This window comes from Pseudomonas lalkuanensis (assembly GCF_008807375.1).
Taxonomy (GTDB): Bacteria; Pseudomonadota; Gammaproteobacteria; order Pseudomonadales; family Pseudomonadaceae; genus Metapseudomonas; species Metapseudomonas lalkuanensis.
The window spans coordinates 5,060,485-5,291,170 of sequence record NZ_CP043311.1 but is presented as its reverse complement, the minus strand read 5'-3'; the positions used below and the strand labels follow the sequence as shown (position 1 = coordinate 5,291,170).

The following is a 230,686-nucleotide window of genomic DNA, read 5'->3' as shown; positions in this document are numbered from 1 at the left end:
TAGCGTGGTGTCTTTGTTAATCAACGGCGCCTGTAAAAAATAAAAAACTGATGGGTCACAAGCTGACGTTAATTTGTCTTTTAAATCAATGTATTGAGTTTATCGCTACGGCATGTTCGCACAGGCATTCTGTCGATTTTTCTGCTCATGGACGTCGTAATTGTTTGACATATTTTACGTCTTTGGCAGACTGCGCCTCCGTGGTAACCGCCCGGTTCGCTCCGTGCCGGGCTTCGCCGTCAATAACAAAAACTCCGTCAGCCGCGACACCTGCCTCCCAGGGTCCGGCCCGACGGGCGTGCCTCTGGAACAAGAACAAATGCTGATCTGGTTTGTTGCGGTATACCTGCTGGTCACCGTTGGTGTCGGTTTCTACGCGTCCACCCGTGTGAAAAACTCCAAGGACTTCGCGGCCGGCGGCCGGAGCATGTCCTTCCCCCTGGTCGCGGCGATGGTGTTCGCCACCTGGTTCGGCTCGGAAGCCGTGCTGGGTATTCCCGCGAGCTTCATCGAGGAAGGATTCGCCGGAATCATCGAGGATCCCTTCGGTTCCTTCGGTTGCCTGATGCTGGTGGGCCTGGTGTTCGCCCGTCCGCTGTACCGCATGAACCTGCTGACCATCGGCGACTTCTTCAGGAAGCGCTTCGGTCCGAACGTCGAGATGATCACCAGCCTGGTCATCATCGGTTCCTATCTGGGCTGGGTGGCTGCACAGCTCACCGCACTGGGCCTGGTGTTCAACGTGCTGTCCGATGGCTCCATCACCACCACCCAGGGCATGCTGATCGGCACCGGCATCGTGCTGCTCTACACCCTGTTCGGGGGTATGTGGTCCGTGGCCCTGACCGACTTCATGCAGATGATCATCATCGTCGTCGGCCTGGTGTACCTGACCTGGCTGATCGGTGACATGGCCGGTGGCGCCGACGTGGTGATCAGCCATGCCGCCAGCGAAGGCAAGTTCACATTCATGCACGGTTTCGAGCCGCGGGATATCGTCGCCTTCATCGGCGCGGCCGTGACCATGATGTTCGGTTCCATCCCGCAGCAGGACGTGTACGCCCGCGTGATGTCGGCCAAGACCGAGAACATCGCCGCCCGCGCTTCCATGACCGGCGCCGTGTTCTACCTGTCCTTCTGCATGTTGCCGATTTTCCTGACCTACGCCGCTTCGCTGATCGACCCGGCCATGGTGCAGAAGTGGCTGGCCGAAGACTCGCAGATGATCCTGCCGCACCTGATCATGGAGCGCACGCCGCTGTTCGCGCAGATCATGTTCTTCGGTGCGCTGCTGTCGGCCATCATGTCCACTGCCTCCGGCACCCTGCTGGCACCGTCGGTGACCTTCACCGAGAACGTGCTCAAGCGCTTCATCCCCAACATGAACGACCGTCAGTTCCTGCTGGCCATGCGCCTGAGCGTGATCGCGATGACCATCGCGACCTCGCTGTTCGCCCTGTACTCGGATGCGAGCATCTACGAGATGGTGGGCAACGCCTACAAGGTGACTCTGGTCGCTGCCGTGGTACCGCTGTTCGCCGGCCTGTTCTGGAAGCGCGCCACCACCCAGGGCGCCCTGGTCGCCATCACCCTCGGTCTGGTGTCCTGGATCTTCCTGGAAGCGACCTATGCCGAAACCGACTTCTGGCCGCCGCAACTGGCCGGCCTGCTGTTCAGTGTCCTGGGCATGGTCGTGGGCTCGTTGCTGCCGCAGTTCGTGCGCAGCCGTGCCGAGATCATCGGTGCGACTCCGGCTAACGCCTGATCGACCCAAGCATGAAAAAGCCCCGCCAAGTGCGGGGCTTTTTCATGGGCACTGGAACGGGAAACGATGCACCAGGGCCTAGGGGGATACCGCGTCCGTAGAAATCAGGCCACCAGTTCGACAAAACCACGCAGCACGGTCAGCGCCACGAATACGGCCATGGCGATGGAGCTGCTACGGGGCACTTCGTCACAGAGCTTGCGGTAGTTGATCGGTGTGATGAAGAGCTTCGGCCAGCAGGCAAAGGCGGCGCAGAGGCTGATCAGGGAAAGCGCGGCGAGGCCGGCGGAGAAGTCGAAGGGTTCGCTGGAGAAGATGCAGCTGACGGGGATGGCAGTCGCCAGGGCTATCCAGCCGCAAGTAACCAGGTTCTCACCCCGGGTGCGAGGAGAGGCTTGGGTGCTGTCGCTGGCCATCGATGGATTCCTTGTCTGACTGCAGGCTGAGACTGTCGCGCATTCTCCACCCGCCTTCCCCAGTGGCGCAAGCCAGAGGGGCCCGCCATTGCGACGGGCCCCACGGATATCAGAAGTGCACCTTGGCCAGCAGGCTGAAGGTGTTCTGGTCGGTGCCGCCGAGGATCTCGTCGCCGAGGAAGCTGTTGTCGTCGATGGCGTACTTGTTCTTCCAGTAGTCGTACTCGATGCCGACGTAGAAGTGCTTAACCGCGCTCCAGCCCATGGCCTTGCCCAGGTCGTACTTGATCTGCGGGTTGAAGTGCAGGTTGGCGTGCAGGTCGTTCGGACGGTCGGAGGTGGCGTCCTTGTTGTTCCACACCCAGTCCATGAAACCGTCGATGACGACGTCGGAGTTACCCACCGGAATGGTGTAGGACCACACCGGGGTGACCTGCCACTGGCCGGACGGGTTGTTGGTGATGCCGTCGGGCTTGCGGTAGTAGAAGTTCAACTGGAAGTAGTCGAAGCCGGGGACCTTGAGGTCGAAGCCCGGGCCGAGCAGGTAGTTCTGGTTACGGTTCTCGCCACGCTCGTAGGTGGCGGCCAGCAGCACGTCGCTGATGGGGCCGAATTCCAGCTGCTGGTCGAACATCTTGCCGAAGGACAGGCGCGGGGAGATTTCACCGTAGTAGGTGTTCTTGCCCAGGTTCGCGTCTTCCTCGCCGTTGTAGTTGATCTGGTCGACGAAGATGAACAGGTCGCCGAAGGTCCAGCCGCTGGCGTGCTCGAAGGTGAAGGTCTGCTGGGTTTCCGGGTTGATCTGGAAATTCTGGCCGTACAGGTAGGTCAGGCTGTTGTCCTGCCACAGCAGGGGGCCGTCGGCCAGGGCGTTGCCGGCCGCCAGCAGGCCGCCGGCGAGCATCAGGGAAGAAAGAGCGCGATTCATCACGGGTTCCAATGGTTCTTTAGCGTTTCCATCTGTGTGGAAACTTGACTGGTTGGTCATGGCCGCCTGCGAGGCAGGGAGGGCAGGGGGCGCGATTATCGGGGGATATCGCGGTTTTTCAAGCACTGATGTGCATTTCCTGTGCAGTCGCCGACCACCGGGGAGACGCGCGAAAGAATCCGTTCCCACAGTGTTTGCGTCCCAGCAACCCCGGACAAGAGAATCCCCCGGCGCGCATCGCGCGGCCGGGGGTAACTGGAGGCGGACCCTCAGCGCAGGCTGATCGGTGCGGTACTCACGCCGCCGAAGGTGGAACGGACCGTAGCGCTGGGGGTGGCACTGGGGATGAAGGTGGTGGAGTTGTTCACCGACAGTCTCCAGCGGCCATTGCCGGCCGGGGTGGCGGTGCCCAGCTGCACCACGCCCCGCGTCGTGGTGACCTCGATGCGGATCTGGTTGCCCTGGGGCCGCGACGTGGTGCCCTGGATGTCCCAGGAAGCGCGCCCGTTGTTGCCTGTCTTCGCGTTCGCAGTGGTGATCGCCAGGGTATCGGCGGCCGTCGCCGGGTTCACCGTCACGGTCACCGTTGCGGTGGTCGAGGCGGCGCCGATGGCGTCCTGCACCTGGTAGGTGAAGGTGACGGTCAAGGGGGCGTTCAGGCTTGCCGGCGGGGCGTAGGTCACCGTCGTGCCATTGGTGCTGGCGGTTCCGCTCCCGGCCGCCGGCTGGGTCAGGTTCACCACGGTCATGGCGTTGCCTTCCGGGTCCGCGTCATTGGCCAGGACATTGATCGTCACCGGCGCGCCGGCGCTGGTGGTGGCGGTGTCGTTGGCGACCACCGGCGCCAGGTTCGGCCGCACGGTGAGGGTCACCAGGGCCGGGACGGAGAGGGCACCGAGATTGTCTCGGACCTGATAGGTGAAGGTCAGCGTCTGTGTCGTGGCGACCTGCGCTGGCGGGTTGTAGATCACCGAGCCGTTGCCGCTCTGCACCAGGTTGCCAATGGCGACGCTGCCAACGTTGTCGATGATCAGCGGCAGGTTGCCGTCCGGGTCGCTGTCGTTGGCGGTCAGGGCCAGGGTCAACGGCACGCCGGCGGTGGTGCTGGCGCTGTCCGGATTGGCCACGGGCGGCTGGTTGGCCGGACGGGGGAAGGGGCTGCCTTCGATGACCACGAACTCGGTGTCCCTGCCGCCTGCGGCGGACTTCACCGTGATCTTCGCCGGCGGCTGCTCGATGCCCACGGCCACCAGGCGCTGGGTCGCGCCACTGACCGGCAGCAAGCGTCCGAAGCCCTCGGTCACCATGGTCGGAATCTCGACTTCATCGCTGGAGCGCGCCTCTACCGTCAGCGTCTTGTCCGGCCAGGAGTAGCGGGCCTGGGTGATGTTGACGACGTCGACCAGCGGCTGGGTCTGGGTGGTCGCCGAGGCGTTGGTGTCATTGGCGGTGACCAGCACGAAGGGCGGCAGGCTGGCCGGGGCGATGTCCTGGCCGAAGAAGTGGCCGCTGCCATCGCCGGTCATCTGGAACTGGCAGGGTGACGGCGGGTCGCCCACCAGCTCGAGGCTCTCGCGGAAGCACAGGGTGGCATTGGCGCCGGAGTTGGCGAACACCGATATCCAGGTGCGCTGGGCATCGCGGCTGTAGGTCGCGCGGTCGACGCCGATCTGGCTGGCGATGCCGCCGGTGAACACCTTGCCGGACAGGTTGAACAGGTCGGTTTCGATGGACAGCCCGTTGGGCCCGTCGATGCGTATGAAGTTGGTGCCGAAGGGGCTGCCGGTCACTCGCTCGGCCAGGTTCGGGTCGCCGATGAAAGTTTCCGTCTCGCCGGTTTCCGGGTTGGTTTCCGTGTACAGCGGGCCGTCACGATGGAGGAAGGGGCCGATGTCGCCGGCCAGGGCGCCAGTGAAGTCGCCGGGTGCGCCGATGCCGATGTCGCGGGTCAGGTTGATCGCGCGCCGGCCGGGCGCGGTGACCGTGAAGGTGTCCACGCCATAGGGGTGGGTGACGGTGTAGGTCCCGGCCACCGGAACCGTGGCGCGGATGCGGATGCGCGCGAAGCTCTGCTGGTCGCCCTGGCGCGGCACCTCGGCGGCGAAGGCCGCCTCGACACCGGCCACGTAGGTATCCAGCTGCAGCCCGTTGCCGGGGTCGTCGATGGCGGTTTCCGCGAGCATCCAGAAGCTTTCATCGGGGAAGTTGGCGGGGAAGGCGATTGGCTTGGCGCCGTCGAAGACACCGGGGGTCGGCAGCAGCGTGCACATGAAGCTGCCCGGCACCCGCGAGCTGCGCGCCTTGGACAGGCACAGCTCCAGGGGCACGCCCAGGTCGTCCTGGTACCAGCGCGGAAAGTAGCCGCTGGCGGCGGTATAGGGGCCAAGGTCCACCGCTGCCAGTTGCGCCTCGGCGACCGGCAGGCCGATGAGCAGGCCCAGCGCCACGGTGAGTATTCCTGGCCATTTGAACATGACTGCCTCCGTTCACCCGCCAGCGGCGGGTGAGTGTTGTTCTCAGGGGAGAATCCGGACTTCTTCGGTATCGGAGCCGCCGTTGGCCGAGAGGACGTGGACGGTCGCCGGAGGAATGCCGTTGAGCGGTAGCTGCAGGTGACCGGCGACCAGCGTGCCCAGGCCTTCGAGGGTCAGCACGGGCTGGCCACTCTCGTCGCTGGAGCTGGCGTCCACGGTCAGTTGGCCGGTGCCCAGGCTGTACTCGGCGCGGCTGATGGTCACCAGGTCCACCAGGGGGGCGGACTGGGTGGTGGCCGTGCTGCCGGGAACGGCTGCGGCGTTGTCGGCGATGAAGGACACGCTGCCGCTACCGGTGGGGCTGCTGGCGGATTGGCCGTACCAGGCGCCGTTGGCGTTGCCCTGCATGGCGCCGCTGATGCCGGCCGTATCGGTCCAGGTCACGGTGGCGGGGGCCGGTGGCGCCTGGGTGAAGTAGTCCTGCTGGGCCACCCCGTTGGCGCCGCCACGGGAATAGGTGGCGCGCTCGACGATCAGCGGGGTTGGCAGCTGCACCTGTGAGAGCTTGCCGGAGATGGCGAACAGCCGGGTTTCGGCGCGCAGTCCGTTGGGGCCTTCGAGGCGTACGAAGTTGGTACCGAAGGGGCTGCCGGTGACTTCCTCGAGTATGTTCGGGTCGCCGATGAAAGTTGCCGGCAGCCCGGTCGCCGGGTCGGTCTCCACATAGGGGCCATTGAGCGAGCGCAGGAAGGGGCCGATGTCGCCCTTCAGCGCGCCGGTGAAGTCCCCCGGTGCACCGATGCCGATGTCGCGGGTCAGGTTGATCGCGCGGGTGCCGGGGGCATCCACATCGAACACTTCCACGCCGTAGGGGTGGGTGACGGTGTAGGTACCGGCCGCCGGCACCGTCACCCGGATGCGGATGCGCGCGAAGCTGATCTGGTCGCCCGCCGCCGGCGCATCGCCACTGAAGGCGGCTTCCAGCGCGGAGACATAGATGAGGTCGACGCCGGTGGCGGGGTCGGTGATGGCCGCGTCCCCGGTGAACCAGAAGGCCTCGTCCGGAAAGTTGCCGGGGAAGACGATGGGCCGGGTTTCATCGAATACCCCGGGGGTCGGCAGCAGGTTGCACATGAACGAGCCGGGGACGCGCGTGCTCAGTGCCTTGGACAGGCACAGGTCGAGGGCGCGGCCGTGGGTGTCCTGGTACCAGGCGGCGAAGAATCCATTGGCCTCGGTAAAGGTCGTCTGGTCGACCGCATGGAGGCCAGCCTTGGCCGGGACTAGCGTGAGTCCCAGAAGCAGTGGGAGCGCGAGTTTCGGCAGTGCGTTGTGCATGTTGTCGCCCTTCCAGTCGATGAACTTCGCCGTTTGTCCGGCTTCGATGGGCGGGAGGCCCGTCGTTGACAGGGTAAGGGCGCAACTCCCATGCCATTCGGTTCCGCCCGCTCTGTTTCGCGGGGAGGGCGAAAAATCGCGCGTTCGACGGCACGAGCGTGCTCGATGGCCGCTGGGGACTGGCTCCCCAGATCTGGGGGGAAAGTGGGTGGGAAAATGGGGAATTTCCGGAGCTTCCGTTCTCCCGCCACCCAGCGGTAGGGCAGCGGGCGACGGGGCCTGCGCTATAACTACCGGGCCGGCGCAGGAGTTGCCGGACCGGCCGGCGGCCCTTCTGACACTCGCCTTGCGAGCGAACCGACGGTCACCCACGGGGAGGTCTCGATGAAGATGGCGATGGCTGCCAAGCCCTTCAATCTGTTCCGCTGGTTTTCCCTGGTGAGCCTGGTGATCATCCTCGCGGTGGCCATTCTGCTCGGCTCGGCGGCAACCCGTTTTCTCATGCGCGAGAGCATCGACCGCGATGCCATGCTCAGCGCCCAGTTCATCAAATCCATTGCTGACGTCGAAGTCATCCACGGCAACTTCTCGCCGGGCTTGAGCCTCAGCGAGTTCCTCGACAAGCGCGTCGACGGCGCGCGCCTCGGCGTATCCCACGAGCAATTGGTGAAGTCCCACGAGGAATTCTTCGACCACATCGTGCGCTTGCCTGATGTGCTGCTGGCCAGCGTCTACGCGCCCGACGGCATGGTGATCTGGTCCACCCGCCCGGAACTGGTGGGCCGCCACGCGTCCAGCGACAGCCGCCTCAAGGAAGCCATCCAGTCCCGCAGCACCGTCACCGTCGACCGTCACGGCGGCGAGCGCCCGGTGGAGCGCTACTTCCTGCAGGCGCCCAAGGGGCTCTACCTGGAGAGCTTCATTCCGCTGCAGGACAGCCGGGGCGAAGTGCTCTCGGTCATCGAGATCTACAAGGAACCGGTGGACCTGATCGCCCGCATGAATCGCGGCCTCGTCCTGCTCTGGACCGCCACCGCGCTGGGTGGCGCGGTCATCTACCTCAGCCTGTTCTGGTTCGTCCGCCACGCCTCGCGCCTGGTGGACGACCAGCAGCGGCAACTGGTGGAAAACGAAACCCTGGCCCTGCTCGGCGAAATGTCCACCGCCGTCGCCCACAGCCTGCGCAACCCGCTGGCTTCCATTCGCTCCAGTGCCGAGCTGGCGCTGGAGGTGGACCCGGGGCCGCTGCACAAGAACCTGGGCGACATCATCACCCAGGTCGACCGCATGTCGAAGTGGGTGCGCGAGCTGCTGATGTCGGCCCGCCCGCTCTCCGGCGACCAGGAGCCGGTGGACCTCACGGTCGCCCTGGAAGAGACCCTCTCCGCCTACGAACCGCAGATCCGCCATGCCGGCATCGAACTGGAATGGCAGACCTGCCAGGCGCCCAAGGTGGTCAGCCACCCGGTGCTGCTGCAGCAACTGCTGGGCAGCGTGCTTTCCAACGCCATCGAAGCCATGCCGCGCGGCGGCCGCCTGGCCATCTGCCTGGAGTCGGATGCGCGCCGCCGGCTACTCACCCTGACCATCAGCGACACCGGCAGCGGCATGTCGCCGGCCATGCTGGAGATGGCTTTCAAACCCTTCCACACCACCAAGCGTGGCGGCCTGGGCGTCGGCCTGGTGCTGGTGCGCAAGATCATCGAGCGCTTCGGTGGCGACGTCAGCATCGACAGCCGGGAGAACGCCGGCACCAACGTGCACCTGACTTTCAGGGCCACGGCAGGGGGATGACAAGATATGGCTAACAGCATTCTGATCGTCGAAGACGACGAGATCCTGGCCGACAACTTCTGCACCTACCTGCAACGGCGCCAGTTCGATGTCATGGTCTGCAGTTCGGCCGAGGATGCCCTGCCGATCATCGAGGCGCAGCACCCGGACCTGGTCCTCACCGACTATTGCTTGCCGGGTATGAGCGGTTGCGACCTGATCAGTCGTGCCCGGGCCATGGACGAGCAGCTCAAGGTCATCATGATCACCGGCCACGGTAACGTGCAGGGCGCGGTGGAGGCCATGAAGGCCGGCGCCAGCGACTACCTGACCAAACCGGTGGCCCTGGCCGAGCTCAAGCTGGTGGTGGACAAGGTGCTGGAGGCGCGCCGACAGGAACAACGGCTGTCGTTCTACCAGCGGCGTGAAGCCCAGGACTCCGGGCTCACCGGGCTGATCGGCGACTCCGAGCCGATGCGCACCATGAAGGACATGGTGCGCCAGGTGCTGGCCGCCGAAGAGCGCATGGCCGGCGAAGACCTGCCGGTGGTGCTGATCGAAGGCGAGACCGGCACCGGCAAGGAACTGGTGGCCCGTGCCCTGCACTTCGACGGCGCGCGCAGAAAGGGCCCCTTCGTCGAGTTCAACTGCGCGTCGATTCCGTCGCACCTGCTGGAGGCCGAACTCTTCGGCCACGAGAAGGGTGCCTTCACCGACGCCAAGGACCGTCGCGTCGGCCTGGTGGAAGCCGCGGACGGCGGCACCCTGTTCCTCGACGAGGTGGGCGAGATCGACCTGCTGCTCCAGGCCAAGCTGCTCAAGCTGCTGGAAGACCGCACCATCCGCCGCCTGGGTTCGGTGCGCGAGCGCAAGGTCAACCTGCGCATCATCAGCGCCACCAACTGCAACCTCGAACAGATGGTCCAGGAGGGCAAGTTCCGCCGCGACCTGTTCTTCCGCCTGCGCATCATCACCATCAAGGTGCCGCCGCTGCGCGCCCGCAGCGATGACGTCCTGACCCTGGCCGAGCACTTCGCCGCCCAGCACGGCAAGCGCTACGGCAAGCCGGGGCTGCGTTTCAGCCCGGAAGCCAAGGCCGTGCTCAGGGGCTACAGCTGGCCGGGCAACGTGCGTGAACTGCGCAACATGCTGGAACAGACCGTGCTGCTGGCGCCGGGCACTGTCATCGGCCCCGAGCAGCTCACTATCTGCCGAGACCTGCTGGCGGGCGCGGGCGTCACCGAGGCCGCCGCGTCCATGGTGACCGGCGGCCCGCTGGGGCTGGAAGACGAGAACATGAGCCTGTCCGACGCCGAACGCGACCTGGTGGTGAAGGTGCTGGGCAAGACCGACTGGAACATCTCGAAATCCGCCCGCATGCTCGGCCTCACCCGCGACATGCTGCGTTATCGCATCGACAAGCTGGGCCTGGAGCGCCCCGATCGTCACCAGCACTGAATGCCCCGTTTTACGGGGTATTCCCCGACCAAGGGCGGGGGTTTTCGTCTGGTGAAACGCTTCCTCCGAACTAGACTCCAGGAGTCATCGGCCCTGGAGGCCGATGTAGCCTTGGCTCGGAACGTGCAGGGATGCACGTCGTGGTCAGCCTGGCCGTCGTCCGATCTCCTGACAGGGGAGCAGCCGCAGTGTCGAAGAAAGTACTGATAGTCGACGATGAAGAAATCCTCGCCGGAAACTTCCAGACCTACCTGGAGATGCTCGGCTGTGAAGTCCGCACCGCAGCCAGCGGCGCCATTGCTCAGCAGCTGGCGGTGGAGTTCAGGCCCGACCTGCTGGTGCTCGACTATCGCTTGCCGGACATGACCGGCTTCGATGTCTTCGATGCCATTCGCGGGCTGCACAGCTGCGAAGCGGTACTGATGACCGCGCACCCCAGCATCGAAGTGTGCAACCGTGCCATCGAGCGCAACATCGACATCATCCTCCTCAAGCCCTTCCCGCTGCACGAACTGGGGAGCGTGGTCCTCCACGGCCTGCCCAGCGCGGCAATGCACGAACAGGAGCCGGTGGAAAGGCGCCGTGGCGGCGAAGTGAGCTTCCCGCTGAGGCTCTACGATGGCGCCTGGGTGCTCTCCGACCGCCGCCGTCCCCTGGCCAGCTCCGATGAGCCTTTTAAACAGGTCAAGAAGAGCTCCTGATCTCGCCGGAATGAAACAGGCGCAGGCATCGACCTGCGCTTTTTCTTTACAGGGCGAAAAGTTGACAGATCGACCGACGCGACAGGGCGGATCAAGATCGTGGCGACTGGATTCCCAACCGGACACGAGGACTGCCCCATGCTTTCGCTCGAACTCATGCTGGAACACCAACTTCTCAGCCTGGCCATCGCCACTGCCCTGAGTGGCCTTGCCTGGCTCGCCTATGGCCACGCCTGACACGACAAGCCCCCGAAGGTCCTTCACCTTCGGGGGCCTTTTCCTGGTGGAGACGAGGAGGATCGAACTCCCGACCTCGGCGTTGCGAACGCCGCGCTCTCCCAGCTGAGCTACGTCCCCGGCAGGCTCAAGACTAGACCTGGATCTTCCCGATTGCCTGAAGGGCAGGACTGCGTCCTGCATGGCGATTGAAATCGCCCCCACAGGGCCTGCGCCGAGGGGGACCGGGCGTCACCCCTCTCCCGCTTGCGGGAGAGGGGCCGGGGTTGAGGGTAGTTGCAGGCCAATGGATTGCCAACCAGCGCTTAGGGTGGATAACGCGCTTTTATCCACCCTACCTGTCGGGCCGGGCCGCGGCGCTTTTCGCGAATGAATTCGCTCCCACCGGGTTTGTGCCCCACCGAGATCGAGCCCCAGAAAAAGCCTCACTGAATGCTCGACGCCAACTCGAAGATCGGGATGTACATCAGGATCACGATCACCCCGATGATCAGGCCGATGAAGGTCATCAGCAGCGGCTCGAAAAGGCGCACGAACCATTCGATCCAGCGGCTGGTTTCTTCGTCATGGAAGTCCGCTGTGCGTTCCATCATCTCGCCCAGGTTGCCGGACTGTTCGCCCGCCCGGAGCATGCGCAGGGACACTGGCGTCGCCAGGCCATGTTCCTCCAGCGCGCGGGACAGCGCCTGACCTTCGCGGATCCGCGCGGCGGCCTGGTCCAGGCGCGGGCGGGAGGCGGCGCCGAGCAGGCCACGGACCATGCCGATGGCGGTGAGGATGGGAATCCCGCCTTGCAGGAGGATGCCCAGCGAGCGATAGAAGCGCGCCAATTCGTAGACCTGGAGGCGCTCGCGGATCGCCGGCAGGCGTTCCACCTGGCGAGCCAGCGCGCGGCGGACGCATTCCTGGCGCAGCAGGAAGATCAGCGTCAGCAACGCCAGGGCCGCGCCGCCGAACACCTCGGCCTGGTGCGAGTGCAGGAACAGACCACTGTGCAGCAGCACCTGGGACAGCCAGGGCAGGTTCGAGCCCAGCCCCTCGAACACCAGGCTGAAGCGCGGCACCACATAACCCACCAGGAACAGCAGCACGCCGCAGCCCACCAGGAACAACAGCACCGGGTACACCGAGGCGCTGATGATTTTCTGCCGCACTTCGTCCATCCGCGTGCGGTAGGCCACGTAGCGGCCAAGGGCGTCACCCAGCGCGCCGGTCTTCTCGCTGGACTGCACCAGGGCCACATAGAGCGAGGGGAACAGCAGAGGGAACTGCGCCAGTGCCTGGGACAGCGACTTGCCCTCATAGAGCAGGCGCACCAGCCCGGCCAGCACCTTGCGCGCCAGCGGGTCGGCCTCTTTTTCGGCGAGGCTCTCCAGCGCGTCGATCAGCGCCAGTCCGGCATTCAGCAGGGTGGTCAGCTCCTGGCTGAACAGCAGTAGCGGGAATGCCTCCCGGCGCCGCCAGCCGCGCAGCGACCAGCCGTGCTCGGCGCGCATGGCCAGCACTCGCAGGCCCTGGGCTTCAGCCTGGCGGCGGGCGTCGTCCGGGTTGGCCGCTTCCACCACCAGCGCCACCACCCCGGCCTGGGCGCGCACCGCCTTCACCTGGAAGCGCATGACGGTCACTGCCAACTGGTGACTTCGGCGTTATCGCCATCGCCGCCGGGCTGGCCATCCTTGCCCAGGGTGAGCAGGTCGAAGTCGCCGTTCTCACCGGGGGAGCGATAGACATAGGCGCGTCCCCAGGGGTCCTGGGGCACATCCTTCTGCAGATAGGGACCGCCCCAGCGAGGCTCGTCTGACGGCGCGGCCACCAGTGCCGCAAGACCCTGCTCGGTGCTGGGGTAGCGGCCCACTTCCAGGCGGTAGATATCCAGCGCCTTCACCAGTCCCTCGATCTGCGCGCGGGCCACTTTGGTCTCGGACTTGCCCAGTTGATTGAAATATTTTGGCGCCACAATTCCGGCCAACAGGCCGAGCACCACCAGCACAACCAGGAGCTCGAGGAGGGTAAATCCCTGTTCGGGTCGGCGAAACGTCTTCATGGGAGCCTCCAGTGCGGTTCGGCACAGGGGGCTATGCAAGAGCTGTGCACGACGAGCGGGCGAGGGCGGGCGACACATCGCCCGCCGCATCACTCGGCACGTGCTTTGCTGACGGTACAGCACTCGGAAACCCGAAAGGCGTTGACCCTGACAGGGGAGAACAATGATGAAAGTGCCCACCCTGGTGCTGTTCAGCATCCTTGCGACTACCGCGTTCGAAGCCCGCTCCGACATCTATCAGGTGGTCTCCACCAACGGCAGCATCATCCTCACCAACATTCACCGAACGGACCGGAATCTGGTGCGCGTGGCCCGCGAGAGACCGGTGCTGGCCAGGGCCCCGAACTTCATCCAGCCAACGCGCAAGCTCCCGCGCAGGGCGCCGAGAAAGGCGCCGCGCTACGCCCTGATCGTGGCCCAGGCGGCTTTCGAGTACGACCTGCCGGCGGAACTGCTGCATGCCGTGATCACCACCGAATCCAACTACGACCCCTTGGCCCTCTCGCCCAAGGGCGCCGCCGGCCTGATGCAGCTCATGCCAGATACCGCGAAGGACCTGGGCGTGCACGACGTGTTCGACCCGGCCGCCAATGTTCGTGGCGGCGCGCGCTACCTCAAGCGCATGATGAAGATGTTCGACAACAACCTTTCCCTGGCCCTGGCCGCCTACAACGCGGGCCCCGGGGCGGTCCTCGCCTATGGCAGCGTCATTCCTCCCTACCCGGAAACCCAGCGTTACGTGCCCAGTGTCCTGGGGCACTACCAACGCCTCCAGGCCGACGCGAAACGACCCCGCTAGTGGGGAAATTCCCCAGATGCGGGGGCGTTTTCTGTGCCTGAAGGCGCCTCCACGATCATCGCCCCAAATGACGCACCGGCCTGTGGGAGCGAATTTGTTCGCGATTGGAATCGCTCCCATAGTCGTCCTCCACCCTCGGTGCCGCACCTGATCGCCCCCCATCGCAACTGAATTCGCTCCCACAGGCCCCCCGGAAAACCGGGGAACTGGGTGGGAATCGGGTGGGGAAACGACTGGTCATTCCCCTGTTGTCTGGCATAACTATCTGAATCCATTGGCTTTCCTGTGGTGGCACAGGCATTGCTCGGGCAGTCCTGCCCTCTTTGGCATCCGTGCACCTGATACCGAGGTCAGCCAAGATGAACCGGACTAACCCTTCGAACAGTGCAACCCCCAAATCCCTTGGTGCCCAGGGGGCATCCCTTCACCTGGGCGGTGCCCTGCTGTTGCTGGGCGCGCTCTTCTCCACCGGGGACGCGCAGGCGGCCGTGCGCTGCGAACGCAACCTGGTGGCCAATGTGGTGGCCCTGGACCAGCCACTGATGTTCAACCGCCTGGGTGCGCAGAACATCAACGGCATGATGTTCGCCCTGCGCCGCGACGTGGTGGACCGCAATGAAGTACCGCTCACCCAGGGCGGTGCGGCGGTGCCAGGCGAAGTGGCGCTGCGTCCGGACAAGCGCCCACGCCCGCTGGTGCTGCGGGTGGCCGCGGGGGATTGCCTGACCATCAACCTGCAGAACCTGCTGGCCTACCAGGCCAACCCGCACAACCCGCAAGGCCCGCTGTTCAAGAAGGACGAGCAGGTCGCCGACCGCCATGTCGGCTTCCAGGTCAACGGCTTGCAGGCGGTGAACGACATCGGCGATATCGCCACCAATGCTGGCCGCAACCCCAACAGCCTGATCCCGCCCGGCGGCAGCCGCAGCTACACCCTGTATGCCGAGCGCGAGGGCGCCTTTGCCGCCAGCAGCTACGGCGCCACCTTCGGCGGTGAGGGCACCGGCGGCAACACTGCCAATGGCCTGTTCGCCCAGGTGGTGGTGCTGCCCAAGGGCGCGCGCACCTACCGCAACGTGGTGACCGAAGAAGAGATGCGCCTGGCCAGCACCGGCCGCACGCCGGCCGGACAGCCGATCATCGACTACGAGGCGCGTTATCCACAGGCCTCGCCCTGGATCGAGGAAGGCAAGGCCGGCCTGCCGGTGATCGCCATGATGGACAACGGCGAGATCATCGCCAGCGACACCGACGCCGTGGTCATGGGGCCCAACCCCGACGGCACCTTCGCGCAGTACACCTACCCGCTGGAAAGCTACGGCAAGCGCAATCCGGCGCTGCCCAACCGGCTGGAGCCATTCCGCGATTTCTCCTCGGTCTTCCATGACGAGAACGCCGTGGCCCAGGCCTTCCCCGGCTACTGGGCCGACCCGGTGTTCGGCCACGTGCTGGAGCCCACCCGTGACGCCTTCATGATCAACTACGGCGCTGGTGGCATCGGCGCCGAAGTGGTGGCCAACCGACTCGGCGTCGGCCCCATGCACGACTGCCTGTCCTGCGCCTACGAAGAGTTTTTCCTCAGCGCCCACACCGTCGGCGACATCGCCATGCAGGTGGACGTCCCGGCCAACGTCGGCCTGGAAAACATCCGCCCCGGCGAAGCGCCGCCGGAGGGCACCACCGGGGTCAAGGCGACCATGGCGCTGTTCCCCGCCGAGCCGTCCAACGTCGCCCACAGCTACATCGGCGATGCGGTGCGCTTCCGCAACACCCACAACGGCTACGAGCAGCACGTGTTTCACCTGCACGGCCACCAGTGGCTGTTCAACCCCAATGACGACAACTCCGACTACATCGACGCCCAGGGCATAGGGCCGGGCTCGGGCTACACCTACGAGATCGCCAACGGCGGTTCCGGCAACCGCAACCGCACCTCGGGCGATGCCATCTACCACTGCCACTTCTACCCGCACTTCGCCCAGGGCATGTGGGCCATGTGGCGCATCCACGACGTGTTCGAGGAAGGCACCCGCCTGGCCGTGTCGGAAGAGGGCGACGACGGCTTCCACAAGAAGCCCTTCGAGCTGCGCAGCGGCCTGCCGGCGCCCGGCGCCCGCGCCCTGCCGGACGGCGAAATCATTGCCGGTACGCCGATTCCCGCCATCGTCCCGCTGCCGGGCAAGGCGATGCCGCCCATGCCGGGCAAGGTGGCCGTGGTGCCCAAGTACAGCGAAGCACCTGTGGCCGACGATGATGGCGAACACGAAGAAGGCGGCGACGATTCCGCTCACGAAGCTGAACGCCGGGCTGTGGGTTCTGTCGCCCTGGTGGACCGCAGTGAAGCCAACCGCAACGCCGATGGCACGCTGAAGAACCCCGGCTTCCCGTTCTGGATCGGTGGGATCGAAAACACCGTTGGCCAGCGCCCCAGCACCCCGCCACTGGACATGCTCGACAGCGGCAAGGCCCAGAGCCTGCGTGATTCGGGCAAGGCCCTGTGGGCCAACATCGACCCGGCCCAGGCCGGCGGCTGGGACGGCGGCCTGCCGCGCCACACCCTCGACGGTCTGTCTGCCGGTGGCGAGGCCGAAGTGGTCACCAGCGCCCTGGACTTCTCCAAGGTGGTCCACCGCGCCAAGGCGGTGTTCCTGCCGGAGGAGGGCACAGACGTCGAGCAGTCGGTAATGGCCTTTCACGCCAAGGCCAGCCACCCGAGTTTCGCCGTGCTGCCCGGCGGCGCGGTGCATGCCAGGGATTTCCGCACCAACGGCGCCTTGCCGGTTCCCGGCGCGCCCTACTACGAGCCCTGCATGGACGACACCAGCAAGCGCCTGACCCAGGCTTCGTCCCTGGGGCGCTTCAACAGCGGCGACACCCTCGACGGCCAGTCCTTCACCGGCAGCTCGGCGTTCACCGCCGACCGCCCCCGCGTCTACAAGGGCGCCAACATCCAGTTCGATGCGGTGTTCAACAAGGTCGGCTACCACTTCCCGCAGACCCGCATCCTCGCGCTCTGGGAAGACGCCTGGCCGGTGATCACCAAGCAGCAGCCGCCGGAGCCGCTGGTGATGCGGATGAACACCTTCGACTGCACCATGTACCAGCACACCAACCTGATCCCGGCGGTGTATGAGCTGGATGACTACCAGGTGCGCACGCCCACCGACATCATCGGCCAGCACATCCACCTGCCGAAGTGGGACCTGACCGCCTCCGACGGCTCGGCCAATGGTTGGAACTACGAGGACGGCACCCTCTCGCCGGCCAGCGTGGTGGAGCGCATCCACGCCATCCGCGAGTACAACCACTGCACAGGGGCGGATGCCCGCGATGGCAGCGCGGAGTGCCCGGTGGCCAGGCAGCACCCGTACTTCGGCCAGTTCGGCCGCACCGACTGGCTGGGGGCCCGCACGACCCTGCAACGCTGGTTCGCCGACCCGCTGATCAACACCTACAACGTCGACCGCGGCCTGGGGAACATCTTCACCCATGACCACTTCGGCCCCTCCACCCACCAGCAGCTCGGCCTCTACGCCACCGTGCTCACCGAGCCGGCCGGCTCCAGCTGGTACCACGCCGAAACCGGCCAGCCGCTCGGCAGCGGTCGGCAGGACGGCGGCCCGACCTCCTGGCAGGCGGTGATCGCCACCGGCGACCTGGACGGTGACGGCAAGAACGACAGCTTCCGTGAGTTCTTCATGGAGTACAGCGACTTCCAGCATGCCTACGAGGCGGGTGTCTACGTCGGTGCCGGTCCCGATGGCGTCCCGGATGCGGGCGCCTACCCGACCTCCATGGACAGCTTCCGCTACGCCATCAATCCGCCCGTGCGGCAGTCCGGCTCGAACCTCTTCGAGTCGGTACGCGAGGCGGCCGGTGGCGAGCTTCCCGGCTGCCCGAGCCGGCCCTGCCCGCAGGCCATCTCAGTGGATGACCCCGGCATGTTCGTCGTGAACTACCGCAACGAGCCCTTGGCCCTGCGCGTCTTCGACCCCAACAAAGTGGCCCCGGACGGCAAGCCCGGCATGCAGGCCGACGGCCTGGCGGGCGACCTCGCCTATGCCCTGCAGACCCGTACCGACCGCGCCATCCCGGCGCTGAACCTGGCGCCGAGCGCCATCAGTTCGGCCTCCGGCCCCACCGGTGCCAGCACTGTCTTCCCACCGCACATCAATCGTGCCGGCGACCTGCCGGGTGACCCCTTCACCCCGATGCTGCGAGCCTATTCCGGCGACAACGTACGCCTGCGCATGCATGCCGGCGGCCATGAGGAGGAGCACAACGTCACCCTGCACGGCGTGAAGTGGCTGCATTCGGGCACCGGCTTCGGCAACAGCGGCAACTCGGGCTGGAAGGCCTCGCAGATGGTCGGCATTTCCGAGCAGATGGGCTTCGTCGCCCCGGTGGCCATGATGTCCGGCAACACGGCCATGGAAGCCGCCGATTACCTGTACAACCTGGACGCTTCCATCGAGGGCTACTGGAACGGCATCTGGGGCGTGATGCGCAACTACACCCAGCCGCGCAACGACCTCTTCGCCCTGCCCAACAACCCGCGCCCGGTGTCCTCGCGCAATACCACCCAGTTCGACGGCGTGTGTCCGCGCACCAGCCCCAACCCCAGCGGCATCGGTACCCGTACCACGGTACAGCGCAACTACGAGGTGGCCGCGGTACTCGCCAACGACGTGCTGCCCAACACGCTGGGCCTGACCATCGGCGACCCGGCCGGCGACCGCCAGCATGCCGGTGGCCCGCTCAACCCGCAGGGTGGCACCCTGGTGTTCAACCCGCGGCAGGTGACCATCCCGCAGGTCACGGTGGTGGACGAGGAAGACGGCGAAGTGTTCACCATCGGCGGCCAGTCCGGCCCGCTGCACGACCCCACCGCCATCCTCTACGTGCGCAAGGCGGACCTGGACCCGTCCACCGGCAAGCTGAAGCCCGGCGTCCCGGTGGAACCCCTGGTGCTGCGCGCCGCCGCCGGCGACTGCGTGAACATCACCCTGGAAAACCGCCTGCCGCTGGTCATGCCCGACCTGCCCACCTACGCCGTGATGCAGGGCCTGGTAAAGCGCGACCGCAACAGTGCCAAGGGCTCCACCACCTTCAACAACAACATGATGCGGCCCTCCAGCCATGTGGGCCTGCATACCCAGTTGCTGGCCTACGACATCACCAGGTCGGACGGCTTCAACGTCGGCATCAACCCGGTGCAGACCGTCGAACCGCGCGGCGCGGCGGGCGGGGCCTGGCCGTCGAAGACCTACAAGTTCTACGTCGGCCACCTGGAGCGTGAAGGCAAGCCGGTGACCCAGCTCGGCCGCAGCGTCGACAACATCACCGCGACCCCGGTGGAATTCGGCGGCTTCAACCTGCTGCCGGCCGACCCGGTCAAACAGGGCCAGAAAGGCCTGTCCGGCGCCATGAGCATCGCCCCCCTGGGGGCCACCTGGAGCGAAGACGCCAGCTCGCGCGCCGCCGCCACCGTGACCCCGTTGTCCGGCACGCCGTACCGCGATTTCTCGCTGGTGCTGCACAAGTCGCTGAACATGCGCTGGGCCAGTGGCCGGCCGGTGGAAAACATGGCCTCCGAAGGTTTCGGCGTCCCGGCCGATCCCAAGGACAACTCCGGCATGGCGGTGAACTACCGGAGCGAACCCTTGTGGTATCGCTTCGCCAAGGCGCCGGATGCGCCCTTCGGACACGCCCGGGGGCAAGGCTGGGGCGATGTACCTGACGCGCACATGGCCTACAGCAACGAGCGGGTGGGCGGCGATCCGGTGACCCCGATCATGAAGGTCAGGCCCGGCCAGCCGTTCCGTACCCACGTGACCATGCCCTCGGGTGGCAGCCGCGGCATGACCTTCCAGCTCGACGGCCACGTGTGGGCGTTCAACCCCTTCCTTTCGGAGAGGATCGACCAGTGGGGCTACCCGCAGAAGAACGCCGGCATCGGCTCGCTGCGCTTCGGCCTGAACCCGGCGGCCCTGTACATCGGCGCCCAGGAGAGCGTGCTGCCGGCAGCGCACTTCAGCCTGTCGATCCCCAGCGCCGGCGGCGCCAACGGCGTCCCAGGGGACTACCTGTACCGGGACTACGCCGCCTTCGGCAACGTCGGTGGGGTCTGGGGCCTGTTGCGGGTGACCAACGAGCCGTAAGGCCGGCCGAGGGCAATGGCTGTGGGAGCGAATTCATTCGCGAATGAATTCGCTCCCACCCTTCGTTTGATCCCAGGCACAACGCCCAGCGTAGGGTGCATGTCGCGCATTGCATCCACCAATGGCGCCCGATCGCCGCGCCGATGGTGGACCGATAAAGCGTGGTCCACCTTGCAGCGCTGCGAGGATTTCCTTTTCGGCACCCGTTCGAGTCCCCCCAGAAGAGGGGAAACCGGTGGGGAATATTCCGGTTTCCCCTCGGCGTCTTTGTACAACCTGTTGAATTGGCGGCCATTTGTTGCATGGCACAGGCATTGCTGACAGGTCAGGGCGAGATCCGGAAGAGGGGATGCCAGGTGAGAGTTTCCAGTCTGTTGTCGATCGCCATGCTGGCCGCAGCGGCCAACGCCGCCGACAAGTCCGCTGACTCGCCCAACCGTCTGGTGCGCGACGGCGTGGCCATCGAGTTCGAGGCCCGGCCACTGGGCAGCGACGGTGTGCTCACTGAGGGGATGTTCGCCGACGTCCGCCTGCGCATCACCGATGCCACCAGCGGGCAGCCCCTGCCCGGGCAGGTGCCGGGTGCCTGGCTCGACCAGGCGCTGCCGGAGGGCCGGGCGGACCAGTGCAAGGTACGCATCGGCACCTACCTCAAGGGCGTGCTCAGTGCCCGTCCGCTGGTGGACCTGAACAGCTATTACCTGGTGGTGATGAACAAGGATTCCGCCCTCACCGTGATCGACCCGGTGACCTCGGTCGGCGGCATCACCAGCACCCTCACCCGCATCGCGCTGAAGCGTCCGCCGATGGACTGGGCCGCCAGCGCCGACGACCGCCTGCTCTACGTCTCCATGCCCAGCGCCGGCGAGGTGGCGGTGGTGGACACCAGCGAGTTCAAGGTGCTGGGTAACCTGCCCGCCGGACCCGAGCCGGTGCGCGTGGTGCTGCAGCCCGACGGCCGCTACCTGTGGGTCGGCAACAATGCCCGGCGTGGCGAAGAAGGTGGCGTCACCGTGATCGATACCCAGACCCGCAAGACCGTGGCGACCTTCGCCACCGGCGGCGGCCATCACGAAATCGCCTTCAGCGCCGACTCCCGCCACGCCTTCGTCAGCAGCCGTGAGGCCGGCCGGGTGACGGTGGTGGATGCCGCCAGCCTGAAAAGGGTGCAGGACATCGAAACCGGCCCGAGCCCGCTGTCGCTGGCCGTCTCACCGCTCTCCGGCGCGCTCTACGTGAGCGACGGCAAGGCGGGCAGCATCACCGTCATCGACGCCCGCAGCCTCAAGGTGCGCAAGGTCATCGAGGCCGGCCGGGGCCTGGGACCGCTGCGCTTCACCCAGGACGGCCGTTTCGGACTGGCGCTGAACAGCCTGGATGACGAGGTACTGGTGCTGGATGTCGGGAGCGACGAGATCGTCCAGCGCGCCGAAATTACCGCCGAGCCCTACCAACTGGTGTTCACCCGCAACTACGCCTATGTGCGCGGCCTGGCATCGCCGAAGGTGAGCATGATCAATCTGGAATCCCTCGGCAAAGGCATGCAGCTCATCGTCCAGGCCTTCGAGGCCGGCCCGGCTGCGCCCAAGCTGGCCGGCGACCTGCCGCTGGCCGACAGCCTCAGCCAGGCCCGCGACGAGGGCGCGGTGTTCGTGGTCAACCCGGTGGACAACACCACCTACTTCTACATGGAAGGCATGAACGCCCCCATGACCGGCTACCTCAACCGGGGTCATGCCTCCCGCGCCGCACGGGTCATCGACCGCAGCATGCGCGAGGTGGAGCCGGGGCTGTTCAGCAGCCGGGTCAAGCTGCCGGCGCCGGGCAGGTTCGACCTGGCGGTGATGCTCAACCAGCCGAAGATCGCCCATTGCTTCAGCGCCGAGGTCCAGCCCAACCAGGCCCTGGCCGCCCAGCGCAGCAAGCCACGGGTGGAGTTCCTCATCGACCCGATGCAGGTGACCGCGGGCGCCACCGCCCAGTTGCGCTTCCGCATCCTCCAGGGCAGCGCCGACCAGCCGAAGGCCGGTGTCGCCGATCTGCGCGTGCGCTACTTCCAGGCGCCGGCTTCGCGCCCCCGTGAGGTGGCGGCGGTGGAAGTGGGCGAGGGCGTCTATGAAGCGCCGATCGAGCTGTCCCAGGCCGGCGCCTACTACCTGCACGTGGGCTCAGCCTCCCTGGGCATGCGCTTCGGCTCGCAACCCTACGCCAGCCTGCGCGCCGTTGCGGCCCAGGCGCGGACCAGCCCGTAAGGAGCACGCCATGGAACCCCTGAAATCAGGCATCGCCGCACTGCTCGTCCTGGGCCTGATGGCCGGGCCGGCACTGGCGGACCACAGCTCGGAAGAGCACGCCGCGCACCTGGCCGCCCAGGCCGCCGACCCCCATGCCGGTCATCAGGGACCCGCCAGCGCGCAGCCGGGGGCCCAGGTGGCTTTCGCCGATGTCCCGCTGCTGGACCAGGACGGTCGCGAGCTGCGCCTGAAGGACGACCTGGTGGGTGACCGCATCGTCGTCATGGGCTTCGTCTACACCAGCTGCACCACGGTCTGCCCGGTGATCTCGGCGATCCTGCAGAAGTTGCAGAAGCAGCTGGGCGAGCGTGCTGGCGGCGACGTGCAACTGATTTCGCTGAGCATCGACCCGCTGCGCGACACCCCCGAGCGCCTTCACGAGTACGCCGGGCGCTTCGACGCCGGTCCCGGCTGGCGCTGGCTGACCGGCAGCGGCGAAGCGGTGGCCGACACCCTCAAGGGCCTCGGCACCTGGACCGCGAACTACCAGGACCATCCGTCGCTGATCATGGTGGGCGATGGCCGCACCGGGCAGTGGACCCGCTTCTATGGCTTCACCGATCCCGCCGTGCTGATGGCGCGGGTCGACGAACTCAGTGCCGCCCGCGAACACAGCGGCCACGAGGCCCTTGCCCAGGAGACCCACCCATGAAGCGCCTGCTCCCGCTCGCCCTGGCCCTGGCAATGGCCAGCGGCGCCAGTGCCCACGAAGGCCATGAACGCCAACCGGCCGCACCGGCCAATGCGCCGGCGGCCCAACCCCTGAAAGCGGGGGGCACCACGGACGCGCAGACCTGGTTCAGCGATACCCTGCTGCGTGACCAGAACGGCCGTGAGGTGCGCTTCTACAGCGACGTGCTCAAGGGCCGGCTGGTGGTGCTCAACGTGATCTTCACCCACTGCGACGACGCCTGCCCGCTGATCACCCGCAAGCTCAAGGACGTGCGCAAGGCCATGGGCGAGGACCTGTCGAAGCAGGTCTATTTCATCTCCCTGTCCAGCGACGCCGAGAACGACACGCCGGAAGTGCTCAAGGCCTTCGCTGCCAAGCACGGGGTGGATTCGCCCAACTGGATCTTCCTCACCGGCGACAAGGCGGGGATGGACCTGGTGCTGGCGCGCCTGGGGCAGTTGGGGGAAAGCCCCGAAGCCCATTCCACCTTGCTGATCGCCGGCGATGTGCCGAACAAACGCTGGAGCAGGATCCGCCCCGACGCGCCGGTGAACGCCATCGCCCAGCGCCTGCAGTTGATGGCCATGCCCGTGGCCGGGCGCTGAAGGTGGCGGCCATGTGGCGGGTCCTGTTGCTGGCTGCGTACCTCGCCCAGGCGAGCGGAGCCCTGGCGCTGGAACTGAGCCCCGAAGAGGCGGCTGGCCGGCGCATCTACCTGGAAGGCGTGGGCTCGGCCAATGGCGAGATCAGCGCGCGGGTCGGTGCCGCCGACACCCTGGTTCCAGCGGCACTGATGCCTTGCGCCAACTGCCACGGCGCCGATGGCCGAGGGCGGCCGGAGGGTGGTGTGCGTCCGCCGGACATCACCTGGCGGCGGCTCTCCTTGCCCTATGGCCAGACGCAGGCCAATGGCCGCAGCCACGGTCCCTACGATGACGGCGCATTGGCCCGCGCCGTGAGCGAAGGCGTCGACCCCGCCGGTAACCGTCTCGATCCGGCCATGCCGCGCTTCGTCATGTCCCTGCGGGACATGGCCAGTCTCTCGGCCTACCTCAAGCGGCTGGAAGACGATCGCGACCCCGGCGTGGAGGAGGGCGAACTGCGCCTCGGCACCCTGCTGCCGACCCGTGGACCGCTGGCGGAACCAGGCCATACGGTGGCGGCGGTGCTACGTGGCGCCCTGGCCCAGGTGAACGATGCCGGTGGCATCCACGGCCGGCAGCTGAAGCTGGTGGTGCGCGACCCCGGCACGAGTCCGCAGGCGACGGAGCGGGCGCTCGATCAGTTGCTGGACGAGGACCGGGTTTTCGCCTTGCTGGCGCCCATGGTGCCGGTGCTGGATGGTGAACTCTCCGAGCGGATCGGCACGGCGGGAGTACCGCTGGTGGGCCCCGTGGCGCGGTTCGACGAAGCCAGCGCCAACCCCCTGGTATTCAACGCCCTGCCGGGCCTGCGCGAGCAACTCTTCGCCCTGGCCGGCTATGCCAGCAGCGACCTGGGGCTGAAGCAGGCGGAAGCCCTGGTGGCCTATCCCGGCGATGTTCGCCAGCAGGTGCTGGCCGAAGACCTGGCGCTGCGCCTGATGGACCAGGGCTGGTCGCGGGTACGCCTGCTGGGCTACGACGCCAACGACACCGACAGTGTCCTGCGGCATGCCGCCAAGGGTGCCCAGGGCGTGTTCTTCCTCGGCCAGTCGGAAGCCTTCGCCCGGCTCGCCGACCAGCTCCAGGCGGCGAACCTGTCGCCCTACCTGTTCGCCGCCTCGTCCCAGGTGGCCAGCAGTGCGCTGCGCATTCCGTCGAGCTTCTCCCGGCGGCTGTTCCTCGCCTATCCCTTCATGCCCGCCGACTGGACCCCGGGGGGCGAGGCGGCCCTGCTGGCGATCCGGCGCAGCCAGGGGCTCGGCAGCCAGCACGCGGTGCTGCAGGTCGGTGCCTATTGCGCCACGGTACTGCTCAGCGAGGGGCTCAAGCGGGCGGGACGCGAGGTCAGCCGCGACAAGCTGGTCAGCTCGCTGGAAGGCCTGCACGGCTTCCGCACCGGCCTGACCCCGGCGCTGAGTTTCGGTCCGGGGCAGCGCACGGGCCTGGCCGGCGCCTACATCGTCACAGTGGACCTGCACGACCGGAGCTTTCGGCCCCTGGGCCGGTTCATCAAGGTGGACAAGCGATTCTAGGGGAGGGCAGCGCATGAACGGGAATCCATGGCTCGGTCTGGTCATCGGCCTGCTCACGCCCCTGGTGCTGGCCGGGGAAACCGGCATCGCCGCGCGGGTCAACGGCACCGACATCAGCAACTTCCGGCTGGAGCGGCATTTTGCCGACTACCTGAAGATCCAGGGCCGCCAGGTGGGCGCCATCCGCAGCCCGGTGGTCTACAAGCGTCTCAAGCGCGAGGCGTTGCAGCAGCTGATCGACAAGGAGCTGCTGTGGCAGGAAGCCGGGCGACTCGGGGTGACCGTGTCGGATGCGGAGATCAGCGCCAGCCTGGCCGGGATGAAGGCTGCCTTCGCCGATACCCAGGGCTTCGACCGTGCCCTGGCCGATGCCGGTTTCGACGAGGCCGGCTACCGCGACTACCTGCGCCACGAACTGGCCGCCCGCCGTGTGCTGGACGAACTCGCCGAAGTGGCCCCGCCCGGCGAGAGCGAGGTGAACGCGGCCTACGAAAGCCTGAAGCCCCAACTCGACCCGACTATGGATGCCATCCGCGCCAAGGCCCTGGTGCGCCAGTACCTCACCGCCCAGCGCATGGCCCAGGGGCGCGAAGAGGCGCTGGAAAATCTGCGCGCGAAGGGGAGGGTGGACGTGTTGATTGCCCTGTAGGGGCGAATTCGTTCACCAAGGGCCGCGCAGCGGCCCCATACCGCAATCGCGATTGAAATCGCTCCCACAGGAATAGCAACGTCCCGAAAGCCATCCCCCACTTCTGGGGACAGCCGCTGGCCCGCTTCGACCATTCCCCCGGTTTTGGGGAAAACCCCGCTGGCAGGTAATCCACCCCCGTTTGAAATCAGCGACTTAGAGACCCTTCGAAGGCGAGAAACGGCTGGCACGATGCGTGCGTATGTCCAGGCGAGGGCGGATTCCGGCAAGCCGGAGCGCCACGGCACCTGGAGGCAAGACCATGGACAGCCAACTCCTCGCGCAGCCTGTAGCGGAGCGCTTCGATACCGAACTGATGCGCGCTGCGCGCAAACGTTCGGCCGAGCTGGGCCATCGCCTGGTGGATGCCCTGGACGAGTTGGCCGACCTGCCGCCCGACCTGTTCGCCCGGCGCCTGGGCAGCACCCTGCATTACCCGGTGCTGGCCTTCGAGGACCTCAGCCGGGGCGCTCCCGGTTTCGAGCGGATTTCCCTGGCGCTGGCCTTGAAGCGCGAGTTCGTCCTGCTGGAGCTGGACGGGCAGACCCTCGGCGTATTCGCCGATCCCTTCGACGAGGCTCGCCTGGCCTGGATCGAGGAGCAGCGCCAGGGCGCGCCGCTCCATCTGGTCCACCCGCGCGAGCTGGCGGCCTTCCTGGAACGCCATGAAGAGGGCTTCCACGCCGTCGAATCCGTGCAGGCCGAAGCCGGTTCGGTGCAGGAAAGCGAGGCCCTGGAAAGCCTCTCCCTGGCGCGCATCAGCGAAGACGCCAGCGTGGTGGTCAAGCTGGTCAACTCCACCCTCTACGACGCCCTCAAGCTGCATGCCAGCGATATCCACCTGGGCATGACGGGCAACGGCCTGTCCATCAAGTACCGCATCGACGGCGTGCTCGGCGGTTCCAGCCGGGTGCCCGGCGTGGAGCTGGCCGAGCAGGTGATCTCGCGGGTAAAGGTGATGGCCGAGCTGGATATCGGCGAGAAGCGCGTGCCCCAGGACGGCCGCTTCAAGATCGGCATCAATGGCCGGCAGATCGACTTCCGCGTCTCCATCATGCCGAGCATCTTCGGCGAGGACGCGGTGCTGCGGGTGCTCGACAAGCAGGACCTGGCCGACCAGGTCCACGGCGTGCGCCTGGAGTCCCTGGGCTTCGAGGACGGCACCCTGCGCAGCCTGCGCCGGCTGGCCGCCGAGCCCTACGGCATGGTGCTGGTCACCGGCCCCACCGGCAGCGGCAAGACCACCACGCTCTACGCGATGATCACCGAGATCAACCACGGCGTGGACAAGATCATCACCATCGAAGACCCGGTGGAGTACCAGCTCCCCGGCGTGCTGCAGATCCCGGTGAACGAGAAGAAGGGCCTGACCTTCGCCCGTGGCCTGCGCTCCATCCTGCGCCACGACCCGGACAAGATCATGGTCGGCGAGATCCGCGACCCCGACACCGCGCAGATCGCCGTGCAGTCGGCGCTCACCGGCCACCTGGTGTTCACCACCATCCACGCCAACAACGTCTTCGACGTGATCGGCCGTTTCGCCCAGATGCAGGTGGACCCCTACAGCTTCGTCTCCGCCCTCAATGCCGTGCTGGCCCAGCGCCTGATCCGCCTGGCCTGCCCGAGCTGCGCCGAGGCGGTGCAGCCGGGCGAGGAAGAGCTGCTGCTCTCCGGCATCGACCCGGCCAGCGCTCATCAGTACCGCTTCGTCAGCTGCCCCGGCTGTGGCCGCTGCCGGGGCACCGGCTATCGCGGGCGCACTGCCATTGCCGAGCTGCTGCGCCTGGACGACGACCTGCGGCAACTCATCATCGAGCGCCAGCCCATCAGCCGCATCCGGGACCTGGCGGTGAAGCGCGGACTACGCCTGCTGCGCACCTCGGCCCTGGGCCTGGTCCGCGAAGGCCGCACCACGCTGGAGGAGATCAACCGTGTCACCTTTGTGGCCTGAGGCTTACACCGCCGTGCTCGGCCCCCACAGCGTGGGCCTGTACCGCAGCCGCGACCAGCGCCGGCTCGGCCACGCCGGCTTTGACTCCATCGGCGGCCTGGCCTGGCCGGGCGCCGTGGCAGCGCTGGAATCCCTGCTGGCAGGACGCGAACCTGGCCGCGCGGCGCTGCGGGTGGTGCTGTCCAGCCACTACACGCGCTTCTGCCTGGTGCCCTGGAGCGAGGCCATCAACAGCCCCGAGGAACTCGCCGGATACGCGCGCCTGTGCTTCGAGGACATCTACGGCGCCCTCGGCGACAGCTGGAGCCTGAAATTGTCGCCCGAAGCCGCTGGCCATCCGCGCCTGGCCGCCGCCATGCCGGAGGAGCTGCTGGCGCGGTTGCGCAGCCTGGCCAAGGCCAGCGGCCTGCGGCTCGCTTCGGTGCAGCCTTACCTGATGGCGGCGTTCAACCGCCACCGCGCCGCCCTGGCGCTGGACGACTTTCTCTTCCTGGTGGCCGAGCCCGACCGCGGCAGCCTGCTGCTGGCCCGTGGCGGCCGCTGGGCGGCGGTGCGCTCGGTGGCCCTGGATGACAGTGACGCCGCGCTGAATGACCTGATCGCCCGCGAAGGCGAGCGCCACAGCCTGGAGCAGGACCGGCCGGTCAATTGCTTCCTGCACGCCCCCGGCCGTGCCGGATCGATCCCCGACGGTATCGCCCGCCTGGAACTTGGACTGCCGGCCGCTGCCGACAGCGACCCACTCTTCGCCATGGCCATGACGGTGGACTGACATGCGCCCGATCGATCTCGACTTCCAGCGCAAGACCCTCTCCACCGTCCCCGGCTGGATTCTCCTGGGCGGCGGGATGCTGATGGCGGCCTTCATGCTCGGCCTTCACCTGCACACCTGCGACGAGCACGAAGCCCGCAGCGCCGAACTGGAGCGCGTCGAGCAGCAACTGCAAAAGCGCGGCCTGCGCCAGGCGCCCATGTCCGCCAGCGAGGAGAAGGCCCGTGCTGCCGGCGTGGCGGAGATGCGCCGCATCACCGCACAGATGAACCTGCCCTGGGACGGCCTGTTCGCCATGCTCGAAGCCCAGCCGCGCAAGGACATCGCCCTGCTGTCCCTGGCCCCGGATGCCCGCAAGGGCCAGTTGCGCATCGCCGCCGAAGCACGCGACCTGCCGGCCATGCTGGCCTTCCACCGTGAACTGGAAGCCAGCGACGCCCTGAGCGACGTCTCGCTGCTCAACCATGAAATGGTCGCCGAGCAGGCCGAGCGGCCCATCCGATTCAACCTGCTGGCGAGCTGGGGGGTGAAGGATGCGCGTCCCTAGGCTGATCCTCATCGAGCAGACCCTCCGTCTCGGCTGGCCGGGCCTGGTCGGTGGCGCGCTGCTGCTCGCAGCCCTGGGCTACGCCGTGCTGGGTCTGCTGCCGGCGCGCCAGGCCCTGGCCAGCCTGGAGCGCCAGCTGGTGGCGGATCGCGGACAACTCGCGGCGGCTGCCACTCCGGCTGCCAGCCGGCCAGCCAGCGGCGCGTCGTCGGCGCAGCTGGAGGATTTCCGCCGCAACCTGCCGGCACAACTGGACGCCACCGGCGCCATCGACCGCATCTACGCGCTGGCCGGCGAGGAGGGCATTTCCCTGGCCCGTGGCGAATACGCCCTCGGGCTCGACCCCAAGACCCGCTTGGCGCGCTACCAGGTACTGCTGCCGGTGCGCGGCAGCTATCCGCAACTGCGCCGCTTCCTCCATGGCCTGCAGACGCAATTGCCGGCCCTGGCCCTGGAAGAGGTGGAACTGCAACGCAAGCAGATCGCCGATTCGGCACTCGAAGGGCGTATCCGCATGACCCTGTATCTGGCGAGGTGACCATGGCACGCCGTCTGTTCTGGTTGGCTTTCCTCGGCTCGGCCGCCGTGCTGGCGGCGCTTCCTGAGTTCTTCGGCGAGCAGGCCGAACCCATGGCCATGCCGCGCCCGCAACGGCTGGCGGCCTTGCCCGAGGCCGCCGCGCCGGTCTCCGCTGCGGTCGCGCCGGCGGTGGCGGAAGTCCTGGTACCGGCGGCCGACCTGTTCGCCGTGCAGAGCTGGTACGTGGCACCTCCGCCGCCCACGGCGATGGCCTCCGCGCCGCCACCCCCGCCGCCGAAGCCCACGGCGCCGCCGCTGCCGTTCAAGTTCATCGGCAAGCTGGATGATCGCCAGCACCTGCAGGTCTTCCTGCTGCGCGGCGAGCAGGTGCTGGTGGTGCGCGAAGGCGACCTGATCGACAAGACCTACAAGGTCCAGCGCATCGACGCCGAGCGCATGACCCTGGTCTATCTGCCGCTGGACGTTGCCCAGTCCCTGGACGTGGGGAGTGCGCTATGAAACGCCTGGCGTATCACCTGGCCCTGGTGCTGCTCTGCGGCTGCACCACCAACCTGGCCCAGCGCGAAGGGCTGGACCTGATCGACGCCGGCCAGTTCGAAGAGGGCCTGGCCCGGCTGGAGCAGGAAGCCCGCGAGTCGCCCAACGACGTCGGCGCGCAGATGGCCGTGACCACCCAGCGCGCCCGCGCAGTGAAGGCGCTGCTGAGCGATGGCGACCTGGCCCGCACCCAGCGCGATTTCGCCACCGCGCGGCTGAACTACGAACGGGTGCTGCGCATCGAGAAGCACAACCAGCGGGCGCTCGACGGCCTGCACGTGATCGAGCAGCAGCGCAACATCCAGGACATGCTGCGCCAGGGCCAGACCGACCTGCGCCGGGGCGATGTGGTGGGGGCCGGGCGCCAGGTGCGCGGCATCCTCGCCCTGGACCCGGAACACGAGGGCGCCCGCGAGCTGCAGCGCAGCATCGAGGTGGTCCAGGCACGCTCCGTCGCGCCCTATCCGCAGCTGCGTTCGCGCCTGGATCGTCCGGTCACCCTGGAATTCCGCGATGCCAACCTGAAGGTGATCTTCGAAGTGCTGGCGCAGACCTCGGGGCTGAACTTCATCTTCGACAAGGATGTGCGTCCGGACCTCAAGGCCACCATCTTCGTCCGCGAGGTGCCCATCGAGGATGCGGTGGAACTGCTGCTGCAGCAGAACCAGCTGCACCAGCGGGTGGTGAACGACAACACCATCGTCGTCTACCCGGACTCGCCGCAGAAGCTGAAGGATTACCAGGACCTGGTGATGCGTACCTTCTACCTCACCAACACCGATGCGGCGACGGCGATGAACCTGGTCAAGACGCTGCTGAAAACCCGCGACGTGTTCATCGACGAACGCCTCAACACCCTGACCATGCGCGACACGCCCGACGCGGTGCGCATGGCCGAGAAGCTGTTCCAGGCCCAGGACCAGTCCAACCCCGAGGTGGTGCTGGAAGTGGAAGTGATGGAGGTGTCGCGCAAGCGCATCGTCGACCTCGGCCTGCAATGGCCCAACACCTTCGGCGTGATCAACGATGATGGCTCGCCGGTGACCATCCTCGACCAGCTCAAGGGCATCGATTCGGGCCGCATCAGCATCTCGCCGTCGCCGCAACTGAAGATCAACGCCCAGGACAACGACGTGAACACCCTGGCCAGCCCGGTGCTGCGGGTCAGCAACCGCGAACAGGCGCGCATCCACATCGGCCAGCGGGTGCCCATCGTCAGCGCCACCGCCGTGCCGTCCACCCAGGGGCCGGTGATCACCGAGAGCATCACCTACCTCGACGTCGGCCTGAAGCTGGAGGTGCAGCCCACGGTGCACCTGAACAACGAGGTGGCCATCAAGATCGCCCTGGAGGTGAGCAACGCCACCTCGCTGCCGCCGACCCAGCAGGGCACCATCCCGGTCCAGGTGGATACCCGAAACGCCCAGACCACCCTGCGCCTGCGTGACGGCGAGACCCAGGTGCTGGCCGGCCTGGTGCGCAACGACCAGGCCAACAGCGGCAACAAGATTCCCGGCCTCGGCGACATCCCCGGCGTGGGCCGGCTGTTCGGCAGCAACAACGACCAGGTCGCCAAGTCGGAGCTGGTGCTGTCGATCACCCCACGCATCGTGCGCAACCTGCCGTACCAGAGCCCCTACGACATGGAGTTCCCGTCCGGCACCGAGAGCAGCATGCGCGTGCCGACCGTGCGTGGCCCGGTGGAGGCCCTCGGCGTGGAACTGCCCGACGCAGCGGCCGTGGTGGTCACGCCCACCCCCGCCAGCGGGAGGCCCTGAACCATGCAACGCCAGGCCGCTTTCTCGCTGATCGAACTGGTGATTGCCATGGCCATCCTCGGCCTGCTCGCCAGCATGGCCGCGCCGCTGGCCGAGACGGTGATCCGCCGGGGCAAGGAGCAGGAACTCAAGGTCGCCCTCTACGAAATCCGCGACGCCATCGACGCCTACAAGCTGGCAGCCGACGCCGGGCATATCGAGAAGTCCGCCGCCAGCTCCGGCTACCCGCCGTCGCTGCAGGTGCTGGTGGATGGCGTGCGCGACCTGCGCAGCATCAAGGGCGAGCGCATCTACTTCCTGCGCCGCATCCCCCGCGACCCCTTCGCCGATGCACGCCAGGAGCCGGCGCAAAGCTGGGGCCTGCGTGCCTATACCAGCCCGGCGGACGACCCGCGCCCCGGCGTGGACGTGTTCGACGTCTATTCCCTGGCCAAGGGCGACGGCCTCAACGGCACAGCGTATCGGGAGTGGTGAAGATGGTTCGGCAGAAGGGTTTCACCCTCATCGAACTGCTGGTGGTCATGGCCATCATCGCCACGCTGATGACCATCGCCGTGCCGCGCTATTTCTCCAGCCTGGAGAACTCCAGGGAGACCACCCTGCGCCAGAGCCTTTCCGTCATGCGCGAGGCCCTGGACCAGTTCTACGGCGACACCGGGCGCTATCCGGATTCGATCGAGGAGCTGGTTGCCCAGCGCTACCTGCGTGCCCTGCCGCTGGACCCGATGACCGAGCGCACTGACCTGTGGGTGGCACTGCCGCCACCGGACGGCGCGCCGGGCAGCGTCTACGACGTCAAGAGCGGCGCCCCCGGGCGCGCGCGGGACGGGAGCCTCTATGCGGACTGGTGAGCAGGGTTTCACCTACCTCGGCGTGCTCTTGCTCGTCATGCTGATGGGGATGGCGCTGGCCGGTGCGGGGCAGCTCTGGTCCACCGCCAGCCAGCGTGCCCGCGAGCGCGACCTGCTCTGGGTCGGCAGCCAGTATGCGCAGGCCCTGCGCAGCTACTACCGGGCGTCGAACGGCGTGTCCCAGTACCCCGCCGCCCTGGAGGATCTGCTGGAAGACAACCGCTTTCCCCAGGCCATGCGCCACCTGCGCCGGCTCTATCCCGACCCCGTGACAGGCAGCCTCGACTGGGGCCTGATCCACTCCTTCGACGGGCGCATCGCCGGCGTCTACAGCCAGTCCCACCAGAGGCCGCTGAAGCAGGCGCACTTCCCCGCGCAGTGGGTGGAGTTCGAGGGCATGGGCAGCTATGCCGAGTGGCGCTTCGTCGCCGAGAAGGCCTTCATGGAAGGCACGCCGAAAGGGGGGACGCCATGAGCCGCGCACCCTGGCTGGCCGCGCTCGTGCTGTGCTGCGCGCTGGGTACGGCACGCGCCGAAGACGACGAGATCATGGGCTTCGTCATCGACTACACGATTTCCCACATCGGCCACGACTTCTACCGCTCCTTCAGCGAGCGCCTGCGCGACACCAGCAAGCTGGATTTCAACCTGGTGGTGCGCGAACGCCCCGATGCCCGCTGGGGCAGCCTGATCTGGGTGGAGTACGAGCAGCGCGTGCTCTACCGCCAGTTTCTCCCGCCGAACACCGCGGAACTCAAACCCACCGCCTACGCGGCGGCCGACCTGGTGCTGGAGGCCATCGCCCAGCAGAAGCTGCAGCGCCTCCTGCAAGACACGCACGACATGGAGAGGGACGAGCTATGAACAAGAACAGACTTGCCCTGTGGCTGCTCGGGTTCGGCCTGGTCGGATCGGTCCAGGCCACCGAACTGGTGTACACCCCGGTCAACCCCGCCTTCGGCGGCAACCCGCTGAACGGCACCTGGCTGCTGAACAACGCCCAGGCGCAGAACGATCACGACGACCCGGATTCCAGCTCGTCCGCCGCCAGCCGGCAGTCCGCCCTCCAGCGCTTCACCAGCTCGCTGGAGTCGCGCCTGCTGTCGCAGTTGCTGACCAATATCGAGGACGGCAACACCGGCAGCCTCACCACCGACTCCTTCATCATCAACATGATCGACGACGGTGGTGAACTGACCATCCAGATCACCGATCGCGCCACCGGCGAAGTCTCGGAAGTCGTCGTCAACGGCCTGCTCCCCTAATCCAGGCATCGACAGGAAGCCACGACCATGAACAGAGTGCTGATGCTGGTCCTGCTGCTCGCCACCCTGCAAGGCTGCGGTCTGCGCCAGCCGATGCCGGCGGATACCAAGGACCAGATCCCGACCCTGACCCCGCGAGCCTCGACCTACTACGACCTGCTCAACCTGCCCCGGCCCAAGGGGCGCCTGGTGGCGGCGGTTTACGGGTTCCGCGACCAGACCGGCCAGTACAAGCCGACCCCGGCCAGTTCCTTCTCCACCAGCGTTACCCAGGGCGCCGCCAGCATGCTGGTGGACGCGCTGCAGGCCAGCGGCTGGTTCATGGTGCTGGAGCGCGAAGGCCTGCAGAACGTGCTGACCGAACGCAAGATCATCCGCGCCTCGCAGAACAAGCCCAACACCCCGGCGAACATCCAGAGCCAGCTGCCGCCACTGCAGGCGGCCAACCTGCTGCTGGAAGGCGGCATCATCGCCTACGACACCAACGTCCGCAGCGGCGGCGAAGGTGCCCGCTACCTGGGCATCGGCGCCTCCCACGAGTACCGCGTGGACCAGGTCTCGGTGAACCTGCGCGCGGTGGATGTGCGCAGCGGCATGGTCCTGGCCAACGTGATGACCTCCAAGACCATCTACTCGGTGGGGCAGAGCGCCAGCGTGTTCAAGTTCATCGAGTTCAAGGAACTGCTGGAGGCCGAAGCCGGCTACACCACCAACGAGCCGGCGCAGCTCTGCGTGCTCTCGGCCATCGAATCCGCCGTGGCCCACCTGATCGCCCAGGGCGTGGAACGCCACCTGTGGCAGGCCGCCGGCGACCAGCCGCTGGAACAGACCTCGCTGAAGAAATACCTGGGCGCGCAGGCGTCGATCGAGTAGGGCAGGGCTGCGCCCTGCTTCGCGAATGAATTCGCTCCCGCAGGGCGTTGTGCCCAGCCGGGCCGAGGTGCCAGGGAGGCAGAACTGCGTTCTGCGTGGCGAATGAATTCGCCCCCACAAGGTGCGGCCCCATCGCAAGACGATTCACAAACCAATCGCCCTCACCACAGCCACCTGCTCCACCCCCTCCACCCACCATCTCAGCCGCGCTTCCAGCCGCGTACCCGGCGCCAGCCTGAGGGTGTTGCGCACCGGGCAGTTGCGCTCGGCTGCGCCTTTCTGGCGCGACTGGCTGCTGCCTGCGGGGCCCTGCGTGGTGACCAGAAGTTCATAGCGGATGGCGGAGCTTGCCGGTTCGAAGCACAGACTCACGCTGGCCTGGCCGGGCGCCTGGGGCTGCAACTGGAGGCTGGCGCTGGCCAGCAGGGCGGCGAGGAGCATGGGGAAAAAAAGGCCGCCGCCCATGAAGGGCGGCGGCGGAGGGGCGTTACTGCTGGACGACGATGGCGGTGTTGCCGGTGCCGGTCTGGTCGACGTTGGCGGTCATGTTGAAGTTGCTCTGGGTGACGGTGGCCTGGTTGTCCCAGCCCGCCTGGCTGACGACGGAGAGGTTGTTCATGTCGGTCTGGGTGATGCTGGCCAGGTTGCCGCCGCCGGCGCTCTGGAAGGTCTGGCTGAGGTTTTCGCTGCCGGACTGGTCGACCTCGACGCTGTTGCCGGTGCCGTCGCTGGAGCCCTCGGCCAGGTTGTTGCTGTCGCGCTGGCTGACCGCCAGGGTGTTGTCGTCGCCCACCTGGTCGAAGTACAGCTCGTTGAAGTTGCCTTCCTGGGTGAAGTTGGCGGTGTTGCGATTGCCGTCCTGGCTCAGCACCACGGCCTGGTCAGCGCCGAACTGGCCGCCTTCCTGGGCGCCCTGCCAGTTGCTGGCGTAGACGTTGTTGTCGTTGCCGGTCTGGCTGACGGTCAGGCCCAGGCGGTCGCCTTCCTGGTAGGTCAGGGCGAGGTTGCCGCTGCCGCCCTGGGTGACGGTGGTGGTGGAATCGATGGACTCGTACTGGTCGGCCCAGGCGGCGTTGGTGTCGCCGCTCTGGATCATTGCGGCCAGGTTCCCGGAGCCGAAGCTCTGGTCGACCACCAGTTCGTTGAGCGCGCCGCCGCCCTGGTCGATGCTGACCTGGCTGTTTTCCTGCTCGGTCTGCCAGACCTCGAGGTAGCCGCTTTCGCCGGTCTGGAACACGTCCACCTGGTTGCTGTTGCCCTGGCTCTGGTCGACATAGGCAGTGTTCAGCTCGCCGCCCTGCTGGATGCCGATGCGGCTGCCGGTCTGGTCGATCTGCCAGGTACCTGACTCGTTGGCGATGCCGCTCTGGTCGATCGTGGTCCGGTTGTCCGTGCCGGCGATCTGTTCGGCGTTGGCGATGTTCTCCGAGTCGCCCTGGTTGATCTCGACATGGCTGGCGATCTGGCTGTCCTGGAAGCTGAAGGCGGAGTTGTAGTCGCCGTCCTGGGTCACCGTGGCGTGGCTGTTGTTGTTGAACCACTGCTCGCTATGGGCACCGTTCCACTCGCCCGCCTGGGTATGGGTGATGTGGCTTCCGGCCTCGGTGCTCTGCACGCCGGTGGAAGCGTTGAACAGGCCGTTCTGGGCCTGGGTCAGGGTACCGCTGCCGTTCGACTGGTCGGCGTATGCGTTGTTGCCCTCCCCGGTCTGGTCCTGGGTTGCAGCGCTCGGGGCGGCGTCCTGCTGGACTTCGGCGACGTTCTCGAAGCCGTTCTGGGTCTGGTTCGAGAGGCTGTCGTCAGCCAAGGCCTGGATACTGACCAGGGCCAGGATTGCAGCGGCAAGCGGTTTGTACTGGAACATGGTATTGCCTCCTGGGGATGGCTCCCTGCGAGTCATTCGGGTCGTGAGTGCGCCGTCAGTGCTGGATCACCTGCACGCTCAGGCCGTTTCCGTACTGGGTGATGCTGCCGTTCAGTCCTTCCCCGGACTGCACGATGGTTGCGCTGTTGTTGGCGCCGACCTGGTCGATTCCGGCCCGGTTGTTGGCGCCGCTCTGGGAGATGTAGGCCTGGTTCCCTGTGCCCTGCTGGGAGATGGACGCCAGGTTCTGCACGCCCTCCTGGAGGATGTAGGCCTCCTGGTCGCTGCCGTTCTGGATGATCTGCCCCAGCAGCGATTGGCCGTACTGCGTCAGCAGCGCGACGTTCGCCTCGCCCAGTTGGCGCACCAGGGCCTGTTGATCCAGGGGGGCGCCTTGCGGGCTGGCGAGGTCGGCGTTGCCGCCGGCCAGGTCGAAGTTCTCCATCAGGTCCGCCGCCGGCAGCGCGCCGCTGCCCAGCCCGAGGGCGAACAGGGTGGCGAGGCGCAGCACGGTGGCGGTGTTCATGGCCAGGCTCCTAGCGGGGTGTCAGGGCTACGGTGCGCACCGTGCCCGTGGAGGTGGTGAGGGTGGCTGTCGGGGCGGCGGTCGGGACCAGGTTGGTGGTGGTGACCGCCATCCGCCAGCGTCCGCTGAGCGGCACCGCTACGCTGCCCAGGTCCACCAGGCCGGTGGTGGTGGTCACCTGGACCCGCACGCTGTTGCCGACGGTTACCGAGCTGGTCCCGTCCAGGCTCCAGGTCACCCGGTTGTTGGAGCGCAGGGTGAACTCGCTGGTGGTGACGGCGAAGTTCTCCGCGGCAGCCGGGGGCGGCGTCACCTGCACGGTCACCGTGACCGGGGCGGAGAGGGCGCCGAAGGCGTCCCGGGCCTGGTAGGTGAAGGTGGCGGCGAAGGCAGCGGTGACGGTGGCCGGCGGCGTGTAGGTGACGCTGGTGCCGTTGGTGCTTGCCGTGCCCTGGCCCGTGGCCGGCTGGGTGAGGTTGACCACGGTGAGCGGCACGTTGCCTTCCGGATCGCTGTCGTTGGCCAGCACGTTCAGGGTCAGCGGTACGTTGAGGGTCGTACCGGTGTCGGCGATGGCCACCGGCGGCTGGTTCGGGCTGACGCTGACGCTGACGGTGGCCGGCAGCGAGGCCTGGCCGCGCACGTCCATTGCGCGGTAGGTGAAGGTCGCGACCAGCGGGCTGTTGACCACCGGCGGCGGTGTGTAGACCACGCTGGTGCTGCCGTTCAAGGCCACGCTGCCGAGGCCGGGGGCGGGCTGGTCCAGGCCGGTGATGCTGAGTGGGACGTCGCCGTCGGCATCACTGTCGTTGGCCAGCACATTGATGGTCACCGGTACGCCGAAGCCGGTGCTGATACTGTCGTTCACCGCCACGGGCGGCTGGTTGGGCACTTCCGCCGGCGCACTGCCGACCACGACCACCGGCTCGGTATCGGCACCGCCTGCGGCGGACTTCACCGTGACTGCGGCTGGCGGCTGGGACAGGTCGGTCACCCGCAGAGTCTGCAGGACACCCGCCTTGGTCATGCGGCCGAAGCCCTGGGCCGCGAGGTCGGGAATCTGCGTCTCATCGCTGGAACTGGCTTCGATGGTCAGCGAGTGATCGGCCCAGTTGAAGCGAGCGGTGCTGACCTTCACCACGTCCGTGACTTCCCGGGAAACCGAGGTCGGTTTGGTGACGTTGGCCGGGTCGGTGCCGGTGACCACCACGAACGGCGGCAGTACGGACGGCGACGGGTTGTGCGCGAAGAAGTAGCCGCTGCCGTCGTTGTCCATGTCTGCGAGGCAGGCTGGCTTGGTGCCCCCTGTCACCAGCTCCAGGGTTTCCCGGTAGCAGAACTCGGCGTTGGCCGGACCGTTGGCGAACACTTCCAGGCGTGTGCCCTGGCTGGTGCGCCGGTAGCTGGCCCGTTCGATTTCCACCGGGGTGGCGGCACGGGAATCGAAAACCTTGCCGGAGACCGAGAACAACTCGGTGCGGATGGTCCCCGCCGGGCCGCTGATCTCGACGTAGTTGGTGTCGAAGGGGCTGCCCGTCACTGTCGAGGGAACGTTGGGGTCGCCGATGAATTGTTCAGCTTCCCCTGTTTCCGGGTTGGTTCCCGGATAGGGATAGCCGGGGCCTTTCAGGAAGGGGCCGACGTCGCCGTTGAGCGCACCGGTGAAGATACCCGGCGCACCGATGCCGATGTCGCGGGTCATGTTGATGGCGCGACGGCCTCCGTCGTCGGCGGCCTGGGCCGGGGTCACGGTGAAGGTCTCCCTGCCGTAAGGGTGGGTGACGACGTAGGTTCCCGGCACGGGGATGTTGGCGCGGATACGGATGCGCGCGAAGCTCTGCTGGTCACCGACACGGGGCACTTCCAGGGCGAAGGCGGCTTCGACGGCGGCGGTGTAGACCTCCAGTCCGTAGCCGGCGGCGTTGGCCGGGATGCTGGCCTCGGCCATGTACCAGAACAGCTCGCCGGGCCAGTTGTTGGGGAAGACCATCGGCTGCAGGTCATCGAACTGGCCTGGTTCCGGCAGCAGGGTGCACATGTAGCCGCCGGTGGGGCTGAGCGCCCTGGATTGGCAGAGTTCCAGGCTCAGGCCGTCGCCGTCCTGATACCACTGCGGAAAGTAACCGGTAGATGCGGTGTAAGGGCCTGGGTGGACCGCCTCGAGGGCGGCCTCCGCCATGTCAGTACCTTCGATGGCGAGACCCAGGGTTGTGAGAAGCAGGCAGGGCCACTTGTTCATGTTGCCTCCTGGCGCTTGAGCGCTCGGCTCCGGGTTCGCTTAGGGAAGAATGACCACTTCTTCGGTATCACTGCCGCCGCTGCCCGAGGTGACGGTGACCGTTGCCGGTGGGGTGGGGGTGACGCCGGTGACCAGGGTCCTGGTCGCGCCGTCGCCGGTGAGCGAGCCGATGCTCGCGCCGCTGCTGGCCGTGGCGGTGAGCGTGGGCGGATTGGTCTCGTCGCTGCTGCTGGCCACCACGGTCAGTTGGCCGGAGTTCAGGCTGTACTCGGCGCGCTGGATCCGAACCAGATCCACCAGCGGTGCGCTCACAGCGGTCGGCGTGTTTTCCGGGATGGCGATGCTGTTGTCGGCATGGATGGTGACGCTGGCCGGGGTCGAAGGATTGCCCGTGGACTGGCCGTACCAGTTGCCGGTGGCGTTGGCCTCGGTCATGGCCACGGCGGCTCCCGCAGCGTCGTCATAGCGGGCCGTACCGGGTGGTGGCGGCGCCATCACGAAGACGTCCTGCTGGGCGCTGGAACCGGCTTCACCGGTGCCGCGCGAGTAGGTCGAGCGCTGGACGATGACCGGGGTCGGGCGCTGCACGTCGGAGAGCTTGCCGGAGATGGCGAACAGGTTGGTGCGCAGGTCGATGCCAGCGGGGCCCTGGATGCGCACGTAGTTGGTGTTGAACGGGCTGCCGGTGACCGGCTCGTTGATGTTCGGGTCGCCGATGAAGCGTTCGGTTGCGCTGGTTTCCGGGTTCACCTCGATGTAGGGGCCATTGACGCTGCGCAGGAACGGGCCGATGTCGCCACCCAGGGCGCCGTCATAGGTCTTCGGCGCACCAATGCCGATGTCGCGGGTCATGTTGATGGCGCGGCCACCGTCGGCGCCGAACTCGGCGGCAGTGACTTCGAAGACTTCCACGCCATAGGGGTGGGTGACGGTGTAGGTGCCGATGGCGGGGACATCCACCCGGATACGGATGCGCGCGAAGCTGATCTGATCGCCTTCCGCGGGTTCTTCAACGGCAAAGGCCGCTTCGATGGCGGCCCCGTACGACAGGTCGATGCCACTGGCTGCATCGGCGATGGCGGCGTCGGCGGTGAACCAGAAGGCTTCCGGCGGGAAGTTGGTGGGGAACACCAACGCTTGCGTGTCGTCGTAGACACCCGGCTCCGGCAACAGCGAGCACATGTAGCTGGGAGCACCTGGAGCGCCGGCTACCCGTGAACTGACCGTCTTCGACAGACAGAGGTCAAGGGTGCGGCCGTGGGTGTCCTGGTACCAGGCGGCGAAGGAACCGATGTCGGGGTTGTAGGGGCCGGGATCCACGGCGTACAGGGCTGCGGGCGCCTGGTCCGCCGCGACGATGAGGAGGATCGAGGTGGTGGCCTTGGAGAGTGTGCGTTGCATGAGCTTTCCCTCTTGCAATGTGGGCGCCTTGCTGCGGATTCGCTGTGCCACAGGCTGGCTGCCCGGCCCTCCGCAACGAGCGTGCCAGTGTTGCGAAATCGCCTCGCCAGGCCGCGCCGTTCAGGGCTTCCACTCGTGGCGAAAAAGGTCGCCGACGCTGCCGTCGAGGTGGGGGAGTCCCCCCAGAACTGGGTGAATCTGGGGGTGGTGGGGGAGTGGGGAAAAACCCGGGGAAAACCGGGGAATCCGCATGCTAGAGGGCTTTCGAGGTGCCTGGGCAAAACAGGTCTGGTTTATGCACCGCTCCAAGCGTCCAAGGCCGCCCGGTTGGCACGACGGGACGAACCCATCACGCAACGCATAGGAAGGTTTCCATGAGCGCTCTGTCGGTGATCCGGGATAGGTACGCGATCGGCAAGACCGGCGATTCCCCGCCGCCGCAGTTCAACCTGTTGCGCTGGTTCTCGCTGGTCAGCCTGGTGGTGATCGCCAGCGTGGCCATCGGCCTTGGGATCATCTCCACGCGCTTCGTAGTGACCGAGAGCATCGAGCGCGATGCGATGCTCAGCTCACAGTTCATCCAGTCCATCGCTTCGGCTGAAATCCGCCACGTGGCGCTGCCGCCGAGCATGACCATGGGCGAGTTGCTGGACGCCCGCCAGGACGGCCACCACCCGCAGAGCATGCTGGAAGCGCGGCAGCGGGCGCGCAATGAATTCCTCGATCACATCGCGATGCTGCCCGATGCCCTGCTGGCCAATATCTACGGCGCCGACCGGGTGATCGTCTGGTCCACCAACCCGGCGCTGGTGGGGAGGGACATGAGCGGCAACGACGACCTGGAGCTGGCGTTCTCTTCGCCGCAGCAGGTGGCCACCAGCTACGACGAGGTCACCGGCGGGCGCAGCGAGCAGAAATTCCTCCGCGCCCCGCGCACCCTGTTCATCGAGAACTACATCCCGCTGCTGGACGAGCAGGGCAATGTGGCGTCGGTGGTGGAAATCTACAAGGAACCCCGCGACCTGGTGCAGCGCATCCAGCGCGGCTTCGTGCTGATCTGGCTGGCCACTGCCATCGGTGGCGGGCTGATCTACTTCGGCCTGTTCTGGATCGTGCGGCGCGCCCAGGGGCTGCTGGCCCAGCAGCAGAGCCAGCTGATCGCCAACGAGACCTTCGTCGCCCTCGGCGAGATGTCTTCCGCCGTGGCCCACAGCCTGCGCAATCCGCTGGCGTCGATCCGCTCCAGCGCCGAGCTCGCCCAGGAACTGGTGGCGCCGCCGGTGCAGAAGAACATCGCCGACATCATCAGCCAGGTGGACCGCATGTCGAAGTGGGTGCGCGAGCTGCTGATCTCGGCGCGGCCGCTGTCCGGCGACGTCGAGGTGGTGGAGCCGGTGGCGGTGATCAGCGAGGCACTGCACGGTTTCGATCAGCAGATCCGTCACTCCGGCGTGCGGGTGGAGTTCCACGCCGAGGCGGCGCCGGCGGTGGTCAGCCACCGGGTGCTGCTGGCGCAGGTGCTCAACAGCCTGTTCGCCAACGCCATCGAAGCCATGCCCAACGGCGGCCTGCTGCGCATCGAGGTCAAGCCCGACAGCTCCGGCAAGCGCCTGCTGCTGGCCATCACCGATACCGGCCAGGGCATGACGCGCAAGCAGGAAACCATGGCCTTCAAGCCCTACTACACCACCAAGCAGGGCGGCCTCGGTGTCGGGCTGGTGATGGTCAAGCGGATCATGGAGCGCTTCGGCGGCAAGGTCAGCCTGACCAGCCGCGAGCGGGAAGGCACGCGCATCTGCCTGAACTTCAAGGTCGCCGGGGGGCGCAGGTAATGGAACACAGCGTATTGATTGTCGAAGACGACGAGCTGCTGGCCGGGAATATCCAGACCTACCTCGAGCGCAAGAACTTCGAGGCCCTGGTGTGCCATTCGGCCGAAGAGGCGCTGGAGCTGTTGCAGGACCAGCTGCCCGATGTGCTGCTCACCGACAATTCCCTGCCGGGCATGAGTGGCCATGAGCTGATCCGCGAAGTGAGCGCCCGCGCGCCGCAGATCAAGCCGATCATGATGACCGGCTACGGCAACATCGAAGACGCGGTGCAGGCGATGAAGGCCGGAGCCTTCCACTACCTGACCAAGCCGGTGGCCCTGGCCGAGCTCAAGATGCTGCTGGAAAAGGCCCTGGAGGCACAGCGCCTGGAACACAAGCTGGACTTCTACCACAGCCGCGCGGCGCAGGACGCCGGGCTGGCGGCGCTGATCGGCGATTCGCCGGCGATGCTGGAAGTCAAATCCATGGTGCGTCGGCTGCTGGATGCCGAGAGCCGCATGGCCGAAGCCGAGCTGCCGGCGGTACTGATCGAAGGCGAGACCGGCACCGGCAAGGAACTGATCGCCCGCGCCCTGCACTTCGACGGCGCGCGGGGCAAGGGGCCCTTCGTCGAGTTCAACTGCGCCTCGATTCCCGCGCACCTGCTGGAGGCCGAGCTCTTCGGCCACGAGAAGGGCGCCTTCACCGATGCCAAGGATCGCCGCCTGGGCCTGGTGGAGGCCGCCGACGGCGGCACCCTGTTCCTCGACGAAGTGGGCGAGATGGACCTGGTGCTCCAGGCCAAGCTGCTCAAGCTGCTGGAGGACCGCACCATTCGCCGCATCGGCTCGGTGAAGGAGCGCAAGGTCAACCTGCGCATCATCAGCGCCACCAACTGCAACCTCGAACAGATGGTGCAGCAGGGCAAATTCCGCCGGGATCTGTTCTTCCGCCTGCGCATCATCTCCATCCGCGTACCACGGCTGTATGCGCGCGGCGATGACATCCTGCTGCTGGCCCGGCATTTCCTCAAACAGCACGGCAAGCGCTACGGCAAGCCGGGGCTGCAGTTCTGCGCCGAGGCCGAGCACCTGCTGCAGAGCTACAGCTGGCCGGGGAACGTGCGCGAATTGCGCAACATGCTGGAGCAGACCGTGCTGCTGGCCCAGGGGCAACTGGTGACCGCGGCGCAGCTGCACATCTGCCCGACCCTGGTGGACGAGCCTGCCGGCCACTACCGCACCCACGGCAATGGCCAGGGCGCCGAGCCTGAGGCCGAGCGGGACATGGTCGTCAGGATGCTCGACAAGACCGACTGGAACGTCACCAAGTCCGCCCGCCTGTTGGGCCTGACGCGGGACATGCTGCGCTATCGAATCGAAAAACTGGGCCTGGTGAGGCCGGATCGCCGCCACTGATCCGCCACCAGGCAAGGTGCCCATCGGCGCCAGAGTTCCCTAGCACTCCCTCTCGCCTGTATGGGAGGTGGAGATCCTTGTGGCCGGGCTGCGATCCTGCTCGCATCGCTGCATCGTCCACCGGGGTTCGGTGCCCTCACACCGGCCCCGATTTCTTGTTCCAGGCGCCAGCCCCGCCAAGGGCTGGCGTCTTTGCTTTTGTGGGTGTGTGGCGGGAAAGCGTCGAGCCAAGCTGCTTACCGAGTTCTGCGGATGTTTCTGGTTTCTCCTTGCCGGGCGAGTCCCTTTTGCAAACGTCGGAATGCCGCCCACAAAAAGGAACCAGAACGCCTGCCCCGGCATCCGGCCTCGGCTTCGCCGGGGTGCCCCCTCCATCGTTGCGCCGGGGGCACGGCGAGAGGGGCCATCCATGGCCCCACACGCCTCTCGCGGCATCCATGCCGCTCGTCCCCATGACTCGCTGCGCACGCCATTCGGGCCAGCCTTCGGCTGTTACTTCGCTTCGCTGAGTTTTGCAACGATTTCGCTCGGCCTCCTGAAGGGGCGGAGTCGCTGCCCCACCCAATCTGCCCGGTTTCAGGCCCGTGTGGGCGTCAGGATGATTTTTCCCTCGCCGTCGCGAGTCACCCCCCTACCTTTGGGAGAGGGGCTGGGGGTGAGAGTTGTGGCAGGCCAGCACCTAGGGTGGATGACGCTCTTTTCATCCACCAGCGCGTTCCAGCCAGACTCCATCTGGTAGACGAGAAAGGCGCCGTCCTCCCTACGCAATCAATGCCGCTGAACTTTGCCCGTTCCTGCGCTTCTACCGGGATATGCATCCATCAATGCGAGGCAGCCGTCATGATCGTGAGCATCGACCTGGACCGTGGCCTGTGCAGCCTGCTGCTCAACAGCCACCTGGTTGAGTTGCCCATCCACCAGGTGGTCGTCGGCACCGACGAAGCCCTCGACGCACCGGTGATCCACTGCGTGGATGGCGACGCCGTGATCAGCGACGCCCAGGCGCGGATGCTGATCGGCGTCGGCGCCAGGGACGCGCGCAAACAGCCGCCCGGCAACTGTGGGACGAAAGGCTGAACGAAGCGACGCGGGCGCCGCTCCAATATTCATGAGCCCTGGCCTTTTCATGAGGTGCAGCATGAGTAGTGAGAGAAGAAGCGGCGTGTCCGGTCAAGAGGCGACAGTCCAGGACGACTTCCCGCGCTGGCTGATCGACCCCGATTGCATCGACCTGGAACTGGAGCGTGACCCCGACGATCCGCAGTTCGACACCACCCTGGATGACGCGGAAGCCTTCCGGCATTCCCACCGGGGGTGAACGAGAACGACTTTTAGATGTGGCGTTGTCGAAACATCTGATGGCAGAATGAAATCAAGCGACATGGACGTCACCCATTTCTCCCGGCCAGGAGCAGGCCGCCCACCCTGATGTTCTCTCCGGGATTCCCGACACAAGAGGGAAGCCGCCGAGAACCGCGGCTGTACCCATACCTCGAACGGAATTCCCTTCATGCTGCTGCGCAATGTCAGTCTGCAGACCAGGACAAGGACGGCGGGTACCTGGCGCAGTTGAGCAACCTGGGCGAGTACGCCGACGCGGTGCGCAAGCTGGCCGGCCAGACGCAGAGCGTGCTGGCCGATGCCCACAGCGTGATCGACCTGGCCATCCGCCAGATCGCCCGGCGCATGGGCAATGCGGCGGAGCGTTCGCGGGCCCTGGCCGGCAGCGGGGAAATCCAGCACGCCGTGGCCGACATGTCCGGCCGCCTGGGTGGCATGCGCGATGCCTTCGAGCACGCTCGCCAGGCCGTGGACGCCATCAACCGTTCCGCCGCCGAACTGGGCGATACCGCGCGGGCCCCGAAATCCGGGCCGGGCGTCTTCCGTACCTGATTCTCGTGCTGAGCCGCTGATTCTGTCGGGGCGAATTGATTTGCCAAGGGCCGCGCAGCGGTCCCGTAGGGTGGAAATCGCCCTTCATTTCCACCATTGGCGTCCAGCCCCGCACTGTGGTGGTGGCTAAAAAGCGTCATCCACCCCACGCACCAGCAGGATGAGGCCGATCGGGTAGGGGGCGGAGTACCGCCTTGAAAGATTGCTGAATTCAGGTCACAGGCTCATGCGATTTTCTTGGGATTATCACAAGAGTCTTCCAGCCATACAGTGAGCGCAACTCGAACAGAAAGCCCGCGCGGTGCGGGCTCCCACACAGGAGAGTTGCTATGCGTACCTGGTTCATCACTGGAGCTTCCCGTGGTTTCGGCGCCCTCATCGCAGCACAGGCCCTGGCGGCCGGTGATGCGGTAATCGCTACCGCCCGCAAGCCGGAAGACGTCGTTGCCCGCCTGGGCGACCATCCCAACCTGCTGGCCGTGCGCCTGGACGTGACCCGCGAAAGCGAGGCCCATGAGGCGGTGGCCGAGGGCATCAAGCGCTTCGGCCGCATCGATGTGCTGCTCAACAACGCCGGCTACGGCATTCTCGGTGCCGTGGAGGAAACCAGCGCGCAGGAAGTGGAGCGCATCTATGCGACCAACGTCTTCGGCCTGCTCAACGTCACCCGCGCCGTGCTGCCGCACATGCGTCGCCAGCGTTCCGGCCATGTCATCAACATCTCCTCCCTGGGCGGCTACCAGTCCTACTACGGCTGGGGTGTGTACGGCTCCACCAAGTTCGCCGTGGAAGGCATCAGCGAAGCGCTGCACCAGGAACTGGCGCCGCTGGGCGTGAAGGTCACGGTGGTGGAGCCAGGCTTCTTCCGCACCGATTTCCTCGATGAGCAATCCCTGGTGAAGACCGCCCTGGAGCTGGCGGACTACGACGAAACCGTGGGCGCCATGCGCCGCTTCGCCGAGGGCGCCAACCATGCCCAGCCGGGTGATCCGAGCAAGTTCGCCGGTGCCATCCTGACGCTGGTGAACGCCACCAACCCGCCGCAGCGCCTCGCCCTGGGCAGTGACGCGGTGCAGCGAATCGCCGACAAGCACTGTCTGGTGGAAGGCGAAGTGGCGGCCTGGAAAGCGCTGTCCCTGTCCACTGACATCGAGGCCTGATACGCGCCATTCCGCAAGAAAGACGAAGCCCCTGGAGATTCTTCGGTCTTCAGGGGCTTCGTTCATTTCCCCAGCGGGGCATCGGTGGGAGGCGCGTTGTGATCGGTACGCATGGATGAGTTGAGGCGCCTTCAGGAGGCTGCGCCAGCGTGCCAACTCACGGCGAAAAATTGCCCGTTCGTCGGGTCAGAAGGGCCGATGGCCGCTTGTCCCGGCAACTCAACGTGACGTCTGGAGCTGCTGGCAATCTGCCCCGCCTCCCCCTATACAACAAGGGCAATCCGTTCGCGCGACCCCGCACGACGAATCAACCTGTCAGGGGGGCGAAAAATGTAAATGCAATCCCGCACTCAACCGATACGCGTGATGCTGATCGATTGTCGTCCCCTCGTCCTGATGGGCCTCCACGACTTGATCAATGCCAGAAAGCCACGGATGGAAGTGTGCGGCCAGGCCAGTACCTATGCCCATGCGCTGGATCGTGCCGATCAGCTGCGCCCGAATGTCATTTTCTTCAGCTTCTTCCCGGATGCCCTTGATCCGCTGGACGTCATCTCGCTGCTCGCCCGCAGACACGAGATGAAGGTGCTGCTGCTCAAGGGGCTGTACGAGGCAGTTCCCGTTGCCCGTGCGATAGACGCCGGTGCCCGTGGCGTCGTGCTGGCGGAGGACCCGACGGAGTCGATCATCCGCGCCATCATCAAGGTTCACCACCGCGATATCGGGCTGGACCGGGCCTGGGCCGGTGGGCTATCCAACTATTCCGCGGCCGGACAGGTACGCGTGAATGCAGACCCGGAACGTGCGCGGTACTCGCAGTTGACCCTGCGCGAAAGGGAGCTGATTCGCGCCATCGTGGGCGACCCGTCCGCCAAGTACATGTGCATCGCCGCGCGCCTGGGCATCAGCGAGCACACGGTGCATAACCATCTCAGCAGCATCTATCACAAGCTGAACCTCATCAATCGCGTCGACCTGCTGATGTACGCGCTGAAGCACGGGCTCGCCAGCGGTGGCGAGCCGCCGGATTCCACCTGGGTGGAAATGGACTGAGCCTTCCGATCCGACCTCCGCAATGAAAATGACCTGGCTCCCCTTGGGGGGCCAGGTCGTTCACTCTTGGCGGTCCTCAGACGATGGTGGATGGGCCGCGCGGGGATCTGCAAAAAAAACGGGGGTGGCGTTCATGCCACCCCCGCTTCCGCTGACACAGGTGATGTGTCACGCGCTGCCGAAGAAGATGTCGGTGTTCAGGAGGTCGACTCCGACCACGGTGATGGTCGTTGTCTGTGCGCCTGACTCGTCGATCGTCACGATGCTGTTTGCGCCGGTGTTGTCGATCGATTGGACAACCGCGCCCGCATCGCCAATGAGCACCAGCTTGTCCCGCAGACCCGGCGCCACATCGAAGCCGTTGACCTGGTACAGGTTCTCGGCGGCCGACAGATCGATGTTGAAGGCATCCTGCTCACCGCTCGTTCCATCCAACCTGTAGTCGAAGAGCTGGTCGTTCGGGTCGTTCGCAAACAGATTGGCGTCGAACGTACTCGTCGCCGTGTCCCCATCCTTGTCCGTCAGCGTTGCGTTGAAGGCCAACTGGATATCGTTGGCCATGTTCTCGACCTGCTTGATGAACTGGATCACCGGCACCTTGATCACGCCCAGGCCCATCGTGAGCTGAACCGCGTCGATCATCTTCGCGCCATCCCACTGGACGAGGAAAGACTTCTGGTTCCCTGCCTCGGAGGCCAGGTCCGCGGCAAGAACCTTCGTCTGCGCCGAACTCGTGCCGTCCTCGAAGAAGACCCTGTAGTACAGCTCTTCGGTTGCCGGGTTGTAACCCTGCAGCGTGTTGTCGATGAACACCTTCATGGCCGTCAGCAAGGTCTCGGGATTGATGACGAAACTCTCGTCGCCGCTATTGATGCCGGCCGTCCCGTTTCCATCCAGGTTGTTGTTGCCGACGCCGATGCCGGATGTGCTGACGTTCATGTCCGCCGTGCCGAGGAACGAGAACCCGCCACCTTCTATCTGCGCTTCCGTGAGGTCGGGCGCTCCCTGCACGATGGCGCTCAATATCTGGGCTGCGGTCGTGCCCGCATTTACGCCGAAGAACACGATCTCCTCGGATGGTGAAGGAACGGTCGGCGGGTCCTGCTCGGGAATCAGCAATGTGCGGACAGGGTCGGGGCCGCCGGCATCGAGCGAGCCGTCGGCACTGCTGAGGACGATCGTCGAACTGAAGCCTTGCACCAGATCCAATGCATAGGTGCCATTGGCGAAGGCAGTCAAGGTGTAGTCGATGGTGGTATCGGCCGTTGTCGCGTTGTTGTCGAAATCGCCGGTCAGGCTACCTGCGAAGTGGTACGCGCCATTGGCATCCGGTGAGGGCGATTGCTCGTTGAGCGTGCCGGTCCCGGTGGTGGTCGTGTTGTCAGGCCTGACAAGGGTGAACTGACCATTGACCAACGAGATATCCAGACCCGCTGCACCCAGCCCGTCGGCTCCGGCCGCCATGCTCCAGTTCCCGTACTGGGGAAGGATGGTACCGGTCCCGATCAGGTTGCCGAATGCGAGCGTCGGCGTGTCGTCGTCGACGGTGATGACCAGCTTCTCGGGCGCGGCTGTCACCGTGTCGCCATCGGCGTCAGTGGCCTGCAGCAGCGAACCGAGGTTGAGGGTGATGTCGTTTTCGTCGTTACCGGCGGCATGGTCCAGGGCCTTGAGCAGCGTGAAGCCGTAGGCGCCCGCAGCGGTCAGGCTGAAGGTGAAGACAGCGACCGCGCCGGCCGAGGCGGTCAGCGTGTTGCCGACGACGCTGTAGGTCACCGCCACGCCGCCCGAAGTCAGCGTCTGTGGAAGGCCGCTGGTATTGCTGGACAGGGAGTAGCTCAGTGGCGCATCGGCACCGGACTGGAAGATGCCAGTGACGCTGCCGCTGGCGGTGGTGGCCGCGCCGGCCACGTCGCCGGTGCCGCCGGCGATCCCTCCGGCCAGGCCGTCCTCATCGACGGTGCCGCTTGCGGCGGCGCCGGTCGCCGTCGGGGTGTCGTCGTCGACGGTGATGACCAACTTCTCGGGGGCAGCCGTCACCGTGTCGCCATCGGCGTCGGTGGCCTGCAGCAGGGAACCGAGGTTGAGGGTGATGTCGTTCTCGTCATTGCCCGCTGCGTGATCCAGGGCCTTGAGCAGCGTGAAGCTGTAGGCCCCCGCCGCAGTCAGGCTGAAGGTGAACACGTCGACCGCGCCAGCCGAGGCGGTGAGCGTGTTGCCGACGACGCTGTAGGTCACCGCCACGCCGCCCGAGGTCAGCGCCGGCAAGCCGCTGGTGTCGCTGGACAGGGCATAGCTCAGCGGCGCATCGGCGCCGGACTGGAAGATGCCAGTGACGCTGCCGCTGGCGGTGGTGGCCGCGCCGGCCACGTCGCCGGTGCCGCCGGCGATCCCTCCGGCCAGGCCGTCCTCATCGACGGTGCCGCTTGCGGCGGCGCCGGTCGCGGTCGGGGTGTCGTCGTCGACGGTGATGACCAACTTCTCGGGGGCAGCCGTCACAGTGTCGCCATCGGCGTCGGTGGCCCGGAGCAGGGAACCGAGGTTGAGGGTGATGTCGTTCTCGTCGTTACCGGCGGCATGGTCCAGGGCCTTGAGCAGCGTGAAGCTGTAGGCGCCCGCTGCGGTCAGGCTGAAGGTGAACACGTCGACCGCGCCGGCCGAGGCGGTCAGCGTGTTGCCGACGACGCTGTAGGTCACCGCCACGCCGCCCGAGGTCAGCGCCGGCAAGCCGCTGGTGTCGCTGGACAGGGCATAGCTCAGCGGCGCATCGGCGCCGGACTGGAAGATACCGGTGACGCTGCCGCTGGCGGTGGTGGCCGCGCCGGCCACGTCGCCGATGCCTCCGGCGATCCCTCCGGCCAGGCCGTCCTCATCGACGGTGCCGCTTGCGGCGGCGCCAGTCGCGGTCGGGGTGTCGTCGTCGACGGTGATGACCAGCTTCTCGGGCGCGGCTGTCACCGTGTCGCCATCGGCGTCGGTGGCCCGGAGCAGGGAACCGAGGTTGAGGGTGATGTCGTTCTCGTCGTTACCGGCGGCATGGTCCAGGGCCTTGAGCAGCGTAAAGCTGTAGGCGCCCGCTGCGGTCAGGCTGAAGGTGAAGACAGCGACCGCGCCGGCCGAGGCGGTGAGCGTGTTGCCGACGACGCTGTAGGTCACCGCCACGCCGCCCGAAGTCAGCGTCTGTGGAAGGCCGCTGGTATTGCTGGACAGGGAGTAGCTTAGTGGCGCATCGGCACCGGACTGGAAGATGCCAGTGACGCTGCCGCTGGCGGTGGTGGCCGCGCCGGCCACGTCGCCGGTGCCGCCGGCGATCCCTCCGGCCAGGCCGTCCTCATCGACGGTGCCGCTTGCGGCGGCGCCGGTCGCCGTCGGGGTGTCGTCGTCGACGGTGATGACCAGCTTCTCGGGCGCGGCAGTCACCGTGTCGCCGTCGGCGTCGGTGGCCCGTAGCAGGGAACCGAGGTTGAGGGTGATGTCGTTTTCGTCATTGCCCGCTGCGTGATCCAGTGGCTTGAGCAGCGTGAAGCTGTAGGCCCCCGCCGCAGTCAGGCTGAAGGTGAACACGTCGACTGCGCCAGCCGAGGCGGTCAGCGTGTTGCCGACGACGCTGTAGGTCACCGCCACGCCGCCCGAGGTCAGCGCCGGCAAGCCGCTGGTGTCGCTGGACAGGGCATAGCTCAGTGGCGCATCGGCACCGGACTGGAAGATACCGGTGACGCTGCCGCTGGCGGTGGTGGCCGCGCCGGCCACGTCGCCGGTGCCGCCGGCGATCCCTCCGGCCAGGCCGTCCTCATCGACGGTGCCGCTTGCGGCGGCGCCAGTCGCGGTCGGGGTGTCGTCGTCAACGGTGATGACCAGCTTCTCGGGGGCGGCCGTCACCGTGTCGCCATCGGCGTCAGTGGCCCGGAGCAGGGAACCGAGGTTGAGGGTGATGTCGTTCTCGTCGTTACCGGCGGCATGGTCCAGGGCCTTGAGCAGCGTGAAGCTGTAGCCGCCCGCTGCGGTCAGGCTGAAGGTGAACACGTCGACCGCGCCGGCCGAGGCGGTCAGCGTGTTGCCGACGACGCTGTAGGTCACCGCCACGCCGCCCGAGGTCAGCGCCGGCAAGCCGCTGGTGTCGCTGGACAGGGCATAGCTCAGCGGCGCATCGGCGCCGGACTGGAAGATACCGGTGACGCTGCCGCTGGCGGTGGTGGCCGCGCCGGCCACGTCGCCGATGCCTCCGGCGATCCCTCCGGCCAGGCCGTCCTCATCGACGGTGCCGCTTGCGGCGGCGCCGGTCGCGGTCGGGGTGTCGTCGTCGACGGTGATGACCAGCTTCTCGGGGGCAGCCGTCACCGTGTCGCCATCGGCGTCGGTGGCCCGGAGCAGGGAACCGAGGTTGAGGGTGATGTCGTTCTCGTCGTTACCGGCGGCATGGTCCAGGGCCTTGAGCAGTGTGAAGCTGTAGGCGCCCGCCGCAGTCAGGCTGAAGGTGAACACGTCGACTGCGCCGGCCGAGGCGGTGAGCGTGTTGCCGACGACGCTGTAGGTCACCGCCACGCCGCCCGAGGTCAGCGCCGGCAAGCCGCTGGTGTCGCTGGACAGGGAGTAGCTCAGCGGCGCATCGGCGCCGGACTGGAAGATACCGGTGACGCTGCCGCTGGCGGTGGTGGCCACGCCGGCCACGTCGCCGGTGCCGCCGGCGATCCCTCCGGCCAGGCCGTCCTCGTCGACGGTTCCTGCCACGGCGGTGCCGTTCGCTGACGGCCCGTCGTCCTCGAAGACCAGCTTGGAGCCGATTTCGGCGGTGGCAGTAGAGACGTGGGTCAGCTTGAAGCCGCCGATATCGAAATCGGCGTGGTTAGTGCCCTTGGCGTCGAGGGCCGCGCCGTTCTCGACGAGCACGCGGTTGTGATCCGTCGTTGTGGTGTATTCGATCCTGTAGCCGGCCTTGACGCCGGTGATCGTTGCAACCCCCGCAGCCGTGAAGGTGATGACAATGCCCGGATCATTCACAGAGCCGTTCGAGTTCTCGATCACCTGCCCGGTGCTGATGTTGATGACTCGAACATTGGTGATTGCAACCGACGTATCGTCCGCATAGCCGTTGATGAAGTTCACACCAGGTTCGGCTGCCGTGGTGAATGCGCTGATTTTTACCTGGGCAGTCTTGCCGCTTTGCAATTGCACGACGTCGAAGCTGGCCGACCGCGCATTGAAGACGGCGGTAAAGTCGATGTTGGATTCGAGATCGGCTTCGTTCTGATCCAGGTTGGGAATGGTCAGGTCCTGCCTGGCGCCGGTGACGAACGTAAAGCGGATGCCCTCCTGTTCCGTGATCATCTGATTGTTGGTGCCGAAGGTGGTCGGGCCACCCGCCTGGCTGGTATTGATCGTGTCGCCAGTCGTAATGTTGGCGCCCGCTGACTGGTCAGCGGGGTTCTTGCCGGTGGCGATGATGGTGGGGTCCGTGATCCGGCCATCGACAACGGTGGGGGTCGCCGTGGTGAACATCAGGAACAGGTTCTGACCGGAGGGTGCATTGGCCAGGCTGAACACCAGGTCCTCACTGGTACCAATGAAAACCTTGTTCGCCAGATTGAGGGCATCGTCGGGATTGGTGGTGTCCGGGTGCTTGAGCGGTTGGTATTCCACGGTCCAGATCTTGCCGCCCGAGACCGGTGATCCGGTTTCTTCGATATAGGCAGCGAACACGATCGCGCCGGTTGGGCCGCCGGCCCGGCCCAGCAGGATGTTGTTGTTGCTCGTATCGGTATAGAGAAAGATGCTGGTGCCATCGAGCGTATCCAGTCCGCTGTCCAGCCCATTGAGTGCTGCACCAGAACTGTCGACGAAGCTGACATCGGTAATGCTTGCGCCGGGCGCCGCGCTGATGGTGAACGCATTGCTGCCCGTGTTGCCCGCGGCACCGGTATACCCACTCAAGGCCGCATTCGTTGCGGTGCCGGCCAGGAGTTCTGTCAAACGGTTGGAGAAGAGCGAGGGCAGGGCCGTCAACAGAATTTCGGTGTCGTTCGCGTCTTCAAAAGCGCTTGGCGTAGCGGTGAAGTTCTGCAACCCCGCCGTCTCATCAAGAACTGTAAGGCTGCCCGTCGTCGTAATAGCCATGGCTTTCTCCTGAGCAGTGGTGGTCATCGAGGCCTGACCGTTGACCCTTTTTTTGCAACCGATCATCACTATGAGGAACAGCCGGGGGCGCGCGCATCGACCGATACTCCCAGGCGGCATGGGAGTTTCGGACTACTCGGGAGGAGAAGAGGGGGCAAGTGTTGCGATGGTGAGAAAACGGGCGATCTCAGCCAGGACGTGCCCGGTCAGAGGCGGGTCAGTAGTGAATGAGCCACGCCTGGTACAGCTGATACAGGATCGCCAGCGCCAACCCCAGCAGGATCAGCTCGCGGAACACCTTCAGCGTCAGCACCCAGTAGACCGCAACCGCGGCCATGACACCGAGGATCAGGCTGTGCATCTGTTCCCAGTGCCTGGTGTAGGTGACCGCCAGGTAGCCAGCCCCGAGGGACGCCGTTACCTGCAGGAGCGTCATGAACAACAGCCCACCGGAAGACGGCTTCGGCGGACAGTCGTACACCCGCCCCAGGCCTCGGCAGTAGCGGCACTCGACAGTGCGGCCGTCCTTCTTGATGGCGCGGCTGCCATGACATACGGGGCATTGTTGCCAAGCCATAACTCGCCTTGCCACTTGTCTGGGACTACCAATGGGTAACGGTAGATCGGCCGGCGAAAATTGGCATTTCCATTTGTATGTATAAGTTCGCCGTTCGGAGGTGGGGGCTTCGAAGTCAGGCCGGGGCTGGTGTTTGGGCCGAGGCGACCCGGCCTCGGTTGTTGAATCGGAGCGTGCCCTGGAAACCAACGGAGTGATCTGGACCGCGCGCGCATCGCCGGTGGTGCGAAGCGCGTCATGCGGTCTCCCGGACCGATCATGTGACATTTGTAGTGTCATTGTGTTGCATGCTGACACAAAACATGTCATTCATATGCACAGCTCAAGCAATCGACCCGGCCAACCTTTCCAGGTCGGGCCCCCCTACTCACAAGGTTCGCAAGGATGTGGCGCCGTCTGACGCCACGCTTGAGCCAACGCTGTCCTCGAAAAGCGCTACTCAGGGCGTTTTTCAGGCTTCGATCCCCAAACGCCCCCTCAAGGAGTCAACAAGATGAACAAGATCGTACTTCTAGGCACCCTGGCGCTGGCCGCCTTCAGCACCCTGGCCCAAGCCGGCGAGGACACCCTGCGCATCGGTATCGAAGCGGCCTACCCGCCCTTCGGCTTCAAGACCACGGAAGGCAACATCAGCGGCTTCGACTACGACATCGGCAATGCCCTGTGCGCCGAAATGAAGATCAAGTGTGAATGGGTCGAGCAGGAGTTCGATGGGCTGATCCCGTCGTTGAAGGTGCGCAAGGTCGATGCGGTGCTGTCTTCGATGTCGATTACCGAAGACCGCCTGAAATCCGTGGATTTCAGCAAAAAGTACTACCACACCCCAGGCAAGCTGGCGATGAAGGCCGGCTCCGTGATCAATGATCCGCTGGTCGACCTCAAAGGCAAGAAGGTCGGTGTGCAGCGCGCCTCGACCTACGACCGCTACGCGACCGATCGATTTGAATCGGCGGGCATCGAAGTGGTGCGTTACGCCTCGCAGAACGAGGCCTTCCTCGATCTTGCCGCCGGGCGTCTGGACGCCACCCTGGCCGACATCATCAATATCGACGAAGGCTTTATCAAAACGCCGACGGGCAAGGGGTTTGCCCTGGTTGGTCCGGACTTCAGCGACCCCAACTACTTCGGCAAAGGGGCCGGGATTGCCTTTCGCAAAGGCGATAGCGCGAACGTCGCGCGCTTCAATGCCGCCATCGATGCCATCCGTGCCAACGGCAAGTACCAGCAGGTGCAAGCCAAGTACTTCGCGTTCGACATCTACGGCGAGTGACGCCGGCGCCTCTTTGACAGAGGCGCTCTTTCTCGACTTTCCGCGCATCGTCCAGCGCATCGTCCAGCGCATCGCATGAGGACTCTGATCATGCTCCACGGCTACGGCCCGACCATTCTCGATGGTGCCTGGCTGACCCTGGGCCTGGCCCTGACGTCCATGGCCCTGGCGATTGTCCTGGGCCTTGTCGGGGCGGCGTGTCGGCTGTCTCCGCTGAAGTGGCTGGCGCTGCTTGGCGAAAGCTACGCCACGCTGGTTCGTGGTCTCCCTGATCTGGTGCTGATCCTGCTGATCTTCTATGGCGGCCAGGACCTGGTGAACCGGGTGGCACCCTTGTTCGGTCACCCCGGGTACATCGACATCAATCCCTTTGTCGCCGGTGTCTGCACCCTCGGCTTCATCTTCGGGGCGTACCTGTCCGAAACTTTCCGTGGCGCCTTCATGGCGATTCCGAAGGGGCAGGGCGAGGCGGGCCTGGCTCACGGCATGAGCGGGGCCAAGGTGTTCTTCCGCATCCTGGTGCCGCAGATGATCCGCCTGGCGATTCCCGGTTTCACCAACAACTGGCTGGTGCTGACCAAATCCACCGCACTGATTTCGGTGATCGGCCTGCAGGACATGATGTTCAAGGCCAAGAATGCAGCGGATGCGACCCATGAGCCCTTTACGTTCTTCCTGACCGTGGCGGGGCTTTACCTGGTGCTGACCAGTCTGTCCCTGCTGACGCTGCGCTACCTGGAAAGGCATTTCTCGGTCGGCACAAGAGCCGCCCTTCTGTGAGTACAGGTGCGAACCCATGAACTTCGACTACGACCTTATCTGGGCCAACCTGCCGCTTTACTTCAATGGTGTCCTGGTAACCCTTTCAATTCTTCTGGTCTCACTGGCAATCGGCCTGGCACTGGCCATGCCACTGGGGTTGATGCGGGTCTCCCGCTCGCCGTGGCTGAACGCTCCGGCGTGGCTCTACACCTATGTGATCCGCGGCACGCCGATGCTGGTGCAGCTGTTCCTCATCTACTACGGCCTGGCCCAGTTCGAATCCGTGCGCGAGAGCGCGCTCTGGCCCTACCTGTCCAATGCGACCTTCTGCGCCTGCCTGGCCTTTGCCATCAACACCAGCGCCTACACCGCGGAAATCCTCGCCGGCAGCTTGAAGACAACGGCCCATGGCGAGATCGAGGCGGCCAAGGCCGTGGGCATGTCCCGCGCCGGACTCTATCGCCGCATCCTGCTGCCGTCGGCCCTGCGCCGTGCGCTGCCGCAGTACAGCAACGAAGTCATCATGATGCTGCACACCACCAGCCTGGCGTCCATCGTCACCCTGATCGACATCACCGGCGCCGCGCGCACGGTCAACGCGCGCTTCTATTTGCCGTTCGAGGCCTTCATCACTGCCGGTGTTTTCTACCTGGCCCTGACCTTCATCCTGGTGCGTCTGTTCAAGCTGGCCGAGTGCCGCTGGCTGGCGTACCTGGCACCGAGAAAGCACTGAGGACTTCCGCATGCAACACATCCAGTACAGCCTGCCCTGGAGTGCCCCGGGGACCGAGCGGAGCCTGTCGCTCTTTCGCTTTGGCAGCGGACCACGCAAGGCCTACATCCAGGCGTCACTGCATGCCGACGAACTGCCCGGCATGCGCGTGGCCGTCGAACTCAAGCGCCTGCTGAGCGAACTTGAAGAGCAAGGTCGCCTGGCCGGCGTGATCGAACTGGTCCCGGTGGCCAATCCGATCGGCCTGGCGCAGATGATTCAGGCGACCCATCAGGGCCGTTTCGATTTCGCCAGTGGGCAGAACTTCAATCGGGAATTCCCGGAACTGGCCGAGATGGTTGCATCCCAACTCGAAGGCCGTCTTGGCAGCGACGCGAGCGACAACGTGAAGTTGATTCGCAGCCTGATGCGCACGGCCATCGATGCATTGCCAGCAGCCACTTCACCACTCGACGCCCTGCGCCGTCTGCTGTTGCGGCAGGCTTGCGATGCCGACCTGGTGCTCGACCTTCACTGCGATTTCGAGTCGATCATGCTGCTCTATGCGCTGCCCCCGCACTGGCCAGTCCTGCGCAGCCTGGCCGCGCACCTGGATGCCGGTGTCGCGCTACTGGCCGACAGCTGTGGCGGCAATGCCTTCGATGAAGCCTGCGCGGCGCCCTGGCTGCGCCTGGCCGAGCGATTCCCGGCAGCGAATATTCCTTCAGCCTGCGTGGCCACCACCATCGAATTGCGTGGCATGGCCGATACCGGCCGGGAACAGGCCGAGGCCAGTGCCCAGGCCATTCTCGCTTTCCTCGCCGAACAGGGACTGATCGAAGGTGATTGGCCTGAGGCGCCGGAAAGTCGCTGCGAAGCCACGCCCTTTGCCGGCGCGCAGTACGCCTGTGCGCCACATCCCGGCGTCGTGAGTTTTCTCCAGCCGCTCGGAGCGCGAGTCAAGGTGGGAGACCCCTTGTTCGAAGTGATCGATCCGATCAGTGATCGTCGCAGCGTGGTCCTGGCCAGCACCGACGGCATCGTCTACGCCCGCGAGCGCCTGCGCTTCGCCCAGCCTGGCCTGTGGCTGGCCAAGGTCGCCGGCCGTATTCCCATTCGCCACGGTCGCCTGCTCAGCGACTGAATTGACGAGGCTACCGCCATGTACAAACTCGAAATCGACAACCTCCACAAACGCTACGGCAGCCACGAAGTGCTCAAGGGCGTGTCCCTGGCGGCCAGGGCCGGCGACGTCATCAGCCTCATCGGCTCCAGCGGCTCGGGCAAAAGTACCTTCCTGCGCTGCATCAACATGCTGGAGCAGCCCCATGGCGGTTCTATCAAGCTCAACAATGAGGAACTCAAGCTGAAGGCCGACAAGTCCGGCGGCCTGAAGGCGTCCGATCCCAAGCAGCTGCAGCGCATGCGCTCGCGCCTGGCGATGGTGTTCCAGCACTTCAACCTGTGGTCGCACATGAGCGCCCTGGAGAACGTGATCGAAGCGCCCGTGCATGTGCTCGGCGTGCCGAAGAAGGAAGCCATCGAAAAGGCCGAGCACTACCTGGCCAAGGTGGGCGTGGCCCATCGCAAGGATGCCTACCCGGCGCACATGTCCGGCGGTGAGCAGCAGCGCGTGGCCATCGCCCGTGCCCTGGCCATGGAGCCGGAGGTGATGCTGTTCGACGAACCCACCTCGGCGCTGGACCCGGAGCTGGTGGGCGAAGTGCTGAAGGTGATGAAGGACCTGGCCGTGGAAGGCCGCACCATGGTGGTGGTGACGCACGAAATGGGCTTCGCCCGTGAGGTGTCCAACCAGCTGGTGTTCCTGCACAAGGGCCTGGTGGAAGAGCGCGGTTGCCCGAAGGAAGTGCTGGCCAATCCTCAGTCCGACCGTCTCAAACAGTTCCTTTCCGGCAGCCTGAAATAGCGTCGGGCCGGATGGGCGGCGCGCGGTAGCGGCCTGAGGGGGATCCTCGCGAGATATCTGGCAAGGCCGCGCATCTGCCCCGCCGGCTTCGGATACACTTCAGCCCGACTCATGCAGGTTGGCCAAGCCGGATGCTTGCGCCTCCCAGACACTTTCAGAAGCGCTGATTACCCATGCCTACCGACCCCAAGAACGCAACGGTCTATGCCGCTCCGGTGATGCGCAAATTGACGGAGCTTGCGCCGGACTTGCAGCCGTCTCTGCGCAAGGTCGCCGACTTCATCCTGCGTCATCCGCTGAAGGCCGCGACCCTGACCATCGAGGAACTGGCCCTGGAGACCGGCACCTCGCCTTCAGCGGTCAATCGCCTGGCCAGGGTGATGAACCTGGGGGGCTATACCGGTCTGAAGACCGAATTGGTCGCGACGTTGCAGCAAATGGTTTCTCCGGTCGACAAGCTGCGCAGTGAACTTGAGCAACGCGCCGGTGGCGAATTCGGCCTGCATGAGCAGATACGCAGTGCCAGCGTCAACCTCGGCAACGCAGGCTCCAACAACCCGGAAACGGCCTTCGAAGCCTTTGTCGACAGCCTGATCAAGGCGCGCAAGATCTTTGTCCTAGGCTTTGGCAACAGTGCCTATATGGCCGGTCTGGCTGCCGCTACGCTGACGCCATTCTGTGCTGACGCAATCGCCATCAGCATGGAGGGTGGTAACGAAAACGCCGCCTATCGGCTGGCGGCCATCACCCAGCAGGATGTGCTGCTGGCCATTTCCCTGCCGCGCTACTCCCTCGACACCCTGCAACTGGCGCGCTTCGCCATGGAGCGCGGCGCCAAGGTGCTGGCAATCACTGACTCACCTGCCTCGCCGCTGAGCAACATTGCCGAACACGTCCTGTTCGCTCCCGCCGATCACCCGGTTTTGACCAGCTCCAATATCGCCGTGCTCGCTCTGGTAGAAGCACTGGTGGCAGGCGTCATGGCACGCAACAAGGAAGCGGTGAAACTGGCCACCGAACTGACTGAGAGCGTGATGTCCTACCTGCACATGCCGACCGGCCGCAGACTGCCGAAGAAGTAAGCAGGCATAGCTGCCGAGAGGGCGGGGTATGGCCCTCTTGCGAGGTTGCTTCGAATGTCTGGGACGTGGTACGTCCCGGGCAGGCATTTCGGCAATTCTTCGACTCATCAAGACCGAAACGAAAAAGCCCCCGAAATTCACTAGGAAAATCAGGGGCTTAGTCGTGGTTTTTGGTGGAGCCGGGGGGATCCGACCTCTGTTTCGCGATCGGATCTTCAGCGCCTTGGGGATCAAGCCTGGGTCGGGCCGAGGTCCGATGCTGTCTGGCTTTCTCAGTGCTCAAAGATAGGAAGTTATTTGCGAGCGTCAAGGGCGCATCAAAATTAATCGCCGATTTCAGGGAGACCTTGTGGCGGTGGAGTGGGGCATTTCTTCAGTTCAAATCCGTTAATGGGATTTGAACTGGTGAGCTGAGCTCGCTGTGTCCAGCTGGCTAAACGGGACGGCCACGACACCGCAACATGGTCAGTCTGTGGGCGGAAGCCACTGGAGTGATCGTTCGCCGGCTACTGAGCTTCTCCGCCGTTAAGCGCATGGACCTCGCAACCTCATCGCTATTGCTGACTTGATAGCTGAACGGGGCAGAAGGCACCCTGGTCCCATCTGGGCTGGGCTAGTACGCCGCTCAAGGCGTATCTGACAAACGGCCTTCCAGCTCATTCAAATGAGTGAGGGAAGAGATCTGGCCGCTCCCTAGATTCAAAGCGTCAGTGTGCTACTAGTTCTGCAGAGGGCTGCCATGGCGACTTTTATCGGAGACGGCGGTGCCAACATCCTGACCGGCACCAACAAGAACGACACCCTCAACGGCCTGGGTGGAGATGACCAACTAATCGGTAGCGCCGGCAACGATACCCTTGACGGTGGCACCGGCAACGACCTGCTCATAGGCGGGGCCGGCAGCGACACCTACCTTTTCGGCAGTGGCTACGGCAACGACGTGATCGATAACAGCGGAGGTGCTGCCGGCGACCTCGACAGCATCCGCCTACTCAATCTCAACGCAGCTGACATTCGCCTGCAGCGCATCGGCCAGAACCTGGTCCTGACCATCCTGGCTACCGGCGAAACCCTCACCGTCAGCCAACACTTCCTCAACGCCGACTTCGCCATAGACCGTATCCAGTTTGCCGATGGTAGTCGCTGGACCAGCAGCACAATCCTGGCGAACCTGTATTCACCGCCTGTCACCCCAACCGAAGGCGCCGATACCATCAATGGCGGCCCCACCGATGACGTGCTCCAGGGGCTAGGTGGCAACGACATCCTGTTTGGTAATGGCGGCAACGACAGCCTTGACGGTGGCAGTGGCGCGGACCGCATGGAAGGTGGCCTAGGCAACGATAGCTACGTGGTCGATGACGCAGGCGACGTGGTGATCGAGGCCAGCGGCGCCGGCAACGACACGGTGCAGGCCAGCATCAGCTACAGCCTCGGTGCCGAAATCGAGCGCCTGACACTGCTCGGCAGCGCGGATCTGAACGGTACCGGCAATACGCTGGCCAATACCCTGATCGGCAACAGCGGAAACAACCTGCTTGATGGCGGCTCGGGTAATGACCTGCTTCAAGGGGGCGACGGTAACGACAGCCTGATGGGCAGTTCAGGAACCGACACCTTGCAAGGCGGCGCAGGCAATGACCTGCTCGATGGTGGCGCTAACAGCGACAGCATGGCCGGTGGCAGCGGCGACGACATCTACGTCGTCGCCCAGGCAGGTGACACTGTCAAAGAGGCCGTCGGCGAGGGCAACGACACAGTTCGCGCGGCGGTCAGTTACAGCCTTGGCGCCAACCTGGAAAATCTAGAGCTGACCGGCACCGGCAACTTCAACGGCACCGGCAGCGCCGAGGTCAATCGCCTGACCGGTAACGCTGGCATTAACGTGCTGAATGGCGCAGGCGGCAACGACTGGATGGCGGGCCGGCGCGGAAGCGACACCTACCTGTTTAGCGCGGGCTCCGGCAATGATGTGATCGACAATAGCGGCGGTGCCATTAACGATGTCGACACCCTGCAGCTGACCGGACTCAACCCGGATAACCTGCGATTCCTGCGCAGCGGCAGCGACCTGCTCATGCAGGTGCTCACCAGCAGCGAAACCCTCACCATCCAGAACTTCTACCTGGGAACCGACTTCGAGATCGACCGGGTGCGCTTTGCCAACGGCACCGTCTGGAACACCGCTCAGCTCAAGGCTGCAGTCAGTAGCAACGTCAACATCGCGCCCACCTCCACCGACGACAGCCTGACAACCCTCGAAGACACCCCAGTACTACTGCACGTCAGCGACTTCGGAAGCTACAACGATTCGGAAGGCACGCCGCTGGCCGCCGTCCGGGTCACTGCTCTTCCTGGAACGGGCAGCTTGCAAGTGTTCAATGGCACCACTTGGCTTGCTGTTACCGTCGACCAAGTGGTTAGCCGGGCCGATCTCGACGCGGATCGGTTGCGATACGTGCCGGCGGCGGATGGCAACGGCAGCCCCTACGCCAGCATCGGCTTCAAGGTGGGAGACGGAACCGACTTCGCCTCCAGCGCCAACACGCTCAGCATCTCAGTGACTGCCGTCAACGATGCACCGACTCTGACCAACGCGCTGGCCAACCAGAGCGCCCACGAAGACAGTCCGTTCAGCTTCAGCGTGCCGGCTGGCACCTTCAGCGATGTCGACGGTGACAGCCTCAGCTACAGCGCCAGCCTGGCCAATGGCAGCCCGCTGCCGACCTGGCTGAGTTTCGATACCACAACCCGGACCTTCAGCGGCACTCCGGGCAATGCCGATGTGGGGAGTCTCGACCTGAGCGTCACCGCCACCGACGCCAGCGGCCTCAGTGCCAGCGCTGACTTCAGTCTCAATGTGGGCAATAGCAACGATGCTCCCACCGTCAGCGGGCCCGTCTCGTTGGCGGCCGGCACCGAAGATCTGGCCTACAGCTTCAGCGCAGATCAACTGCTGGCCAATGCCATCGATATCGATCTGGGCGATGTACTCAGCTTGCAGAGTGTCAGCGTCGATCCTGCAGATGGCGTGCTGGCCGATCAGGGTGGTGGTAACTGGACCTTCACCCCGGCCCCCAATCGCAATGGCGTGGTGAACTTTGCCGTGATGATCAGCGATGGCATCACCAGCGTCAGCACCTCGGCCAGCCTGGACCTGGTGGCGGTCAATGATGCGCCGCTCGGAGGCGTGAACATCACCGGCGCCGCTACCGAAACCCAAACGCTGACGGCCAACAACACGCTATCCGACGCTGAAGGAGTGGGCGCCATCAGCTACCAGTGGCAGCTCTCGGACAACGGCAGCAGCGATTGGGTGGCCATAGCCGGCACCACCGGTAGCACACTAGTGCTGAGCAGCTCGCTGCTTGGCAAGTATGTGCGAGTAGTCGCCAGCTTCACGGATGGTAGCGGCGCACTCGAATCAGTGGCCAGTGTCGCCACCGCGCCCGTTGCTCAACTGATTAATCAGTTCGATGGTGACGCCAACAACAATGTGCTGGATGGCACCGCTTTCCAGGATGTGATTCGCGGCTTCGGCGGCGCCGACATCCTGAATGGCTATGCCAGCAGCGATACCCTTGATGGGAGTGACGGCAACGACACGCTGGATGGCGGCGACGGAGACGACACACTCAACGGCGGCAACGACGTTGATACCCTGTATGGCCGCGCTGGCATCGACACGCTCGATGTCGGCAACGGCTCATGGTCTGTTTATGAAAGTGCTTCTGGCGGTGATGGCAACGATGTGCTGATTGCCACTGGTTTCGGCTATTTGTCGCTTGGCGGTGATGACGGCGACGACCTGCTGACAGCCAGCGGTAATCGTTTTGGGTATCTGGACGGTGGAAATGGGAACGACACCATCGATACTCGCTCGATGAATAGCGACTATTGGGTCACCTTATACCTGTCTGGCGGCTCAGGTAGTGACACCTACCGCGTCGGAGATGGGACTGGCTCCCTTCGCATCAGTGATGCCAAAGACAACTCGACAGCCGCCGACACGAATGTGGTCGAGTTCGCCTCCGGCATCGATCCGGCTAGCCTGCAGGTTTCGCGCAGTGGTAATGACCTTATCGTCACCTTCACCAACGGCAGGATGCTGACCGTTTCCGGTCAGTTCAGCACTGGCACTAACGGCTTCGAGGCTGGCGTGCAAGAGTTCCGCTTCGCCGATGGTACGACGTGGGACAGAACGGCCATCTACGATCACTTGCCAATCCTCAACGGTACCGCAGGGGACGACACACTCAACGGCGATGCCCGTAACGAGGAAATCAACGGCCTCGGTGGTAACGACATCCTCAACGGCAACGATGGCAACGACACGCTGGATGGCGGCGACGGAGACGACACACTCAACGGCGGCAACGACGTTGATACCCTGTATGGCCGCGCTGGCATCGACACGCTCGATGTCGGCAACGGCTCATGGTCTGTTTATGAAAGTGCTTCTGGCGGTGATGGCAACGATGTGCTGATTGCCACTGGTTTCGGCTATTTGTCGCTTGGCGGTGATGACGGCGACGACCTGCTGACAGCCAGCGGTAATCGTTTTGGGTATCTGGACGGTGGAAATGGGAACGACACCATCGATACTCGCTCGATGAATAGCGACTATTGGGTCACCTTATACCTGTCTGGCGGCTCAGGTAGTGACACCTACCGCGTCGGCGATGGGACTGGCTCCCTTCGCATCAGTGATGCCAAAGACAACTCGACAGCCGCCGACACGAATGTGGTCGAGTTCGCCTCCGGCATCGATCCGGCTAGCCTGCAGGTTTCGCGCAGTGGTAATGACCTTATCGTCACCTTCGCCAACGGCAGGATGCTGACCGTTTCCGGTCAGTTCAGCACTGGCACTAACGGCTTTGAGGCTGGCGTACAAGAGTTCCGCTTCGCCGATGGTACGACGTGGGACAGAACGGCCATCTACGATCACTTGCCAATCCTCAACGGTACCGCAGGGGACGACACACTCAGCGGCGATGCCCGTAACGAGGAAATCAACGGCCTCGGTGGTAACGACATCCTCAACGGCAACGATGGCAACGACACGCTGGATGGCGGCGACGGAGACGACACACTCAACGGCGGCAACGACGTTGATACCCTGTATGGCCGCGCTGGCATCGACACGCTCGATGTCGGCAACGGCTCATGGTCTGTTTATGAAAGTGCTTCTGGCGGTGATGGCAACGATGTGCTGATTGCCACTGGTTTCGGCTATTTGTCGCTTGGCGGTGATGACGGCGACGACCTGCTGACAGCCAGCGGTAATCGTTTTGGGTATCTGGACGGTGGAAATGGGAACGACACCATCGATACTCGCTCGATGAATAGCGACTATTGGGTCACCTTATACCTGTCTGGCGGCTCAGGTAGTGACACCTACCGCGTCGGCGATGGGACTGGCTCCCTTCGCATCAGTGATGCCAAAGACAACTCGACAGCCGCCGACACGAATGTGGTCGAGTTCGCCTCCGGCATCGATCCGACTAGCCTGCAGGTTTCGCGCAGTGGTAATGACCTTATCGTCACCTTCGCCAACGGCAGGATGCTGACCGTTTCCGGTCAGTTCAGCACTGGCACTAACGGCTTTGAGGCTGGCGTACAAGAGTTCCGCTTCGCCGACGGAACAGTGTGGACGCGCAACAACCTGCCCGGCTTCAACGCGACTGCCGGCGACGACGTGATAATCGGCCTCAACGGCAACGACTCACTTAACGCTCTGGCTGGAAATGACGACCTTGATGGACGCGGCGGAAACGACACGCTGACTGGTGGCCTGGGCAACGATATTTTCCGTTTCTCGACTGCGCCCGGCGCCAGCAATATCGACTTCATAACCGACTTCACCTCGGGTGAAGATCATCTGGCCTTGAATAGCACCATCTTCAACCTGCAGGGCCAAGCTCCAGGGGATCCCGGCGTAATGGCCAATGTGACTGGCACTCAAACCGAACAGGCCGGTGCCATGCTGCTGTTCAACCAAAGCAACCAGACCCTCTACTACGACGCTGATGCCACCGCCAATGGCAATGCACAGGCAGTGGTAACCCTTGCCGGAGTAGCGAGCCTCGCTGCGAGCGACGTGCAAATGTTCGCCTAGCAAGCCAGACGGCTCAGGCGCATCACCCGCGCCTGAGCCGGGCGAACAGCTTCACCAGGTCTGCCTGCCGGCTGGTGTCCGTCTTGCGGAACAGTGTCCGCAGGTGAGTGCGCACGGTATTGATGGAGACGTTCAAGCGCCCCGCACAGGCTTCCGGGGTGTTGCCCAGGGCCAGGAGTTCGGCCAGGCGTTGTTCGGCAGGGCTTAGGTGGAAGATGTCGGCCAACAGGTTGGATTGCGGCTGATTGTCCAGCAACGCCAGCAGGACCAGAGGCTTCTGGAAGTAGCGGTTGAAAGGCGCCTCCGCCGGAACCGGGGTGATCAGCAGATCCCCGGCTTGCGGCCCGGTCAGCCTGAGCCACCCGGCACGCTGCGGACCGCACGTACCACTGGCCTGGCGAACCCGGGCGTGCAGGTCAATTTCCTGATGCGTGCAGTTCAGCCGCCCGAACGTTTCATGGAGGGCGAAGCCGACCTGGTTCATGCGCTGCGTGGCGGCCTGGTTGCAATAAACCACCCGGCTCTCGCCATCCACCAGCCAGAGAGGCGCCGTGTGCTGATCCAGCAGCAGGTCACGCTTGGCCAACTGCAACTCCAGGCGTTGGATACGCTCGGACATGCGGCCGGCTGTGGTCAGGTGGGGAGAGATCCGGTAGAGCAACGCTTGCTGTCGATCATTGGGGAGCTTGGAGTCCCAGTTGGTGAGCAGCGAAAGAAACGCCTGTGAGGATTCGCCCTCGTATAGCTTTACGCACGAGATGTTCCCTAGCCCGGTGAGGCGATGGAACTCCTGATAATAGGGGCTTCGCCCAATGGCTTTGATGCCAAAGTCGAGGAAGTCGTTGTACCAGCGGCCAACTTCCTGCTGGGGCACGTAAAGGCGACCCGGATCAAGTTCGCAATAGTACTCGTTGTATGGACCGACGATGGCCGGATCAAAGCAGCTGACGTCTGAGATCTGCCCGACGGAAGAATGCTCGAATTTATACAGGATTCCGCCCTGCTGCCGACCGGATGCCTGCATGAGATTGGTTAACAGCTCATGCCATTTGCTCTCGTCCAGCACGCACTCATAGCAGAGCTTCACCAGCTCATCATAAGTTGTCTGCATGGTCGGTTTGGGCATGACGGGACTCCGGGTGGGAGTTGGCTACGGCACTGGGCTGGCATTGTGCTTTCATATGGCAGCTGTTGTGGGCTCCTGCAAGGTCGCTTGTCCCATTGGCTTGTCCCTTCGGCGGCTCAACGGTAGGACACCAACGCCGATTAAAGGTCCCCGCGTACAGGCACGTCCAAAGGCGGTCCTTCGACTGAGGGTGCGGTCATGGAGAGCAGAATAAAGGTTCGTCTCGTGCCGAAGATCCTCGGTATGGATGGCACACCCTAGCGCCGCATCCAGGCTTCGAGGGGGAGCTGTCCGCTGTGTCTACATGCGAATGGCAAACTTACTGCGATGTCAGCGAGGCTAGGGCGCGCCCGAGCCAGAACGCCAGGAGGCTCGACTAGGATTCTGCTGACCTAGCTGAATGACGATGTGATGTTGACTGGTGCGCTTGATATGGTACCGGGTTGGCCCGAGTGGCTTGCAATGTTTAGCCTGCATAGATTTCAGGCTGCATCCGTAGTGATCGGTCGCTGCTCGATGGGCTTTGCTTTACGTTAGTTGGCGGCTGGCCCCGCAGCCGGGATGTGCTGGGACCGCACGTATTTGACGCGTCAGGGCGATGGGCTTCATGGTTGCGGCCCCGGTTAAATCTGACTGGATTGCGCCACAGGAGTGGAGGACTGCTCTTCAAGCCTGAACGGTCTGTAATCTCTGCTTGATAGCGGCGACGCGGGCTTCTTCTTCGCTGCTCATAATTGCCAGAGCTCCATAGAGCGGATCGCTCCATACGAGGGTACCGCATCCAGGTCGGCGCATGATGTTCGACAGGTTGGCGTCGAGATCACCATTCCCGTGTTTCACATACTCCGCAGCCTTGATCAGCGTTTCGAGGAGCCCGGCAAGATCCGGGTTGGCATCGCGTGTCGCCCTGCAGGCTTCAATAAAGCTCGGGATCTGCCCTCGCTCAACAGGCTCATCGTCAGTGAGAGATGAAAGGAGCTTCGATAGGCGCTGGCCTGTGGGAGAATCTGGGTCAATATCTTCGAGTCGCTCCACCTCGGCTAGCCAATAGCACTCTTCATCGACGTCATCATCACAGGGAGCGACAGGGCCGAAGTCATGAATGATCCGGACAACGTTGGGGTTGCCCTTCGACGACTGCTGGGACAGAAAACTGTGCCCACAGCAGTCCTTAGTCAGGCGCCATAGTCGACCGTCGCGCTTGAACAGCATCGCGGAGGATCCCTTGCAGAAGTACTCGGCAGAGCGAAGAGGCTCCATGTCCATGACGTAGTCGAAGTAGGGGCCGTGAAAGAGGCTTTCCAATGTCGTGATCCTCAGATGGAAAAGGGGCTACCGCTTGCAAGTCTGCAGGCGGGCGTGCGATCCGTGGTGGTGGTTAAATAGCTCAGGATCCGGTCCTCACGATTCTTGAAGCGCTGAATACGGAAGTTCTCAGGGCTTGCACATTCATCCGCTTGGGGGGCGGCAGTTAGCACAGGCAATTCCCGCAGCATCTCGGGATTATTGCTGGAAGGGTAGGCCTCCTACTGAGCAGGCTTAGAGGAAAAAGAAGGTGCTTTGCGCCGGTGCGGTGATCACGTCGCTGAGTTTGATGCTTTCACCTTTTCGCCGCTTAGACCTGCCATCCTTGTCGCGCACTTCAAGGTCTTGGTTGGACACGGCGACATTCAATGAGCGCTTCACCACTTCTTCGTCGGCCATGGTGAAGTTCGCCACGCTGTGCATCAGTGCCTCAAACGTCTGCTCACGTTGCTTGTATAAGAGCTGCGGCAGCAGCTCGGAAAGCTCGGTACAAATGCGCTCGTGGGTGGCGCCATCAAAGTGGTGCTCTTCTCCGAGCAGCAAGTCTTGCTGATGCGTTACCTGTACATCTCGGTTGGCGTCATAGCCGACAAACAGCGACGGTGAGAGCAAGTGCGAAAACTGGTTACCATGGCGCCAATGGATTGACTTCATCACGTCGTTGGCCCGGTACTGGTTCGCCAAGTGGATGAACCAGTACGTGCGTGGGTTGGCACCCAACGGTGTGATGAAAAAAACGGTCATGAACTGCGCGCCGCTTTCGATCAGGATTCCTTTGGAGAGGCAGCGTTGAATCAGGTACTGCCACTCGTGCTTCTGGGTGGCCTTGAGGGCGGCCAGCTCACTCCAAGGAATGTGTTGTTCCAGGTTAATGTTGGCAATTGCTTTCCGGTTTGGTTTGCGGTCGGCAAGGTAGGTGATCAGCGCATCGACGTTAAAAGTCAGTAGCACCTCTGCATTCTTGAAACGGCTAAAGATCGATTTGATGGACGAAAAAGGCACGTCGCCATAGGCGTACTGATCCAGAAGAAACAGTGCCCGCCCACCGTGGCCAAAGTCCTTAATGCGCTGTGTTATTGCCGGCAGTGCTTGGGTAAAGTCTGAGCAGGTTAGAAATACATCACGATTGATACGTTGCCCAAGGCCCTGCGCGGTCAATACGGCGCGTAGGCAATCGATGTTGCTCTGCTTTACATCGACAAAAAAATTCTGAGTTCGAACTACCCGTGGTTGCGTTCGGTTCACATTGATCAGTGTTTCTGCGGCTCGTACAGCCTCTAGAGCAATCAGCGGAGAGCCAAAATGGGCTTCGCCGTCGAGGTCATGGTACTGACCACCACCGCAGAAGCCGTCCACGATAGACAAACGCAGCTCTGGGATAAGAGCATTCCGCATCAGGACCTGGACATAAGACTGCAGGTACTCGCTGATAATCTGGTGCTTGACCTTGCTATGCGGGTCAATTACCGGGAAGGTGCGTGTTTGCCAGTCCCAGATGTATTTCTCGTTGTCCTTGGCCATCGACGCTTCCTACATTTCTCAGGCGAGCTGCAGCAGCGGGATTTCGGCCCACTTCTGCTTCATTTGTCTGGCACTGTTTTCTGACTTTCCGCCGACGATCACCCTGTGGATGTCAGTGAGATCGAGCCGGTATAAGTCTTCGAGTCGGAGGGCAGTTGGGAGCAAGCGAATGGCCGCCGGAACTTGGCGCAGGTAATCCATCCGTGGAATTCCGTATGCCCTGTCCTCCATTGCTCCACCAAGCCAGGCATCGGAGGGCGGGGTGTAGGAGCCCATGGCCTGAACACGCCGCACCATGTTCTCTGCATGGCAATTTTTGCAAGCGGGTGAGACCTTCGTGCGACCCACGATGGGGTTCCAGGTCATTTCTGTCCATTCGATGCGCGTTTGTGTGCTCATAGCACCCTTACTCCCTGTAAGGGCTTGATGTTAGGGTGTTGACGTGAAGGAAGTCAAAATGCCAGCAAGCCATTGGCGGTTTATGGCGCGACATACGGGGCATCGTTGGCTGCTCGATGCATTAAGGATGAATGATTCGAGGCGGGGCTATGGTTAAGCATTCGTTTGGTGGTGAGTGGACGCGCATTAAACTTGAGCGGCTGGAAAGCTACCTCAAGATCTACACCACAGCACTGAAGAACCAGCCGTTTACTCTGCACTATGTCGATGCGTTTGCGGGGACAGGTCAACGTGATGACGACGACTTGAGCTCGGATCCTCTTTTGGAGCTGGAGGCGCTCAGGGGCTCAGTACGGCGCGCGCTCGACTGCAAGGATGTGTTCCATGAGTACCACTTCAACGACTTGAAGCTTGAGCATGTGCAAGCGCTAGAAGAGCTTCGCGCCGAGTACCCTGACAAGGTGATTCATATTACCCAGCTCGACGCCAATGAGTTTGTCACCCGCTTCTGCCGAAGACTGAGGGGGCGAGATCGGGCAGTCATCTTTCTTGACCCTTACAGTACTGCGGTCAATTGGAGCACGCTTGAGGTCATTGCAAGTACACAGAAAGTGGACCTATGGATGCTGTTTCCGATCTCAACGTTGCTGCGCCTTCTACCTCAAGATGGCCCTAGAGAGGAGTGGAGGCCGTGCATTGAGCGGTTGTTGGGGACTTCGGAGTGGAAAAATGCATGCTATGCCCCAAGCCAGCCGCTGATAGACGATCTCTTTGGTGAGCAAGAAGTCCGTTCACAACGCTCGGATTACGAGGCGATAATCCAATTTGTGACAATGCGTCTAAGAGAGATCTTCGCGCATGTCGAAGAGCCCACGCGGCTTACTCGGAACGCAGGAGTGCTGTTCCTTTTCTACTTTTCAGTCTCCAACCCAAAAGCGAAAGCGCTGGCAGCCAAGCTGGCTCGGGTCACTCAGCCGAAACGGTAGGGATAATCGGATACTCGTCATAGAGACGGCCATTGAGCAAACGGCCGTTGGCTTTCTTGTTACGCTTGACGCCGTCCGCGCCCCATCCGCCCCATTGCTTGAAAAAGAAAGCCACCTCGGCCTCGGCGCACTGCCGTTTGACGTTGATCGCCCATTCCGGCTTCATGGGCCGCGCCTTCGCTCCGGATTCGCCGCCGACGATAACCCAGTCCATGCCAGAAAGATTCATCTCGCCAAGATCCTCGAGCAGTGGCTCAACGGATAAGAAGCGGATAGTCGCCCCAACCTTGCGAAGTTCATCAATACGCGGCAAACCGTACTTACGGTCTTCGACCGATACCCCTAACCAGATGTTGCTCGGTACCGGTCGGCTACCAAAGTACTCCGGTAATCTGGACGCTCGCTTGGTTAGTATCTGGTAGGAATGCTGTGGTGTTCGGGTGATCGTATCCATCACCTGGTCGATGAAGCTGTCCGGGACCTCTTCGTGGAAGAGGTCGCTCATCGAGTTGACGAAGTAGAGTGTCGGCTTCTTCCGGCGCAATGGCTGCTCTAGGCGCTCAGGCATCAGGCGCAGGGCAAAGCCATCCTCATAACCGGCCGCGCCCATCGCCTGTAAGCGCGCCGCCATCACTTCGGCATAGCAATGCTTGCAGCCGGGGGATACCTTGGTGCAGCCAGTCACCGGGTTCCATGTTTGCTCTGTCCATTCAATGGCTGAGTAGCTGCTCATCGCACATTTTCCTGTATGAATATACAGTATTCATCGGTATCCGAGTGTAGCAAATGTCTTTCATTGATTCCTGCCGGTTTTCTTTACGGCCGCTTGGGCATTCTTGCCTATCGCTCATGCAGGGAATGTGGGGCAGGGCTGTCTCTAGCTTCGACACATCTGATGCCGGGCGTAAGGCACTGAGTCAGTCCGTCTCGTGCAAGCTCAGTCCGGATGTCATGCGTGCTCGGAGCTCTCGGCGTAGCTCGATTGGCTCATGCACCTGGATCGAGCCGGCATGGGAAAGAATCCACCACTTCAACTCCCAGGTATCGTTCACGGTAGCCGTGAGGGATGCTCCGTCTTCCTGATGCGTCAGTGTCATGTCCGCAGACAGCGGGGTTTCGTGGAGCAGCCGAGCCAGGCTGTCACTTACCCAGGCGTGTAACTGAATCTGCCGCGGAATACCAAATTGCATGGCGCCACTTTCAATGTATTGCTGAAGACTGAAGCCGGCAGGCTTCTTCGCTGGTGACTCCAGAAGCTTTGCATACTCGAACCGATGCAGCACAAACAGGCGCACATCGTCGAAAGGTTCCGCGCTGCCCACCAGATAGGTGACCTGACCTCTCTGCACTAGACCCAGGGGGTTGAGGGTTAGCTCGTGGGTCAGGTTCTTATGGGCTGAGTAGTAACGACTGGAGATCTGCCTGTCGTCGAGTAGCGCCATCTGGACAGTCTCCAGATGCTCCTGGTTGATCTCAGGCGGCATCACGCTGAGGGTCGGCTGTACGCTTGCCACTTTGTCCACCCAGCGAGCCGAGGCACTTTCATCACTCAATGCTTGAAGTTTGTTTCGTGCCTGATTGAAGCGGGGCTCCAGGCTTTTCAGCATGAACCCGGGAATCAATGGTCTGATGCTGTCTTCCACCAAACTTAACGTAAGCGCCTCACCCAAAGTGATGCCGGGCAGCTCGCTGGATTGACCTGGGGTCCAGTACCAGCCGTAGGGCGTGCCCTTGTCATTGCATTGCAAGGGGAATATCTGGGAGAGCTCGATTAAGTCGCGCTCGACTGTGCGCTTGGAAGTACTGTGTCCGGAGTCCTCCAAGCGTGCGAGGATTTCGGAGGCAGTGATGCCAGGGGCTCGGTTTGGCAGCAGCTTGAGCAACTCCCACTGGCGGCTGAGTGTTCTGCGGGTGGATGTAGCGGGCAATGTCCGGCGTCCTTGTCAGTCCTTGGAAGTGCATAGGATGGCGACAGTCTCTGATATATGGCAACTGGCCATTCGTGAAGGGGCGGCCTGCTTCCGTCTCATCAGTGTACGAAGCCTATGGGGCGTGACGGTGGTGCTTCCTTGAGTGCCAGCTCCGAAAGCAGGGCGTGGTAATACGCATCGGCATCAGCAAAGGGCCTGAAGCGGGCCCGGCGGGCGAGAGTGGCGAAATCGCCAGGTGTCAGGCGCTCAAGCCGTTTTACTTTCACATCCAGTTCGGTATTGGAGGTGTCGAGTCCCATCTGTTCCAGGTGCAGATGAAGCAGCTCACTGGCCTGCTCTGGGCGCAGGTAGCCAAAGCTGATTTTCAGGTCGAAGCGGCGCAGTGCCGCTTGGTCCAGATCGTCCATGAGGTTGGTCGAGGCGATGAGAAGGCCGCGGTGGTTTTCCATCTGCATCAGCATTTCGTTCACAGCGGTGATCTCCCAGGAATGCCGTGCATGGCGACGTTCCTGAAGGAAACTATCTACTTCGTCCAAGAGCAGGACGGCATCGTCCTCTCGCGCCTGTTGAAAGGCACGGGCAAGATTCTTCTCGGTCATGCCAATGTAGGGCGATACGAGATCGGAGACGCGCTTGATCAGTAGTGGTCGTCCAATTTCCCTCGCCAGCCAGTGACCGAACGCGGTCTTGCCGGTGCCTGGTGGACCGTAGAAACACAGCCTTGCGTCGCGATTGTGCTGCAAGCCCTCCAGAAGCCCTGCTAGTGGAACATCGGTATTGCTCTGCTCCGGTGAGTAAAAGGCCGGAAGCTGTTGTTCCTGTATTCGCGCGAGCTTATCGAAGCCCTGTGCCTGCAGGGTGGCGTCCACAAGGTATTCGACGGCCTGGTCCATGGCGGGCGCGTCGGAGGTTACACGCACGCTTTCGGCTACTCGCAGCGCGCGAGTGACTACTGCCGGTGTGAGATGTTCGTGGCCGGCCATACGTTGGATCAGGGCGGCGGTGAGCTGACCGCCGGATTTGCGGATGATCCGTTCACGCTCGGCCTTGGGCGGATTCTCGAGTTCTAATAGCAGGTCGAAGCGACGGATATAAGCATTGTCCAGGGCTTGGATATTGTTGGTCAGCCAGAAACATGGCAGCGAATTCTCCTCCAGCATTCGGTTGATCCAGCCCTTGCGATTGCCTTGGTCAGGGGAGAAGGTCCCCGGCTCGCTGAACAGGTCTTCGATCTCGTCAAGCACCAGCAGTGTCGCCTGCTGATTGAGAATTCCCATGGCCGTACGTAGCGCGCAAAGGCGTCCGCGGCTGTCGATGGGGTCACCGTCTCCGTTGGTGCAGGCGATCTCGTAGAGTTCAGCGCTCAGTTCGCTTGCCAGCAGGCGGGTCAGTTGGCTCTTACCGGTTCCTGGCGGGCCATAGATCAGCACATTGACCCCTGGCGTTCCCTCCGTGAGCGCCCGTTTTAGATAAGGGCGCGCAATGGACAGTGGGAGCGCCAAATGGCGATAGTCTTCCGCAGAGAGCTCTCCTTTAGGAGCCCTACGGAATGCGCTTTGGAACAGCCCAATGGGGGAGCCTTTGTGAAAACGCAAGTCCTGAAGGAGGTCTTTGTTTCCAATACCCAGGCGGTCTATGAGGCCCGAGCGGTAGGTGCGAGTCATGCTTACTTCGATGAGACCGGTGCGTACCAGCGCGCTATCGGCGGAGAGGTGTCGCCTGATTGCCTCTGGTGGGTAGCTGAGCAAGGTTGAGAGCACGCGCAGCGTCCGGTTGAATCCGACCTGGCCGAGCTGGTCAGTGGCTTCTTCCAGCAGCGCGTCGCTGTGCATGAGCACGCAAAAGCCAAGCAGGGCTCGATCAATCTCGTCCAGGCCAATCAACTGCGTCAGTTGGAAGAGGTTCTCCCCCAGATTGTCTGGATAGCTCGGGGTAGGAAAATCGTGCAGGAAAAGACGTTGTTCGGTCTTCAGGCGGGCAACTGCTTGCTGTCGGAAGCTCCTCGCGCGCTTTGGGCGCGGTTCGTCCTCTTCATCCTCATCGAAACTGAAGTGCCTCCCTTCGAACTGTTCCTCCAGCTCCGCTACACCCAATTCGTGGGCGAGGGCGTCGTCGTTGAATCCCCGGTCGCCAATTAGTTGCCGGTGTCCGCCCAGGTCGAGCATCAAGGTAAAGATCCAGCTCAGGGTGAGCGGGCTGATGTCATCAGAGTGCGGTCCCGCGGCGCGGACGGTCTTACTGCACATGGTGGCTCCTAGTGTCAGGGGGCAGGTCAGAGTTCTGGTTCGCCGAGCAGAAGTAGCTGGGGAACCATCCTGGGCGAGGGCTGCATACCCAAGGCAAAGCTTTTAAGGTCGGGATTCATGACCGACAAAGCGTTGGCGAGCAGTGACCAATAACGGATGGATAGGTTGTCCGGTGCGAGCACCATCGCGAACAGCGTTTTGAAACGCAGCCCAAGCAGTTGCTGATAGGGCACTTTCGTCGGCGTTTCACAGTCGATTAGCTCGTAGCGAAGCTGGCGGCTCTGGTTGTCCCTGAGCATCTCCAAGAAGTTGAGGTAGTCCGCGCTCACCAGCAGGTCTCCCAACAAGGCATGGCGCAGATTGTCGATCACTCGGCCGGACCACATGTGAAAGTCCGCACACCCCTGCGTGGGTGTGTAGACCAGTTGATAGCCATGGCGCGGTAATTGCCGCGTCACCGGATAGGGGTCGAGGAAGATGACTGGAGCGGTGGAGTCGCCGTTACTTAGGTGATCCAGGGGGGCTTGGACCACGAAGTCCAGATGGCCGGACTCTAGGCTCCGGCTCTGATTGGCGGCATGGCGGCTGTAAAGCGTCTCGTGGCGGCTGGGGAAGTCCAGGACACGTAGTTTCAGCGGCTGCGGGAGCTCGCGCGGGAGCGAATGCATGGCAGTGCTCCTCAAGTACCCGATTTGACGCGGATGATTTTGCGAGCTTGAGCAAGCTCTACCAGCCAAGTGATCAGCTCGGCATAGCTGATGCCTTCTATGTCGCTGATGTTCTTTCGTGTTTGCTCCAGACTGGCAATCATCAGTCGACTGACCTCGCTGTCCAAGTTCTGCACGGTGCCCGACCGGGCCATCAGGGCGACGGGCTCCAGCAGGGAGTCGAATGCGTCCTGTTGAATCTGCAGGCGAGAGAGGGCACCTAGTTGCTGGCGAATGTCCTCGGGGATTGCCGTTGGGCTTAGAAATCCAGCCAGAGCGATGATGCGTTTGCCCAAGCGTTTGCTGTTACCGGATTCCAGCAACAGCGATTCGAGCGATTCCTTGATGTGGCGATCCATGAGCGGCTCCTTTCACTACTGTGCAAGGAGGATGAATCAGGCTTGCGACAAAATGCGTCGCTATGTGGTTCGCCCGTTCACGTTGAACCGAACGTCAGGAGTTTTAAGTCGCAGCGTCGCTAGGGTCATGCGGTGAGTGCAGACCAACGCGGAGTCTGATGCTATTGCGACATATCTCGTCGCAGCGCTCTGGCAAATTCTCCTCGTCCAGTCTTTGCGAGCGACGTCATGCCTATACCTCCGATGCCCTACACGCTTTGCTGTCCCCGTTGCTTCTGGAAAAAGACCATCATCCCGCTCAGTGACGCACTGATTATGGGGCGAGACTGGTATGCCAAGTGTCCGCACTGCGGATACGACATATTGGAGCGGCGGTCGGCTTCTCAGACCGAGATCCTCAGGGCCAGGATCGAACGGATTTTCGGACTTGATAGAGGTTGACCGGCTGCGAATTCGAGGCTTTTGTTGCATGGCAAAAAGCCATCCGCCGAGGTAGGCTTGCTTTCCCTCTGGCGCCAATCGGCTGACGAGATGTGCTGGACAACCTCCAGCAAGCTAAAGCAATCCCAATATTGAAGGATACGATGTGTTGGCTTGGTCCTGGCTTCCCCTAACTCGATGAGGTAGGCGAGTTCCCCCCAAGCTGCTCATCCAATGGAATTGGCTCCCCGGCGATTAATTAGCGTGCCCAGCAGCATCACCAAACTCTCCAACTTATTTTTTTGCTTCTACCTATCGCGCGTTGGCAGTAGGCCTTCAGCGCGATGCTGGGATATCAGGATCGAACTGTTCTGGCGTTCTACCGATACAGCTCGCCCGTAATTCGTTGGCCTCGGGAAAGGGGCTACGTTCAAGGAGATGACATGCACGAAAACAGCATCACCATTCTTCAGGAGGAAGCACGCAGGCTTCTGGATGTGGAAATCGACCTGCTTGAGCGGATGCAGGCTGAGCCTGGCGTGGTGGTCGAGGAACAGGATGGCGGACACCAGACGTTCTCTCGCGACACGATCGGCAAGGACATCGAGATGTTGCGTGGTGAGCGGGCCAAGCTGGAAAGCCTGGAGATGGTGTTGGCGGTCGTAGGGACCATGAAGGCCGGTAAGTCCACCACCATCAACGCGATTGTCGGTACCGAAGTGCTGCCGAATCGCAATCGCCCAATGACCGCTCTGCCGACCCTGATACGCCATACCCCCGAGCAGCTCGAGCCGTTGCTGCGTCTGGACAATAATGCCCCCATCAACGACCTGCTTGGCCAGTTGTATGAGGTTTGTCGCAGCCCAGCCGGTCAGCAAGCCCTGGATAGTCTCGAACATACCGATGACATGCTTGAGTTATTGGGCATGATCCAGCGGCAGGAACGATTCGGAAACCGCTATGAGGGGCCTGAAGCGATTTTCGATTTCCTCAAGAACCTTAATGATCTGGTGCGCTTGTCCGCAGCACTAGACGTGGAGTTTCCGTTTTCCAGCTATGGCAACGTTCATGAGCTGCCGGTTATCGAAGTGCGCTTCGCTCATTTGAGCGAGATGACAGAGGCGGGCGGCCGTCTAACCCTTCTTGATACTCCTGGGCCCAATGAATCCGGTCAGCCACATCTGCGCAAGATGCTGCAGGATCAATTGAAGAAGGCTTCTGCAGTGTTGGCCGTCCTCGATTTCACCCAGCTCAAGTCAGAGGCCGATGAGCAGGTGCGTCAGGAGCTGGAGATCATTTCTGAGACTTGTCGTGGTCGTATGTACGCGGTGGTCAACAAGTTTGACCAGAAGGATCGACATGGCGACAGTGCTGAACAGATCCAGGCGTTTGTCGCCGATACCTTGATGGGTAGGCGGCTAAAGCGTGAGCACGTATTTCCCGTTTCGTCGCGTTGGGGGTACCTGGCTAATCGCGCCCGCCATGAGCTCGCTAATGGTCGAGGCCTGTCCGCTGACCATGCTTGGGTGGCTGATTTCGGTGAGTTGGTTCTAGGAATGGGCTGGGAAGAGTCCATTGATAATGCCGAAGAAGTCCTGCGCAGGGCTGACATGCTATGGAAGAAATCCCTGTTTAGCGCCCCATTGGATAACGTGATCCGCATGGCCCATGGGCAAGCTGCAACGCTTGCTATCGCCTCCGCGGCTTCAAAGCTGGTGGATATCGCTTCCCGGCTCAACCGCTTCTTGGAGGTTCGTGACACTGCGCTGGCTAAGAGCTCCCTGGAACTCGAGGAGCAGATTAATTCTCTGCTCAATGACGTCGAGCAGGTCAAAAGCTTGGAGTCGGAAAGCCAGGAGAAGGCTAAGAAGGTACTGGAAGAAATCCATACCGAAATGGGGGAAATCTTCGATGCCATTCGAAAAGGCATCGAAGGGGAAATCGAGGCTGAATTCAAGGCTGGGAAAGCGAGCGAAAAGAAGCAGGCGAAGGCACGTGCAGACGCGCAAAAAAGCTTGTCGCCAATGGGTGTTAGGAGCCTATTCAGGGCTTTTTGGGGTTTTCCCGAGCGTGACCGGGAGGGCTTCGGTTATGAGTTTGACGAGAGCCATCCGTTGATTGCTCTCAGCAGTAAGGAAGAAGCTGAAACACTGGTCAAAGCGATTGAGAACGGCGTTCAGAAAATAATCGCTGACGGCGAAAAGATCATGGCGCACGATATCGAGATTTTGCTTGGAAAGTTTCGAGAAAGTTTTTCTCAGAATATCAAAGGTGAAGCAAACGAATTGATCAAAGCGCTCAATGAGCGTTTTAACCGAAGCGGTTTTGCAGTCGATATTCGGCTTCCGGATACCGCTCCGCTTAGCTTTAAATACTCTGCAAGTGAGTTGTTGGGAGAGGTGATCGACAGCAGGCGTCGCCCTGTAACGCGCTACCGCCGCAGTAGTGGGGCGTGGGGGACCATTTGCAGCTGGTTTAATACGTCCGACTGGGGGTGGGAGTCCTACGAGACAACCGAGGGCTACTTCGAGGTCGATATCAATAAAATCAAGAAAAGAATCAATGGCTCGGTTGACATGTTGTTCGAGGAGCTACTCGAAACGACCAGCGTCACTATCAAGGCGCCTTTGGAGACCGGTGTTCACCAGTTCTTCGAGCAGCTCAAGTACACCTTGGAAAACATCCGTAGTGACTTGGCGCAAAGCCTCCTTGATAAGCAAAACAGCCGGGATGAACAGCAAGCCCTGGCTCAGCGGCTTGCTGGCCTCAAGCGCAATGTGCCGGCAATCCAGAGGGACAGCGAAGAACTCAAGAACGACGTCCAACCCTCTATCGAGGAGGCTGTGGCATGAGTGATGCCAACGCACTGAACCAGCATTCTGAAATCTGCCAATTGCTCACTTGCCTGCCGGAAAAGTTCGTTGTCGATTTCGCCAACGGTATCGACGTAGCTCGCGAGCGCCAGCGCTATATCGCAGGGCGAACTGCCTTCTTCTCGCGCCTGTACGACGGGTTTACTGGGCAGGGAGCGCGACATCAGGCGGAGATCAACGCCAGCTTAACCGATAGCGTGGAGGGGGCTTTGCAGTGGCTCAAGGAGCTGAGCGAATCCCTGGCGAAAAGCAATCACACCATCGTCAGGGTGAATCAGCGGGTAAATGCGCTGCAGCTGGATGTCGCCAAGATCGCTGGCTACGCAGTTGAAACCCGCCAAAGATTGGAGCTGTTATCCCAGCGGCTGGGGGATCGGTGCAGCGCACTGGAGCAGGAAGTTGTTCGGATCGGCAGCTTGCAGCAAGCGCAGCTCCAACTCGATGAGGTTTTCAGTAAGTGGGCTGCTGGCCGCTTCAGTAGCTTCTCGCTATCTGGGCGCTGTTATGCGGCACTCGAGGAACTGCGTTGGGGAGCGTTCGGTGACCATTGCCTACGGGTGACTGGACAGGAGCGCCAAAAGCAACTGGAGCTGCTGGCTAACCGGGCCATTGTCCAGTTGAGTAAGGACGCCGGCTTGAGCGTGGGAGAACGAATCGGTACCCGCGAGCGCTGGCTGGCGCGGCCGCAGGGGCGGCATGTGCTGGCTGATGCCAGCGATGCCTTGGGGTACCTGGGCGATTGGGCCGACCCTGAGCGCAACCCGTTTAGTTTCGTGGTTTCCCAGCAACCGCAGGATCTCCCGCTGCAGGTCCCGCGACTGGGTTCCGCGCAACGCTTCACGGAGACCTTGATCAGCGAGCTGTTTACGGAGGTGCAGAATGGCTGAGGCAATGAAGGTCGGCTTGGTCCTGTCCGGTGGCGGTGCCAAGGGCGCCTACCAGGTCGGTGTGCTCAAGGCCTTGCGTGAGCTGGGCACTCGCATCGACGCGGTTTCCGGGGCCAGTATCGGCGCTTTGAACGGCGGTGTGCTGGCTTCTTCGCCGTCACTGGATGTAGCCATCGCGCGCCTGGAAGAGCTTTGGGGACGCCTGGCCAGGCAGTCTCCGCTGAATATGAAGGTTCCGGGCTATTTGGTGCTGCTGGCGGCTGCGGGTCTGCGTCTTCAGGGGGCCGGGCTGGCGCTGGGAGCAGTATCTGCGGCTCAGGAGATTGCCCAGCGGCTGGGCTATGAACTGCCCGAGTGGCTGGAATTTCTTGAAGACAGCGTGCTCGACGACAAGCCGCTCAAGGCCTTGATGGATGAGTACCTGGTCTCTGAGGAGCTGGAAAAGGGCCTGCCGCTGTATGTCTCGCTTTACAAGAGCAATGGCGGCGTGGCTGACCTGCTATCGGCGTTCAAGGCTGAACTGGGGTTTGCCAATACGCCGAACTCCGACTTTGTGCATATCCAATCCCTGCCTTCGGAAGAGCGAAAGAAAGTCCTGTTGGCCTCTGCTGCAATTCCGGTGCTATTCAAGGCGCGGATGAGCAACGGCCAACGTTACTCCGATGGTGGCCAGGGTGGCTGGCAGACCATGCAGGGTAATACCCCGATTGCTCCATTGCTGGAGGCTGGCTGCAATCTGATCATCGTTACTCACCTCAGTGATGGCTCTCCATGGAGCCGACAGGACTTTCCTGGCGCCACAATCTTGGAAATCCGCCCCGGAGAAACACTCAATCGTGCCACCGGGCCGCTGAGTGGTGCACGGGATCTACTCGGATTTGACGCTGAAAAGATTCCCTCCTGGATCGAGCAGGGCTATCGCGACACTAAGGCTTGCGTAGGTAGAGTCATGGACGCTCAAAGGAGCCGAAATGAGTTACGTACCTCTGAAGCTGCACTGGGGGTTGCCGAGCAGGAAAATGTCCATGCCGATAAAGCACTGGCGGATGCCATGGCGAAGTTGAAGTAGAGGTAGGCAATGAGTGACGAAAGCGGGGCCCAGGCATTGCAACAGCTGTTGGCCAAAGCAGACAGGGTGTATCTCGATCTTTTGGTGGACTACATCACCGACGGTGGTAAGGGGCGCCTGATGTTGTCTGCCGGCAATTGCAAGGCGTTGGTTCAGGCGAAGGCTCAGGGTGATTACTCGACGGCGACGTTGGCGCTGTTGGTCAGTGAACTCTTGCATTTCGGAGGTAACAGCGTTGTTAACCTATTGCGTTCCGAAGGTGCCGCTTGGCCGTCGATCGTAGTCGACGTGCTCGATCACCTCAAAGGGAAGCGCCAAGACGGGGATTCAATTGTCGAACTTGAGCGTCGCGTACTGGTTCAACTACTTGAGACTCTCTGGGACAAGCTTTCTACCGATGAGCTTGAGAGTTTGCGTCGTGCTCTCAAGGTTGAGGGGATGCCTGGCCGAGAGCAGATCGCTGCCTTGCGAGAGGCGGTTATGGGAGCAACCGATACCGGAGTTACGGTGGCACAGGTGCTGACCGCTGCGATGGCCAGCTCTGCCTTTGGAGCTGGTGCGGTGTTCACCGGAATGTCCATGGGAAGCGCCGCCGCTGGAGCTGCACAGTTCCTGGCGAGCCGCGGGGCCTCGGTAGCCTTGGGGCCCATTGGCTTGGCCTTGGGAAGTATCTGGGGAGCCTACAGCCTTACAGGTCCCGCCTTACGCATCACCGTCCCTTGCGTAGTGCTGATTGCCTTGATCCGCTTGGAGACTCGGCACCCCGGTTAATCTTGTATTCGGCGCGGCCTATTTTGTCGCGCTGCCAGGGCAAGGTGACAGGCATTCGCACATCGGAGAGCGTCGAATGCCTATTCCCATGCGTCCTTTCGTCCTGCAATGTCCAGCCTGTCAGTGGCGGCGCACCGTGGTGCCTCGCAGTGATGAACTGTCTCCCAATGATTGGGTCGAGCAATGCCCCGGTTGTGGCTCAAGGCAGATTGAGCGGCGCCCGGCTAAAGAACTCGAAGTGCTAGTCGCCCGGTTCAAGCAGTGGCTAGCACCGCGTCTCTAAAACTCAGCACAATCGGCGGCTAAGTTCCGCTCTAGTCGGTTGTTTGTAGGTAAACAAACTTTCGCCTGCATTAGCTAGTCACTGATACAACCAGGAACGAAGTTCATCCAGGTTCGCCACCACGATCTGCTGCGCCGTGGCTTTGGCATGCACCTTGGTTGGGTCAATCTGGTAGCGCTGAAGAACGTACTGCACCAGTGCACCTCTGGTGTCGATCACCAGTTGTCCGTTGAGCATGCCGAAGTCGTTTTCGATGATGACTTTCTGATCGGGCTTCAGGCGCGAGTCCGGTTCGATGATGACCTTAACCAGGCTATTCCAGCCGCCGTCCTGCTCGCGGGTATTTGCGGATACGTCGTCAATGAGTTCCGGGGTGCCCCTGAAGCGGCTCAGGACAAAGTCTCGGTAATCACGGTTCTTCTCACAGTAGGCGCGTACATGCCAGCGCATGCCGGTGAAGACCAGAGTGTGCGGAGCGATCAGGCGGGCTTCGCCGTCTGGGGTGGTGAAGGACACATATTCGCACTCCAGACGTAGTCCTTCGCGGCAAGCACGCAGAATGGGACGGAGCACCTCGGGCTTGACCGAGCGATCCGGGACCCGCAGCACCTCGGTGTGGGCGTAGGCCAGGGCCAGACCCTCGATATGCGGGGCGCGGTCGTGGTTCTGATTGAGCAGGTGCAGGTAGGCGCTGGCGCTGTCATCAATGAACAGGGGCTTGAACTGCTTGCTGGGTACGTACCCCTTCAGGTGCTTGTCATATGTCAGGTTTTTCGGCGCATGCTCGCTGATGTAGGTGTTGATGTCCTTGGATGCCTGTTGCCGGCTGATACCAAAGCTCTGTATCAGGTGTCCCGTTGTCAGCCGGCCTTCCCACCAGGCCACCGTCTCGATCAGGCGATAGCGTAATGCCAGATCCCAGCGTACTGATTCGATCGATTGCTTGCGCTTCATGGCTTCTCCATCTGCTCGAAAACTTTACCTGTACGGGTAAACACCGTGGATGCGTCGCTCTACGCTACATATCCTGGTGGTGTCATTCAAGCCAGCCATAATCGGCAGGTGAGCAGAAGGAGAGAAGCTGTGAACGATATCGGAATGTCTTTGTGGGTACTCGCAGTTGCCTTGGTGCTGGCCTTGGGCGTAGCTCTGTTCTGGCAGTTGATGCGTCGGCGAGAGGCGCAGGCTGGGCTGCAGGATTGCCAGGTGCTGCTCGATCAGCAGCGCGCCATCAGCCAGCAGCAGGAGCTGGAATTGCGCGAGCTGACCGCTGCCGCGCGGGCGGAGAAGGCGCATGTGGAGCAACTGCAACGCCAGGTCGGATACGCCCAGGAGGAAACGACCGGGATTCGGGATGAGCTGAAGCAGCTCGGCACCAAACTTGCGGAGGCGCAGAGTCAGGCCAGCGCCGCACGGGCCCAGCATGCACAGCTGTTGCAGCAACATGAGGAACTCAAACAGACCCATGAGCGCCAACAAAACAGCCGTGAGGTGCTGCAGGAAAAGTTCGCCAACCTGTCCAAGGAGCACGCCACCCTGAGCAGCACCCTGGAGCAGAAGCAACAGCATTTCGCCGAACAGCAACAGCTGCTCAAGGAGAGCCGCGATCAGCTCAAGCTGGAATTCGAGCAACTGGCGGGGCAGATTTTCGAAGCCAAGGGCCAAGCCTTCTCGCAGCACAGCCAGCAGTCTCTCGATGCACTGCTCAAACCTTTCCGCGAGCAAATCGAAGGTTTCCGCACCAAGGTTGAGGACATCCACCACAAGGACGTTCAACAGCAAGCCGCGCTGACGCAAGAGCTGCTGCACCTGAAAGAGCTCAACCGTCAGATTACCCAGGAGGCCCAGGACCTGACGACCGCCCTCAAGGGTCAGAAGAAGGCTCAAGGCAATTGGGGTGAGCTGATCCTGGAAAACGTGCTGGAGCGCTCAGGGCTGATCCAGGGTAGCGACTTCGAGCGCGAGGTCAGTTTCACCGATGAAGAGGGTCGCAAGCGCCCGGACGTGATCGTCCACCTGCCGCAGGGCAAGCACCTGATCATCGACGCCAAGGTGTCGCTCAACTCCTACACCCGTTACATCAACGCCGAGGATGACACCGAGCGACGCGTAGCCCTGGCCGAGCATGTGGCGGCCGTCGGCCAGCGCATCAAGGAGCTTTCTGACCGGCACTACTTCGACCTGCCTGGGTTGAATGCTCCGGAGATGGTCTTCATGTTCGTGCCGATCGAATCGGCCTTCGTCGAGGCGCTCAAGGCTGATGAGACCCTGTTCCAGAAGGCCATCGAGCTGAACGTGCTGGTTGCCACGCCGACCACCTTGCTGACGAGCCTGAACATCGTGCGCCAGCTGTGGCGCTTCGAAGACCAGAACAAGCACACCGCGGAACTGGCCGAGCGCGCGGCCAAGGTCTACGACAAGCTGCGCACCTTCCTCGGCAGCATGGATGGGGTGGGTAAAAGCCTGGAAAAAGCTCAGGACGCTTACAAGAAGGCCTGCGACCAACTGGTGCATGGCAAAGGCAACCTGGTCAAACAGGTCAGCGATTTCCGCCAGTTGGGCGTGGCAGTGAAGGGCGAGATTACCGAGGAGTGGGTCGATAGAGCCGATCTTGAGCTCAACCTGCTCGAACATGAGCCGGAGCCTGAGGAAGTCTGAAATGCGCGCGCTCGTCCTGCTGCTGACGTTAGCACTCTGTGCATTCGCTCAGGCCGAAGACCACGATTTGGACAATGACGGTCGCTGGGATTTTGGTCGTGGCGGTTCGGATCGCGATGTCGATAACGATGGCCACTGGGACCATGATAAGGGCGGTAGCGACCGTGATCTCGATAATGATGGACGTTGGGATTACGGAGCGGGTGGTTCGGACCGCGATGTCGATAATGATCGCCGTTGGGACTACGACAAAGGTGGCTCTGATCGGGACCTGGACAATGATGGCCGTTGGGATGGGCGCATCGCTCTTCCTCCCGGCTACTTGTATGCGGCAGCGACGAGTCATCTACAACCAATACTTGCCCACAGGGATGTAACCCAATGAATAAACCCACCACCGTCAAGGCGCTGGAAGATCTAGGCCGGGTGAAACTTTCCACCCATTTCTATATGCGCGATTTCCTCTATTCGGAAATCAGCCAGATTGAGGGTATTCCCAACATTCCGGATTATCCGGATCGGGCCATTGAAGCGGGGCGCCAGCTTTGCGAACAACTGCTGGAGCCGTTGCAGGACCGCTTCGGTCGACTTGTTATCCGTTCGGCCTATCGCGCTCCGGCAGTCAATGCCAAAGGCGCCGAGAACAACAACCAGTACAGCTGCGCCTCCAACGAGAAGAACTACGCCTCACACATCTGGGATTACCCCGATGCTGACGGCTACCTGGGGGCCACCGTCTGTATCGTGGTTCCGGCGTTGCTGCCCTGGTATGACCAGGAGGGCGACTGGACCCCGCTGGCCTGGTGGATTCATGACAATCTGCCCTACACCAGCCAGTTCTGGTTCCCCAAGCTGGCTGCATTCAATCTGGGCTGGAGTGGTAATCCCAACACGTTGCCAAGCATTGGCACCTACGTCATCAACCCGCACACGGGAGACAAGACGGCACTGGTGAAGGGGGGCGTGGCCACGTTGAACCTCGACCAGCGCAAACGCATCGTCGAGCCCTGGCTCGCCAGCCTCGGCTGAGCCCGAACCAAAAGTTGACGCATGCGTCGGTGTAGACTTGCTGCTGTGTGTCTTTGCCCGGTTTCACCACCCAAGCCCGCCTGAAAAGTTTACCTGTATGAACGCCCATTATTGGTGTGTCCAGTAACGCGACATATCCTGCAGATGTGCCCGCCGGATGTGGGCAGGGACGGAGCCCGCCGGTCACGGATGACCAACCTGACCGGCCGCGGACCGACATCGGCAGAGGAGCAGGGCAATGGAACTCAGCGCACATGCCGTGCAGCGTTGCAGTCAGCGTGGCATCCGCATGCAGCAGATCGAATGGCTGATCGTCTTTGGGTGCCTGACCTGGAACCGAGGTGCTCGGGTGTACTACTTCGACCGGGCGCATTTCCGGCAGATGCTGCTCGGTCTGACGGCCACCGAGCGGCAATTGGCTGAGAAGGCCCGAAACAGCTACGTGGTAGTAAAGGACGACCAGGTCATCACGGTGGGGCATCGCCAAGCAGTGTTTTGCGCCAACAAGCCAGGGAGCCGCCATTACAGGCGAGTTGATTGGCGACATGGCGAGTCACTAGTTGCTTGAGTTTTCGACCTGCAAACAACCGTTCGCGCAAAAAGTTCCATCTGGATGGTTTCCGATCTTTACCCATGAAAAGCTGGTGGATATTGTGATCGCAGTCGAATCATGGCAGGCCGCAGTACCTCAGGGATGGCCCCTCATCAGCGTTTCCGAGCGATCCGAGACGCGTGTCCATTCCTTGCTGCTGTCTAGCCGTAGCCCGAATCACCCGTATGGGATGGCATGGCTTTTCATGCTGCTTAGGATTTGAACATGGACAAGAAGTCGCTCTCGGAACGAGACATCTGCAGCAAATTCATCTCGCCGGCCATCGCCAAAAAACCGCCTGCCCCGCGCCTGCCAACTCTATCAACAGCTGACCAGCGTGCTCGTCGAGCAGGCCGTGGCTTAAACCTTTACGCTGATCCCATCGGACCTACGTCATGGAATTTCTGAATCACTTGTTGCCCAACTTTTCCTTGCTGAAGGGGGGCAGTACCGAAGCCCTGGGTGTCGTGTTCTGGCTGATCATGGCAGCCCTTTTCACCTACTCGGTAATCTCGTTGATAGTCAGCGGGCGGAGCTTCAAGGCGCGTATGCGAGCGCTGAACAACCTGATCGCCGGGCAGAGCCGTGAAAACTTGGCGCTGAATCGTCGAGAGACATTGCAGAAAGCACTCGGGCTCAAGGTCAAACTAATCGGTGCGCTATGGCATGAGTTCGACGACAGCTTGGTCAGCTCCAGTGATCACAAGCATCTGTTCAATACCCTAGATGCCGAGCATTTTTTCAATGCGCGAACGCTTGCGCCTGGCCTGAGCGGAAGCCGCTTCTTCGGTTCTCTGCCTGGTTTGCTGGTAGGCCTGGGCGTGCTGGCGACGTTCGTGGGCCTGACCATCGGCTTGCAGAATTTGAAGCTGGAGAGTAGCGCGGGTGTCGATCAATTGCGGGCAGGCATCTCCGTGATGATCCAGGGTGCAGCAGTTGCTTTCATGGCGTCGGTATGGGGTGTGGGATTCAGCCTGCTACTGAACCTGATCGAGAAGATCACCGAGCGCTGGGCGTTAGGGCGCATACAGGATCTGCAGCACCGGATCGATGCGCTGTATCCGCTGATCCCCGCCGAGCAGTCGCTGGTGCACATCGCCGACTACAGTCGCGAGAGCAAAGTGGCCCTGCAGGAGTTGCACGAACGTATCGGCGAGCGCCTGCAGGAAAGTCTCGTGGGCATGAACGAGGCGATGCAGACAGCACTCACCGATGCGTTGAACAATATCATGGCACCTGCCATTCAGACGCTTGTCAGCACCGCCGGTCAGCAATCCACCCAGGTGCTGGAACAACTGGTGAGCAACTTCACGCAGGGCCTGACCTCGGCAGGGCGCGAGCAAGGCAATCTGATGCAACAGGCCGCCGCAGATGTGAATGCCGCCGTGGGCGGCATGACGGAGCGGCTCAATCAGCTGTTCCATACCCTGAGTGATCAACAGGGGCGTCAACAGGAGGCTGCCCGCCAGCAGAGCGGCGAGTTTCAGGCCCAGATGGAGCGACTTTCTGCTTCGTCAGATCAGCGTCAGCAGCAGCTGGAGACGCGATTCGGCGAGCTAATGAGCGGATTGACTGGCCAACTGGATACACAACTCAGCTCCGCGCAAAGACGGGATGAGGAGCGCCAGGCGATGTTCGAGCGCACGCTGGCCGAGGCTGGCGCGAGCCAGTCCGCGATGCTGGAGAAGTTCGCCAGTGCCAGCCGTGAGCAGCTGCAGGCCATGGCGGAGGCCGGCAATGAACGACACGGCAATCTGGAGAAAGTGTTCTCCCGATTGATGATGACGCTGAACTCCCAGCTGGATTCGCAGATGGGGGCGGCAGAAACGCGGGAGCAAGAACGCGCCCAGCGCCATGAGCAACAACAGGCCGCCGCGCTGGCCCAGCAGCAGCAATTGATCGGCAGCCTTGGGCAGGCCAGCCAGCAGCAGATCGGTGCCATCGCCGAAGCTGCCGCCGCGCAGCAGAGGGCCTTGGAGGAGTCGGTCGGCAAGTTGTTGGGCAGCTTCAATGAGCAGATGACGGGTCATGGTCAGCAAGCGGAGCAGCGCGAGCAGTCGCGGCAGCAACGCTTCAATGAGCAACTGGAGAACATGGCCGCGCAGCAGCAGGTGCTTCTGGAAGGCATTGCCACGGCTGTGCAGACGACTCAGCAACAGAGCCGGCAGATGGCTGAGCAGCATCAGCAACTGATGGGCCGCCTGCAGCAAGCCAGCGACGCGGCCGCCGCCAGCAGCCGACATATGGACAGCAGCGCCAACCAACTCGGCCTGCTCTCGACCAATGTTCGCCAGGCGGCCGAATTGCTCGGTCAGCGTCTGGAAAGCGTGACGCAGCGCATCGAGTCCGCAGGTGAGCAGAATGCTCAGCTGGCTAGCCAATTGCACAGCCAGGCCTCTGCCTTGGCGCAACTTCAAGGTGCTCTGTTGGATGGCGCGCAACGTTTCGAACAGGCCGCCAGCGAGGCGCGCAATGGATTTGGCGAAATGAGGAGCCACCAGCAGGAGTTCCTCGCAGGCGTGCGTGGCGAGTTCACCGCCCTGGGCGAGGCCTTGCGTAGCCAGGTGCAAGGTGTTGAGCAGCAGGCCGAACAGTGGCTGCGTAGCTACTCCAACGAGGTACGCGATCAAGTGCATGAGCGCATGGACCAGTGGAACAAAGAGACCATGAGCTTTGCCAACCAGATGCATGCGGCAGTGCAGGCAATCAGCAATGTGGTCGATGAACTGGAGGCCCGCTGATGCGCTGGCGTAAATCCCATGACGCTCCGATGGAGGATGAGGATCCGTATTGGAAGTCCTTCGTGGACATCATGTCGGCGCTGCTGGTGCTCTTTATCCTCGCTTCGGTTGTCCTGATTCTTCAGTTGATGGAGAAGAGCGCGGACTTCGATCAGCAGGTTGAGCAACTGAAAAAGGCAGAAACGGTACGGCAACAGATTCTCGATGAGGCAGTCGAGAAGCTGCGGCAGCGTGGCATCAAGGTGGAGGTCAGCGAAAATCATACGGTGCTGCGCATTCCAAACGAGTTACTTGGTTTTGATACCGGCGCTTTCGAGATCCAGCCGCGTTACCAGCAGACAGCACTGGAGATCGGTGAGGTCATCAACCAGGTGATCAGCCAGGACGACCGAGTCAACTACCTCGATACCATCTTTATCGAAGGCCATACGGACAACCGTCCGTTTCCTGGCTTTATGGGGAAGGGCAACTGGGGGCTTTCGACATTTCGCGCAATCTCGCTCTGGCAGTTCTGGAGCAATGAGATGCCCGAGGCAGAGCGCCTAAACAGATTGAGTAACCAGGATGGCGAACCGCTGTTCTCGGTCAGCGGCTATGCCGAGACTCGCCCCGTGAGCAAACAGCAGGATGGTGAAGAAGACTATCGGCTGAATCGTCGCATCGACATCCGATTCACTATCCGTCGGCCACAGAGCGCTGACTATGAGGCGGTTAAGACCTTGCTTGGGAACTCCGGCCAATGAATCTGCCGCCAATCGATAACCGCCCTGGTGATTGGTCGCCTGCGGTCATCGAGGGTTGGGTGCGACTGGTGGAAAAGGCCAACCGCATGAAGGCCAAGGTGGGTGGTAGTGATGCGTTCGAACGAATGCTCGCGCGATTTCGTGACATGGCCAGCAGCGGGCGTTTCGACGGGCTCAAGGAGTTGCTTGGGCGCCGGCTTGGCGCGAGGGCGCTGACTTGGCTGTGGTTGCATGACGAGGTTATCGGCTCCCGGCTGTTCAATGCGCGAATGCTCGATGCGCTGATCGAGCACCAGCAGCCGCGCCTTAGCCGACTGACGATGATCCAGCTGATTCAACTGTACTTCCGCCATTTCGATCGCCTGGACGAGCGCGACAAACAGCTGGAGAGCAGCTTACGTGGTCGACTGGAACTGCATCTGTTGGACCAGCTCCAGCGTTTGCCGGCGCGACGCCAGGCACTCGGCACCGACCCGCTCGCAACCCTGAACCGGGAAGGGGAGTGGCTACTGACGCTGGATGGCCCTCTGATCCTGGCGAAGACAGTGCGTGAGCAGGGTAGTGAACTGGCCAAGACCTTCGAAGCCTTTGGTTTGAGTGGGTTCGATGTTGGGCGCTATGGCGATATTTGTCGCGCTCACTTCTATCTCGAAGTGCTACGCCAACTGCAGCCCGGGGAATGGGATGAGGTGCTCGACGAACTGCTCAAACCCTCGGTGAGCAAGGCTCCCTATGAGGGCGATAAGCGCATCGGCCATGCCGCACTGGAGATCATGATCGACCGCGCAGGGGACGAACCCGGCAATGTCTGGCAAGACTTCATCCTCAGTCTGGCTGGCGATCCGCGCATCGCCAGCTCAGCGCAGAACTTCCGCGAATGGTGGAAGCCTCTGGGCGAGGAGCGCATCAGCAAGGTGCGTGGCTGGCTGTCCAAGGAAGATTTGCGGTTGTTCCTACAGGCGGTTGAACAGTACGGCATTGAGTCTCGAAATGACGATCTCCAGCGCATGTTCCCTGCGCGCAAGCGGTTCCTGGAGGGCTTGTTCAAACTGAAGCTGATCCGCAATACCCGACTGTTGCTGGGGGCGCGGGCCAAGCATTCGGTGAAGCGCATTCTCGGTACGGAGGTGAAGACCAGCTTCGCCAGCATGGACGGACAGATGAGCGACAAGGCCGTCATCTACCTCGATTGCGGCGACTTTCACCTGGTGGAGGGCTCCCACAGTTTCAAAATCTGGGTTTATCTGGCGGCGCCGGGCGAGTCGCTGCGCACCTATGAGCGCAACAACTTCAGTCACTTCGACCTGATCAACACGATTCCGGCGACTTACGAGAAGCTGTATCCGGGGCTGCCTTACGATGCTTTTGTGCATACGCCGTACACCTGGCAGAACAAAGTATTCGCCTTCCTGGCTGATAACGGCATTGAGGTGGATGTCGAGCAACTGCTGAGCCGGGAGGACTATCAGTTACAGCTGCGCAGGTTCGGTATTCCTGTGGTCAAGGCCAAGCGCACAGTGGTGCCTTCCCCAGTGAGTCCGAGGGCTGTGCAGACTGCCTTCGCCAGTTCGACTGTTGCGCGTGGGGATCGGGACTCAAGAGCACCACGATCTGTCCCAGCTGAACCTGTATTGGAAAGAGCTGCCTCGGTCGATAGTCCGGTTGGCGACAAGGTTTTGGCTGCCTCCACAGCAACGCCTGCGACGATTAATCAGTCGCCACGGAATGAGGCTTCGACCGTTAGTGACGGTATCAAGCGAATTGTCAGTCTCAAGCCTTCCGCTCTGAAGGTCCTGCGCTACTTTGCCGATAACCCGGGCGATAAGGTTCGCTATGCCGCAAACGTTCTGGAGGTCGAGGCTCGGGAAATCAATCAGATTCTCTATGGGCCTCTCAAAGGGATGTGTGTCCAGGATTCAAACTTCGGATGGCACCTGACGAAGACTGCACAAAAAGACCTTGAGGTCTACGACCAACAACAGTGAGTCGCTCCCATGCTCCTACTGGATTTTCTCAAGTCATTCATCGGCGAGCGCGACGTAGCCCTCAGTACTCTCGATGGTTTCCTGGCTACACCAGACTCCAACGGGGTGAACTTCTACTTGCCCGTGCAAAGCTTCAAGGCGTTGCATGAGGGGAAGGGCAACGCCCTGCAGAAGATCCAGCTGATCGCATTGAACATGCTGGCTGAGCAGGGGATCGCGGAGCCGACCGCCAATGGCTTTCATATCGGTGCTGAAGACGTCGCCGGTATGGATCTCGAGCAGGCCGAAATTCTGCGGTTGCCCAGACGCTTCCCTGGCCGCTTTCTGACTTCCATCAGCGGGCGCACTGGCAACAGCAGCTTTCGGGTAGGTATCACTGCCGAGATGTCGGAGGGAGTGGCGGCGTTCAACCGCAAGGGCCCTTATCTCTATCTCACCAGTACCGAGTGCTATTGGCTCACGCCGGCCGAGTTGATGGGGATGATGGCCTGGGAACGGCATGAGTCAATGGCGCCAGAGCTGCGTGGTGAGGCCGCTAATCTGCGACTGATGGCTGAGCTTCAGACTGCGGCACGCAGCGGCATGCGAATCGATCTGAGCCATTTTGAACGGTTGGATGTGGTGGTGCCGGACAAAGTAGGCGTGACGGCTACGCGTTTACCTGATGGCAGTCTGATGCTTTGCCCCAGCTTGGGTGATGGCTCCACGCCTGATCAACTGGAAAAGCGCTGGGCGCAGCTGGAGCTGAATGGCGACGGTGGCGTCATGCGAATCGACAACAGGGTAGTCCTGTTGGATCAGGCCAGAATGGCGGGAATTCGCGAGGTGCTGGGCAACAAACGTATCCCGGCGGAGCGTGTGGCCGAGTTCATTGCCTCGCCAAGTGCTTTCCTGGACGCTGCGCTGGTCAATCTCGATGTGGGCTTTTCCGTGCGGGTGGCAGGCATCGGTAAGTTGCAGCACATGGACTTTGGCAGCCTGGATGCCAACAAGAACGACTGGTTCGCCCTGGACAAGCGACCGGCACCGCCAGAGATCATCAGCAAGCTGATCCAGTCCCCGGAGGAGCTGCAGCGCTTTGAGGAAGTGTTGCAGGCCGCCAGAGAACAGGGGGCCTCGAGTCTGAGCTTCGCAGGGGAAGTCATCGATATTGCGGATGCCTTACACGTAGAACAGCAACTGAACCAGGTGCGTAAACACCTGGAGCATTCGGCAGCGGTCGAGCCAGGTACACCGGACGAAACAGGATTCGAAGAGCCCAAGGAGAAGGTCGGCGTCATCCTGAAGGATGCTGACGAGATCAACGCGGCCTTGTTGCAGAAGGCGAACCGGGCAGCATCACCTCAGGCACCTGAGTGGGCCGCCTATGCCAGGCAGCCCTTTCCGCACCAGAGGGAGGGGATCGAGTGGATGCTCAAGCTGCTGAGGGTGGCCTTGCAGGATGATCATGGCGATCTCTATCGCCTGCAGGGGAGTCTTCTGGCCGATGACATGGGATTGGGCAAGACCTACATGTCGCTGGTCGCCGTAGGCGAATACCTAGCAGGACAGCGCACGGCAGACAAACCTCAGAAGCCGATACTAGTTGTCGCACCGCTCAGTTTGCTTGAGAACTGGGAGGACGAAGTCGGCAAGACCTTCAACAGCATTCCATTCCGTGATGTCGTGGTGCTGCAATCGGGGCGTGATCTAGGCCGCTTTCGGGTTCAAGGCGCTGAGCGTGAATCGGTACAGCTGACTTCGCTTGCCGATGAGAACGGCATGATGGATGAGCAGAGCATCCGCTATGCGCTTACCGTCGGGCCTGAAGCGGGTGTCCATCGACTCGATATGGATCGGCGTCTGGTTCTGACCACTTACCAGACTTTGCGCGACTACCAGTTTTCGCTGTGCCGAATTGACTGGGGGATAGTCATCTTCGACGAAGCCCAGAACATCAAGAACCCCAACGCGCTCCAGACGCGCGCAGCCAAAGGCCTCAAGGCTGACTTCAAATTGTTGGCCACTGGTACGCCGGTGGAGAACAGTCTGGGGGACTTCTGGTGCCTGATGGATACTGCTCAGCCAGGTCTGCTGGGCAGTTGGGAGACGTATCGGGATACCTGGATCAAACCCATTCTTGTGGCTGAGGAGCATGAGCGCGATGAGGTTCGTTCGCGCCTGGGCGAGCAGCTCCGCAAGGCGGTGGGTACTTTCATGCTGCGCCGCGTGAAAGAAGATCAGCTTAAGGGTTTGCCGAGCAAGACCATCCGAAGTGGCGTGGAGCAGGTGAATCGAGGGCTTCAGCACTTTGCTCCAGAGCTGGGCACCGCTATGCGGGGCCTGCAATTGCAGACCTACGACGAGGTACTCAACAACTATCGTGCCCGTCGAGCCAGTGCCGAAGACATGCGCGGAACTGCTTTGGCGGCTTTGACGCAATTGCGCTCGATCTCTCTACACCCCCGTCTCGATGATGAGGCATCGCTCTATAGCAGAGATGCTCAGCATGCCCGTCAGTTGATGATGGAGTCGGGAAAGCTGGCTGTGATGCTGAGTCAGTTGGATGAAATTCGTGGCAAGGGTGAGAAGGTCATCCTGTTCATGATGACCAAGCGTTTGCAGCGGGTTTTGAAACTGTGGCTCGATCAGATCTATGGCTTGGATGTGGCCATCATCAACGGTGACACCAAGGCTGTGGCCACCAAGGCCGAAGATATGACCCGTAAAAAGCTGATTGCGGCTTTCGAGGCACAACCAGGCTTCAATCTGTTGATCATGTCGCCCGTGGCTGCTGGAGTCGGCCTGACGGTTGTGGGCGCCAACCATGTGGTGCATCTGGAGCGCCATTGGAATCCGGCAAAAGAGGCGCAGGCTTCTGACCGGGTCTATCGGATTGGGCAGCAGAAGGATGTATTCATTCACCTGCCCGCAGTGACGCACCCGCAGTTCGATTCGTTTGATGTGCACCTTGATCGCCTGTTACGGGGCAAGTTGATGCTCAAGGATGCTGTGGTGACACCTGAAGCGGTCAGCGAAAGCGAGATGATTCATTCCATGGGGCTTTGACTGGCCTCATACACAAAAAATAAATAGGAACAGACGATGGCGGAACTGACCAAGGAGCGGGGCATGTTTGAGCTGACGCTGCTGAATGCAGAAGTCAGTCGAGAACAATTGGACGATGTGCTGGTGATCGGGCTTAACCGCGGAATCCCGCCTGAGATAATGACCCGTCTCGAAGGCGTGTGGGGAATGACCAGGACGATCGCCGGAGAGGTTGTGGCTATCGGCAAAATTGTCGTGGTGAAGATTTTCGAGTTCTTGAAGGCTAATCCCAATCTCACCATCGGAATCGCGCTTGGTGCTGCAGTGGGTGCGCTGATTGCGGGTATCCCTTTCCTTGGGGCAATGCTGGCGCCGCTTTCTACCGCCCTTTCCATGCTCTATGGGGCAGCGGTTGGCGCCACCATTGACGCAGGTGGAATCCCTTCCGACCCATATGTCGCGGTAGCCCACCTGGCCAAGAAATTCTTCGAACTGATCCAGGAGATCTTCCTGTCGGTCAAAGACTACTTCCTCGTTGGTTGAGGCCGTGAGTATGACGAACGATTCGTACCTCGACCGTATCAAAAAGGCGCGTCAGATTGCTCAAGAGCGCCTGGTGGCGGAGTTGCCAAGAGCGAAGTTGCTCCTAGAAAAAACGGCGGAGACCACCTCGGCATTGACAACAAAGGCAGCGGCCTCGGTTGCTGAGGGTTGTGCCAGTGCAGTCGAAAAAGCCAAGCAATCCCTGGAAAGTGAAGAGATTCAGCGGGTGGGTGAGCGCTTGAAGGAGGCTGGTATGACCAGCCAAAAAGCGATGATCGAGGCAAGGCAGAAAGCGCAAGCGCTGCTGAGAAAACCTGCAATCTCAGAGGCTAAACCTGAGAGTGGAGCGCCGGACGAGGTAGCGATTAAGCAGGCTGTCGAAAAAATGCGTGGACGGGACAAGCTCGGGCTGGCGGGCGAGCATCTTGCAGCAGCCGGAGGTGCAGCGGCTGGTGTGGCTGCTGCTGGCTCCATCGCCGGTGCAGCGGGGGCTACCACCTTGCTCGGTTCAACGAGCCTGGCGGGAATGCTGGGTGGCGTCTTCGTCACCACAACACCTGTGGGCTGGGTGATCGGCTCGGCCGCCGTGATGGGCGCGGCCGGCTACGGAATCGCAAAATTGGTCCGTTCCGGGAGCGAGCAGGACCGGCTGCGCAAGGCATTCATCGAGCGTCAGACGCAACGCCTCATGGATCTGGAGACCGCACGTGCGCCGCTAGATGAGAAAGTCGAGCTGAGCCAACTGATAGCCCTAACCTTGGCCGCAGGTGTACTGGAGCAAGACGCAGCGAGGCGAATGGTGGACTTGGTCAATGCCGGAAAGCTTCCGACATCGCTGGCCTTGGAGCGCGTGCGAGTAATTGCCTTGGCGACGGAGTTGATCGAGCAGAAGGGGTAATCGATTGCGCATCAAGGGTTCACGGAACTCCGTCGCATGGAGCAAACCTATTGAATGAGCCGTTTCTTCGCTGCTCCTAACCGGCGTTTCCAAATCTCGACATGATCTAAATCCACAAGTCAGTGCACTCGGCCCCTGCTTTGGCCGTGAAGTGTTCAAGGATGCAAGGATGAGCCAGCACCAATCCATTAGCGACACTCGCGTTGCCGTGTTGGTCGACTGCGATAATGTTTCCCCTGAGATTCTCGAACATGCACTACGAGTAGTAGCGCAGTTTGGTCGCGTTGTTCTCCGTCGCGGCTACGGCAACCCCGCAACGCTGGGAAGTCGCTGGCAGGACGCACTCGTGCGTCAGGCGTTTACACCTTGCCTGCAGTACCAATACGCCGCCGGTAAGAACACCGCCGATATCGCGCTAGCGCTTGATGCATTGGAGGCGCTATTCGATCGGCGGGCGGACACCTTCTGCCTTGTCACGAGCGACTCCGACTTTGCCTACCTTTGTCGGAAGCTACGCGAGCGTGGCGCAACGGTCTGTATTGTTGGTGAGCCCAAGACGCCTGATGCTTTGCGCAACGCCAGCGATCAGTTTTTCGAGTGGATTCGCCCAGAGGCGGCGGACTCCGCCACTGTTGCAGCGGGAAGAACTGTCACCAGGTCAGAGGCCTGCGTGAAGCCCGAACCGGTAAGACAGGACCCGCCGAAGTCACCAGTGAAGCGCAGACCTCGTTTCGTAGTCGAGGCAGTATCGTTACTTGCCAGCGACACCAGTGAAGGAAAGGTGGCACTGGGGGCATTGGGGCAATACCTCAAGCGCACGGACCCTGCGTTTTCACCCAAGACGTACGGCCACTCCGGCTTGCTCGACATGATCAAAACCTACGACCTGCTCGTGTCGATACAGGAGCCGGGAGGGCATTGGTCAGTTGCATTGGCTCCGAGGGAGGAGCAGGTCGGTGAGTCCGCGTCCGACATGGTGATGGGGTGAGTTAGCCTGTACTGAAAGTTTACATACGAGCAGCCGCGCTCAGCTCACCGCGGCCCCTATCGCCTGCCCCGCTCTATAGACCTGCGCCGTAAGTTGACCTGTATGGACGCCCAATATTGGCGTGTCCAATCGGGCGACATATCTTGCCGTTGTGCTTGAAAGGAGTCGGGTAGGAAAGGGGGGCTAGGCCAAGGAAGGCCGGAGTGCAGCTCGCTCCGATCTGGTGAGTAGCTGAAAGTGTCTGCTGGAAAAGGAAAATTTCGCGATACCCTGCTTTACCGAGCGGGAGCGCGTAGCTAACGTGACGACCTCCGCAGTGGGCCACTAAAAGGCTATCAAGGATGAGCAATGAGCAGGCAGCGCTTTCTCTTTCTCCACCAATTTTGGTTTGTCGGCCAGGCATGACCTGGCGGCAGCCTTAGCCATAGTCGTCGATTAACGAAATCAGACAAGGGTGCAGCATGCAATTGACCCAAGCCCCAGCCCCCGGCGCCCGTGCGCTGATCCGCGATGAAGAGTGGATCATCCAGAACGCCGACCAGTGCAACCTCGGCGGCTGGCAGCTCTCCTGTATCGGTGTGTCGGAAACTGTGCGCAACCGTCATGCGCTGTTCCTTACCGAGCTGGAAGACATCACTCTGATCGACCCGGCCAAGACCGAGCTGATCTACGACGATTCGCCCACCTTTACTGCCTCTCGCCTGTTTATCGAAGCGCGGCTGCGCCAGTCGGCATTGCAAAACGGTGCCGCGGTGATCGGCCAGCATGCGGTGATGGATGCGCTGCCATTTCAGCTGCAACCGGCACAGCGGGTGTTGGAGCAACTGCGCCCGCGCCTGTTGATTGCCGATACCGTTGGTTTGGGTAAAACCCTCGAAGCCGGCATCCTCACAGCCGAGCTGATGCGCCGCGGCAAGGCCCGACGCATTTTGGTGGTTACCACCAAGAGCATGATGCGCCAGTTCCAGCAGGAGTTCTGGAATCGCTTTACCATCCCGCTTACCCGCCTGGATTCGGCTGGCATTCAGCGCATCCGCCGCGACATTCCAGCCAATCACAACCCGTTCAACTACTACGACCGGACCATCATCTCGGTCGATACCCTCAAGCGTGACAGCGAGTACCGCCACTACCTGGAAAAGGCCTGGTGGGATCTGATCATCATCGACGAGGCCCACAACGTCTCCTACAAGGGCAACCGCACCCAGAGCAACCGACTGGCCGAATTGCTCTCGCAGCGCTCCGATGCCCTGATCTTGCTCACCGCTACTCCGCACAACGGCAAGAAGGACAGCTTTGCCAGCTTGATGCGCATGCTTGATCCCACGGTGCTGCCGTCTGGTGCGGACTACACACGTGATGACGTCGAGCACCTGTTCATCCGCCGTTTCAAGAAAGACGTGCGCGAACAGATGATGCAGGACTTCCCCGAGCGCGAAGTCTTCCGTCTGGCCGCCGAAGGCAGCCCGGCGGAGAACCTGGCCTTCGATGCCCTGGCCGAACTCAAGCTGAATAGTGAAGGCTCGGGCGCTCGCGACGGTGCCATGCTGTTCCGCACCGTACTGGAAAAGGCCCTGTTCTCCTCGCCGGCGGCATGCCTGCAGACACTCAGGGAGCGTATCCGCAAACTAGAGAATAAAGACCCGCAGCATCCAGACCTCGAAGGGCTGCGCGACCTGCAAGGGCTGGTGCAGGCCATCGGTCCGCAGCAGTTCAGCAAGTTCCAGCACCTGATCGAGCAATTGCGCAGCGGCCAGCACTGGCGCTGGGATAGCCGCGAACCCAGTGACCGCCTGGTGATCTTTACCGAGCGGGTAGAGACCCTCAAGTTCCTTCAACAGGAACTGCCCAAGGCCCTGGGGTTGAAGAACGAAACGGTCGCAATCCTGCATGGCCAGTTGCCGGATCAGGAGATCCAGCAGACCGTCGAGGACTTCGGCAAGACCCACTCTCCGCTGCGCCTGCTGATAGCCTCGGATGTCGCCTCCGAAGGTCTCAACCTGCACTATCAGGCGCACCGCCTGATTCACTTCGATATCTCCTGGTCGCTGATGGTGTTCCAACAGCGCAATGGCCGCGTCGACCGCTATGGCCAGACCCGTGCGCCCAAGATCGCCTACCTGCTCACCAAACCACGCCACGAGCGCATTCGTGGTGACCTGCGTTACTTGGAAATTCTCATCGACAAGGACGAACAGGCCGCCAAGAACATCGGCGACCCCTCGGCCTTCATGGGGCTGTACGACGAGGAACTGGAAGAACTCGAAGTGGCCAAGGCCATCGAGGGCAATGCCACCCTGGAAGCCTTCGAGGCGCTGCTGGCAGGCGATGATATTGATCCTTTCGAGGCGCTGTGGGCCAGTGCCACTCAGGCGGAAAGTGCCGCCGCGCAGAGTGTGCAGACTGCCAGCGCGCCGACGCAGGAACTCACCAGTCTGTTCGGCAACAGCTACCAGTATCTGCGTGATGCCCTGCGGCTGTTGGCCGAGCAATCACCGCGTGACTATCCGCCGGTCAAATACGACGACGCGCGCAAGACCCTGAGCTTCCAGCCCAGTCGTGATCTGGCGCAGCTGCTCAAGCGCGACCTGGCCAGCGAGATGTGGCCGGAGGACAACACCTTCGCCCTGAGTGCCGACAAAACCGTTGTCGAGGGCGCCATTCGCCAGGCCCGCGACACCAATGCTTGGCCGCAACTGCATTACCTCTGGGCGCTGCACCCCATTGCCCAGTGGCTCGACTACAAGCTGATGGCCCTGTTCGGTCGTCAGCGCGCACCGCTTCTGCGTGTGGCTCAGGGGCTGAATGTCGGCGAGGCCATCGTGCTGGTGCTGGCCCAGGTGCCCAACCGCCGTGGCCAGGCTGTGCTGGCTGAGTGGATGGGCGTTCAGCTCAATGCCTCCGGGCAAGTTCAGGGTGTGCTCAGCCTGGAGGATGCGCTGCAGCGCACCGGCCTGGCCGGCAACCTCGGCAGCGGCGCCAATATCCGCGCCAACGATGGCAACGCACCGGAAGCCCGCGCTCTGCAAGCGGCGCTGCCAGGCGTGATTCAGGCCGCCCAGCAGCACCTTAAGCCGATCAAGCAGGCCTTCGACGTTGATTGCAGATCACGGCTGGACCGCGAGCTTAGCAAGCTGAAAGCCCTGCAGGACAAACACACCGCCCAACTGGAGCTGGATTTCGCCAAGGGCATCGAACAGGTCAATGCGGCCAAGCGCAAACAAAAGGAAAGCGACACCGCCGAGCTGTTCAACAACTACCAGCAATGGATACGCGACACCCTGCAACTGGACGATCGCGCCCAGTTCACCGTCGTCGCCGCCCTGATGGCGTAAGGAAGGAATACCCATGAGTTTTGCCATTGCCGGCCTGACCAACGCCAACGAGTTTTACAGCCAGCACTACCTGGACGAGATCCTCGAAAAAGACCTCAAGCCCCTGTTCGACCAGTGGAAAGAGCAGGGTGCTGATAGCCCTGTTTCTCGTCTGCGTACCGCCTCTGGTGCCAATGGCTACTTCCGCGCCCGCCAGCGCTTCCTCAGCGAGCGCAAAGCCAGCGACCGTGCCAGCCTGTTTATCGATATGGTGCAGCCGTTGCTGCAAGCCATCGGCTACCAACTGGCCCCGGAAAACCTCGCCTTGGCCGATGGCGAACTGCCGGTGCTGGCCACCTACCGTGACGCCAAGCACCAGCCGCTACTGGTGATCGCCGCGGCCATCGCCGGGATGGATGACGAGGATCTAGGCCCGCTGCAGCTCAAACCGCAGACGCCCGACAGCCAGAGCAAAAGCCGCCAGGCCGACAGCGATTGGGAAGAAACCCTCAGCCGCCGCCTGTTCGCCGACGACCACCCGCCGCGTTGGGTGCTGCTAGTGCACCATGAAGAGTGGTTGCTGATCGAACGCAGCAAGTGGGGGCGCAAGGCGCTGCTCAGCTTCAAACTGCCCGACCTGTTCGGCCCGCGCGACGACAAGCTGTTGCGCGCCCTGGCGGCACTGGCCGGCAGCCAGTCGGTATTGCCTGCCGAAGGTGGCGTTGCCCTGCTCGACAGCCTGGACGATAACTCCCATAAGCATGCCTTCGAGGTTTCCACCGACCTCAAGTACGCCCTGCGCGAATGCATCGAGCTGATCGCCAACGAGGCCATCTGGTACAAGCGCACCGTGGCCAAGGAGAAGGTCTACGAGCGCAACGACACCGATCTGGCAGAGCAGCTCAGCCGCGAAAGCCTGCGCTACATGTACCGCCTGCTGTTCCTCTTCTACATCGAGGCGCGTCCTGAGTTGGGCTATGCCCCCATCGACGCCGAGGCCTATCTCAAGGGCTATAGCGTCGAGCACCTGCGCGAGCTGGAGCAAACCCCGCTGACCACCAGCGAGGCGCAGGAAGGCACCTACTTCCATGAAAGCCTCAAGCAGCTGTTCGGCCTGATTTGGCAAGGCTTCCCGCGCCGCGACAATAGCAGCGGACAGATGGACTTCACCGCGGGGCACAACCTCTTGCTTGACGCCGGTTTTACCATCGCCCCGCTACAAGGCCATCTGTTCGACCCCGATCGCACTCCGCTGCTGGGCAGCGTCAAGCTGCGTAACCGTGTGTTGCAGCAGGTGATCGAGCTGATGTCGCTGTCCCGTGGTGGTGGCAAGCGCCGCCGTGGGCGTATCAGCTACGGCACCCTGGGTATCAACCAGCTTGGCGCGGTGTATGAGTCGCTGCTGTCTTTCCGTGGCTTCTTTGCCGAGGAAGATCTGTACGAAGTGCGCCCCGACCCCAAAGGCAAAAAGGTCAGCACAGGTGAGGAGGGTGAAGACGGTGATGCCGAGGCAGAGGACGCCGAACTCGACACTGTCAGCGACCAGGACAAGAAAAAGGACGCCGAACTCGACCCGCTGGAGGCCGCCTACTTCGTCCCGTCCAGCGCCATCGGCCAGTACACCGATGCCGAGCGCCTGTTTGGTGGCAATCCGCGCAAATACCCCAAGGGCACCTTTATCTATCGTTTGGCCGGTCGCGCTCGGGAAAAGTCCGCCTCCTACTACACCCCGGAGGTGCTAACCCAGTGCCTGGTGGAGCACGCGCTGAAGGAAATCCTCCCCGGCAAAACGGCGGACGAGATTCTTCAGCTCACCATCTGCGAACCCGCCATGGGCAGCGCGGCGTTCTTGAACGAAGCGGTAAACCAACTGGCCGAAGCCTACCTGCAGGCCAAGCAGAAGGAGCTGGGCCAGAGCATCCCCCACGAGCAGTACACCGAAGAAAAGCAGCGGGTGAAGATGTACATCGCTGACAGCAATGTCTTCGGTGTGGACTTGAACCCTATCGCCGTGGAGCTGGCCGAGGTCTCGCTCTGGCTGAACGCTATCTTCAAGGGCAGCCATGTGCCCTGGTTTGGCCTGCAGTTGTACAACGGCAACTCCTTGGTCGGCGCCCGCCGCGAGGTGTTCAGCACCGCCCAGCTCACCCCTGGCAGAGGCGAAAACGGCCTGCCCGAACGTGATTGGCGCGCCGCTGCACCGCAGGCTTTGCTGCTTACGAAAGCGCTGAAGGGCACCGATATCTTCCACTTCCTGTTGCCCGCCGAAGGCATGGGTATGGTCAGCGACAAAGTGGTCAGGGCGCTGGAGCCCGCTGCCTTCGAGCAGTTCAGGCAATGGCGAAGGTCCTTTACCGCGCCACTGACCAAGGATGAAGTCCGTCGCGTCCAGGCCTTGAGCCAAGCTGCAGAAAAGCTCTGGCAACAACATGCCGAGGAGCTCTCAAGGGTGCGCAAGGCCACTTGCGATGAGCTGCACGTTTGGCCCGACACGGCCGCTAACCGTGCCCCCACCAGCACCGCACAGAAGGACGAAATCTACAAGCGCGAAATGCTCAGCGAGGCGCAGAAAAACGCCAGCCCCTACCGCCGCTTGAAGCTGGTAATGGATGCCTGGTGTGCCCTGTGGTTCTGGCCGCTGGACAAGGCTGGCGAGCTGCCCAGTCGCGAGCACTGGTGGTTTGTGCTGGAAACCGTACTGCTCGGGAATGCCAGTCTGGCCAACGAGCCGGTTGATGACCTGTTCCCGGAAACCCAGCCGCAACAGGGGCTGGACTTTACCCCCGAGCGCGATCGCTATGGCCATGTGGATATCGCCGCGCTGGTCGAGGCTTTGCCACAACTGCAGGTGGCGCAGCAGGTCGTGGGTCAGCAGCATTTTATGCACTGGGCGCTGGAGTTTGCCGATGTGTTCAAGGCGCGCGGCGGCTTCGATGTGATTCTCGGTAACCCGCCGTGGATCAAGGTGGAATGGAACGAGCAATCGCTGCTATCAGACTTCGATCCGCGCTTTGCCATCCGCAAGCTCAGCGCCACGCAGACGGCGGATCAGCGTGACGCAGTATTTGCCGCGCTGCCGCAGGCGCGGTCGGATTATCTAAGTGAGTGCGTGGCCACTGAGGGCATGGGGGCATTCTTGAATGCTATTCAGAACTTTCCTCTACTCAAGGGGCAGCAGAGCAACCTATACAAATGCTTCCTGCCGCTGGTATGGCAGGTGGGTAGTGGCGTGCAAGCGCTTCTTCACCCTGAGGGGGTTTATGACGATCCAAAGGGAGGTGAGTTGCGCGCTGCGCTCTATCCTCGATTGAGGGCTCATTATCAATTCCAGAACCAGAAAATGTTATTTGCAGAGGTTGCTCATCGAGCCAAGTACAGTATCAATATTTATGCTGCGAGCTTGGTCGCGCCTGATTTCAAGTCTCTGGCAAATCTGTTTCACCCGTGTACTGTCGCTGCTTGCTTGGAAAGTCTTGGCGGCGGTGTTACACCGGCCATCAAAAGCGATACGGGTAGCTGGGACATCAGTGGACACCGCAATCGCATTATCAATGTTGATACGCCTCTTCTCACTATTTTCGCTCGGCTTTACGACGGACCCGAAACGCCTGCGAATCAGGCTCGTTTGCCCGCGATACATAGTTGTGAGCTTGTATCCGTTTTAGACAAGTTTGTACGTGTACGGCATCGCCTCGCTGATTTGCAGGGCGATTACTACTCCACGGTTTGTTTCGACGAAACCTATGCGCAACGAGACGGAATCATCCGCCGCCGTAGTATTAGTGAGCAGGGATTTTCCGATGATCCAGCTGAGTTTGTGCTTTCCGGCCCACATTTCTTTGTCGGCAACTCGCTGAGTAAAACCCCGCGTGCGATCTGTACCGAAAAAGGCCACTACGACTCCCTCGACCTCGAAGCCCTGCCCGATGACTACCTGCCACGCAGTAACTACTTGCCTGCCTGCGGTGCCGCCGAATATGCCCTCCACGTTCCAAGAGTGAGCTGGGTGGAGGAGCGTGAGCGCGAAGCTAGGCCGGTAACGGACTATTACCGAGTTGCCGCTAGAGCGATGATTAGCATTGGTGCTGAAAAAGGGCTTGTGTCGTCCCTAGTTCCGCGAGGTGTTGCGCACACTAACGGAGTGCGCTCGTACGTTCTAAAGTCTACTCAAAATGTACTAACACTAGCAGGCCTAACTTTCTCGTTGGTTTTCGACTTCATGATGAAAATTTCGGGAAGAACGAACCTTCATCAAAGCCTTGATGACTACGCCTATCCCGAACAGTTGAAGCAGAATCATTCCTTCAGCATTAGGGTGCTCGGATTAAGCGCACTAACCAACCACTACGCTGACCTATGGAGCGATTGCTGGCAATCCTTCTTCCAACAAGACTGCTGGGCCAGCACCGATCTACGCCTTCCGCATCACTTCTTCGCTCAACTCACCGCCGAATGGCAGCGCAACTGCGCCCTTCGCAGCGACTACGCCCGCCGCCAGGCACTAGTGGAAATCGATGTACTCGCCGCCCAGGCCCTCGGCCTAACGTTGGACGAGCTGCTGACCATCTACCGCGTGCAGTTCCCGGTTATGCGCCAGTACGAGCGCGACACCTGGTACGACGCCAATGGCCGTATCGTCTTCACCGTTAGCAAGGGCCTGGTCGGCGTCGGCTTGCCGCGCAAACCTGGCAAAAAGGACGAACCCTGCACGTTGGTCCACCCCGACGGCCGCCGCGAAAGCAAACGCCTTGGCTGGGACGACGTGATGCCTAAAGACGGCAAGCCCCAGCTCGCCGACGCCACAGTCATCGAACGCCCCATTCTCGACGACACCCAACCCGGCGGCCCGATCAACCGAATCATCCGCTACACCGCCCCCTTTACCCTCGCCGACCGCGAAACTGACTACCGAGTGGCCTGGGCGCATTTTGCGGCTAGCTCAAATATGAAAAATTGCTAAAACAAGGACGTTGATCATGAACACCATGCATGTCAGCCCATTGCTGACTGTTTCCCCAGAGGGGCCAAGATCTTCAAAAACTGGCGATCAGATCCATCTTCGCCAAGGAGAATTGGACGGCGCTTGTGGCCCCTATTGCATTATTTCCGCACTAATAGCGCTTGGGCTGATGAGGCGGAGTAACGTGCTGGAAAATATGGCTACGTGGAAGGGTAGTACTCGCGAAGGCCGCTTTCGCGATGCTCTATATGCTTTTGGTGTATGGAGCAATGAGGGTACGAATGGCAATGACCTGTTGTGGTTGACAGACTTTTACAAGAGGAAGGGCTTAGAGGCCTTCCATGTTGTTGGCACTAAGAGTGAAGTTTTTGAAACGGTCTGTGATTCTTTCGAGATAGAAGAGATTCCTCTTGTTGGTGTTGAGTGGAAAGGTGGTGGTGGACACTGGATGCTAGTAGTGGGCTATCAGGGAGTAGTGAAGGACGGCCATACCCAACTGACTCACTTGCTGTGCCTCGACCCGGGGCAAGAGTCCCCTAGGGCCAGTTTGTGGAATGCGGTGATTGAGGTGTTCGATGGCAGCGGAGGCTCGGTAAATCAGGGCCGATTTTCTTCAAATTTTTGGGATATGCGTGGTGATTTGATCAAGTGTCAAATCAAAGACACAGTGTCCCTTTCGTTGCCAGATTGAATTCACAAAGATGCGATTTTTAGCTTCCCGGGGTTCGCGCTGCACGAGTATCGCCTAGCGTTAAAAACGGGTGTCTGTTAGGGATAGAAGTACAACACCATGTCATATGAACGAATTTCTGTGCGCGAGGCACTCGACAAGCTGAATGCGCCAAACAATGGGTGGTTCTTGCCTCAGGTACAGCGTCAGTATGTATGGGGCGCGAGACACGAATCGGAGGAGTATGTTTGCCTACTGCTGGATTCTCTGTTGAAGCGCTACCCCATTGGAGCCATCGTGCTTTGGGAAACGAACCAGCCAGTGCCCTATCGTGAGTTTATTGGCGACTACATGCCAAATCACTATGCCCACCAGGTTCCAGAAGGGCGCTGGGGTATGCCGAAATCTCTCGTTTACGATGGCCAACAGCGGCTGCAGACGCTCTATTCAGTACTCCGCCATCGCTTCAATGGTCGAATTCTGCATTTTGATCTTCTGTTCGATGCCAAGAAGGCAGAGCCTGACGAGACGGGCTTCTTATTCCGGGATTCAGGTATTTCGCCACATCCTCGTTACCTGGATATGAACTGGCTATGCTGCCGACCCGATTCTATTGAGGAGAGGGTTATGGCGGAGCAAGACGCGTTGCTTGTGGCTGGCAGTGACACGGCAACGCAGCTGCTCGTGCGTAAGAATATCAACGATTTGTGGAGTGTTTTTGTCGAGGCCGGTCATAAATCAATTGCTTACTTTCCTGTAAAAGCCGCTACACCTGATCAGGTAAATGAGGTATTTCGACGCCTCAATACAGGTGGTATTTCGCTGACACAACTTGAACTATTGCTGGGTAAGATCAAGGCGGTGTATTCAGACTATGAGGAGCGGCTCTGGGCATTGTCTGCAAGGATTAAGGCCAAGAGCGGTATTAGCTTCTCGTACAAGGAGGTTTTGCAGTTCTTTCATCTTATGATCAAGAAGACCATTCGTATTGATGAGCAACGCCTCAGTAAGGCTGAGATTGCTGAATTCGACGCTGCTATTGATACCTATGGTGACGCGCTGGTTGCTGTATTTGCTGACTATCTGCGCGGGCTTTTCCAAATTAATCATGCCAGCATCGTTCCACGGCGGGCTGCTGTCCTGCCCATGGCGGCCTATTTTGCAGCGCTCAAGGTGGCTGGTAATGAGTGGCGCGTTCGCGCATGGGACGAGTCTTCGGTTCGCCTGCTGCATCAATACTTCATTCTATCGCAGCTATGCGATTGGAATACTCAGACGATGGTTAACGCTTTTGCCCGCGAAGCCATTTCGGCCGGTAAGGGAAACTACGATTTTCCCCTGGAAGCTATCCGGAAAATTGCCATTCAGAAGAACCGTACGGGTGAGCTGCATGAGTACCAACTCCTGGGACAGCCCTGGTTTGTGGCCAAGGTGGTGTGGCCGAATCGCAGCTATGTGTTCCATGAAGATAAGCCGCAGATTGATCACATCTTCCCCTTGGCTGGAGGGGACGAGGAGTATCAGGACCTAATCGACGTCATCTGGAACTTCCAGCCTGTGCCCGCTGAGGTGAACAATTACAAGCGTAAGCGTCATCCGCGCGAGTTTTTCAACAGCGACGAAGGACGTAAGTATTGGGGCGCCTATGACTTCATTCCTCAACCAGATGATGAGCTTTGGGGCGACCCAGCAGCCTTTGTAGCGGACCGAAGACAAAAGATGCTGACGGAAGTTGATCGTCGCTATGACCTAGCCGTGACTCCACTTGCTGAGGGCGTTGAATAAGCATGCAGCCGCTAATCGTCGCTCAGCAGATCACCCAAGGCGTCGCAGACTTCCTGCGCACTGCATTTCCCTCCACCACGCCTGGATTTGAGGGCCTGCTGGAACGCTTCCTGACGGAGCACAGCAATGTTTTCAAGGGGCCGTATCTGACAGTACCGCTTCCGTTTCGTAAGCATCAGGGCGGTGGCGTGCCGGTTTATTCCTGGCTGCCGGCGGGCTTTGTGCCACATGCTCACCAGGCCAAGGCGTTTACTCGGCTCTCAGGTGAGTCTGCCCAGTCCACGCTGGTGGCCACTGGCACGGGCTCGGGCAAAACCGAGTGCTTTTTGTTTCCGATTCTGGAGCATTGCCGACAGGCGCGTGCGGAGGGGCGGCCCGGCATCAAGGCGATCATCCTGTACCCGATGAACGCACTGGCCGGTGACCAGGCCAACCGGGTAGCCAAGGAGATCGTCAAGACCGCCGCCCTGTCCGGGGTGCGGGCCGGCTTGTACGTTGGCGATGCGCCGGCTGTTGAGTCGCAAACGGTGACTCAGCTTGAAGATGGCAGCTATTCGGTCATCACTGGTCGTGATGCGTTGCGTGCCAATCCGCCGGACATCTTGCTGACCAACTACAAGATGCTGGATTTCCTGCTGATCCGTGCGGCAGATACACCGCTGTGGTCCCAGCAGCAACCGGATACTCTGCGCTATCTGGTGGTTGACGAGTTGCACACGTTCGACGGTGCTCAGGGCACCGACCTGGCCTGTCTGATTCGCCGTCTGAAGGGGCGCCTCAATGCGCCGCCGGGACAGTTGGTGTGTGTGGGCACCTCGGCAACCCTGGGTGACGATGGCGCCGATGACTTGCTGGCGTTCGCAGGCGACATCTTCGGTGAGGTCCTGGATGCCGCTGCGGTGATCGCTGAGGACCGCGAGTCGGTGGGGGACTACCTGGCCGAAGCGCTGGTGGAGTTTACTCAGTGTCCGCAGCCTGCTGATCTGGCTGTATTGGCGCCTGAGCAGTATGGTGACTTGCACGCTTACCTGGCCGCACAAGTACCTCTATGGTTTGGTCAACCGTGCTCCGCCGAACAGGCGTCCGACGTCGCCTGGCGCTGTTCATTGGGCGAGCGCTTGAAGTGCCATTTCGCCTTCCAGAATCTCTTGCGGGATCTGGAGCGGTTAGGGCCAAAGTCTGTCCTGCTTGAGGACTTGCTGTCCCTGCTGCATCGACGCCTTCCGGTCTGCGAGGACGAGCGTTTTGCCCTGCTGTGGTTGTCTAGTTTGCTGTCGCTGGTTGCCCATGCACGTAAGCCTGGACACCAAGATTTCTTCCTGCAGGTGAAGGTCGAGATCTGGCTACGTGAGTTGCGTCGCATGGTGGCCGTGCTGGATGTGGAGCCACAACTGCGTCACCACGATGACCTGCGCAAGGCGGATTTGACCCGCTTACATCTGCCGGTGATTCATTGCCGAGAGTGCCATGCTACAGGGTGGGGCGCGACGGTGCAGAGAACCAGCCCTAACCAGTTGGGGCACGATCTTCAGGGTTTTTACAGCGCGTTCTTTGCCGAGGATGTATCGACGCGTTTCGTATTCCCGGCCACGGAGGACGTGGACCTAAAGGTCTTTGAGCACAAACAGGTGTGCCCAGGTTGTGGCACTTTGCACCCGCCGTCGCAAACCGAATGTTCGCAGTGTGAGGATCAGCCCTTGGTGGCTGTACATGTTGCGAACAACCTGCGCGAGGCGACCCGCAATGGCGCGAAGTTCGTCAAGGCCCATCACGATTGCCCCTATTGCGCCGGGTACAAGACGCTGACGATTGTTGGTTCTCAGGCGGCCAGCCTGGCGGCGGTGATGGTGGGGCAATTGTTTGCCACCCGCTTCAATGCCGACAAGAAGCTGATTGCCTTCTCCGACTCCGTTCAGGATGCCGCACACCGGGCAGGGTTCCTGGCTGCGCGAACCTGGCGTTTGAATTTGCGCCCGGCTATGGCCCAAGTGATCGCGGATGCCTGCGCGCAAGGAAAAGCTCTGACTTTGGCCGAATTGCCCATGGCGTTCGACCAGTATTGGCGCGGCCAATTGGGTGACGGACAGTACGTTGCCAACTTCGTTCCGCCGCAGATGCAGTGGCTACGTGACTACGAAACGCTGATGTCGGAAGGGCAGCTGCCGCCGGGCAGCAATCTGCTGCAAGAGCTGGCCAAATTGCTGCCCTGGATCATCCAGGCGGAATTCGGCCAGGATGCCTACATCGGCCGAACTCTGGTGGCGACCGCAACGGCGAGCGTGGTGCCTTACAGTGGCGGGCTGAATGAGGCGGCACAATGGATGTTGCCGAGGTTGCGCGACACCCTGGAGCCGCTGGCTGCCACTTCATTTGATGAATTGATCATTTTCCTGCGCGGCTTGATCGAGGCCATGCAGCGTGTGGGTGCCTGGCGTGATGCTGAATTGGATTTTTATGCCCGGATGGGTAGCAGCCCCTGGGCGTACAAGAAGAATCCGAGTCAATTCAAGCTGCTGTCGGGGCCGCGGCCACCTCGTTTCGTTACCTTGACCGAATTTCAGCGTTGCGCGGCGGTTAATGGCAGTCACGCGGCCTTGTTCCGTTCCTGGGCCTTCCGTGCCTTGCCCGCGCTACGTGATCTGACATTGGGTGCCGATCAGCTGCTTCAGCCGTTCTATCGCCTGGCCCTCGAGGCTCTCGGGCATGTCGGATTGGCAAGGTATGAAGACGCTGAGGGTAAGACTGATGTCCGGGTTTGGGCCCTTGAGCCTGCCGGCTTCCATGTCTTGGTGGGCGGACGTGGCTGGCGCTGCAATTCCTGTCGTACCACCCTCATGTCCGGTCCGGATGAGAACCTGGCCGGCGAGCCCTGCCGACGCAAGGACTGTTGGGGGCAGCTGCAAGACGCGAAGGCCAACGGCGACTATTACCGAAAGTTGTACCTGCATGCGGATATTCGGCGGGTGGTGGCCCATGAACACACTGGCTTGCTACCCCGAGAAACCCGTGAGGCGGTGGAACGAAACTTCAAGTCGAAGGTAGAAAGGCCCGGCAGCATCAACGTGCTGTCTGCGACTCCGACGCTCGAGATGGGTATCGACATCGGCGACCTGTCGAGCGTGCTGCAATGCTCGGTACCTCCGCAGCAGGCCAACTATATCCAGCGTGCGGGGCGTGCAGGTCGAAGCACGGGTAATGCGTTGCTGATGAGCCTGGCCACCAGCAAGCCGCATGACCTGTACTTCTGGGAGGATCCCAAGTCCATGATCGCTGGCTCGGTCCAGGCGCCTGGGGTCTTTCTCAATGCCTCCGCGGTACTGGAGCGTCAGCTCACCGCCTTCACTCTGGATTGTTGGGTGCATCAGAGTGGGCGCAGTGCTCAGATTCCGCCGGAAATACGGGTTGTGTTTAGCGCAGTGGTCAACCAGAGCACAACGCGATTCCCTTACCCTTGGTTGAGCTATGTAGAGCAGAATCGTGAGCTTCTGCTTGAGCGCTTTTTGAAGCTGTTCAATCAAGGTGGATATACGCCGCTGAGTGAGGGCACCCAAGCCTGGCTTGAACGCTTTATCCAAGGTGACGGAGAGCAGGGCAGCCCCCTGGCTTACAAGATCGTCAATCGACTGCAGGGTATTGCTTCGGATGTCGAGAGCATCAAGCGCAAGCGAGATGCAACGGTCAAGGAAATCGAGAAGCTGCAGGCATTGCCTGTTCGCGGTGAGGAGCAGGAGGACGAGCTGACGAGGCTGGTTCAGGATCGCACAGCGCTCTCGCGCCTGATCGGTAGTATCGAAGGTAAGGCCACCCTGAATGTGCTGACCGATGAAGGGCTGCTGCCGAACTACGCCTTTCCTGAGCAGGGAGTCTTGCTGCGCTCGATCATCGTTCGTGATCCGAAACCGGGCACTTCATCACCAGATCCGGAAACCTTTGAGTACGAACGACCGGGCTCGACAGCAATCACCGAGTTGGCGCCAAACAACACCTTCTATGCCGAAGGGCGCCGGGTTGTGGTCAACCAGGTGGATGTATCGAAGGTCAAGCCTGAGCACTGGCGTTTCTGTCGGCAGTGCTCATACACCGAGCCACTGGCTTCGGGTGACCAGCATCCAAACTGTCCGCGCTGTGGAGACGGGTTATGGAAAGACAGTGGACGGGTGCACGAAATGCTGCGCTTGACCACTGTTTTTGCTCGTACGCTTGATCGAGACAGTCGTATTGCCGATGACTCGGACGAGCGCCAGCGTGGCTTCTATGTCCGCCAGGCATTGGTCGATAGCCCGCCTGATGCCGTGCGCCAGGCCTTCGCTATTGATGAGCAATCGTTCCCCTTCGGCTTCGAGTTCCTGGACCGAGTGACCTTCCGGGAAGTGAACTTTGGTGAGCAGTCGGAGCAGGGTGCTCCGATGGAGATTGGTGGTAAGGAGCTGAATCGCCCCGGCTTCAGTATCTGTACCGAATGCGGCACTTTGCAGCGGAAGCGGAAGCGGAAGGCCGAGGAGCTCTACCGCAACCATGCAACATGGTGTTCCAAGCGAAAGAATCCCGAGGCCAATACTCAGCAATGCGTGTTTCTCTATCGAGAATTTACCAGTGAGGGCATCAGGCTTTTCCTGCCGGAGGTCGGTTTCGCCGATACCAATGAGGCCTTGCTGAGCTTTGTAGCTGCATTGGAGTTGGGGCTGGCCAAACGCTTCCGAGGTGCGGTTGACCATCTACGTATTGCCTTGGATATGCGCATGGCCGCTGGGTCGGATACTCCGCGCTGCTACCTGGTCATCTATGACAGCGTGCCGGGTGGTACGGGCTATCTGAAGGAACTGATGCGTGCACCGGAGCCATTGCTGGAGGTTTTCGGCATTGCCCTGCAGGCGCTGAATAGCTGCACCTGCAATCAGAATGCTGAAACCGATGGCTGTTATCGCTGTGTCTACCGATACCACAACAGCCATGATCGGGAGTCGATTTCACGTAGCACTGCGCAGAAGTTGCTGGGAGAGGTGGTACAGCACAAAGGTGCGCTCAAGCCGGTAACCCATCTGGCTGATGTGCAGCCAGTCAACCATCTCATGGACAGCATGCTTGAGAAGCGCTTTGTCGAAGCGCTGCGCCGTGAGCATTCCGGTCTCAAGTTCAAGCTCAGCGAGCTGCTGTTCAAGGGCAAGGCGGGCTATCAGCTTCAGGCCGGTGCTCGTCGCTGGAAGATTGAACTGCAGGTGAGCCTAGGCCATGGCGATGGTGTTGTGGTCCCTTGCAAGCCGGACTTCGTATTTTGGCCGGACGATAGGGCGGATGATCTGCCGATTGCCGTCTTTGTGGATGGCTGGCAGTACCACAAAGAGATCATTTCGACTGATCTGGCCAAGCGAATGGCAGTCGCCAAGAGCGGCAAATTCTCGGTTTGGACACTGACGTGGGATGACATCGAGTGCGCCTTGCAGGGCAAGCCTTTGTCCGTTGCCGCACCTTGGCCCACCCTGGTGCCGGTCGCGGCAGCTCCGATGGTGCAGAAACTGTGCGATGCCCAAGGGGTATCTGCCCTGGGAGCATTGACGGCAATTTCGCCCTTCATGCAGCTCCATCAGCGCTTGGCGGGGGGGAGTCATGATGATCTGCGCAAGCTCTCAGTTGCGCTTTCGGTGGGTATGCTCATGCCGCCGGGTGAGCCCTCCGTGCTGGATAAGCTGAAGGGGGGGGCGTTCTGGAAACGCTTGGACGATCTAGGGTTGATTGTCGACCTCAACGGGCATCGTCAAGGTGCCCGTCAGTTGGGAGCCACTCTGGGTGTGATCGCTTCCATGCATCCAGACCAACTCAAACAGGTCATGACGGGGAATGGTTCAATTGAGTCTGAGCCTGTTGTAATCGGTGAGTGGCAGGACACGGGAGCGCCCGAGGAAGAGTTGAAGCAGCGCTGGCAGCAGCTATGGCAAGTAATGAATCTGTTGCTGCCTTTGCGCCATTTGTGGCTGGGAACTGCCGACATGCCAGGACTTCCTGCGCTGCAAGATGGCCCGGTGCTAAAGACCGGCTTGGGCGGCGTTTCCGAGGCTTGGCAGGAAGCAATGGAGATCGCCGCTCAAGAGGTGCAGGTGTGGTGTTTGGTGCTGGCTAAGGCAGGAGTTGCCGAGCCGGCCCCCGGCTATGAGCTTCTGGACGGCAAGGGCCGAGTTGTCGCTGAAGCGGAGATCGCCTGGCCATCAGTCCAGGTCGCCATCTTCCTGCCAGACACTCTGGAGGCAGCGACTGTGTTTGCATCTCAGGGCTGGCACTGTTTTGCAGCTGAATCGGGTGAGTTACCCCAGGAGCTGAGGAGTTTATTGATGGAGACACTGGCATGACGCTAGCGCTCAAGATTGCGATGTCCGATGACTTTCTCAAGTCGTTTGCTGCGGTTCCACGTTCACAGCAATTGGCTGTGCTGAATTTTGTGGCCAAGTTCCGCCAGAACCCGATGGCGACTGGCATTAACTACGAACGGATTCGTGACGCCGCGGATGCCAACATGCGCTCTGTGCGCATTAACGACAATATGCGCGGTATCGTGCTCAAGCCGGAGGTGGGTAACGTGTACTGCCTGCTTTGGGTTGATCAGCATGACGATGCGTACCACTGGGCTCGTCGCCATCGCGTTGCCATTCACCCAGATGTCGGAAGTATTCAGGTATATGCGGTGCAGGAGGAAGCGGCTTCCGCTGCTGTTGTCCAGCCTGAGGTGGCCGGTTCGGAAGGCTTGTTCGATGCCCTCAAGGATCGGGAAATTCGCCGCTTGGGCGTGCCGGATGAGCGTCTGGCTGCTGTGCGGGCGGTAACGAGCGAAGAAGAACTGGACGCGCTAGAGGCGATTCTGCCGGACGAGGCATTCGAAGCGCTCTATCTGTTCGCGGCGGGTGAGCCCTTCGACAAGATCATCAATGAGCAGTCTGCTCCCGCAACAGTCGATCAATCAGATTTCGGCGCGGCGCTGGAGCGTGACAGTACACGTCGTCACTTCGTGGTCTTGACCGATGACAGCGATCTCGAGGCGCTACTGGCGGCTCCGCTAGAGCGTTGGCGAGTATTCCTGCATCCCAGTCAGCGCAAGCTGGTCGAGCGTGACTGGAATGGTCCGGTTAAGGTCACTGGTGGGGCTGGCACTGGTAAGACTGTGGTCGCTATGCATCGTGCCGCAAGACTGGCTCGTCAGTATGCCCAGATGCCTGGGCGTCCAGTGTTGTTCACCACCTTCACGAAAACCCTTGCTGAGGACATTCGTCAGCATTTGGAACTGCTGTGTACGCCGCAAGAGTTGGAGAAGATCCAGGTCGTGAACCTGGACCAGTGGGCCTCCGGGCTGCTGCGCCGATTTGGCTATCCCCATGGTCTGCTTTACAGCGAAAGTGATCGCCGTCGCTTCTGGCAGGCAGCCATGGCGGCCATGCCGGCTTCAATCGATCTATCCGCGCAGTTCATGCGGGCCGAGTACGAACGCGTGGTCTTACCTCAAGGCTGTGAAACCTCTGAAGACTACATGAGGGCGAGCCGGGTAGGGCGTGGGGGGCAATTGGGGCGGGCTATACGTAAAGCACTGTGGCCCGTATTCGCTGAGTATCGTGCTCAGTTGCAGGCTGCGAATCTTCGTGAGCCTGAGGAGGCATTCCGAGAGGCTTGCCAGCTCCTGCGCACGGAGAAACCAGCGCTTGGAATTCGCGCGATGGTTGTTGATGAGGCCCAGGACATCAGTAGCGCTGCCTTTGAGCTGATTCGTGCGGCGGTAGCAGAGGCGGAAAATGACCTGTTTATCGTGGGGGATGCACACCAGCGGATCTATCGCCACAAAGTCGTTTTGAGTCGGGCGGGTGTCGAGGTGCGAGGGCGCAGCCGCAGCCTTAAGGTGAACTACCGGACGACTGATGAAATCCGACAATGGGCCTGCGCGCAGCTTGAAGGCTGTGCCGTTGATGACCTGGATGGCAATGCGGATTCGCTGCGTGGGTACCGTTCCCTGACCCACGGTGATGCGCCAGATATCATCGAATCCATGTCCCTGCAGGATGATGTTGCTCACGTACAGACCATCTTGAAGCAGCTTCAGGATGATGGAATGGAGCTTCGTCAGATCTGTATAACTGCTCGCACCAACGATGACGTAGATGGTATCGCGCGCGCGTTGCAGCAGTCCGGCGTGGCTTGTTTGAAGCTAGAGAACTCGACTGCGGATGATCCTGCGGTGCCGGGAGTGCGCCTAGCAACAATGCATCGCATCAAGGGGCTTGAGTTCAGCGTCGTGATCCTGGCGGCCTACAAGGGGGCTGCGAACTATGCGGATCAGTTCAGTCGTGATGAGGATGCTGGGGTCACTGAAGATACAGAGCTTTCCGAGCGGTGCTTGCTGCATGTTGCAGCCACTCGAGCGAAGAGGAACCTGTTCTTATTGATGCGCTCGACGTAAGAAAGGCTCTGCGTTTCCAGGGGGCTAATCGCCCCCTGATCTTATCTACGTCGAGTGAGGGTGATTTTCGCTGCCTTCCTTCAAGGGGCCTAAAGCCACTTCAGTTGAAATCTAGGGGACTACCCCATGTTCGATCTGTCCAATCAGGTTCATTACATCACGATGGCCGTTGTGCTCTTGTAGATGCTCTAGCGGGGCTTTCATGCCAAGGGCTCTTGCAGGGGATGTCAACCAGCGCGATGTTTCGCGAGCGTCGAAGGCGAACAGTCTAAGTGCGGCCTCCAGCACTGCTGCCATCGAATCCCCCTGACTGATCCATTCGCTCATTTCCTGCGACGGTATTCCAGTTTCGTCCTCATGGAGCAGGCAACGAGCACTGAGCCAGCCATTGCGCTCTCGGATGCGCCCTGGGGCTCCGCATAGTTCGCAGATGGATTCCGACAGCCGTTCCACCAGCTCTACCACGGGCGCGACATAGTCATCCCCTCCGTGGTAGTAGAAGCGCAGCCCGCCAAATTTCTCCTTCACCTGTGAGGCAATGACTTGCCCTGAGTCGCTGTTATCAGTGTGCTGCTGCATCAGTTCGCAGGCCGCATAGATCAGCGCGAACCAGCCGTTCTGGCACTCGAAGCCGAACAACTGAAGGCAGTTCTGCCCCTGTGAGGGCAAGAGCTTCGGGTAGCGGGAGCATAGGACGGCTTCCAGTTGTTCATTCATGGGCGTTCTCCACATTCAAGGTCTGCGTAATACGCCTGCCCTCAGAACCAGGAGTCCTCCAGGGCGAAACCATGGGGTTCGAGCACTTCGTTGATCGCACCGCAGGTACGCTCGCAACGACGCAACTCGCAATCGGTGAAGGACACTGCCAGGGCAAGCAGCCAGGTCAGCTCATGCGGGTGAATCTCGCGTGGATCGCAGTACCAGACCTGCACGATCGCGATGCTTGGGTCCTGGAAGTGGAAGCGGTCGACCAGTTGTAGCGTCCCCGGCCTGTCACGCCAGTCGCTGAGGCTGATGGCATAGGTTTTCTGCCAGCTGTCCGCCAGCATGCTGATTTCGCTCAGGGCGCTGGCACCGGCCAGAGGAAGACCTGAGGCATCGAGATCCCGCACGTAGAAATCCCGGATTCTGGGGTTCGAGATGCAGTCTCTGACCTCGGTCAGGGAGATGCTCCCGGTGGCCTCGCGCAGACTGGATTGCAGCCGCTCGGCGAGGCCGGGTTCGTTGATCATTTGTAGCTGCGCCATTGGCATCCCCTTTCCCAGATCGGTTTTCCTTCGACGAATTCGGCCGACCGTGATCCGAATACGGCATTCGGTGGCCGCGCTTGGCCATGCGAGGCCGAATGCGGAACGGCAGGGCCGAATTCGGACGTTAGGCGTCCAAATTTGGAAAGGAAAGGCCAGATTGGGAAACTCTCTCGACGAGAGTGGTGTTCATAAAGGCGATGAACCTGAGGGGAAATTACCGAATTTCCCGTGAAAACGACCAGGTTTCCCGGGTGGCGTTTTTCGACGGTTTGGCTGTGGGATACTTAATTCGAAGCCGCGCGATTGCGAGCAAAGGCGTTGTACGTCACTTCGTTCCTCCCAACGCGGCTCGCTTTTTCGGCGCTGCGCTTGAAAAAGGAAAGCATTCCCAATCCGTCAATGGCATTGACATAACAATAATAACAAGGTGCTCCCATGACCCAGAAAACCGCGAGGCTGAGCCTCCGAATCACTCCCGAAGACAAACGCTCCATCCGCCAGAAGGCCAAGGACCTGCGACTGAGCGTCGCCGATTGGCTGATCCGTGCTGCCCTGGACCGCGAGATTCTACCGCCGCGATCGGTGTGGGATCGCCAGTCGATCAACCAACTCTCGCGTATCGGCAACAACCTGAATCAACTGGCGTATTCGGCGAACATGGGACTGCTGGTGGATGACGCTGCACTTCGCGACATTGCGCTGGAGTTACGCGCGCTCCGAGGGCAGCTCGATGATCGTTAAGGTTCGCAAGCATCGCTCGAAGCGGCATTTGCGCGCCCTGGTTCGTTACCTGTTGTCGAGAAAGGACAAAGCCAAGGAGCGGGTGCTGCTGCACGAATCGCACAATGCGTTACCCCTGCTGCCTGGCGAGTTGCCGCGAGACTATGCCAAGCAGTGGGCGGAGGCGCTATGGCGCTTTACGGCACAGGCGCGTGGCAGCAAGAAGCCGCCGGAGGAGCATTTTGTCCACGCAGTAATGAGTTTCTTTCCCGGGAACGATCAGCACGCGGCCGATCAATTGACTGCAGAGCAAGCGCTGACCATCGCCAAGGAAGCGCTGACCGAGGTCGCCCCGGGTGAGCGTCAGGTGCTCTTCGTGGTGCATGGCGATACCGCGCATCTGCACGTGCATATTGCCTTTTCGGTCGTCGAGGAGAACGGCCGGATCTGGAATCCACACCAGGACTTCCGCTTGTGGGAGGCGGCAGCGGCTCGACTGGAAGCCAAGTACGGGCTCTATCGGGTGACCGTGGGACGACCTGGCACAGCGCCCGCTCTCAGCAACGCGCCAAGCAGCCGTGAGCTGAATCAGGTGGTTCGGACTGGCAAGCCGTCAGATCGCATGCTGTTGCAGGGTTTGGTGCAGGCGGCAATGGTAGGGCCACCGAGTTTTCCGGTGTTCTGGCAACGCTTGCTGGATGCCGGCGTCACGCCGATTCCGACCATCGCGAGCACGGGCCGCGTGTCTGGCATCGCGTTCCAGCTCGGCGAGCACTTGCCGATGAAGGGCAGCGATCTCGGCAAGGGGTTTTCCTGGCCGGCCTTGTCGAAGCAACTCCACTTTGCGGCTTCACAGCACTTGCACTTGGTGAAGCCCTTTGCACCGAAGCGCGAGGAGGCGGGGGGCGAGGTGCAGGTGGAGGTCGGTTCTGAAGAATGTTCACGGCCTGCATCTCCGTCGGTGTTACCGCGACTGCCCAAATTCGTGGCCAAGCCGGTGGGGGAGGGCCGTCTCGACTGGGTCTGGCGCAACAAGCCCCAGCGCATTGCCTTCGTGGAGTCGCCCAAGGTGTTCCTGGCGCGCTCGGGTCATCAACTGGTGCCCGAGGCGATCGCTGAGCGCGCCAAGGCGCGGGGGATTAAACGTATGGGGGTTTCCGGTTCGGAGACCTTTCGCCGGCGTATGTGGTTCGAATTGGCAATACGGGATATCGCCGTGGCCGGCTATGAACCGACGGTAGAGGATGAGTCCAGATTGCAAGGGTGGAGAAATGAGCAAGCTAGAACAGGCCGAACAGATTACTCAGCAGGTACTGCGCCGGCGAACGGAAGAAATGGCCTTGAAGCTGTCGGTGACCTTGGACGCGATGCGCCAGGCCAAGGTGACGACCAGCGAGGAGTTGGCGGAAGCGATGTTCCCGCTGCTGCAGGCGATGACAACGCTGGCGGTCGAGAATCAGGTGCTACTCGAGGAAATGCGCGCCCTGATGCGCGAGGAACTCCAGCAGTCTCGCCGCGAGAGGAGCGAGTTACGGACCCTGATGGGCGAGCTGAAAGCGATGCTCGCCGAGCCCCCGCCCTTGCGGAAGGCCTAGCACCGGCTCGGACCACGAGGCCGCAGGTGCGGCGAGTGAGCCGGTTGGGCGAGGCCGACTTGTTGCGCCAGGGGATGCAGCCGGTTGAGGGGCGAGAGGATTGGCGGGTGGTGAATGGCCTACTGGAGGAACTGGGTCGCCAACTCATCCCGTGGTCGATCGACTATGGCCACTCTGGCCAGGCGTCACTCGGACAGCTCACCCAGCAGGGCGAGGTGAACACCGCTTGGTCGCGGTTGCTGTTGTTGAATAGCCTGGGTTGCAACCTACACCTCCAGCTCGAAGCCCCCCAGAGTTGGCTGCGCATCGTGGGGATCAGTGCCGCGGATGAAGCCTGGTTGGCTGAACAGGGCATGCCTCCAGCCATTCGATTCACGCTGGGTGGTGTGCGCGAAGCGTTCGTGCCGGTCGATGTCGGCCGCGTAAACCAAATCGTGATGGAGCAACTGGTCTCCCGGTGCCAAGGGGCGCTTGAGGGGCGTGTTATGGCCCATATAGGCCAGGTTGCGATTCCTTTGGTGGGATTCGACTACTGGGAGGGGCGTCAATTGGTGCCTTGCACCCACATCCAGGTCGATGCTGAGTTGATCGAGATGCGGTGTTCGGCAGTGGTGCGTGCAATACGGGCCGAGCTGGCCAGAGAAGGGGGGCGGCCTCTAGAGCCGCATGCACCGTTGCATCCTCTTCTACCGGATCCAGATCCGGAGCTGAAGCCGAAGCCAGGAGGTCGACCCTCTCCTGGCAATGGGCTTCCAATGGCGCAGCCCTAACGTCAGCGGCGCTGAGTCGCCGCTCGCCGGTTCTTCTGGCAATGCGGTTTGAGCCGCTGCAGGCGTTGGTAGTTCTCCCAGGCGATGTGCGAGAGGTCGACATCCAGACGAAGATGGGCAAGCTTCTCGTGTCGTTGGGCAAGGGAGAAGTTCTGACCATAGTTGATGGTCACATCGTCCTCCAGCGTATGTCCGACAAGCGTCTTGATCATCATTTCCTGCACACCGACTTTACGCAGCATGTCAATGAAGGTGTGGCGGAAGCTGTAGAGGCAGTAGCCCATCCCCTTGCTGAGCCCGCAGGCGCTGAGATAACCCAGATCGGTGATGCCTTGTCCGCTGAACCAACGAGATGCCGCGCGTGCATGGCCATGCCGCTGGTCATAGGGCAGCTCGGGGAACAGGGGTTGGAATCGGCCGCCTTCCTTGCGCCGCATGGCGACGAAGTCGAGGAAACCCGTGGCAAGCAGTTGGGGGTGAATCGGAATGTGCCGAGCGCTGGCATCGGTCTTCAGGCGCTGCAGAGGGCCGCGGTCGGTGATGCGTATGACGGGAATGCCAGACTCCTCGAAGACATCGCCGGCATACAACTGGCAGAGTTCGCCCGGACGTGCACCGGTGAACACCCCGAGCAGGGGGAGCCAGAAACAATAACTGTACGGCGTCCAGCGAAAACGCTCGGTTGGCTCGGTGGTGTACACCCGACTGGTCAAAATTGCTTCGAGTTCGGTCGGGTCGAATGTCAAATAATGGGATGTGGTGGGAGACTTTCCGGCAAGTTTCACGTTCATATCTATCTGGCCGAGCGGATAGTTGGACTCTTCGCAATAGATGATGAAGCGCTTCAGTAGATTGAAGTAGCGATGGATGGTTTCGCCGCCGATATTGCCTTCCGACTCTTCAAGGTCGTCCCATGAGAGATCGACTTCTGGCAGGCTCAGGGAGTTCTTGTTCTTGTGTTTAAGAGATGCCTTAAGATTGGTGAGGTCATCTGTGCACAAGGAGCTCGTCAGGCGGTCAGGACCTAGCAGGTTAATGATCTGCTGCAATTGAGAGCGATATTTGTGTGTGGAGCCAACTTCCCAATGTCCAAGTACGGCGTACTCGTGGACCATGGTGTTGGCGACATACTGCAGCGTCACCTGTTGCGACGCAGTGGGCAGGCTCTGTGGGGCTGAAGAGTCTCGTAGCGAAAGCCCGGGCAGGGCATTCAGGTGCTGCGGGTTATTGAGCAGTGCTTGGATCGTGGCGGCCAAAGTGAGCGGGTCGAGTGTATTATGTTGCGGGACGGTAAACGTCAGGGTGTTAGTACATGACATTAAAACTCCTTGGCTCCGAAGTGAAGCCATAAGGAGACTCTTTCTATGGCCGGGCCTGGGGCTACCAGACTTACGGCCCAATATAGTGTTCGTTTTTACTCTGTCAAGTGAGTGGAAAATGGCGCGCTGTATATGGGGGTGTTTAAATAATGCTTGATTATTTTACAACTTCCAGCCGGCGGAAGTTGTAGGAAAGTCAATAGGTGGAAAAATTTAATGGCGTGAAGAGAAAAAGATTGCTGCAGGTGAACCGAGGCCGGGCGAGGGCTGTGGAACGGTCCGGTGGTGGCGCCGGCACGTTGTGGCCGGCGCCTGGCGATCATTCCGGTTGTTGGGGGTCGCGCTGCTGCCTCAGCCACTCCACCAGCGCCTGGTTGTCGGGCTTCTCGGCTTGCGTAGTGCTGCGGAGCACGGTCGCAGGCTGTCTTGTAGACATGGGGCGACCGGGGCGAGAACTGCGTTTCTGCAGCGCCTGATAGCGCGCATAGCTAATGTGGCTGAGGTCGAGGTTGACGCGCAGCATTTCGATGGTTTTTTGCTTAAGTTCCATGCTGTAGCCATCGCCATAGTCCCCGGTCGTCGAGTCATTGATATGCCCGGTCAGTGCCTGGATACGCGGCTGATCCACGCCGGTCTGGCGCAGTTGGTTGACGAAGGTGTGGCGCAGCGAGTGGAAACTGAGGCCATTGCGCCGGGGGAAGCCGCACTGCTGGAGGTAGCCGACTCGCTGCGGGTCGCCACAGAACCAGCGCGAGGCGAGGTGGCTGTGGGCGCGGCGGGTGTCCGCGCGCATTTCTGGAAACAGCAGCTCCTTGCGGGAGGTGGCTTCGGCGCGACGTTGCGCGACGAACTCCAGAAAGCCCAGCTCGATGAGCATGGAGTGCAGCGGAATGTCCCGTTCGCTGCTGGCGTTCTTCAGCAGCTTGTGCGGATGGGCGAGGTTGTGGCGCATGGCCCAGATCCCCTCCGGGGTCTGGTAGATGTCCTCCAGGGTGAGTTGGCAGAGTTCGTTGAGCCGGGAGCCGGTGAACAGCCCGAGGAGCGGCAGCCAGAACTTGTAGTTGTCCATCCGCCAGCGCGGGACGTTGCTGACGGTGTACACCGGGCCGTTGAACAGCATCTGCAACTCCTGCTGGGAGTAGGCCCGGCGGACGCGGTTGCTCTTCTTGCGGGACTTCTCCTTGAGCTGCACCGGGCCCGCGATGTCGCGGGCGATCCACTCGTTGTCGTAGGCGAAGCGAAACATGCCCTTGGCCAGGTCGAAGTACTTCTTCGCCGTCTTGGCGTGAATGGCCTCGTAGCCTCCTTGCTCGATCAGCACATGGATCGGCGTGTCGTTCAGCGCGCTGATTTGCCGGCGGTTACGCGGGTACATCAGCAGCACCCTGCGCAGGTTACGAAAGTCCTCGGTGGTGACCGAGGCAATGGGGCGAGCCGGCCCCAGGAGTTCGCAGGCCACCTCCAGGCGCGCGCAGTTGAGGAAGCGCGTGCCTTGGTGGGACCACTGGCCGGTCAGCTCCTGCTCGCGCCGGTAGCGCTCCATCAACTGGTGGACGGTCATCTGCCCTTCGGCGCGGTGTTCGCTACGGGGCTGGAAGCCGCTGGCGAACAGCGCCCCGAGGGGATTGGTGGGAGCGGTGTCGAGCGACGTGGTCGGCAGCCCCCAGGCAGTGTCACGGCTCGAGGTGGGTGGGCTCGGTGGAGTGGGGCGTGGTGGCAGCGGGTGATTGCCCTCCGGGCGCAAACGAGCACGAATCGCTTCCACGTGCAGGCGTAGTTCGTGCAGGCTGGGGATGCCACCGCCGAACTGCTGGCCCTGCTTCACCAGGTCGGCCAGCCAGTCGAAACGTTCCAGCACAAAGCCGGCCTTCAGCACCGCCTCGTGCAGGTCCTGGGTGTGCAGGTCGAGGGTCAGCCGTTCCGGCAACTGGGGGTAGTGCTCGCGCAGCAGTTGGGGCGTGCTGACGTCCAGTTGGTGCGGGCCGCCCGTCGCCGGATGCAGCCGGTGATCGGCCGTGTTGAAGCCAGCCGGGGCATCGAGGCGGCGAAGGTACTCGTGGTCACGCTCGCGCAGGTCCTGCGGGCGCAGTGGCAACCAGCGCGGGTCATGGTGAAAGTGCAGACCGTGTTCCGGGAGCAGGTAGCGGCGCAGGGCTTCGAGCTGGAAGCTGGCCTGGTAGAGGGGCAGCCATTCGCCACGGTCCAGGTGCTGCTGAAGCCGTTCGTTCAGCTCGGCCAGGCCTTGCAGAATGAACGCGGCACGTTGCTCGGCGTCCGGCTGGTTCAGGGTGTGCAGGTCGAACACCTGGGTTTTCAGCATCAGCGGATAGGCTGCACCGAGCAGGTCCGGCAGGGGGACCTGCAGCGTGAGCTGGTGCTGCTCCCGCAGCAGGAAGGTCGGTGTCAGGCGCAGTTGCTCGACGCGCTGACGGCCGATACCGAGGTTGAGGTCGTGCACCGGGCAGGGAACCTGCGAGCTGTGGGGGCGCGCCAACGCAGGGGATTCGCTCCGACGGCCCAGGGGTGGGATCGATGCCTGAATCCGCTGGAGTTCCTGCAGCAGGCCCTCGGCGGTCTTGAGCTCGCCCAGGCGGAAGCGCAAGTCGCGAATGCGCCGCGCCAGATTCAGGGCCAGTTCGCGGGCGTCGTCCAGCGGCACGCCGTCGAGCGACCAGCGGATCTCACGGCCTACAGAGGGGAAGCGTTGTTGCAGGAGGGTGGGCAGGATCACCCGGAAGGTCAGGCGATCGGCGTTGTCGCGGTACAGGTAATGAGAGAGATGGAGCATGGGGTTCAACCTCGTCGTAGTTGGAAATTTGCGAGAAATTTCCAGACTCGGTTTGAACCCCATGTTCAGTTAAGCCTTAAAAGTCAAAGGCTTAACGACTTTATTGGTGGAGCCGGGGGGATGGTCAACCACTTCCCATTCCCCTTCTGGAAGCCCCTGAATCTGTGGGCTTGCTCCGCCTTCCTGTTCTGTGATGTCACACCCTGATGGGGCTGATTGATGTTTCACCGGGACGATAGCCAACGATCTCATAGGACTGCAAGCAAAATGGGCAGGATTTGAACCTGCGTACGTGGGTTGGCGCTGGCGGTGAGGTGAAGAGTTATGGCAGCTCAGAAATGGCAGCTAAGGCGGGAAAGGAAGGAGGGACGGTTGGCAGAGGCAGAACAAAAAAAGCCGGCTCGCGGCCGGCTTTTGCAGTTCTATTCAGTCAGGCAGGTTGACCGAGCGCGGTTGCTCGTTCAGCAGGAACGAGAACCTTGATAGAGCCATTGAGGGTCGCGTGGTTGATCGCGCGGGCAGCCTGCGCCAACCGCATTGCCTTAAGCTCTTTCAGCTTTTCAGCAGTCGATTTCGCTTCAGTTGCGTAAGAACGCATAGCCTTGCCCCTTCATGGTTTGCTGGAATCGTAGCCCCAGCGAAGTGATTTGCTCGTTATAGGTGACAACGAGACGGTCATAGTATCGGCTAAGCCCGGGCCGGTCATCAAGTGCTACTGCGACGTAGGCGCTCGGTTGGAGCGTCTTGTCGAAGACCCTTATGGACTGCATGAGCCCTTCCCCTAACACCTGAAACTCCTTACGAGTCAGCGGAGGATAGCCCAACTCTTGTGGCGTGTGAAAATTCGGTCCGCCTGCATCTACGTCGTCTTTCAGTGCGAACTTGATTTCGTAGGCGCCCTCAGGCAGGTCCCTGACCTCTTGCCGGAATGCCCCTTCATAGCTGAACCAACCCGCAGCCAACGGGAGGAATAGCACTTCGTAGTGAATCCCGCATACCTGCATTCCCTGAGCATACAGCGTGAACGTATACATATCAGGGGGGATTTCACGGAGGTCAAGGAGCTGCAGGGTCGACATGTTTTTCAGGCACAAGCGCGTCAGAGCGCGGCATTATGCCAGCCGCAGTATCGCTTGGGTTACGGGCGACGTGCTGGCCTGCAAAAAATTTGCAGGCATCCGCCTCGGCATTCCTCTGCAAAATCTCGAAGCTTTCGAGTGCGGGAGGGTTGGTGGTGAATTCGTGCGCACTGATAGGGAAAGAGCAGGAGGAGCAGTGGCAGATGAATGAGAGATTGATGACCCAGTACACCTACGACCGGTTGTGGGATATTGACCTGGATACAGCAGCGCACTCCGTTCGGTTGATCAAGTCGGCGCCGAGCGATGCGTTCCGCTACCCACTGCTGCGAGACCTGATTGTCACCTACTGCCGGCCTTTCACTAGATCCAGCGAAGGCCATCGGCTCAGTGAAAAGCTTGTTCCTCCTGAGTCGCGGCAGCTCCATGCGGTCATGATCCGGCTCAGAAACGGCCAGTACGCCCACACTGACCGCACGCTACATCAGCCGAAGTTCAGCTGGCTCAATCTTGGGGAGGGTTCGCGGCTAGCAATGAGCTTCAAATCGACAGATCACGAAGGCCTTCTCGCTCGCTTGGAGGAAGTGGATTCCTTGATCTGCGTCCTTCAGGCCAAGCTTCGGGATCGGATGCGAAAGGTGCAATGGAAGCTTGAGATGTCTGGCGAGCTTAACGCTCCAGAAAGCTACACCACGACACTCAGGCGTGGCTGATGCCCCAGAGCAGGCCACGGCGAGGCTGTAGCGTCGAATCGCTCTTCAATCTATGGACTCCCTGGGGTAGTCAATAGCACTGCCGGCTCTACCTCCAGCGCGATAGCAAGCCTTTCGATGCTTTGGAGCGTGGCATTCTTTTCACTCCGCTCCAACATCCCCACGTAGGTCCGATGCACGCCAGCGCGCTCGGCCAGCTCCTCTTGCGAGAAGCCGAGCTCAATACGCCTCCGCCTCACATTGGCAGCGAAGATTGCAACGAGTTGGCATTGGTTGGGCTGGAGTGGCATCCCGCCACTGTCGTTCGTTGCATACTATGATTCGACAGACTAAAGTTAGCATTTCGTCATATCTGCTGAGCGTTATTTGATCAGTTTGGGGCGTTTGCAAGTAACGCCCGTAGAGCGCCGGGTGGTGTGCATTGCGCCTGTCGGGACTGGGCAGAAGGAAAACCAAGGGACTCGTGAGGGCGCTGAGCCTTCATCAGGCATGATCTGAACTTTCAACAAGAACGCTCTGTGGGAGGGATTCGAGCTCTCACTGATAAGGAAGTGAAATGCGTACACAAGCTTTGGGCCTGCTAGTGGTGCTGTTAAGTGGTTGCGACAGCGAAGCGAGCAGGGTTGAAGATTTGGTTAGAGAAAACCTGAAGGACCCCACGTCGGCTCAGTTCAAAGAAATTCGCAAGTCGAAGGATGGGACGTACTTCTGCGGTGAGGTAAACGCCAAAAATTCAATGGGGGGCTACACCGGGTTTACCGGGTTTGCTGTTGGTCCCATGGATTCGTCGTTCCCTGATGTGAGCTTTGAGATCAACGCAGTGATGGATAGGTGCTACGACTTGCCCCCGATTGAAGTCCACGCAACTGAGTAACAAGCATCGAGCTCTCCTGTCGCGTGTGGTGCGTTCCGGGCTGGTGTCTACCGTCCTGCGGCAATAAACGTAATCGCTTCACCTGTGAGCTCCTGGGGGCCCTGATAGGCCATGTTCCTCCTATCGGAACTGATTGAGCCAAGCTTCCGCGACAATCAGCTGTACTGCTGTGATTAGCCGAGTAGTAGCATTCTGAGATTCGGTTAACGGCATGGAGCCAAGCGATGCGGTTGAAGGACTTTCTGGCGCACGAAGTCACGATTCGATTCCGGGCGGGCGCAATTCTGATGTGGCTCCTTCTATCCCCTGCCGTGGTGCTGCCGCTGCTATGGCTTTGGACTCTGCCTTGGGATTCGCCAAACGCCCCAAGCTGGGTGCAGGCTGTAGGCTCGGTATCGGCTATCGCAGTCGCAGTCTGGTTGCCGTGGCACGAGCGAAATCGAAGGCAGGCTGAAGAATTCAAGCGAGAGATTGGGCTGGGGCGTCGGCTGTACTATGCGGCGTTTGAGATCAGCGGTCATGTGGACAGTCTTTTCAATGAGTTTGGGGCGCTCAGGTATCGCCCTGACGAAAGCGTCACGATCTTTACCGGTTTGTATGAGCGCTTCATTCACTCCTTCGACGATGATCTTGATCCGGCGAGAGTGAAACTAACTCATGAATTGCGTCAGAACTTACCTCTCTTGATCGCGAACCTACGAGTGTTCGCAAGCAAGCAGCAGGAAGGGAGTAGCGAATTGAGCGCTGCCCAGGTGTACTACCGAGAGGCAGTTCGCCTTAGCTGGCAGCAGCTTGTTGAGGCGGAGCAATCGCTACCGTCCAATCAGAGAACTCCTCGCGCCCACTGACTCAATCAACGGTGCCGGCATGCGCGGTTCAATCTTGGCGTTGGGAGGGTTTGCTTGGGCAAGGTTCGCTGACTGGCGGATGATCACAGGTGGTCGCGTTCGTCTCACCTGCGAGCTCCTGGGGGGCTTCCCGGGCCCTCTCGCTTTTGATCCAGCTCACAAGCTCTTCGTACAGCTCTTTCCCCGCTCTGCTGGCGCCGTGGCTGGCATAATCCGGAGCGCTGCCTAGCTTGCGCTGTGTGATCAGATACTCCTTGCTGATGTAGCTCATCCACGCGCCGGGAGTGGTGATCGGTTGCAGGTCGATGGCCTTGTTACCGAAGCGCTGACGATAGCCTTTGACCTCTTCTTTGGGTTTGGGCGCCAGCACCACCCGGATGTCGTCTTCAGTCAATCCTTCAGGGATGCAAGCGATACCATGTAAATGGAGTTGGTGATTCTCATCGCTGGTGCTGCTCGGGTATTCGAGGATGAAGGCGATGTCCTTGATACCGAGCTTCCGCTTGATCAGCGCAGCCAGGTGAGCAGCCGGACCCTCTGATGCCGAGAGAGCTTTCTCAGCGACTTCATGACCTAACCGGAACGTGAAGATACTCGCACCTGGCGTCCCCGATATTCCAAGCATGGTGAACGCGCGCTTAACCTCAGTTGGAAGCCTGCGTTGCCAATCGCAGAGATTAACTTTGTATGTGTATTCCAGAGCTAGCTTGGTAAAAACATAGAACTTCTTCAGGGTAGGAGTGTCAGGGTTAGAGGTATCCAATTGCCCTAATACTGCTACGTGTCGTTGGTATCCAGCGTGGAAGCTTGCTAGAGCCCCCACCATTCCTGGCGTTAACACCCGTTGAGTGTGAGCCGTCACTCGATGTTTTTTTAGAAAATGTCCACGCTTAGTAGGGCGGCGCTGATTGCTATTGTTCATCGTCAGGTTCGATCCTGCCGGCGTACCGGATTTTCAAAAAACGGTTCCGCTCATTGCGGCCAGTGGGTTGAAGTCGCTTCGTGAGTTCTAAGGGTTTGACACCTTGAGTGGTCATCGCATGGTCAAGGTAAGGTCAGTCTTCGATCACTACGATGTCGTTGCTCTCTGAGCGAATCGCCTTCCTGGCTGCAATCCATTGAAGGGTCTCCAGCTCTTCGCTGGCGGCCTCTTCGTCGCCGTTCAGCTCAGCTTCTTCAAGCCGCTGCTGAGCCCGCATCTCTTCCACGTCCATTCCCGACATGATGTGAATCTCCAGCGCCGGAAGCTCTTCGACTGCTTGCGCCTGTTCCAGCTTGTCGAGGGGTAGCGCCCGCCTGTTCACATCTTGTGTCAGCTTGAGCGTTGTAGCGTTTGCAGCAAGGGCTCGGCTTGCGTTTGGGCTATCTGGTTCGATTGCATCCAACGCACGATGGAGTTTCTGTCTGATCTTCTGGCTGAGAGCAAAGTCATCCAGCACCAGCGAAGCAGCCATCTGCTGAACGCGTTCCAGTGAAAAGGCCGAGGACAGCATGTCATCCCTAGCCTTCTCTATCAGCGCCTGTTTAGTGGCTCCGGCCACAGCATGATTCTTCTTCAACAAGCGCTGAACGCTACTGAGGCTCACACCAAGGCGTTCGGCGATCACCGACAACGTGTAGCCAGCCTCTCTTAGGATGACTGCCTGAGCGCTTTGATCTGGTGTTGCATGCTTGCCTGCCATCGTCACACCTCGTCGTCGATGATGTGGAGCACGACCGGCTTGGGTGGCAGCTTGGCGAGTTCAAGCAGCTCCGTTTCCAGGTGATGCCAGTTATTCGCAACGGTGACCAATTGAAAGCCAGAGAGTCGCGCGATGGTGCTGACTTGAAAGGGAGCCAGTGAGGCAAGGCTTGTACCGGTGCGCGAAAGCGCTTCAGTCAGCGCTTTCACGATGGCTTGGCGACTGCGCTTGCGCTTCGAAATGCTGGCAGCAGGTTGGCTGCGGCAGCGACGCCGGGAGGCTATGCCGTGGGTGCGGCAGAAGTGATAGGCAGAGTCTTTCGTCCAGAGGATGCCGTCTGAACGAGGATGAGAGGTGTTCAGGTACTCAGCGAGTCGCCGGTACGAGTTGATGGGGTTATTGAGAAATTCGCGTACATGGGGTTCCAAGGAGCTCATATGTAATTTCCTGACTGAAGAGACGACGGGGTAGGTAGCTGCTCATGGTTGAATTCTCACGTTTTGATTAATGGTTAATTTGCCACTTGGGGCAGAGGCTTCATTTTAGGGTTAAGAACGTCTAGCGTCTACAGATAAATTCATACAACTTGTTGATTTGCAAGCATTTTTTTGGAATTTTTCCAGTGGCCCTTCACGGTGGTGATGCCAATGGCCAGGCCTGCGGCAATCCCCATTCTGTGATGGTCTCTTGGTCGTACATGCAGAAACAACAAAGCCCGCGTTAGCGGGCTTTCAGGGGCAGCTAGGAATGATTACGCCGCAGGCTCCAAGGCTCTTTTCACCTTCTGAACAGTGGTAGTGGAGCAGTCAAGCAAATCAGCCACCTTGCGGATGCTCTTACCATCATTCAGCAGCTCGGCAATCTTGGCGTGAAGCTCCGCATCAGCCGGACGCCCCTTGTAAACACCTTGAGCCTTACCCTTAGCGATTCCCTGGGCCTGACGGCGGCGCCGATCTTCATAGTCTTTACGTGCTACCGCCGCCAGCATATCCAGAAGCATCTCGTTTACTGCACTCAGCATCCGGCCTGTGAACTCATCTGCTGCACCAGCAGTGGCTAGGTACTGGTGAGAGGTAGGCAGGTCCAAGGCGACTACCAGCACTCCCTTAGCCTTGATGGTGGCGCGGAGTTGGTTCCAGTCTTCTTCCTTCAAGCGGCTAAGGCGGTCCACCTGCTCCAGCAGCAGCACGTCTCCTGGCTGGGCATCATTCAGCAGGCGGAACAGCTCAGGGCGCTGGAGAGAGGCGCCGGATTCGTTCTCTACGTAGAAGCTGGCTATACGCTTGCCCTTTCCTTCGATGAAGTCCACCAGAGCAGCACGAGCACGGTTAGCATCTTGTTCAGTAGTGGAGGCTCGCAGGTAAGCACGGATGAACATGGTCAACGCCCTTGTGTCATTTTGGATGTGTCACATTATGGTGTGTCACTTTAAGTATGTAAAGCAATTTAGTGGCACGATTTACCAGCCGTATTTGATCATTCCGTGTACAGCTAGATCGTGGTTCCCTAGGTACACCCTAATTGGCACGCCTATGACGCCACCGCTCTCTCTGGCTTCCAAAGAATGAGGGCTGCCTGGCCTGTGCCAGTCAGCGCGGCTATACGCCCATAACTTCAAAGCCTGTCTTGAGGTAGCAGTCATTTAAAACGACTGTTTGAAGTGCCCTTGAAAAAGTGGTTGCTGTATCTGATTGGACTAGGCATAGAGATAACTAAAGCCAGCGCTGTCCATTGGGCTTGATCCCGATTGATAGCCAAGGTCCGGCTGGTCCTCCAACCAGCTTCGACTGATTGGACTGTTCCTACACATAACGCTTAGAGGAAGGGAATCACATGGTTGAGGTTGGAGCTCGATGGTGGAAGTTTGATTTTCATACGCACACTCCTGCTTCTATGGACTATGGCCGTGCAGAGCCACAATTGAAGGAGACCGTCACACCGAGGGAGTGGCTAACCACTTTTATTGATAAGGGCATAGAGTGTGTGGCCGTTACAGATCACAATACCGGAGTGTGGGTAAATGGCCTTAAAGAGGCGGCTGCTCAGTTAAGGTCAGAAGGTAAAACTATCTACGTGTTTCCAGGGGTTGAAATAACGGCCAATGGGAATATTCACATACTTGGAATTTTTGACCCTGAAAAGACCTCTGAAGATATTATGGCGGTTGTTGGTGCTGCTAAGTTTAGAGGGCAGTATGGGAATAGCGATGCTGTAGCAGAAGAAAGTGCTGAAAATGTAGTTGACGAGATAGTCAGATCGGGTGGTGTTGCAATCCCGGCTCATATCGATATGAAGGCCGGCATGTGTCAAGTTCAGTCATCACATACTATCAGCCAGATTTGCAAGAAAGCGTCTGCGGTGGAGGTTATCTTTCCAGAAGGGGGGCGCTCAGCAGAACACGATGAACTTATAAGAAAATTCAGGGGGATCGATTCGGGCCTTGCCGAGGTTATTGGCTCAGATTCACATCATCCTACTGAAGTGGGAAGGGCGTATACATGGATAAAAATGTCTACCCCGACTATTGATGGATTAAGACTTGCATTAATTGATGGAAAGTCATCGATGAAGAGGTCTGAGACGGTAGCAAGTGATCCGAATGCGGTCTCAAGCACGTTGATTCATTCCATATCCATCTCGGATGCAAAATATTGTGGAAGAGGTAAGCCTCTGGAGATTAAGTTTAATCCATGGCTTAACTCAATAATTGGTGGTAGGGGGAGTGGGAAGTCTTCAATTCTTGAGTTTATACGGATTGGGGCTGGCAGGAGTAAGGACCTGACAGATATACCGGGTCGCAGCGAAGTGAAGGAGACTTTTTCGCGCTTTGCACAGAAATCCGTTAGTAGAGATGCTGATGGTGTGCTGTTAGATGATACTAAAATCCTGTGCACCATAAGGAAGGAGGGCGCCTACTATTTATTGCAATGGCAGTATAGTGCCCAGCAGATTGAGATATTCAAATGGGATGGGGTTTCATGGGTCGCAGAGCAGGGAGATGCGAGAAGTAGATTTCCCATAAAGATATTCAGTCAAAAGCAAATCTATGATTTGGCAAAGAACCCTAATGCTCTTGTTCGGCTAATTGATGAGTCTGATAGTGTTGATTTACTTGGGTGGAAAATGAAATGGAGCGACCGGGAAAATCATTTCCTGGCTCTCTGTGGGCAGCGTCGAGAACAGCAAGGTAAGTTATCGAATAAGAGCGTCCTAGTTGGGCAGTTGGCTGATGTTAATCAGAAGATTCAGCTCATTGAAGCTTCCGGGCATGCCAGGGTTTTGTCTGCATTTAACTCTGCAACTGCAAAGAAAAAAGCTGTCTATGATTACGTTTCCTCATACTCCTCCCTGGGAGAGAAAGTCTTAGAGGTTCTGGATGGTTCTGATGATGCCTCTCTTGATGAGGCGGCTTTTGATCCTGAGTCGGCGGTCGATTCTGAGGTTATACAAGGCGTCAGGTTACTTTCAGAAGCCCGTGAAGAGTTGAGGAGCAGTCTTGCAGGCCTCATCGCGGCGGCTGAGCAGAAGGTAAAAGATTTCAATGTTTGGCTTTCGACAAGTCAGTTCAATGCTGTCCAGAAGCAGTGTTTTGATGAGTACACTGCTCTTGTTCAAGAACTCACCCGGCAGGGAGTGCAGAATCCATCTGAGTATCAGCAGTTGGTGGCGAGTCGCGCCTCAATTCAGGGCCGAATACAAGAGTTGGATAGTATTGAGGCTGAGGTTAGTCAAACTACGCAAAAAATTAACCAGGTGTATGCTGAGTTAATTGAACTTAGAAAGGAACTGACAAGAAGGCGAATCGAATTTATAGAGAGAAATTTCGCTGGCAACGAGGCGATTGATTTAAAAATTGAGCCTCTGTGCAATGTCGCTGATATGGAGGAATCTTTCAGAAAGGTCATTGGTCGGACGGATGGGACTTTTGCTGGGGATATTTATGATCAAGAGAAGAAGAGTGGGTTCCTTTATGCTTTGTCTCAGCAATTGATGCTGCTGACAGAGCAGGGGGCTAAAGATGAGGGTGTTCTCTCGGCTGTATTTGATTTAGTACATTCATTTAAGGGTGAGTTCTATAATCTGGGAAACGGGCAGGTTTTGGGGTGCTCCCTAGGGAAAAGATTCTCAGATTATTTTGCACAGTCACAGCCTCAGGTTTTGGATCAGCTGAGTGTTTGGTTTCCGGATGATCGGTTGGTTGTTCGGTATAGTGATGGCAAGAGGTTGAGAGATATATCCCAGGGTTCGGCTGGGCAAAAGGCTGCAACAATACTTTCTTTCTTGTTGTCGTATGGTAATGAACCTCTGGTTTTGGATCAGCCCGAAGATGATCTTGATAATGGTCTTATCTCTTCGTTGATTGTTTCCAGGCTTCAGGAAAATAAAGCTCGTCGACAGGTTATTGTTGTTACTCACAATCCTAATATTGTAGTAAATGGCGACTCTGAGTTTGTTGTTGCGCTCCAAGATAAAGGGAATATAGAGATTTCCGCTTCTGGTGGTTTGCAAGAGCTTTCAGTGAGGAGGGAGGTTTGTGAGATTATGGAGGGTGGTAAGTTGGCGCTTCAGCAGCGATATCGGAGAATGATTTCTGTTTGATTTGCCATAGAAAGCTCAGGGCAATGTAGTGCCCTGAGCTATTGTCTAAACGGTCCTTGCGTGCCTGTGGCGGTGACTCTGAATGCTCTTGGTTAGCACATCTCCAAACCGCTCAACGAAGTCCCCTTGATAGCCAGTGAGTCGTTGTATGGCTGTCGGGATTGGCAGAAGCATAAGGGCGGCCAGCATTTGCTCAACTGTGGCCCCTTCATCATAGTGCCTTCCCGCCATATCTTCCGGAGTGTGGCCCACAATTGATTGAATAATGGTTTTATCCAACGGCTCGCCGTTGCGCTTCGCATGACCCAGTTTAGTAATCAGGGTGTGTCGGAATGAGTAGATGCTCTTTCCGTCGTTTGGTTTATGAACACCAATGGTGACGAGATACCCTCTGGGTTCCTCATTGAAGAACTTACCGGCACTCTTGGCCCAGCCTTCCTTGTTGTGCTTGGTTTCGTTGTCTCGTGGGGACAGGTAGGTTAGCCCGTCGCCAAACAGTTTTTTCTGTCTTGCTTGTCGCTGGCTGTCCACATAATCAAGAAACCCCAGTTCGACCAGTCGAGGATGAATAGGTACTTGCCGAGCTTCGCCGGTCTTGATTCGCTTTGCCTCAGGTGCATCAACAGCATCAGCACAGAAATCGAAGCAGGGATGTCCGTCTACGACCCGAATGTCAGCGGTATCGAGTTGCGCTATTTCGTTCGTTCGAGCACCGGTGAAATAGCCTACCAAGGGAAGCCAGAACCAAAACGGATATGCCTTGGTTCGCCCATCCGCGATTGGCCCCTTGTATATGTAGCCGGAGAAGATTGCCTCTATGTCATCGTCCTCAAAGGCAACACCATCACGGCTTCGCTTGTTCTTCCTTTCCTCGACAGGCTTGATGATCACGTCATCTGGTCTGAATGTGGTCAAATCCAGGTAGCGAGCATGTGCTTGGATTTGCTTCATGAAAGCTATGAGGGCGCGAACACGCTCATGACCGGTCAGTTCCTCCGGGTCATTGGTCAGGATTTCACCCAATTGCGTCGGCGGGTCAATTGATGCCTCGGCGTTGGCCTTCGTCATTCGGGCGTTGTCGTAGGCTGCTTGCCAGTTTTTCTTGGTTAGTTGGCATACGGGTTTGTGCTGCGTCAGGACGGTCATAACCCGGGCGAGGCGTTCCCTTTCCGCAAGAGTACCGCCGTGGTTTGCCTGTCCACCTTTTGACGAGGTGTCAGCTCTGTCGCGTTCCAGTTGGTGTTCCCATACCTGATAGAGCGTCCAGTCGGCCATTGCTGGGTCGTAGCTCGGACCTGCTTGGGGCGTTTCTACAGCGCCAGCGCCGTCACGGACCGGACGAAGGCTCCTAAGTACCAACTCATCCCGCAGCTTCGGCAATACGGCCCGTAGCTCGGTTGGTTGATAGGGCCGGGAGAGCTCCAGCAGTTGCTCTGCCAACGCCTCGTGTTCGCTTGGGATCGGCCTGCCATGGGCGCCAGTCAGCAGCCGTGCCACTTCTTGGCGACGTTGACGAGCCTCGATTTCCTCGTTCGAGAGGATGGGCTCAGTAGGTTGGCTGTCATCTTTGGGGCTAGAGAAGTCTGGGAACAGCTCCATCATCTCTAGGTAGTCGGCCTCGGTAAGGCCTAGCTCGTCGCGCTTTGCCACGCTCATTACCTTGTCACAGGCTGCTTCAAAACGAGCAGCATACTGGCGGGCTCGTTTTCGGGCCAAGCGTTGGCTGTCGGTTTTCAGGGTGCGCCTGATTTCTCGTTGCCCATTGAAGAGGGGGCGCAATGGACGAGGAATGACCGCGCGGAAGTAATACGTGCCGTGACGATTGATGGTCAGGTAAGAGGGGGATGGTTTCATGCTGGGCACCGGATGATGCCCCACACAAATGTAACACCTCAGTGTCACACCGGCCTGAGGCGGCCGGTGGACTGAGCACAGAAGCCCGAAATCAGGCCGCTGTGTAAGGATGGTGGTGGAGCCGGGGGGATTTGAACCCCCGTCCGCCAGTTCTCCGCTTTCGGGACTACATGCTTAGCCAAGTCTACTGAGTTAGCTCATCGCGGCCCGACTGGCAGGGTGCTTTGAGCGAGCTGTATAAGTTTTAGCCGTTACGTCTACAGCGAACTTGGCGGCGATCCTGTTCTATCTGACAGTCGTTTCGGGTTTACAGGCATCCCCTAGCGACTGCTGGCGCATTAAGCAGCCAGAGCGTAGTTGTCGTCGTTGGCAACTAATAGTTTGCAGCAGCTAATTTACGAGGTCTGCTACCAGCTCGGCATGCCCCTAGAGTTTTGTTACCGGCGTCGAATCCTAATCGGCCCCAATACTGCAAGGGTGTACAACGGAGCTGATTCTACGGCATAAGGCGGGGCAGCGTCGACCTCGCTTTTGACCTAATGTCATGGGTGCTTGCTATATGATTGCAGGCTATCGTCAGGAAGACCTTTGAGCCGAGACGTCGCCATGCCGCGTTCTGCCCGAACTCCCCTCCGCCAGTGGATCTGGCGTGCCTTCGTACAGAGTGCCCTGATCCCGCTGATTCTGGTCGAATCGGTGCTGATCACGGCTTATCTGCTGACCAACAGCGCAATCCGCGATGCCCAGGTGGACTACCTGCAGCAGAGCGCGCTGGAGGACCTGAGCAGCGCGGTGCTGCGCGAGGGCAAGGTGATCGATATGCGCCTGCAGGGCATCGAGGTGCCCACGCGGCTGTTCCGCGATGCCGTGGGCCGGTCGCTGCATGATCGCAATTTCAGGCCGGATGACCTGGAGCGGCAGCGCCATGTGCTGAGTTCCGACGGCGTCTTCTACACCCGCACCGACGACGGCCGCGCCGCTTCCTTCTATGCCAGCAGCACGCCGGTGGAGAAGCAGGACCACGAGAAGGCGCTGCGCCTGTCCCAGGTGGACCCGCTGATGCGTTCGATCCGCGAGGCCAACCCGCTGGTGGCGGCGGTCTACTTCAACAGTTGGGACAGCTACAACCGCATCTATCCCTTCTTCATGACGCCCGAGCAGTATCCCCATGACATGGTGATACCCAACTACAACTTCTATTACCTCGCCGACGCCAAGCACAACCCGCAGCGCAAGACGGTCTGGACCGACGTCTACCTGGACCCGGCCGGCCTCGGCTGGATGATGTCGGCGATCACCCCGGTCTACCGCGGCGATTTCCTCGAGGGGGTCGTGGGGCTGGATATCACCGTGGGGCAGATGCTCGGCGAAATCGGCAGCCTGAAGGTGCCCTGGCAGGGGTACGCGATGCTGGTGAGCCGCGATCACAGCATCATGGCGCTGCCGGAGGCGGGGGAGCGCGACTTCGGCCTGCGCGAGCTGACCCGATTCTCCTATGACGAGGCGGTGCGCCGCGAGGTGCTCAAGCCCGAGGACTTCAATCTGGCCCGCCACCGCGAGATGCAGCCGCTGCTGGAGGCCATGGCCGCCGGCAAGGGCAATGTGCAGGAAGTGGAGCTGGGCGGGCGCAAGCAGCTGGTGGCCTGGGCCGAGATTCCGCAGACCGGCTGGCGCCTGATGATGGTGGTGGACGAAGCCAACATCTTCAAGGAAACCAACCGCCTTGCCGAGCGCTACCAGCAGATCGGTTATCTGCTGATCGCCGGGCTCGGCTTCTTCTACGCTCTGTTCTTCGCCTGGATGTGGTCGCGTTCGCGGCGTCTCAGTGGCGAGCTGGCCACACCGATGGCAGCGATCATGGGAATGATGAAGCGCATCGGCCAGGGTGACTTCCGCCCGCCGGCGCCGAGTAGCCGAATCGCTGAACTGCAGGCGCTGGCCGAGGCTGTTCAGCTTAGCGGCGCGCAATTGCAGGCCAGCGAGGAGGAGCGGCTGGAGGCCAGGCGCAACCTCGACCTGGTACTGGAAAGCACCACGGAAAGTCTCTGGGAAGTGGATGCCATTTCCCTGTCGATGAAGATGAGCGGGCGCTTCGTCAAACGCTTCGGGCTGCGCAGCGACAACATCACCTTCACCGAATTCAACGAGCGTGTGCACCCCGATGATGTGGAGCGGGTACGTCGCCTGCGGATGCTGTTCTCGGTCAGCGAACAGGACAACTTCGATGCCGAGTACCGTTTTGCCGATGTCGAAGGGCGTTATTCCTGGCTGCTCAGCCGCGGCAAGGTGCTGGAGCGCGACTCCGATGGCCGCGCCCTGCGGGTGGCCGGTACCCATGTGGATATCACCCGCCTCAAGCAGGTGGAGGAAGAGTTGCGCGTTGCCAGCCGTGAGGCCCAGGCGGCGAGCCAGGCCAAGAGCCGCTTCCTGTCCAGCATGAGTCACGAGCTGCGCACCCCGCTCAATGCCATCAACGGCTTCGCCCAGCTCATCGCCCTGGAGGCGGAAGGCCAGGAAGATCGCAAGGTGGAAGGCGACTACGCGCAGGAGATCGTCAACGCCAGCCGTCACCTCACCTCGCTGGTGGACGACATCCTCGATCTGTCGAGCATCGAGAACCGTCGGCAGAAGCTGCAGCTCAAGCCTGTGGATATCGGACCTCTGCTGGCCAGTTGCGGCGAGCTGATCCAGCCCGAGCTCCAGGCGCGCCACCTGCAGTTGCAATTGATGCCGCCCCCGGTGCCATCGCTGCATGTGATGGCCGATGCCCGCCGCCTGCGCCAGGTGATGCTCAACCTGCTCTCCAATGCTGTGAAGTACAACAGCCCGCAGGGCATGGTGAGCATGGGGTACGAGGTTCGCCCGGCAGCCGTGCGCCTCTGGGTGGCCGACAGTGGGCCGGGCCTCAGCCAGGAGCAGCAGGCCATGTTGTTCCAGCCTTTCCAGCGCCTTGGCCGGGAGAATTCGACGATTCCGGGCACTGGTATCGGCCTGGTGCTGTGCCGCGAACTGGCGGAGTTGATGGGCGGCGAAATGGGCTTCAGCAGCGCGCCGGATATCGGCAGCCGTTTCTGGATCGACCTGCCCAGCGTCGCTGCATCGGATGATTTCGAGCCCCCGGCGCCTGCCAGGCCCGAGGAGGAAGAGCGGCCGGTACAGCCGAAGGTGCTCTGCGTGGAAGACCATCCGGCCTGCCTCAAGGTGCTGCAGGAAGGGCTGCGGGACATGGCCGAGGTGCGTGGCGCCGGGTCGGTGGGCAAGGCGCTGGCGCTGCTGGCGGATATCACCCCGTCCCTGTTGCTGCTGGACCTGGACCTGCCCGACGGCGATGGCCTGGACGTGCTCGACTTCGTTCGTTCCAGCCCGCGCCTGGCGATGACGCCGGTGCTTGTGGTGAGCGCGGCGGTGGATGAAAAACTCCTGGCCGAAGCGCGCCGCCGCGGCGCCGATGCCTGCCTGAGCAAGCCGGTAGACCTGAAGCAGGTGCGCCGGATGGCGCTTTCGTTGCTGGGTCAGGAGGCCTGAGGGACAGGATCCAGCTCGCGCTGGATCCTGGGTCTTTGCTATTCGCTGGCCTGCAACAGGTTCAGCGCTTCAGCCAGCACTTTCTCTGACTCGGCATGATCGCCGGATTTATGCAGCTCTTCGCCTTCGGCGCGGAGCTTTTTCACCTGTTCGAGCACGGCGGGGTCGGCGGGGGGATCTGTCTTCAGTATCTGGTCGATCTTCGCCATGTCCGCTGGGCAGTGTGACGCGAGAACGGGGGCACTGAGCAGGGCGGCGGCAAGCAGTACGGCGATACGGCGCATGTCGGACCTCCTTTTCGGGTTAACCGCTGAGCAGTATAGGAAAGCTCCGGGCGGGTGCCGGGACCAACCGAGGTACTGCTGCAAACCCTCGGGGCGCACGGCGCGCCCTACCCGCTATGCAGGCCGTCAGCTGGACTCGCCGGCGCCGCCTTCGGTGCCAGGCTGTTGCAGGCGTTGCAGTGCCAGGGTGGTGGCGTTGACGCAGGCTTCGGTGTCACCCAACTGCTGGGCCCGTTCGGCCTTCATGCGCAGTTCCTGGACTTGCTGGCGCAGCGGTTCGCCAATGGCGGTATTGGTCGCGATGGCGTCGTTGAGTTTCTGCAGGTTGACGCTGCACAGGTCGGTCGCGGCGAACGCGGGCGAGGTGAGCAGGGCAGCGGTCATCAACAGGGCTGTGCGTTTCATGGGAAGTCTCCTCTCGGTTTCCTCGGCGCTGGGGCCTGTGTGTTCGAGACGGATAAGCCATGGGCGTACGCCGGGCTTATGGGGTGGACTGCCCTGGTTCGGGTGGGTTCAGGTTTTTTGTCCCGGTGGTTGGAGGGCAAGCAATGGCTTGGTTGTGGGAGCGAATTCATTCGCGAATGAATTCGCTCCCACGAATCGAGGCTACACGCCTGCCTTGTTCACGGCCCAAGGCGGGGGCGGGTGACGCGATCCACCAGATAGACCAGCCCGTGGTAGTCGATACCGCCGTGCTGGGACAGGCCGATCTCGCAGGTACGGCTGGTGGAAACGCCTTCGTCGCAAATCTGCACGGCATCCTTCAGCGAGCGTAGGGAGTGAGCGTTCAGTTCCGGGGTGGTGAAGCCCTTGTCGCCGGCGAAGCCACAGCAGTGGATGCCTTCCGGCACCACCACTTCCCGGGTGCAGCGCTTGACGATGTCGATGAGTCCCTGCGCTTCGCCCAGATGCTGGGTGCTGCAGGTGACGTGGACGGCCACGGGCTTGTCCTGCGGGGTGAACTCCAGCCGATCCAGCAGGTGGCTGCGGATGAAACGCACCGGGTCGAACAGTTGCAGCCGCGAATCCAGGCCGTCCTGGACCAGGCGCAGGGTGCAGGGGCTGGTGTCGCAATAGACGGGGTCGAGGCCGCCACGGCTGGCGGCGAGCAGGGCGTTCACCAGTTCGCGACGCTTGGTTTCCGCCTGCTCCGGGTAGCCCTTGGAAGCAAAGGGCTGGCCGCAGCAGAGGCTGTCGAGGTTTTCCGGGAACACCACCTGGTAGCCGGCCTTTTCCAGCAGCATGCGGGTCTTGTCGATCAGTGGTACCTGCTCGTGGTCGCCGGCGGATGGCCCCATGGCGCGGGATACGCAGGCAGCCAGGTAGACCACGCGAGGCCGGTTGTCGGCGGTCGGCGGGATGAAGTGGATGGGCGCTGCGGCTCGGGGCAGGGCGGGTGACCATTGCGGCAGGCGATTGCCGGACAGCTGGCGCAGGACGCCGGAGGTCTTCGCCAGCAACGGCGCGCCCAGTCCCCGGCGCGCGCCATCGGCGACCCGCAGGGTCAGGCGCGTGCCCTTCAGGGCAAGGGCGAAGTGTCTGGCCAGCCAGTCGGCGCTGCCGGCGTGGTGGGCGTCGTTCGCGCGCAACTTGCGCACCAGGTCGCCGGTGTTGATGCCCACTGGACAGCGCTGGGCGCAGAGGCCGGTGGCGGCGCAGGTGTCGATGCCCTGGTACTGATAGGCCTGTTCCAGCTCGGCGGTGTCGATGCCGGCGCGCCGTTTGGCCTGGATGTCGCGCCAGATGACGATGCGCTGGCGGGGACTGAGGGTCAGCCCCTTGGAGGGACACACCGGTTCGCAGAAGCCGCACTCGATGCATTTGTCGACGATTTCGTCGGCGGCCGGCAGCGGCTTGAGGTTCTTCAGGTGGATGTCGCGGTCCTCGCTGAAGATCACATCCGGGTTGAGGATGCCGCGCGGGTCCAGCAGGCGCTTGATCTGCCACATGAGCTGGTAGGCGTCGCTGCCCCATTCCAGTTCGACGAAGGGGGCCATGTTGCGCCCGGTGCCGTGCTCGGCCTTGAGCGAGCCGCCGAACTCCACCGCCACCAGTTGCGCCACGTCCTGCATGAAGGCTTCGTAGCGTGCCACCTGTTCGGGCTGCTCGAAGCCCTGGGTGAAGACGAAGTGCAGGTTGCCCTCCAGGGCGTGGCCGAAAATGATCGCCTCGTCGTAGCCGTGCTTGTCGAACAGCGCGAGCAGGCGATTGACTCCCTCGGCCAGCTGCTCGATGGGGAAGGTGACGTCTTCGATGATCACCGTGGTGCCGGTCTGGCGCACGGCGCCGACGGCAGGGAAGGTGTCCTTGCGGATTTTCCACAGCAGGTTGTAGACGACCGGGTCTTCGCTGAAGTCGACCTTCTGCTCCAGCGGGAAGTGGGCGATGGACGCCATGATCTGCGCGAGTTGCTCGTGCAGCAGGCTCTGGCTGGCCGCGCGGGATTCGATCAGCAGGGCGCAGGCGCCGGCCGTTAGACCCTTCACCCATTCAGGCATGCCGGGCTTGGTTTCCACCGAGCGCAGGCTGCGACGGTCCAGCAGCTCCACCGCCGACACCGGCTGGCTCTTGAGCAGGGTGACGGCCTTGCAGCAGCTTTCCACGTCGGGGAAGACGATCAGCGCGCTGGCCTTGTACGGGTGGTCGGGCACGGTGTCGTAGGTCACCGCACTGATGAAGCCCAGGGTGCCTTCGGAACCCACCAGCAGGTGGCTGAGGATGTCCAGTGGGTCGTCGAAGTCCACCAGGGCGTTCAGTGACAGGCCGGTGGTGTTCTTCAGCCGGTACTTGTGGCGGATCTTCGAGGCCAGCGCGATATCGGCGCGGGTCTGCCGGCCCAGTTCGGCCAGCTCGGCCAGCAGTGGGCCGTGGCTCTGGCGGAAGGCAGCGACGCTGGCGGCGTCCTCGGTGTCCAGCAGGGTGCCGTCGGCTAGCACCAGGCGCAGGCCGGCGAGGGTGTGGTAGCTGTTCTGCGCGGTGCCGCAGCACATGCCGCTGGCATTGTTGGCGACGATGCCGCCGATCTTGCAGGCGTTGATGGACGCCGGGTCGGGGCCGATCTTGCGGCCGAAGGGGGCGAGCCAGGCGTTGGCCTGGGCACCGATGACGCCGGGTTGCAGGCGAATCTGTTCGCCGCCCTGGCGGATGTCGCGACCGTTCCAGTTATCACCCAGGACGAGCAATACGGAGTCGCTGATGGCCTGGCCGGAAAGGCTGGTGCCGGCCGCACGGAAGGTCACCGGGACCAGTTCGGCGTGGGCGGCTTTGAGCAGGGTGATGACTTCGGCCTCGCTCTCGACGCGGATAACCAGCTTGGGAATCAGCCGGTAGAAGCTGGCGTCGGTGCCGAAGGCCAGGGTGGATAGCGGATCGTCGAAGCGCCGCTCGCGGGGAATGAGGCGCTCGACGGTGTTGAGGAAAGGAATCGGCAGGCTCATGCGGTGTCCCGTCTATTTGTCGCGGGCCGCGGACGGCCCGCCGGAGTTGGGTGGCCGGTCAGCGGCCGAGTTCGCGTACCAGCGAATCGGCGCTGATTTCGCCGATGGATTTGGCGCCGGTCAACACCATGGCCACGCGCATTTCCTTTTCGATCAGGTCCAGCAGATTGCTTACGCCGGCACCGCCTGCTGCGGCCAGAGCGTAGACGAAGGCGCGGCCGAGCATCACGGTGTCGGCGCCCAAGGCGAGCATGCGCACAACGTCCAGGCCGGTGCGGATGCCGGAGTCGGCGAGGATCTTCAGGTCACCCTTCACCGCATCGGCGATGGCCGGCAGGGCGCGGGCGCTGGAGAGTACGCCATCGAGTTGGCGGCCGCCGTGGTTGGAGACGACGATGCCATCGGCGCCGAACTTCACCGCGTCCTTGGCATCTTCCGGGTCGAGGATGCCCTTGATCACCATCGGGCCCTCCCAGAAGTCGCGGATCCACTCCAGGTCCTTCCAGGAAATCGACGGGTCGAAGTTGGCGCCGAGCCAGCCGATGTAGTCCGCCAGGCCCGTGGGGTTGCCACGGTAGGTGGAGATGTTGCCGAGGTCATGGGGTTTGCCCAGCAGGCCCACATCCCAGGCCCAGCACGGGTGGGTCATGGCTTGCAGCATGCGGCGCAGCGGTGCGTTGGGGCCGCTCATGCCGGAGTGGGCGTCGCGATAGCGGGCGCCGGGTACTGGCATGTCGACGGTGAAGACAAGGGTGGTCACGCCGGCGGCCTTGGCCCGTTCCAGGGCGTTTTTCATGAAGCCGCGGTCCTTCAGCACGTAAAGCTGGAACCACATGGGGCGGTTGATGGCCGGCGCCACTTCTTCGATCGGGCAGACCGAAACGGTGGACAGGGTGAAGGGGACGCCCTTGGCCGCTGCCGCCTTGGCCGCCTGCACTTCGCCGCGGCGGGCGTACATGCCGGTCAGGCCCACCGGGGCCAGTGCCACCGGCATGGACAGGGTCTCACCGAACAAGCTGGTTTCCAGGCTCAGATCGGACATGTTCCGCAGCACGCGCTGGCGCAAGGCGATGCTGGCCAGGTCTTCGACATTGCGGCGCAGGGTGTACTCGGCGTAGGCGCCGCCGTCGATGTAGTGGAACAGGAAGGGCGGGAGCTTGCGCTGGGCGGCGGCGCGGTAGTCGGTGGAGGCGGAGATGATCATGAATTCGATCCGATTCAGGGCTTCAGGGCAGTGAACAGGAACCGGGCTGCATCTGCATGCAGCCCGGAAGCGCCATTAATGAACGAGCAGGCCGGTGAACACGTAGGCCTGGGCCAGGGTGATCAGGCCGACCATGGCGGCGAACATCAGGCTGTGTTTCAGGGTGAAGCGGAACAGGTCGGATTCCTTGCCGACCATGCCGGTGGCGGCGCAGGCCACGGCGATGGATTGCGGCGAGATCATCTTGCCGGTCACGCCACCGCTGGTGTTGGCCGCGACCAGCAGGGTGTCGTTGACGCCGATCTGGTGCGCGGTGGTGGCCTGCAGGGAGCCGAACAGGGCGTTGGAGGAGGTGTCCGAACCTGTCAGGAACACGCCCAGCCAGCCGAGGAACGGCGAGAAGAACGGGAAGGCCGCACCGGTACCGGCCAGGACCAGCGCCAGGGTGGTGGACATGCCGGAGAAGTTGGTGACGAAGGCGAAGGCCAGCACCATGCCGATGGACAGAATCGGCCACTTCAGCTCGACGAAAGTTTCCTTCAAAGTGGTCAGACCATTTTTGAGATCGATCTTCAGGACGATCATGGAGATCAGTGCGGAGAAGAAGATCGCGGTGCCGGTGGCCGAAATCGGGTCCAGCTTGTAGACGGCCGGAAGCGCGGTGGCGGTGGCAACGATGGGGGCGCCTTTCATCACCAACTGGTCCAGGTGGGGGATGGCGAACAGGAAGACGAACTGCTCCATCGCGCCGCCCGGGGCGAACATGGCCTTGAAGGGCTTCAGGGTCCAGATGGTCACCAGTACGGTCAGGATCAGGAAGGGCGACCAGGCCTTGAGGATCTCACCGAAGCTGTAGGGCGACGGGGTGGTGCTGCGCGGGCCGCCGAAACCGCCCATCACTGCCGCACCGCCGGAGACGCCGACCACTTCGCGGTCTTCGGCGCGCGTGGGCTGCCAGACCTTCAGGAACAGGGTCAGGGAAATCAGGCTCACCAGGGCGGAGGTGATGTCGGGCAGTTCCGGGCCGATGAAGTTGGAGGTGAAGTACTGGGTGACGGCGAAGCTGGCGCCTGCCACCAGGGCTGCCGGCCAGGTTTCCTTGATGCCGCGCCAGCCATCCATCATGGCCACCAGCCAGAACGGCACGATGATCGACAGCAGCGGCAGCTGGCGGCCAGTCATGGCGCCGATCTTGAAGGCGTCGATCCCGGTCACCTGGCCGGCGACTATGATCGGGATGCCCAGGGCGCCGAAGGCCACCGGCGCGGTATTGGCGATCAGGCACAGGCCGGCCGCATAGAGCGGATTGAAGCCCAGGCCCACCAGCAGGGCGGCGGTGATGGCCACCGGGGCGCCGAAGCCGGCGGCGCCTTCGAGGAAGGCCCCGAAGGAGAAGCCGATCAGCAGGACCTGCAGGCGCTGGTCATCGGTGATGGACAGCACGGAGCTGCGGATCACCTCGAACTGGCCGCTCTTGACCGTGAGTTTGTAGAGGAATACCGCCGCGACGATGATCCAGGCGATGGGCCAGAGACCGTAGGCGAAGCCGTATCCGGCCGCGGCGAAGGCCATGTCCACCGGCATCTGGAAGGCGAGGATCGCCACCGCCAGTGACAGTGCCAGAGTGATGGTGCCGGCGATGTAGCCCTTCATGCGGAACACCGCCAGGGCCAGGAAGAAGAACACGATCGGGATGAGCGCGACGAGCGCCGACAGCCAGAGGCTGCCAAGGGGGGTATAGAGCTGCTGCCAGGTTTGCATCGTGGGGTGGCTCCCTAATTGTTTTTGGAGTGCCTGTTAGCCGGATCGGGCGTAGACCGTTGCGCTCGTGGCACAGCGGCAGGCGAAGACCGAGTCGGCGCTGCATGTCGGCTAAATTGGTAATACCAATTTACAATCTCGACGGCTCAGAGTAAAAGCCGGACTATCCTTGTGTCAATTTGCCGCGTTGCGACTTTGGTAGGGCGGGGGATGGAATCCGTGCTTCTTGTGCAGGGAGAGCCGGCTGGTTAGGCTGCCGCGTCACGCGCCGCAGGCGCCGTGTTTGAAGGCCGCGCGGTGTGGCGTGAAAGGGTGGGTAGAGCAATGGGATTCGGTCAGGTACGTCAGCGCCGTTTGTCGGACGATATCGTCAGTCACCTGGAGGCAATGATCCTCGAGGGCACCTTGAAGGCGGGTGAACGGCTGCCCGCCGAGCGCGTTCTTGCCGAGCAGTTCGGCGTCTCGCGCCCCTCGCTACGTGAGGCGATCCAGAAGCTGGCGGCCAAGGGGCTGCTGGTCAGTCGCCAGGGCGGTGGCAACTATGTGGCGGCCGAATTGGGTGCCACATTCAGCGATCCCCTGCTGCAATTGCTGGAAAGCAATCCCGATGCCCAGCGCGACCTTCTGGAATTTCGCCATACGCTGGAAGGCTCCTGTGCCTTCTACGCGGCGCAACGCGCAACCCCCGTGGACCACGAGCGCCTGACCGAAGCCTACGAGAACCTGCAGGCGTGCTATGCGCCGGACAGCAAGGCGAACCGGGCGGAGGAGGGCGCGGCGGATGCGCGCTTCCACCTGGCGATTGCCGAGGCCAGCCACAATGCGGTGCTGCTGCACACCATTCGCGGCCTGTTCGATCTGCTCAAGCACAATGTGGTGACCAACATTGGCGGGATGTATCTGCAGCGCGGAGAAACCCGCGAGATGCTGGCCAGACAGCACCGTGCCCTTTACGAGGCGATCATCGAGCGGCGTGCGGAGGAGGCTCGGGAGATTTCCCATCAGCACATCCAGTACGTCCAGGAAGTGCTGGAAGAAGGTCAGCTGGAGGCCCAGCGGTTGGCGCGGGCGCAGCGGCGGCAAGGTCTCTGAAGCGACCGTTCGCCGGGGGGGAGCAGGGCTCGTGTCCATGCGGCTGTGGCGACTGCAAACAAAAACGCCGGGCAATGCCCGGCGTTTCTCTGAGCAGGGCTTATTCCTTGCCCTTGGTGCGCATGGCCCGTGCAATTTCGCGGTCGGAATCGCGCTCCTTTTCCGTGGCGCGCTTGTCGAACTCCTTCTTGCCCTTGGCCAGGGCGATCTCACACTTGATCAGGTGCTTCTTCCAGTAGATGGACAGTGCCACACAGGCATAGCCCTTCTGCTGAACCGCTCCGAACAGCTTGCCCAGCTCGCGCTTGTGCAGGAGCAGTTTGCGGGTGCGCACCGGGTCCGCAATCACGTGGGTGCTCGCGGTCTTCAGTGGAGTGATGTGGCTGCCGAGCAGCCAGGCCTCGCCGTCCTTGAGTAGCACGTAGCTGTCTACCAGCTGTGCTTTTCCGGCGCGCAGACTCTTCACTTCCCAGCCGGCGAGAGCCAGCCCGGCTTCGAATTTCTGTTCGATGGAATAGTCGTGCAGCGCCTTCTTGTTGAGGGCGATGGTGCCTTCCGGATGTTTCTTTTGCTTAGCCATAGGCGGCGCATTATAGGGAGTCGCAGACGGCGCGGCTACGGCGGCGTAGGCTTGAGCGATATTGGCGAATCTCCGACAATGCGGCACTTTTTTGTCCAGTCCGGCTCGGCAGCATTTCTGCGCGAGGCAGTCCGGATACTTGTTCGAGGCCAAGATGACCACGCATATCCAGCGCTCCGCCCTATTGCCATTTCCTGCGCAGGCGCTCTACGACCTGGTCAACGATGTTGCGCGCTACCCGGAGTTCCTGCCCTGGTGTTCGTCCGCCAAGGTGATGGAAGAGAGCGAGAGCCATATGCTCGCCAGTCTCGAGGTCGCCAAGGGCAGCCTCAGCCAGCGATTCGTTACCCGCAACCGGCTGGAGAAGGGCAGGACCATCGAGATGAACCTGGAAGAAGGTCCTTTCAGCCAGTTGCACGGCGTTTGGCATTTCAAGGCGCTGGGCGACAAGGCCTGCAAGATCAGTCTGGACCTGCGCTTCGATTACGCAGGCCCCATCGTCAAGGCTACCCTTGGGCCGCTGTTCAACCAGGCTGCCAACACAATGGTCGATGCTTTCTGCCAGCGGGCGAAGGAGCTCTATGGCTGAGGAGATGATTCGGGTCGAAGTGGTGTACGCCCTGGCGGGTCGCCAGCAGTTGCTGCGCCTGAGTGTCCCCAGGGGCATCAGCGCCCGTGATGCGGCTCTGCGTTGCGGGATGGAAGCGTATTTCCCCGGGCTGGATCTCGCCAGTTGCCCGCTAGGGATCTTCGGCAAGTCTCTGCCCAAGCCGGAAGAGCGATTGCTGGAGGAGGGGGATCGGGTGGAAATCTACCGGCCGCTGATTGCTGATCCGAAGGAAGTGCGCAAACAGCGTGCGGCGAAGGCTGCGCAGGCGCGCGCCGGCGAAAGTTGAACCCGAAGATCGCCCAATAAAAAGCCCGGGACCAGCCCGGGCTTTTTTGTTGCCGCATGTTATTGCGGCGAGGTTTCCAGCGGTTCCGGAATCGGTACCGGTACCGGTTCAGCACTGTCCACTTCCTTCTGAATCTTCTCCAGCAGGGAGCCCGGCGCTGCCGGTTCTTCAGCCTTGGGCTGCTCTTTCGGCTGCTCCGGCTTGGCTTCGGTGGTCGTGGTGGTGCTTTCGCCGCCGAGAATCGCCTCGTCACGGCTCACGCCGGGCATGAAGTCGCCGGCCAGGCCGATCAGTTGGTCATTGCTGTCGAACATCAGGCTGACACGTTCCTGGAGGCGTTGGCCGCCACCGGGCTGGATGCTGTAGAGGTAGTCCCAGCGATTGGCGTGGAAGGTGTCAGTGATCAGCGGGTTGCCCATGATAAACCGCACTTGACGTCGGGTCATTCCAGGCTTCAACTGGTCTATCATGTCCTGCGTTACGACGTTGCCCTGCTGGATGTCGATCTTGTAGACACCGGGAAACGAACAACCGGCGAGTGCGAGCAAGCCTGCGAAGGAGAGGCTGGTCAGCAGGAGCTTGGTGTTTTGCATCGGTGGGAGACTTCCACTATCTTGGCTGGGCATCAAAAGTCCCGATCATACCTGCATTAAGGGAAGCTGCGAAAGCTGCATTCCCCGAGAAAACCGACCATGGTTGAAAACAACGAACTGCGTAAAGCCGGCCTGAAGGTCACCTTGCCTCGGGTCAAGATCCTCCAGATGCTCGACTCCACCGAGCAACGCCACATGAGCGCGGAGGATGTTTACAAGGCCCTGATGGAAGCCGGCGAAGATGTCGGTCTGGCCACCGTCTACCGGGTCCTGACCCAGTTCGAGGCGGCGGGTCTGGTGGTGCGCCACAACTTCGATGGCGGCCACGCTGTGTTCGAGCTGGCCGATAGCGGCCACCACGATCACATGGTGTGCGTCGATTCCGGCGAAGTGATCGAGTTCTTCGATCCGGAAATCGAGAAGCGCCAGAAGGAAATCGTCAAGGAGCGCGGTTACGAGCTGGTTGACCACAATCTGGTGCTCTATATCCGCAAGAAGAAGTAAGCGCTTCGCGCAAAAGAAAAGGCGGCCTGAGGGTCGCCTTTTTCGTTTGGAGTGGGTCAGCCCTGGGCGCTGGTCACCATCTTCCTGGCGTGGGCCAGGGATTCTTCGGTGAGGTCGACGCCGCCCAGCATGCGTGCGATTTCCTCGATGCGCGGTGCTTCCTGCAGCTTGGCCACGGCGGTGCGGGTTTCCTGCGTGCCGCGTTCCTTGTGCACGAAGAGATGATGATGGCCCTGCGCGGCCACCTGGGGCAGGTGGGTGACGGTGAGTACCTGGCCACGCTGGCCGAGGCGGCGCAGCAACTGGCCGACCACTTCGGCGGTGGGGCCGCCGATACCCACGTCCACTTCGTCGAACACCAGCGTGGGGACGCGCGAGGTCTGCGCGGTGATCACCTGGATGGCCAGGCTGATGCGGGACAGCTCGCCGCCCGACGCGACCTTGGCCAGTGCCTTGAGCGGCTGGCCCGGGTTGGCGCTGACCAGGAACTCGACCTGTTCCAGGCCTTGCTGCTGCGGTTCGTCCATCTGGCTGGCGTGCAGCTGGATGCTGAATCGCCCACCGGGCATGCCCAGTCGCTGCATTTCGGTTTCCACCGAACCGGCCAGGCGGTCGGACGCTTCGCCGCGCAGCCGGCTCAGCTCGGCAGCCTTTTCCTGGTAGTGACGCTCATAGGCGGATAATTCTTCGGTCAGGCGCTCGACCGCTTCGTCGTCAGCGTTGAGGGCTTCCAGTTCATCCAGCAGGCGCTGCTGCAGCTCCGCCAGCTTGTTTGGCTGCACCCGGTGCTTGCGCGCCAGGGTGTAGATGCTGTCGAGACGTTCTTCGAGTGCCTGCTGGCGTTCGGGATCGGCGTCGAAGTGGTCGAGGAAGCGGTTCAGTTCGCCCATGGCTTCTTCGACCTGGATCTGTGCGCTGGACAGCAGGTTGACCGCTTCGGCCAGGGCGCCGGGCTGTGTATGGAAGGCGGTCAGGCGGTTGAGGCTGGCGGTCAGGGCGCTGAGCACATTGCCGGCATCGCTTTCGCTGCAGAAATCGATCACCTGGCGGCAGGCGGCCAGCAGGCTTTCGGCGTTGGCCAGGTTCTTGTGTTCCTGTTCAAGCTGCTCCAGTTCGTTCTCGCCAAGGGCGAGGTTTTCCAATTCGTCCAGCTGGTAGCTGAGCAACTGGTGGCGGGCGCGCTGCTCGTCGCCGGCGCGGGAGAGGCGTTCCAGCTCCTGGCGGGTCTGCCGCCAGCGCTGTGCGGCAAGCTGCACCTGGCGGGCAAGGTCGCTGGCGCCGGCGAACTCGTCCAGCAGGCGGCGATGGGTATCGGCCTTGAGCAGGGATTGGTGTTCGTGCTGGCTGTGGATATCGATCAGCAGCTCGCCCAGGGCCTTGAGGTCGCCCTGGGGGCAGGGGCTGCCATTTATATAGGCGCGCGACCGGCCTTCGGCGGTGATGACGCGGCGCAGGATGCAGGGGCCGTCGTTGTCCAGGTCGCGTTCGGCCAGCCATGCGCATGCTTCGGGAATGTCGCTGATGTCGAAGCTGGCGAGGATGTCGGCCTTGTCGGCGCCGGGGCGCACCACGCCGCTGTCGGCGCGATCGCCCAGGGTGAGGCCGAGGGCGTCGAGCATGATCGACTTGCCGGCTCCGGTTTCGCCGGTGATCACGGACATGCCGCCTTCGAGCTCCAGGTCCAGGTGCTCGACGATGGCGTAGTTGTGGATCGACAGGTGTACCAGCATGGTGCGACTCCCGCGCTGAGATGGCTGGGTATTTATACAGTGTTTGTTTTCTGGCTGACAATCGTCCCGCCCCCTTGAAGCGACAAATTGCGACCCCATATAGGCGGACATATCAGCGGGTCTTTGCCCGCAGCTGTCTTTATGAGGAGGAAGGCATGGCCGACGAACAGACCCTGGAAAACCAGACCCCCGAAGCGAATTCCGCTGCCGACACCGCATCCGGCGAAGATCTCGCCGCTCGCGTACAGGTGCTGGAGGAGCAGCTGGCCGCGGCCCAGGATCAGTCGCTGCGTGTCGCCGCCGAGCTGCAGAACGTCCGCCGTCGTGCCGAGCAGGATGTGGAGAAGGCGCACAAGTTCGCCCTGGAAAAATTCGCCAACGACCTGCTGCCGGTCGTCGACAGCCTGGAGCGTGGCCTGGAGCTGTCCAGTGCCACCGACGAGGCCATCAAGCCGGTGCGCGAGGGTATGGAGCTGACCCTCAAGCTGTTCCACGACACCCTCAAGCGTTACCAGTTGGAAGCTGTTGATCCGCACGGTGCGCCCTTCAATCCCGAGCACCACCAGGCCATGGCCATGGAAGAAAGCACCCATGTCGAGCCGGGCAGCGTGCTGAAGGTGTTCCAGAAGGGCTACCTGCTCAATGGTCGTCTGCTGCGCCCCGCCATGGTGGTGGTCAGCAAGGCGCCGAGTGCCACTCCGCCGTCGATTGACGAGCAGGCTTGAAATTCGGCCTCGGGCCCCCATCTGTTAGTTCAAGCGTTTATGTGCTGCCGCGGCCCGTGAAGCGAGGCCGCGGAGAATTCAAAGTTTCGGGAGAGAGAATATGGGCAAAATCATTGGTATCGACCTGGGGACCACCAACTCTTGCGTGGCCATCCTGGAGAACGGCAACGTCAAGGTGATCGAGAACGCCGAGGGCGCTCGCACCACGCCGTCCATCATCGCCTACACCAACGACGGTGAGACCCTGGTGGGCCAGTCCGCCAAGCGCCAGGCGGTCACCAACCCGCAGAACACCCTGTACGCCGTGAAGCGCCTGATCGGTCGCCGCTTCGAAGAAGACGTCGTGCAGAAAGACATCAAGATGGTTCCCTACAAGATCGCCAAGGCCGACAACGGTGACGCCTGGGTGGAAGTGAAGGGCCAGAAGATGGCGCCGCCGCAGATTTCCGCGGAAGTGCTGAAGAAGATGAAGAAGACCGCCGAAGACTACCTCGGCGAGCCGGTGACCGAAGCGGTGATCACCGTTCCGGCCTACTTCAACGACAGCCAGCGCCAGGCTACCAAGGACGCCGGCCGCATCGCCGGTCTGGACGTCAAGCGCATCATCAACGAGCCGACCGCGGCTGCGCTGGCCTACGGCATGGACAAGGCCAAGGGCGACCACACCGTCATCGTCTATGACCTGGGCGGCGGCACCTTCGACGTGTCGGTCATCGAGATCGCCGAAGTCGATGGCGAGCACCAGTTCGAAGTGCTGGCCACCAACGGTGACACCTTCCTGGGTGGTGAAGACTTCGACCTGCGCCTGATCGACTACCTCGTCGACGAGTTCAAGAAAGAATCCGGCATGGACCTCAAGGGCGACCCGCTGGCCATGCAGCGCCTGAAGGAAGCCGCCGAGAAGGCCAAGATCGAGCTGTCCTCCGCTCAGCAGACCGACGTCAACCTGCCGTACATCACTGCAGACCAGACCGGTCCGAAGCACCTGAACGTGAAGATTTCCCGCGCCAAGCTGGAAGCTCTGGTGGAAGACCTGGTCGCACGTACCATCGAGCCTTGCCGCATCGCCCTGAAGGACGCCGGCCTGGACGTGTCCGACATCCAGGAGGTGATCCTGGTCGGTGGTCAGACCCGTATGCCGCTGGTGCAGAAGCAAGTCGCTGACTTCTTCGGCAAGGAGCCGCGCAAGGATGTGAACCCGGACGAAGCCGTCGCTATCGGTGCTGCCATCCAGGGCGCCGTTCTTGCCGGTGACGTGAAGGACGTTCTGCTGCTCGACGTTTCCCCGCTGACCCTCGGCATCGAAACCCTGGGTGGCGTGATGACTGCGCTGATCGAGAAGAACACCACCATCCCGACCAAGAAGTCGCAGGTGTTCTCCACCGCCGATGACAACCAGTCCGCCGTGACCATTCACGTGCTGCAGGGCGAGCGCAAGCAGGCCGCCCAGAACAAGTCCCTGGGCAAGTTCGACCTGGCTGAGATTCCGCCGGCTCCGCGTGGCGTACCGCAGATCGAAGTGACCTTCGACATCGACGCCAACGGCATCCTGCACGTGTCCGCCAAGGACAAGGCCACCGGCAAGCAGCAGTCCATCGTGATCAAGGCCAACTCCGGCCTGTCCGAGGAAGAGATCCAGCAGATGGTTCGTGATGCCGAGGCCAACGCCGAGGAGGACCGCAAGTTCGAAGAGCTGGCGGCTGCCCGCAACCAGGGTGACGCGCTGGTTCACGCGACTCGCAAGATGATCACCGAGGCTGGCGACAAGGCCACCGCCGAGGAGAAGGCTGCCATCGAGAAAGTGCTGGGCGAGCTGGAAGTAGCCGTGAAGGGCGACGACAAGGCCGAGATCGAAGCCAAGATGAACGCCCTGTCCCAGGCTTCCGCTCCGCTGGCGCAGAAGATGTACGCCGATCAGGCTCAGGCTGGTGAGCAGCCGCAGGCCTCCAATGCGGACAAGGCTGGCGACGATGCGGTCGACGCCGAGTTCGAAGAGGTCAAGGAAAACAAGTAAGTGTCACGCTTGCTTCCGTCCCGGCGTGCGGGGCTAGACGCCCGGTACGCCTGATCCGCCGCGCGGGAGCTTGCTCCCGCGTTGGCGTGTCTGGGGCTGGTGAATTCGAGAGTGCAGGAAACTATGGCTAAACGTGACTTTTACGAAATCCTCGGTGTCGAGCGCGGCGCCAGCGAGGCTGAGCTGAAGAAGGCTTATCGCCGGCTGGCGATGAAGCACCACCCGGACCGTAATCCGGGGGACAAGGAGTCCGAAGAGAAATTCAAAGAGGCCAACGAGGCCTACGAGATCCTGTCCGACGCCAGCAAGCGCGCGGCATACGACCAGTACGGCCACGCCGGCGTCGATCCGCAGATGGGCGCAGGCGCCGGAGCCGGCTTCGGTGGTGCCAGCTTCTCCGACATTTTTGGTGATGTGTTCAGCGATTTCTTCGGTGGCCAGCGTGGCGGCCAGCGAGGCGGCCCGCAGCGCGGTAGCGACCTGCGCTACACCCTGGAGCTGGACCTCGAAGAGGCCGTGCGTGGCACAACCGTGACCATCCGCGTGCCGACCCTGGTCAACTGCAAGACCTGCGATGGCTCGGGTGCCAAGAAGGGCACCAGCCCGGTCACCTGTACCACCTGTGGCGGTATCGGGCAGGTGCGTATGCAGCAGGGCTTCTTCTCGGTGCAGCAGACCTGCCCGCGCTGCCACGGCAGCGGCAAGATGATCAGCGATCCGTGCGGCAGCTGCCACGGCCAGGGTCGCGTGGAAGAGCACAAGACCCTGTCGGTGAAGGTGCCGGCCGGCGTCGACACCGGCGACCGTATCCGCCTCTCCGGCGAAGGTGAAGCGGGTGCCATGGGTGGTCCGTCCGGTGACCTCTACGTAGTGGTCAACGTGCGCGAGCACCCGATCTTCCAGCGTGATGGCAAGCACCTCTATTGCGAAGTACCGATCAGCTTCGCGGACGCCGCCCTGGGGGGGGAGCTGGAAGTGCCGACCCTGGATGGCCGGGTCAAGCTGAAGATTCCGGAAGCGACCCAGACCGGCAAGCTCTTCCGTCTGCGCGGCAAGGGCGTGGCTCCGGTGCGTGGCGGTGGTGCGGGTGACTTGATGTGCCGCGTGGTGGTGGAAACCCCGGTCAATCTGGACAAGCGCCAGCGCGAGCTGCTCGACGAGTTCCGCAAGACGCTGCAGAACGATGGTTCCCATTCGCCCAAGGCCAGCAGCTGGTTCGAGGGCATGAAGCGCTTCTTCGGCGATCTCTAACGACGAGCTGGATGCCGCTGCTGGGACCTTGTGCGTTCCGGTGCGGGTGTCCAGCTCCAGGCTTCCAGCTTGGAGCTTTTTTATGCGACGTATTGCTGTGATGGGCGCCGCCGGGCGCATGGGCAAGAACCTGATCGAGGCGGTGCAGCAGGCGCAGGGCGCCGGGCTGACCGCTGCCATCGATCGTCCGGATAGCACCCTGGTTGGTGCCGACGCCGGTGAGCTGGCAGCGCTGGGCCGCATTGGCGTGCCGCTGTCGGGTGACCTGGCGAAGGTGGTCGACGAGTTCGATGTGCTGATTGACTTCACCCATCCCTCGGTGACTCTGAAGAACCTGGAAGTCTGCCGTCAGGCCGGCAAGGCCATGGTGATCGGCACCACCGGTTTTTCCGCCGAGGAGAAGGCTCTGCTGGCGGCTGCCGCCAAGGAGATCCCGATCGTTTTCGCGGCCAACTTCAGCGTCGGCGTGAACCTTTGCCTCAAGCTGCTGGATACCGCCGCCCGCGTTCTGGGCGACGAGGTGGACATCGAGATCATCGAGGCTCACCACCGTCACAAGGTGGACGCGCCGTCCGGTACCGCGCTGCGCATGGGCGAAGTGGTGGCTGATGCGCTGGGGCGCGACCTGTCCAAGGTCGCTGTTTACGGCCGTGAGGGCCAGACCGGTGCCCGCGCCCGCGAAACCATCGGTTTCGCCACTGTGCGTGCTGGCGACGTGGTCGGTGATCACACCGTGCTGTTCGCCGCCGATGGCGAGCGCGTGGAAATCACCCACAAGGCCTCCAGCCGCATGACCTTCGCCCGTGGCGCCGTGCGTGCCGCGCTCTGGCTGGATGGCCAGCAAGCGGGACTGTACGACATGCAGGATGTGCTTGGCCTTCGCTGATGCGTGATTGGCGGACTGCCAAATGGGATGTCTTACCGGTGGACCGAAATGACGCATTCCTGTAAACTGCAGCTTTAGTGTGTCCACTAAAAGTTACGCAGAAATGGCTCAGATAAAAAAGCGGGGTGACGGTAACAACGTCATCCCGCTTTTTTACAACCTGCGTTTGCTTCAGCCTTAGATCTACGGGAGGTCTTCTTGACTAAGCCAGCCATACTCGCGCTTGCCGACGGCAGCATTTTTCGCGGCGAAGCCATTGGGGCCGATGGCCATACCATCGGCGAGGTAGTGTTCAACACTGCCATGACCGGCTATCAGGAAATCCTTACCGATCCTTCCTATGCCCAGCAAATCGTTACCCTCACCTATCCGCACATCGGCAACACCGGCACCACGCCGGAAGACGCCGAGTCCAACCGCGTTTGGGCAGCCGGCCTGATTATCCGCGACCTGCCGCTGCTGGCCTGCAACTGGCGCAACAAGCAGTCGCTGCCGGATTACCTGAAGGAACACGGTACCGTCGCCATCGCCGGCATCGATACCCGCCGCCTGACCCGCATCCTGCGTGAAAAGGGTTCCCAGAACGGATGCATCCTGGCCGGCGACGACGCCACCGAGGAAAAAGCCCTCGAACTGGCTCGCAGCTTCCCCGGCCTGAAGGGCATGGACCTGGCCAAGGTCGTGTCCTCCACCGAGAAGTACGAGTGGCGCTCCGGTGTATGGAACCTGGAAACCGATAGCCATCCGGAAATAGCCGCTGCCGATCTGCCGTACCATGTGGTTGCTTATGACTTCGGCGTCAAGCTGAACATCCTGCGCATGCTGGTTGCCCGCGGCTGCCGCCTGACCGTGGTGCCGGCACAGACCCCGGCCAGCGAAGTGCTCGCCCTCAACCCGGACGGCATCTTCCTCTCCAACGGCCCTGGCGACCCCGAACCGTGCGACTACGCCATCCAGGCGATCCGCGAGTTCCTCGACACCGAGATTCCGGTATTCGGCATCTGCCTCGGCCATCAGCTTCTGGCTCTGGCCTCCGGTGCCAAGACCGTGAAGATGGGCCATGGTCACCATGGTGCCAACCACCCGGTGCAGGACCTGGATTCCGGCGTGGTGATGATCACCAGCCAGAACCACGGCTTCGCTGTGGACGAGTCGACCTTGCCGGCCAACCTGCGTGCGACCCACAAGTCGCTGTTCGACGGCACCCTGCAGGGTATCGAGCGTACCGACAAGGTGGCCTTCAGCTTCCAGGGTCACCCGGAAGCCAGCCCAGGTCCGCACGACGTGGCTCCGCTGTTCGACCGTTTCATCGCGGCGATGGCCGAGCGCCGCTGAGATCGCGGAAGGGCTTGCGAAGATGATGCCGACCCTCGGGATCACCGACCTCTGGACCTACGTCCTGGGGACGCTGTTCATCGTCCTGCTGCCGGGGCCGAACTCGCTGTTCGTGCTCGCCACCGCCGCCCAGCGCGGCGTGGGTGCCGGCTACCGGGCGGCCAGCGCGGTGTTCCTGGGCGATGCGATCCTGATGCTGCTGTCGGCATTGGGAATCGCCTCGCTGCTCAAGGCCGAACCCATGCTGTTCCTCGGCCTGAAGTACGTCGGCGCCGCCTACCTGTTCTATCTGGGTGCCGGCATGCTCCGGGGTGGTTGGCAGAAGTTGCGCCAACCGGTCGAGCAGGCCGTCCCGGCACAGGAACTGGACGTCAACCAGCCGTTCCGCAAGGCACTGCTGCTGAGTCTGTCCAATCCCAAGGCGATCCTCTTCTTCGTGTCCTTCTTCATCCAGTTCGTCGACCCGGGATACGCCTACCCCGGATTGTCGTTCCTGGTGCTGGGCGCGATCCTCGAAGTCATCAGCGCCCTTTACCTGAGTTTCCTGATTTTCTCCGGTGTGCGCCTGGCGGCCTGGTTCCGCCGGCGGCAACGGCTGGCTGCCGGCGCTTCCAGCGGCGTCGGCGCCCTGTTCGTCGGCTTTGGCGTGAAGCTGGCCACCGCAACCCTGTCCTGATTATTGCAACGAGAGTCCCATGCCCAAGCGTACAGACATCAAGAGCATCCTGATCCTCGGTGCCGGCCCCATCGTCATCGGCCAGGCCTGCGAGTTCGACTACTCCGGCGCCCAGGCTTGCAAAGCCCTGAAGGAAGAAGGCTTCCGCGTCATCCTGGTGAACTCCAACCCGGCCACCATCATGACCGACCCGGCCATGGCCGACGCCACCTACATCGAGCCGATCAAGTGGGCGACCGTCGCCAAGATCATCGAGAAGGAGCGTCCCGACGCCCTGCTGCCCACCATGGGTGGCCAGACCGCGCTGAACTGCGCTCTCGACCTGGAGCGTCACGGTGTGCTGGCCAAGTTCGGTGTGGAAATGATCGGCGCCAACGCCGACACCATCGACAAGGCTGAAGACCGTTCGCGCTTCGACAAGGCCATGAAGTCCATCGGACTGGAGTGCCCGCGTTCCGGTATCGCCCACAGCATGGAAGAGGCTTACGGCGTCCTGGAAAAGGTCGGCTTCCCCTGCATCATCCGTCCGTCCTTCACCATGGGTGGCACCGGTGGCGGCATCGCCTACAACCGTGAAGAGTTCGAAGAGATCTGCGCCCGTGGCCTGGACCTGTCGCCGACCAACGAGCTGCTGATCGACGAGTCCCTGATCGGCTGGAAGGAATACGAGATGGAGGTTGTCCGCGACAAGAAGGACAACTGCATCATCGTCTGCTCCATCGAGAACTTCGACCCGATGGGCGTGCACACCGGCGACTCCATCACTGTCGCTCCGGCCCAGACCCTGACCGACAAGGAATACCAGATCATGCGCAACGCCTCCCTGGCGGTCCTGCGTGAGATCGGCGTGGAAACCGGCGGTTCCAACGTGCAGTTCGGCATCTGCCCGAACACTGGTCGCATGGTCGTGATCGAGATGAACCCGCGCGTTTCGCGTTCCTCGGCCCTGGCTTCCAAGGCGACCGGCTTCCCGATCGCCAAGATCGCCGCCAAGCTGGCCGTCGGCTACACCCTCGACGAGCTGCAGAACGACATCACCGGCGGTCGCACACCGGCGTCCTTCGAACCGGCCATCGACTACGTGGTGACCAAGGTTCCGCGCTTCGCCTTCGAGAAATTCCCGAAAGCCGACGCCCGCCTGACCACCCAGATGAAGTCCGTGGGTGAAGTGATGGCCATCGGCCGTACCTTCCAGGAGTCGGTGCAAAAAGCCCTGCGCGGCCTGGAAGTGGGCGTTGCCGGCTTCGATCCCAAGCTGGACCTGAACGATCCGGAAGCGGAGGGCATCCTCAAGCGCGAACTGACCGTTCCGGGCGCCGAGCGTATCTGGTACGTGGCGGATGCCTTCCGCGCCGGCAAGAGCATCGAGGAAGTCTTCGAGCTGACTCGCATCGACGAGTGGTTCCTGGTGCAGATCGAGGACCTCATCAAGGATGAGGAGAAGGTCAAGACCCTCGGCCTGTCCGGCATCGACGCCGACCTGATGCGCAAGCTCAAGCGCAAGGGCTTCTCCGATTCCCGCCTAGCCAAGCTGCTCGGCGTCACCGAGAAGAACCTGCGCAGCCATCGCCACAAGCTGAAGGTCCTGCCGGTCTTCAAGCGTGTGGACACCTGCGCCGCCGAATTCGCCACCGACACCGCCTACATGTACTCGACCTACGAGGAAGAGTGCGAGGCCAACCCGTCGTCCCGCGACAAGATCATGATCCTCGGCGGCGGCCCCAACCGTATCGGCCAGGGCATCGAGTTCGACTACTGCTGCGTACACGCTGCGCTGGCCATGCGTGAAGACGGTTACGAGACCATCATGGTCAACTGCAACCCGGAAACCGTCTCCACCGACTACGACACTTCCGACCGCCTGTACTTCGAGCCGGTGACCCTGGAAGACGTGCTGGAAATCGTTCGTGTCGAGCAGCCCAAGGGTGTCATCGTTCAGTACGGTGGCCAGACCCCGCTGAAACTCTGCCGTGCCCTGGAAGAAGCCGGCGTGCCGATCATCGGCACCAGCCCGGACGCCATCGACCGCGCCGAAGACCGTGAGCGCTTCCAGCAGATGGTCCAGCGCCTGAACCTGCGCCAGCCGGCCAACGCCACCGCGCGCAGCGAAGACGAAGCCCTGGCCCTGTCGAAGAACATCGGCTACCCGATGGTGGTGCGCCCGTCGTACGTACTGGGCGGCCGCGCGATGGAAATCGTTTATCAGGAAGAAGAGCTCAAGCGCTACATGCGCGAGGCCGTGAAGGTTTCCAACGACAGCCCGGTGCTGCTGGACCGCTTCCTGAACTGCGCCATCGAAGTCGACATCGACGCAGTCTGCGACGGCGAAACCGTCGTGATCGGCGCGATCATGCAGCACATCGAACAGGCTGGCGTGCACTCCGGTGACTCCGCCTGCTCGCTGCCGCCGTACTCGCTGCCGCAGCACATCCAGGACGAGATCCGTGATCAGGTCAAGAAAATGGCCCTGGAGCTCGGCGTGGTCGGCCTGATGAACGTCCAGATGGCCGTTCAGGGCGAAGACATCTATGTGATCGAGGTCAACCCGCGCGCGTCCCGTACCGTGCCCTTCGTCTCCAAGTGCATCGGCGAGTCGCTGGCCAAGGTCGCTGCCCGCGTAATGGCTGGCAAGAGCCTCAAGGAAATTGGTTTCACCAAGGAAATCATTCCGCCGTTCTTCAGTGTCAAGGAAGCAGTGTTCCCGTTCGCCAAGTTCCCGGGCGTCGACCCGATCCTCGGCCCGGAAATGAAGTCCACCGGCGAAGTGATGGGTGTCGGCGACACCTTCGGCGAAGCCTTCTCCAAGGCCCAGCTGGGTGCCAGCGAGATCCTGCCGAACTCCGGCACCGTGTTCATCAGCGTCCGTGAAGACGACAAGCCGATGGTCACCCAGGTCGCCCGCGACCTGATCGAGCTGGGCTTCGAAGTGGTCGCCACTTCCGGCACCGCCAAGGTGATCGAGGCGGCCGGTCTGCCCGTGCGGCGCGTGAACAAGGTGACGGAAGGCCGTCCCCATGTCGTTGACATGATCAAGAACGATGAGGTTACCCTCATCATCAACACCACTGAGGGGCGTCAGTCCATCGCTGACTCCTACTCGATCCGTCGAAACGCCCTGCAGCACAAGATCTATTGCACCACCACTATCGCGGCTGGTCAGGCGATCTGTGAGGCGCTCAAGTTCGGTCCCGAGAAGACCGTGCGCCGCTTGCAGGATCTCCATGCAGGAATCAAGGCATGACTAAATTTCCGATGACCGTCCAGGGCGCTCGCGCCCTGGAGGACGAACTGAAAGTCCTCAAGGCCGAGCGGCCGAAGATCAGTCAGGCCATCGCTGAAGCGCGGGAACTGGGGGATCTCAAGGAGAACGCCGAGTATCACGCAGCACGTGAGCAGCAGGGGCTGGCCGAGGCGCGCATTCGCGACATCGAGGCCAAGCTGTCCAATGCCCACATCATCGATGTCACTTCCATTCCCCGTAGTGGCAAGGTGATTTTCGGCGTGACCGTGGATATCGCCAACGTTGATACCGACGAAAGCGTGACCTACCAGATCGTGGGTGACGATGAAGCGGATATCAAACAAGGCAAGCTTTCGGTCAGCTCTCCCATCGCCCGTGCCCTGGTAGGCAAGGAAGAAGGGGACGTGGTGACCGTCAAGACTCCGAGCGGTGTCGTCGAGTACGAGATTGTCGAAGTCCGCCACGTCTAAGCGTTCACCCTTCCGGGCCGGAGCCATCGCCTGGCAGCTGGCCCAGACCTTCTGGGTTGGCGGCCTCTGGCTGCTGCACTTCGTCATGCTGCCGGCGCTGGACCGTATCGGTCTGGCGCCGATGCTGGTGGAGGAGGTGGCTTCCAGCCTCCGGCCGTTGATGGTTGCCTTTGCCGGTTTCTGTGCGCTGCTCCAGGCCGTGCTGCTGATCCAGTATGCGGGGCTTGGGCGTCTCTGGCGTGACGCGCGCGCGCAGCTGCTGGCCGCTGTGATCGGCCTGGTAGTGGCGTTCCTGCTGGTTCGCTTCTGGATTCCGGAGGCGTTGTACTGGCTGAACTTCAGCTATCTGTTGCTGGCCTTTTGTGGCCTGCTGCTGGTTATCCAGCCCTTGCCTGCGAAGCTGGCCGAGGGCCGGGCGCGCTGAACGCGCGCCCTTGGCGGGAGGCTCAGAGGCCGCTGAAGCGGCTGATGTTGGAGAGATTGCGGTTTGGCTTGGGATTGCGGCGATAGACCAGTGCCATCTTGCCGATGACCTGGACCAGTTCGCAGTTGCCGGCGGCGCAGAGCTCGTCGATCAGGGCGCGGCGATCATCACGTTCGATGATGCGGAACTGTACCTTGATCAGTTCGTGATCGTTCAGCGCGCGATCCAACTCGGCAAGCACACCTTCGGTGAGGCCATTTTCGGCGACCGTCAATACCGGTTTCAGGTGATGACCGATAGATTTGTATTGCTTCTTGTGCTCCTGTGAGAGCGCCATAATCAGACCCCTGCGAAAAAAGGCTGCTAGTTTACCCGAGTGATTCCGGGGCGCACAGCCGAACACGAGGTATCCCGTGGCCCGTTCCAAGAGTAGCCAGCGTTGGCTGCAAAGACATATCGACGACCCGTACGTCAAACAGGCGCAAAAGGACGGTTATCGTTCCCGCGCCAGCTACAAGTTGCTCGAAATCCAGGAAAAGGACCGCATCCTGCGGCCCGGCATGACCGTCGTCGATCTCGGCGCGGCGCCAGGCGGCTGGTCCCAGGTGACTAGCCGGGTGATCGGTGATCGCGGTCGGTTGATCGCTTCCGACATCCTGGAAATGGATAGCATTCCTGACGTGACGTTCATTCAGGGTGACTTCACCGATGATGCAGTCTTTGCGCGCATCCTCGAGGCGATCGGCGACAACCCGGTAGACCTTGTGATTTCGGATATGGCCCCCAATATGAGTGGCGTAAGGGCCTCCGATCAGCCGCGGTCGATGTATCTCTGCGAGCTGGCGCTGGACCTGGCGGGCCGTACTCTGCGCCCGGGTGGGGATTTTCTGATCAAGATATTCCAGGGCGAAGGTTTCGACGTCTACCACAGGCAGGTGCGCGAGATGTTCGACAAGGTGCAGATGCGCAAACCGCTTTCGTCGCGTGACAGCTCCCGGGAGCAATACCTGCTCGCGCGCGGCTTCCGCGGGGAATAGACTGCAACGGGGGGCCGACTCGTCGGTCCCCTTCTGCAGGGGCTGGATGCTGCAGCGAGGCCGACAGGCCTCATAAAGGGTTACAGACGGCGCCTGCCAGGGGCGGGGGTTGTGTAGTAAGTTAGGCCGGTTAACCACCAGCCGTCATGCGGGGTGCGCTCCAGGAAGGGGCCCGTTCCAGAGGGTAGCTAATTGAACGACATGGCAAAAAATCTGATCCTGTGGCTGATCATCGCCGCTGTGCTTGTCACGGTGATGAACAATTTCTCCAGCCCAAGCGAACCGCAGACCCTTAACTACTCGGAATTCATCGAGCAGGTTAAAGAAGGCAAGGTCGAACGCGTGACCGTCGATGGCTTCGTCATTACCGGCAAGCGCAACGATGGCGAGTCCTTCAAGACCATTCGTCCGGCGATCCAGGACGGCGGCCTGATCGGCGACCTGATCGACAACAACGTGATCATCGAAGGCAAGCAGCCTGAGCAGCAGAGCATCTGGACTCAATTGCTGGTGGCCAGCTTCCCGATCCTGGTGATCATCGCTGTCTTCATGTTCTTCATGCGCCAGATGCAGGGCGGCGGCGGTGGCCGCGGCGGCCCGATGAGCTTCGGCAAGAGCAAGGCGCGCCTGTTGTCGGAAGACCAGGTCAAGACCACCTTCGCCGACGTCGCCGGTTGCGACGAGGCCAAGGAAGAAGTCAGCGAACTGGTGGAGTTCCTCCGCGATCCGGGCAAGTTCCAGCGCCTGGGTGGCCGTATTCCGCGCGGCGTGCTGATGGTCGGCCCGCCCGGTACCGGTAAGACCCTGCTGGCCAAGGCCATTGCAGGCGAAGCCAAGGTGCCGTTCTTCACCATCTCCGGTTCCGACTTCGTCGAAATGTTCGTCGGTGTGGGCGCGTCCCGCGTTCGTGACATGTTCGACCAGGCCAAGAAGCACGCTCCCTGCATCATCTTCATCGACGAGATCGACGCCGTCGGTCGCCATCGTGGCGCCGGTCTGGGTGGTGGTCACGACGAGCGCGAGCAGACTCTCAACCAGTTGCTGGTCGAGATGGACGGCTTCGAAATGAACGACGGCATCATCGTGATCGCCGCGACCAACCGTCCTGACGTGCTCGACCCGGCCCTGCTGCGCCCGGGCCGCTTCGACCGCCAGGTTGTGGTCGGCCTGCCGGACATCCGTGGTCGCGAGCAGATCCTCAAGGTGCACATGCGTAAGGTGCCCATGGGCGATGACGTCGATCCGGCCGTGATCGCACGTGGTACTCCGGGCTTCTCCGGCGCCGACCTGGCCAACCTCGTCAACGAGGCTTCCCTGTTCGCCGCCCGCGTCAACAAGCGCCTGGTGGAAATGAAGGAATTCGAACTGGCCAAGGACAAGATCATGATGGGCGCCGAGCGCAAATCCATGGTCATGTCCGAGAAGGAGAAACTCAACACCGCGTACCACGAGGCGGGGCACGCTATCGTCGGTCGCCTGGTGCCTGAGCATGACCCGGTCTACAAGGTGTCGATCATCCCGCGTGGCCGCGCTCTGGGCGTGACCATGTTCCTTCCCGAAGAGGATCGCTACAGCCTGTCCAAGCGCGCACTGGTCAGCCAGATCTGCTCGCTGTTCGGCGGCCGTATCGCTGAAGAGATGACCTTGGGCTTCGACGGTGTCACCACCGGCGCCTCCAACGACATCATGCGTGCCACCCAGATCGCCCGGAACATGGTGACCAAGTGGGGCCTGTCCGAGAAACTCGGTCCGCTGATGTACGCGGAAGAGGAGGGCGAAGTGTTCCTTGGTCGCAGCGCGGGTGCCCAGCACGCCAACGTATCCGGCGAAACCGCCAAGCTGATCGACCAGGAAGTCCGTCGCATCATCGATGAGAGCTATACCACCGCGAAGAACCTGCTGACGGAGAACCGCGACAAGCTCGACATGATGGCCGAGGCCCTGATGAAGTATGAAACCATCGACTCCGAGCAGATCGATGACATCATGGCTGGCCGTGCCGCGCGCGAGCCCAAGGATTGGCAGGGCGGTTCCGGTACTTCTGGTACACCCGCACCGCGTGAAGAGGCCAAACGGCCTGAAACCCCCATCGGCGGGCCGGCTGGCGAACACTAAGGCCTGTAGATGAAGTCAGTGCAGTACCCGACCCGGTTGCCTTGCGGCAGCCGGGTTCTTGATTTGGCCCAGCCCCACGTCATGGGCATCCTCAACGTCACCCCAGATTCCTTCTCCGATGGTGGCTGCTTCAATGCCCGTGACGCCGCGTTGCGCCACGCCGCCGAGATGGTTGCCGCTGGCGCCACCCTGATCGACGTCGGTGGCGAGTCCACCCGGCCGGGCGCCCGCCCGGTATCTCCGACCGAAGAGCTCGAACGCGTCGCTCCTGTGGTCGAAGCCATCGCCCGCGAGCTGGATGTGGTGATCTCCCTGGATACATCCACGCCTGCCGTGATGCGCGAAGGTGCGCGCCTGGGCGCCGGGATGATCAACGACGTGCGCGCGCTGCGTCGTGATGGTGCCGTGGACGCTGCTGCCGATACCGGTCTTGCGGTGTGTCTCATGCACATGCTCGGCGAGCCGGGCAACATGCAGCAGGATCCACGCTACCAGGACGTCGTGCGCGAAGTCGGGGAGTTTCTCGCCGACCGCATGCAGGCCTGCCTGGCAGCCGGGATTTCGGAAGATCGCATCGTTCTCGATCCGGGCTTCGGCTTCGCCAAGACCCTGGCGCACAACCTCAGCCTGTTCAAGCATATGGAGGCGCTGCACCAATTGGGGCGCCCCCTGCTGGTCGGGGTTTCACGAAAAAGCATGATTGGCCAGGCGCTGGGAAGGGAGGTCCACCAACGCCTGTCCGGCAGTCTCGCCCTGGCGGCCCTCGCGGTGGCCAAGGGTGCCTGCATCCTGCGCGTACACGATGTCGCGGAAACCGTGGACGCGGTACGCATGATCGCTGCGGTACAAGCAGCGGAATAAGAAAACACGGAGCACCCCATGAGCAGAAAGTATTTTGGCACCGACGGTATTCGCGGGCGTGTCGGGCAGTTCCCGATTACTCCGGATTTCATGCTCAAGCTCGGTTGGGCTGCCGGCATGGCGTTTCGCAAGCAGGGCAAGAGCCGCATTCTGATCGGCAAGGACACGCGCATCTCCGGATACATGTTCGAATCCGCCCTCGAAGCCGGCCTTCTGGCCGCCGGTGCCGACGTGATGCTGCTCGGCCCCATGCCGACCCCGGCCATCGCCTACCTCACCCGTACATTCCTGGCGGATGCCGGGATCGTCATCAGTGCCTCGCACAACCCGCACCATGACAACGGCATCAAGTTCTTCTCCGGCAAGGGCACCAAGCTCTCGGATGAAGTGGAACTGATGATCGAAGAGCTGCTGGATCAGCCGATGACCGTGGTGGAGTCGGAGCAGCTCGGCAAGGTGACTCGGATCAACGACGCTGCGGGCCGCTACATCGAGTTCTGCAAGAGCACCACTCCCATCAGTACCGACTTTGCCGGTCTCAAGCTGGTAATCGACTGCGCCCATGGCGCCACCTACAAGGTCGCTCCCAGCGTGTTTCGTGAGCTGGGCGCCCAGGTGCATGTGCTGGCGAACCAGCCCAACGGCCTCAACATCAACGATGATTGCGGTTCGACCCACATGGCCAGGCTGCAGGCCGCAGTGGTCGAGCAGAATGCCGACATCGGCATCGCATTCGATGGCGATGGCGATCGTGTACTGATGGTGGATCACACCGGCACTGTGGTTGACGGCGACGAGCTGATCTATCTGATCGCCCGCGACCTGCATGGTCGCGACAAGCTGCAGGGTGGCGTAGTCGGTACCCTGATGAGCAATCTCGGCATGGAACTGGCGCTGAAGGAGCTCGGCATTCCGTTCGTTCGCGCCAAGGTCGGTGACCGTTATGTGATGAGTGAGCTGCAGTCCAACGGTTGGACCCTGGGTGGTGAAAACTCCGGTCATATCGTTTGCAGTCACTTCACCACCACTGGCGATGCGATCGTCTCCGCTCTGCAAGTATTGCTCGCGCTGCAACGAAGCGGCCAGTCGCTGGCAGAGGCGCGCCAGGGCATGCGCAAGTGCCCGCAGGTCCTGATCAACGTGCGCTATGCCGGCAACGGAGTGGACCCGGTCAAGCACCCGGCGGTACAGGATGCATGTGCTCGGGTGACTGAGCAGATGGCTGGTCGCGGTCGCGTCCTGCTGCGCAAGTCCGGCACCGAGCCGCTTGTGCGAGTGATGGTCGAAGGCGACGACGAAAAGCTGGTACGCGGCTATGCCGAAGAGCTGGCGAAAGTCGTGACTGAGGTATGTGCTTGATTTCTCTTGCTAGTTGGAAATCTCTTGGGTAACATCTGCGCCCACTTTGATCGACGAGATAAAGCATGCGCCGACCTCTGGTAGCCGGTAACTGGAAAATGCACGGTACCCGCGCCAGCGTCGCAGAGCTGATCAAAGGCTTGCGCCAATTGGCCTTGCCTGCTGGCGTCGAAGTCGCGGTAATGCCGCCCTGTCTGTACATCAATCAGGTCATCCAAGGCCTGGATGGCAAGTCGATTGTCGTCGGTGCGCAGAACTGTGCGGTGGAACCGGTGCAGGGAGCCCTCACCGGAGAGGTCGCGGCAAGTCAGTTGGCAGACGTAGGTTGCAACCTGGTGCTTGTCGGTCATTCGGAGCGTCGCCTGATTCTGGGCGAAAGCGACGAAGTCGTGAGTCGCAAGTTCGCTGCTGCTCAATCCTGTGGTCTGGTTCCGGTGCTGTGCGTTGGAGAGACCCGGGAGCAGCGCGAAGCTGGCAAGACGCTCGAGGTTGTTGGGCGTCAGCTGGGTAGCGTGATCGAAGAGCTTGGTGTGGGCGCATTTGCGCAAGCGGTAATTGCCTATGAGCCGGTTTGGGCGATAGGTACGGGGCTGACTGCCTCGCCGCAACAGGCGCAAGAGGTTCATGCGGCTATTCGCTCGCAGCTGTCGGCGGAGAACGCCGAAGTTGCTCGCGGCGTACGGATTCTGTACGGCGGCAGTGTGAAGGCGGCCAGTGCGGCCGACTTGTTCGGCATGCCGGATATCGATGGGGGGCTTGTTGGTGGTGCCTCCCTGAATGCGGATGAGTTCGGTGCGATCTGTCGCGCCGCAGGAAGCTGACAAGATGCTGGAAACTGTCGTTATTGTGGTGCACTTGCTGGTCGCTCTGGGTGTTGTAGGCCTGGTGCTGGTTCAGCAGGGCAAGGGCGCAGATGCTGGTGCCTCGTTTGGTGCTGGTGCTTCGGCAACCGTTTTCGGAAGCCAAGGTTCCGCTACCTTTTTGAGTCGCTTTACTGGTATACTCGCCGCGGTTTTTTTCATTACCAGCCTGGGCTTAGCGTTCTTCGCTAAAGAAAAGGCTGAGGCGCTGAGCAACGTGGGCCTGCCGGATCCGGCGGCGCTCGAGGTTCAACCCGCCAAGCCGGCAGCTGACGATGTGCCGGTGCTCGAAGAGCAGAAGCCAGCTACCCAGTCGGGTGATGTGCCTCAGGCTCCGGAGCAGAAGTAAGGCAAGTTTTGCCGAGGTGGTGGAATTGGTAGACACGCTACCTTGAGGTGGTAGTGGCCATAGGCTGTAGGGGTTCGAGTCCCCTCCTCGGTACCATATAAAGAGAGGCCCGCAGAGATGCGGGCTTTCTTCTTCGCGGGATGTTCGGTTGACCATGCAAGGTGCTGGCCGTATAATCTCGCACCAGCTTTGACGCGGGGTGGAGCAGTCTGGTAGCTCGTCGGGCTCATAACCCGAAGGTCGTTGGTTCAAATCCAGCCCCCGCAACCAGTAGTCGCGAAGCCCCTTTTTAGGGGCTTTTTGCTAGCTGGACAGTTGGCCTCCGATCAATGATCAGGTGGTTTGAAGGGATGGGCGTTTCGCCCATTTTTTATTTGCACAGCATGCGAGAGGCGATCAGGTGTCGAGCAAGCTAGAACAGTTGCAGGCCTTGTTGGCCCCGGTAGTCGAAGCGCTCGGTTATCAGTGCTGGGGCATCGAGTTCCTGTCTCAAGGGCGGCATTCGCTGCTGCGGATCTACATCGATCACGAAAACGGCATCCTGGTAGACGACTGCGAGAAAGTCAGCCGTCAGATCAGCGGCGTGCTCGATGTCGAGGACCCGATCAGCAGCGAGTACACCCTCGAAGTATCGTCGCCAGGCATGGATCGTCCGCTGTTCACCCTTGAACAGTTCGCGGCCCACGCTGGTGAACTGGTCAAGATCAAGCTGCGTTCTCCCTTTGAAGGACGACGCAATTTTCAGGGGCTTCTCCGCGGGGTGGAGGAGCAGGACGTGGTGGTTCTCATTGAAGACCGCGAGTTCCTCCTGCCGATCGAACTGATCGACAAGGCCAACATCATTCCCCGTTTTGACTGAGACGCGGATCCCGCGGATCCAATGGATTGCGAAAGGCGAGGCGTACGATGAGCAAAGAAGTACTGCTGGTTGTTGAGTCGGTATCCAACGAAAAAGGTGTACCGGCTGGCGTGATTTTCGAGGCGCTGGAGCTGGCCCTGGCCACTGCTACCAAGAAACGTTACGAGGACGAGGTCGACCTGCGTGTGTCGATCAACCGTCAGAGCGGTAACTACGACACCTTCCGTCGCTGGACTGTGGTCGAGGAAACTGATTTCGAGGATCCGGCTATCCAGCTGACCCTGGATCAGGCCCAGGAGCGCGATGAGAAAGCCAAGATCGGCGACATCATCGAAGAGAAGATCGAGTCCATCGAGTTTGGCCGCATCGCTGCCCAGACCGCCAAGCAGGTCATCGTGCAGAAAGTGCGCGAAGCCGAGCGCGCGCAGGTTGTCGAAGCCTACCGCGAGAAGCTGGGCGACATCATTTCCGGCACCGTGAAGAAGGTCACCCGCGATAACGTGATCGTCGACCTTGGCAACAACGCCGAAGCGTTGCTGGCCCGCGAGGACATCATCGCGCGCGAAACCTTCCGCGTCGGCGCCCGCGTACGTGCCCTGCTGAAGGAAATTCGCACCGAGAACCGTGGCCCGCAGCTGATCCTGTCGCGCACTGCGCCGCAGATGTTGATCGAACTGTTCCGCATCGAAGTGCCGGAAATCGCCGAGGAGCTGATCGAAGTGATGGCCGCCTCCCGTGATCCGGGTTCCCGCGCCAAGATCGCCGTTCGCTCCAAGGACAAGCGTATCGATCCCCAGGGCGCCTGCATCGGCATGCGCGGTTCCCGCGTCCAGGCCGTATCCGGCGAACTGGGTGGCGAGCGCGTCGACATCGTCCTGTGGGACGACAACCCTGCACAGTTTGTGATCAACGCCATGGCTCCGGCCGAAGTGGTGGCGATCATCGTCGACGAAGATGCCCATGCAATGGACATCGCCGTTGCCGAAGACAACCTGGCCCAGGCCATCGGCCGTGGCGGCCAGAACGTGCGCCTGGCCAGCCAGCTTACCGGCTGGACCCTGAACGTGATGACCGAAGCGGACATCCAGGCCAAGCAGCAAGCCGAAACCGGTGACATCCTGCGTGCCTTCGTCGAAGAACTGGAAGTGGACGAAGAGCTGGCTCAGGTACTGGTGGAAGAAGGTTTCACCAGCCTGGAAGAAATCGCCTACGTGCCCATGGAAGAAATGCTCAGCATCGACGGCTTCGACGAGGACATCGTCAACGAGCTGCGTGCCCGTGCGAAGGACCGCCTGCTGACCAAGGCCATCGCGACCGAAGAGAAGCTGGCGGATGCCCAGCCTGCCGAGGACCTGCTTTCCCTGGAAGGCATGGACAAGGATCTGGCTGTTGAACTCGCCGTACGTGGCGTTATTAACCGCGAAGACCTGGCCGAGCAGTCGATTGACGACCTGCTCGACATCGACGGCATGGACGAAGAGCGTGCCGGCAAGCTGATCATGGCCGCCCGAGCCCACTGGTTCGAGTAAGTATCGCGGCCTGAGGAGAGAAGTGCATGACGCAAGTCACGGTGAAAGAACTGGCCCAGGTGGTCGATACACCGGTGGAGCGCCTGCTGCTGCAGATGCGCGAGGCGGGATTGCCGCACACCAGCGCCGAGCAGGTTGTAACCGACAATGAGAAGCAGGCCCTACTGGCCCATCTCAAGAGCAGTCACGGCGAACGCCTGGAAGAGCCGCGCAAGATTACCCTGCAGCGCAAAACCACTACCACGTTGAAGGTTGCGGGTAGCAAGACCATCAATGTCGAAGTGCGCAAGAAGAAGACCTACGTCAAGCGCAGCCCTGACGAGATCGAGGCTGAACGCCAGCGCGAACTCGAAGAGCAGCGCGCTGCGGAGGAAGCCGCTCGCCTGAAGGCCGAGGAAGAAGCTCGTCAGCGCGCCGAAGAGGCCGCTCGCCGTGAAGCTGAAGCTCGCGCCAAGGAAACAGCCCAAACCACCACGGTCAATGCCGCTCCGGCTGTCGAGCCTGCTACTGCCGCTCCTGTTGCTGCCACTGCCGCTCCGGCCGCTGGTGCAGCCGCCGGTGCCGCAGCCGCTGGCGCCGAGCGCAAGAAAGAGGAAGTGCGTCGCCCCGAGCGCGCTCGCGACGAAGACGATCGCCGCGACCGCAAGCATGCGCAGCACCGTCCTTCGCTAAAGGAAAAAGAAAAGGCTCCTGCCCCCCGCGTTGCCCCGCGCAGCACCGAAGAGGAAAGCGATTCCTTCGGTCGTCGTGGTGGGCGTGGCGGCAAGTCCAAGCTGAAGAAGCGTAACCAGCACGGGTTCCAGAGCCCGACAGGACCTATCGTGCGTGAAGTCAGCATTGGCGAGACCATAACCGTGGCCGAACTGGCCGCCCAGATGTCCGTCAAGGGCGCAGAAGTCGTCAAGTTCATGTTCAAGATGGGCACTCCGGTGACCATCAACCAGGTGCTCGATCGCGAGACCGCCCAACTGATCGCCGAAGAACTCGGCCACAAGGTCAAACTGGTCAACGAGAACGCCCTGGAAGAGCAACTGGCCGAGTCCCTGAAGTTCGAAGGCGAGGCCCTGACTCGTGCGCCGGTGGTGACCGTGATGGGTCACGTCGACCACGGCAAGACCTCTCTGCTCGACTACATCCGTCGTACCAAGGTGGCCAGCGGTGAAGCGGGTGGCATCACCCAGCACATCGGTGCCTACCACGTGGAAACCGATCGCGGCATGGTGACCTTCCTGGACACCCCGGGTCACGCGGCGTTCACCGCCATGCGTGCTCGTGGTGCCAAGGCCACTGACATCGTCATCCTGGTGGTGGCGGCCGATGACGGCGTGATGCCGCAGACCGTGGAAGCCGTACAGCACGCGAAAGCGGCTGGCGTTCCGATCGTGGTCGCGGTCAACAAGATGGACAAGCCCGAAGCCAACCCGGACAACATCAAGAACGGCCTGGCCGCTCTGGATGTGATCCCGGAAGAGTGGGGCGGCGATACTCAGTTCGTACCTGTGTCGGCCAAGGCCGGTACCGGTGTCGACGAACTGCTCGAAGCCGTTCTGCTGCAGGCTGAAGTTCTGGAACTCACCGCCACCCCGTCGGCCCCCGGTCGTGGTGTCGTGGTCGAATCCCGCCTGGACAAGGGCCGTGGTCCGGTCGCTACCGTGCTGGTACAGGACGGTACCCTGCGTCAGGGCGACATGGTCCTCTGCGGCGTCAACTATGGCCGCGTCCGCGCCATGCTCGACGAGAACGGCAAGCCGGTGAAAGAAGCTGGCCCGTCCATCCCGGTCGAAATCCTCGGCCTGGACGGTACGCCGGACGCCGGTGACGACCTGACCGTGGTTGCCGACGAGAAGAAGGCTCGCGAAGTCGCGCTGTTCCGCCAGGGCAAGTTCCGCGAAGTCAAACTGGCTCGCCAGCAATCCTCCAAGCTCGAGAATATCTTCGAGAGCATGGGCCAGGACGAGAAGAAGACCCTCAACATCGTGCTCAAGTCCGATGTGCGTGGTTCTCTCGAGGCCCTGCAGGGTGCCCTGTCCGACATCGGCAACGAAGAAGTCCAGGTGCGTGTTGTGGGTGGCGGCGTAGGTGGTATCACCGAGAGCGACGCCAACCTGGCGCTGGCGTCCAACGCCGTGCTGTTCGGCTTCAACGTGCGTGCCGACGCTGGCGCGCGCAAGATCGTCGAGCAGGAAGGTCTGGACCTGCGCTACTACAACATCATCTACGACATCATCGAAGACGTTAAGAAAGCACTGTCCGGCATGCTGGGCAGCGAAGTCCGGGAGAACATCCTGGGCATCGCCGAGGTGCGCGACGTGTTCCGTTCGCCGAAGTTCGGTGCGGTCGCCGGCTGCATGGTTACCGAGGGTCTGGTACACCGCAACCGTCCGATCCGCGTACTGCGCGACGATGTAGTGATCTTCGAAGGCGAACTGGAATCCCTGCGCCGCTTCAAGGACGACGTGTCCGAGGTGCGTGCCGGCATGGAGTGCGGTATCGGCGTGAAGAGCTACAACGACGTCAAGGTCGGCGACAAGATCGAAGTCTTCGAGAAGGTCCAGGTGGCGCGCACCCTGTAAGTGTCGCGCTTGCCACAAGCCGGGAGCCAGGAGCTGGAAGCCATCGCTTTCCACTCCTGGCTTTCGGCTTTTAAGCGTTCATGAGTGAAACGAAATGGCTAAAGATTACAGCCGTACCCAACGCATCGGCGACCAGATGCAGCGCGAACTGGCGCTGCTGATCCAGCGTGAGATCAAGGACCCGCGCCTGGGGCTGGTGACCATCACCGCAGTGGACGTGAGCCGCGACCTGTCCCACGCCAAGGTGTTCATCACCGTGATGGGCCAGGACGATAATGCCGAGAAGGTCGAGTTGAACCTCGACATCCTGCAGGACGCCGCCGGCTTCCTGCGCATGCAGCTAGGCAAGGCCATGAAGCTGCGCAGCGTGCCGCAACTGCACTTCCACTACGACGCCAGCATCCGTCGTGGCGCGGAACTGTCGGCGCTGATCGAGCGTGCCGTGGCGGAAGACCGCAAGCACCAGGGCAGCGACGAGGAGTGATGGCGTGGCCCAGGTGAAACGTATCCGCCGCAACGTCAGCGGCGTGCTGATCCTCGACAAGCCGCGCGGCATGAGTTCCAACGCCGCGCTGCAGAAGGTGCGCTGGCTGCTCAATGCCGAGAAGGCCGGCCATACCGGCAGTCTCGACCCCCTGGCCACCGGCGTCCTGCCGCTGTGCTTCGGCGAGGCGACCAAGTTTTCCCAATACCTGCTGGACGCCGACAAGGGCTATGAAACCCTGGCCCAGCTGGGCGTCACCACTTCCACCGGCGACGCCGAAGGTGAAGTGATCGAACGTCGCGAGGTGACCGTTGGTCGCCAGGATATCGAGGCGCTGCTGCCGCGTTTTCGCGGTGAAATCAAGCAGATACCTCCGATGTACTCGGCCCTGAAGAAGGACGGCCAACCCCTCTACAAGCTGGCTCGTGCTGGCGAAGTAGTGGAGCGCGAAGCGCGTTCTGTTACTATTGCGCGCTTGGATTTGCTGGCCTGTGAAAACGGCCATGCAAGACTGGCCGTAGCTTGCAGCAAGGGCACCTATATCCGCACCCTGGTCGAGGATCTCGGCCAGGCACTGGGATGCGGGGCACATGTGGCAGAGCTGCGCCGGACCCAGGCGGGCCCCTTCGTGCTGGCCCAGGCGATCAGCCTGGAGACCCTGGAGAAGGTCCACGCCGAGGGTGGCAACGAGGCACTCGACCAGTTCCTCCTGCCGGTCGACAGCGGGCTGGAGCACTGGCCGCTGATCCAGCTGACCGAGCACAGCGCCTACTACTGGCTTCATGGCCAGCCGGTGCGGGCTCCGGAAGCACCCAAGTTCGGCATGATGCGAGTACAGGATCACACCGGTCGCTTCATCGGAATCGGTGAAGTGAGCGATGACGGGCGCGTTGCGCCGCGTCGACTGATTCGGTCGGAATGACCGATCCGAGGATGGCTGTTAATAGGCACGGTCAATCCTCTTTTTTGAACACGGGGCGAAGGTCCCGGCCTATTACTCTCAGAGGAAGCCCATCATGGCACTGAGCGTTACTGAAAAAGCCCAGATCGTTAACGAGTACAAGCAAGCTGAAGGCGATACCGGTTCTCCGGAAGTGCAGGTTGCCCTGCTGACCGCCAACATCAACAAGCTGCAGGATCACTTCAAGGCCAACGGCAAAGACCACCACTCCCGTCGTGGTCTGATCCGCATGGTTAACCAGCGCCGCAAGCTGCTGGACTACCTGAAGGGTAAGGACACCTCTCGTTACAGCGCCCTGATCGGTCGTCTGGGTCTGCGTCGCTAAGCGACTCAGATGAGCTGGAAGCTGGAAAACCGGAAGCTGGACATCGTTCCAGCTTTCGGCTTTCCAGCTTCTGGTTTTTTAAGGGATTGAAACGGGTCCGACTCCCGCCTCTCCCACGATTTCCCCCAAGGCAACATAGAGAAGGAAAACACCGTGAACCCGGTAATCAAGAAGTTCCAGTTCGGTCAATCGACCGTTACCCTCGAGACTGGCCGTATCGCCCGTCAAGCTTCCGGTGCCGTTCTGGTCACCATGGACGAAGACGTCACCGTTCTGGTGACCGTGGTCGGCGCCAAGCAGGCCGACCCGGGCAAGGGTTTCTTCCCGCTGTCCGTCCACTACCAGGAGAAAACCTACGCCGCTGGCCGTATCCCCGGTGGTTTCTTCAAGCGTGAAGGCCGTCCTTCCGAGAAGGAAACCCTGACCTCGCGCCTGATCGACCGTCCGATCCGCCCGCTGTTCCCGGAAGGTTTCCTGAACGAAGTCCAGGTCATCTGCACCGTGGTCTCCACCAACAAGAAGACCGATCCGGACATCGCTTCCATGATCGGTACTTCCGCGGCCCTGGCCATCTCCGGCATTCCGTTCAACGGCCCGATCGGTGCCGCGCGCGTGGCCTACCACGAAGAAGCCGGCTACCTGCTGAACCCCAACTACGAGCAGCTGAAAGCCTCCGCCCTGGACATGGTCGTTGCCGGTACCGAAGACGCCGTGCTGATGGTTGAGTCCGAAGCCCAGGAGCTGACCGAAGACCAGATGCTGGGCGCCGTTCTGTTCGCCCACCAGGAATTCCAGTCCGTGATCACCGCGGTCAAGGAATTCGCTGCCGAAGCCGGCAAACCGGCCTGGAACTGGACCGCCCCGGCTGAAAACACCGCTCTGCTCGGCGCCATCAAGGCCGAGTTCGGCGAGGCCATCTCCCAGGCCTACACCATCACCATCAAGCAGGACCGCTACAACCGCCTGGACGAGCTGCGCGACCAGGTCGTTGCCCGCTTCGCTGGCGAGGAAGAAGGCCAGTTCCCGACTGGTGAGGTGAAAGACGCCTTCGGCCTGCTGGAATACCGCACCGTTCGCGAGAACATTGTCAACGGCAAGCCGCGTATCGATGGCCGTGACACCCGCACCGTACGTCCGCTGAAGATCGAAGTCGGCGTGCTGGACAAGACCCACGGTTCCGCCCTGTTCACCCGTGGTGAAACCCAGGCCCTGGTCGTCGCCACCCTCGGCACCGCCCGTGACGCCCAGCTGCTGGACACCCTGGAAGGCGAGCGCAAGGACGCCTTCATGCTGCACTACAACTTCCCGCCCTTCTCGGTAGGTGAGTGCGGTCGTATGGGCAGCGCTGGCCGCCGCGAAATCGGCCACGGCCGTCTGGCCCGTCGTGGCGTTTCCGCCATGCTGCCGAAAGGTGACGAGTTCCCCTACACCATCCGCGTGGTTTCCGAGATCACCGAGTCCAACGGCTCCAGCTCCATGGCTTCCGTCTGCGGCGCTTCCCTGGCCCTGATGGACGCCGGTGTGCCGATGAAGGCGCCGGTTGCCGGTATCGCCATGGGTCTGGTGAAGGAAGGTGACAAGTTCGCCGTCCTGACCGACATCCTGGGCGACGAAGACCACCTGGGCGACATGGACTTCAAGGTAGCCGGTACCGCCAAGGGCGTGACCGCGCTGCAGATGGACATCAAGATCAACGGCATCACCGAAGAGATCATGGAGATCGCTCTGGAGCAGGCTCTGGAAGCGCGTCTGAACATCCTCGGCCAGATGAACCAGGTGATCGCCCAGTCCCGCAGCGAGCTGTCTGCCAACGCTCCGACCATGATCGCGATGAAGATCGACACCGATAAGATCCGCGACGTAATCGGCAAGGGCGGCGCCACCATCCGCTCGATCTGCGAAGAAACCAAGGCCTCCATCGACATCGAAGACGATGGCAGCGTGAAGATCTTCGGCGAAACCAAGGAAGCTGCCGAGGCTGCACGTCAGCGCGTTCTGGGTATCACCGCTGAAGCCGAAGTCGGCAAGGTGTACGTGGGCAAGGTCGAGCGCATCGTCGACTTCGGCGCCTTCGTCAACATCCTGCCGGGCAAGGACGGTCTGGTGCACATCTCGCAGATCAGCGACAAGCGCATCGACAAGGTCACCGACGTTCTGCAGGAAGGCCAGGAAGTCAAAGTCCTGGTTCTCGACGTCGACAACCGTGGCCGCATCAAGCTGTCGATTAAGGACGTGGAAGCTGCCGAAGCTTCCGGCGTCTGATAATCGTCACGCAATAGAAGAGAGGGCCCCTTGCGGGCCCTCTTTTTTTGCCTGGAGAATGGCAAACCGCCACCGTACCTGGATCAGTCATGGACAAGACGCTCTGCCAGTACCACCCTGCCCAACCCGCGACCTGGCACTGCGTGCCCTGCCAGCGCCATTTCGGCGATTGCTGCATCCCCCTCAACGCTGATGCTCCCGACGACAGCCCGGTCTGCCCCCTGTGCCGCCGCGAACTCACCTTCCTCGGTGCGGCCAATACCGCCCAGCCGTTCTGGGAGCGGCTGCCGCAGTTCTTCGCCTATGGCCTGCAGGCCAGTTCGCTGGCGTTCAGTGCCTTGCTGGCCCTGGCCGGCCTGTTCATGCCGCGTTCGCTGATTCTCTGGAGCATCCTGCTGAGCGTGGCCACCAAGTACTTCCACAGCGTGATCGAGTCCAGCAGCGAGGGCGTGCGCGAGGCGCCGAGCCTGATGAGCGCCTTCGGCGGCGATGGTTTCTCGCTGTTCATCAAGCAGGTGCTGGTCTTCGCCATTGCGCTGGGAGCGCTCTGGCTGGCGGCGGACTTCAACAGCGAAACCATCTTCTGGGTGGTCAACATCGCCATCGTCCTGCTGCTGCCCGCGAGCATCATCCGCCTGGCGCTGAGCAAGGAACTGGGCGCGGCCCTGAGCCCCGACCAGGTGGGTGAGGTGATCAAGGCCATGGGCTGGCGTTACCTGATTCTCTGCGCCTTCCTCTTCATCCTCTGGCAGTCCCCCAGCTATGTGGCCTGGATGCTCTCCGGCGGCCTGCCCAGGGTGGTGCTGATGCCCATCGCCACCTTCCTCTTCGGTTATTTCGGTGTGGTGATGTGCAGCATGATGGGCTACGCGGTGTTCCAGTATCAGGGCGCACTGGGTTTTGCCATTGCCGAAGAGGGTGCCCAGCAGGGCGTGCCGGAGAATGAATGGCGCCGCCGCAGGGCGCTGGCCGAGGCCGAGATCCGGCTCAAGGAAGGCCAGAGCGATGGCGCCCTGGAGACCCTGGCCAACGCGCTGCAGCGCGATCCGGAGGACCTGCGCCTGAACGAGCGCCACCACCAGCTGCTGTTTGGTTTGGGGGCTTACGAGCGCTGCCTGCGTCATCTGGATCACTACCTGCCCCTGGCGGCCCGCCAGAACCCGGCATTGGCCGCCACTGCGCTGCTCAACGCCCGCCAGTTCAAGGCCGATTTCCAGCCGGCCGACGCCCTGGTCTGCGAGCAGGTCGCGGGCGCACTGCTTGATCGGCACAAGGTGCGCGAGGCCCTCAGCCTGCTGCGCAATCTGCACCAGCGCTTCCCTGACTACCCGCACATTCCACGCGCCTACCTGCTGGCGGCCCGTGGCTTCGCCGAAGGCCTCGGGCAGCTGGAGCCGGCGCAGAAGCTGCTGACCTATATACGCGCGCGCTATCCGGCTTCGCCGTTGCTGGATCAGGTCAGTGCCCTGGAGGGCACCATCGCGAAGCTGGGCAACGCCGGCCGCTGAGCCCGTTTTCACCGTGCAGTCTGCAACGCCGCAGTGGGGTGAACGTGCAGACTGCATGCAACGGGGCTCTTGGTTGTTTTCCTATCTCATTGATCTATTTGATCTTTCTTGTCGTCGGGAAGCTGGCACAGGACTTGCGACGTTTCTGTTGAGCCTGCAACCAGGAGTTCGTTGCAGACGTTCCGGAGAAGAGAGGAGACCCACCTCATGAAACAGACTTTCACCAAATGGACCTTTGCCGCTGTCACTGCCGCCGCCATGAGCCTGCCGTTCGCGACCGGCGCCTATGCAGAAACCAGCGGTCACTCGATGCTGGCAGCCAGCGAGACCATGCAGAAAGCCGAAGACGCGGTCTCTGATACCTGGATCACCAGCAAGGTCAAATCCACCTTCCTGGCCGACAAGAACCTCAGTGGGATGGACATCAAGGTTGAAACCAACCAGGGCGTGGTCGCACTGTCCGGTACGGTGCAGAGCGATGCCGAACGTGACCTGGCCATCGATACCGCCAAGAGCATCAAGGGTGTCACTGCGGTTTCCGCCGACGGCCTGAAATCCGCCCAGTAGCAGCCGTCCAGGCAAATGCACAAGGCCCCGCATGTGCGGGGCCTTGTCGTTCGAGGGTTCAGCGCGCCAGGTGCTGCTGGTAGAGCGCCAGTTGCCGGGTCTGTTCTGCTTCAGGGAAGGCCCGGCGCAGATACTGGCCGAGTTCGCCCACTCCGCGCAGGTCCTGGCGCTGGCCCAGTTGCTTGGCGAGCTGCAGCGTCAGGCCGGGGAGCTGCGGCGGCACCGGGGTTACCTGACAGAGGCGGCGCCATGGCGCCAGGGCGCGGGTGCTGTCGCCAGCCTTGATCAGCCGTTGCAGCAGGTGCAGCAGCACGGCCGGGTGCTGCAGCAGGCGCTGCTGCGGGTCCGCCACATCGTCCGCCAGCTTGTGCAGAAGGGGCAGGGCGGCGGCCTGTTCCGGCAGGGCGAACAGCTGCTTCAGCACCGCGGCCAGCAGAGGCTTGTCCTGACGGCTCTTGGCCAGCGGATAGAGACGTTCCAGCAGGGCCAGCCGGTCGGGGTAGCGCTGCAGCATTTCCAGGCCTCGGGGCGCGGCCTGGTCGAGGGCGAAGCGGCCGATCAGCTGGTCCAGGGCTGCCAGTTCGCGCTTGAAGGGAGCGTCCGGGTCTTCCTTGCTGAGGTATGCCTCGTCCACCTTGAGGAAGCCCGCCCGGTGCAGCAGCCAGGTCGCCAGGAAACCGAAGGCCAGGCCACCGAGGTGCGCGTAATAGTTCACGTGGTCTTCGGCCAGCAGGACGCCGTACAGCTCCTTGCCGAGCCAGGCAGGGAATATCCACAGGGCGGGGGCCTTGAAGTAGCCGATCAACGGGCCCAGCCAGTAGAAGAAGCGAATCTTGCGCAGCCCGTATACGCCGATGGTCATGCCCATCAACCCCGATACCGCGCCGGAGGCACCGATGCCTGCCACCCAGACCGGGTCCAGTGCCCACCAGAGCAGGTGCGAAGCCAGCCCGCTGGCGAGGTAGAGGCCGAGATAGACCCAGCGTCCCAGGGCCGCTTCCAGGGCGAAGCCGCAGATGAACAGGAAAATCATGTTGCCCAGCAGGTGATCGAAGCTGCCGTGCAGGAACATGGCGCCGAACAGCCCCTGGACGCTGAACTTGTTGGGAATGAAGCCAAAGCGCTGGGCGCTGATCCTGTCCCGCGCCGCCTCGGCCTTCTGTCGCGCCTGTTGCCAGGCGGGATCGGCCTGGTAGGCCGGTGAGCGGTGCAGCCAGTCCTCGAATTCCAGGTCGCGCAGGATGATGGTCGCCAGGTCCTGGCGGCGCATCGCATCGATGGCATGACGCTGCTCGGCGTCGAACTTTTCCCGCTCCGCCAGGTGGTCGACGAACAGGGCGCGCTCGCGATTGAGCAGGCCGCCGCCCAGATAGAGTTGCTGGGCCTCTTCGATCCGCGCCTGGTCACCGCCCTGGTAGACGATGTAGATCAGGGTGTTGAGCAGGATCAGCAGCAGGGTGATGACCGGCGGCCGCCGCCAGTCCAGGGGTTGATCGGCGGGAAGAATGATCATCGCGCGCGGCTCAGTTGCGCTTGCTGTCGATTTCGCTGAGGCGGCCGCCGACGAATCTCAGGTAGTGGTACATGCCGTTGGCGGGGCCGTAGACCCACTCCTCCACCTGCATCTCCTGGCGCCCGCTGGTGGTCTCCGAATAGCCGATGAAATCGCGGGAGGCGGGCTCGCCGCACTTGCGCTGAACCTCGACGCCGCGATCGCCGATGCTCACGAGATTGCTCTCGCAGCGGAAGGTGCTGGCGTTGGCCGCGAGGGGCAGAAGGAGGGCGGCTGCGAAGAGGCAGGCGAGGGCTTTCATGGGGCGGGCATCCTGTCCGTGGGCTGTAAGGCGCTGAGCCTAGCATTCCGCCCGAGAGGCTGTCAGTTACCGCGTTTGCTGTCGATATTGCGCAGCCGATTGCCCTCGAAACGGAGGAACTGGTACATGCCGTTGCGCGGTCCGTAGACCCATTCCTCGACCCGCACCTCGTTGCGCCGGTAGTACTCGTCCACCACTTCCTTGAAGCCCAGGTCGGCGCGGCTGATCGGCTCGCCGCACTTGTTCAGCACTTCGCTGGTGGTGTCGTCGAGGCTGATGAGGTTGCTGTTGCAACGCAGGGTGGAAGAGGCCTGGGCATTGCCCACGGCAAGCAGCAGGGACAGGCAGAGGAGAACGCGGCGTGTCACGGGAATGTCCGAGGTTCGGCGGGAGGTGGCTACAGCCTACACCTGGCGCCCCGGGGCGTCAGCGGCTGCGCTTGGTTTCGATGCGAATCAGGCGATTGCCCTCGAAGGTGAGGATGCTGAGCATGCCGTTGTTGGGGCCGTACACCCATTCTTCCACGGTGAATTCGCGATTGTCGTAGGAACCCAGGGTGTAACCGACGAGGTCGCGATGCACTGGCTCGCCGCATTTCTGCAGGACTTCGAAGGGGCGGTCGCCGAGGCTGACCAGCTTGCTGCCGCAGCGCATGGACTCCGCCCCGGCCGGAGCGGCCAGGGCGAGGGTCAGCAGGGCGAACGGCAGCATGCGCATGAGGCCTCCTACTCGCTGTCCAGGTGCAGCGGAGTGATCACCTCTCCGGCCTGGTTGGGGTCCACGAAGCTGACGTCCAGCAGGAAGATGCGGTCGTCGGCAAGGCCGCCGCGATCAACCAGATAGTCCTTGATGCTGGCGGCGCGGGCCTGGCCCAACTGGCGCAGCAGCAGGTCGCTCTGGGCCCAGGAGGCGAGCACCGCTTCGCGCAGTTTGGCGGTGCGCTGCTCCCTTTCCAGGTCCTGCCATTCGGCCGGCGGCTGCTGCTTCAGGCGGGTGCGGTAGATGCCTTCCAGCATAGGCGCTTTCTCGTCCTCCGGAACTTCCAGCTGGCTGGCTTCCGCCGGTACCTTGTCGCCCCGGCGCTGGGCGATCTTGTAGTAGGTGTTCTGGTATTCCCGCTCCAGGCGTTGCTCGGCCAGCGGCGGGCCGTCGGCGGTCCTGGCGCTGGCGCCTTCCACTTCCAGGCGCAGGGCGGGACGCTGTTTCAGCGCCTCGGCCAGGGTATCCAGGGATTTCTGCGCCTCGGCATCCAGCTCGCTGCTGCCGGCCGGGAAGGGCACCTGGCCGAGGTCTTCGCTGCTGCCGCCCACCAGGCCGGCGACGAAGTTGAAGGGCGCTTGCACCGCGCGCAGTATCAGGTTGCGCAGGGTCTGCCAGACGATAGGCGCGACGCTGAACTGCGGATCGTTGAGGTTGCCCGCCACCGGCAGCGAGATGTCGATCTTGCCCTGGGTGTCCTTCAGCAGGGCGACCGCCAGGCGCACTGGCAGGTCCACGGCATCCGGGCTGGAAACCTGTTCGCCGAGCTGCAGCTGTTCCAGCACGAGGTGGTTCTCGGCCTTCAACTGGCCCTTCTCGATCTGGTAGTGCAGGTCCAGGTTCAGCCGGCCCTTGCGGATGCGGTAGCCGGCGAACTTGCCGGAGTAGGGCGTCAGTGTGGTCAGCTCGACGCGCTTGAAGCTGGTGGCGATGTCCAGGCTGTCCAGGGGATCGAAGGGGTTCAGGCTGCCTTTGATGGTCACTGGCGCGTAGCGGTCGACCTTGCCGTTCACCGCCACCCTGGCCGGCTTGGGATTACGGTTATCCAGGGTGCCGATTTCACCGTTGAGCTGCTGGATGGCGGTGGCGAAGTTGGGCGTCAGGCTGAAGTCGGCGAAGTTGGCCGAGCCGTCCTTGATCTCGATGCCGCCGATGCGGATGCCCAGGGGCTTGCCGGCCGGTTCCGGCTGGGTGCTGGCGGCTGCCGGGGCATTGGCGTCGGCGGGTTGCTTGATCACCAGGTCGCTGGCGTTGGTGGTCAGGTCCTCGTTGATGATGAAGCGCGCATAGGGCTGGTTCAGGCTCACCTTGTCGATCACCAGACTGTCGCCGTGCTGGTAGCGGAGCCCATCCACCAGCAGTTGCTGCCATTTGACGAAGTCGCGTTCCTTGATGGTGTCCAGGGTGTGCATCTGATTGACCAGCGCGCGGCCGGTGATGCCCAGGGCCAGCGGCTCGGTGCCTTTGAGGTCGACATTGAGGTCGCTGTCGAGCAGGCCGCTGCGCAGCTCCAGGCGCACGAAGGGGCTGATGTAGGCCTGGGCTACGCGCAGGTCGATGTCGCGGGTCTGTACCTGCAGCTTCGCGTTGACGGGCTTGAGCTGGACCTGGCCGATCGCCTGCACCTTGCCCTGCTTGCCGAGGCCGGTGTCGAGGCTGAGGTTGAAGGGCGATTCGCCGCGACTGTCGAAATCCTTGAGGTCCAGGTTGAGCGGGCCCAGCTCCAGTTGCACCGGCTCCTTGGGTACCCGGTCGGCCAGGTGCACCTTGTAGCCGCGCAGTTGGGTCTCCTTGAGCCGCACGACCCAGGGCTTGCCGGGCTCGTCCGTCTTGGCCTCGGCCTGCCCGGACGCGGGTTTCTCTTCAGCCTTGGGTGCGGGCTTGGGCTCGCTGGCGAACAGCTTCTGCCAGTCCAGTTGGCCGTCGGCTTCGCGGGCAGCCCAGGTTTCCAGGTTCTGGCTGTGGATCTTGCCCACCAGCACTTCCTGCTTGGCGAGGTCCAGGGAACTGTCGCTGACTTCCAGCGTTTCCAGGTTGACCAGGGGGCGGTTGTCCGGCGCCTTGATGGCAAAGGGCGCGACCTTGATCCAGATCTTGTCCAGGTTGAGCTGGGTGCCGTTGGCCAGGTTCAGCTTGTAGTCCGTGGACAGGCTCAACACGCCCTTTTCCAGGACCAGGGGCACCGCGTCGCGTACATAGGGCCAGAAGGCCTTCATCTTGCTGTCGGTGATCTTCAACTGGCCGCTGGAGGTGAGGGGCACGAGGCTGATCTGGCCTTCCCAGTCGATGCGTCCACCATAGGGGCCGGTGGCCACGAACGACATCTCGGCATTGTCATCGGGCAGGGTGCTGAGGTTGTGCAGTTCGAGGTTGAGGGAGTCGTAGACGAACTCGATGACTTCGCTGGGGCGCAGGTCCTGGAAGTGCAGGCCGCCTTCGCTCAGCTTGATGCGATCGATGCGCACCGGAAAGGGATTGCCCGCCGGCTCCTCCGGCTTGGGTTCGCTGGGGGGCAGCTTGAACAGCTGGGCCAGGTTCAGCGTTCCGTCCTTGGCGAACAGCACCTCGGTGGTCGACTTGTCCAGTTGCACCTCCGCAAGATGCAGGGCGCCGGACCAGAGGCTGTCCAGTTGCAGGTTGGCATAGAGGCGCTCGAAGCCCACCTGCTCGGCCTTGTCATCGCCGATGTGCAGGCCCCACAGGGTCAGCTCCAGGCTGAAGGGGTTGAGCTGGATGCGTTCCAGCCGCGCGGGGACGGTGGCGTATTGGGCCAATTGCTGGTTGGCCACCCGGAGGGCGACCCCCGGGATGATCAGAAAGCCAAGCAGGCTGTAGAGGGCAACGACAATCAGCAGGGCGCAGGCGGCCCGTTTCAATCCTTTGTACATGAGGCGTCAACTATCCCGGCAAAGAGTGCCTTGGATTATGGCACGGCCTCCGGGTTCCGCCTGACGGCTGGATCTCGTTGCTACGTGGTTTTCAGAGCTGCAGGACCAGGGTCTTGAGCGGTGGACGTCCGTCGCGGGAGGGGAAGTCGGCGGCAGGCGAGAGCTGCTGCCACTCACGCACCGGCCGGCCCAGCTTGCTGGCGCAACGCAGCACCTGCTCGCGCCAGTCCTCCATCGCGACCTTGGCGAGGTTGTTGTTGCACACCAGCACGCCACCCGCGGCGGTCGCCATGAGCGCGGGCTTGAGCAGGCTCTGGTAGTCGCGCAGCAGGTCCACGGTGCCGAAGGCGCTCTTGGCCCAGGCCGGCGGGTCGAGGAACACCAGGTCGAACTGGCGCTGTTCCAGGCGCGGGTAGCTCGGCAGTTTCTGGCCATGACGGCGGGCGATGGGCAGGCCGGCGAACTGGCGGATGGCCGGGAAGTAGTCCGATTGCACGAAGTGCATGGGGGCAAGCGTCGGGTTCAGCGCGCTGTTCTCGCGGCCGACCGCCAGGTTGCCCTCGGCGAAGTCCAGGTTCCACACCTCGCTGGCGCCGCCGGCCGCCGCACAGAGGCCGACGCCGCAGGTGTAGGCGAAGAGGTTGAGCACCGACTTGCCGGCACTGTTGGCCTTCACCCAGCGACGGGTGTTGCGAAGGTCGAGGAATAGCAGCGGATCCTGGCCGGGGTGACGGCCACGTACTCGATAGTTCAGTCCCCATTCGTGTCCTACCAGGTCCTCCAGCGCAGCGGGCTCGGCCTGATAAACCGGGTCGCAGCGATCGACTCGGGAATTGCCCTGGGAGCGGTCGTTGTAGACCAGCATCAGCTTCTCGCCGAGGAATTCGTCCACTGCAGCAGCCAGTGCCAGCAGAGGTTCGCGCTCCAATGCCTGGTGGAAGCTCTGCACCATCAATTGCGCGCCGTAGCGGTCGACGGTCAGGCCGGGAGCGCCTTCCTGGCTGCCGTGGAACAGCCGATAGCAATCGGTGTCCTGGGCATGGAGTTCGGCCAGCAGCGGCTGGCGGGCGTCGAGGGCGGCGCGCAGCGCCTGGGGGAGAGCGGGGGACATGCGCGGCGTCTCACAAAAAGGGGCGCGCAGTTTAACAAAGCGGCTTTGCCGTAGGTTGGCGCAGAGTGCCGCGAAGCCCAACAAAGGGCCTGAATCGGCATCATCGCGTTGGGCTTCGCTGGGCTCAGCCCAACCTACAGAATCGGCTTAGCGCTCGATGGCCAGCGCCACACCCTGGCCGCCACCGATGCACAGGGTCGCCAGGCCCTTCTTGGCATCACGCTTGATCATTTCGTGCAGCAGGGTCACCAGCACGCGGCAGCCGGAGGCCCCGATGGGGTGGCCAAGGGCGATGGCGCCACCGTTGACGTTGACCTTGGCGGCATCCCAGCCCAGTTCCTGGCCCACCGACAGCGCCTGCGCGGCGAAAGCCTCGTTGGCTTCGATCAGGTCCAGATCGCCCAGGCTCCAGCCGGCTTTTTCCAGGCAACGGCGGGTGGCCGAGACCGGGCCGATGCCCATGATCGCCGGATCGACGCCGGCATTGGCATAGCCGGCGATGCGCGCAAGCACCCGCAGGCCCAGTGCCTTGGCTTTTTCCGCGCTCATCAGCAACACGGCGGCGGCACCGTCGTTGAGCGTGGATGCGTTGCCTGCGGTGACGCTGCCGTCTTTCTTGAAGGCGGGCTTCAGCTTGGCCAGGGCTTCGGCGGTGGTGCCGGCGCGGGGCTGTTCATCAGTGGCGAAGGCGATGGGGTCGCCCTTCCTCTGCGGAATGAGGATGGGGGTGATCTCATCCCGGAAGCGGCCGGCCTCGATGGCGGCGGCGGCTTTCTGCTGGGAAGCGGCGGCCAAGGCGTCCTGCTGTTCGCGGGTCAGGCCGTACTTCTCCACCAGATTCTCGGCGGTGATGCCCATGTGGTAGTCGTTGAAGGCATCCCACAGGCCGTCCTGGATCATGCTGTCCACCAGTTTCGCGTGGCCCATGCGCAGACCGGTGCGTGCGCCGGGCATGACGTAGGGCGCCAGGCTCATGTTCTCCTGGCCGCCGGCGATGATCACATCGGCATCGCCACAGCGGATGGCCTGGGCGGCGAGATGCAGGGCCTTGAGGCCAGAGCCGCAGACCTTGTTCAGGGTCATGGCCGGAACCGCGTGAGGCAGGCCGGCGAGGATGGCGGCTTGGCGTGCCGGGTTCTGGCCGCTGCCCGCGGTGAGTACCTGGCCGAGAATCACTTCATCGATCTGCTCGCCCGCGAGACCGGTCTGGGCCAGCAGCTGGCGGATCACCGCGGCACCCAGCTCGGGCGCGGGAATACCGGCAAGGGATCCCTGGAAGCTGCCGATGGCGGTGCGGGTGGCGGCGACTATTACGACCTCGTGCATGAATCAGTCCTCTCGGCGGTGAATTGGGTCAGGCTGTGACCGAACAGCTCGCGATGGTCGCACAGTGATGTCGGTCCGACCACAGCCTTATCGGGTGGGTAACCCCATGCGCCGGCGTGCACGATGGACAGCACCGTTGCGCATCGCCCAGCGCAGCAGCGGCGCCACGCGCCAGACCAGATCCCGCACCACGCGGCGCTGCCAGGGGCGCTGGTGGAGGCCGAGCATGGCGCTGGCCCACTCCGGCATCAGGTCGATGCCGGCCTGCATCATCAGGATGCCGAAGGGTTTGGCCACGGCGCTGGGCGCTGGTGCGGCGAGGAGGATGCGCACCACTTCCAGGCTGCGCTCGTCGCAGAACAGTTGCGGGCGCATGGCTTCCAGGTAGTCCGCCACCTCCTGGCGGGACTTCGGCACATTGCTCGCGCCGAGCCGCTCGGCCACCAGGGCGATCTCGGCGTAGTAGCGGTCCTGGTCTTCACCGCTCAGGTGCGGGTTGAGATAGCGCAGGTGGGATTTGAGGAAGCAGCTGACCTCGGCCACGTGCACCCAGGTGAGCAATGCGGGGTCGCTGGCAGCGTATGGGCGCCCGTCGGGGGCGGTGCCGGCAACCTGCAGGTGGATAGTGCGCACCTTGTCGATCAGCCAGTCGGCATCCTTGCGGGTGCCGTAGGTGGTGCCGGAAATGAACTGGCCGGTGCGACGCAGGCGGCCGAGCATGTCCGCGCGGAAATTGGAGTGGTCCCAGACGCCCGAGAGTGCCAGGGGATGAAGCATCTGCAGGAGCAGGGCGCTGATGCCGCCGATCATCATCGTGGTGAAGTCGCCGTGGATCTTCCAGGTCACCGAGTCCGGGCCGAACAGGCCGGGGTCGCCCTTGGGGTTCTCGAAGTCGAGTTGGCCAAGTGCGAGGCCCGTCAGGCCGATGATCTGGCTTTCGATGCGGCGGCGGATGAATTCCATGGGGAGGGCGATTCCAAAGGAAAGGCGGCAGCCCCCGGGGAGGGCTGCCGCCTTGGCGGGTGTTACTGGTTAAGGCGCTTGTCGATCAGGTTCTGCACCACGGACGGGTCGGCCAGGGTGGAGGTATCGCCCAGGTTCTCCAGCTCGTTGCAGGCGATCTTGCGCAGGATGCGGCGCATGATCTTGCCCGAACGGGTCTTGGGCAGGCCCGGTGCCCACTGGATCAGCTCCGGCTTGGCGAAGCTGCCGATTTCCTTGCTGACCAGGGCCAGCAGTTCCTTCTTCAGCTCCTCGGTGGGTTCCAGGCCCTTCATCGGCGTGACGAAGGCGTAGATGCCCTGGCCCTTGAGGTCGTGGGGATAGCCCACCACGGCGGCCTCGGCCACGGCATCGTGCAACACCAGGGCGCTTTCCACCTCGGCGGTACCGATGCGGTGGCCGGACACGTTGATCACGTCGTCGACGCGGCCAGTGATCCAGTAGTAGCCATCTTCGTCGCGGCGGGCGCCGTCGCCGGTGAAGTAATAGCCGGGGTAGGCGGAGAAGTAGGTATCGATCATCCGCTTGTGGTCGCCGTAGACGCTGCGGATCTGGCTCGGCCAACTGGCCTTGATCGCCAGCACGCCGGAGCCGGCGCCTTCGATTTCCTTGCCCTTTTCATCCAGCAGTACCGGCTGCACGCCGAAGAACGGGCGGGTGGCCGAGCCGGGCTTGAGGGCGGTCGCGCCTGGGAGCGGGGTGATGAGGATGCTGCCGGTTTCGGTCTGCCACCAGGTGTCGACGATGGGGCAACGGCAGTCACCCACGACGTTGTAGTACCACTCCCAGGCTTCCGGGTTGATCGGTTCGCCGACGCTGCCGAGCAGGCGCAGGCTGCTTCGGGAGGTCCTCTTCACCGGTGCCTCGCCTTCACGCATCAGGGCGCGGATGGCGGTCGGGGCGGTGTAGAAGATGTTCACCTGGTGCTTGTCGATCACCTGCCAGAAGCGCGAGGCATCCGGGTAGTTGGGCACGCCTTCGAACATCAGGGTAGTGGCGGCGTTGGCCAGCGGGCCGTAGACGATGTAGCTGTGGCCGGTGACCCAGCCCACGTCCGCGGTGCACCAGAAAATTTCGCCGTCCTTGTAGTCGAACACGTACTTGTGGGTCATCGCCGCACCCAGCAGGTAACCGCCGGTGGTGTGCAGTACGCCCTTGGGTTTGCCGGTGGAGCCGGAGGTGTAGAGGATGAACAGCGGGTCCTCGGCGTCCATCCATTCTGGCGGGCAGTCCTCGCTGACGCCGTGCAGGGCCTCGTGGTACCAGAGATCACGCCCCTCCTGCCAGTCGATCTTGCCTTCGGTGCGCTGCACCACCAGCACCGACGAGACGTTCGGGCAGTCCTTCAGCGCCTTGTCGACGTTCTGCTTCAGCGGAACGTACTTGCCGCCGCGCACGCCTTCATCGGCGGTGATCACGGTACGGCAGTCGGCGTCGAGGATGCGGTCACGCAGGGCGTCCGGGGAGAAGCCGCCGAACACCACCGAATGCACGGCACCGATGCGCGCACAGGCGAGCATGGCGTAGGCCGCTTCGGGAATCATCGGCATGTAGATGCACACGCGGTCGCCCTTTTTCACCCCACGGCTCTTTAGGACGTTGGCCAGGCGGGTGACATGGCTGTGCAGCTTGCGGTAGGTGATTTGCGCGGACTCACTGGGATTGTCGCCTTCCCAGATGATGGCGACCTGCTCGCCGCGCTGTTCCAGGTGGCGGTCGATGCAGTTGTAGGCGACGTTCAGCTTGCCGCCCTTGAACCACTCGGCTTCGCCCTTCTTGAGGTCGCTGCGGTGCAGCTGCTCCCAGGGCTGGAACCAGGTGAGGAAACTGGTGGCCTGCTCGCTCCAGAACAGCTCGGGCTGCTCGACGGACTGCTGGTACAGGCGCTGGTAGGCATCGTTATCAATGAGCGCCTGCTTGCGCACGGCGTCTGGCACGGGGTGAAGGCTGATCTCGTACATGGCGGGTCCTTGTTGTTGTGTAGCCGAGATACCCACAAGGGTGCATCCAAGCCATCGCAGGGTTCAAGGGTTGTCCATGGAGTTTTGAGCCCCTGGCCCGCCGGATCGTTCAGTGGCGCGGATATTCGAGCTGGGCGGCGACGAAGGCGGCAGTGGCGTCGCCATAGCGTGCGGCGATCCCGGCCAAGGCTTCGTCCAGCACTTTTCCGGGGGCTGCCTCCTTGTCCGGGAGCAGCGGCATTCCTTCGGCCGGGGCGTCCGGCAGCAACGTCAGGCCGTGGCGGCTGCGGACCGGCCCATTGCCGCTGGCCAGCACCTCGGTGCGGAAGCTGCGGGCCCAGGCATCCACACGCAAGGCGAGGGTCGCTTCGTCCAGGCCCGGCTGCAGGGGCAGGGAGAGGGTTTCGTGGCGCCAGAAGGCGAGGTGGTTGGCCGCCGCGGTCAGGTAGCCGCCAGCACCGAATGCGAAGGACTGGCTGTTGTGCGCGGGAGACCAGCCCGTCAGCCCGATCTCCCGGCCCAGGGCTTCGGCTTTCAGCGGTCCGGCGATGGCTTCCACCAGCGCCAGGGATACCGGCAGGGCGGCACTGACGCCCGAGCTGGTCACCAGCTTGCCGTCCACCACGTAGCGGCGATCGACCTGCCAGTGGGTATCGGGAAAGTCCGCCTCGCGCCTTGATTTCGAATACCAGTGGCCGGTGGCCTGGCGGCCGTGAAGCAAACCGGCGTGGCCCAGGACCAGCACGCCATCGCAGATGCCGACGATGGTTGCCTCCCGTGCAGCCTGACCGGCCACGAAAGCGGTGAGCACCGGGTCGTCGCTGTGGTGCACGGCGGGCACGATCAGATAGTCGGCGCCCTGTGGATAACGCTGCTCGAACTCGGCGGTGGTCACCTGCGCCTCGACCCTCAGCGCCGGCATCATCTGCAGCGGGCCCTCACGGGTGGACAGGGCGACCACTTCGGCGACCCCGGCGCGGCTGAGCAGGCTGAAGGGCACCAGGTAATCCACCAGTTCGGTCATGCGGTTCTCGCCGACCACGGCCACCAGCGGCTGTTCGCGACCGAATCGTGGCTTGTAGGACTCAAGTGCGCCCGCTTGGACGAGCAGGGGAAGGTAAAGCGTCAGGAGCAGCAGAAGCGTGCGCATGGGTTTTCTCCGGAGCGGGGATTCCAGTCTGGCGCGCAGGCGAGTGTCAGGAATGACAGCTATCAGTGAATATCTGCCAATCCAGCTTTCGAGTATTCCCCGATGTCACAACCCCATCGCGTGCTGCTAGTGGTCTTTCCCGATTTCCAACTGCTGGATGCCAGCGGCCCGGCAGAAGTGTTCGCCGCTGTCAGCGGCCACTTGCCGACGGAGACAGGTCCTGCCTACGCCTTGCAGGGCATCTCCGTTACCGGTGGGTTGGTACGCTCCAGCACCGGACTGGAGCTGATGACCGAATCCCTGCCGGAACCGGCCAGCCTGGCCGGGTGCACCTTGCTTGTGGCGGGTGGCTATGGCGTGCAACGGGCCATGGCGCAGGGCGCGCTGGCGCGCTGGCTCAAGGACGCGGCAACCCTGGCGACACGTTGCGGTTCGGTGTGCACAGGGGCCTTTCTGCTGGCCCAGGCCGGCTTGCTCGATGGCCGCCCGGTGGTGACCCATTGGAAGTACGCCCTGTTGCTGAAGCGGCTGTTTCCGAAGTTGCTGGTGCAGGAAGATGCGCTGTTCGTCCGCGACGGGCGCTTCTACAGCTCGGCCGGGGTAACGGCTGGCATGGACCTCTGCCTGAGCCTGGTGGAGGAGGACCATGGCCGCGCGGTATCGCTGCAAGTGGCCAAGGGGCTGGTGATGTACCTGCGCCGGCCCGGTGGCCAGCGGCAGTTCAGTGCGGAACTGCTGGCGCAGCAGGCACCCCCGGGAGGTGTGCTGGAGAAGCTGGTCCAGTGGTTGCGCGGTCGACTGCACGAGGCATTGGACATCGAGGTGATGGCTGCGAAGGTGGCGGTATCGCCACGGACGCTTCACCGGCATTGCCAGGCGGAACTGGGGGTGACGCCGGCGAAACTGCTGTTCCAGTTGCGACTGGAAGAGGCTTGCCGATTGCTGGAGCAGGGCGCGCCGTCGCTCAAGCGTACGGCGGAGAAGAGCGGGTTCGGCAGCGAGTACAACCTGCGCCGGGCGTTCATTCACGCGCTGGGGGTAACGCCGAGCGAGTATCGGCAGCGGTTCTGCCGGTAGAAAGGGATTCGCGAATTAATTCGCTCCCACAAGTGCAATTCAGCCTGCAGGAGCGAATTCATTCGCGATACGGATCAGCCGCGGTGACGTGCGCGGAAGAAGTCGATCAGGCCCTGGGTCGAACCATCCTCGGCCTGGGCTTCGTCCTGGCCGGTCAGGCGTGAATAGACGGTCTTGCCCAGCTCCTTGCCCAGTTCCACGCCCCACTGGTCGAAGGCGTTGATGCCCCAGAGCACGCTCTGCACGTAGACCTTGTGCTCGTACATGGCGATCAGTGCGCCCAGGCGGCGCGGGCTGATGCGTTCCATCACCAGGGTGTTGCTCGGACGGTTGCCGGGCACCACCTTGTGCGGCGCCAGACGCTGCACTTCTTCTTCCGGCAGGCCCTTGGCGCGCAGTTCGGCCTCGGCCTCCTCGCGGGATTTGCCGAGCATCAGCGCCTGGCTCTGGGACAGGCAGTTGGCGAACAGCCACTGATGGTGGTCGGCCACCGGGTTGTAGCTGGACACGGGGACGATGAAGTCCGCCGGGATCAGTTGGGTGCCCTGGTGCAGCAACTGGTGGTAGGCATGTTGGCCGTTGCAACCGACGCCACCCCAGATCACCGGGCCGGTACCGGCGGTGACCGGGGTCCCGTCCTGGCGCACGCTCTTGCCATTGGACTCCATGTCCAGCTGCTGCAGGTGATCGGTGAAGTTACGCAGGTAGTAGTCGTAGGGCAGGATCGCGTGGCTGCGGGCGCCCCAGAAATCGCCGTACCAGACGCCAAGCAGGCCGAGGATCACCGGGATGTTGCGCTCGAACGGCGTGCTCTGGAAATGCTGGTCCATGCTGTAGGCGCCGGACAGCAGCTCCTTGAAGTTGGAGATGCCGATGGACATGGCGATCGGCAGGCCGATGGCGGACCACAGGGAATAACGCCCGCCGACCCAGTCCCACATGGGGAAGATGTTCTCTTCGCGGATGCCGAAGGCCACCGCCGCTTCCTTGTTGCTGGAAACGGCGATGAAGTGCCGGTACAGCTCCTCCTCGCTGCCGCCCTGGGCCAGGTACCAGGCACGGGCAGCCTGGGCGTTCTTGAGGGTTTCCAGGGTGCCGAAGGACTTGCTGGAGACGATGAACAGAGTGGTTTCGGCGTTCAGGCGGCAGGCCAGTTCGCGGAATTCGCTGCCGTCGATGTTCGCCAGGTAATGGCAGCGCACGCCTTTCTGGGCGAAGGGGAGCAGCGCTTCCGACACCAGCTGCGGGCCGAGGAAGGAGCCGCCGATGCCGATGTTCACCACGTCGGTGATGGGCTTTTCCGTGTAGCCGCGCCACAGGCCGTTGTGCACGGAACCCACCAGCTCGGTCATCTGGTGCAGCACGCGGTGCACTTCGGGCATCACGTCGGTGCCTTCCACCCGGACCTTGTCGCCGATGGGGCGGCGCAACGCGGTGTGCAGCACCGGACGGCGCTCCGAGGCGTTGATCACGTCGCCACGGAACATCGCCTTGATGGCGTCGTCGAGCCGGGCTTCCTCCGCCAGCTTGACCAGCAGTTCCAGGGTATCGGCGCGGACCAGGTTCTTCGAGAAGTCCAGCAGCAGACCGCAGGCGCTCAGGCTGAACTGCTTGAAGCGCTCCGGGTCCTCGGCGAAGGCCTGGCGCAGGCTGAAGCCGGCAAGGTCCTGGCGATGCTGGCGGAGCCCCTTCCAGGTGGGCAGTTGGGTGACATCGAGCGGCGTCAGGTGGTGGTCCATGGCGTACCTGTGTGCGACTTAAGAAAAAGCCCGGAAAGGTCCGGGCTTCGGGTCATGCGGCTTTCCGGTCTCAGGCGACCTGTACCGGAATCGCGTTGCTGGTGTGGCTGATTTCGTTGCCCGGAGCCATGTACAGCATACGCGGTTTGAAATTGGCCAGTTCCGCTTCGCTGTAGTGAGCGTAGGCGCAGATGATCACGCGATCACCTACCTTGGCCTTGTGCGCCGCGGCGCCGTTCACCGAGATCATCCGCGAGCCGTTCTCGGCGCGGATGGCGTAGGTGGTGAAACGCTCGCCGTTGTCGACGTTGTAGATCTGGATCTGTTCGTACTCGCGGATACCGGAGAGGTCGAGCCAATCACCATCGATGGCGCAGGAGCCTTCGTAGTCGAGCACGGCGTGGGTGACTTCGGCACGGTGCAGTTTGGCCTTGAGCATGATGGCGTGCATGGCTTTTCCTCCTCAGGGTGCGGGCGGCGGCAGAGTTTGCCCGAACCCCAGAGGGGGTTCAAGGCTGCGACGGGCGTCGGTCAGTGTGCGTCGAGGTTGAAGGCAAGGTTGTCGATCAGGCGGGTGTTGCCCATGAAGGCGGCACCCAGGATCACCAACTGCTGGTCCTTGTCGCCTGCGGGGCGCAGGTTCAGCGCTTCGCGGACTTCCAGGTAGTCGGGGCGGAAACCGGCCTTGGCAAGTTCGGCCTGGCCTTCCTGTTCCAGCGTGGTGAAGTCACGACGGCCTGCACGGATGGCAGAGGCCATCTGCTGCAGGGTACGGTACAGAGCGGGTGCGGCGGCGCGCTGGGCGTCGTCCAGGTAACCATTGCGCGACGACAGGGCCAGGCCATCTTCGGCGCGAACCGTGGGCTCGCCCATGATCTGGATCGGCATGTTCAGATCGCGCACCAGCTTGCGAATTACCGCCAATTGCTGGAAATCCTTCTCGCCGAAGACAGCGAGGTCGGGCTGGACCATGTTGAACAGCTTGCTGACCACAGTCGCCACGCCTTCGAAATGGCCCGGGCGGCTACCGCCGCAGAGGCCTTCGGAAACCACCGGGACGTTGACGCGGGTCTGCCCGTTCATGCCGTCCGGGTACATTTCTTCCACGTCCGGGTGAAACAGGAGGTGGCAGCCTGCGGCCACCAGCTTCTCCTGGTCGGCCACCAGGGTGCGTGGGTACTTGGCCAGGTCTTCGCTCGGCCCGAACTGCAGTGGGTTGACGAAGATGCTGGCAACCACGAAATCGGCGCGCTGGCTGGCCTTCTCCACCAGGGCGACGTGTCCGCAGTGGAGGTTGCCCATGGTGGGCACGAAGCCGATGCGCTTGCCTTCGCTGCGCGCACGGGCGACGGCGGCACGCAGTTCGCGGACGGTCTTGACGGTGATCATGCGGAGAATCCGTGTTCGGCAGCGGGGAAGGTCACATCCTTGACGGCCCGGACGTAGGCCGACAGGGCAGCCGGGATGCTGGCCTGGCCTTCCATGAAATTCTTCACGAACTTGGGCGCGCGGCCGGTGAGGGACAGGCCGAGCATGTCGTGCAGGACCAGCACCTGGCCATCAGTGGCGCTACCCGCGCCGATGCCGATCACCGGGATCTTCACCGACTGAGTGATTTCGGCGGCCAGCTCGCTGGGTACGCATTCGAGCAGCAGCATGGCGGCGCCGGCCTGTTCCAGGGCCATGGCGTCAGCACGCAGTTGGCGCGCCTGAGCTTCCTGGCGACCCTGGACCTTGTAGCCGCCGAGGATGTTCACGGCTTGCGGGGTCAGGCCCAGGTGAGCGCAGACCGGGACACCGCGCTCGGCCAGCAGGCGGATGGGGTCGGCCAGCCAGGCGGCGCCTTCCAGCTTGACCATGTGCGCACCGGCCTGCATCAGGGCGGCGCTATTGGCGAAGGTCTGCTCGAGGTTGGCGTAGGCCATGAACGGCAGGTCGCTGATGATCAGCGCGCCCTGGTTACCGCGTTTCACGGCGGCGGTGTGGTAGGCCATATCGGCCATGCTGACCGGCAGGGTGCTGTCATGGCCCTGCAGGACCATGCCAAGGGAGTCGCCCACCAGCAGCACATCCACGCCGGCCTGGCAGGCTGCCTGGGCAAAGGTGGCGTCGTAGGCTGTCAGCATGGCGATCTTCTCGCCTTTCAGCTTGAGCTCTTGCAGGGTGGTCAGGGTCACATCGGGCATGAAAACGTCCTCATCGGCGCCGGTTTGCACCGGCGCGGGGCAACGGGACGCCTATAGTCCCGATGGGGGGGCATGAAGTCAATTGCAGGTGTTACCGACCTGTTACGGCGTTACCGCCAGGTCGGGGAGGCGCTCGAGGCCTTCGAATGGGCAGGCTGCCAGCAGGGCCTGCAGCGGGCGCCCATCGGGCAGTTGCAGGTCTTCGGCGATCTCCGCCAGGGGATAGAGCACGAACGCGCGGGCGTGCATGTGGTAGTGCGGAACCTGTAACCGAGGGTCATCGAGCCGATGCTGGCCGAACAGCAGGATATCCAGGTCCAGGGTGCGCGGACCCCAGCGTTCATCCTTGCGTACACGCCCTTGCGCCAGCTCGATGGCTTGCAGGGCGTCCAGCAATTCCAGCGGAGCCAGTTCGGTATCCAGGGCCGCCACGGCATTCACGTAGCGGGGCTGGTCCGGTGGGCCGAGGGGGTCGCTGGTGTAGAGCGAGGACACCGCCGCGAGGCGCGTTCCAGGCAGTTCGCCCAGGGCCGCAAGGGCGCCGCGTAGTTGGCTGACGGGCTCCGCGAGGTTACTGCCGAGGCCGATATACACGCGCTCCATGATCAATCGCCCGAATTGTCGGGTGCGCCTTCGCTGCGCGGACCGCGACGACGACGGCTGCCACCACGGCGGCGGCGCTGGCCACTGGGCTGTTGCTCGTCCTTGGTATTGAGCTCGCGGATCATGTTGCGGCGCTGGCTGTCGCTGGCGTCCTGGTAGTCCGTCCACCAGTCACCCAGGCCGTCGGTCTTCTCGCCGGCGCTTTCGCGCAGCAGGAGGAAGTCGTAACCGGCGCGGAATCGCGGATTCTCCAGCAGCAGGTCGGCACGCTTGCCGTTACGACGCGGCAGGCGCTCCTGCATGTCCCAGATTTCACGGATCGGGATGCTGAAACGCTTGGGAATGGCGGTGCGCTGGACCTGCTCCATGATCAGGACATGGGCCGCTTCCTGCATCGCCGGGATCGGCGGCATGCCGCGTTCCTGCAGTTGCGCGGCGCGGGCGGGCAGGGCCGGCCAGAGCAGGGCGGCGAAGAGGAAGGCCGGGGTAACGGGCTTGCCCTGGCGAATGCGCTCGTCGGTGTTGATCAGCGCCTGGCGAATCAGGCGGCCGGTGTATTCGGGGTTGCGTTCCAGGGCTGCGGCGCTGGCCGGGAACAGCGGGGCGAACAGGTCGTACTCCACCAGCAGTTCGAAGGTGCGCTCGGCCTTGCCGCCAAGGAACAACTTGAGCACTTCGTCGAACAGGCGCGCCGAGGGGATTTCCCGCAGCATCGGTGCCAGGCGGCGAATGGGCGCGGCGCTGTGCTTCTCGATCTCGAAGTCCAGCTTGGCGGCGAAACGCGCGGCGCGGAGCATGCGCACCGGGTCTTCCTGGTAACGCTGCTCGGGAATGCCGATCAGGCGCACCAGGCGGTTGCGGATGTCGTGAACGCCGTGGGCGTAATCGAGGATGCGCTCGGTGGTTGGGTCGTAGTACAGCGCGTTGATGGTGAAGTCGCGACGCTGGGCGTCGTCTTCCAGGCTGCCGTACACGTTGTCGCGCAGGATGCGGCCGCTTTCGTTGCGCGAGGCCTGGTTGCTGTCTTCCTCTTCCTCCCCTTGCGGGTGGTTGGCGCGGAAGGTGGCGACCTCGATGATTTCCCGGCCGAACTGCACATGGGCCAGCTTGAAGCGGCGGCCGATCACCCGCGCATTGCGGAATTCGGCGCGCACCTGCTCGGGTGTGGCGTTGGTGGCCACGTCGAAGTCCTTGGGGCGCAGGTTCAGCAGCAGGTCACGGACACAACCGCCGACGACGTAGGCCTGGTAGCCAGCCTTCTGCAGGCGATCGACGACCAGCACGGCATTGCGACTGATGCCCGAACGGTGCAGCGAATGCTGATTATTGCCCAGTACTTCGGGAGTGCTGCGCGGATGCTGGGCGCGGCGAAGGGGCGAACGGAAAGACTGGAACAGCTTCTTCAGCATGGGATGCACTGTTTTGCGGAATGGACGGCCAGAAAAGGATATGGGCGCACGATGGCCGCGGATTCTAGCACTGGGAGGGGGGATGGAGAAGAAAAGGTCTGAAAGGAACCAAAGCTACTGGGGGAGCCGAAGCTCCCCCCCAAATTGGTGCGTGCTTTGTTTTTATTGTTTCGGGCTTGGTGTTTTTGTTGTTCGACCCGTTCCAGCAGGTATTTCACCTCTGGATATGCCCTCCAATCGAGGGTTAGTAGCAAACGGATTGCTTTGGACGCTGATGGTGCCGTGATCATTCCGTGACCCAACCAGTACTGGCGCTGCTTTGGAAGCAGTTTTTGTTGTTCTCTGCCTGGCTGTGGGGCAAGCCCCAATGGCAACTCCTCTCCAAAAGAATCAGTTAGCTGCGCCTCCGCTGTCTTGTTTTTATTGTGCTGGAGTCGATACGTCTTGTTTTTATTGTGGGGTTCAGCGTTTGTTATTGTTGTTGTGCCGCAGATAAAGCAGATGCCGTGCCAACTTTTGAGATTCCTTATAAATCAATGGTTTGCGAGGAATCGTGGTTGGGCGGTAGGCAAAAAAAAGCCGGGTCTTCGTTACCTTTAGACCCGGCTTTGTTACGTGATGTTAGGCGGGGTAACAGCGCGGGGAACCCTTTGTGTTCCCTCGGTGTCACCCGCGTCGGGCGCTCAAGGCCCGGCTGCGGCACCCGATTTGCGGCGCGGAATTCCAAGGCGCTGACGGCGTTCCCACAGGCATTTGCGGCTGATGCCCAACTTGCGGGCCAGCTCGGTTTCGGTCATGTGGTCCTGGTGCTCCAGCACGAAGTGCTGGAAGTAGTCTTCCAGCGACAGGTCTTCCGTGGGCTCGTGGGCGGTGTTGTTGGCCTGGGACGGAACGGCGGCTTCGTTGAAGTCCTCTTCGTCCAGGTCGTCCAGCTCGATGTCGATGCCCAGCAGGTCCGCCGAGATATCCGGGCTCTCGCACAGGATCACCGCACGCTCGATGGCGTTTTCCAGCTCACGCACGTTGCCCGGCCAGTTGTAGTGGCGAATGGCCTGTTCGGCATCGGTCGCGAAGCGCAGGCTGTCACGCCCCATCTGGGTGCACTGGCGCGCCAGGAAGGAGCGGGCGATTTCCAGCACGTCGTTACCGCGCTCGCGCAGGGCGGGCAGCTTCAGCGAAATGACGTGCAGGCGGTAATAGAGGTCCTCGCGGAACTGGCCGGTCTTGGCCAGAGTCTTGAGGTCGCGGTGGGTTGCCGCGATCAGGCGCACGTCCACCTTCTGCGACTGCACCGAGCCAACGCGGCGGATTTCGCCTTCCTGCAGGACGCGCAGCAGGCGGGCCTGGGCTTCCAGGGGCAGTTCACCGATCTCATCGAGGAACAGGGTGCCGCCGTCGGCAGCTTCCACCAGGCCGGCGCGGCCGGCGGTGGCGCCGGTGAAGGCACCCTTCTCGTGGCCGAAGAGTTCGGACTCGATCAGGGTTTCCGGGATGGCGGCGCAGTTCACCGAAATCAGCGGTGCCTTGGCGCGGCGGGACAGGTTGTGCAACGCGCGGGCCACCAGCTCCTTGCCGGTGCCGGACTCGCCCTGGATGAGCACGGTCGAGTCGGTCGGGGACACTTTGCGGATCTTGCTGTAGAGCTCGAGCATCGCGGGGCAGGAGCCGATGATGCCGATCTCGCCGTCGGCGTTGGCGGCGACCGCCTTGTCGCCGCCGCGGCTGGCAGCGGGACGTTCGCTCGGGGTCGACCTGGCGTCCTGGCGTTCCTTGAGGATGCGGGCAACCGCCTGGAGCATTTCGTCATGGTCGAAGGGCTTGGCGATGTAGTCCACCGCGCCCATCTTCATCGAATCCACCGCCGAGCGCAGGCTGGCGTAGCTGGTCATGATCAGCACCGGAGTGCCCTGGGCCAGCTTGATCAGTTCGGTACCGGGAGCGCCGGGAAGGCGGAGGTCGCTGATGATGAGGTCGAAACCGGGAATGCTGTAGCGCTCCTGGGCTTCCTGGACGGAGCCGGCCTCGCTGACCTGGTACTGGTTACGTTCCAGCAGGCGGCGCAGGGCAGAGCGAATGATGGTTTCGTCTTCGACGATCAGAATATGTGGCATTAATTCGGCTCTCTAGACGGTCTCAGCTCACGGCGGATGTCGCTTCGACAAAACGAGGCAGCGTCACCCTGATGCGGGTGCCGCGCTGGTGCTCGGAGTCGGCCGGGCTTTCGATGGTTATCTGTCCATAATGCTCTTCCACGATCGAATAGACCAGTGCAAGGCCAAGGCCGGTCCCTTTCCCTGGGTCCTTGGTGGTGAAGAAGGGTTCGAACAGGCGATCCATGATCGCCTTCGGAATACCGCTGCCTTCGTCCTCGACGACGAGGTCGACGGTATGTTCCGAAGCTTCGCTGCGCACGCGGATGGCGCTGCCCACGGGGGAGGCGTCGCGGGCGTTGGACAGCAGGTTGATAAGCACCTGGGCGAGGCGCTGCGGGTCGCCTTCGACCACATGATGCGGATCGCAGAGGTTGAAGAAGTTCACCTCGATGCTGCGCTTGTTCAGCGATAGCAGGCCGATCGCATCCTGGGCCACCTCGGCCAGGCACACCGGCTCGCTCGCCTGCTGGCGGCCGCCGGCATGGGCGAAGCTCATCAGGGACTGGACGATGCGGGTGACGCGCTTGGTCTGTTCGAGGATCTGGCTGCTGAGCTCCTTGATCTCCGCATCCCCTTCGCGTTCTTCCCGCAGGTTCTGCGCCAGGCAGGCGATGCCGGTGATGGGGTTACCGATCTCGTGGGCGACGCCGGCGGCCAGGCGGCCGATGGAGGCCAGGCGCTCGGAGTGCACCAGCTTGTCTTCCAGCAACTGGGTGTCGGTCACGTCTTCCACCAGCAACACCAGGCCGCTGCTGCCGGGGGCCAGGGGTTCTTCGATCGCCGCCTTGTGCAGGTTCAGTGCGCGGACCTGGCCATCCAGCGTCAGGCGCTGCTTGTGGAGGTGCTCGTCGGGCAGGTTGATGAAGCCTTCCAGCAAGCCCTTCCAGGGTTCGGCGATGGTGGACAGTCGCGATCCCACGACGCGCTGCGCCGGAATCTCGGTCAGTTCCTCCATGGCACGGTTCCACATGAGGATTTCCTGGTCCTTGGCCAGCGAGCAGACGCCCATCGGCAGTTCCTGCAGCGTCTGGCGATGGTAGCGACGCAGGGCGTCCAGTTCGGCGGCCAGGCCCGTGAGGCGCGAGTGGTAGTCCTCAAGGCGGCTTTCGATGAAGTGGATGTCTTCGGTGACGTAGCCCTCGCTGCCGGACTTGTAGGGCAGGAAGGTTTCCACCATGTCCTGGGCCACGCTGGGGCCCATCAGGCCGGAAAGGTTGGCCTCGATGCGGTCGCGCAGGCGGCGCAGGGCATAGGGGCGGCGTTCGTCGAAGGGCAGGTGGAGGTCGCGCAGCGCCTGCTCCACTTCCTTCTGAGCGGTCTTGGCGCCCAGGGGCTTGGCCAGCTGGGTGGCGAATTCCTGGGGCGAGCTGGCCAGCAGTTCACGGCGCTGCGGCCGGCGCACGTTGTCCACGGTGCAGGCTTCGGCGGCGCTGCGTTCTTCCGGGCTGGCTTCGGTGAACAGCGAAACCAGGGTGAAGATCAGCACGTTGGCCGCCAGGGAGGCGATGGCCGCGATGTGCCAGCTGGTGTCGTCGAGTACGTAGATGGCGTTGAACAGCGGCAGGTAGATGCCCTGCAGGTTGCCCACCAGCGGCAGCAGCATGGCGAACAGCCAGACGAGGAAGCCCGCCAGCAGGCCGGCAATGAAACCGCGGCGGTTGGCGGTCGGCCAGTAGAGCACCGAGAGCGCGCCCGGCAGGAATTGCAGGGTGGCGACGAAGGCGACTATGCCGAGGTTGGACAGGTCCTGCTCGGCCCCCAGCAGCAGATAGAAGCCGTAGCCCGCCATGATGATGAAGGCGATCAGCGCGCGGCGGGTCCACTTCAGCCAGCGGTAGATGTTGCCCTCGGCCGGCGGCTGGTAGAGCGGCAGCACCAGGTGGTTGAGGGCCATGCCGGAGAGCGCCAGCGTCAGCACGATGATCAGGCCGCTGGCGGCGGACAGGCCGCCGACGTACGCCAGAAGGGCCAGTACCGGGTTATCCACGGCGATGCCGAGGCCCAGGGTGAAGTATTCCGGATTGGTGGTGGCGCCCAGCTTGAGGCCAGCCCAGAGGATCAGCGGGATCGCCAGGCTCATCAGCAGCAGGAACAGCGGCAAGCCCCAGCTCGCGCTGACCATCGCGCGCGGGTTGAGGTTCTCGGTGAAGGTCATGTGGTACATGTGCGGCATGACGATCGCCGACGCGAAGAACACCAGCAGGAGGGTCCGCCAGGGTCCTTCCTGCAGTGGGGTGTGCAGGGTGGACAGCGCAGCCTGGTTCTGCAACAGCCAGAGTTCCAGTTCACGCGGGCCGCCGAACACCCCATAGAGTGCGTAGAGGCCAATGCCGCCCAGGGCCACCAGCTTGACCACCGACTCGAAGGCGATGGCGAAGACGAGGCCGGCGTGCTTCTCGCGGGTGGCGATATGGCGTGCGCCGAAGAGGATGGTGAAGAGGGTGATCAGTGCGCAGAAGCTCAGGGCGACGCGGTTGTGCACCGGCTCGCGGGTGAGGATGCCGATGGAGTCGGCCACTGCCTGGATCTGCAAGGCCAGCAGCGGCAGGACGCCAATGATCATGATCACCGTGGTCAGCGCGCCGGCCCAGGTGCTGCGGAAGCGGAAGGCGAACAGGTCGGCCAGGGAAGAGAGCTGATAGGTGCGGGTGATCCGCAAAATTGGATAGAGCAGCACCGGCGCCAACAGGAAGGCACCGGATACGCCGAGGTAGCTGGCGAGGAAGCCGTAGCCGTACTGGTAGGCCAGGCCGACGGTGCCGTAGAACGCCCAGGCGCTGGCGTAGACGCCCAGCGACAGGGTGTAGGTCAGCGGATGGCGGATGATCCAGCGCGGGACGAAGCCACGGTCACTGAGCCAGGCCACGCCGAAAAGGGCCAGAAGGTAGGCAGCGCTGATCAGGATCAGCTGCGTGAGGCTAAAGCTCATCAGCATCGCGTTGACTCTGCAGGATGAAGGTCACCACGATCAGGATCAGCCACAGCAGGTAGGGGCGGTACCAGGCACCGTTGGGGTCGATCCACCAATCCATGATGGCGGGGGAGAACAGGTAGATTCCCACCACCAGGAGCAGGACCAGTCGATAGATGTACATGCCACAAAATCTCGTCGTGTCTGCCGCGATGGTAGCGAATGCACCATCGGCGGGCGAGAGGCTAGCGAAGCCGGGCTTCGGCCAGGGTCCTGGCACGCGGTATTCGCCCGGCGTCCCAGTGGGTGATGCTCCATTCCAGCACTTCGCGAGGGCTGCAGCCGGCCAGTTCGGGCGGTGGCTCCTGGCCCAGGGCGCGCAGGGCGCGCATCAGCAGCGGTCCGGCGCTGTCGGCCGGTAGTGGCGGCGAGCGGTAGGACTTGCCCAGTTTGTGGCCGTCCGGCTGGATGATCAGCGGAACATGCAGGTAGCGTGGCTGGCTGAACCCCAGCAATTCCTGAAGATAGAGCTGGCGCGGCGTGGAATCCAGCAGGTCGGCGCCACGGACGACATCGGTCACGCCCTGCCAGGCGTCGTCCAGCACCACGGCCAGTTGATAGGCGTACAGGCCATCTCGACGGCGAATGACGAAATCGCCCACTTCCCGGCCCAGGTGCTGGCGGTACTCGCCCTGGACGCGGTCGTGGAAGTGGTATTCCAGCTCCGGCACGCGAATGCGGATGGCTGCGTCATGCTGCGGGTGCTGGGCATTGCGGCAGATTCCGGGATAGACACCCTGGTGCCCTTCCAGTTGCTTGCGCGAACAGGTGCAGGCGTAGGCCAGTCCCATCTCGTAGAGACGGTCGATCACCTTGGCGTAGACCTCATGGCGATCGCTCTGGCGGACCATTTCGCCGTCCCATTGGAAACCGTAGTTCTCCAGGGTATGGAGGATCGCCGCCTGGGCGCCTTCGACCTCCCGTGGCGGGTCGAGGTCTTCCATGCGCAGCAGCCAGCGGCCACCTTTTGCGCGGGCGTCGAGGTAGGAAGCGAGGGCGGCGACCAGCGAGCCGAAATGCAGATAGCCGCTAGGCGTGGGGGCGAAACGCCCGATATAGGCAGGGGACGTCATTGGGGCGGGGCCCTGTAAAGCGACGGGGCGCCGTTGGCGCCCCGTTTCGGCATCAGGAGCCGAGCTGCTTTTCCTTGATCTCCGCCAGAGTCTTGCAGTCGATGCAGAGGGTGGCTGTGGGGCGGGCTTCCAGACGGCGGATGCCGATCTCGACGCCGCAGGAGTCGCACCAGCCGTAATCGTTGTCTTCGATCAGCTGGAGGGTCTCGTCGATCTTCTTGATCAGCTTGCGCTCGCGGTCGCGGGCGCGCAGTTCCAGGCTGAATTCTTCTTCCTGGCTGGCGCGGTCGGCCGGGTCGGGGAAGTTGGCAGCTTCGTCCTGCATGTGGTGCACGGTACGGTCCACCTCTTCCATCAACTCCTGCTTCCATTTGTTGAGGATGTTGGTGAAGTGAGCGCGCATGCGGTCGCTCATGTACTCCTCGCCCTTGGTCTCTTGGTAGGGCACGAAGCCACGAATCAACTGGCTGTTCTGTTGTTTTGCATTGGTGGGCATGGATGGCCGCCTCTCACTTTCTCTAATCCATTGCGCAGGATTATGGTCCATCGCCGGTCATACCGGCCCTGCGGCTGCAAGCGGGCGAACTTACCAGATCAAATCCGGGTACGCTACTCCCCGCGTCGCACATGCTGCAGCGTCCAGGGACCATTGGTTAGAATCCTCTCTTTGCCTTAATAAAGGAAGGCCAATGGCCCAGCCCTACAGTGCGCGCAGTCGCGCCATCGAACCCTTCCACGTCATGGCCCTGCTGGCCCGGGCCAACGAACTCCAGGCGGCGGGTCACGACGTGATCCACCTGGAAATCGGCGAGCCGGACTTCACCACCGCCGAGCCCATCGTCCAGGCCGGCCAGGCAGCCCTGGCCGCCGGGCATACCCGTTACACCGCCGCTCGCGGCCTGCCGCAGTTGCGCGAAGCCATCGCCGGCTTCTATGCATCGCGCTATCGGTTGAACATAGACCCAGATCGCATTCTCATCACCCCGGGTGGCTCCGGCGCCCTGCTGCTGGCCAGCAGCCTGCTGGTGGACCCGGGCAGGCACTGGCTGCTGGCCGACCCCGGCTATCCCTGCAATCGCCACTTCCTGCGCCTGGTGGAAGGCGCTGCACAGCTGGTGCCGGTAGGCCCCGAAACCCGTTACCAACTGACCCCGCAACTGGTCGAACGGTACTGGGATTCCGACAGCGTGGGGGCGCTGGTCGCCTCGCCGGCCAACCCAACCGGCACCTTACTGCACGCCGATGAGCTGGCGGCCCTGTCTCAGGCCCTCAAGGCACGCGGTGGCCACCTGGTGGTGGACGAGATCTACCACGGCCTGACGTACGGGATGGAAGCCAGCAGCGTGCTGGAGGTTGATGACGAGGCGTTCGTGCTGAACAGCTTCTCGAAGTATTTCGGCATGACCGGCTGGCGCCTGGGCTGGCTGGTGGCGCCGGCCGATGCAGTGCCCGAACTGGAGAAGCTGGCGCAGAATCTCTATATCAGTGCGCCCTCGATGGCCCAGCATGCGGCCCTGGCCTGCTTCCAGCCACAAACCCTGGAAATCCTCGAAGAACGCCGCGAAGAGTTCGCCCGCCGCCGCGACTACCTGCTACCGGCCCTCCGCGAACTGGGCTTCCGCATCGCGGTCGAGCCGGAAGGCGCCTTCTACCTTTATGCCGACATTTCCGCCTTTGGTGGCGATGCCTACGCCTTCTGCCGCCACTTCATCGAAACCGAATACCTCGCCTTCACGCCGGGCCTGGATTTCGGCCGTCACCAGGCGGGCCACCACGTGCGCTTTGCCTACACCCAGGGCCTGCCACGTCTGGAAGAGGCGGTGCAGCGCCTGACCCGTGGTCTGAAAACCTGGGCGAGCCGATGAGGTTCTCCCCCGCCCTGGAGGAGGGCAGGCTGCTCAAGCGCTACAAGCGCTTCCTCGCGGATATCGAGCTGGCCTCGGGCGAGTTGCTGACCATCCACTGCCCCAATACCGGGTCGATGCTGAACTGCATGAGCGAGGGTTGCCGGGTCTGGTTCAGTCGCTCCGATGACCCCAAGCGCAAGCTGCCGGGCACCTGGGAAATCGCCGAGACGCCCCAGGGGCGGCTCGCCTGCGTCAATACGGCACGTGCCAATACCCTGGTGGAAGAAGCACTGCGGGCGGGCGTGATCGCTGAACTGGCAGGTTTTGGCAATTTGAAGCGCGAGGTGGCCTACGGGCTGGAAAACAGCCGCGCCGACTTCCGCCTGGATTTCGCCAGCGGTCCGGCATTCATCGAAGTGAAGAGTGTCACGCTGGGATTCGACGGCACGACCGTTGCCGCTTTTCCAGATGCCGTCACCACGCGGGGCAGCAAGCACCTGCGTGAGCTGGCCGCGCTGGCCCGCGACGGTGTACGGGCCGTGCAGCTGTATTGCGTGAATCTCTCGAATATCGACGCGGTGCGCCCGGCCGAGGAAATCGACCCGGCCTATGCGGCGGCCCTGCGTGAGGCGGTTTCTGCCGGTGTCGAAGTGCTGGCCTACGGAGTCGAGTTGACCCCGGAAGAAGTGCGGGTCAGCCGCCGCCTCGATGTGAGGCTCTGAGTCTCAGGCTTCGCGTAGCAGCCAGATACCTTCGGCGTCTTCGCGGCAGTCCAGCGGCTGCAGGACATCGCCGACACAGGGGCCGGTCACGCATTCTCCCGATTCGATCAGGAATAGTGCGCCGTGGGCGGCGCACTGGATCAGGCTGCCGCTGTGGTCGAGAAACTGGTCCGGAACCCACTCCAGCGGAATGCCACGGTGCGGGCAGCGGTTCTCATAGGCATGGACCTGCCCATGCCGGCGCACCAGCATGAGTTTCAGGCCATCAACGTCAAAGCCCCGGCTCTGGCCTTCGGCCAGCTCATCGGGGCGGCAAAGGAGGATCATCGGCATCTCCACGACAGGCGCGCATTATCGCGCGCCGCCGTGGGTTGCCCAAGAGGGGCACGTCCCTGTGCTGAAAACTGAACGGGGTCAGATCTCCCAGACCAGGTTGACCGATGCGTTGCGGCCCGGCTGGGTGTAGCGGCCCAGGCTGCGGCTGCTGGCGTCCAGGCCCTGAACGTCGCCCCACTGCCAGTACTTCTTGTCGGCCAGGTTGAACAGGCCGGCGTTGACCGAGAGGGCATCGGTGACCTGCCACCAGGTGTTCAGGTCGAGGGTGCCGTAACCCGGTGTGGCGAACTGCTCGCTGATGCGCAGGCTGGCGTTTGTCGACTGGTCGATGCGGTCCTTGGCCTTGACCAGGGTCCAGGCCAGGTCGCCGCCGAACTTGCCGGAGGGTTCCGCGTACGCGAGGCCGATCACGGCCTTGAGCGGATCGATGCTGTTGATCGGCGCCCCGGTTTCCTCGTTCTTGCCGCGGGCATAGGCGATCGAGCCGACCAGCCGGGTTCCGGTCGGCAGGCCGAAACTGTCGAGGAAGAGTTCGCCACGGGCCTCGGCGCCGCGGATGGTCACCTTGTTCAAGTTCTGCGACTGGAAGGTGAGCAGGTTGCTGCCGGTCGGATCAGGGACGGTCACCTGCTCGATGAAGTCTTCATAACGGTTATAGAACAGCGCCACGCCGAAGCTGCCGGTGTCGTACTTGCCGCGCAGGCCGATTTCGTAGCTGTCGCTGGTTTCCGGCTTCAGGCGCGTATTGGAGATGTTCTGATAGCCCATGCTGGTATTGACGAACTCACCGAAGATATCCACCGGCTGTGGCGCCTTGAAGCCGGCGGCGTACTGGCCGTAGACGCTGTGGGCGTCGTCCAGCCGATAGGTGACGCCAAGCTTGGGCGACAGCTGGTGATCGCTGAAGTTGGACGGGTTGCGGTCCACCGGGTTGCTGTTCAGGTATTGCGGCGTCACGTCGGGCCTGAGTTCGTAGTAGTCGTAGCGCAGGCCGGGCAGCAGGGTCCAGCGGTCGATCTCGATGCTGTCCTGGGCGAACAGGGCGTACTCGTGGGTGACCGGGTCGGGGAAGTCGCTCAGCGGGAAGGTTTCCGCGCCAAATGCCGGTGGCAGGGGCTGCCCGGTGCTGACGCGGATCTCGTTGCCCTTGCGCAGGTCGCTGCTTTCCAGGCGCTTGAGGTCGACGCCGTAGATCAGGTGATGACGGGTATCACCCAGGGCGAAGTGCTTGTCCAGCTGGCTGTTGAATGACCAGAGCTTCTCTTCGTAGACCGAGTCGCGGGTACGCAGGCGCTCGAAGGCCGAAGCCGGCGGCATCGGGTTGCGGTTGAAGGCCACCCAGCTGTAGCGGCTCTGATCGGTCTGCTGGCGGATCTGGCTGTCCTGGTGGTTGAGCTGCCATTTCAACTGGTCGGCAAAGGCCGTATTCAACTCCAGTTGATGCTCCAGGCTGATGCGTTCGCGATCAGTGCTGTCCTTGGCGTTGCTGGCGGCCATCAGGGCATTGCTGGACATGCCGCCGCCCAGGGATGTGGAGCTCAGACTGGAGGCTTCGCTCAGCACGCGGGTATCGACGTCGTCCTGGTAGCGCTCGTAGCTCAATTGAAGGCGGTCGTTGCCGGCGTAGTTCCAGCCGATCTTGGCCAGCATGTTGTCGGTGGCGAAGTCCTGCGGATTGGCTTCCTCGCGGCCGCTGCCCAGGCCACCGCGGCCGCCGAAGGTCTCGGTTTCGTCGCCGGTTCGGCGGCCGAGGTGGAGTACGCCGTCCAGCGAGCCCTGGCGGGCGGCGAAGGTCGCGCTGCGCAGCCAGCTGTTGTCGACACTGCTGTAGCCGGTCTTGAGACGGGAATAGGCATCGTCACCTTCATCCAGGTAGTCGGCGGCATCTTTGGTCAGGAAGCTCACCGCGCCGCCGATGGCGTCACTGCCGTACAGCGAGGATGCCGGGCCACGGATGATTTCCGCCTGCTTGACGATGTCCGGGTCGATGTAATTGCGCTTGGCGTTGAGGAACGGGCCGAAGTTGAAGGCGTCCGGAACGGACACGCCGTCCACCTGGGTCAGTACCCGGTTCCCGCCGATGCCGCGGATGGTGAAGCCGGAGAGGCCGAAACGGCTGCCGGTGCCGCTCACCGAGACGCCTGGTTCATAGCGCACCAGGTCGCGGATGTTGTTCACGTTCTTCTGGTCGATATCGCGCTCGGTCTGCACGGTCACCGTGCTCGGCACCTCGTCGAGGCGCTGCTCGCTGCGGGTGGCGGTCACCGTCATGGTGTCGAACTGGGTTGCCGTCTTTTCGGCGGCCAGCGCGAGGGAAGGGCAGAGCAACAGCAGGGCAAGCCCGGATCGACGGGCAAAGGGCGGACGCAGCGCCATGGGGAGGCTCCCGGTAACAAGGGCGTACCAGCAGTCGACATGGGGCGCCGGAGACTTTCCGGCTTCCTGGCATCCGTTTCCAGCGATATGTCCGCTTTTTCCGGGGCTTTTTCGTCAGGTCTTGCTGGTGATCGCAGGTTGATATCGACGCAAGACCATAATGACGTTGACAGTCAAATGCAAATGATAATCAAATGAATTAAATTAATCATTGGTCCGGTTTCGATGCCGCGCTTCCTGCCCAGCTTCACCCTTGTCCTGGTCCTGCACCTCGCAGCGGGATGGCTGTTGCATGGGCTCATGGATGGGCCAGGCCTGGCCGTGCGAGCTCCCGAGGCGATGCTGATTCAACTCGTGAGCCCGGAACCGGCGCCTGTTCCGCTAGCGGGCCCGACACCTGTGGTTCGCCCATTGCCTGACGCGAGGCCAGCGCAGCCGGTGAAGGTGCCAGGACCCGAGCACCGAACCGTAGCGGCGAGCAAACCGAAGCCCGCGCCTTCCCGCCCCGTGGCCAAGGCGGAGCCCGCCGAGCCTCGCTCCAGCGAATCGGCAAGTGCGTCGCCAGCGGACGCCGTCGATTCCGTCCCAAGCCACCGTGAACTTCCCGCGCTCGCCAGTACGCCGGCGATCAGGGCGGCGGACATGGAGGTCTTCAGCCGTGAGCCCGAATTCCTCACGCCGCCAAAACCGCCCGTCTATCCGGCCCAGGCACGCCGTCGCAACCAGCAGGGCCTCGTCCTGGTGGAAGTGCGTCTGGACGCCGGTGGCCAACTGCGAGGGCTGAGGCTGCTTCGCTCCTCTGGCGTGGAAAGCCTGGATAGATCGGCCATGGATGCGGTCGCCAACTGGCGCTTCCGCCCTGAAACCCAGAACGGCCTGCCTGTGCCTAGCCGCGTGCACATCCCCATTGAGTTCGCCCTTTCGGCGAGTCGCTGAATCACAAGGAGCTTCAGATGAGCCTGCAATCTTCGACCCCCAGTGCGGTTTCAACTCTCTACCAGGCCTGGCAAGCCTTGCGTTCCGAGCGGCCGAGCCTGCGCGCGCGGGATGCCGCCCAGCACCTGTCCGTCAGTGAAGCCGAGCTGACCGCCAGCCGCCTGGGCGTCGATACTGTGCGTCTGCGTCCGGAGTGGGCCGGCCTGCTGCCCGCGCTGGGCGAATTGGGTTACATCATGGCGCTGACCCGCAACGGGCATTGCGTGCACGAGCGCAAGGGCTATTACCGGGAGGTCTCCGTGGCCGCCAACGGCCAGATGGGCCTGGTGGTGTCCGCCGATATCGACCTGCGCCTGTTCATGGGCGGCTGGGCCAGCGTATTCGCCGTGGCCGAGGAAACCTCGCGCGGCACCCGGCGCAGCATCCAGATCTTCGACCAGCAAGGCACTGCAGTGCACAAGGTGTTCCTCACCGAAGACAGCGAGCTCGCCGCCTGGGAGCCGCTGGTGGGACGCTTCCGCGCTGAAGAGCAGAGCGACGAGCTCGATCTGCGTCCGCAGCCCGACCCCGCCCAGCCTCGTCCCGATGCGGAAATCGATGTCGATTCCCTGCGCGAGGGCTGGGCAACGCTGAAGGACACTCACCACTTCTTCGCGCTGCTGAAGAGGCACGGGGCCGAACGCACTCAGGCGCTGCGTCTCGCCGGTACGGAGTGGGCCGAGCAGCTGGATACCTCCGAGCTGCCGCGCCTGATGGAAGAGGCCGGCGCGCGCGAGGTGCCGATCATGGTTTTCGTCGGCAACCGTCATTGCATCCAGATCCACAGCGGTACCGTCAGCAACCTGAAGTGGCTGGACACCTGGTTCAACGTGCTGGATCCGGAGTTCAGCCTGCACCTGCAGACTGCCGGCGTGACCCAGCTGTGGCGCGTACGCAAGCCAAGCGCCGATGGCGTGATCACCAGTTGGGAAGCCTTCGATGCGCAGGGGCAGCTCGTCGTGCAATTGTTCGGCGCCCGCAAACCCGGTATTCCTGAACGGGAAGACTGGCGGGCCCTTGCGGAAAGTGCACCGGCGCTCTGAGTTCGAGCCGCCAAGGGACCATCGCGTCCCTATCCAGGCCAGCGCCCTGTCAGCACGGGGCGTTGGCTCTTCCCGCATTCAGCGATGGAGTTGTTTTCGATGCATCCAGTGGTCAGGCTGGCCAGCCTCTGCGCCGGCATTCTGTTCTTCCACCAGGCGGCTGTGGCGGAATCCCTGCCCCAGCGCTGGGTCAGCGCCGGCGGTTCGCTCAGTGAATGGGTGGTTGCCCTGGGTGGGCAGGACAAGCTGGTGGGCGTGGATACCACCAGCCAGCACCCCGAATCGTTGAAGGCCCTGCCCAGCATCGGCTACCAGCGACAACTGGCGGCGGAAGGCATTCTCTCGCTGCGCCCGGAGATCCTGGTCGGGACGGAGGAAATGGGGCCGCCGCCGGTGCTGGCGCAGATCGCCGCGGCCGGGGTGCGGATCGAGCGGCTGGCTTCCACCCCTGATCTGCCCACCCTGGAAAGGAACCTCAAGCTGATCGGTGTCTTGCTCGGTGCCGAGGCACGTGCCGACCAGGCCTTCGCCGAGTATGGCCTGCGCCTGAAGCGCCAGGCCGAGTGGGTGGCCAAGGTGCAGCAGAGGCAGAAGGCACCCGGGGTGCTGTTCCTGCTCGGCCATTCCGGCAGCAGTCCGCTGGCGGCTGGCAAGGACACAGCGGCTGCCTGGCTGATCGAGCGTGCCGGTGGGCAAATCCTGACCGATCACCAGGGCTACAAGGCCATTTCCAACGAAGCGCTGGCGGCGCTCGACCCCGATGTGGTGGTCATTGCCGATCGCCGCCTGGATGGTGATGCCGCGCGTGAGGCGCTGCTCAAGCAGAACCCGGTCCTGGCCTCTACTCGTGCCGCCCGTGAGGGGCGCCTGCTCAGCCTGGACCCGACCCTGCTGGTGGGCGGGTTGGGGCCGCGTGTGCCTGACGGCATGGCCGCGCTGTCCGCCGCGCTCTATCCTTCGGCACCTGCCTTGATCGAGAAAGCCCCGAGCCAGCCATGACTGCTTCCCTTCATTCGCGCCCATTGTTCATCTTCCTGGGCGTCCTGCTGCTGCTGGCGCTCTGGCTGTCCCTGGCGCTGGGGCCGGTGAGCCTGCCGCTGGGCGAGACCCTGCGCGCGGCGATGCGGCTGGCCGGCCTGCCATTTTCCGGAGAGGGGCTGGAACAGGCCGAGCTGATCGTCGGGCAGATCCGCCTGCCGCGCACTCTGCTGGGGCTGGCGGTGGGGGCGGTGCTGGCGCTGTCCGGTGTCGCCATGCAGGGCCTGTTCCGCAATCCCCTGGCCGACCCGGGGCTGGTGGGCGTGTCCAGTGGGGCCGCCCTGGGTGGTGCCGCTGCCATCGTCGGAGGAGCCGCACTGGGCGGCCTGCCGGATGCGTTCGCGCCCTACCTGTTGTCCGTCTGCGCCTTTGCCGGCGGTCTGGGCGTGACCTTGCTGGTCTATCGCCTCGGGCGTCGCGATGGCCAGACCAGCGTGGCCACCATGCTGCTCGCCGGCATTGCCCTGACTGCGCTGGCCGGCGCGGTGATCGGCCTGCTCACTTACCTCGCCGATGACGCCACCCTGCGCAGCCTGACCTTCTGGAACATGGGCAGCCTCAATGGTGCGAGCTACTCGCGGCTCTGGCCGTTGCTGATCGTCACGCTGTTCGTAGTCTGCTGGCTGCCGCGTCGGGCCAAGGCGTTGAACGCCCTGCTGCTGGGCGAATCCGAAGCCCGTCACCTGGGTTTCGATGTGGAACGCCTGAAACGCGAGCTGGTGTTCTGCACGGCTCTCGGTGTGGGCGCGGCGGTGGCGGCGGCTGGATTGATTGGTTTCATTGGCCTTGTAGTACCGCACCTGGTTCGCCTGGTCGCCGGGCCGGATCATCGGGTCCTGTTGCCGGCTTCGGCCCTGGCCGGGGGCAGCCTGATGTTGCTGGCGGATCTGGCGGCGCGCCTGGTGCTGGCACCGGCCGAACTGCCCATCGGTATCGTCACGGCACTGATTGGTGCGCCGTTCTTCCTTTATCTGCTGGTGCGAGGCCGTCCTTGATGCTGCGCGTGAAACAACTGGACGTGCTGCGGAGTGGCAAGCGGGTGCTTGCGGGCGTCGACCTGGAACTGCTGCCCGGGGAGGTGCTCGGCGTGCTCGGCCCCAATGGCGCGGGCAAGAGCACGCTGCTCGGTGCCCTTTGCGGCGAGGTGTCGGCTGCAGCTGGGGAGGTCAGCCTGGATGGACGGGCGCTGGCCGACTGGAGTGGGCCGCAGCGCGCGCGGCGCGTGGCGGTGCTGCCGCAAAGTTCCACCCTGAACTTCGCATTTCGCGTCGAAGAGGTCGTGGCCATGGGGCGCATGCCTCACGATACTGGCCGGGAACGAGACGCCGAGGTGGTCGCCGAGGCCCTCCAGGCGGCGGACGCCAGTCACCTGGCGGGCCGCAGCTACCTGGCGCTCTCCGGTGGCGAGCGCCAGAGGGTACATCTGGCGCGGGTGCTGGCGCAGCTCTGGCCGGGCAGCGCTGGGCAGATTCTGCTGCTGGACGAGCCCACCTCGGCACTTGATCCGTTGCACCAGCACACCACCCTGCAAGCCGTGCGCGCTTTCGCCGATCGCGGCGTGGCGGTGCTGGTAATCCTCCATGACCTGAACCTGGCGGCGCGCTACTGCGACCGCCTGCTGTTGCTCGCCGATGGCCGCCCACATCTGTTGGGGGCGCCGGAGAAGGTGCTCCAGGCTGAACCCCTCAAGGCCGTTTTCGGCCTGGAGGTGCTGGTGCAGCGCCACCCGGAGCGGGGTCATCCCCTGATCATCGCTCGCTGAATCGAACAAGGAACCTCCATGCGTGTTTTCCTGCTTTTCATCTGCGGCTTGCTGGCCGCCTGCCAGAGCTTGCCGCCGGTACCGGCCTGGCAGAGCCCCGAGGGCCGCGATAGTGCGGACCTGGGCGTAATCCTTGACCTGCGCACGGGCGAACGACTGACGCCGGAACAACTGCTCGACCGGCTCGCCGTCCAGCCGCGGATACTGGTCGGTGAGCAGCACGACAACCCGGATCACCATGCCTTGCAGCTGTGGTTGCTGCAGGCACTGGAATCCCGTCGCGACCAGGGCAGCCTGCTGCTGGAAATGCTCGACCCCGAGCAACAGGCCAAGGTGGATGCCGTGCGCCAGGCGCCGCTGCCGGCTGAGCTGCCGCAAGCGCTGGCGTGGCAGAAGAGCTGGGACTGGGACCTGTACGGCCCGATCGTCCGCCATGCGCTGGTGCAGCCGTACCCGCTGCTGGCTGCCAACCTCGACCGCAGCGAGATCAAGCGCATCTACAAGGAACCTCCGGTGTTACAGGGCGAGCTCTCCACCGCCGATGCGGTACGCGGGCCGTTGCTGGAGCAGATTCGTGAATCCCACTGCGGGCTGCTGCCGGAATCCCAGATGCCGGCGATGCTGGCGGTGCAGCAGCAACGTGACCGGCACATGGCCGGGCGGCTTCTGACGGCTCCCGGCCCGGCCATGCTGTTCGCCGGGGCCTATCATGTGCGTCGCGACCTGGGCGTGCCCCTGCATCTGGCGGACCTGGGCCAGCCTGATGGCAGCGCGGTGCTGATCCTGTCGGAGGTGGGCAAGCCGGTGGAGCGGGGCGCGGCCGACTTCGTCTGGTACACCGCGGCGCTGCCGCCCATCGATCACTGCGCCGACATGCTCAAGCGGATGGCGCCGGCGCGCTGAGGTTCGGGAGCAGAAATCGCGGGCAAAAAAAAGACCCGGCAGATTGCCGGGTCCAAAACCGTGATTAGCCTGATGAGGAGATAATCTGAAGAGTCCGACTGCTTGGTCTCCCAGCTTACCGGCTGATCTCGCGACCAGTTGCGAGAATAATAACAATTCTCATTTTCGAGTCAAGCGCAGATTCGGAGATTTCTTCACGCCCTGTTGCGCGATGCCTGAAAGCAGAAACCCCCGGCTTTGTGCCGGGGGTTTCTTTATCGGGTTTGATGCTGCGGTCAGGCCCGTTCGGGCGACAGGCGCAACTGGGTGACTTCCTTGTTCAGCAGATCGATGCGGCGCGCCATGCTTTCGATGAGGCTGTGGGCGATGCGCGGGTTGCTCTGCATCAGGCTGAGGAACTGCTCCTTGGGGATCACCATCACGGTGCAGGCCTCGCTGGCCACCACCGTGGCGCTGCGCCGCTCACGGGTGAACACGGCCATGGCGCCGAAGATTTCGTCCTTCTGCACGTCGCCCACCTTCTGCCCATCGACGTAAGCCTCGGCGTGGCCTTCGATGATGATGAACACGTGGTCGGCTTCGTCGCCCTGGTGAATCAGTTCTTCGCCGGCGGAGAAGTGCTGGAAGCCGGTGGAGGGGCGAACGTCAGGCTGTTTCAGTCGGGCCACGGCATCCGATAGCAGGGCGGTATGGCCTACCAGGTACTGGATGAACAGCTCCTGGCGTTTCTCGTGGCCATAGATGTGCTTGAACACTTCAGTGCGGCTGAACGGAAGCAGGCTGATGGGTTCGTCGCTGCTGTAGCGGCAGGAGGGCAGGTCAATGCCCTGACGCAGCCCGATCAGGTCGCCTTCTTGCAGGTAGAAGAGGGGGCGTTCGTCGACGATGGCGTGGATCAGGCCATTCTCGATCAGGAACAACTGGTTTCCCGGCAGCATCGGCGCCAGGTCCTCGACCTGCTCCAGCCGCAGCGCGGGGCCGCTCGGTTCCAGCCCGTCGAGCAACTGCCCGGGGATGCTCTGCAGTCTGTTGATCAGCTGGTCGGCGTAGGCCGGTTGCTCCCCGAGTAGGTACATGGCAGAAATTCCTTGAACTGACTGGAATGGCGTCGCACACGAAGGTCCCTGAAACAATAGGGAGCTTCGCCTGGCTCGTAAATCTCTCTTGGCGGAGGTTGTGAGCTAGCTCTTGTTGTTGGCGCCTGGAGTGTCCAGTTGGTGGTTCAGCTCTGCCTTGTGGCCGGGGGGCAGGTCATTCCAGTGAATGTCCAGAAGGGCCCCCTCGATAGCGTAGAGCAGCACTTTCGAGGCCCTGAACCCCCTTGCCCGAACAGCCTTGTAGGCGCCGACCGCACCGAGGCGGCGCAAGTCGGAGGCACTGTGGATGCCGACGGCGTGCAGCCACTGTGCTGAAGTCTTGCCCAGGTTCTTCATGTGTTGCAGTTCGTCGTTCATCGAGCCTCCTTGCGATGGATTGGGCGCGAGAGGGGCAGGGCTGTGGATAAGTGTAGCGGCCATTCGTGATGCCTGGCCTTGTGCTATCGCTCAATCCTCGTGCGCTTCCTGCACGGATAACGATCACTGCTGACGATAGGGCGGGTCGCTTCTTTCGGGCTGCGGTGCCAATGACCGGCGGGAAGTCGGCAATCGTTGGAGAAGAGCCTGCTGCACGGCGAAGGCGACTCAGCCGGCAGTATAGAAGCCGCGCCGGATGTTGCCCGGCGCGGTGCGGGAGGGTCAGACGCCCGGCAGATGCTGGCGGATGAGCTCCACAAGGCCGTCGAGGCTGGCGGCCTGATCGGTATCGATGCGTTTGCTTTGCGCCTGCTCGTTCGCATCCAGGGGTTCGCGGCTGGCCAGCTGCGCGCGTACCACTTCCATGGTGGCGTCGGACGGATCGCTGCCTTCGGCCTGGCGTTGGGCCAGCCAGGACTCAATCACCGCTTCCGGTGCGTGGCAGTCGAGGATCAGGAACGGCGTACCGGTCTCCTCGGCGACCTTGCGTGCGGCCGTGCGCTGGTCCTGCTTGAGGAAGGTAGCGTCGATGACCACGGGGAAGCCGGCGTGCAGGGCAATACGCGCCAGCTGGTTCAGGTGCTCGTAAGTGGCGGAACTGGCATCGGTGCTATAGATGCCGCTCTGCAGGCCCTCCTTGCCCTGCTGCTGTTCGCCGAACAGGCGCTTGCGTTCGACGTCCGAGCGCAGGCGGATGGCGCCGAGGGCCTCCACCAGGCGCAGCGCCACATGGCTCTTGCCCGAGGCGGATACGCCGCTGGTAATGGCCAGGAACGGCGAGGGGATGGCGCTGTAGCTTTCCGCCAGCCCGGCGTAGTTGCGGTACTGGCGAAGCGTGGCGGCCTTCTGTACCGCGTCGGGCTGGTGGGCCAGGCTGAACAGCGCGATCTTGGCGCGGACCAGGGCGCGATAGGCCTTGTAGAAGTTGAGCAGCTCCAGGCCCTCATAGTCGCCGGTGTACTCCAGGTACTGGCTGACCAGGCGGCGGGAGAGGGACTTGAGGCCGCGATCTTCCAGGTCCATGGCGATGAAGGCGGTATCGGCGTAGACGTCGGTGAAGCGGAAGGGCTCGTTGAATTCTATGCAGTCGAAGATCACGACCTCGCCGTCGATCAGCGTGGCGTTGCCCAGGTGGATGTCACCGTGGCATTCACGGATGAAGCCTTCCTGCTTGCGTCGCGCCAGCAGCGGCTTGAGGCGTTCGTGGCTGCTCACGGCCCAGGCTTCCAGGGCGTCCAGTTGTTGCAGGTCGGCTTTGTCGCTCAGCAGCGGGCGGATCTGCTCGAAGTTCTGGCGGACCGGCATCATCACCGCATCAGGGGTACCCAGAGGGTGCTCGACGGCCACTTTCGGGGCGGCCAGATGGAAGCTGGCGATCTGCCCGGCGAGGGCGTCGATATGCGCCGGGGTCAGCTCGCCGCGGGCCTGCATGGCGCTGAGCAGGTTCTCCTGGGGAAACTGGCGCATCTTCAGCACGTACTCGATGGCCGGGCCTTCGCCGCCGATCTGTGGGGCCTCGACGCTGCCGGTGATCGGCAGGACTTCCAGGTAGAGGTCGCGGGTCAGGCGCTGGTTGAGGCGTAGTTCCTCTTCGCAGAAATGCCTGCGGTCTTCCAGATTGGTGAAATCGAGGAAGCCGAAGTTCACGGGCTTCTTCACCTTATATACGTAGCTGCCGGTCAGCAGCACCCAGGAGATGTGCGTCTCGATCACCTGGAACCCTTCCACCGCATGGGGGTAGAGGGCGGGATTCTGCAGGGCGGCTATCAGGGACTGGCTCACGGGCGTTCCTTGTTCGGTAGCTGTGTAAGCCCGGCATTATCGCCTCTGTGCGGCGCCCTGCAAACCGTCAGGGCGTGTCTGTTGGCTGTGGATAAAGTGCGTATAATGCGCCGCCATGACACGTCCCCGCTCTCCCAAATCCCGCTCAAAACGCCGTTCCAGCAGCCTTCGCCCATGGTTGGGCTGGGCTTTCAAACTGGGCCTGGTAGGCCTGGTGATTCTGGCCGGTTTCGCCATCTATCTCGACGCCGTGGTGCAGGAGAAATTCTCCGGCAAGCGCTGGACGGTGCCGGCCAAGGTCTACGCGCGTCCGTTGGAGCTGTTCGTCGGCCTGAAACTGTCCAAGGACGACTTCCTGAAGGAGCTGGACGCCCTGGGCTATCGCCGTGAAAGCCTGTCCAACGGTCCGGGCGCCGCTTCGGTGTCGGGCAGTACCGTCGAGCTGAATACCCGTGGCTTCCAGTTCTATGAGGGCGCCGAGCCGGCCCAGCGTGTGCGCGTGCGTTTCTCCGGTGACTTCGTTGCCGGCCTGAACCAGGCCAGTGGCGCGGACCTGGCGGTCGCGCGCCTCGAACCGCTGCTGATCGGTGGTCTCTATCCCGCCCATCATGAAGACCGTGTGCTGATCAAGCTGGATCAGGTGCCGGCCTACCTGGTGGAAACCCTGGTGGCGACTGAAGACCGCGAGTTCTTCAATCACCACGGTGTGTCCATCAAGTCCATCGCCCGAGCGTTCTGGGTCAACGCCACCGCCGGTGAACTGCGCCAGGGCGGCAGTACCCTGACCCAGCAGCTGGTGAAGAACTTCTACCTGACCAGCGAGCGCAGCATCTCCCGCAAGGCCACCGAAGCCATGATGGCCGTGCTGCTGGAGCTGCATTACGACAAGCGTGAAATCCTCGAGGCGTACCTCAACGAGGTGTTCCTCGGTCAGGACGGCCAGCGCGCCATTCACGGCTTCGGCCTTGCCAGCCAGTACTTCTTCGGTCAGCCCCTGGCCGAATTGAAGGTGGAGCAGATTGCGTTGCTGGTAGGCATGGTCAAGGGGCCTTCCTACTACAACCCGCGTCGATTCCCGGAGCGTGCGCTGGAACGCCGCAACCTGGTGATCGATCTGCTCGCCGAGCAGAGCGTGATCACGCCTGCCGAAGCGGTCGCAGCCAAGGCGAAGCCCCTCGGCGTGAGCAAGCGCGGCAGTCTGGCGGACAGTTCCTACCCGGCCTTCCTCGATCTGGTGAAGCGCCAGTTGCGCGAGGACTACCGCGAAGAAGACCTGACCGAGGAAGGCCTGCGGATCTTCACCAGTTTCGATCCGATCCTGCAGTCCAAGGCAGAAACTTCGCTGAACGAGACCCTGAAACGCCTGGAAGGGCGCAAGGGTGTCGATCAGGTGGAGTCCGCCATGGTCGTGAGCAACCCTGAAACCGGCGAAATCCAGGCGCTGATCGGCAGCCGCCAGCCGCGCTTCGCCGGCTTCAACCGTGCGGTGGATGCCGTTCGCCCCATCGGTTCGCTGATCAAACCGGCCGTCTACCTCACCGCCCTGGAACGCCCGAGCCAGTACACCCTGACCAGTTGGGTCGCAGACGAACCCTTCTCGGTGAAAGGGCAGGACGGCCAGGTATGGCGTCCGCAGAACTACGATCGCCGCGCCCACGGCACCATTTACCTGTACCAGGGACTGGCGAATTCCTACAACCTGTCGACTGCCAAGCTCGGTCTGGAACTGGGCGTGCCCAATGTGCTCAAAACCCTTGAGAGACTGGGTGTTTCCCGCGAGTGGCCGGCTTATCCCTCGATGCTCCTGGGCGCCGGCGCGCTGAGCCCGATGGAAGTGGCGACCATGTACCAGACCCTGGCCAACGGCGGATTCAACACACCGCTGCGGGCAATTCGAAGTGTGCTGACTGCCGAGGGTGAACCGCTCAAGCGCTACCCGTTCCAGATCCAGCAACGCTTCGATCCGGGCTCCATCTACCTGGTGCAGAACGCGATGCAGCGAGTGATGCGCGAAGGTACTGCGCGGTCGGTGTACAGTCAGTTGCCCTCGTCCCTGACCCTGGCGGGCAAGACCGGTACCACCAACGATTCGCGGGACAGCTGGTTTGCCGGCTTCAGCCAGGATCTGCTGGCGGTGGTCTGGCTGGGGCGCGATGATAACGGCAAGACGCCGCTGACCGGGGCAACCGGTGCGCTGCAGGTCTGGACCAGCTTCATGCGCAAGGCTGACCCTCTGCCGCTGGACATGCCGATGCCGGACAACGTGGTGCAAGCATGGATTGACCCGCACAGTGGCCAGGGATCCGACCCGAGCTGCCCCGGTGCGGTCCAGATGCCCTACATTCGTGGCAGCGAACCCGTCCCTGGCGCGCCTTGCGGCCTGGGAGCCCCCGTGGATTCGGTGATGGACTGGGTTCGCGGTTGGATGCAATGAACCGAGAGGATGAAACGTGAGTAAAGCCTGGATTCCCGCTCTTGCGGCAGCCGCTCTGCTGGCCGGTTGCGCCACCCCGCAGCGGGGCGCCATTCCCGTGGTCGATTCCGGCGCGCCCTTGTCCGAACTTGAGCAGGGCGGTTCCAACCGCGGTGGCCATAGTCCGGCGCCTGCCGCGCCGCGCAGCATTCCCGAAGATTCCGGCGTGGTGGTGATGGTGCCGGGCGCCAGCTCCGGCGCGCCCATCGCTGCACCGGCATCCAGTGCGCCTATCAGCGGCAGCATCACCAGCGGCGGGATTACCCCTGGCCCCATTACCGGAGGTCCGGCTGCCACAGCCCCCAGCGCACCCAGCTATGGTTCCAGCAATTACAGCGTTCCCAGCTACAGCGCGCCGACACCTAGCGCTCCGAGCGGCATCCCGAACAATGCGGGCGGCCTGGCGGCTGACGAGCAACTCGATGGTCCGGTCCTGGCGCTGCTGACCACCGCCCAGCAACAGCAGGGTGGCGGTGATCTGAATGGTGCGGCAGCGAGCCTGGAGCGTGCTCAGCGCATCGCGCCGCGCGAACCACAGGTGCTCTATCGTCTGGCCGAAGTGCGTATGGCCCAGGGCGATGCAGCCCAGGCCGAGCAATTCGCTCGCCGCGCGCTGACCTACTCCAGTGGCCGTCCGGCCCTGCAGGCCAGCCTGTGGGATCTGATCGCGCGTTCCCGCGACCGCCAGGGCGATCCCTCTGGTGCTGCACTGGCTCGTGAAAAAGCCAAGGTCAATCTGTAATGGACCCGCGTTGCGTCAACGTCGCCGACCAGCTCCTGCTGATCGAGCAGGAGCTGCGCAGTCTTGGCTGGTGGGATGAGGTATCGCCCGGTGATGCTGCCCTGGCCAGCCAGGCACCTTTCTGCGTAGACACCCTGGCATTCGAGCAGTGGCTGCAGTGGATCTTCCTGCCGCGCATGAAGGTCATCCTGGAGAACGACCTGGAACTGCCTCACGCGTCAGGTATCCGCGCAATGGCGGAGGAGGTCTACCGGGAGCAACTCAGCGAAGTGGGCCGGCTGCTCGACGCCCTGGGAGCATTCGACCGGCTGATAGGTGGAGCGAACTGAGGCGACGCCTCAGTTGCAGTTCTCGCTGATCGCCTTTTCGGCATCCTTGATCCGGGATTGCCGCTCTTCTTCACTCAGGCGACGCACTTCCCCGTTCACTTCTGCGCGCAGCCGCGGGTTGTTCTGCAGTTGTGCCAGGCTGGTACGGATGGTGTCGCAGTACTTGCGACGTTCCGCTTCCTGGGTTGCAACTTCCGCCTTCACTTTCTCGTCGATGGACTTCTGGTCGCCTACCGGCTTGCTCGCTGGTTGCTGCGCCTGCTGCTGTTCGATTTCGCTGTCCAGGAGCGGCAGGCTGGGGCGCGGCTTCGGTATGGAGGTATTCACGCTCGTGGCTTCCTGGCCATCCGGCGGTTGTGCGCCGAAGTGGGTGACGCCCTGGGCATCGACCCATTTGTAGACTTGGCCGGCCATGGCAGTCGTGGCCAGTGCCAGCAACAGGCTGCCGGCGAAAATCATGCGATGCATGCTGTTTCCTTCAAGTGGCGGTGAATCCTCGGTTAACTATAACCAAAAGCGGTCGACCCTGATTCTGCGTCGCGTCACAGCAATCCATGCAAGATTCCGCAACGGATTACTTGACTTGTCTCGTGCTAATCCGAAGAATCCAGGGTTCGCTATTCCAGTGGGCCGGCCGCAAGTCGGAAGCTGTAGTAGTCGATGAGGTGCACACCCGCGCCGACCTGTAACACCCGCAACGCGTTACCTCGCGCTGGGTGGGAAAGCCCCGCAACAACTCTCAGGGGCCGACCCGATGCTTGTTCAGTCAGTAGCTGACGTAGTCGGCGACCACCAGTCGCTCACGCGCTGATTGCAGGCAAACCTATTCAGGCCGTCCGGTCGCGGGCGGTTATCTGGCGTTCTAGAGGTGAAAAACGTGGAGCTCTTATCTGGCGCTGAAATGGTCGTCCGTTCGCTGCGTGACGAAGGCGTTAAGTACATCTATGGGTACCCGGGTGGTGCCCTCCTGCACATCTACGATGCCCTGTTCAAAGAAAACGATGTGACCCACATCCTGGTCCGTCATGAGCAGGCTGCTACCCACATGGCCGACGGCTACGCCCGCGCCACCGGCAAGCCTGGTGTGGTGCTGGTGACTTCCGGCCCCGGCGCGACCAACGCCATCACCGGCATCGCCACCGCCTACATGGACTCCATCCCGATGGTGATCCTGTCCGGCCAGGTGCCGAGCAACATGGTCGGCACCGATGCCTTCCAGGAAACCGACATGGTCGGTATCTCCCGCCCGATCGTGAAGCACAGCTTCATCATCAAGCATCCCTCGGAAATCCCCGAGGTGATCAAGAAGGCGTTCTACATCGCCCAGTCCGGCCGCCCCGGCCCGGTTGTCGTCGACATTCCGAAGGACATGGGCGACCCGACCCAGAAGTTCGAATACAGCTACCCGAAGAAGGTCAAGCTGCGCTCCTACAGCCCCGCGGTCCGTGGCCACTCCGGCCAGATCCGCAAGGCTGCCGAGATGCTGCTGGCCGCCAAGCGTCCGATCATGTACTCCGGCGGTGGCGTGATCATGGGCAACGCATCCGAGCAGCTCACCGAGCTGGCCAAGATGCTCAACCTGCCGGTGACCAACACCCTGATGGGCCTTGGCGCGTTCCCGGGTACCGACCGCCAGTTCGTCGGCATGCTCGGCATGCACGGCAGCTACACCGCCAACCTGGCGATGCACCATTGCGATGTGATCCTGGCCGTTGGCGCGCGCTTCGATGACCGCGTCATCAACGGTGCCGCCAAGTTCTGCCCGAACGCGAAGATCATTCACATCGACATCGACCCCGCGTCGATCTCCAAGACCATCAAGGCCGACATCCCGATCGTTGGCCCGGTGGACAGCGTGCTGTCCGAAATGGTCGCCATCCTCAAGGAAATCGGCGAGACCCTGAACAAGGAAACCGTCGCGGCCTGGTGGAAGCAGATCGATGAATGGCGCGCCGGTGGCAACCTGTTCCCCTACGACAAGGGCGACGGCAGCATCATCAAGCCGCAGAGCGTGATCGAGACCCTCTGGGAAGTGACCAAGGGCGATGCCTACATCACCTCCGACGTGGGCCAGCACCAGATGTTCGCGGCGCAGTACTACCGCTTCAACAAGCCCAATCGCTGGATCAACTCCGGTGGCCTGGGCACCATGGGCTTCGGTTTCCCGGCGGCGATGGGCATCAAACTGAGCTTCCCGGAAGCCGACGTCGCTTGCGTGACTGGCGAAGGCAGCATCCAGATGAACATCCAGGAGCTGTCCACCTGCCTGCAATACGACCTGCCGGTGAAGATCGTCAACCTGAACAACGGTGCGCTCGGCATGGTCCGCCAATGGCAGGACATGCAGTACAACAGCCGTTACTCGCACTCCTACATGGAATCGCTGCCTGATTTCGTCAAGCTGGCCGAAGCCTATGGCCACGTCGGCATTCGCGTGACTGATCCGAAGGATCTGAAGGTGAAGATGGAAGAGGCGTTCTCGCTGAAAAATCGCCTGGTGTTCCTCGATATCCAGGTCGACTCCAGCGAACACGTCTACCCGATGCAGATTCGGGATGGCGCCATGCGCGACATGTGGCTGAGCAAGACGGAGCGGACCTGAACATGCGACACATTATTTCCCTGCTGCTGGAAAACGAGCCGGGCGCCCTGTCCCGCGTCGTTGGTCTGTTCTCCCAGCGCAACTACAACATCGAAAGCCTGACCGTTGCTCCGACCGAGGACCCGACCCTGTCGCGTCTGACGCTGACCACCGTCGGCCACGATGAAGTGATCGAGCAGATCACCAAGAACCTCAACAAGCTGATCGAAGTGGTGAAGCTGGTGAACCTGTCGGAAAGCGCTCATATCGAGCGTGAACTGATGCTGGTCAAGGTGAAGGCCACCGGCGCCCAGCGCGCCGAGGTCAAGCGCACCACCGACATCTTCCGTGGCCAGATCGTCGACGTGACCTCCAGCGTCTACACGATCCAACTGGCGGGTACCAGTGACAAGCTGGACAGCTTCATCCAGGCCATCGGCACCAGTTCGATCCTGGAAACCGTGCGCAGTGGCGTCACCGGGATATCCCGTGGCGACAAAGTGCTGACGATCTGATCGCTGTCATGAAAAACCCCGCCCGGTGCGGGGTTTTTTTCGCCCGGATCTTACTGGCGGCGATTCCAGAAGGCTGCGATCAGTGGGTCCTTGAGGCGTTTTTCCAGGGCGAACAGGCCGATGTCGTAGGCGGCCAATGGCGGCTGGATATCGTAGATGCGGATGCGTGCGGTCAGCGGGCTGTTGTCGAGCACGATCTGCGGAACCACGCCGATACCGAACCCCAGGCTCACCATGCTGACGATGGCCTCGTTGCCGCTCACCTGGGCATAGATGCGGGGCTTGATGCCGTGGCTTTTCAGCCAGCGGTCGGTCCGGGTCCGGGCCAGGCCTTCTTCCGAGAGAATCATCGGCACGTCCTTCCAGCTCTGCGCCGTAGGCTGCCTCCGTTGCTCTTCAGTCAGCAGTTGAGGTGACTGTGGGCCGATGAAGCGCAGCTCAGAGCGGGTAATCGACTGGAATTCGACGCCGGCTGGCAGGTTGTCGGGCCGGGCGCCGATGGCAAGATCCTCCAGCCCTTGCTGCACTCGTTCGACGGCCTTTGCGGGGTCGCCGGTGTGCAGCTTCATTTCGATGCGGGGGTAGTCCAGGCGGAAGCTGCTCAGGATGTCGTAGAGGAAGCTGTAGCTCGCCGTCACCGAGCAATACAGGGAGAGTTCGCCGTGCAGGTCCAATTGGTCCTGCATGAGTCGTTGGCGGATCGCATGCCAGCCGCTCATGGCCTCGCTCGCGTATTCGCGGAACTGCTGCCCCTCACGGGTCAGCTGAACCGAGCGACTGTCACGCACGAACAGTGGTGCGCCGAGTTCGTCCTCGAGTTGCTTGATGCTGCGACTGAGCGCTGAGGGGCTGACATGCTGCTCGCGGCTGGTTTTGCCGAAGTGCAGGTTGTCTGCCAGGGATAGAAAGAGCTTGAGGGAGTGGCTGTCCACGAGCGTTTCTCATATCGGCACATTGCGTTGCGAATATATCATTTTACGCAATGGATCAGATCGCTTAATGTGCCCTTGTCGCGGTGCGCGCACCCCATCCCTTTCGTTATAAAAGAGTCAGGAACATGAAAGTTTATTACGACAAAGACTGTGACCTCTCGATCATCCAGGGCAAGAAAGTTGCCATCATCGGTTACGGTTCCCAGGGCCACGCCCACGCGTGCAACCTGAAAGATTCCGGTGTGGACGTGACCGTTGGCCTGCGTCCGGGTTCCGCCACCGTCGCCAAGGCCCAGGCCCATGGCCTGACCGTCAAGAGCGTGCCGGAAGCCGTTGCCGCTGCTGACCTGGTGATGATCCTGACTCCGGACGAGTTCCAGTCCAAGCTGTACAAGGAAGAAGTCGAACCGAACCTGAAGAAGGGGGCCACCCTGGCCTTCGCCCACGGCTTCGCCATCCACTACAACCAGGTCGTACCGCGCGCTGACCTCGACGTGATCATGATCGCGCCGAAAGCCCCGGGCCACACCGTACGTTCCGAGTTCGTCAAGGGCGGCGGCATTCCGGACCTGGTAGCCGTTTACCAGGACGCTTCCGGCAACGCCAAGAACGTAGCCCTGTCCTACGCCTGCGGCGTGGGCGGCGGCCGTACCGGCATCATCGAAACCACCTTCAAGGACGAGACTGAAACCGACCTGTTCGGTGAGCAGGCTGTTCTGTGCGGTGGTTGCGTCGAGCTGGTGAAAGCCGGTTTCGAAACCCTGGTCGAAGCCGGCTACGCGCCGGAAATGGCCTACTTCGAGTGCCTGCACGAGCTGAAGCTGATCGTCGACCTGATGTACGAAGGCGGCATCGCCAACATGAACTACTCGATCTCCAACAACGCCGAGTACGGTGAGTACGTAACCGGTCCGGAGGTCATCAACGCCGAATCCCGTCAGGCCATGCGCAACGCTCTGAAGCGCATCCAGGACGGCGAGTACGCCAAGATGTTCATCCAGGAAGGTGCCTCGAAC

At 62.3% G+C, this 230,686-nt stretch carries 183 protein-coding genes, 3 tRNA genes and 1 other RNA gene (1 of these 187 cut by a window edge); 113 read left to right on the top strand and 74 right to left on the bottom strand.

Going from position 1 to position 230,686, the window contains the following annotated elements; all coding sequences use genetic code 11:
• Positions 1 to 319: 319 nt before the first annotated feature.
• A complete protein-coding gene (locus tag FXN65_RS24420) occupies positions 320 to 1,765 on the top strand; it encodes a sodium:solute symporter family protein (RefSeq protein WP_151137252.1) in 1,446 nt (481 codons plus the stop codon).
• A 104-nt stretch (positions 1,766 to 1,869) separates the two neighbouring features.
• On the opposite strand, the gene FXN65_RS24415 is transcribed toward FXN65_RS24420, so the two are convergent.
• The 4 genes from FXN65_RS24415 to FXN65_RS24400 form a co-directional block, all read right to left on the bottom strand.
• A complete protein-coding gene (locus FXN65_RS24415) occupies positions 1,870 to 2,181 on the bottom strand; it encodes a hypothetical protein (protein ID WP_151137250.1) in 312 nt (103 codons plus the stop codon).
• Positions 2,182 to 2,290: 109 nt separating this feature from the next.
• On the bottom strand, positions 2,291 to 3,109 hold the full coding sequence (locus FXN65_RS24410) for an outer membrane protein OmpK (RefSeq protein ID WP_151137248.1): 819 nt from the start codon (positions 3,107 to 3,109) through the stop codon (positions 2,291 to 2,293).
• A 269-nt stretch (positions 3,110 to 3,378) separates the two neighbouring features.
• On the bottom strand, positions 3,379 to 5,583 hold the full coding sequence (locus tag FXN65_RS24405; protein ID WP_151137246.1) for an Ig-like domain-containing protein: 2,205 nt from the start codon (positions 5,581 to 5,583) through the stop codon (positions 3,379 to 3,381).
• Between the two features lie 42 nt (positions 5,584 to 5,625).
• Positions 5,626 to 6,921 carry a hypothetical protein gene (locus FXN65_RS24400; protein ID WP_151137244.1) on the bottom strand — a complete coding sequence of 432 codons (1,296 nt, stop codon included), beginning with the start codon at positions 6,919 to 6,921 and terminating at the stop codon, positions 5,626 to 5,628.
• 384 nt (positions 6,922 to 7,305) lie between these two features.
• On the opposite strand from FXN65_RS24400, the gene FXN65_RS24395 reads away from it, so the two are divergent.
• The 3 genes from FXN65_RS24395 (at position 7,306) to FXN65_RS24385 (ending at position 10,853) form a co-directional block, all read left to right on the top strand.
• The gene (locus FXN65_RS24395; protein ID WP_151137242.1) at positions 7,306 to 8,715 is read left to right on the top strand and encodes a sensor histidine kinase; all 1,410 of its coding nucleotides are present in this window, start codon (positions 7,306 to 7,308) and stop codon (positions 8,713 to 8,715) included.
• Positions 8,716 to 8,721: 6 nt separating this feature from the next.
• Positions 8,722 to 10,152: a sigma-54-dependent transcriptional regulator gene (locus FXN65_RS24390; RefSeq protein ID WP_151137240.1), complete on the top strand. Its 1,431-nt coding sequence runs from the start codon at positions 8,722 to 8,724 to the stop codon at positions 10,150 to 10,152.
• A 188-nt stretch (positions 10,153 to 10,340) separates the two neighbouring features.
• Positions 10,341 to 10,853 carry a response regulator gene (locus FXN65_RS24385; protein ID WP_151137238.1) on the top strand — a complete coding sequence of 171 codons (513 nt, stop codon included), beginning with the start codon at positions 10,341 to 10,343 and terminating at the stop codon, positions 10,851 to 10,853.
• Positions 10,854 to 11,134: 281 nt separating this feature from the next.
• Here the strand turns inward: FXN65_RS24385 and FXN65_RS24380 are convergent.
• The 3 genes from FXN65_RS24380 to gspG all read right to left on the bottom strand — a co-directional run bounded on the left by FXN65_RS24380 (position 11,135) and on the right by gspG (position 13,134).
• Positions 11,135 to 11,210, bottom strand: a tRNA-Ala gene (locus FXN65_RS24380).
• Between the two features lie 305 nt (positions 11,211 to 11,515).
• A complete protein-coding gene (locus tag FXN65_RS24375; protein WP_151138945.1) occupies positions 11,516 to 12,706 on the bottom strand; it encodes a type II secretion system F family protein in 1,191 nt (396 codons plus the stop codon).
• 5 nt (positions 12,707 to 12,711) lie between these two features.
• Positions 12,712 to 13,134 (bottom strand): type II secretion system major pseudopilin GspG, encoded by a 423-nt coding sequence (gspG, locus tag FXN65_RS24370; RefSeq protein ID WP_151137236.1) that lies wholly within the window; start codon positions 13,132 to 13,134, stop codon positions 12,712 to 12,714.
• Positions 13,135 to 13,300: 166 nt separating this feature from the next.
• Between gspG and FXN65_RS24365 the strand changes: the two genes are divergently transcribed.
• The 19 genes from FXN65_RS24365 to FXN65_RS24275 all read left to right on the top strand — a co-directional run bounded on the left by FXN65_RS24365 (position 13,301) and on the right by FXN65_RS24275 (position 35,039).
• Complete coding sequence (locus FXN65_RS24365; protein WP_178119392.1) at positions 13,301 to 13,933, top strand: lytic transglycosylase domain-containing protein; 633 nt, start codon at positions 13,301 to 13,303, stop codon at positions 13,931 to 13,933.
• Positions 13,934 to 14,292: 359 nt separating this feature from the next.
• A complete protein-coding gene (gene mnxG / locus FXN65_RS24360; RefSeq protein WP_244620696.1) occupies positions 14,293 to 20,094 on the top strand; it encodes a manganese-oxidizing multicopper oxidase MnxG in 5,802 nt (1,933 codons plus the stop codon).
• Between the two features lie 386 nt (positions 20,095 to 20,480).
• Positions 20,481 to 22,346, top strand: coding sequence for a YncE family protein (locus FXN65_RS24355; protein WP_151138941.1), 1,866 nt, complete (start codon positions 20,481 to 20,483; stop codon positions 22,344 to 22,346).
• A 58-nt stretch (positions 22,347 to 22,404) separates the two neighbouring features.
• Positions 22,405 to 23,040 (top strand): SCO family protein, encoded by a 636-nt coding sequence (locus tag FXN65_RS24350; protein WP_151138939.1) that lies wholly within the window; start codon positions 22,405 to 22,407, stop codon positions 23,038 to 23,040.
• Positions 23,037 to 23,666: an SCO family protein gene (locus FXN65_RS24345; protein ID WP_151137232.1), complete on the top strand. Its 630-nt coding sequence runs from the start codon at positions 23,037 to 23,039 to the stop codon at positions 23,664 to 23,666. Before FXN65_RS24350 ends, FXN65_RS24345 begins: the two co-directional genes overlap by 4 nt.
• A gap of 11 nt (positions 23,667 to 23,677) precedes the next feature.
• On the top strand, positions 23,678 to 25,237 hold the full coding sequence (locus FXN65_RS24340) for an ABC transporter substrate-binding protein (RefSeq protein ID WP_151137230.1): 1,560 nt from the start codon (positions 23,678 to 23,680) through the stop codon (positions 25,235 to 25,237).
• A gap of 13 nt (positions 25,238 to 25,250) precedes the next feature.
• Positions 25,251 to 25,886, top strand: a complete 636-nt coding sequence (locus FXN65_RS24335; RefSeq protein ID WP_151137228.1) for a SurA N-terminal domain-containing protein — start codon at positions 25,251 to 25,253, stop codon at positions 25,884 to 25,886.
• Positions 25,887 to 26,187: 301 nt separating this feature from the next.
• Positions 26,188 to 27,876 carry a GspE/PulE family protein gene (locus FXN65_RS24330; protein WP_151137226.1) on the top strand — a complete coding sequence of 563 codons (1,689 nt, stop codon included), beginning with the start codon at positions 26,188 to 26,190 and terminating at the stop codon, positions 27,874 to 27,876.
• Complete coding sequence (locus FXN65_RS24325) at positions 27,857 to 28,648, top strand: hypothetical protein (RefSeq protein WP_151137224.1); 792 nt, start codon at positions 27,857 to 27,859, stop codon at positions 28,646 to 28,648. Before FXN65_RS24330 ends, FXN65_RS24325 begins: the two co-directional genes overlap by 20 nt.
• Before the next feature lies 1 nt (position 28,649).
• Positions 28,650 to 29,195 carry a pilus assembly protein gene (locus FXN65_RS24320; RefSeq protein WP_151137222.1) on the top strand — a complete coding sequence of 182 codons (546 nt, stop codon included), beginning with the start codon at positions 28,650 to 28,652 and terminating at the stop codon, positions 29,193 to 29,195.
• A complete protein-coding gene (locus FXN65_RS24315; protein ID WP_151137220.1) occupies positions 29,182 to 29,733 on the top strand; it encodes a GspMb/PilO family protein in 552 nt (183 codons plus the stop codon). Before FXN65_RS24320 ends, FXN65_RS24315 begins: the two co-directional genes overlap by 14 nt.
• 2 nt (positions 29,734 to 29,735) lie before the next feature.
• A complete protein-coding gene (locus FXN65_RS24310) occupies positions 29,736 to 30,233 on the top strand; it encodes a secretion system X translation initiation factor (protein ID WP_151137218.1) in 498 nt (165 codons plus the stop codon).
• Entirely contained in the window at positions 30,230 to 32,050 is a 1,821-nt protein-coding gene (locus FXN65_RS24305) for a type II secretion system protein GspD (RefSeq protein ID WP_151137216.1), read from the top strand. Before FXN65_RS24310 ends, FXN65_RS24305 begins: the two co-directional genes overlap by 4 nt.
• 3 nt (positions 32,051 to 32,053) lie before the next feature.
• The gene (locus FXN65_RS24300) at positions 32,054 to 32,524 is read left to right on the top strand and encodes a type II secretion system protein (protein WP_151137214.1); all 471 of its coding nucleotides are present in this window, start codon (positions 32,054 to 32,056) and stop codon (positions 32,522 to 32,524) included.
• A gap of 2 nt (positions 32,525 to 32,526) precedes the next feature.
• Positions 32,527 to 32,901 (top strand): type II secretion system protein, encoded by a 375-nt coding sequence (locus FXN65_RS24295; RefSeq protein WP_151137212.1) that lies wholly within the window; start codon positions 32,527 to 32,529, stop codon positions 32,899 to 32,901.
• On the top strand, positions 32,888 to 33,376 hold the full coding sequence (locus tag FXN65_RS24290) for a type II secretion system protein (RefSeq protein ID WP_151137210.1): 489 nt from the start codon (positions 32,888 to 32,890) through the stop codon (positions 33,374 to 33,376). The genes FXN65_RS24295 and FXN65_RS24290 overlap by 14 nt, the downstream gene beginning before the upstream one ends.
• The gene (csgE, locus tag FXN65_RS24285; protein WP_151137208.1) at positions 33,373 to 33,765 is read left to right on the top strand and encodes a curli production assembly/transport protein CsgE; all 393 of its coding nucleotides are present in this window, start codon (positions 33,373 to 33,375) and stop codon (positions 33,763 to 33,765) included. The genes FXN65_RS24290 and csgE overlap by 4 nt, the downstream gene beginning before the upstream one ends.
• A complete protein-coding gene (locus FXN65_RS24280) occupies positions 33,762 to 34,166 on the top strand; it encodes a curli assembly protein CsgF (protein ID WP_151137206.1) in 405 nt (134 codons plus the stop codon). The genes csgE and FXN65_RS24280 overlap by 4 nt, the downstream gene beginning before the upstream one ends.
• A gap of 27 nt (positions 34,167 to 34,193) precedes the next feature.
• Positions 34,194 to 35,039, top strand: a complete 846-nt coding sequence (locus FXN65_RS24275; RefSeq protein WP_151137204.1) for a CsgG/HfaB family protein — start codon at positions 34,194 to 34,196, stop codon at positions 35,037 to 35,039.
• A gap of 144 nt (positions 35,040 to 35,183) precedes the next feature.
• Here the strand turns inward: FXN65_RS24275 and FXN65_RS24270 are convergent, their stop codons facing one another.
• Genes FXN65_RS24270 through FXN65_RS24250 form a run of 5 tightly spaced genes read right to left on the bottom strand, consistent with a single transcriptional unit; the run spans position 35,184 to position 41,069 of the window.
• Entirely contained in the window at positions 35,184 to 35,480 is a 297-nt protein-coding gene (locus FXN65_RS24270) for a hypothetical protein (RefSeq protein WP_151137202.1), read from the bottom strand.
• 46 nt (positions 35,481 to 35,526) lie between these two features.
• Positions 35,527 to 36,903 carry a curlin gene (locus tag FXN65_RS24265; RefSeq protein WP_151137200.1) on the bottom strand — a complete coding sequence of 459 codons (1,377 nt, stop codon included), beginning with the start codon at positions 36,901 to 36,903 and terminating at the stop codon, positions 35,527 to 35,529.
• A 55-nt stretch (positions 36,904 to 36,958) separates the two neighbouring features.
• Positions 36,959 to 37,429 carry a curlin gene (locus tag FXN65_RS24260; protein WP_151137198.1) on the bottom strand — a complete coding sequence of 157 codons (471 nt, stop codon included), beginning with the start codon at positions 37,427 to 37,429 and terminating at the stop codon, positions 36,959 to 36,961.
• Between the two features lie 10 nt (positions 37,430 to 37,439).
• Positions 37,440 to 39,668 (bottom strand): Ig-like domain-containing protein, encoded by a 2,229-nt coding sequence (locus tag FXN65_RS24255; protein WP_151137196.1) that lies wholly within the window; start codon positions 39,666 to 39,668, stop codon positions 37,440 to 37,442.
• Positions 39,669 to 39,707: 39 nt separating this feature from the next.
• Positions 39,708 to 41,069 (bottom strand): hypothetical protein, encoded by a 1,362-nt coding sequence (locus FXN65_RS24250; RefSeq protein ID WP_151137194.1) that lies wholly within the window; start codon positions 41,067 to 41,069, stop codon positions 39,708 to 39,710.
• A 374-nt stretch (positions 41,070 to 41,443) separates the two neighbouring features.
• Here FXN65_RS24250 and FXN65_RS24245 point away from each other — a divergent pair, with 374 nt between their 5' ends.
• The 7 genes from FXN65_RS24245 to FXN65_RS24215 all read left to right on the top strand — a co-directional run bounded on the left by FXN65_RS24245 (position 41,444) and on the right by FXN65_RS24215 (position 48,404).
• Positions 41,444 to 42,901, top strand: a complete 1,458-nt coding sequence (locus tag FXN65_RS24245) for a sensor histidine kinase (RefSeq protein ID WP_151137192.1) — start codon at positions 41,444 to 41,446, stop codon at positions 42,899 to 42,901.
• Positions 42,901 to 44,298 carry a sigma-54-dependent transcriptional regulator gene (locus FXN65_RS24240; protein WP_151137189.1) on the top strand — a complete coding sequence of 466 codons (1,398 nt, stop codon included), beginning with the start codon at positions 42,901 to 42,903 and terminating at the stop codon, positions 44,296 to 44,298. Before FXN65_RS24245 ends, FXN65_RS24240 begins: the two co-directional genes overlap by 1 nt.
• An 840-nt stretch (positions 44,299 to 45,138) precedes the next feature.
• Positions 45,139 to 45,375, top strand: coding sequence for a DUF3203 family protein (locus tag FXN65_RS24230; RefSeq protein ID WP_178119391.1), 237 nt, complete (start codon positions 45,139 to 45,141; stop codon positions 45,373 to 45,375).
• A gap of 85 nt (positions 45,376 to 45,460) precedes the next feature.
• Complete coding sequence (locus FXN65_RS28060; RefSeq protein ID WP_178119390.1) at positions 45,461 to 45,616, top strand: hypothetical protein; 156 nt, start codon at positions 45,461 to 45,463, stop codon at positions 45,614 to 45,616.
• 251 nt (positions 45,617 to 45,867) lie between these two features.
• Entirely contained in the window at positions 45,868 to 46,191 is a 324-nt protein-coding gene (locus tag FXN65_RS24225) for a hypothetical protein (protein ID WP_226282718.1), read from the top strand.
• Between the two features lie 329 nt (positions 46,192 to 46,520).
• Positions 46,521 to 47,351 (top strand): oxidoreductase, encoded by an 831-nt coding sequence (locus FXN65_RS24220; protein ID WP_151137183.1) that lies wholly within the window; start codon positions 46,521 to 46,523, stop codon positions 47,349 to 47,351.
• A 336-nt stretch (positions 47,352 to 47,687) separates the two neighbouring features.
• Complete coding sequence (locus FXN65_RS24215; RefSeq protein ID WP_151137181.1) at positions 47,688 to 48,404, top strand: response regulator transcription factor; 717 nt, start codon at positions 47,688 to 47,690, stop codon at positions 48,402 to 48,404.
• 168 nt (positions 48,405 to 48,572) lie between these two features.
• Here the strand turns inward: FXN65_RS24215 and FXN65_RS24210 are convergent, their stop codons facing one another.
• Both FXN65_RS24210 and FXN65_RS24205 read right to left on the bottom strand, forming a co-directional pair.
• Positions 48,573 to 54,515 carry a beta strand repeat-containing protein gene (locus FXN65_RS24210; RefSeq protein WP_244620694.1) on the bottom strand — a complete coding sequence of 1,981 codons (5,943 nt, stop codon included), beginning with the start codon at positions 54,513 to 54,515 and terminating at the stop codon, positions 48,573 to 48,575.
• Between the two features lie 217 nt (positions 54,516 to 54,732).
• Positions 54,733 to 55,092, bottom strand: coding sequence for a DnaJ-like cysteine-rich domain-containing protein (locus FXN65_RS24205; protein ID WP_151137177.1), 360 nt, complete (start codon positions 55,090 to 55,092; stop codon positions 54,733 to 54,735).
• 493 nt (positions 55,093 to 55,585) lie between these two features.
• On the opposite strand from FXN65_RS24205, the gene FXN65_RS24200 reads away from it, so the two are divergent.
• The 7 genes from FXN65_RS24200 (at position 55,586) to FXN65_RS24170 (ending at position 66,963) form a co-directional block, all read left to right on the top strand.
• Positions 55,586 to 56,362, top strand: coding sequence for an ABC transporter substrate-binding protein (locus tag FXN65_RS24200; protein WP_151137175.1), 777 nt, complete (start codon positions 55,586 to 55,588; stop codon positions 56,360 to 56,362).
• A gap of 90 nt (positions 56,363 to 56,452) precedes the next feature.
• Positions 56,453 to 57,142: an ABC transporter permease gene (locus FXN65_RS24195; RefSeq protein WP_151138937.1), complete on the top strand. Its 690-nt coding sequence runs from the start codon at positions 56,453 to 56,455 to the stop codon at positions 57,140 to 57,142.
• Positions 57,143 to 57,158: 16 nt separating this feature from the next.
• A complete protein-coding gene (locus FXN65_RS24190; RefSeq protein ID WP_151137173.1) occupies positions 57,159 to 57,857 on the top strand; it encodes an ABC transporter permease in 699 nt (232 codons plus the stop codon).
• Between the two features lie 10 nt (positions 57,858 to 57,867).
• On the top strand, positions 57,868 to 58,980 hold the full coding sequence (locus tag FXN65_RS24185; RefSeq protein ID WP_151137171.1) for a succinylglutamate desuccinylase/aspartoacylase family protein: 1,113 nt from the start codon (positions 57,868 to 57,870) through the stop codon (positions 58,978 to 58,980).
• Positions 58,981 to 58,998: 18 nt separating this feature from the next.
• Positions 58,999 to 59,763: an ABC transporter ATP-binding protein gene (locus tag FXN65_RS24180; protein WP_151137169.1), complete on the top strand. Its 765-nt coding sequence runs from the start codon at positions 58,999 to 59,001 to the stop codon at positions 59,761 to 59,763.
• A 173-nt stretch (positions 59,764 to 59,936) separates the two neighbouring features.
• Positions 59,937 to 60,845 carry a MurR/RpiR family transcriptional regulator gene (locus FXN65_RS24175; RefSeq protein ID WP_151137167.1) on the top strand — a complete coding sequence of 303 codons (909 nt, stop codon included), beginning with the start codon at positions 59,937 to 59,939 and terminating at the stop codon, positions 60,843 to 60,845.
• Positions 60,846 to 61,584: 739 nt separating this feature from the next.
• Positions 61,585 to 66,963: a calcium-binding protein gene (locus tag FXN65_RS24170; protein WP_151137165.1), complete on the top strand. Its 5,379-nt coding sequence runs from the start codon at positions 61,585 to 61,587 to the stop codon at positions 66,961 to 66,963.
• A 22-nt stretch (positions 66,964 to 66,985) separates the two neighbouring features.
• Here the strand turns inward: FXN65_RS24170 and FXN65_RS24165 are convergent, their stop codons facing one another.
• The 4 genes from FXN65_RS24165 to FXN65_RS24150 all read right to left on the bottom strand — a co-directional run bounded on the left by FXN65_RS24165 (position 66,986) and on the right by FXN65_RS24150 (position 71,314).
• A complete protein-coding gene (locus FXN65_RS24165; RefSeq protein WP_151137163.1) occupies positions 66,986 to 68,089 on the bottom strand; it encodes a helix-turn-helix transcriptional regulator in 1,104 nt (367 codons plus the stop codon).
• Positions 68,090 to 68,755: 666 nt separating this feature from the next.
• Positions 68,756 to 69,394, bottom strand: coding sequence for a hypothetical protein (locus tag FXN65_RS24160; RefSeq protein WP_151137161.1), 639 nt, complete (start codon positions 69,392 to 69,394; stop codon positions 68,756 to 68,758).
• A 234-nt stretch (positions 69,395 to 69,628) separates the two neighbouring features.
• Complete coding sequence (locus FXN65_RS24155) at positions 69,629 to 70,915, bottom strand: three-Cys-motif partner protein TcmP (RefSeq protein WP_151137159.1); 1,287 nt, start codon at positions 70,913 to 70,915, stop codon at positions 69,629 to 69,631.
• 18 nt (positions 70,916 to 70,933) lie between these two features.
• Positions 70,934 to 71,314, bottom strand: a complete 381-nt coding sequence (locus FXN65_RS24150) for a DUF5131 family protein (protein ID WP_151137156.1) — start codon at positions 71,312 to 71,314, stop codon at positions 70,934 to 70,936.
• 149 nt (positions 71,315 to 71,463) lie between these two features.
• On the opposite strand from FXN65_RS24150, the gene tcmP reads away from it, so the two are divergent.
• Positions 71,464 to 72,300, top strand: coding sequence for a three-Cys-motif partner protein TcmP (gene tcmP, locus FXN65_RS24145; RefSeq protein ID WP_151137154.1), 837 nt, complete (start codon positions 71,464 to 71,466; stop codon positions 72,298 to 72,300).
• Here tcmP and FXN65_RS24140 read toward each other — a convergent pair.
• From FXN65_RS24140 to FXN65_RS24120, 5 genes are all read right to left on the bottom strand, one after another.
• A complete protein-coding gene (locus FXN65_RS24140) occupies positions 72,281 to 73,033 on the bottom strand; it encodes a DUF5131 family protein (protein WP_151137152.1) in 753 nt (250 codons plus the stop codon). The genes tcmP and FXN65_RS24140 overlap by 20 nt on opposite strands.
• Positions 73,034 to 73,217: 184 nt before the next feature.
• Positions 73,218 to 74,228 carry a helix-turn-helix transcriptional regulator gene (locus FXN65_RS24135; RefSeq protein WP_151137150.1) on the bottom strand — a complete coding sequence of 337 codons (1,011 nt, stop codon included), beginning with the start codon at positions 74,226 to 74,228 and terminating at the stop codon, positions 73,218 to 73,220.
• 101 nt (positions 74,229 to 74,329) lie between these two features.
• Entirely contained in the window at positions 74,330 to 76,477 is a 2,148-nt protein-coding gene (locus FXN65_RS24130) for an AAA family ATPase (RefSeq protein ID WP_151137148.1), read from the bottom strand.
• Between the two features lie 26 nt (positions 76,478 to 76,503).
• Positions 76,504 to 77,145: a hypothetical protein gene (locus tag FXN65_RS24125; protein WP_151137146.1), complete on the bottom strand. Its 642-nt coding sequence runs from the start codon at positions 77,143 to 77,145 to the stop codon at positions 76,504 to 76,506.
• 11 nt (positions 77,146 to 77,156) lie between these two features.
• Entirely contained in the window at positions 77,157 to 77,543 is a 387-nt protein-coding gene (locus tag FXN65_RS24120) for a hypothetical protein (protein WP_151137144.1), read from the bottom strand.
• An 863-nt stretch (positions 77,544 to 78,406) separates the two neighbouring features.
• Between FXN65_RS24120 and FXN65_RS24110 the strand changes: the two genes are divergently transcribed.
• The 4 genes from FXN65_RS24110 to FXN65_RS24095 are packed head-to-tail and all read left to right on the top strand — an operon-like array spanning position 78,407 to position 83,563.
• The gene (locus FXN65_RS24110; protein WP_151137140.1) at positions 78,407 to 80,815 is read left to right on the top strand and encodes a dynamin family protein; all 2,409 of its coding nucleotides are present in this window, start codon (positions 78,407 to 78,409) and stop codon (positions 80,813 to 80,815) included.
• Complete coding sequence (locus FXN65_RS24105) at positions 80,812 to 81,723, top strand: diguanylate cyclase regulator RdcB family protein (protein ID WP_151137138.1); 912 nt, start codon at positions 80,812 to 80,814, stop codon at positions 81,721 to 81,723. The genes FXN65_RS24110 and FXN65_RS24105 overlap by 4 nt, the downstream gene beginning before the upstream one ends.
• On the top strand, positions 81,716 to 82,792 hold the full coding sequence (locus FXN65_RS24100; protein ID WP_151137136.1) for a patatin-like phospholipase family protein: 1,077 nt from the start codon (positions 81,716 to 81,718) through the stop codon (positions 82,790 to 82,792). Before FXN65_RS24105 ends, FXN65_RS24100 begins: the two co-directional genes overlap by 8 nt.
• 9 nt (positions 82,793 to 82,801) lie before the next feature.
• The gene (locus tag FXN65_RS24095) at positions 82,802 to 83,563 is read left to right on the top strand and encodes a ubiquinol-cytochrome C chaperone family protein (RefSeq protein ID WP_151137134.1); all 762 of its coding nucleotides are present in this window, start codon (positions 82,802 to 82,804) and stop codon (positions 83,561 to 83,563) included.
• 361 nt (positions 83,564 to 83,924) lie between these two features.
• On the opposite strand, the gene FXN65_RS24085 is transcribed toward FXN65_RS24095, so the two are convergent.
• Positions 83,925 to 84,800: a WYL domain-containing protein gene (locus FXN65_RS24085; RefSeq protein ID WP_151137130.1), complete on the bottom strand. Its 876-nt coding sequence runs from the start codon at positions 84,798 to 84,800 to the stop codon at positions 83,925 to 83,927.
• Between the two features lie 129 nt (positions 84,801 to 84,929).
• Between FXN65_RS24085 and rmuC the strand changes: the two genes are divergently transcribed.
• From rmuC to FXN65_RS24000, 18 genes are all read left to right on the top strand, one after another.
• Positions 84,930 to 86,504, top strand: a complete 1,575-nt coding sequence (gene rmuC / locus FXN65_RS24080) for a DNA recombination protein RmuC (RefSeq protein ID WP_244620693.1) — start codon at positions 84,930 to 84,932, stop codon at positions 86,502 to 86,504.
• A 1-nt stretch (position 86,505) separates the two neighbouring features.
• Entirely contained in the window at positions 86,506 to 86,889 is a 384-nt protein-coding gene (locus FXN65_RS24075) for a hydrolase (RefSeq protein ID WP_244620692.1), read from the top strand.
• A complete protein-coding gene (locus FXN65_RS24070) occupies positions 86,886 to 87,533 on the top strand; it encodes a peptidase M15 (protein WP_151137128.1) in 648 nt (215 codons plus the stop codon). The genes FXN65_RS24075 and FXN65_RS24070 overlap by 4 nt, the downstream gene beginning before the upstream one ends.
• 238 nt (positions 87,534 to 87,771) lie before the next feature.
• Positions 87,772 to 88,101, top strand: coding sequence for a DUF4258 domain-containing protein (locus tag FXN65_RS24065; RefSeq protein WP_151137126.1), 330 nt, complete (start codon positions 87,772 to 87,774; stop codon positions 88,099 to 88,101).
• Between the two features lie 249 nt (positions 88,102 to 88,350).
• A complete protein-coding gene (locus FXN65_RS28100) occupies positions 88,351 to 88,533 on the top strand; it encodes a hypothetical protein (RefSeq protein WP_212632320.1) in 183 nt (60 codons plus the stop codon).
• Positions 88,521 to 90,866: an anti-phage ZorAB system protein ZorA gene (zorA, locus tag FXN65_RS24060; protein ID WP_151137124.1), complete on the top strand. Its 2,346-nt coding sequence runs from the start codon at positions 88,521 to 88,523 to the stop codon at positions 90,864 to 90,866. Before FXN65_RS28100 ends, zorA begins: the two co-directional genes overlap by 13 nt.
• Complete coding sequence (locus tag FXN65_RS24055) at positions 90,866 to 91,609, top strand: OmpA/MotB family protein (RefSeq protein ID WP_151137122.1); 744 nt, start codon at positions 90,866 to 90,868, stop codon at positions 91,607 to 91,609. The genes zorA and FXN65_RS24055 overlap by 1 nt, the downstream gene beginning before the upstream one ends.
• The gene (locus FXN65_RS24050) at positions 91,606 to 93,594 is read left to right on the top strand and encodes an EH signature domain-containing protein (protein ID WP_151137120.1); all 1,989 of its coding nucleotides are present in this window, start codon (positions 91,606 to 91,608) and stop codon (positions 93,592 to 93,594) included. Before FXN65_RS24055 ends, FXN65_RS24050 begins: the two co-directional genes overlap by 4 nt.
• 9 nt (positions 93,595 to 93,603) lie before the next feature.
• Entirely contained in the window at positions 93,604 to 96,642 is a 3,039-nt protein-coding gene (locus FXN65_RS24045) for a DEAD/DEAH box helicase (protein WP_151137118.1), read from the top strand.
• Between the two features lie 36 nt (positions 96,643 to 96,678).
• Positions 96,679 to 97,164, top strand: coding sequence for a hypothetical protein (locus FXN65_RS24040; protein WP_151137116.1), 486 nt, complete (start codon positions 96,679 to 96,681; stop codon positions 97,162 to 97,164).
• A 10-nt stretch (positions 97,165 to 97,174) separates the two neighbouring features.
• On the top strand, positions 97,175 to 98,062 hold the full coding sequence (locus tag FXN65_RS24035; RefSeq protein ID WP_151137114.1) for a hypothetical protein: 888 nt from the start codon (positions 97,175 to 97,177) through the stop codon (positions 98,060 to 98,062).
• 169 nt (positions 98,063 to 98,231) lie between these two features.
• Complete coding sequence (locus tag FXN65_RS24030) at positions 98,232 to 99,050, top strand: NYN domain-containing protein (RefSeq protein WP_151137112.1); 819 nt, start codon at positions 98,232 to 98,234, stop codon at positions 99,048 to 99,050.
• Between the two features lie 461 nt (positions 99,051 to 99,511).
• Positions 99,512 to 102,385, top strand: coding sequence for a DEAD/DEAH box helicase (locus FXN65_RS24025; protein ID WP_151137110.1), 2,874 nt, complete (start codon positions 99,512 to 99,514; stop codon positions 102,383 to 102,385).
• Between the two features lie 13 nt (positions 102,386 to 102,398).
• Complete coding sequence (locus FXN65_RS24020) at positions 102,399 to 107,324, top strand: Eco57I restriction-modification methylase domain-containing protein (protein ID WP_151137107.1); 4,926 nt, start codon at positions 102,399 to 102,401, stop codon at positions 107,322 to 107,324.
• 16 nt (positions 107,325 to 107,340) lie between these two features.
• Positions 107,341 to 108,015, top strand: a complete 675-nt coding sequence (locus FXN65_RS24015) for a hypothetical protein (protein ID WP_151137105.1) — start codon at positions 107,341 to 107,343, stop codon at positions 108,013 to 108,015.
• Positions 108,016 to 108,114: 99 nt separating this feature from the next.
• Entirely contained in the window at positions 108,115 to 109,779 is a 1,665-nt protein-coding gene (locus FXN65_RS24010; protein ID WP_151137103.1) for a DUF262 domain-containing protein, read from the top strand.
• Between the two features lie 2 nt (positions 109,780 to 109,781).
• Complete coding sequence (locus FXN65_RS24005) at positions 109,782 to 116,120, top strand: DEAD/DEAH box helicase (protein WP_151137101.1); 6,339 nt, start codon at positions 109,782 to 109,784, stop codon at positions 116,118 to 116,120.
• Entirely contained in the window at positions 116,117 to 118,210 is a 2,094-nt protein-coding gene (locus tag FXN65_RS24000) for a UvrD-helicase domain-containing protein (RefSeq protein WP_151137099.1), read from the top strand. The genes FXN65_RS24005 and FXN65_RS24000 overlap by 4 nt, the downstream gene beginning before the upstream one ends.
• Before the next feature lie 111 nt (positions 118,211 to 118,321).
• Here FXN65_RS24000 and FXN65_RS23995 read toward each other — a convergent pair whose 3' ends face one another.
• Both FXN65_RS23995 and FXN65_RS23990 read right to left on the bottom strand, forming a co-directional pair.
• Complete coding sequence (locus tag FXN65_RS23995) at positions 118,322 to 118,927, bottom strand: antitoxin Xre/MbcA/ParS toxin-binding domain-containing protein (protein WP_178119389.1); 606 nt, start codon at positions 118,925 to 118,927, stop codon at positions 118,322 to 118,324.
• 41 nt (positions 118,928 to 118,968) lie between these two features.
• Positions 118,969 to 119,457, bottom strand: a complete 489-nt coding sequence (locus FXN65_RS23990) for a hypothetical protein (RefSeq protein ID WP_151137085.1) — start codon at positions 119,455 to 119,457, stop codon at positions 118,969 to 118,971.
• A 438-nt stretch (positions 119,458 to 119,895) separates the two neighbouring features.
• Between FXN65_RS23990 and FXN65_RS23985 the strand changes: the two genes are divergently transcribed.
• Positions 119,896 to 120,201 (top strand): plasmid mobilization protein, encoded by a 306-nt coding sequence (locus FXN65_RS23985; RefSeq protein WP_151137083.1) that lies wholly within the window; start codon positions 119,896 to 119,898, stop codon positions 120,199 to 120,201.
• Positions 120,134 to 122,545, top strand: coding sequence for a relaxase/mobilization nuclease domain-containing protein (locus FXN65_RS23980; RefSeq protein WP_151137081.1), 2,412 nt, complete (start codon positions 120,134 to 120,136; stop codon positions 122,543 to 122,545). Before FXN65_RS23985 ends, FXN65_RS23980 begins: the two co-directional genes overlap by 68 nt.
• Positions 122,546 to 122,547: 2 nt before the next feature.
• On the opposite strand, the gene FXN65_RS23975 is transcribed toward FXN65_RS23980, so the two are convergent.
• From FXN65_RS23975 to FXN65_RS23965, 4 genes are all read right to left on the bottom strand, one after another.
• The gene (locus FXN65_RS23975; protein ID WP_151137079.1) at positions 122,548 to 123,864 is read right to left on the bottom strand and encodes a site-specific integrase; all 1,317 of its coding nucleotides are present in this window, start codon (positions 123,862 to 123,864) and stop codon (positions 122,548 to 122,550) included.
• 319 nt (positions 123,865 to 124,183) lie between these two features.
• Entirely contained in the window at positions 124,184 to 126,652 is a 2,469-nt protein-coding gene (locus tag FXN65_RS23970; protein ID WP_151137077.1) for a site-specific integrase, read from the bottom strand.
• Positions 126,653 to 127,082: 430 nt separating this feature from the next.
• Positions 127,083 to 127,250 carry a hypothetical protein gene (locus FXN65_RS28055; RefSeq protein WP_178119388.1) on the bottom strand — a complete coding sequence of 56 codons (168 nt, stop codon included), beginning with the start codon at positions 127,248 to 127,250 and terminating at the stop codon, positions 127,083 to 127,085.
• A complete protein-coding gene (locus tag FXN65_RS23965; RefSeq protein WP_151137075.1) occupies positions 127,231 to 127,731 on the bottom strand; it encodes a hypothetical protein in 501 nt (166 codons plus the stop codon). Before FXN65_RS23965 ends, FXN65_RS28055 begins: the two co-directional genes overlap by 20 nt.
• On the opposite strand from FXN65_RS23965, the gene FXN65_RS23960 reads away from it, so the two are divergent.
• Together FXN65_RS23960 and FXN65_RS23955 are read left to right on the top strand one after the other, a co-directional pair.
• The gene (locus FXN65_RS23960) at positions 127,730 to 127,942 is read left to right on the top strand and encodes a hypothetical protein (RefSeq protein ID WP_151137073.1); all 213 of its coding nucleotides are present in this window, start codon (positions 127,730 to 127,732) and stop codon (positions 127,940 to 127,942) included. The genes FXN65_RS23965 and FXN65_RS23960 overlap by 2 nt on opposite strands.
• A 7-nt stretch (positions 127,943 to 127,949) precedes the next feature.
• Positions 127,950 to 128,444, top strand: a complete 495-nt coding sequence (locus FXN65_RS23955; RefSeq protein ID WP_151137071.1) for a hypothetical protein — start codon at positions 127,950 to 127,952, stop codon at positions 128,442 to 128,444.
• 50 nt (positions 128,445 to 128,494) lie between these two features.
• Here the strand turns inward: FXN65_RS23955 and FXN65_RS23950 are convergent, their stop codons facing one another.
• Positions 128,495 to 128,734, bottom strand: coding sequence for a helix-turn-helix domain-containing protein (locus FXN65_RS23950; protein ID WP_151137069.1), 240 nt, complete (start codon positions 128,732 to 128,734; stop codon positions 128,495 to 128,497).
• Between the two features lie 266 nt (positions 128,735 to 129,000).
• Between FXN65_RS23950 and FXN65_RS23945 the strand changes: the two genes are divergently transcribed.
• Both FXN65_RS23945 and FXN65_RS23940 read left to right on the top strand, forming a co-directional pair.
• Positions 129,001 to 129,318, top strand: coding sequence for a hypothetical protein (locus FXN65_RS23945; RefSeq protein ID WP_151137067.1), 318 nt, complete (start codon positions 129,001 to 129,003; stop codon positions 129,316 to 129,318).
• A gap of 224 nt (positions 129,319 to 129,542) precedes the next feature.
• Positions 129,543 to 130,166 carry a hypothetical protein gene (locus FXN65_RS23940; RefSeq protein WP_151137065.1) on the top strand — a complete coding sequence of 208 codons (624 nt, stop codon included), beginning with the start codon at positions 129,543 to 129,545 and terminating at the stop codon, positions 130,164 to 130,166.
• Between the two features lie 28 nt (positions 130,167 to 130,194).
• On the opposite strand, the gene FXN65_RS28050 is transcribed toward FXN65_RS23940, so the two are convergent.
• The 4 genes from FXN65_RS28050 to FXN65_RS23920 all read right to left on the bottom strand — a co-directional run bounded on the left by FXN65_RS28050 (position 130,195) and on the right by FXN65_RS23920 (position 133,226).
• Complete coding sequence (locus tag FXN65_RS28050; RefSeq protein WP_178119387.1) at positions 130,195 to 131,088, bottom strand: hypothetical protein; 894 nt, start codon at positions 131,086 to 131,088, stop codon at positions 130,195 to 130,197.
• A 133-nt stretch (positions 131,089 to 131,221) separates the two neighbouring features.
• Positions 131,222 to 131,848, bottom strand: coding sequence for a helix-turn-helix domain-containing protein (locus FXN65_RS23930; RefSeq protein WP_151137063.1), 627 nt, complete (start codon positions 131,846 to 131,848; stop codon positions 131,222 to 131,224).
• A gap of 2 nt (positions 131,849 to 131,850) precedes the next feature.
• Complete coding sequence (locus FXN65_RS23925) at positions 131,851 to 132,285, bottom strand: hypothetical protein (RefSeq protein ID WP_151137061.1); 435 nt, start codon at positions 132,283 to 132,285, stop codon at positions 131,851 to 131,853.
• Between the two features lie 314 nt (positions 132,286 to 132,599).
• Complete coding sequence (locus FXN65_RS23920; protein WP_151137059.1) at positions 132,600 to 133,226, bottom strand: recombinase family protein; 627 nt, start codon at positions 133,224 to 133,226, stop codon at positions 132,600 to 132,602.
• A gap of 455 nt (positions 133,227 to 133,681) precedes the next feature.
• Between FXN65_RS23920 and FXN65_RS23915 the strand changes: the two genes are divergently transcribed.
• The gene (locus tag FXN65_RS23915; protein WP_151137057.1) at positions 133,682 to 136,447 is read left to right on the top strand and encodes a TrlF family AAA-like ATPase; all 2,766 of its coding nucleotides are present in this window, start codon (positions 133,682 to 133,684) and stop codon (positions 136,445 to 136,447) included.
• 45 nt (positions 136,448 to 136,492) lie between these two features.
• On the opposite strand, the gene FXN65_RS23910 is transcribed toward FXN65_RS23915, so the two are convergent.
• Positions 136,493 to 138,301: a site-specific integrase gene (locus tag FXN65_RS23910; protein ID WP_151137055.1), complete on the bottom strand. Its 1,809-nt coding sequence runs from the start codon at positions 138,299 to 138,301 to the stop codon at positions 136,493 to 136,495.
• Positions 138,302 to 138,414: 113 nt separating this feature from the next.
• Positions 138,415 to 138,766, bottom strand: a transfer-messenger RNA (tmRNA) gene (gene ssrA, locus FXN65_RS23905).
• 141 nt (positions 138,767 to 138,907) lie between these two features.
• On the opposite strand from ssrA, the gene FXN65_RS23900 reads away from it, so the two are divergent.
• The gene (locus FXN65_RS23900; protein ID WP_151138933.1) at positions 138,908 to 141,826 is read left to right on the top strand and encodes a hybrid sensor histidine kinase/response regulator; all 2,919 of its coding nucleotides are present in this window, start codon (positions 138,908 to 138,910) and stop codon (positions 141,824 to 141,826) included.
• 38 nt (positions 141,827 to 141,864) lie between these two features.
• Here FXN65_RS23900 and FXN65_RS23895 read toward each other — a convergent pair whose 3' ends face one another.
• The 5 genes from FXN65_RS23895 to FXN65_RS23875 form a co-directional block, all read right to left on the bottom strand.
• Positions 141,865 to 142,110, bottom strand: a complete 246-nt coding sequence (locus FXN65_RS23895; protein WP_151137053.1) for a hypothetical protein — start codon at positions 142,108 to 142,110, stop codon at positions 141,865 to 141,867.
• Between the two features lie 126 nt (positions 142,111 to 142,236).
• Positions 142,237 to 142,515 (bottom strand): hypothetical protein, encoded by a 279-nt coding sequence (locus FXN65_RS23890; RefSeq protein ID WP_151137051.1) that lies wholly within the window; start codon positions 142,513 to 142,515, stop codon positions 142,237 to 142,239.
• Positions 142,516 to 142,733: 218 nt separating this feature from the next.
• Positions 142,734 to 145,547, bottom strand: coding sequence for an FAD-binding and (Fe-S)-binding domain-containing protein (locus FXN65_RS23885; protein ID WP_151137049.1), 2,814 nt, complete (start codon positions 145,545 to 145,547; stop codon positions 142,734 to 142,736).
• A gap of 58 nt (positions 145,548 to 145,605) precedes the next feature.
• Complete coding sequence (gene lldD, locus FXN65_RS23880) at positions 145,606 to 146,751, bottom strand: FMN-dependent L-lactate dehydrogenase LldD (protein WP_151137047.1); 1,146 nt, start codon at positions 146,749 to 146,751, stop codon at positions 145,606 to 145,608.
• 75 nt (positions 146,752 to 146,826) lie between these two features.
• The gene (locus tag FXN65_RS23875; RefSeq protein ID WP_151137045.1) at positions 146,827 to 148,512 is read right to left on the bottom strand and encodes a lactate permease LctP family transporter; all 1,686 of its coding nucleotides are present in this window, start codon (positions 148,510 to 148,512) and stop codon (positions 146,827 to 146,829) included.
• Between the two features lie 324 nt (positions 148,513 to 148,836).
• Between FXN65_RS23875 and FXN65_RS23870 the strand changes: the two genes are divergently transcribed.
• Positions 148,837 to 149,604, top strand: coding sequence for an FCD domain-containing protein (locus FXN65_RS23870; protein WP_151138931.1), 768 nt, complete (start codon positions 148,837 to 148,839; stop codon positions 149,602 to 149,604).
• A gap of 100 nt (positions 149,605 to 149,704) precedes the next feature.
• On the opposite strand, the gene smpB is transcribed toward FXN65_RS23870, so the two are convergent.
• Positions 149,705 to 150,184, bottom strand: coding sequence for an SsrA-binding protein SmpB (smpB, locus tag FXN65_RS23865; RefSeq protein ID WP_028629989.1), 480 nt, complete (start codon positions 150,182 to 150,184; stop codon positions 149,705 to 149,707).
• A gap of 154 nt (positions 150,185 to 150,338) precedes the next feature.
• Here smpB and FXN65_RS23860 point away from each other — a divergent pair, with 154 nt between their 5' ends.
• Both FXN65_RS23860 and FXN65_RS23855 read left to right on the top strand, forming a co-directional pair.
• Positions 150,339 to 150,773: a type II toxin-antitoxin system RatA family toxin gene (locus FXN65_RS23860; RefSeq protein WP_151137043.1), complete on the top strand. Its 435-nt coding sequence runs from the start codon at positions 150,339 to 150,341 to the stop codon at positions 150,771 to 150,773.
• Positions 150,766 to 151,080, top strand: coding sequence for an RnfH family protein (locus FXN65_RS23855; RefSeq protein ID WP_151137041.1), 315 nt, complete (start codon positions 150,766 to 150,768; stop codon positions 151,078 to 151,080). Before FXN65_RS23860 ends, FXN65_RS23855 begins: the two co-directional genes overlap by 8 nt.
• A gap of 59 nt (positions 151,081 to 151,139) precedes the next feature.
• Here the strand turns inward: FXN65_RS23855 and FXN65_RS23850 are convergent, their stop codons facing one another.
• Positions 151,140 to 151,673, bottom strand: coding sequence for an outer membrane protein assembly factor BamE (locus FXN65_RS23850; RefSeq protein WP_151137039.1), 534 nt, complete (start codon positions 151,671 to 151,673; stop codon positions 151,140 to 151,142).
• Positions 151,674 to 151,772: 99 nt separating this feature from the next.
• On the opposite strand from FXN65_RS23850, the gene fur reads away from it, so the two are divergent.
• Complete coding sequence (gene fur / locus FXN65_RS23845) at positions 151,773 to 152,177, top strand: ferric iron uptake transcriptional regulator (protein ID WP_120654496.1); 405 nt, start codon at positions 151,773 to 151,775, stop codon at positions 152,175 to 152,177.
• A 56-nt stretch (positions 152,178 to 152,233) separates the two neighbouring features.
• On the opposite strand, the gene recN is transcribed toward fur, so the two are convergent.
• Positions 152,234 to 153,907 (bottom strand): DNA repair protein RecN, encoded by a 1,674-nt coding sequence (gene recN / locus FXN65_RS23840; protein WP_151137037.1) that lies wholly within the window; start codon positions 153,905 to 153,907, stop codon positions 152,234 to 152,236.
• Between the two features lie 155 nt (positions 153,908 to 154,062).
• Here recN and grpE point away from each other — a divergent pair, with 155 nt between their 5' ends.
• From grpE to FXN65_RS23795, 9 genes are all read left to right on the top strand, one after another.
• Positions 154,063 to 154,632, top strand: a complete 570-nt coding sequence (gene grpE / locus FXN65_RS23835; RefSeq protein ID WP_151137035.1) for a nucleotide exchange factor GrpE — start codon at positions 154,063 to 154,065, stop codon at positions 154,630 to 154,632.
• Positions 154,633 to 154,732: 100 nt separating this feature from the next.
• On the top strand, positions 154,733 to 156,646 hold the full coding sequence (gene dnaK / locus FXN65_RS23830; RefSeq protein ID WP_151137033.1) for a molecular chaperone DnaK: 1,914 nt from the start codon (positions 154,733 to 154,735) through the stop codon (positions 156,644 to 156,646).
• 123 nt (positions 156,647 to 156,769) lie between these two features.
• Complete coding sequence (dnaJ, locus tag FXN65_RS23825) at positions 156,770 to 157,897, top strand: molecular chaperone DnaJ (RefSeq protein ID WP_151137031.1); 1,128 nt, start codon at positions 156,770 to 156,772, stop codon at positions 157,895 to 157,897.
• An 82-nt stretch (positions 157,898 to 157,979) separates the two neighbouring features.
• Positions 157,980 to 158,783: a 4-hydroxy-tetrahydrodipicolinate reductase gene (dapB, locus tag FXN65_RS23820; RefSeq protein WP_151137029.1), complete on the top strand. Its 804-nt coding sequence runs from the start codon at positions 157,980 to 157,982 to the stop codon at positions 158,781 to 158,783.
• 198 nt (positions 158,784 to 158,981) lie between these two features.
• The gene (carA, locus tag FXN65_RS23815) at positions 158,982 to 160,118 is read left to right on the top strand and encodes a glutamine-hydrolyzing carbamoyl-phosphate synthase small subunit (RefSeq protein ID WP_151137027.1); all 1,137 of its coding nucleotides are present in this window, start codon (positions 158,982 to 158,984) and stop codon (positions 160,116 to 160,118) included.
• Positions 160,119 to 160,143: 25 nt separating this feature from the next.
• Positions 160,144 to 160,794: a leucine efflux protein LeuE gene (leuE, locus tag FXN65_RS23810; RefSeq protein WP_151138929.1), complete on the top strand. Its 651-nt coding sequence runs from the start codon at positions 160,144 to 160,146 to the stop codon at positions 160,792 to 160,794.
• A gap of 19 nt (positions 160,795 to 160,813) precedes the next feature.
• Positions 160,814 to 164,035: a carbamoyl-phosphate synthase large subunit gene (gene carB / locus FXN65_RS23805; RefSeq protein WP_151137025.1), complete on the top strand. Its 3,222-nt coding sequence runs from the start codon at positions 160,814 to 160,816 to the stop codon at positions 164,033 to 164,035.
• Complete coding sequence (gene greA, locus FXN65_RS23800) at positions 164,032 to 164,505, top strand: transcription elongation factor GreA (RefSeq protein WP_151137023.1); 474 nt, start codon at positions 164,032 to 164,034, stop codon at positions 164,503 to 164,505. The genes carB and greA overlap by 4 nt, the downstream gene beginning before the upstream one ends.
• Positions 164,483 to 164,929: a DUF4149 domain-containing protein gene (locus FXN65_RS23795; protein WP_151137021.1), complete on the top strand. Its 447-nt coding sequence runs from the start codon at positions 164,483 to 164,485 to the stop codon at positions 164,927 to 164,929. Before greA ends, FXN65_RS23795 begins: the two co-directional genes overlap by 23 nt.
• A gap of 22 nt (positions 164,930 to 164,951) precedes the next feature.
• Here FXN65_RS23795 and FXN65_RS23790 read toward each other — a convergent pair whose 3' ends face one another.
• Entirely contained in the window at positions 164,952 to 165,266 is a 315-nt protein-coding gene (locus FXN65_RS23790; protein ID WP_151137019.1) for a YhbY family RNA-binding protein, read from the bottom strand.
• A gap of 76 nt (positions 165,267 to 165,342) precedes the next feature.
• Between FXN65_RS23790 and rlmE the strand changes: the two genes are divergently transcribed.
• The 17 genes from rlmE (at position 165,343) to FXN65_RS23705 (ending at position 182,578) form a co-directional block, all read left to right on the top strand.
• On the top strand, positions 165,343 to 165,966 hold the full coding sequence (gene rlmE / locus FXN65_RS23785) for a 23S rRNA (uridine(2552)-2'-O)-methyltransferase RlmE (protein WP_151137017.1): 624 nt from the start codon (positions 165,343 to 165,345) through the stop codon (positions 165,964 to 165,966).
• A gap of 201 nt (positions 165,967 to 166,167) precedes the next feature.
• Positions 166,168 to 168,081, top strand: a complete 1,914-nt coding sequence (gene ftsH, locus FXN65_RS23780; protein ID WP_151137015.1) for an ATP-dependent zinc metalloprotease FtsH — start codon at positions 166,168 to 166,170, stop codon at positions 168,079 to 168,081.
• Positions 168,082 to 168,090: 9 nt separating this feature from the next.
• Entirely contained in the window at positions 168,091 to 168,942 is an 852-nt protein-coding gene (folP, locus tag FXN65_RS23775) for a dihydropteroate synthase (protein WP_151137013.1), read from the top strand.
• 18 nt (positions 168,943 to 168,960) lie between these two features.
• Positions 168,961 to 170,301 carry a phosphoglucosamine mutase gene (gene glmM, locus FXN65_RS23770; protein WP_151137011.1) on the top strand — a complete coding sequence of 447 codons (1,341 nt, stop codon included), beginning with the start codon at positions 168,961 to 168,963 and terminating at the stop codon, positions 170,299 to 170,301.
• Positions 170,302 to 170,366: 65 nt separating this feature from the next.
• Complete coding sequence (tpiA, locus tag FXN65_RS23765; RefSeq protein ID WP_151137009.1) at positions 170,367 to 171,122, top strand: triose-phosphate isomerase; 756 nt, start codon at positions 170,367 to 170,369, stop codon at positions 171,120 to 171,122.
• Positions 171,123 to 171,126: 4 nt separating this feature from the next.
• Positions 171,127 to 171,510, top strand: a complete 384-nt coding sequence (gene secG / locus FXN65_RS23760; protein WP_151137007.1) for a preprotein translocase subunit SecG — start codon at positions 171,127 to 171,129, stop codon at positions 171,508 to 171,510.
• A 10-nt stretch (positions 171,511 to 171,520) separates the two neighbouring features.
• Positions 171,521 to 171,606: transfer RNA gene (locus FXN65_RS23755), tRNA-Leu, on the top strand.
• A 97-nt stretch (positions 171,607 to 171,703) separates the two neighbouring features.
• Positions 171,704 to 171,780 (top strand) — tRNA-Met (locus tag FXN65_RS23750).
• A 130-nt stretch (positions 171,781 to 171,910) separates the two neighbouring features.
• Positions 171,911 to 172,369 (top strand): ribosome maturation factor RimP, encoded by a 459-nt coding sequence (gene rimP, locus FXN65_RS23745; RefSeq protein WP_028630011.1) that lies wholly within the window; start codon positions 171,911 to 171,913, stop codon positions 172,367 to 172,369.
• A gap of 47 nt (positions 172,370 to 172,416) precedes the next feature.
• Entirely contained in the window at positions 172,417 to 173,898 is a 1,482-nt protein-coding gene (gene nusA, locus FXN65_RS23740) for a transcription termination factor NusA (protein ID WP_151137005.1), read from the top strand.
• 26 nt (positions 173,899 to 173,924) lie between these two features.
• Entirely contained in the window at positions 173,925 to 176,471 is a 2,547-nt protein-coding gene (infB, locus tag FXN65_RS23735) for a translation initiation factor IF-2 (protein ID WP_151137003.1), read from the top strand.
• 94 nt (positions 176,472 to 176,565) lie between these two features.
• On the top strand, positions 176,566 to 176,955 hold the full coding sequence (rbfA, locus tag FXN65_RS23730) for a 30S ribosome-binding factor RbfA (protein WP_151137001.1): 390 nt from the start codon (positions 176,566 to 176,568) through the stop codon (positions 176,953 to 176,955).
• Positions 176,956 to 176,959: 4 nt separating this feature from the next.
• Complete coding sequence (truB, locus tag FXN65_RS23725; RefSeq protein WP_151136999.1) at positions 176,960 to 177,877, top strand: tRNA pseudouridine(55) synthase TruB; 918 nt, start codon at positions 176,960 to 176,962, stop codon at positions 177,875 to 177,877.
• A gap of 94 nt (positions 177,878 to 177,971) precedes the next feature.
• A complete protein-coding gene (gene rpsO / locus FXN65_RS23720) occupies positions 177,972 to 178,241 on the top strand; it encodes a 30S ribosomal protein S15 (RefSeq protein ID WP_016494768.1) in 270 nt (89 codons plus the stop codon).
• A gap of 153 nt (positions 178,242 to 178,394) precedes the next feature.
• Complete coding sequence (gene pnp / locus FXN65_RS23715) at positions 178,395 to 180,503, top strand: polyribonucleotide nucleotidyltransferase (protein WP_151136997.1); 2,109 nt, start codon at positions 178,395 to 178,397, stop codon at positions 180,501 to 180,503.
• Between the two features lie 89 nt (positions 180,504 to 180,592).
• Entirely contained in the window at positions 180,593 to 182,011 is a 1,419-nt protein-coding gene (locus tag FXN65_RS23710; protein WP_151136995.1) for a DUF4013 domain-containing protein, read from the top strand.
• Between the two features lie 207 nt (positions 182,012 to 182,218).
• Positions 182,219 to 182,578 carry a BON domain-containing protein gene (locus FXN65_RS23705; protein WP_151136993.1) on the top strand — a complete coding sequence of 120 codons (360 nt, stop codon included), beginning with the start codon at positions 182,219 to 182,221 and terminating at the stop codon, positions 182,576 to 182,578.
• 58 nt (positions 182,579 to 182,636) lie between these two features.
• Here the strand turns inward: FXN65_RS23705 and FXN65_RS23700 are convergent, their stop codons facing one another.
• The 10 genes from FXN65_RS23700 to FXN65_RS23655 all read right to left on the bottom strand — a co-directional run bounded on the left by FXN65_RS23700 (position 182,637) and on the right by FXN65_RS23655 (position 194,589).
• A complete protein-coding gene (locus FXN65_RS23700) occupies positions 182,637 to 184,091 on the bottom strand; it encodes a rhomboid family intramembrane serine protease (RefSeq protein ID WP_151136991.1) in 1,455 nt (484 codons plus the stop codon).
• Positions 184,092 to 184,101: 10 nt separating this feature from the next.
• On the bottom strand, positions 184,102 to 184,392 hold the full coding sequence (locus FXN65_RS23695; RefSeq protein WP_151136989.1) for a DUF2845 domain-containing protein: 291 nt from the start codon (positions 184,390 to 184,392) through the stop codon (positions 184,102 to 184,104).
• A 62-nt stretch (positions 184,393 to 184,454) separates the two neighbouring features.
• A complete protein-coding gene (locus FXN65_RS23690) occupies positions 184,455 to 184,760 on the bottom strand; it encodes a DUF2845 domain-containing protein (RefSeq protein ID WP_151136987.1) in 306 nt (101 codons plus the stop codon).
• 58 nt (positions 184,761 to 184,818) lie between these two features.
• Entirely contained in the window at positions 184,819 to 185,109 is a 291-nt protein-coding gene (locus FXN65_RS23685) for a DUF2845 domain-containing protein (RefSeq protein ID WP_151136985.1), read from the bottom strand.
• Positions 185,110 to 185,117: 8 nt separating this feature from the next.
• Entirely contained in the window at positions 185,118 to 188,039 is a 2,922-nt protein-coding gene (locus FXN65_RS23680; protein WP_151136983.1) for a DUF748 domain-containing protein, read from the bottom strand.
• Positions 188,040 to 188,130: 91 nt separating this feature from the next.
• On the bottom strand, positions 188,131 to 189,150 hold the full coding sequence (locus FXN65_RS23675) for a class I SAM-dependent rRNA methyltransferase (RefSeq protein WP_151136981.1): 1,020 nt from the start codon (positions 189,148 to 189,150) through the stop codon (positions 188,131 to 188,133).
• A 147-nt stretch (positions 189,151 to 189,297) separates the two neighbouring features.
• The gene (locus FXN65_RS23670) at positions 189,298 to 190,476 is read right to left on the bottom strand and encodes an acetyl-CoA C-acetyltransferase (RefSeq protein ID WP_151136979.1); all 1,179 of its coding nucleotides are present in this window, start codon (positions 190,474 to 190,476) and stop codon (positions 189,298 to 189,300) included.
• Between the two features lie 87 nt (positions 190,477 to 190,563).
• Positions 190,564 to 191,439 carry an oxygenase MpaB family protein gene (locus FXN65_RS23665; RefSeq protein WP_151136977.1) on the bottom strand — a complete coding sequence of 292 codons (876 nt, stop codon included), beginning with the start codon at positions 191,437 to 191,439 and terminating at the stop codon, positions 190,564 to 190,566.
• Between the two features lie 62 nt (positions 191,440 to 191,501).
• Positions 191,502 to 193,439 carry an acetate--CoA ligase gene (gene acs / locus FXN65_RS23660; RefSeq protein ID WP_151136975.1) on the bottom strand — a complete coding sequence of 646 codons (1,938 nt, stop codon included), beginning with the start codon at positions 193,437 to 193,439 and terminating at the stop codon, positions 191,502 to 191,504.
• Between the two features lie 109 nt (positions 193,440 to 193,548).
• Entirely contained in the window at positions 193,549 to 194,589 is a 1,041-nt protein-coding gene (locus FXN65_RS23655; RefSeq protein WP_151136972.1) for a DJ-1/PfpI family protein, read from the bottom strand.
• Positions 194,590 to 194,691: 102 nt separating this feature from the next.
• On the opposite strand from FXN65_RS23655, the gene FXN65_RS23650 reads away from it, so the two are divergent.
• Positions 194,692 to 195,666: a GlxA family transcriptional regulator gene (locus FXN65_RS23650; RefSeq protein WP_151136970.1), complete on the top strand. Its 975-nt coding sequence runs from the start codon at positions 194,692 to 194,694 to the stop codon at positions 195,664 to 195,666.
• 74 nt (positions 195,667 to 195,740) lie between these two features.
• Here the strand turns inward: FXN65_RS23650 and pgi are convergent, their stop codons facing one another.
• From pgi to dksA, 11 genes are all read right to left on the bottom strand, one after another.
• On the bottom strand, positions 195,741 to 197,405 hold the full coding sequence (gene pgi, locus FXN65_RS23645; RefSeq protein ID WP_151136968.1) for a glucose-6-phosphate isomerase: 1,665 nt from the start codon (positions 197,403 to 197,405) through the stop codon (positions 195,741 to 195,743).
• Between the two features lie 70 nt (positions 197,406 to 197,475).
• On the bottom strand, positions 197,476 to 197,856 hold the full coding sequence (gene panD / locus FXN65_RS23640) for an aspartate 1-decarboxylase (RefSeq protein ID WP_151136966.1): 381 nt from the start codon (positions 197,854 to 197,856) through the stop codon (positions 197,476 to 197,478).
• 80 nt (positions 197,857 to 197,936) lie between these two features.
• Positions 197,937 to 198,794 carry a pantoate--beta-alanine ligase gene (panC, locus tag FXN65_RS23635; RefSeq protein ID WP_151136964.1) on the bottom strand — a complete coding sequence of 286 codons (858 nt, stop codon included), beginning with the start codon at positions 198,792 to 198,794 and terminating at the stop codon, positions 197,937 to 197,939.
• The gene (gene panB, locus FXN65_RS23630; RefSeq protein ID WP_151136962.1) at positions 198,791 to 199,591 is read right to left on the bottom strand and encodes a 3-methyl-2-oxobutanoate hydroxymethyltransferase; all 801 of its coding nucleotides are present in this window, start codon (positions 199,589 to 199,591) and stop codon (positions 198,791 to 198,793) included. The genes panC and panB overlap by 4 nt, the downstream gene beginning before the upstream one ends.
• A gap of 102 nt (positions 199,592 to 199,693) precedes the next feature.
• Complete coding sequence (gene folK, locus FXN65_RS23625; protein WP_151136960.1) at positions 199,694 to 200,194, bottom strand: 2-amino-4-hydroxy-6-hydroxymethyldihydropteridine diphosphokinase; 501 nt, start codon at positions 200,192 to 200,194, stop codon at positions 199,694 to 199,696.
• A gap of 2 nt (positions 200,195 to 200,196) precedes the next feature.
• The gene (locus FXN65_RS23620) at positions 200,197 to 201,603 is read right to left on the bottom strand and encodes a polynucleotide adenylyltransferase PcnB (RefSeq protein ID WP_151136958.1); all 1,407 of its coding nucleotides are present in this window, start codon (positions 201,601 to 201,603) and stop codon (positions 200,197 to 200,199) included.
• Positions 201,604 to 202,286: 683 nt separating this feature from the next.
• Positions 202,287 to 203,714: a sigma-54-dependent transcriptional regulator gene (locus FXN65_RS23615; protein WP_151136956.1), complete on the bottom strand. Its 1,428-nt coding sequence runs from the start codon at positions 203,712 to 203,714 to the stop codon at positions 202,287 to 202,289.
• Between the two features lie 22 nt (positions 203,715 to 203,736).
• Positions 203,737 to 206,691 carry a sensor histidine kinase gene (locus FXN65_RS23610; RefSeq protein WP_178119386.1) on the bottom strand — a complete coding sequence of 985 codons (2,955 nt, stop codon included), beginning with the start codon at positions 206,689 to 206,691 and terminating at the stop codon, positions 203,737 to 203,739.
• Complete coding sequence (locus FXN65_RS23605; RefSeq protein WP_003095129.1) at positions 206,675 to 206,851, bottom strand: hypothetical protein; 177 nt, start codon at positions 206,849 to 206,851, stop codon at positions 206,675 to 206,677. The genes FXN65_RS23610 and FXN65_RS23605 overlap by 17 nt, the downstream gene beginning before the upstream one ends.
• 61 nt (positions 206,852 to 206,912) lie before the next feature.
• A complete protein-coding gene (gluQRS, locus tag FXN65_RS23600) occupies positions 206,913 to 207,800 on the bottom strand; it encodes a tRNA glutamyl-Q(34) synthetase GluQRS (RefSeq protein WP_151136952.1) in 888 nt (295 codons plus the stop codon).
• Between the two features lie 52 nt (positions 207,801 to 207,852).
• Complete coding sequence (gene dksA, locus FXN65_RS23595; protein ID WP_028630036.1) at positions 207,853 to 208,296, bottom strand: RNA polymerase-binding protein DksA; 444 nt, start codon at positions 208,294 to 208,296, stop codon at positions 207,853 to 207,855.
• Between the two features lie 193 nt (positions 208,297 to 208,489).
• Between dksA and FXN65_RS23590 the strand changes: the two genes are divergently transcribed.
• The gene (locus tag FXN65_RS23590; RefSeq protein ID WP_151136950.1) at positions 208,490 to 209,665 is read left to right on the top strand and encodes a pyridoxal phosphate-dependent aminotransferase; all 1,176 of its coding nucleotides are present in this window, start codon (positions 208,490 to 208,492) and stop codon (positions 209,663 to 209,665) included.
• A complete protein-coding gene (gene sfsA / locus FXN65_RS23585; RefSeq protein ID WP_151136948.1) occupies positions 209,662 to 210,369 on the top strand; it encodes a DNA/RNA nuclease SfsA in 708 nt (235 codons plus the stop codon). The genes FXN65_RS23590 and sfsA overlap by 4 nt, the downstream gene beginning before the upstream one ends.
• A gap of 3 nt (positions 210,370 to 210,372) precedes the next feature.
• On the opposite strand, the gene FXN65_RS23580 is transcribed toward sfsA, so the two are convergent.
• The gene (locus tag FXN65_RS23580) at positions 210,373 to 210,696 is read right to left on the bottom strand and encodes a Rieske (2Fe-2S) protein (RefSeq protein ID WP_151136946.1); all 324 of its coding nucleotides are present in this window, start codon (positions 210,694 to 210,696) and stop codon (positions 210,373 to 210,375) included.
• An 87-nt stretch (positions 210,697 to 210,783) separates the two neighbouring features.
• Positions 210,784 to 213,081: a TonB-dependent hemoglobin/transferrin/lactoferrin family receptor gene (locus FXN65_RS23575; RefSeq protein WP_151136944.1), complete on the bottom strand. Its 2,298-nt coding sequence runs from the start codon at positions 213,079 to 213,081 to the stop codon at positions 210,784 to 210,786.
• Between the two features lie 642 nt (positions 213,082 to 213,723).
• Here FXN65_RS23575 and FXN65_RS28045 point away from each other — a divergent pair.
• The 6 genes from FXN65_RS28045 to FXN65_RS23545 all read left to right on the top strand — a co-directional run bounded on the left by FXN65_RS28045 (position 213,724) and on the right by FXN65_RS23545 (position 218,802).
• Entirely contained in the window at positions 213,724 to 214,017 is a 294-nt protein-coding gene (locus FXN65_RS28045) for an energy transducer TonB (RefSeq protein WP_178119385.1), read from the top strand.
• Between the two features lie 17 nt (positions 214,018 to 214,034).
• Entirely contained in the window at positions 214,035 to 215,099 is a 1,065-nt protein-coding gene (locus tag FXN65_RS23565; RefSeq protein WP_151136940.1) for a hemin-degrading factor, read from the top strand.
• Positions 215,100 to 215,198: 99 nt separating this feature from the next.
• The gene (locus FXN65_RS23560) at positions 215,199 to 216,098 is read left to right on the top strand and encodes a heme/hemin ABC transporter substrate-binding protein (protein WP_151136939.1); all 900 of its coding nucleotides are present in this window, start codon (positions 215,199 to 215,201) and stop codon (positions 216,096 to 216,098) included.
• Positions 216,095 to 217,132: a FecCD family ABC transporter permease gene (locus FXN65_RS23555; protein WP_151136937.1), complete on the top strand. Its 1,038-nt coding sequence runs from the start codon at positions 216,095 to 216,097 to the stop codon at positions 217,130 to 217,132. The genes FXN65_RS23560 and FXN65_RS23555 overlap by 4 nt, the downstream gene beginning before the upstream one ends.
• Positions 217,132 to 217,899, top strand: a complete 768-nt coding sequence (locus FXN65_RS23550; protein ID WP_151136936.1) for a heme ABC transporter ATP-binding protein — start codon at positions 217,132 to 217,134, stop codon at positions 217,897 to 217,899. The genes FXN65_RS23555 and FXN65_RS23550 overlap by 1 nt, the downstream gene beginning before the upstream one ends.
• A gap of 18 nt (positions 217,900 to 217,917) precedes the next feature.
• Entirely contained in the window at positions 217,918 to 218,802 is an 885-nt protein-coding gene (locus tag FXN65_RS23545; RefSeq protein ID WP_151136934.1) for a ChaN family lipoprotein, read from the top strand.
• 275 nt (positions 218,803 to 219,077) lie between these two features.
• Here the strand turns inward: FXN65_RS23545 and FXN65_RS23540 are convergent, their stop codons facing one another.
• The 3 genes from FXN65_RS23540 to FXN65_RS23530 all read right to left on the bottom strand — a co-directional run bounded on the left by FXN65_RS23540 (position 219,078) and on the right by FXN65_RS23530 (position 222,098).
• Positions 219,078 to 219,878: a cyclic nucleotide-binding domain-containing protein gene (locus tag FXN65_RS23540; RefSeq protein WP_151136932.1), complete on the bottom strand. Its 801-nt coding sequence runs from the start codon at positions 219,876 to 219,878 to the stop codon at positions 219,078 to 219,080.
• Between the two features lie 105 nt (positions 219,879 to 219,983).
• Positions 219,984 to 220,256 (bottom strand): TfoX/Sxy family protein, encoded by a 273-nt coding sequence (locus tag FXN65_RS23535; protein WP_151136930.1) that lies wholly within the window; start codon positions 220,254 to 220,256, stop codon positions 219,984 to 219,986.
• A gap of 282 nt (positions 220,257 to 220,538) precedes the next feature.
• Entirely contained in the window at positions 220,539 to 222,098 is a 1,560-nt protein-coding gene (locus FXN65_RS23530; protein WP_151136928.1) for a bifunctional aminoglycoside phosphotransferase/ATP-binding protein, read from the bottom strand.
• Positions 222,099 to 222,213: 115 nt separating this feature from the next.
• Here FXN65_RS23530 and mrcB point away from each other — a divergent pair, with 115 nt between their 5' ends.
• From mrcB to FXN65_RS23515, 3 genes are read left to right on the top strand one after another with little or no spacing between them, the layout of a single operon-like run.
• Positions 222,214 to 224,532, top strand: a complete 2,319-nt coding sequence (gene mrcB / locus FXN65_RS23525; protein ID WP_151136926.1) for a penicillin-binding protein 1B — start codon at positions 222,214 to 222,216, stop codon at positions 224,530 to 224,532.
• Between the two features lie 16 nt (positions 224,533 to 224,548).
• Positions 224,549 to 225,313 (top strand): tetratricopeptide repeat protein, encoded by a 765-nt coding sequence (locus tag FXN65_RS23520; protein ID WP_151136924.1) that lies wholly within the window; start codon positions 224,549 to 224,551, stop codon positions 225,311 to 225,313.
• The gene (locus FXN65_RS23515; protein ID WP_151136922.1) at positions 225,313 to 225,642 is read left to right on the top strand and encodes a YqcC family protein; all 330 of its coding nucleotides are present in this window, start codon (positions 225,313 to 225,315) and stop codon (positions 225,640 to 225,642) included. The genes FXN65_RS23520 and FXN65_RS23515 overlap by 1 nt, the downstream gene beginning before the upstream one ends.
• Before the next feature lie 9 nt (positions 225,643 to 225,651).
• On the opposite strand, the gene FXN65_RS23510 is transcribed toward FXN65_RS23515, so the two are convergent.
• Positions 225,652 to 226,110 (bottom strand): DUF4124 domain-containing protein, encoded by a 459-nt coding sequence (locus tag FXN65_RS23510; protein WP_151136920.1) that lies wholly within the window; start codon positions 226,108 to 226,110, stop codon positions 225,652 to 225,654.
• 409 nt (positions 226,111 to 226,519) lie between these two features.
• Between FXN65_RS23510 and FXN65_RS23505 the strand changes: the two genes are divergently transcribed.
• Together FXN65_RS23505 and ilvN are read left to right on the top strand one after the other, a co-directional pair.
• Entirely contained in the window at positions 226,520 to 228,244 is a 1,725-nt protein-coding gene (locus tag FXN65_RS23505) for an acetolactate synthase 3 large subunit (RefSeq protein WP_151136918.1), read from the top strand.
• Between the two features lie 2 nt (positions 228,245 to 228,246).
• Positions 228,247 to 228,738: an acetolactate synthase small subunit gene (gene ilvN / locus FXN65_RS23500; RefSeq protein ID WP_151136916.1), complete on the top strand. Its 492-nt coding sequence runs from the start codon at positions 228,247 to 228,249 to the stop codon at positions 228,736 to 228,738.
• 50 nt (positions 228,739 to 228,788) lie between these two features.
• Here the strand turns inward: ilvN and ilvY are convergent, their stop codons facing one another.
• Entirely contained in the window at positions 228,789 to 229,670 is an 882-nt protein-coding gene (ilvY, locus tag FXN65_RS23495) for an HTH-type transcriptional activator IlvY (protein ID WP_151136914.1), read from the bottom strand.
• A 125-nt stretch (positions 229,671 to 229,795) separates the two neighbouring features.
• On the opposite strand from ilvY, the gene ilvC reads away from it, so the two are divergent.
• Positions 229,796 to 230,686: the 5' portion of a ketol-acid reductoisomerase gene (gene ilvC / locus FXN65_RS23490; protein WP_044874116.1), read on the top strand. It continues 126 nt past the right edge of the window; 891 of the gene's 1,017 nt are visible here — the first part of the coding sequence; it begins with the start codon at positions 229,796 to 229,798; its stop codon lies off the right edge, out of view.

Coding starts and splice junctions, on each gene's coding strand:
- FXN65_RS24420 (WP_151137252.1), top strand. CDS start 320: ATGCTGATCTGGTTTGTTGCGGTATACCTGCTGGTCACCGTTGGTGTC.
- FXN65_RS24415 (WP_151137250.1), bottom strand. CDS start 2,181: ATGGCCAGCGACAGCACCCAAGCCTCTCCTCGCACCCGGGGTGAGAAC.
- FXN65_RS24410 (WP_151137248.1), bottom strand. CDS start 3,109: ATGAATCGCGCTCTTTCTTCCCTGATGCTCGCCGGCGGCCTGCTGGCG.
- FXN65_RS24405 (WP_151137246.1), bottom strand. CDS start 5,583: ATGTTCAAATGGCCAGGAATACTCACCGTGGCGCTGGGCCTGCTCATC.
- FXN65_RS24400 (WP_151137244.1), bottom strand. CDS start 6,921: ATGCACAACGCACTGCCGAAACTCGCGCTCCCACTGCTTCTGGGACTC.
- FXN65_RS24395 (WP_151137242.1), top strand. CDS start 7,306: ATGAAGATGGCGATGGCTGCCAAGCCCTTCAATCTGTTCCGCTGGTTT.
- FXN65_RS24390 (WP_151137240.1), top strand. CDS start 8,722: ATGGCTAACAGCATTCTGATCGTCGAAGACGACGAGATCCTGGCCGAC.
- FXN65_RS24375 (WP_151138945.1), bottom strand. CDS start 12,706: ATGCGCTTCCAGGTGAAGGCGGTGCGCGCCCAGGCCGGGGTGGTGGCG.
- gspG (WP_151137236.1), bottom strand. CDS start 13,134: ATGAAGACGTTTCGCCGACCCGAACAGGGATTTACCCTCCTCGAGCTC.
- FXN65_RS24365 (WP_178119392.1), top strand. CDS start 13,301: ATGAAAGTGCCCACCCTGGTGCTGTTCAGCATCCTTGCGACTACCGCG.
- mnxG (WP_244620696.1), top strand. CDS start 14,293: ATGAACCGGACTAACCCTTCGAACAGTGCAACCCCCAAATCCCTTGGT.
- FXN65_RS24355 (WP_151138941.1), top strand. CDS start 20,481: ATGCTGGCCGCAGCGGCCAACGCCGCCGACAAGTCCGCTGACTCGCCC.
- FXN65_RS24350 (WP_151138939.1), top strand. CDS start 22,405: ATGGCCGGGCCGGCACTGGCGGACCACAGCTCGGAAGAGCACGCCGCG.
- FXN65_RS24345 (WP_151137232.1), top strand. CDS start 23,037: ATGAAGCGCCTGCTCCCGCTCGCCCTGGCCCTGGCAATGGCCAGCGGC.
- FXN65_RS24340 (WP_151137230.1), top strand. CDS start 23,678: ATGTGGCGGGTCCTGTTGCTGGCTGCGTACCTCGCCCAGGCGAGCGGA.
- FXN65_RS24335 (WP_151137228.1), top strand. CDS start 25,251: ATGAACGGGAATCCATGGCTCGGTCTGGTCATCGGCCTGCTCACGCCC.
- FXN65_RS24330 (WP_151137226.1), top strand. CDS start 26,188: ATGGACAGCCAACTCCTCGCGCAGCCTGTAGCGGAGCGCTTCGATACC.
- FXN65_RS24320 (WP_151137222.1), top strand. CDS start 28,650: ATGCGCCCGATCGATCTCGACTTCCAGCGCAAGACCCTCTCCACCGTC.
- FXN65_RS24315 (WP_151137220.1), top strand. CDS start 29,182: ATGCGCGTCCCTAGGCTGATCCTCATCGAGCAGACCCTCCGTCTCGGC.
- FXN65_RS24310 (WP_151137218.1), top strand. CDS start 29,736: ATGGCACGCCGTCTGTTCTGGTTGGCTTTCCTCGGCTCGGCCGCCGTG.
- FXN65_RS24305 (WP_151137216.1), top strand. CDS start 30,230: ATGAAACGCCTGGCGTATCACCTGGCCCTGGTGCTGCTCTGCGGCTGC.
- FXN65_RS24300 (WP_151137214.1), top strand. CDS start 32,054: ATGCAACGCCAGGCCGCTTTCTCGCTGATCGAACTGGTGATTGCCATG.
- FXN65_RS24295 (WP_151137212.1), top strand. CDS start 32,527: ATGGTTCGGCAGAAGGGTTTCACCCTCATCGAACTGCTGGTGGTCATG.
- FXN65_RS24290 (WP_151137210.1), top strand. CDS start 32,888: ATGCGGACTGGTGAGCAGGGTTTCACCTACCTCGGCGTGCTCTTGCTC.
- csgE (WP_151137208.1), top strand. CDS start 33,373: ATGAGCCGCGCACCCTGGCTGGCCGCGCTCGTGCTGTGCTGCGCGCTG.
- FXN65_RS24280 (WP_151137206.1), top strand. CDS start 33,762: ATGAACAAGAACAGACTTGCCCTGTGGCTGCTCGGGTTCGGCCTGGTC.
- FXN65_RS24275 (WP_151137204.1), top strand. CDS start 34,194: ATGAACAGAGTGCTGATGCTGGTCCTGCTGCTCGCCACCCTGCAAGGC.
- FXN65_RS24270 (WP_151137202.1), bottom strand. CDS start 35,480: ATGCTCCTCGCCGCCCTGCTGGCCAGCGCCAGCCTCCAGTTGCAGCCC.
- FXN65_RS24265 (WP_151137200.1), bottom strand. CDS start 36,903: ATGTTCCAGTACAAACCGCTTGCCGCTGCAATCCTGGCCCTGGTCAGT.
- FXN65_RS24260 (WP_151137198.1), bottom strand. CDS start 37,429: ATGAACACCGCCACCGTGCTGCGCCTCGCCACCCTGTTCGCCCTCGGG.
- FXN65_RS24255 (WP_151137196.1), bottom strand. CDS start 39,668: ATGAACAAGTGGCCCTGCCTGCTTCTCACAACCCTGGGTCTCGCCATC.
- FXN65_RS24250 (WP_151137194.1), bottom strand. CDS start 41,069: ATGCAACGCACACTCTCCAAGGCCACCACCTCGATCCTCCTCATCGTC.
- FXN65_RS24245 (WP_151137192.1), top strand. CDS start 41,444: ATGAGCGCTCTGTCGGTGATCCGGGATAGGTACGCGATCGGCAAGACC.
- FXN65_RS24240 (WP_151137189.1), top strand. CDS start 42,901: ATGGAACACAGCGTATTGATTGTCGAAGACGACGAGCTGCTGGCCGGG.
- FXN65_RS24230 (WP_178119391.1), top strand. CDS start 45,139: ATGATCGTGAGCATCGACCTGGACCGTGGCCTGTGCAGCCTGCTGCTC.
- FXN65_RS24220 (WP_151137183.1), top strand. CDS start 46,521: ATGCGTACCTGGTTCATCACTGGAGCTTCCCGTGGTTTCGGCGCCCTC.
- FXN65_RS24215 (WP_151137181.1), top strand. CDS start 47,688: ATGCAATCCCGCACTCAACCGATACGCGTGATGCTGATCGATTGTCGT.
- FXN65_RS24210 (WP_244620694.1), bottom strand. CDS start 54,515: ATGGCTATTACGACGACGGGCAGCCTTACAGTTCTTGATGAGACGGCG.
- FXN65_RS24205 (WP_151137177.1), bottom strand. CDS start 55,092: ATGGCTTGGCAACAATGCCCCGTATGTCATGGCAGCCGCGCCATCAAG.
- FXN65_RS24200 (WP_151137175.1), top strand. CDS start 55,586: ATGAACAAGATCGTACTTCTAGGCACCCTGGCGCTGGCCGCCTTCAGC.
- FXN65_RS24195 (WP_151138937.1), top strand. CDS start 56,453: ATGCTCCACGGCTACGGCCCGACCATTCTCGATGGTGCCTGGCTGACC.
- FXN65_RS24190 (WP_151137173.1), top strand. CDS start 57,159: ATGAACTTCGACTACGACCTTATCTGGGCCAACCTGCCGCTTTACTTC.
- FXN65_RS24185 (WP_151137171.1), top strand. CDS start 57,868: ATGCAACACATCCAGTACAGCCTGCCCTGGAGTGCCCCGGGGACCGAG.
- FXN65_RS24180 (WP_151137169.1), top strand. CDS start 58,999: ATGTACAAACTCGAAATCGACAACCTCCACAAACGCTACGGCAGCCAC.
- FXN65_RS24175 (WP_151137167.1), top strand. CDS start 59,937: ATGCCTACCGACCCCAAGAACGCAACGGTCTATGCCGCTCCGGTGATG.
- FXN65_RS24170 (WP_151137165.1), top strand. CDS start 61,585: ATGGCGACTTTTATCGGAGACGGCGGTGCCAACATCCTGACCGGCACC.
- FXN65_RS24165 (WP_151137163.1), bottom strand. CDS start 68,089: ATGCCCAAACCGACCATGCAGACAACTTATGATGAGCTGGTGAAGCTC.
- FXN65_RS24155 (WP_151137159.1), bottom strand. CDS start 70,915: ATGGCCAAGGACAACGAGAAATACATCTGGGACTGGCAAACACGCACC.
- FXN65_RS24150 (WP_151137156.1), bottom strand. CDS start 71,314: ATGAGCACACAAACGCGCATCGAATGGACAGAAATGACCTGGAACCCC.
- tcmP (WP_151137154.1), top strand. CDS start 71,464: ATGGTTAAGCATTCGTTTGGTGGTGAGTGGACGCGCATTAAACTTGAG.
- FXN65_RS24140 (WP_151137152.1), bottom strand. CDS start 73,033: ATGAGCAGCTACTCAGCCATTGAATGGACAGAGCAAACATGGAACCCG.
- FXN65_RS24130 (WP_151137148.1), bottom strand. CDS start 76,477: ATGTGCAGTAAGACCGTCCGCGCCGCGGGACCGCACTCTGATGACATC.
- FXN65_RS24125 (WP_151137146.1), bottom strand. CDS start 77,145: ATGCATTCGCTCCCGCGCGAGCTCCCGCAGCCGCTGAAACTACGTGTC.
- FXN65_RS24120 (WP_151137144.1), bottom strand. CDS start 77,543: ATGGATCGCCACATCAAGGAATCGCTCGAATCGCTGTTGCTGGAATCC.
- FXN65_RS24110 (WP_151137140.1), top strand. CDS start 78,407: ATGCACGAAAACAGCATCACCATTCTTCAGGAGGAAGCACGCAGGCTT.
- FXN65_RS24105 (WP_151137138.1), top strand. CDS start 80,812: ATGAGTGATGCCAACGCACTGAACCAGCATTCTGAAATCTGCCAATTG.
- FXN65_RS24100 (WP_151137136.1), top strand. CDS start 81,716: ATGGCTGAGGCAATGAAGGTCGGCTTGGTCCTGTCCGGTGGCGGTGCC.
- FXN65_RS24095 (WP_151137134.1), top strand. CDS start 82,802: ATGAGTGACGAAAGCGGGGCCCAGGCATTGCAACAGCTGTTGGCCAAA.
- FXN65_RS24085 (WP_151137130.1), bottom strand. CDS start 84,800: ATGAAGCGCAAGCAATCGATCGAATCAGTACGCTGGGATCTGGCATTA.
- FXN65_RS24075 (WP_244620692.1), top strand. CDS start 86,506: ATGCGCGCGCTCGTCCTGCTGCTGACGTTAGCACTCTGTGCATTCGCT.
- FXN65_RS24070 (WP_151137128.1), top strand. CDS start 86,886: ATGAATAAACCCACCACCGTCAAGGCGCTGGAAGATCTAGGCCGGGTG.
- FXN65_RS24065 (WP_151137126.1), top strand. CDS start 87,772: ATGGAACTCAGCGCACATGCCGTGCAGCGTTGCAGTCAGCGTGGCATC.
- FXN65_RS28100 (WP_212632320.1), top strand. CDS start 88,351: ATGGACAAGAAGTCGCTCTCGGAACGAGACATCTGCAGCAAATTCATC.
- zorA (WP_151137124.1), top strand. CDS start 88,521: ATGGAATTTCTGAATCACTTGTTGCCCAACTTTTCCTTGCTGAAGGGG.
- FXN65_RS24055 (WP_151137122.1), top strand. CDS start 90,866: ATGCGCTGGCGTAAATCCCATGACGCTCCGATGGAGGATGAGGATCCG.
- FXN65_RS24050 (WP_151137120.1), top strand. CDS start 91,606: ATGAATCTGCCGCCAATCGATAACCGCCCTGGTGATTGGTCGCCTGCG.
- FXN65_RS24045 (WP_151137118.1), top strand. CDS start 93,604: ATGCTCCTACTGGATTTTCTCAAGTCATTCATCGGCGAGCGCGACGTA.
- FXN65_RS24040 (WP_151137116.1), top strand. CDS start 96,679: ATGGCGGAACTGACCAAGGAGCGGGGCATGTTTGAGCTGACGCTGCTG.
- FXN65_RS24035 (WP_151137114.1), top strand. CDS start 97,175: ATGACGAACGATTCGTACCTCGACCGTATCAAAAAGGCGCGTCAGATT.
- FXN65_RS24030 (WP_151137112.1), top strand. CDS start 98,232: ATGAGCCAGCACCAATCCATTAGCGACACTCGCGTTGCCGTGTTGGTC.
- FXN65_RS24025 (WP_151137110.1), top strand. CDS start 99,512: ATGCAATTGACCCAAGCCCCAGCCCCCGGCGCCCGTGCGCTGATCCGC.
- FXN65_RS24020 (WP_151137107.1), top strand. CDS start 102,399: ATGAGTTTTGCCATTGCCGGCCTGACCAACGCCAACGAGTTTTACAGC.
- FXN65_RS24015 (WP_151137105.1), top strand. CDS start 107,341: ATGAACACCATGCATGTCAGCCCATTGCTGACTGTTTCCCCAGAGGGG.
- FXN65_RS24010 (WP_151137103.1), top strand. CDS start 108,115: ATGTCATATGAACGAATTTCTGTGCGCGAGGCACTCGACAAGCTGAAT.
- FXN65_RS24005 (WP_151137101.1), top strand. CDS start 109,782: ATGCAGCCGCTAATCGTCGCTCAGCAGATCACCCAAGGCGTCGCAGAC.
- FXN65_RS24000 (WP_151137099.1), top strand. CDS start 116,117: ATGACGCTAGCGCTCAAGATTGCGATGTCCGATGACTTTCTCAAGTCG.
- FXN65_RS23995 (WP_178119389.1), bottom strand. CDS start 118,927: ATGAATGAACAACTGGAAGCCGTCCTATGCTCCCGCTACCCGAAGCTC.
- FXN65_RS23990 (WP_151137085.1), bottom strand. CDS start 119,457: ATGGCGCAGCTACAAATGATCAACGAACCCGGCCTCGCCGAGCGGCTG.
- FXN65_RS23985 (WP_151137083.1), top strand. CDS start 119,896: ATGACCCAGAAAACCGCGAGGCTGAGCCTCCGAATCACTCCCGAAGAC.
- FXN65_RS23980 (WP_151137081.1), top strand. CDS start 120,134: ATGACGCTGCACTTCGCGACATTGCGCTGGAGTTACGCGCGCTCCGAG.
- FXN65_RS23975 (WP_151137079.1), bottom strand. CDS start 123,864: ATGTCATGTACTAACACCCTGACGTTTACCGTCCCGCAACATAATACA.
- FXN65_RS23970 (WP_151137077.1), bottom strand. CDS start 126,652: ATGCTCCATCTCTCTCATTACCTGTACCGCGACAACGCCGATCGCCTG.
- FXN65_RS28055 (WP_178119388.1), bottom strand. CDS start 127,250: ATGCGTTCTTACGCAACTGAAGCGAAATCGACTGCTGAAAAGCTGAAA.
- FXN65_RS23960 (WP_151137073.1), top strand. CDS start 127,730: ATGTTTTTCAGGCACAAGCGCGTCAGAGCGCGGCATTATGCCAGCCGC.
- FXN65_RS23965 (WP_151137075.1), bottom strand. CDS start 127,731: ATGTCGACCCTGCAGCTCCTTGACCTCCGTGAAATCCCCCCTGATATG.
- FXN65_RS23955 (WP_151137071.1), top strand. CDS start 127,950: ATGACCCAGTACACCTACGACCGGTTGTGGGATATTGACCTGGATACA.
- FXN65_RS23950 (WP_151137069.1), bottom strand. CDS start 128,734: ATGCCACTCCAGCCCAACCAATGCCAACTCGTTGCAATCTTCGCTGCC.
- FXN65_RS23945 (WP_151137067.1), top strand. CDS start 129,001: ATGCGTACACAAGCTTTGGGCCTGCTAGTGGTGCTGTTAAGTGGTTGC.
- FXN65_RS23940 (WP_151137065.1), top strand. CDS start 129,543: ATGCGGTTGAAGGACTTTCTGGCGCACGAAGTCACGATTCGATTCCGG.
- FXN65_RS28050 (WP_178119387.1), bottom strand. CDS start 131,088: ATGAACAATAGCAATCAGCGCCGCCCTACTAAGCGTGGACATTTTCTA.
- FXN65_RS23930 (WP_151137063.1), bottom strand. CDS start 131,848: ATGGCAGGCAAGCATGCAACACCAGATCAAAGCGCTCAGGCAGTCATC.
- FXN65_RS23925 (WP_151137061.1), bottom strand. CDS start 132,285: ATGAGCTCCTTGGAACCCCATGTACGCGAATTTCTCAATAACCCCATC.
- FXN65_RS23920 (WP_151137059.1), bottom strand. CDS start 133,226: ATGTTCATCCGTGCTTACCTGCGAGCCTCCACTACTGAACAAGATGCT.
- FXN65_RS23915 (WP_151137057.1), top strand. CDS start 133,682: ATGGTTGAGGTTGGAGCTCGATGGTGGAAGTTTGATTTTCATACGCAC.
- FXN65_RS23910 (WP_151137055.1), bottom strand. CDS start 138,301: ATGAAACCATCCCCCTCTTACCTGACCATCAATCGTCACGGCACGTAT.
- FXN65_RS23900 (WP_151138933.1), top strand. CDS start 138,908: ATGCCGCGTTCTGCCCGAACTCCCCTCCGCCAGTGGATCTGGCGTGCC.
- FXN65_RS23895 (WP_151137053.1), bottom strand. CDS start 142,110: ATGCGCCGTATCGCCGTACTGCTTGCCGCCGCCCTGCTCAGTGCCCCC.
- FXN65_RS23890 (WP_151137051.1), bottom strand. CDS start 142,515: ATGAAACGCACAGCCCTGTTGATGACCGCTGCCCTGCTCACCTCGCCC.
- FXN65_RS23885 (WP_151137049.1), bottom strand. CDS start 145,547: ATGAGCCTGCCGATTCCTTTCCTCAACACCGTCGAGCGCCTCATTCCC.
- lldD (WP_151137047.1), bottom strand. CDS start 146,751: ATGATCATCTCCGCCTCCACCGACTACCGCGCCGCCGCCCAGCGCAAG.
- FXN65_RS23875 (WP_151137045.1), bottom strand. CDS start 148,512: ATGCAAACCTGGCAGCAGCTCTATACCCCCCTTGGCAGCCTCTGGCTG.
- FXN65_RS23870 (WP_151138931.1), top strand. CDS start 148,837: ATGGGATTCGGTCAGGTACGTCAGCGCCGTTTGTCGGACGATATCGTC.
- smpB (WP_028629989.1), bottom strand. CDS start 150,184: ATGGCTAAGCAAAAGAAACATCCGGAAGGCACCATCGCCCTCAACAAG.
- FXN65_RS23860 (WP_151137043.1), top strand. CDS start 150,339: ATGACCACGCATATCCAGCGCTCCGCCCTATTGCCATTTCCTGCGCAG.
- FXN65_RS23855 (WP_151137041.1), top strand. CDS start 150,766: ATGGCTGAGGAGATGATTCGGGTCGAAGTGGTGTACGCCCTGGCGGGT.
- FXN65_RS23850 (WP_151137039.1), bottom strand. CDS start 151,673: ATGCAAAACACCAAGCTCCTGCTGACCAGCCTCTCCTTCGCAGGCTTG.
- fur (WP_120654496.1), top strand. CDS start 151,773: ATGGTTGAAAACAACGAACTGCGTAAAGCCGGCCTGAAGGTCACCTTG.
- recN (WP_151137037.1), bottom strand. CDS start 153,907: ATGCTGGTACACCTGTCGATCCACAACTACGCCATCGTCGAGCACCTG.
- grpE (WP_151137035.1), top strand. CDS start 154,063: ATGGCCGACGAACAGACCCTGGAAAACCAGACCCCCGAAGCGAATTCC.
- dnaK (WP_151137033.1), top strand. CDS start 154,733: ATGGGCAAAATCATTGGTATCGACCTGGGGACCACCAACTCTTGCGTG.
- dnaJ (WP_151137031.1), top strand. CDS start 156,770: ATGGCTAAACGTGACTTTTACGAAATCCTCGGTGTCGAGCGCGGCGCC.
- dapB (WP_151137029.1), top strand. CDS start 157,980: ATGCGACGTATTGCTGTGATGGGCGCCGCCGGGCGCATGGGCAAGAAC.
- leuE (WP_151138929.1), top strand. CDS start 160,144: ATGCCGACCCTCGGGATCACCGACCTCTGGACCTACGTCCTGGGGACG.
- carB (WP_151137025.1), top strand. CDS start 160,814: ATGCCCAAGCGTACAGACATCAAGAGCATCCTGATCCTCGGTGCCGGC.
- greA (WP_151137023.1), top strand. CDS start 164,032: ATGACTAAATTTCCGATGACCGTCCAGGGCGCTCGCGCCCTGGAGGAC.
- FXN65_RS23790 (WP_151137019.1), bottom strand. CDS start 165,266: ATGGCGCTCTCACAGGAGCACAAGAAGCAATACAAATCTATCGGTCAT.
- ftsH (WP_151137015.1), top strand. CDS start 166,168: ATGGCAAAAAATCTGATCCTGTGGCTGATCATCGCCGCTGTGCTTGTC.
- folP (WP_151137013.1), top strand. CDS start 168,091: ATGAAGTCAGTGCAGTACCCGACCCGGTTGCCTTGCGGCAGCCGGGTT.
- glmM (WP_151137011.1), top strand. CDS start 168,961: ATGAGCAGAAAGTATTTTGGCACCGACGGTATTCGCGGGCGTGTCGGG.
- tpiA (WP_151137009.1), top strand. CDS start 170,367: ATGCGCCGACCTCTGGTAGCCGGTAACTGGAAAATGCACGGTACCCGC.
- secG (WP_151137007.1), top strand. CDS start 171,127: ATGCTGGAAACTGTCGTTATTGTGGTGCACTTGCTGGTCGCTCTGGGT.
- nusA (WP_151137005.1), top strand. CDS start 172,417: ATGAGCAAAGAAGTACTGCTGGTTGTTGAGTCGGTATCCAACGAAAAA.
- infB (WP_151137003.1), top strand. CDS start 173,925: ATGACGCAAGTCACGGTGAAAGAACTGGCCCAGGTGGTCGATACACCG.
- rbfA (WP_151137001.1), top strand. CDS start 176,566: ATGGCTAAAGATTACAGCCGTACCCAACGCATCGGCGACCAGATGCAG.
- rpsO (WP_016494768.1), top strand. CDS start 177,972: ATGGCACTGAGCGTTACTGAAAAAGCCCAGATCGTTAACGAGTACAAG.
- FXN65_RS23710 (WP_151136995.1), top strand. CDS start 180,593: ATGGACAAGACGCTCTGCCAGTACCACCCTGCCCAACCCGCGACCTGG.
- FXN65_RS23705 (WP_151136993.1), top strand. CDS start 182,219: ATGAAACAGACTTTCACCAAATGGACCTTTGCCGCTGTCACTGCCGCC.
- FXN65_RS23700 (WP_151136991.1), bottom strand. CDS start 184,091: ATGATCATTCTTCCCGCCGATCAACCCCTGGACTGGCGGCGGCCGCCG.
- FXN65_RS23695 (WP_151136989.1), bottom strand. CDS start 184,392: ATGAAAGCCCTCGCCTGCCTCTTCGCAGCCGCCCTCCTTCTGCCCCTC.
- FXN65_RS23685 (WP_151136985.1), bottom strand. CDS start 185,109: ATGCGCATGCTGCCGTTCGCCCTGCTGACCCTCGCCCTGGCCGCTCCG.
- FXN65_RS23680 (WP_151136983.1), bottom strand. CDS start 188,039: ATGTACAAAGGATTGAAACGGGCCGCCTGCGCCCTGCTGATTGTCGTT.
- FXN65_RS23675 (WP_151136981.1), bottom strand. CDS start 189,150: ATGTCCCCCGCTCTCCCCCAGGCGCTGCGCGCCGCCCTCGACGCCCGC.
- FXN65_RS23670 (WP_151136979.1), bottom strand. CDS start 190,476: ATGCACGAGGTCGTAATAGTCGCCGCCACCCGCACCGCCATCGGCAGC.
- FXN65_RS23665 (WP_151136977.1), bottom strand. CDS start 191,439: ATGGAATTCATCCGCCGCCGCATCGAAAGCCAGATCATCGGCCTGACG.
- acs (WP_151136975.1), bottom strand. CDS start 193,439: ATGTACGAGATCAGCCTTCACCCCGTGCCAGACGCCGTGCGCAAGCAG.
- FXN65_RS23655 (WP_151136972.1), bottom strand. CDS start 194,589: ATGCGCACGCTTCTGCTGCTCCTGACGCTTTACCTTCCCCTGCTCGTC.
- FXN65_RS23650 (WP_151136970.1), top strand. CDS start 194,692: ATGTCACAACCCCATCGCGTGCTGCTAGTGGTCTTTCCCGATTTCCAA.
- pgi (WP_151136968.1), bottom strand. CDS start 197,405: ATGGACCACCACCTGACGCCGCTCGATGTCACCCAACTGCCCACCTGG.
- panD (WP_151136966.1), bottom strand. CDS start 197,856: ATGCACGCCATCATGCTCAAGGCCAAACTGCACCGTGCCGAAGTCACC.
- panC (WP_151136964.1), bottom strand. CDS start 198,794: ATGATCACCGTCAAGACCGTCCGCGAACTGCGTGCCGCCGTCGCCCGT.
- panB (WP_151136962.1), bottom strand. CDS start 199,591: ATGCCCGATGTGACCCTGACCACCCTGCAAGAGCTCAAGCTGAAAGGC.
- folK (WP_151136960.1), bottom strand. CDS start 200,194: ATGGAGCGCGTGTATATCGGCCTCGGCAGTAACCTCGCGGAGCCCGTC.
- FXN65_RS23620 (WP_151136958.1), bottom strand. CDS start 201,603: ATGCTGAAGAAGCTGTTCCAGTCTTTCCGTTCGCCCCTTCGCCGCGCC.
- FXN65_RS23615 (WP_151136956.1), bottom strand. CDS start 203,714: ATGCCACATATTCTGATCGTCGAAGACGAAACCATCATTCGCTCTGCC.
- FXN65_RS23610 (WP_178119386.1), bottom strand. CDS start 206,691: ATGCTGATGAGCTTTAGCCTCACGCAGCTGATCCTGATCAGCGCTGCC.
- FXN65_RS23605 (WP_003095129.1), bottom strand. CDS start 206,851: ATGTACATCTATCGACTGGTCCTGCTCCTGGTGGTGGGAATCTACCTG.
- gluQRS (WP_151136952.1), bottom strand. CDS start 207,800: ATGACGTCCCCTGCCTATATCGGGCGTTTCGCCCCCACGCCTAGCGGC.
- dksA (WP_028630036.1), bottom strand. CDS start 208,296: ATGCCCACCAATGCAAAACAACAGAACAGCCAGTTGATTCGTGGCTTC.
- FXN65_RS23590 (WP_151136950.1), top strand. CDS start 208,490: ATGGCCCAGCCCTACAGTGCGCGCAGTCGCGCCATCGAACCCTTCCAC.
- sfsA (WP_151136948.1), top strand. CDS start 209,662: ATGAGGTTCTCCCCCGCCCTGGAGGAGGGCAGGCTGCTCAAGCGCTAC.
- FXN65_RS23580 (WP_151136946.1), bottom strand. CDS start 210,696: ATGATCCTCCTTTGCCGCCCCGATGAGCTGGCCGAAGGCCAGAGCCGG.
- FXN65_RS23575 (WP_151136944.1), bottom strand. CDS start 213,081: ATGGCGCTGCGTCCGCCCTTTGCCCGTCGATCCGGGCTTGCCCTGCTG.
- FXN65_RS28045 (WP_178119385.1), top strand. CDS start 213,724: ATGGAGGTCTTCAGCCGTGAGCCCGAATTCCTCACGCCGCCAAAACCG.
- FXN65_RS23565 (WP_151136940.1), top strand. CDS start 214,035: ATGAGCCTGCAATCTTCGACCCCCAGTGCGGTTTCAACTCTCTACCAG.
- FXN65_RS23560 (WP_151136939.1), top strand. CDS start 215,199: ATGCATCCAGTGGTCAGGCTGGCCAGCCTCTGCGCCGGCATTCTGTTC.
- FXN65_RS23555 (WP_151136937.1), top strand. CDS start 216,095: ATGACTGCTTCCCTTCATTCGCGCCCATTGTTCATCTTCCTGGGCGTC.
- FXN65_RS23550 (WP_151136936.1), top strand. CDS start 217,132: ATGCTGCGCGTGAAACAACTGGACGTGCTGCGGAGTGGCAAGCGGGTG.
- FXN65_RS23545 (WP_151136934.1), top strand. CDS start 217,918: ATGCGTGTTTTCCTGCTTTTCATCTGCGGCTTGCTGGCCGCCTGCCAG.
- FXN65_RS23540 (WP_151136932.1), bottom strand. CDS start 219,878: ATGTACCTACTCGGGGAGCAACCGGCCTACGCCGACCAGCTGATCAAC.
- FXN65_RS23535 (WP_151136930.1), bottom strand. CDS start 220,256: ATGAACGACGAACTGCAACACATGAAGAACCTGGGCAAGACTTCAGCA.
- mrcB (WP_151136926.1), top strand. CDS start 222,214: ATGACACGTCCCCGCTCTCCCAAATCCCGCTCAAAACGCCGTTCCAGC.
- FXN65_RS23515 (WP_151136922.1), top strand. CDS start 225,313: ATGGACCCGCGTTGCGTCAACGTCGCCGACCAGCTCCTGCTGATCGAG.
- FXN65_RS23510 (WP_151136920.1), bottom strand. CDS start 226,110: ATGCATCGCATGATTTTCGCCGGCAGCCTGTTGCTGGCACTGGCCACG.
- ilvN (WP_151136916.1), top strand. CDS start 228,247: ATGCGACACATTATTTCCCTGCTGCTGGAAAACGAGCCGGGCGCCCTG.